Source organism: Methanohalophilus portucalensis, assembly GCF_002761295.1.
GTDB classification, from domain to species: domain Archaea; phylum Halobacteriota; class Methanosarcinia; order Methanosarcinales; family Methanosarcinaceae; genus Methanohalophilus; species Methanohalophilus portucalensis.
In genome coordinates, this window is the sequence record NZ_CP017881.1 from 1 (window position 1) to 230686 (window position 230686).

The 230686-nt window shown below is 43.5% G+C and carries 247 protein-coding genes, 6 tRNA genes, 1 rRNA gene and 1 other RNA gene (1 of these 255 cut by a window edge); 114 read left to right on the top strand and 141 right to left on the bottom strand.

Annotation, left to right across the window (positions count from 1 at the left end; translation table 11 throughout):
- Positions 1 to 11 precede the first annotated feature (11 nt).
- Together rrf and BKM01_RS00010 are read left to right on the top strand one after the other, a co-directional pair.
- Positions 12 to 133: ribosomal RNA gene (gene rrf / locus BKM01_RS00005) — 5S ribosomal RNA — on the top strand.
- A gap of 595 nt (positions 134 to 728) precedes the next feature.
- Complete coding sequence (locus BKM01_RS00010; RefSeq protein WP_072361639.1) at positions 729 to 2156, top strand: dihydrolipoyl dehydrogenase; 1428 nt, start codon at positions 729 to 731, stop codon at positions 2154 to 2156.
- A 23-nt stretch (positions 2157 to 2179) separates the two neighbouring features.
- On the opposite strand, the gene BKM01_RS00015 is transcribed toward BKM01_RS00010, so the two are convergent.
- From BKM01_RS00015 to BKM01_RS00030, 4 genes are all read right to left on the bottom strand, one after another.
- Entirely contained in the window at positions 2180 to 2530 is a 351-nt protein-coding gene (locus BKM01_RS00015; protein ID WP_072361637.1) for a nascent polypeptide-associated complex protein, read from the bottom strand.
- 53 nt (positions 2531 to 2583) lie between these two features.
- Positions 2584 to 2907 (bottom strand): HesB/IscA family protein, encoded by a 324-nt coding sequence (locus tag BKM01_RS00020; protein WP_072361634.1) that lies wholly within the window; start codon positions 2905 to 2907, stop codon positions 2584 to 2586.
- Positions 2908 to 3002: 95 nt separating this feature from the next.
- Positions 3003 to 4064 (bottom strand): hypothetical protein, encoded by a 1062-nt coding sequence (locus BKM01_RS00025; RefSeq protein ID WP_072361631.1) that lies wholly within the window; start codon positions 4062 to 4064, stop codon positions 3003 to 3005.
- 26 nt (positions 4065 to 4090) lie between these two features.
- On the bottom strand, positions 4091 to 4855 hold the full coding sequence (locus tag BKM01_RS00030) for an RAD55 family ATPase (RefSeq protein ID WP_072361627.1): 765 nt from the start codon (positions 4853 to 4855) through the stop codon (positions 4091 to 4093).
- A 99-nt stretch (positions 4856 to 4954) separates the two neighbouring features.
- Here BKM01_RS00030 and hisI point away from each other — a divergent pair, with 99 nt between their 5' ends.
- The 5 genes from hisI (at position 4955) to BKM01_RS00055 (ending at position 10644) form a co-directional block, all read left to right on the top strand.
- Positions 4955 to 5317: a phosphoribosyl-AMP cyclohydrolase gene (hisI, locus tag BKM01_RS00035; RefSeq protein WP_072361624.1), complete on the top strand. Its 363-nt coding sequence runs from the start codon at positions 4955 to 4957 to the stop codon at positions 5315 to 5317.
- A gap of 52 nt (positions 5318 to 5369) precedes the next feature.
- Positions 5370 to 7196: a PINc/VapC family ATPase gene (locus BKM01_RS00040; RefSeq protein WP_072361621.1), complete on the top strand. Its 1827-nt coding sequence runs from the start codon at positions 5370 to 5372 to the stop codon at positions 7194 to 7196.
- Positions 7197 to 7367: 171 nt separating this feature from the next.
- A complete protein-coding gene (locus BKM01_RS00045) occupies positions 7368 to 8660 on the top strand; it encodes a UDP-glucose dehydrogenase family protein (protein WP_072361619.1) in 1293 nt (430 codons plus the stop codon).
- A 46-nt stretch (positions 8661 to 8706) separates the two neighbouring features.
- Positions 8707 to 9315 carry an imidazole glycerol phosphate synthase subunit HisH gene (gene hisH, locus BKM01_RS00050; RefSeq protein ID WP_072361617.1) on the top strand — a complete coding sequence of 203 codons (609 nt, stop codon included), beginning with the start codon at positions 8707 to 8709 and terminating at the stop codon, positions 9313 to 9315.
- A 9-nt stretch (positions 9316 to 9324) separates the two neighbouring features.
- Positions 9325 to 10644 (top strand): AIR synthase-related protein, encoded by a 1320-nt coding sequence (locus BKM01_RS00055; protein WP_072361614.1) that lies wholly within the window; start codon positions 9325 to 9327, stop codon positions 10642 to 10644.
- Here the strand turns inward: BKM01_RS00055 and BKM01_RS00060 are convergent, their stop codons facing one another.
- Together BKM01_RS00060 and BKM01_RS00065 are read right to left on the bottom strand one after the other, a co-directional pair.
- The gene (locus BKM01_RS00060; RefSeq protein ID WP_072361611.1) at positions 10645 to 11946 is read right to left on the bottom strand and encodes an NfeD family protein; all 1302 of its coding nucleotides are present in this window, start codon (positions 11944 to 11946) and stop codon (positions 10645 to 10647) included.
- A 9-nt stretch (positions 11947 to 11955) separates the two neighbouring features.
- Positions 11956 to 12720, bottom strand: coding sequence for a slipin family protein (locus BKM01_RS00065; protein WP_072361608.1), 765 nt, complete (start codon positions 12718 to 12720; stop codon positions 11956 to 11958).
- 185 nt (positions 12721 to 12905) lie between these two features.
- Here BKM01_RS00065 and BKM01_RS00070 point away from each other — a divergent pair, with 185 nt between their 5' ends.
- Positions 12906 to 15038 (top strand): DHH family phosphoesterase, encoded by a 2133-nt coding sequence (locus BKM01_RS00070; protein WP_072361606.1) that lies wholly within the window; start codon positions 12906 to 12908, stop codon positions 15036 to 15038.
- 8 nt (positions 15039 to 15046) lie between these two features.
- On the opposite strand, the gene BKM01_RS00075 is transcribed toward BKM01_RS00070, so the two are convergent.
- Genes BKM01_RS00075 through BKM01_RS00085 form a run of 3 tightly spaced genes read right to left on the bottom strand, consistent with a single transcriptional unit; the run spans position 15047 to position 17602 of the window.
- Positions 15047 to 15658: an orotate phosphoribosyltransferase-like protein gene (locus tag BKM01_RS00075; protein ID WP_072361604.1), complete on the bottom strand. Its 612-nt coding sequence runs from the start codon at positions 15656 to 15658 to the stop codon at positions 15047 to 15049.
- 55 nt (positions 15659 to 15713) lie between these two features.
- Positions 15714 to 16190: an NOB1 family endonuclease gene (locus BKM01_RS00080; protein ID WP_072361602.1), complete on the bottom strand. Its 477-nt coding sequence runs from the start codon at positions 16188 to 16190 to the stop codon at positions 15714 to 15716.
- 44 nt (positions 16191 to 16234) lie between these two features.
- Positions 16235 to 17602, bottom strand: a complete 1368-nt coding sequence (locus BKM01_RS00085) for an ATPase domain-containing protein (RefSeq protein WP_072361600.1) — start codon at positions 17600 to 17602, stop codon at positions 16235 to 16237.
- Between the two features lie 119 nt (positions 17603 to 17721).
- Here BKM01_RS00085 and BKM01_RS00090 point away from each other — a divergent pair, with 119 nt between their 5' ends.
- A complete protein-coding gene (locus tag BKM01_RS00090) occupies positions 17722 to 18504 on the top strand; it encodes an NAD+ synthase (RefSeq protein WP_072361598.1) in 783 nt (260 codons plus the stop codon).
- A gap of 2 nt (positions 18505 to 18506) precedes the next feature.
- Here the strand turns inward: BKM01_RS00090 and BKM01_RS00095 are convergent, their stop codons facing one another.
- The gene (locus BKM01_RS00095) at positions 18507 to 19784 is read right to left on the bottom strand and encodes a tRNA(Ile)(2)-agmatinylcytidine synthase (protein WP_072361596.1); all 1278 of its coding nucleotides are present in this window, start codon (positions 19782 to 19784) and stop codon (positions 18507 to 18509) included.
- A gap of 66 nt (positions 19785 to 19850) precedes the next feature.
- On the opposite strand from BKM01_RS00095, the gene BKM01_RS00100 reads away from it, so the two are divergent.
- From BKM01_RS00100 to BKM01_RS00195, 17 genes are all read left to right on the top strand, one after another.
- Positions 19851 to 20810, top strand: coding sequence for a transcriptional regulator (locus BKM01_RS00100; RefSeq protein WP_072361594.1), 960 nt, complete (start codon positions 19851 to 19853; stop codon positions 20808 to 20810).
- Positions 20811 to 20865: 55 nt separating this feature from the next.
- Entirely contained in the window at positions 20866 to 21474 is a 609-nt protein-coding gene (purN, locus tag BKM01_RS00105) for a phosphoribosylglycinamide formyltransferase (RefSeq protein ID WP_072361592.1), read from the top strand.
- A 36-nt stretch (positions 21475 to 21510) separates the two neighbouring features.
- On the top strand, positions 21511 to 22752 hold the full coding sequence (glyA, locus tag BKM01_RS00110) for a serine hydroxymethyltransferase (protein WP_072361589.1): 1242 nt from the start codon (positions 21511 to 21513) through the stop codon (positions 22750 to 22752).
- A 9-nt stretch (positions 22753 to 22761) separates the two neighbouring features.
- Positions 22762 to 23622 (top strand): tetrahydrofolate dehydrogenase/cyclohydrolase catalytic domain-containing protein, encoded by an 861-nt coding sequence (locus BKM01_RS00115; RefSeq protein ID WP_072361586.1) that lies wholly within the window; start codon positions 22762 to 22764, stop codon positions 23620 to 23622.
- 36 nt (positions 23623 to 23658) lie between these two features.
- Positions 23659 to 24891, top strand: coding sequence for a dihydropteroate synthase (folP, locus tag BKM01_RS00120; RefSeq protein ID WP_072361583.1), 1233 nt, complete (start codon positions 23659 to 23661; stop codon positions 24889 to 24891).
- A 403-nt stretch (positions 24892 to 25294) separates the two neighbouring features.
- The gene (locus BKM01_RS00125) at positions 25295 to 26047 is read left to right on the top strand and encodes a hypothetical protein (RefSeq protein WP_084006341.1); all 753 of its coding nucleotides are present in this window, start codon (positions 25295 to 25297) and stop codon (positions 26045 to 26047) included.
- 805 nt (positions 26048 to 26852) lie between these two features.
- The gene (locus tag BKM01_RS00135) at positions 26853 to 27551 is read left to right on the top strand and encodes a hypothetical protein (RefSeq protein ID WP_072361577.1); all 699 of its coding nucleotides are present in this window, start codon (positions 26853 to 26855) and stop codon (positions 27549 to 27551) included.
- 662 nt (positions 27552 to 28213) lie between these two features.
- Positions 28214 to 28636 (top strand): hypothetical protein, encoded by a 423-nt coding sequence (locus BKM01_RS00150; protein WP_072361568.1) that lies wholly within the window; start codon positions 28214 to 28216, stop codon positions 28634 to 28636.
- Positions 28637 to 29193: 557 nt separating this feature from the next.
- A complete protein-coding gene (locus BKM01_RS00155) occupies positions 29194 to 31119 on the top strand; it encodes a hydantoinase/oxoprolinase N-terminal domain-containing protein (protein WP_072361565.1) in 1926 nt (641 codons plus the stop codon).
- Between the two features lie 118 nt (positions 31120 to 31237).
- Complete coding sequence (locus tag BKM01_RS00160; protein ID WP_072361562.1) at positions 31238 to 31849, top strand: methylenetetrahydrofolate reductase C-terminal domain-containing protein; 612 nt, start codon at positions 31238 to 31240, stop codon at positions 31847 to 31849.
- A gap of 28 nt (positions 31850 to 31877) precedes the next feature.
- Positions 31878 to 32795 (top strand): methylenetetrahydrofolate reductase, encoded by a 918-nt coding sequence (locus tag BKM01_RS00165; RefSeq protein ID WP_233125730.1) that lies wholly within the window; start codon positions 31878 to 31880, stop codon positions 32793 to 32795.
- Positions 32796 to 32816: 21 nt separating this feature from the next.
- The gene (gene thiC / locus BKM01_RS00170; RefSeq protein ID WP_072361559.1) at positions 32817 to 34061 is read left to right on the top strand and encodes a phosphomethylpyrimidine synthase ThiC; all 1245 of its coding nucleotides are present in this window, start codon (positions 32817 to 32819) and stop codon (positions 34059 to 34061) included.
- Positions 34045 to 34842, top strand: a complete 798-nt coding sequence (gene cofE, locus BKM01_RS00175; RefSeq protein WP_233125729.1) for a coenzyme F420-0:L-glutamate ligase — start codon at positions 34045 to 34047, stop codon at positions 34840 to 34842. Before thiC (BKM01_RS00170) ends, cofE begins: the two co-directional genes overlap by 17 nt.
- A 132-nt stretch (positions 34843 to 34974) precedes the next feature.
- Positions 34975 to 35244, top strand: coding sequence for a thioredoxin family protein (locus tag BKM01_RS00180; RefSeq protein ID WP_072361557.1), 270 nt, complete (start codon positions 34975 to 34977; stop codon positions 35242 to 35244).
- Positions 35245 to 35347: 103 nt separating this feature from the next.
- A complete protein-coding gene (locus tag BKM01_RS00185; RefSeq protein WP_084006345.1) occupies positions 35348 to 36331 on the top strand; it encodes an MBL fold metallo-hydrolase in 984 nt (327 codons plus the stop codon).
- Between the two features lie 84 nt (positions 36332 to 36415).
- Complete coding sequence (locus tag BKM01_RS00190) at positions 36416 to 36802, top strand: EMC6-like membrane protein (RefSeq protein ID WP_072361554.1); 387 nt, start codon at positions 36416 to 36418, stop codon at positions 36800 to 36802.
- 30 nt (positions 36803 to 36832) lie between these two features.
- On the top strand, positions 36833 to 38599 hold the full coding sequence (locus BKM01_RS00195) for a ribosome biogenesis/translation initiation ATPase RLI (protein ID WP_072361551.1): 1767 nt from the start codon (positions 36833 to 36835) through the stop codon (positions 38597 to 38599).
- Between the two features lie 2 nt (positions 38600 to 38601).
- On the opposite strand, the gene BKM01_RS00200 is transcribed toward BKM01_RS00195, so the two are convergent.
- From BKM01_RS00200 to BKM01_RS00235, 8 genes are all read right to left on the bottom strand, one after another.
- Positions 38602 to 38904, bottom strand: coding sequence for a hypothetical protein (locus BKM01_RS00200; protein WP_072361549.1), 303 nt, complete (start codon positions 38902 to 38904; stop codon positions 38602 to 38604).
- Positions 38905 to 38925: 21 nt separating this feature from the next.
- Positions 38926 to 40644: a COG1361 family protein gene (locus tag BKM01_RS00205; protein WP_072361545.1), complete on the bottom strand. Its 1719-nt coding sequence runs from the start codon at positions 40642 to 40644 to the stop codon at positions 38926 to 38928.
- A 37-nt stretch (positions 40645 to 40681) separates the two neighbouring features.
- Complete coding sequence (locus tag BKM01_RS00210; protein ID WP_072361542.1) at positions 40682 to 41605, bottom strand: energy-coupling factor ABC transporter ATP-binding protein; 924 nt, start codon at positions 41603 to 41605, stop codon at positions 40682 to 40684.
- Positions 41606 to 42385, bottom strand: coding sequence for a cobalt ECF transporter T component CbiQ (gene cbiQ / locus BKM01_RS00215; protein WP_233125728.1), 780 nt, complete (start codon positions 42383 to 42385; stop codon positions 41606 to 41608).
- Entirely contained in the window at positions 42382 to 42849 is a 468-nt protein-coding gene (locus BKM01_RS00220) for a peptidase associated/transthyretin-like domain-containing protein (RefSeq protein ID WP_072361540.1), read from the bottom strand. The genes cbiQ and BKM01_RS00220 overlap by 4 nt, the downstream gene beginning before the upstream one ends.
- Positions 42842 to 43471, bottom strand: coding sequence for a cobalt transporter CbiM (gene cbiM, locus BKM01_RS00225; protein ID WP_072361537.1), 630 nt, complete (start codon positions 43469 to 43471; stop codon positions 42842 to 42844). Before cbiM ends, BKM01_RS00220 begins: the two co-directional genes overlap by 8 nt.
- Positions 43472 to 43574: 103 nt before the next feature.
- Positions 43575 to 44567, bottom strand: a complete 993-nt coding sequence (locus tag BKM01_RS00230; protein ID WP_072361534.1) for a DUF4198 domain-containing protein — start codon at positions 44565 to 44567, stop codon at positions 43575 to 43577.
- A 151-nt stretch (positions 44568 to 44718) separates the two neighbouring features.
- On the bottom strand, positions 44719 to 44997 hold the full coding sequence (locus tag BKM01_RS00235; RefSeq protein WP_143744179.1) for a hypothetical protein: 279 nt from the start codon (positions 44995 to 44997) through the stop codon (positions 44719 to 44721).
- Positions 44998 to 45118: 121 nt separating this feature from the next.
- Between BKM01_RS00235 and hisF the strand changes: the two genes are divergently transcribed.
- Positions 45119 to 45940 carry an imidazole glycerol phosphate synthase subunit HisF gene (hisF, locus tag BKM01_RS00240; protein WP_072361528.1) on the top strand — a complete coding sequence of 274 codons (822 nt, stop codon included), beginning with the start codon at positions 45119 to 45121 and terminating at the stop codon, positions 45938 to 45940.
- 10 nt (positions 45941 to 45950) lie between these two features.
- Positions 45951 to 46238 (top strand): MazG nucleotide pyrophosphohydrolase domain-containing protein, encoded by a 288-nt coding sequence (locus BKM01_RS00245; RefSeq protein WP_072361526.1) that lies wholly within the window; start codon positions 45951 to 45953, stop codon positions 46236 to 46238.
- A 187-nt stretch (positions 46239 to 46425) separates the two neighbouring features.
- Here the strand turns inward: BKM01_RS00245 and BKM01_RS00250 are convergent, their stop codons facing one another.
- The 3 genes from BKM01_RS00250 to BKM01_RS00260 all read right to left on the bottom strand — a co-directional run bounded on the left by BKM01_RS00250 (position 46426) and on the right by BKM01_RS00260 (position 48655).
- The gene (locus tag BKM01_RS00250) at positions 46426 to 46842 is read right to left on the bottom strand and encodes a hypothetical protein (protein WP_072361523.1); all 417 of its coding nucleotides are present in this window, start codon (positions 46840 to 46842) and stop codon (positions 46426 to 46428) included.
- 68 nt (positions 46843 to 46910) lie between these two features.
- A complete protein-coding gene (locus tag BKM01_RS10695; protein WP_143744177.1) occupies positions 46911 to 47141 on the bottom strand; it encodes a hypothetical protein in 231 nt (76 codons plus the stop codon).
- A gap of 860 nt (positions 47142 to 48001) precedes the next feature.
- On the bottom strand, positions 48002 to 48655 hold the full coding sequence (locus BKM01_RS00260) for a hypothetical protein (RefSeq protein ID WP_072361517.1): 654 nt from the start codon (positions 48653 to 48655) through the stop codon (positions 48002 to 48004).
- Positions 48656 to 49259: 604 nt separating this feature from the next.
- Between BKM01_RS00260 and BKM01_RS00265 the strand changes: the two genes are divergently transcribed.
- The 5 genes from BKM01_RS00265 (at position 49260) to BKM01_RS00285 (ending at position 53705) form a co-directional block, all read left to right on the top strand.
- On the top strand, positions 49260 to 50246 hold the full coding sequence (locus BKM01_RS00265) for a DUF7490 domain-containing protein (RefSeq protein WP_143744175.1): 987 nt from the start codon (positions 49260 to 49262) through the stop codon (positions 50244 to 50246).
- On the top strand, positions 50239 to 50481 hold the full coding sequence (locus BKM01_RS00270; RefSeq protein WP_072361511.1) for a hypothetical protein: 243 nt from the start codon (positions 50239 to 50241) through the stop codon (positions 50479 to 50481). Before BKM01_RS00265 ends, BKM01_RS00270 begins: the two co-directional genes overlap by 8 nt.
- A gap of 67 nt (positions 50482 to 50548) precedes the next feature.
- Positions 50549 to 52945, top strand: coding sequence for a DUF3656 domain-containing U32 family peptidase (locus BKM01_RS00275; protein ID WP_072361656.1), 2397 nt, complete (start codon positions 50549 to 50551; stop codon positions 52943 to 52945).
- Entirely contained in the window at positions 52942 to 53379 is a 438-nt protein-coding gene (locus BKM01_RS00280; RefSeq protein ID WP_072361508.1) for a nucleoside 2-deoxyribosyltransferase, read from the top strand. Before BKM01_RS00275 ends, BKM01_RS00280 begins: the two co-directional genes overlap by 4 nt.
- Positions 53380 to 53456: 77 nt before the next feature.
- Positions 53457 to 53705 (top strand): pro-sigmaK processing inhibitor BofA family protein, encoded by a 249-nt coding sequence (locus BKM01_RS00285; protein WP_072361505.1) that lies wholly within the window; start codon positions 53457 to 53459, stop codon positions 53703 to 53705.
- Here the strand turns inward: BKM01_RS00285 and BKM01_RS00290 are convergent.
- Both BKM01_RS00290 and lysS read right to left on the bottom strand, forming a co-directional pair.
- Positions 53664 to 54314, bottom strand: coding sequence for a class I SAM-dependent methyltransferase (locus tag BKM01_RS00290; RefSeq protein WP_072361502.1), 651 nt, complete (start codon positions 54312 to 54314; stop codon positions 53664 to 53666). The genes BKM01_RS00285 and BKM01_RS00290 overlap by 42 nt on opposite strands.
- A gap of 1 nt (position 54315) precedes the next feature.
- Entirely contained in the window at positions 54316 to 55899 is a 1584-nt protein-coding gene (gene lysS / locus BKM01_RS00295; RefSeq protein WP_072361499.1) for a lysine--tRNA ligase, read from the bottom strand.
- Between the two features lie 126 nt (positions 55900 to 56025).
- On the opposite strand from lysS, the gene BKM01_RS00300 reads away from it, so the two are divergent.
- Entirely contained in the window at positions 56026 to 56568 is a 543-nt protein-coding gene (locus tag BKM01_RS00300; RefSeq protein ID WP_072361494.1) for a pyruvoyl-dependent arginine decarboxylase, read from the top strand.
- Between the two features lies 1 nt (position 56569).
- Here BKM01_RS00300 and BKM01_RS00305 read toward each other — a convergent pair whose 3' ends face one another.
- Positions 56570 to 57613 carry a decarboxylase gene (locus BKM01_RS00305; RefSeq protein ID WP_072361491.1) on the bottom strand — a complete coding sequence of 348 codons (1044 nt, stop codon included), beginning with the start codon at positions 57611 to 57613 and terminating at the stop codon, positions 56570 to 56572.
- Between the two features lie 12 nt (positions 57614 to 57625).
- Complete coding sequence (locus BKM01_RS00310) at positions 57626 to 58576, bottom strand: deoxyhypusine synthase family protein (protein WP_072361488.1); 951 nt, start codon at positions 58574 to 58576, stop codon at positions 57626 to 57628.
- A gap of 163 nt (positions 58577 to 58739) precedes the next feature.
- On the opposite strand from BKM01_RS00310, the gene BKM01_RS00315 reads away from it, so the two are divergent.
- The 3 genes from BKM01_RS00315 to BKM01_RS00325 are packed head-to-tail and all read left to right on the top strand — an operon-like array spanning position 58740 to position 61656.
- The gene (locus BKM01_RS00315) at positions 58740 to 59429 is read left to right on the top strand and encodes a metal-dependent transcriptional regulator (RefSeq protein ID WP_072361485.1); all 690 of its coding nucleotides are present in this window, start codon (positions 58740 to 58742) and stop codon (positions 59427 to 59429) included.
- Positions 59392 to 61386: a ferrous iron transport protein B gene (gene feoB / locus BKM01_RS00320; RefSeq protein ID WP_327078533.1), complete on the top strand. Its 1995-nt coding sequence runs from the start codon at positions 59392 to 59394 to the stop codon at positions 61384 to 61386. The genes BKM01_RS00315 and feoB (BKM01_RS00320) overlap by 38 nt, the downstream gene beginning before the upstream one ends.
- Positions 61387 to 61437: 51 nt before the next feature.
- Positions 61438 to 61656, top strand: a complete 219-nt coding sequence (locus BKM01_RS00325) for a hypothetical protein (RefSeq protein WP_072361482.1) — start codon at positions 61438 to 61440, stop codon at positions 61654 to 61656.
- A 2-nt stretch (positions 61657 to 61658) separates the two neighbouring features.
- On the opposite strand, the gene BKM01_RS00330 is transcribed toward BKM01_RS00325, so the two are convergent.
- The 7 genes from BKM01_RS00330 to BKM01_RS00360 all read right to left on the bottom strand — a co-directional run bounded on the left by BKM01_RS00330 (position 61659) and on the right by BKM01_RS00360 (position 66544).
- On the bottom strand, positions 61659 to 62450 hold the full coding sequence (locus BKM01_RS00330) for a C15orf41 family protein (protein ID WP_072361478.1): 792 nt from the start codon (positions 62448 to 62450) through the stop codon (positions 61659 to 61661).
- Positions 62437 to 63069 carry an endonuclease III domain-containing protein gene (locus BKM01_RS00335; RefSeq protein ID WP_084006339.1) on the bottom strand — a complete coding sequence of 211 codons (633 nt, stop codon included), beginning with the start codon at positions 63067 to 63069 and terminating at the stop codon, positions 62437 to 62439. Before BKM01_RS00335 ends, BKM01_RS00330 begins: the two co-directional genes overlap by 14 nt.
- Positions 63070 to 63079: 10 nt before the next feature.
- Complete coding sequence (locus tag BKM01_RS00340; RefSeq protein WP_072361475.1) at positions 63080 to 63460, bottom strand: hypothetical protein; 381 nt, start codon at positions 63458 to 63460, stop codon at positions 63080 to 63082.
- Positions 63461 to 63487: 27 nt separating this feature from the next.
- Positions 63488 to 64336 (bottom strand): ribose-phosphate diphosphokinase, encoded by an 849-nt coding sequence (locus BKM01_RS00345; protein ID WP_072361471.1) that lies wholly within the window; start codon positions 64334 to 64336, stop codon positions 63488 to 63490.
- A gap of 62 nt (positions 64337 to 64398) precedes the next feature.
- Positions 64399 to 64866, bottom strand: coding sequence for a cyclic pyranopterin monophosphate synthase MoaC (moaC, locus tag BKM01_RS00350; protein ID WP_072361468.1), 468 nt, complete (start codon positions 64864 to 64866; stop codon positions 64399 to 64401).
- Between the two features lie 13 nt (positions 64867 to 64879).
- Positions 64880 to 65065 (bottom strand): hypothetical protein, encoded by a 186-nt coding sequence (locus BKM01_RS00355; RefSeq protein ID WP_072361465.1) that lies wholly within the window; start codon positions 65063 to 65065, stop codon positions 64880 to 64882.
- A gap of 12 nt (positions 65066 to 65077) precedes the next feature.
- Positions 65078 to 66544: a bifunctional ADP-dependent NAD(P)H-hydrate dehydratase/NAD(P)H-hydrate epimerase gene (locus BKM01_RS00360; protein WP_072361462.1), complete on the bottom strand. Its 1467-nt coding sequence runs from the start codon at positions 66542 to 66544 to the stop codon at positions 65078 to 65080.
- A gap of 188 nt (positions 66545 to 66732) precedes the next feature.
- Here BKM01_RS00360 and BKM01_RS00365 point away from each other — a divergent pair, with 188 nt between their 5' ends.
- Genes BKM01_RS00365 through BKM01_RS00375 form a run of 3 tightly spaced genes read left to right on the top strand, consistent with a single transcriptional unit; the run spans position 66733 to position 70123 of the window.
- Complete coding sequence (locus BKM01_RS00365) at positions 66733 to 68142, top strand: DHH family phosphoesterase (RefSeq protein ID WP_084006338.1); 1410 nt, start codon at positions 66733 to 66735, stop codon at positions 68140 to 68142.
- A 7-nt stretch (positions 68143 to 68149) separates the two neighbouring features.
- Positions 68150 to 68785, top strand: a complete 636-nt coding sequence (locus BKM01_RS00370) for a YkgJ family cysteine cluster protein (protein WP_072361455.1) — start codon at positions 68150 to 68152, stop codon at positions 68783 to 68785.
- Between the two features lie 51 nt (positions 68786 to 68836).
- The gene (locus BKM01_RS00375) at positions 68837 to 70123 is read left to right on the top strand and encodes a 3-isopropylmalate dehydratase large subunit (RefSeq protein WP_233125724.1); all 1287 of its coding nucleotides are present in this window, start codon (positions 68837 to 68839) and stop codon (positions 70121 to 70123) included.
- A 121-nt stretch (positions 70124 to 70244) separates the two neighbouring features.
- Here the strand turns inward: BKM01_RS00375 and BKM01_RS00380 are convergent, their stop codons facing one another.
- Positions 70245 to 70634, bottom strand: coding sequence for a CBS domain-containing protein (locus tag BKM01_RS00380; protein WP_233125723.1), 390 nt, complete (start codon positions 70632 to 70634; stop codon positions 70245 to 70247).
- A 170-nt stretch (positions 70635 to 70804) separates the two neighbouring features.
- On the opposite strand from BKM01_RS00380, the gene BKM01_RS00385 reads away from it, so the two are divergent.
- The gene (locus BKM01_RS00385; RefSeq protein WP_072361452.1) at positions 70805 to 71098 is read left to right on the top strand and encodes a phosphoribosyl-ATP diphosphatase; all 294 of its coding nucleotides are present in this window, start codon (positions 70805 to 70807) and stop codon (positions 71096 to 71098) included.
- Between the two features lie 4 nt (positions 71099 to 71102).
- On the opposite strand, the gene BKM01_RS00390 is transcribed toward BKM01_RS00385, so the two are convergent.
- Complete coding sequence (locus tag BKM01_RS00390; protein WP_072361448.1) at positions 71103 to 71978, bottom strand: CBS domain-containing protein; 876 nt, start codon at positions 71976 to 71978, stop codon at positions 71103 to 71105.
- 117 nt (positions 71979 to 72095) lie between these two features.
- Between BKM01_RS00390 and BKM01_RS00395 the strand changes: the two genes are divergently transcribed.
- Positions 72096 to 73046 carry an NOG1 family protein gene (locus BKM01_RS00395; RefSeq protein WP_072361443.1) on the top strand — a complete coding sequence of 317 codons (951 nt, stop codon included), beginning with the start codon at positions 72096 to 72098 and terminating at the stop codon, positions 73044 to 73046.
- Position 73047: 1 nt separating this feature from the next.
- On the opposite strand, the gene BKM01_RS00400 is transcribed toward BKM01_RS00395, so the two are convergent.
- The 12 genes from BKM01_RS00400 to BKM01_RS00455 all read right to left on the bottom strand — a co-directional run bounded on the left by BKM01_RS00400 (position 73048) and on the right by BKM01_RS00455 (position 81168).
- On the bottom strand, positions 73048 to 74154 hold the full coding sequence (locus BKM01_RS00400; RefSeq protein WP_072361439.1) for a pyridoxal phosphate-dependent aminotransferase: 1107 nt from the start codon (positions 74152 to 74154) through the stop codon (positions 73048 to 73050).
- 3 nt (positions 74155 to 74157) lie between these two features.
- Positions 74158 to 74760, bottom strand: a complete 603-nt coding sequence (gene hxlB / locus BKM01_RS00405; RefSeq protein ID WP_072361436.1) for a 6-phospho-3-hexuloisomerase — start codon at positions 74758 to 74760, stop codon at positions 74158 to 74160.
- Between the two features lie 5 nt (positions 74761 to 74765).
- The gene (locus BKM01_RS00410; protein WP_072361433.1) at positions 74766 to 75275 is read right to left on the bottom strand and encodes a hypothetical protein; all 510 of its coding nucleotides are present in this window, start codon (positions 75273 to 75275) and stop codon (positions 74766 to 74768) included.
- Between the two features lie 14 nt (positions 75276 to 75289).
- Positions 75290 to 75649: a DUF2073 domain-containing protein gene (locus BKM01_RS00415; RefSeq protein WP_072361430.1), complete on the bottom strand. Its 360-nt coding sequence runs from the start codon at positions 75647 to 75649 to the stop codon at positions 75290 to 75292.
- Positions 75650 to 75655: 6 nt separating this feature from the next.
- Complete coding sequence (locus BKM01_RS00420) at positions 75656 to 76291, bottom strand: Era-like GTP-binding protein (protein ID WP_072361427.1); 636 nt, start codon at positions 76289 to 76291, stop codon at positions 75656 to 75658.
- An 82-nt stretch (positions 76292 to 76373) separates the two neighbouring features.
- Positions 76374 to 77387 carry a phosphate uptake regulator PhoU gene (locus tag BKM01_RS00425; RefSeq protein WP_072361424.1) on the bottom strand — a complete coding sequence of 338 codons (1014 nt, stop codon included), beginning with the start codon at positions 77385 to 77387 and terminating at the stop codon, positions 76374 to 76376.
- Positions 77388 to 77466: 79 nt separating this feature from the next.
- A complete protein-coding gene (locus tag BKM01_RS00430) occupies positions 77467 to 78117 on the bottom strand; it encodes a protein-L-isoaspartate O-methyltransferase (RefSeq protein ID WP_072361421.1) in 651 nt (216 codons plus the stop codon).
- The gene (locus BKM01_RS00435) at positions 78084 to 78737 is read right to left on the bottom strand and encodes an HVO_0476 family zinc finger protein (RefSeq protein ID WP_072361419.1); all 654 of its coding nucleotides are present in this window, start codon (positions 78735 to 78737) and stop codon (positions 78084 to 78086) included. The genes BKM01_RS00430 and BKM01_RS00435 overlap by 34 nt, the downstream gene beginning before the upstream one ends.
- A gap of 40 nt (positions 78738 to 78777) precedes the next feature.
- Positions 78778 to 79647: an agmatinase gene (gene speB, locus BKM01_RS00440; protein WP_072361416.1), complete on the bottom strand. Its 870-nt coding sequence runs from the start codon at positions 79645 to 79647 to the stop codon at positions 78778 to 78780.
- An 8-nt stretch (positions 79648 to 79655) separates the two neighbouring features.
- Positions 79656 to 80039 carry a translation initiation factor IF-5A gene (locus BKM01_RS00445; protein WP_072361413.1) on the bottom strand — a complete coding sequence of 128 codons (384 nt, stop codon included), beginning with the start codon at positions 80037 to 80039 and terminating at the stop codon, positions 79656 to 79658.
- 86 nt (positions 80040 to 80125) lie between these two features.
- Positions 80126 to 80446 carry a methylated-DNA--[protein]-cysteine S-methyltransferase gene (locus BKM01_RS00450; protein WP_233125722.1) on the bottom strand — a complete coding sequence of 107 codons (321 nt, stop codon included), beginning with the start codon at positions 80444 to 80446 and terminating at the stop codon, positions 80126 to 80128.
- 26 nt (positions 80447 to 80472) lie between these two features.
- On the bottom strand, positions 80473 to 81168 hold the full coding sequence (locus BKM01_RS00455) for a matrixin family metalloprotease (protein ID WP_072361644.1): 696 nt from the start codon (positions 81166 to 81168) through the stop codon (positions 80473 to 80475).
- Between the two features lie 82 nt (positions 81169 to 81250).
- Here BKM01_RS00455 and BKM01_RS00460 point away from each other — a divergent pair, with 82 nt between their 5' ends.
- From BKM01_RS00460 to BKM01_RS00505, 10 genes are all read left to right on the top strand, one after another.
- Positions 81251 to 82018, top strand: a complete 768-nt coding sequence (locus BKM01_RS00460; protein ID WP_072361407.1) for a thermonuclease family protein — start codon at positions 81251 to 81253, stop codon at positions 82016 to 82018.
- Positions 82019 to 82484: 466 nt separating this feature from the next.
- On the top strand, positions 82485 to 83294 hold the full coding sequence (locus BKM01_RS00465; protein ID WP_072361404.1) for an HAD family hydrolase: 810 nt from the start codon (positions 82485 to 82487) through the stop codon (positions 83292 to 83294).
- Positions 83295 to 83516: 222 nt separating this feature from the next.
- Entirely contained in the window at positions 83517 to 85130 is a 1614-nt protein-coding gene (gene atwA, locus BKM01_RS00470; RefSeq protein ID WP_072361400.1) for a methyl coenzyme M reductase system, component A2, read from the top strand.
- A 30-nt stretch (positions 85131 to 85160) separates the two neighbouring features.
- Positions 85161 to 86723: a methyl-coenzyme M reductase-associated protein Mmp3 gene (gene mmp3, locus BKM01_RS00475; RefSeq protein ID WP_072361397.1), complete on the top strand. Its 1563-nt coding sequence runs from the start codon at positions 85161 to 85163 to the stop codon at positions 86721 to 86723.
- Positions 86720 to 87154, top strand: a complete 435-nt coding sequence (locus tag BKM01_RS00480; RefSeq protein WP_072361394.1) for a methanogenesis marker 6 protein — start codon at positions 86720 to 86722, stop codon at positions 87152 to 87154. The genes mmp3 and BKM01_RS00480 overlap by 4 nt, the downstream gene beginning before the upstream one ends.
- Before the next feature lie 9 nt (positions 87155 to 87163).
- Positions 87164 to 87619, top strand: a complete 456-nt coding sequence (locus BKM01_RS00485) for a methanogenesis marker 5 protein (protein WP_072361391.1) — start codon at positions 87164 to 87166, stop codon at positions 87617 to 87619.
- Positions 87616 to 88860, top strand: coding sequence for a methanogenesis marker 15 protein (locus tag BKM01_RS00490; RefSeq protein WP_072361388.1), 1245 nt, complete (start codon positions 87616 to 87618; stop codon positions 88858 to 88860). The genes BKM01_RS00485 and BKM01_RS00490 overlap by 4 nt, the downstream gene beginning before the upstream one ends.
- A 6-nt stretch (positions 88861 to 88866) precedes the next feature.
- Positions 88867 to 89478 (top strand): methanogenesis marker 17 protein, encoded by a 612-nt coding sequence (locus tag BKM01_RS00495; protein WP_072361385.1) that lies wholly within the window; start codon positions 88867 to 88869, stop codon positions 89476 to 89478.
- Positions 89456 to 90397, top strand: coding sequence for a methanogenesis marker 7 protein (locus BKM01_RS00500; RefSeq protein WP_072361381.1), 942 nt, complete (start codon positions 89456 to 89458; stop codon positions 90395 to 90397). Before BKM01_RS00495 ends, BKM01_RS00500 begins: the two co-directional genes overlap by 23 nt.
- A gap of 15 nt (positions 90398 to 90412) precedes the next feature.
- On the top strand, positions 90413 to 90865 hold the full coding sequence (locus tag BKM01_RS00505) for a carboxymuconolactone decarboxylase family protein (protein ID WP_072361378.1): 453 nt from the start codon (positions 90413 to 90415) through the stop codon (positions 90863 to 90865).
- Between the two features lie 2 nt (positions 90866 to 90867).
- Here the strand turns inward: BKM01_RS00505 and BKM01_RS00510 are convergent, their stop codons facing one another.
- Entirely contained in the window at positions 90868 to 91767 is a 900-nt protein-coding gene (locus tag BKM01_RS00510; protein WP_072361375.1) for a presenilin family intramembrane aspartyl protease PSH, read from the bottom strand.
- Positions 91768 to 91874: 107 nt separating this feature from the next.
- Between BKM01_RS00510 and BKM01_RS00515 the strand changes: the two genes are divergently transcribed.
- From BKM01_RS00515 to fen, 3 genes are all read left to right on the top strand, one after another.
- Entirely contained in the window at positions 91875 to 92198 is a 324-nt protein-coding gene (locus BKM01_RS00515; RefSeq protein ID WP_072361372.1) for a hypothetical protein, read from the top strand.
- Between the two features lie 110 nt (positions 92199 to 92308).
- A complete protein-coding gene (locus BKM01_RS00520; RefSeq protein ID WP_072361369.1) occupies positions 92309 to 92632 on the top strand; it encodes a hypothetical protein in 324 nt (107 codons plus the stop codon).
- Complete coding sequence (gene fen / locus BKM01_RS00525) at positions 92633 to 93652, top strand: flap endonuclease-1 (protein ID WP_072361366.1); 1020 nt, start codon at positions 92633 to 92635, stop codon at positions 93650 to 93652.
- Here the strand turns inward: fen and gpmI are convergent.
- Positions 93640 to 95184, bottom strand: a complete 1545-nt coding sequence (gene gpmI / locus BKM01_RS00530) for a 2,3-bisphosphoglycerate-independent phosphoglycerate mutase (protein ID WP_072361363.1) — start codon at positions 95182 to 95184, stop codon at positions 93640 to 93642. The genes fen and gpmI overlap by 13 nt on opposite strands.
- 229 nt (positions 95185 to 95413) lie before the next feature.
- On the opposite strand from gpmI, the gene BKM01_RS00535 reads away from it, so the two are divergent.
- The gene (locus BKM01_RS00535; RefSeq protein WP_072361359.1) at positions 95414 to 95803 is read left to right on the top strand and encodes a response regulator; all 390 of its coding nucleotides are present in this window, start codon (positions 95414 to 95416) and stop codon (positions 95801 to 95803) included.
- Positions 95804 to 95824: 21 nt separating this feature from the next.
- Positions 95825 to 96466 carry an HAD family hydrolase gene (locus BKM01_RS00540; protein ID WP_072361355.1) on the top strand — a complete coding sequence of 214 codons (642 nt, stop codon included), beginning with the start codon at positions 95825 to 95827 and terminating at the stop codon, positions 96464 to 96466.
- Positions 96467 to 96468: 2 nt separating this feature from the next.
- Here the strand turns inward: BKM01_RS00540 and BKM01_RS00545 are convergent, their stop codons facing one another.
- Positions 96469 to 96873, bottom strand: coding sequence for a PaaI family thioesterase (locus BKM01_RS00545; protein WP_072361351.1), 405 nt, complete (start codon positions 96871 to 96873; stop codon positions 96469 to 96471).
- Positions 96874 to 96993: 120 nt separating this feature from the next.
- Between BKM01_RS00545 and BKM01_RS00550 the strand changes: the two genes are divergently transcribed.
- Entirely contained in the window at positions 96994 to 97749 is a 756-nt protein-coding gene (locus BKM01_RS00550; protein ID WP_072361349.1) for a hypothetical protein, read from the top strand.
- A gap of 135 nt (positions 97750 to 97884) precedes the next feature.
- Here BKM01_RS00550 and BKM01_RS00555 read toward each other — a convergent pair.
- Positions 97885 to 97959: transfer RNA gene (locus BKM01_RS00555), tRNA-Arg, on the bottom strand.
- A 142-nt stretch (positions 97960 to 98101) separates the two neighbouring features.
- Here BKM01_RS00555 and ilvE point away from each other — a divergent pair.
- The 6 genes from ilvE to BKM01_RS00585 all read left to right on the top strand — a co-directional run bounded on the left by ilvE (position 98102) and on the right by BKM01_RS00585 (position 104063).
- Positions 98102 to 98980, top strand: a complete 879-nt coding sequence (gene ilvE, locus BKM01_RS00560; RefSeq protein ID WP_072361346.1) for a branched-chain-amino-acid transaminase — start codon at positions 98102 to 98104, stop codon at positions 98978 to 98980.
- Positions 98981 to 99004: 24 nt separating this feature from the next.
- Positions 99005 to 100201, top strand: a complete 1197-nt coding sequence (locus BKM01_RS00565) for a molybdopterin molybdotransferase MoeA (RefSeq protein ID WP_072361343.1) — start codon at positions 99005 to 99007, stop codon at positions 100199 to 100201.
- A gap of 100 nt (positions 100202 to 100301) precedes the next feature.
- Positions 100302 to 101099, top strand: a complete 798-nt coding sequence (modA, locus tag BKM01_RS00570; RefSeq protein WP_072361339.1) for a molybdate ABC transporter substrate-binding protein — start codon at positions 100302 to 100304, stop codon at positions 101097 to 101099.
- 5 nt (positions 101100 to 101104) lie between these two features.
- A complete protein-coding gene (gene modB / locus BKM01_RS00575; protein WP_072361642.1) occupies positions 101105 to 101773 on the top strand; it encodes a molybdate ABC transporter permease subunit in 669 nt (222 codons plus the stop codon).
- Between the two features lie 3 nt (positions 101774 to 101776).
- Positions 101777 to 102889: an ABC transporter ATP-binding protein gene (locus BKM01_RS00580; RefSeq protein WP_072361336.1), complete on the top strand. Its 1113-nt coding sequence runs from the start codon at positions 101777 to 101779 to the stop codon at positions 102887 to 102889.
- 82 nt (positions 102890 to 102971) lie between these two features.
- Positions 102972 to 104063: an OBG GTPase family GTP-binding protein gene (locus BKM01_RS00585; protein WP_072361333.1), complete on the top strand. Its 1092-nt coding sequence runs from the start codon at positions 102972 to 102974 to the stop codon at positions 104061 to 104063.
- A 10-nt stretch (positions 104064 to 104073) separates the two neighbouring features.
- On the opposite strand, the gene BKM01_RS00590 is transcribed toward BKM01_RS00585, so the two are convergent.
- On the bottom strand, positions 104074 to 104505 hold the full coding sequence (locus tag BKM01_RS00590) for a DUF61 family protein (RefSeq protein ID WP_072361329.1): 432 nt from the start codon (positions 104503 to 104505) through the stop codon (positions 104074 to 104076).
- A 137-nt stretch (positions 104506 to 104642) separates the two neighbouring features.
- Between BKM01_RS00590 and BKM01_RS00595 the strand changes: the two genes are divergently transcribed.
- The 7 genes from BKM01_RS00595 to BKM01_RS00625 all read left to right on the top strand — a co-directional run bounded on the left by BKM01_RS00595 (position 104643) and on the right by BKM01_RS00625 (position 120286).
- Positions 104643 to 104718, top strand: a tRNA-Gln gene (locus BKM01_RS00595).
- 1049 nt (positions 104719 to 105767) lie between these two features.
- A complete protein-coding gene (locus BKM01_RS00600) occupies positions 105768 to 110465 on the top strand; it encodes a cadherin-like beta sandwich domain-containing protein (protein WP_159446105.1) in 4698 nt (1565 codons plus the stop codon).
- Between the two features lie 1094 nt (positions 110466 to 111559).
- Positions 111560 to 114751 (top strand): beta strand repeat-containing protein, encoded by a 3192-nt coding sequence (locus BKM01_RS00605; RefSeq protein WP_148039285.1) that lies wholly within the window; start codon positions 111560 to 111562, stop codon positions 114749 to 114751.
- A 52-nt stretch (positions 114752 to 114803) separates the two neighbouring features.
- Entirely contained in the window at positions 114804 to 115463 is a 660-nt protein-coding gene (locus BKM01_RS00610; protein ID WP_072360809.1) for a hypothetical protein, read from the top strand.
- A 3-nt stretch (positions 115464 to 115466) separates the two neighbouring features.
- A complete protein-coding gene (locus BKM01_RS00615) occupies positions 115467 to 116045 on the top strand; it encodes a hypothetical protein (RefSeq protein ID WP_072360807.1) in 579 nt (192 codons plus the stop codon).
- Positions 116045 to 119149 (top strand): OmpL47-type beta-barrel domain-containing protein, encoded by a 3105-nt coding sequence (locus BKM01_RS00620; RefSeq protein ID WP_072360805.1) that lies wholly within the window; start codon positions 116045 to 116047, stop codon positions 119147 to 119149. Before BKM01_RS00615 ends, BKM01_RS00620 begins: the two co-directional genes overlap by 1 nt.
- Positions 119150 to 119161: 12 nt before the next feature.
- Complete coding sequence (locus BKM01_RS00625) at positions 119162 to 120286, top strand: PGF-pre-PGF domain-containing protein (protein ID WP_072360803.1); 1125 nt, start codon at positions 119162 to 119164, stop codon at positions 120284 to 120286.
- Between the two features lie 175 nt (positions 120287 to 120461).
- Here the strand turns inward: BKM01_RS00625 and BKM01_RS00630 are convergent, their stop codons facing one another.
- The 3 genes from BKM01_RS00630 to BKM01_RS00640 are packed head-to-tail and all read right to left on the bottom strand — an operon-like array spanning position 120462 to position 123744.
- Positions 120462 to 122240, bottom strand: a complete 1779-nt coding sequence (locus BKM01_RS00630; protein WP_233125698.1) for an adenosylcobalamin-dependent ribonucleoside-diphosphate reductase — start codon at positions 122238 to 122240, stop codon at positions 120462 to 120464.
- Positions 122241 to 122293: 53 nt separating this feature from the next.
- Positions 122294 to 123400: an SO_0444 family Cu/Zn efflux transporter gene (locus BKM01_RS00635; protein ID WP_072360799.1), complete on the bottom strand. Its 1107-nt coding sequence runs from the start codon at positions 123398 to 123400 to the stop codon at positions 122294 to 122296.
- On the bottom strand, positions 123397 to 123744 hold the full coding sequence (locus BKM01_RS00640) for an ArsR/SmtB family transcription factor (protein ID WP_072360841.1): 348 nt from the start codon (positions 123742 to 123744) through the stop codon (positions 123397 to 123399). The genes BKM01_RS00635 and BKM01_RS00640 overlap by 4 nt, the downstream gene beginning before the upstream one ends.
- A 188-nt stretch (positions 123745 to 123932) precedes the next feature.
- On the opposite strand from BKM01_RS00640, the gene BKM01_RS00645 reads away from it, so the two are divergent.
- Entirely contained in the window at positions 123933 to 124508 is a 576-nt protein-coding gene (locus BKM01_RS00645) for a flavodoxin family protein (protein WP_072360839.1), read from the top strand.
- A 107-nt stretch (positions 124509 to 124615) separates the two neighbouring features.
- On the opposite strand, the gene BKM01_RS00650 is transcribed toward BKM01_RS00645, so the two are convergent.
- The gene (locus BKM01_RS00650; protein WP_072360797.1) at positions 124616 to 125779 is read right to left on the bottom strand and encodes a S1C family serine protease; all 1164 of its coding nucleotides are present in this window, start codon (positions 125777 to 125779) and stop codon (positions 124616 to 124618) included.
- 44 nt (positions 125780 to 125823) lie between these two features.
- On the bottom strand, positions 125824 to 126237 hold the full coding sequence (locus BKM01_RS00655; protein ID WP_072360795.1) for an HIT family protein: 414 nt from the start codon (positions 126235 to 126237) through the stop codon (positions 125824 to 125826).
- Positions 126238 to 126375: 138 nt separating this feature from the next.
- Here BKM01_RS00655 and BKM01_RS00660 point away from each other — a divergent pair, with 138 nt between their 5' ends.
- The 5 genes from BKM01_RS00660 to BKM01_RS00680 are packed head-to-tail and all read left to right on the top strand — an operon-like array spanning position 126376 to position 129611.
- Entirely contained in the window at positions 126376 to 126618 is a 243-nt protein-coding gene (locus BKM01_RS00660; RefSeq protein WP_072360793.1) for a FeoA family protein, read from the top strand.
- Complete coding sequence (locus BKM01_RS00665; protein WP_072360791.1) at positions 126618 to 126872, top strand: FeoA family protein; 255 nt, start codon at positions 126618 to 126620, stop codon at positions 126870 to 126872. The genes BKM01_RS00660 and BKM01_RS00665 overlap by 1 nt, the downstream gene beginning before the upstream one ends.
- Complete coding sequence (gene feoB / locus BKM01_RS00670; RefSeq protein ID WP_072360789.1) at positions 126865 to 128853, top strand: ferrous iron transport protein B; 1989 nt, start codon at positions 126865 to 126867, stop codon at positions 128851 to 128853. Before BKM01_RS00665 ends, feoB (BKM01_RS00670) begins: the two co-directional genes overlap by 8 nt.
- Before the next feature lie 13 nt (positions 128854 to 128866).
- Positions 128867 to 129319: a hypothetical protein gene (locus tag BKM01_RS00675; protein WP_072360787.1), complete on the top strand. Its 453-nt coding sequence runs from the start codon at positions 128867 to 128869 to the stop codon at positions 129317 to 129319.
- Between the two features lies 1 nt (position 129320).
- Complete coding sequence (locus tag BKM01_RS00680; RefSeq protein WP_072360785.1) at positions 129321 to 129611, top strand: FeoC-like transcriptional regulator; 291 nt, start codon at positions 129321 to 129323, stop codon at positions 129609 to 129611.
- Positions 129612 to 129748: 137 nt separating this feature from the next.
- On the opposite strand, the gene BKM01_RS00685 is transcribed toward BKM01_RS00680, so the two are convergent.
- From BKM01_RS00685 to BKM01_RS00760, 17 genes are all read right to left on the bottom strand, one after another.
- Positions 129749 to 130711: a formylmethanofuran dehydrogenase gene (locus BKM01_RS00685; RefSeq protein WP_072360783.1), complete on the bottom strand. Its 963-nt coding sequence runs from the start codon at positions 130709 to 130711 to the stop codon at positions 129749 to 129751.
- 10 nt (positions 130712 to 130721) lie between these two features.
- Positions 130722 to 131105, bottom strand: a complete 384-nt coding sequence (locus BKM01_RS00690; protein ID WP_072360781.1) for an ATP-binding protein — start codon at positions 131103 to 131105, stop codon at positions 130722 to 130724.
- A 14-nt stretch (positions 131106 to 131119) separates the two neighbouring features.
- Entirely contained in the window at positions 131120 to 131452 is a 333-nt protein-coding gene (locus BKM01_RS00695) for a CGGC domain-containing protein (protein WP_072360779.1), read from the bottom strand.
- Entirely contained in the window at positions 131442 to 132206 is a 765-nt protein-coding gene (locus BKM01_RS00700) for a DUF166 domain-containing protein (protein ID WP_072360777.1), read from the bottom strand. The genes BKM01_RS00695 and BKM01_RS00700 overlap by 11 nt, the downstream gene beginning before the upstream one ends.
- 92 nt (positions 132207 to 132298) lie before the next feature.
- The gene (locus BKM01_RS10700) at positions 132299 to 132439 is read right to left on the bottom strand and encodes a hypothetical protein (RefSeq protein WP_157769601.1); all 141 of its coding nucleotides are present in this window, start codon (positions 132437 to 132439) and stop codon (positions 132299 to 132301) included.
- A 25-nt stretch (positions 132440 to 132464) separates the two neighbouring features.
- Positions 132465 to 132890: a peptidylprolyl isomerase gene (locus BKM01_RS00705; RefSeq protein WP_072360775.1), complete on the bottom strand. Its 426-nt coding sequence runs from the start codon at positions 132888 to 132890 to the stop codon at positions 132465 to 132467.
- A gap of 40 nt (positions 132891 to 132930) precedes the next feature.
- The gene (locus BKM01_RS00710; RefSeq protein ID WP_072360773.1) at positions 132931 to 134349 is read right to left on the bottom strand and encodes a hypothetical protein; all 1419 of its coding nucleotides are present in this window, start codon (positions 134347 to 134349) and stop codon (positions 132931 to 132933) included.
- Positions 134346 to 134726, bottom strand: coding sequence for a type IV pilin (locus BKM01_RS00715; protein WP_072360771.1), 381 nt, complete (start codon positions 134724 to 134726; stop codon positions 134346 to 134348). The genes BKM01_RS00710 and BKM01_RS00715 overlap by 4 nt, the downstream gene beginning before the upstream one ends.
- A gap of 167 nt (positions 134727 to 134893) precedes the next feature.
- Positions 134894 to 136177, bottom strand: coding sequence for a phosphomethylpyrimidine synthase ThiC (gene thiC, locus BKM01_RS00720; RefSeq protein WP_072360770.1), 1284 nt, complete (start codon positions 136175 to 136177; stop codon positions 134894 to 134896).
- A gap of 253 nt (positions 136178 to 136430) precedes the next feature.
- The gene (gene aglJ, locus BKM01_RS00725; protein ID WP_072360768.1) at positions 136431 to 137348 is read right to left on the bottom strand and encodes an S-layer glycoprotein N-glycosyltransferase AglJ; all 918 of its coding nucleotides are present in this window, start codon (positions 137346 to 137348) and stop codon (positions 136431 to 136433) included.
- Between the two features lie 10 nt (positions 137349 to 137358).
- A complete protein-coding gene (locus tag BKM01_RS00730) occupies positions 137359 to 137910 on the bottom strand; it encodes a TATA-box-binding protein (protein WP_013038250.1) in 552 nt (183 codons plus the stop codon).
- Positions 137911 to 138005: 95 nt separating this feature from the next.
- Entirely contained in the window at positions 138006 to 139106 is a 1101-nt protein-coding gene (gene scpB / locus BKM01_RS00735; protein WP_072360766.1) for an SMC-Scp complex subunit ScpB, read from the bottom strand.
- 18 nt (positions 139107 to 139124) lie between these two features.
- Entirely contained in the window at positions 139125 to 139943 is an 819-nt protein-coding gene (locus tag BKM01_RS00740; RefSeq protein WP_072360764.1) for a segregation and condensation protein A, read from the bottom strand.
- Positions 139940 to 143461, bottom strand: coding sequence for a chromosome segregation protein SMC (gene smc, locus BKM01_RS00745; protein ID WP_072360762.1), 3522 nt, complete (start codon positions 143459 to 143461; stop codon positions 139940 to 139942). Before smc ends, BKM01_RS00740 begins: the two co-directional genes overlap by 4 nt.
- An 18-nt stretch (positions 143462 to 143479) precedes the next feature.
- Complete coding sequence (locus tag BKM01_RS00750) at positions 143480 to 144193, bottom strand: DUF7518 family protein (protein ID WP_072360761.1); 714 nt, start codon at positions 144191 to 144193, stop codon at positions 143480 to 143482.
- Positions 144194 to 144282: 89 nt separating this feature from the next.
- Positions 144283 to 146952 (bottom strand): AAA family ATPase, encoded by a 2670-nt coding sequence (locus BKM01_RS00755; protein WP_072360759.1) that lies wholly within the window; start codon positions 146950 to 146952, stop codon positions 144283 to 144285.
- Positions 146949 to 148304 carry a metallophosphoesterase family protein gene (locus tag BKM01_RS00760; RefSeq protein WP_072360757.1) on the bottom strand — a complete coding sequence of 452 codons (1356 nt, stop codon included), beginning with the start codon at positions 148302 to 148304 and terminating at the stop codon, positions 146949 to 146951. Before BKM01_RS00760 ends, BKM01_RS00755 begins: the two co-directional genes overlap by 4 nt.
- 130 nt (positions 148305 to 148434) lie before the next feature.
- Here BKM01_RS00760 and BKM01_RS00765 point away from each other — a divergent pair, with 130 nt between their 5' ends.
- Both BKM01_RS00765 and BKM01_RS00770 read left to right on the top strand, forming a co-directional pair.
- Complete coding sequence (locus tag BKM01_RS00765; protein WP_072360755.1) at positions 148435 to 149166, top strand: glucose-6-phosphate isomerase family protein; 732 nt, start codon at positions 148435 to 148437, stop codon at positions 149164 to 149166.
- Between the two features lie 52 nt (positions 149167 to 149218).
- Positions 149219 to 149977, top strand: a complete 759-nt coding sequence (locus BKM01_RS00770; protein WP_072360753.1) for a DUF128 domain-containing protein — start codon at positions 149219 to 149221, stop codon at positions 149975 to 149977.
- Positions 149978 to 149979: 2 nt separating this feature from the next.
- Here BKM01_RS00770 and BKM01_RS00775 read toward each other — a convergent pair whose 3' ends face one another.
- Together BKM01_RS00775 and BKM01_RS00780 are read right to left on the bottom strand one after the other, a co-directional pair.
- Positions 149980 to 151347 (bottom strand): single-stranded-DNA-specific exonuclease RecJ, encoded by a 1368-nt coding sequence (locus BKM01_RS00775; protein WP_072360751.1) that lies wholly within the window; start codon positions 151345 to 151347, stop codon positions 149980 to 149982.
- A 24-nt stretch (positions 151348 to 151371) separates the two neighbouring features.
- Positions 151372 to 151878 (bottom strand): hypothetical protein, encoded by a 507-nt coding sequence (locus BKM01_RS00780; protein WP_072360749.1) that lies wholly within the window; start codon positions 151876 to 151878, stop codon positions 151372 to 151374.
- A 104-nt stretch (positions 151879 to 151982) separates the two neighbouring features.
- Between BKM01_RS00780 and BKM01_RS00785 the strand changes: the two genes are divergently transcribed.
- The gene (locus tag BKM01_RS00785; protein WP_072360747.1) at positions 151983 to 152162 is read left to right on the top strand and encodes a hypothetical protein; all 180 of its coding nucleotides are present in this window, start codon (positions 151983 to 151985) and stop codon (positions 152160 to 152162) included.
- A 70-nt stretch (positions 152163 to 152232) separates the two neighbouring features.
- Here BKM01_RS00785 and BKM01_RS00790 read toward each other — a convergent pair whose 3' ends face one another.
- Entirely contained in the window at positions 152233 to 152634 is a 402-nt protein-coding gene (locus BKM01_RS00790; RefSeq protein ID WP_072360745.1) for a DUF1699 family protein, read from the bottom strand.
- A gap of 309 nt (positions 152635 to 152943) precedes the next feature.
- Between BKM01_RS00790 and BKM01_RS00795 the strand changes: the two genes are divergently transcribed.
- A complete protein-coding gene (locus BKM01_RS00795) occupies positions 152944 to 153615 on the top strand; it encodes an MBL fold metallo-hydrolase (protein WP_072360743.1) in 672 nt (223 codons plus the stop codon).
- Positions 153616 to 153633: 18 nt separating this feature from the next.
- Positions 153634 to 153945: a ribonuclease P protein component 4 gene (locus tag BKM01_RS00800; RefSeq protein ID WP_072360741.1), complete on the top strand. Its 312-nt coding sequence runs from the start codon at positions 153634 to 153636 to the stop codon at positions 153943 to 153945.
- Positions 153946 to 153952: 7 nt separating this feature from the next.
- Here the strand turns inward: BKM01_RS00800 and BKM01_RS00805 are convergent, their stop codons facing one another.
- The 3 genes from BKM01_RS00805 to ffs all read right to left on the bottom strand — a co-directional run bounded on the left by BKM01_RS00805 (position 153953) and on the right by ffs (position 154680).
- Positions 153953 to 154177 (bottom strand): hypothetical protein, encoded by a 225-nt coding sequence (locus BKM01_RS00805; RefSeq protein WP_072360739.1) that lies wholly within the window; start codon positions 154175 to 154177, stop codon positions 153953 to 153955.
- A 49-nt stretch (positions 154178 to 154226) separates the two neighbouring features.
- Positions 154227 to 154311 (bottom strand) — tRNA-Ser (locus BKM01_RS00810).
- Between the two features lie 55 nt (positions 154312 to 154366).
- An RNA gene (gene ffs / locus BKM01_RS00815) (signal recognition particle sRNA) lies at positions 154367 to 154680 on the bottom strand.
- A gap of 107 nt (positions 154681 to 154787) precedes the next feature.
- Here ffs and BKM01_RS00820 point away from each other — a divergent pair.
- Entirely contained in the window at positions 154788 to 155027 is a 240-nt protein-coding gene (locus BKM01_RS00820) for a winged helix-turn-helix domain-containing protein (RefSeq protein ID WP_072360737.1), read from the top strand.
- Between the two features lies 1 nt (position 155028).
- Here BKM01_RS00820 and BKM01_RS00825 read toward each other — a convergent pair whose 3' ends face one another.
- The 8 genes from BKM01_RS00825 to glnA all read right to left on the bottom strand — a co-directional run bounded on the left by BKM01_RS00825 (position 155029) and on the right by glnA (position 163780).
- Positions 155029 to 156393: an ATPase domain-containing protein gene (locus tag BKM01_RS00825; protein WP_233125696.1), complete on the bottom strand. Its 1365-nt coding sequence runs from the start codon at positions 156391 to 156393 to the stop codon at positions 155029 to 155031.
- Between the two features lie 71 nt (positions 156394 to 156464).
- Entirely contained in the window at positions 156465 to 156701 is a 237-nt protein-coding gene (locus BKM01_RS00830) for an exodeoxyribonuclease VII small subunit (protein ID WP_072360734.1), read from the bottom strand.
- Positions 156702 to 157901, bottom strand: a complete 1200-nt coding sequence (gene xseA / locus BKM01_RS00835) for an exodeoxyribonuclease VII large subunit (protein WP_072360732.1) — start codon at positions 157899 to 157901, stop codon at positions 156702 to 156704.
- A gap of 126 nt (positions 157902 to 158027) precedes the next feature.
- Positions 158028 to 159029: a Coenzyme F420 hydrogenase/dehydrogenase, beta subunit C-terminal domain gene (locus BKM01_RS00840; RefSeq protein WP_072360836.1), complete on the bottom strand. Its 1002-nt coding sequence runs from the start codon at positions 159027 to 159029 to the stop codon at positions 158028 to 158030.
- Between the two features lie 4 nt (positions 159030 to 159033).
- The gene (locus BKM01_RS00845) at positions 159034 to 159774 is read right to left on the bottom strand and encodes a GltB/FmdC/FwdC-like GXGXG domain-containing protein (RefSeq protein ID WP_072360730.1); all 741 of its coding nucleotides are present in this window, start codon (positions 159772 to 159774) and stop codon (positions 159034 to 159036) included.
- Positions 159775 to 159778: 4 nt separating this feature from the next.
- Complete coding sequence (locus BKM01_RS00850; RefSeq protein WP_072360728.1) at positions 159779 to 161293, bottom strand: glutamate synthase-related protein; 1515 nt, start codon at positions 161291 to 161293, stop codon at positions 159779 to 159781.
- On the bottom strand, positions 161290 to 162345 hold the full coding sequence (locus BKM01_RS00855) for a class II glutamine amidotransferase (RefSeq protein WP_072360726.1): 1056 nt from the start codon (positions 162343 to 162345) through the stop codon (positions 161290 to 161292). The genes BKM01_RS00850 and BKM01_RS00855 overlap by 4 nt, the downstream gene beginning before the upstream one ends.
- 88 nt (positions 162346 to 162433) lie before the next feature.
- Positions 162434 to 163780: a type I glutamate--ammonia ligase gene (gene glnA, locus BKM01_RS00860; RefSeq protein WP_072360724.1), complete on the bottom strand. Its 1347-nt coding sequence runs from the start codon at positions 163778 to 163780 to the stop codon at positions 162434 to 162436.
- Between the two features lie 161 nt (positions 163781 to 163941).
- Here glnA and hdrC point away from each other — a divergent pair, with 161 nt between their 5' ends.
- The 3 genes from hdrC to BKM01_RS00875 all read left to right on the top strand — a co-directional run bounded on the left by hdrC (position 163942) and on the right by BKM01_RS00875 (position 166169).
- On the top strand, positions 163942 to 164427 hold the full coding sequence (gene hdrC / locus BKM01_RS00865; protein WP_084006317.1) for a CoB--CoM heterodisulfide reductase subunit C: 486 nt from the start codon (positions 163942 to 163944) through the stop codon (positions 164425 to 164427).
- Entirely contained in the window at positions 164424 to 165314 is an 891-nt protein-coding gene (hdrB, locus tag BKM01_RS00870; RefSeq protein ID WP_072360721.1) for a CoB--CoM heterodisulfide reductase subunit B, read from the top strand. Before hdrC ends, hdrB begins: the two co-directional genes overlap by 4 nt.
- Positions 165315 to 165548: 234 nt before the next feature.
- Entirely contained in the window at positions 165549 to 166169 is a 621-nt protein-coding gene (locus tag BKM01_RS00875; RefSeq protein ID WP_072360719.1) for an endonuclease III domain-containing protein, read from the top strand.
- A 14-nt stretch (positions 166170 to 166183) separates the two neighbouring features.
- Here BKM01_RS00875 and mtrH read toward each other — a convergent pair whose 3' ends face one another.
- From mtrH to BKM01_RS00925, 10 genes are all read right to left on the bottom strand, one after another.
- The gene (mtrH, locus tag BKM01_RS00880; RefSeq protein WP_072360717.1) at positions 166184 to 167140 is read right to left on the bottom strand and encodes a tetrahydromethanopterin S-methyltransferase subunit H; all 957 of its coding nucleotides are present in this window, start codon (positions 167138 to 167140) and stop codon (positions 166184 to 166186) included.
- Between the two features lie 15 nt (positions 167141 to 167155).
- Positions 167156 to 167389 carry a tetrahydromethanopterin S-methyltransferase subunit MtrG gene (mtrG, locus tag BKM01_RS00885; RefSeq protein ID WP_072360714.1) on the bottom strand — a complete coding sequence of 78 codons (234 nt, stop codon included), beginning with the start codon at positions 167387 to 167389 and terminating at the stop codon, positions 167156 to 167158.
- A 1-nt stretch (position 167390) separates the two neighbouring features.
- Positions 167391 to 167618: a tetrahydromethanopterin S-methyltransferase subunit F gene (locus BKM01_RS00890; protein WP_072360712.1), complete on the bottom strand. Its 228-nt coding sequence runs from the start codon at positions 167616 to 167618 to the stop codon at positions 167391 to 167393.
- 5 nt (positions 167619 to 167623) lie between these two features.
- A complete protein-coding gene (gene mtrA / locus BKM01_RS00895; RefSeq protein WP_072360710.1) occupies positions 167624 to 168346 on the bottom strand; it encodes a tetrahydromethanopterin S-methyltransferase subunit A in 723 nt (240 codons plus the stop codon).
- A 1-nt stretch (position 168347) separates the two neighbouring features.
- The gene (locus BKM01_RS00900) at positions 168348 to 168671 is read right to left on the bottom strand and encodes a tetrahydromethanopterin S-methyltransferase subunit B (protein WP_072360708.1); all 324 of its coding nucleotides are present in this window, start codon (positions 168669 to 168671) and stop codon (positions 168348 to 168350) included.
- Positions 168668 to 169483 (bottom strand): tetrahydromethanopterin S-methyltransferase subunit MtrC, encoded by an 816-nt coding sequence (gene mtrC, locus BKM01_RS00905; RefSeq protein ID WP_072360705.1) that lies wholly within the window; start codon positions 169481 to 169483, stop codon positions 168668 to 168670. Before mtrC ends, BKM01_RS00900 begins: the two co-directional genes overlap by 4 nt.
- 1 nt (position 169484) lies before the next feature.
- Positions 169485 to 170195 (bottom strand): tetrahydromethanopterin S-methyltransferase subunit D, encoded by a 711-nt coding sequence (mtrD, locus tag BKM01_RS00910; protein WP_394328896.1) that lies wholly within the window; start codon positions 170193 to 170195, stop codon positions 169485 to 169487.
- Between the two features lie 5 nt (positions 170196 to 170200).
- Positions 170201 to 171109, bottom strand: coding sequence for a tetrahydromethanopterin S-methyltransferase subunit E (mtrE, locus tag BKM01_RS00915; RefSeq protein ID WP_072360701.1), 909 nt, complete (start codon positions 171107 to 171109; stop codon positions 170201 to 170203).
- Between the two features lie 170 nt (positions 171110 to 171279).
- Entirely contained in the window at positions 171280 to 171666 is a 387-nt protein-coding gene (locus BKM01_RS00920) for a DUF5402 family protein (RefSeq protein ID WP_072360699.1), read from the bottom strand.
- Positions 171663 to 172703 (bottom strand): peptidase U32 family protein, encoded by a 1041-nt coding sequence (locus BKM01_RS00925; RefSeq protein ID WP_072360697.1) that lies wholly within the window; start codon positions 172701 to 172703, stop codon positions 171663 to 171665. Before BKM01_RS00925 ends, BKM01_RS00920 begins: the two co-directional genes overlap by 4 nt.
- Before the next feature lie 81 nt (positions 172704 to 172784).
- Here BKM01_RS00925 and BKM01_RS00930 point away from each other — a divergent pair, with 81 nt between their 5' ends.
- The 7 genes from BKM01_RS00930 (at position 172785) to BKM01_RS00960 (ending at position 179535) form a co-directional block, all read left to right on the top strand.
- Entirely contained in the window at positions 172785 to 173588 is an 804-nt protein-coding gene (locus tag BKM01_RS00930; RefSeq protein ID WP_072360695.1) for a sugar phosphate isomerase/epimerase family protein, read from the top strand.
- Positions 173589 to 173764: 176 nt separating this feature from the next.
- Entirely contained in the window at positions 173765 to 174232 is a 468-nt protein-coding gene (locus BKM01_RS00935; RefSeq protein ID WP_072360693.1) for a DUF5806 family protein, read from the top strand.
- 197 nt (positions 174233 to 174429) lie between these two features.
- The gene (locus tag BKM01_RS00940; protein ID WP_072360691.1) at positions 174430 to 175704 is read left to right on the top strand and encodes a UbiD family decarboxylase; all 1275 of its coding nucleotides are present in this window, start codon (positions 174430 to 174432) and stop codon (positions 175702 to 175704) included.
- A 21-nt stretch (positions 175705 to 175725) separates the two neighbouring features.
- Entirely contained in the window at positions 175726 to 176916 is a 1191-nt protein-coding gene (locus tag BKM01_RS00945; RefSeq protein WP_072360689.1) for an aconitase X, read from the top strand.
- Entirely contained in the window at positions 176897 to 177307 is a 411-nt protein-coding gene (locus tag BKM01_RS00950) for a DUF126 domain-containing protein (protein ID WP_072360830.1), read from the top strand. Before BKM01_RS00945 ends, BKM01_RS00950 begins: the two co-directional genes overlap by 20 nt.
- Complete coding sequence (locus BKM01_RS00955; protein WP_233125694.1) at positions 177273 to 178418, top strand: site-2 protease family protein; 1146 nt, start codon at positions 177273 to 177275, stop codon at positions 178416 to 178418. Before BKM01_RS00950 ends, BKM01_RS00955 begins: the two co-directional genes overlap by 35 nt.
- Positions 178419 to 178431: 13 nt before the next feature.
- Positions 178432 to 179535: a TIGR04013 family B12-binding domain/radical SAM domain-containing protein gene (locus tag BKM01_RS00960; RefSeq protein ID WP_072360687.1), complete on the top strand. Its 1104-nt coding sequence runs from the start codon at positions 178432 to 178434 to the stop codon at positions 179533 to 179535.
- Here the strand turns inward: BKM01_RS00960 and BKM01_RS00965 are convergent.
- The 4 genes from BKM01_RS00965 to BKM01_RS00980 are packed head-to-tail and all read right to left on the bottom strand — an operon-like array spanning position 179532 to position 183335.
- Positions 179532 to 180236: a YkgJ family cysteine cluster protein gene (locus tag BKM01_RS00965; protein WP_072360685.1), complete on the bottom strand. Its 705-nt coding sequence runs from the start codon at positions 180234 to 180236 to the stop codon at positions 179532 to 179534. The genes BKM01_RS00960 and BKM01_RS00965 overlap by 4 nt on opposite strands.
- 42 nt (positions 180237 to 180278) lie before the next feature.
- On the bottom strand, positions 180279 to 180704 hold the full coding sequence (locus BKM01_RS00970; RefSeq protein WP_072360683.1) for a universal stress protein: 426 nt from the start codon (positions 180702 to 180704) through the stop codon (positions 180279 to 180281).
- Positions 180705 to 180759: 55 nt separating this feature from the next.
- Positions 180760 to 182574, bottom strand: coding sequence for an excinuclease ABC subunit UvrC (gene uvrC / locus BKM01_RS00975; protein ID WP_072360681.1), 1815 nt, complete (start codon positions 182572 to 182574; stop codon positions 180760 to 180762).
- On the bottom strand, positions 182571 to 183335 hold the full coding sequence (locus tag BKM01_RS00980; protein WP_072360679.1) for a ribonuclease H-like domain-containing protein: 765 nt from the start codon (positions 183333 to 183335) through the stop codon (positions 182571 to 182573). Before BKM01_RS00980 ends, uvrC begins: the two co-directional genes overlap by 4 nt.
- A gap of 138 nt (positions 183336 to 183473) precedes the next feature.
- Here BKM01_RS00980 and BKM01_RS00985 point away from each other — a divergent pair, with 138 nt between their 5' ends.
- The 4 genes from BKM01_RS00985 to BKM01_RS01000 all read left to right on the top strand — a co-directional run bounded on the left by BKM01_RS00985 (position 183474) and on the right by BKM01_RS01000 (position 186705).
- Positions 183474 to 183737, top strand: a complete 264-nt coding sequence (locus BKM01_RS00985) for a PRC-barrel domain-containing protein (RefSeq protein ID WP_072360677.1) — start codon at positions 183474 to 183476, stop codon at positions 183735 to 183737.
- Positions 183738 to 183744: 7 nt separating this feature from the next.
- The gene (locus BKM01_RS00990) at positions 183745 to 184476 is read left to right on the top strand and encodes a tRNA(His) guanylyltransferase Thg1 family protein (protein WP_072360675.1); all 732 of its coding nucleotides are present in this window, start codon (positions 183745 to 183747) and stop codon (positions 184474 to 184476) included.
- 59 nt (positions 184477 to 184535) lie between these two features.
- Entirely contained in the window at positions 184536 to 185489 is a 954-nt protein-coding gene (locus BKM01_RS00995) for a tyrosine--tRNA ligase (protein WP_072360673.1), read from the top strand.
- A gap of 61 nt (positions 185490 to 185550) precedes the next feature.
- Complete coding sequence (locus BKM01_RS01000; RefSeq protein WP_072360671.1) at positions 185551 to 186705, top strand: hypothetical protein; 1155 nt, start codon at positions 185551 to 185553, stop codon at positions 186703 to 186705.
- 76 nt (positions 186706 to 186781) lie between these two features.
- On the opposite strand, the gene BKM01_RS01005 is transcribed toward BKM01_RS01000, so the two are convergent.
- From BKM01_RS01005 to BKM01_RS01015, 3 genes are read right to left on the bottom strand one after another with little or no spacing between them, the layout of a single operon-like run.
- Positions 186782 to 187156 (bottom strand): P-II family nitrogen regulator, encoded by a 375-nt coding sequence (locus BKM01_RS01005; protein WP_072360669.1) that lies wholly within the window; start codon positions 187154 to 187156, stop codon positions 186782 to 186784.
- Complete coding sequence (locus tag BKM01_RS01010) at positions 187149 to 187883, bottom strand: DUF1538 domain-containing protein (RefSeq protein ID WP_072360667.1); 735 nt, start codon at positions 187881 to 187883, stop codon at positions 187149 to 187151. Before BKM01_RS01010 ends, BKM01_RS01005 begins: the two co-directional genes overlap by 8 nt.
- Entirely contained in the window at positions 187880 to 188572 is a 693-nt protein-coding gene (locus BKM01_RS01015; protein WP_072360664.1) for a DUF1538 domain-containing protein, read from the bottom strand. The genes BKM01_RS01010 and BKM01_RS01015 overlap by 4 nt, the downstream gene beginning before the upstream one ends.
- Positions 188573 to 188753: 181 nt before the next feature.
- Between BKM01_RS01015 and BKM01_RS01020 the strand changes: the two genes are divergently transcribed.
- A complete protein-coding gene (locus BKM01_RS01020; protein WP_072360662.1) occupies positions 188754 to 190778 on the top strand; it encodes a cation:proton antiporter domain-containing protein in 2025 nt (674 codons plus the stop codon).
- A gap of 1 nt (position 190779) precedes the next feature.
- Positions 190780 to 192060 (top strand): methanogenesis marker 16 metalloprotein, encoded by a 1281-nt coding sequence (locus BKM01_RS01025; RefSeq protein WP_072360661.1) that lies wholly within the window; start codon positions 190780 to 190782, stop codon positions 192058 to 192060.
- Here the strand turns inward: BKM01_RS01025 and comE are convergent.
- From comE to hpt, 13 genes are all read right to left on the bottom strand, one after another.
- Positions 192023 to 192592: a sulfopyruvate decarboxylase subunit beta gene (gene comE, locus BKM01_RS01030; RefSeq protein ID WP_072360659.1), complete on the bottom strand. Its 570-nt coding sequence runs from the start codon at positions 192590 to 192592 to the stop codon at positions 192023 to 192025. The genes BKM01_RS01025 and comE overlap by 38 nt on opposite strands.
- On the bottom strand, positions 192589 to 193086 hold the full coding sequence (gene comD / locus BKM01_RS01035) for a sulfopyruvate decarboxylase subunit alpha (protein ID WP_072360657.1): 498 nt from the start codon (positions 193084 to 193086) through the stop codon (positions 192589 to 192591). Before comD ends, comE begins: the two co-directional genes overlap by 4 nt.
- A 14-nt stretch (positions 193087 to 193100) precedes the next feature.
- Positions 193101 to 194342 (bottom strand): cysteate synthase, encoded by a 1242-nt coding sequence (locus tag BKM01_RS01040; RefSeq protein WP_072360655.1) that lies wholly within the window; start codon positions 194340 to 194342, stop codon positions 193101 to 193103.
- Between the two features lie 109 nt (positions 194343 to 194451).
- The gene (locus BKM01_RS01045) at positions 194452 to 194691 is read right to left on the bottom strand and encodes a cytochrome b5 domain-containing protein (protein ID WP_072360653.1); all 240 of its coding nucleotides are present in this window, start codon (positions 194689 to 194691) and stop codon (positions 194452 to 194454) included.
- A gap of 25 nt (positions 194692 to 194716) precedes the next feature.
- On the bottom strand, positions 194717 to 194923 hold the full coding sequence (locus BKM01_RS01050) for a hypothetical protein (RefSeq protein WP_072360651.1): 207 nt from the start codon (positions 194921 to 194923) through the stop codon (positions 194717 to 194719).
- Positions 194924 to 195004: 81 nt separating this feature from the next.
- Complete coding sequence (locus BKM01_RS01055) at positions 195005 to 195331, bottom strand: helix-turn-helix domain-containing protein (protein ID WP_072360649.1); 327 nt, start codon at positions 195329 to 195331, stop codon at positions 195005 to 195007.
- A gap of 221 nt (positions 195332 to 195552) precedes the next feature.
- Positions 195553 to 195624 (bottom strand) — tRNA-Gly (locus BKM01_RS01060).
- A gap of 66 nt (positions 195625 to 195690) precedes the next feature.
- On the bottom strand, positions 195691 to 196851 hold the full coding sequence (gene pscS, locus BKM01_RS01065) for an O-phospho-L-seryl-tRNA:Cys-tRNA synthase (RefSeq protein WP_072360647.1): 1161 nt from the start codon (positions 196849 to 196851) through the stop codon (positions 195691 to 195693).
- 23 nt (positions 196852 to 196874) lie between these two features.
- Positions 196875 to 197150 carry a DNA-directed RNA polymerase subunit L gene (locus tag BKM01_RS01070; RefSeq protein WP_072360645.1) on the bottom strand — a complete coding sequence of 92 codons (276 nt, stop codon included), beginning with the start codon at positions 197148 to 197150 and terminating at the stop codon, positions 196875 to 196877.
- A 24-nt stretch (positions 197151 to 197174) separates the two neighbouring features.
- Positions 197175 to 197951, bottom strand: a complete 777-nt coding sequence (locus tag BKM01_RS01075; RefSeq protein WP_084006316.1) for an exosome complex RNA-binding protein Csl4 — start codon at positions 197949 to 197951, stop codon at positions 197175 to 197177.
- The gene (locus BKM01_RS01080) at positions 197948 to 198553 is read right to left on the bottom strand and encodes an METTL5 family protein (RefSeq protein WP_072360643.1); all 606 of its coding nucleotides are present in this window, start codon (positions 198551 to 198553) and stop codon (positions 197948 to 197950) included. The genes BKM01_RS01075 and BKM01_RS01080 overlap by 4 nt, the downstream gene beginning before the upstream one ends.
- A 3-nt stretch (positions 198554 to 198556) precedes the next feature.
- Positions 198557 to 199540: a diphthamide biosynthesis enzyme Dph2 gene (gene dph2, locus BKM01_RS01085; protein ID WP_072360641.1), complete on the bottom strand. Its 984-nt coding sequence runs from the start codon at positions 199538 to 199540 to the stop codon at positions 198557 to 198559.
- Complete coding sequence (hpt, locus tag BKM01_RS01090) at positions 199527 to 200099, bottom strand: hypoxanthine/guanine phosphoribosyltransferase (RefSeq protein ID WP_072360639.1); 573 nt, start codon at positions 200097 to 200099, stop codon at positions 199527 to 199529. The genes dph2 and hpt overlap by 14 nt, the downstream gene beginning before the upstream one ends.
- A 150-nt stretch (positions 200100 to 200249) precedes the next feature.
- On the opposite strand from hpt, the gene BKM01_RS01095 reads away from it, so the two are divergent.
- The 3 genes from BKM01_RS01095 to BKM01_RS01105 are packed head-to-tail and all read left to right on the top strand — an operon-like array spanning position 200250 to position 202370.
- On the top strand, positions 200250 to 200678 hold the full coding sequence (locus BKM01_RS01095) for a GNAT family N-acetyltransferase (protein WP_072360637.1): 429 nt from the start codon (positions 200250 to 200252) through the stop codon (positions 200676 to 200678).
- A 1-nt stretch (position 200679) separates the two neighbouring features.
- Positions 200680 to 201249 (top strand): DUF531 domain-containing protein, encoded by a 570-nt coding sequence (locus BKM01_RS01100; RefSeq protein ID WP_072360635.1) that lies wholly within the window; start codon positions 200680 to 200682, stop codon positions 201247 to 201249.
- 11 nt (positions 201250 to 201260) lie between these two features.
- Positions 201261 to 202370: a DUF362 domain-containing protein gene (locus tag BKM01_RS01105; RefSeq protein ID WP_072360633.1), complete on the top strand. Its 1110-nt coding sequence runs from the start codon at positions 201261 to 201263 to the stop codon at positions 202368 to 202370.
- 1 nt (position 202371) lies between these two features.
- Here BKM01_RS01105 and pheS read toward each other — a convergent pair whose 3' ends face one another.
- From pheS to BKM01_RS01130, 5 genes are read right to left on the bottom strand one after another with little or no spacing between them, the layout of a single operon-like run.
- Positions 202372 to 203847: a phenylalanine--tRNA ligase subunit alpha gene (gene pheS, locus BKM01_RS01110; RefSeq protein WP_072360631.1), complete on the bottom strand. Its 1476-nt coding sequence runs from the start codon at positions 203845 to 203847 to the stop codon at positions 202372 to 202374.
- A gap of 12 nt (positions 203848 to 203859) precedes the next feature.
- Complete coding sequence (locus BKM01_RS01115; protein WP_198926191.1) at positions 203860 to 205158, bottom strand: tryptophan--tRNA ligase; 1299 nt, start codon at positions 205156 to 205158, stop codon at positions 203860 to 203862.
- 45 nt (positions 205159 to 205203) lie between these two features.
- Positions 205204 to 206394, bottom strand: coding sequence for a radical SAM/SPASM domain-containing protein (locus BKM01_RS01120; RefSeq protein ID WP_072360627.1), 1191 nt, complete (start codon positions 206392 to 206394; stop codon positions 205204 to 205206).
- Between the two features lie 17 nt (positions 206395 to 206411).
- On the bottom strand, positions 206412 to 207020 hold the full coding sequence (locus BKM01_RS01125) for a translation initiation factor IF-2 subunit beta (protein WP_072360625.1): 609 nt from the start codon (positions 207018 to 207020) through the stop codon (positions 206412 to 206414).
- 26 nt (positions 207021 to 207046) lie between these two features.
- Positions 207047 to 207565, bottom strand: coding sequence for a 50S ribosomal protein L16 (locus tag BKM01_RS01130; protein ID WP_072360624.1), 519 nt, complete (start codon positions 207563 to 207565; stop codon positions 207047 to 207049).
- Positions 207566 to 207792: 227 nt separating this feature from the next.
- Here BKM01_RS01130 and BKM01_RS01135 point away from each other — a divergent pair, with 227 nt between their 5' ends.
- The 3 genes from BKM01_RS01135 to BKM01_RS01145 all read left to right on the top strand — a co-directional run bounded on the left by BKM01_RS01135 (position 207793) and on the right by BKM01_RS01145 (position 209439).
- Positions 207793 to 208329: a MogA/MoaB family molybdenum cofactor biosynthesis protein gene (locus BKM01_RS01135; protein ID WP_072360622.1), complete on the top strand. Its 537-nt coding sequence runs from the start codon at positions 207793 to 207795 to the stop codon at positions 208327 to 208329.
- An 82-nt stretch (positions 208330 to 208411) separates the two neighbouring features.
- Positions 208412 to 209119: an RAD55 family ATPase gene (locus BKM01_RS01140; RefSeq protein WP_072360620.1), complete on the top strand. Its 708-nt coding sequence runs from the start codon at positions 208412 to 208414 to the stop codon at positions 209117 to 209119.
- A 62-nt stretch (positions 209120 to 209181) separates the two neighbouring features.
- Positions 209182 to 209439: a YhbY family RNA-binding protein gene (locus tag BKM01_RS01145; protein WP_072360618.1), complete on the top strand. Its 258-nt coding sequence runs from the start codon at positions 209182 to 209184 to the stop codon at positions 209437 to 209439.
- Here the strand turns inward: BKM01_RS01145 and BKM01_RS01150 are convergent, their stop codons facing one another.
- The 8 genes from BKM01_RS01150 to BKM01_RS01185 form a co-directional block, all read right to left on the bottom strand.
- Positions 209440 to 209763 carry a DUF190 domain-containing protein gene (locus BKM01_RS01150; RefSeq protein ID WP_072360616.1) on the bottom strand — a complete coding sequence of 108 codons (324 nt, stop codon included), beginning with the start codon at positions 209761 to 209763 and terminating at the stop codon, positions 209440 to 209442. It lies immediately after the preceding gene.
- A gap of 30 nt (positions 209764 to 209793) precedes the next feature.
- The gene (locus BKM01_RS01155) at positions 209794 to 210150 is read right to left on the bottom strand and encodes a fluoride efflux transporter FluC (RefSeq protein ID WP_072360614.1); all 357 of its coding nucleotides are present in this window, start codon (positions 210148 to 210150) and stop codon (positions 209794 to 209796) included.
- 1 nt (position 210151) lies between these two features.
- Positions 210152 to 210520, bottom strand: coding sequence for a fluoride efflux transporter CrcB (crcB, locus tag BKM01_RS01160; protein WP_072360612.1), 369 nt, complete (start codon positions 210518 to 210520; stop codon positions 210152 to 210154).
- A gap of 22 nt (positions 210521 to 210542) precedes the next feature.
- On the bottom strand, positions 210543 to 210818 hold the full coding sequence (locus BKM01_RS01165) for a ubiquitin-like small modifier protein 1 (RefSeq protein WP_072360610.1): 276 nt from the start codon (positions 210816 to 210818) through the stop codon (positions 210543 to 210545).
- Between the two features lie 65 nt (positions 210819 to 210883).
- A tRNA-Pro gene (locus BKM01_RS01170) sits at positions 210884 to 210961 on the bottom strand.
- Positions 210962 to 211046: 85 nt separating this feature from the next.
- Positions 211047 to 211610 carry a UbiX family flavin prenyltransferase gene (locus BKM01_RS01175; RefSeq protein ID WP_072360608.1) on the bottom strand — a complete coding sequence of 188 codons (564 nt, stop codon included), beginning with the start codon at positions 211608 to 211610 and terminating at the stop codon, positions 211047 to 211049.
- Position 211611: 1 nt separating this feature from the next.
- Positions 211612 to 211947, bottom strand: a complete 336-nt coding sequence (gene lpdD / locus BKM01_RS01180) for a prenylated flavin chaperone LpdD (protein ID WP_072360606.1) — start codon at positions 211945 to 211947, stop codon at positions 211612 to 211614.
- Positions 211948 to 211957: 10 nt separating this feature from the next.
- Positions 211958 to 213154, bottom strand: coding sequence for an HD domain-containing protein (locus BKM01_RS01185; RefSeq protein ID WP_072360604.1), 1197 nt, complete (start codon positions 213152 to 213154; stop codon positions 211958 to 211960).
- 64 nt (positions 213155 to 213218) lie between these two features.
- Between BKM01_RS01185 and cofD the strand changes: the two genes are divergently transcribed.
- Positions 213219 to 214142 carry a 2-phospho-L-lactate transferase gene (cofD, locus tag BKM01_RS01190; RefSeq protein ID WP_072360602.1) on the top strand — a complete coding sequence of 308 codons (924 nt, stop codon included), beginning with the start codon at positions 213219 to 213221 and terminating at the stop codon, positions 214140 to 214142.
- 218 nt (positions 214143 to 214360) lie between these two features.
- On the opposite strand, the gene BKM01_RS01195 is transcribed toward cofD, so the two are convergent.
- Together BKM01_RS01195 and BKM01_RS01200 are read right to left on the bottom strand one after the other, a co-directional pair.
- On the bottom strand, positions 214361 to 215524 hold the full coding sequence (locus BKM01_RS01195; RefSeq protein WP_072360600.1) for an ABC transporter permease: 1164 nt from the start codon (positions 215522 to 215524) through the stop codon (positions 214361 to 214363).
- Between the two features lie 7 nt (positions 215525 to 215531).
- Positions 215532 to 216623, bottom strand: coding sequence for a hypothetical protein (locus BKM01_RS01200; RefSeq protein WP_085503684.1), 1092 nt, complete (start codon positions 216621 to 216623; stop codon positions 215532 to 215534).
- A 276-nt stretch (positions 216624 to 216899) separates the two neighbouring features.
- Here BKM01_RS01200 and BKM01_RS01205 point away from each other — a divergent pair, with 276 nt between their 5' ends.
- The 8 genes from BKM01_RS01205 (at position 216900) to BKM01_RS01240 (ending at position 225427) form a co-directional block, all read left to right on the top strand.
- Complete coding sequence (locus BKM01_RS01205; RefSeq protein WP_072360596.1) at positions 216900 to 217628, top strand: ABC transporter ATP-binding protein; 729 nt, start codon at positions 216900 to 216902, stop codon at positions 217626 to 217628.
- A 13-nt stretch (positions 217629 to 217641) separates the two neighbouring features.
- Entirely contained in the window at positions 217642 to 218886 is a 1245-nt protein-coding gene (locus BKM01_RS01210) for a COG1361 S-layer family protein (protein WP_072360594.1), read from the top strand.
- 14 nt (positions 218887 to 218900) lie between these two features.
- Positions 218901 to 220115 (top strand): ABC transporter permease, encoded by a 1215-nt coding sequence (locus tag BKM01_RS01215; RefSeq protein ID WP_072360592.1) that lies wholly within the window; start codon positions 218901 to 218903, stop codon positions 220113 to 220115.
- Between the two features lie 12 nt (positions 220116 to 220127).
- Positions 220128 to 221342, top strand: a complete 1215-nt coding sequence (locus BKM01_RS01220; RefSeq protein WP_072360590.1) for an ABC transporter permease — start codon at positions 220128 to 220130, stop codon at positions 221340 to 221342.
- A 77-nt stretch (positions 221343 to 221419) separates the two neighbouring features.
- Positions 221420 to 222244, top strand: a complete 825-nt coding sequence (locus BKM01_RS01225; protein WP_072360588.1) for a protease inhibitor I42 family protein — start codon at positions 221420 to 221422, stop codon at positions 222242 to 222244.
- A gap of 201 nt (positions 222245 to 222445) precedes the next feature.
- Positions 222446 to 223609, top strand: coding sequence for a DNA (cytosine-5-)-methyltransferase (dcm, locus tag BKM01_RS01230; protein ID WP_072360586.1), 1164 nt, complete (start codon positions 222446 to 222448; stop codon positions 223607 to 223609).
- Positions 223606 to 224820 (top strand): type II restriction endonuclease, encoded by a 1215-nt coding sequence (locus BKM01_RS01235; RefSeq protein ID WP_072360584.1) that lies wholly within the window; start codon positions 223606 to 223608, stop codon positions 224818 to 224820. The genes dcm and BKM01_RS01235 overlap by 4 nt, the downstream gene beginning before the upstream one ends.
- A complete protein-coding gene (locus tag BKM01_RS01240; RefSeq protein ID WP_084006323.1) occupies positions 224786 to 225427 on the top strand; it encodes an HhH-GPD family protein in 642 nt (213 codons plus the stop codon). Before BKM01_RS01235 ends, BKM01_RS01240 begins: the two co-directional genes overlap by 35 nt.
- A 20-nt stretch (positions 225428 to 225447) precedes the next feature.
- Here the strand turns inward: BKM01_RS01240 and BKM01_RS01245 are convergent.
- The 9 genes from BKM01_RS01245 to priS form a co-directional block, all read right to left on the bottom strand.
- Positions 225448 to 225567 (bottom strand) — tRNA-Ser (locus tag BKM01_RS01245).
- A 58-nt stretch (positions 225568 to 225625) separates the two neighbouring features.
- Complete coding sequence (locus BKM01_RS01250) at positions 225626 to 226879, bottom strand: TIGR00375 family protein (protein WP_072360580.1); 1254 nt, start codon at positions 226877 to 226879, stop codon at positions 225626 to 225628.
- 2 nt (positions 226880 to 226881) lie between these two features.
- The gene (locus tag BKM01_RS01255; protein WP_072360578.1) at positions 226882 to 227664 is read right to left on the bottom strand and encodes a proteasome assembly chaperone family protein; all 783 of its coding nucleotides are present in this window, start codon (positions 227662 to 227664) and stop codon (positions 226882 to 226884) included.
- Between the two features lie 5 nt (positions 227665 to 227669).
- Positions 227670 to 227825 carry an RNA-protein complex protein Nop10 gene (locus tag BKM01_RS01260; protein WP_072360576.1) on the bottom strand — a complete coding sequence of 52 codons (156 nt, stop codon included), beginning with the start codon at positions 227823 to 227825 and terminating at the stop codon, positions 227670 to 227672.
- 6 nt (positions 227826 to 227831) lie between these two features.
- A complete protein-coding gene (locus BKM01_RS01265) occupies positions 227832 to 228629 on the bottom strand; it encodes a translation initiation factor IF-2 subunit alpha (protein ID WP_072360574.1) in 798 nt (265 codons plus the stop codon).
- 10 nt (positions 228630 to 228639) lie between these two features.
- Entirely contained in the window at positions 228640 to 228816 is a 177-nt protein-coding gene (locus BKM01_RS01270; RefSeq protein WP_013038142.1) for a 30S ribosomal protein S27e, read from the bottom strand.
- A gap of 6 nt (positions 228817 to 228822) precedes the next feature.
- Positions 228823 to 229101 carry a 50S ribosomal protein L44e gene (locus BKM01_RS01275; protein WP_013038141.1) on the bottom strand — a complete coding sequence of 93 codons (279 nt, stop codon included), beginning with the start codon at positions 229099 to 229101 and terminating at the stop codon, positions 228823 to 228825.
- Between the two features lie 26 nt (positions 229102 to 229127).
- Complete coding sequence (locus tag BKM01_RS01280; RefSeq protein WP_072360572.1) at positions 229128 to 229796, bottom strand: hypothetical protein; 669 nt, start codon at positions 229794 to 229796, stop codon at positions 229128 to 229130.
- Positions 229783 to 230686: the 3' portion of a DNA primase catalytic subunit PriS gene (gene priS / locus BKM01_RS01285; protein ID WP_072360570.1), read on the bottom strand. Its footprint extends 323 nt past the window's final position; 904 of the gene's 1227 nt are visible here — the last part of the coding sequence; the start codon falls outside the window, past its right edge; it ends in the stop codon at positions 229783 to 229785. Before priS ends, BKM01_RS01280 begins: the two co-directional genes overlap by 14 nt.

Consider the following 230686-nt stretch of genomic DNA (forward strand, 5'->3'; position numbering starts at 1 on the left):
TATAAGTTGAGGACAGCGGCCATAGCGGCAGGGTAACTCCTGTACCCATCCCGAACACAGAAGATAAGCCTGCCAGCGTTGTATACTGTACTAAAGTGCGAGAGCCTTTGGGAAATATGCATCGCTGCTGACTCAACTTATTAATTCTTACTTATTCTCAATAATGTAATCTAAAATTAATTTCCTGCAAGTATTTACATGGTAGAGGAATCAATACCAGATCAAATCTATTATGATAGCCTGATGTTGAGTGAATACTAGGTAGACAGTAAAGATATATTCTACACAGACCTATCTTTCTACTAAAGGGAAGTTTAGTGACAATATCATCAATTATTTTTGTTTATAATGCAGATAGTGGCATGTTGAATGAGATGAAAGATTAAACTCAAGACACTTGTCAGAACAAAAATAAACGGCATTTTGGACTGATAATATGTCATTTAACGTTGAAACCATACAAAATTATATGGTTTTGACAAGGATTGGTAACTCGGTGTTTGCAACATTTTCTGTCTTTTTATCGCTAATTATATCGTTGATATACATCTTCGTATCCAGATCGTTTCTCAAACATCCTTCAAGGGAAAATGCATCGGGTCTCAGGCCAGGATTCTTGAAGTAATGCAGGTTTGGGATCTGTTGCTTATCTAGTAGGTTTTATTGTGTAACTTTCACCATTATCTATAATTGTGATAGGATATAATGTCTGGATGGGGTATAATAATATGAAAGAATATGACTTGATTATCATAGGTACTGGCTCGGGTATGAATTATGTGGGGTCCATCCTCCAGCAAAACCCGGAAATGAATATTGCTGTTGTGGATAAGGATGAACCAGGTGGCATATGTTTAACACGGGGATGCATTCCTTCAAAGATGCTTTTGTATCCGGCTGAAATTGTACGTGAAATAAATTCAGCACAGAAATTTGGTATTTCTGCAAAAATTAATAAGATTGATTTCAAATTTATAATGGACCGAATGAGAAATGCCATTCACTCCGACATTGCCCTGATACGTGAAGGGCTGGAATCTGATGATGTACTGGATTATTATCATGGTATTGCACGGTTTATTGCACCGTATACCCTGGAGGTGGGGGATGAAACTCTCAAAGCTCCAATGATTTTTCTCTGCACAGGCTCAAAGCCCTTCGTACCGCCAATTGAAGGTCTGGATAGCATTGCATATCTAACAAGTGATGAAGTGCTGAATATGGAATCTCTCCCTGAAAGTCTTATAATTGTGGGAGCAGGTTATATAGCAGCTGAATACGGACACTTTTTTTCTGCCATGGGTTGCAAAGTCACTGTTATTGGCAACGGCCCGAGGGTTCTGCAACAGGAAGAGCCCGAAATATCCATTCTTGCAAAAAGGAAGATGGAGCAATATTTAGACATCCATACTGGCTACAGGGTTGTAAGGGTAGGCGAGAATAATGGAATGAAAAAGGTTACTGCGATAAATAGTGAAGGCGATGAGATCATCATTGAAGCTGAACAAATCCTGTTGGCTGCAGGCAGAACCTCCAATTCCGACATTCTGCATCCTGATAAAGGGGATATTGGTACCGATGAAAAAAGCTGGATAAAGGTTAATGAAAATCTTGAAACAACCTGCAAGAATGTCTGGGCTTTCGGTGATTGTAATGGACAGCAGCTTTTCAAACATGTCGGTAACTATGAATCAACTGTTGTATTCCAGAATGCCATTCTCAGACAGGACATAATGGTGAATTATCATGCAGTTCCCCATGCTGTATTTTCCTGGCCCGAGATAGCAGGTGCGGGATTAAGTGAAACAGAAGCAATCGAATCTTTCGGTAAAGAAAGTATTTCGATTGGTTTTGAAGAATTCGAAAATACAGGCAAAGGCCTTGCAATGGATTTGCATGATTATTTTGTGAAAGTAATTATTGAGGACAATTCTCAACAAATCCTTGGAATTCACATTATAGGGCCTCAGGCATCGGTACTTATACATCAGGTAATTCCCTTGATGTATGTCGATGGTCCCCAGACTCATCCGCTTGTACATTCAATGGATATACATCCTTCCCTGAGTGAAGTTGTAAAAAGAGCTTTTTATTCTCAATACTCCATAGGGGAGTATCATATGGTCCTTAAAGAAAAAGAGCTTGAAAAATCTTAAAATCGGAAGACTGCCCTCCTTTTTCAGGAGGACAGTTGCATAATCGCTTCGGCCAAGTCGCCGTTGGCATTTTTGAGGGCTTCTTTTGCTTTATCTTCAGACACACCTGTCTGTTCGGTGACAAGCCTGACATCATCCTCGGGGATTTCAACTTCCCTTGCTACTTCCTCAGGAGTGCCAACGATCTGGTATGTGTCGACCCCCTGTGCATTCATTATGCTTACGTTTGCATCATTGAATACAATATCTTTGTCAGGGGTACGGATGATTACTTGCTCCACATCGGAAATTTCATCTACACTAATTCCCATCTGTTTCATCATCTGTTTCATCTTTTTTGGGTTCATACCCTTGCCGCCCATTCCTGGAATCATATATCATGTCTCCTTTTAAGGATGATGTCATATTACTTGCAGTTATATATAATTTAGTGGCAACTGCCGCCGCATGAACCGCATCCACTCATTTCACTTGGATTGTCGATGACAAATCCATTGCCTTGAGGGGTTTCTATGAAGTCTACTGTGGCTTCGGAAAGTTCTTCATTGATGTCATTTGCCATCACGATCTTGATTTCCTTGTCGGTGACAGTAACATCATCTTCTTTGGTTTCATTGTCAAGTGCCATACCGTACTGTACACCACTGCAACCCATCCCTGCGACAAAAATTCTCAATGCGTGGTCTGTTTTGTCTTCTGATTCCATAAGGGATCTAAGTTCTGTTGCTGCCTTTTCTGTTATTTCTACCATGTTTCTCTCCTTAAGGGTTCGCTATGGTTCCCTTTAGCAATGGATCATATATATAAATTTTTCCTATATATATTGTTCGCTCGGTTAGGAACTATTCACATAATCTCCACATCATTATCGACCGGATTTAATAATACTTCCCCATTAGTAGCGTTTATTTCCACCGAATTTCTTTTACCCTTAGCTTCCCATACGGGCAAATAAACCATCTCAATTTCCATTTCAATCTCCTTTTTGGAAGGGGAAATCCGTTTGTGTTCGGAAATTATAGCTTCGCCTATAGTGTTATCGAATTTGACATCTCTGGTGTATTGGTCAATTATTCTTTCATAGATAGCTTTGGTGGCCTCTTCTTTTGTTACGATTGGGGCCTTGACTTCATAGTCACTGACTTCTACCTCTATCTGATTACTTATTCCAGGCAGATCTAATTCCTCAAAAATTTCATTCATTGAGTTAAAGTATCCCTCCCCATCACCTTCTATGTCTATTATCTTGGATCGGAATTGCCTCTGTGCCTGAATCTCATAAGTATATTTCCACAAAGGTACAAACTTTAGTGCCGCATTCGTGACATCCCTTTGATGTGGTTTTGCAATTGATATCGCACGCTCACCGGTAATATTTACAGGGGCACTGTGCAGGTCGATAACCTTGTTTTCAACTGAAGGTATTGTCTCAACATCAGATTTCACCTCAGGTTTGCTTTCAATTGCTCTATTTTCCACTTCCCTTTTGGTGCCAGCAAACACATTTGGTTTCTTTTTCTTGTCATCAGCGATGATATATTCTTCTGTGGCTTTTTCTACAGGGGCACTTTGTTCTCCCAGTTCAATACTTTCCCCCTCGATGTCTGCCAGCACAGCGTTGCCGATCTGGTATGCAAGCTCTTCCCTGTCCCACACAATAACCCCTTTTTTCTTTGCAAATTCAATTTGTTCCTCAGAGGCATTTCCTGTTGCTACTATAAGGCCGGCCCCATCGCGGATGTTGTATGCAAAATCTTCAATATATGATGTATTCAGGAGATTGCTGAATTTTATGTACATTTTTTTTTCATCTTTTTCTGCGATTAAGTCAGCGATACTGGAGTCCACTATCCTGTATCCAGATGATGTGAAAATGTCCTTCAATATTTGTGTAACGTTTTGTTTCATTTTTCCACCAATTTAAATTATCAATTTTAAAGTACCCTGGTAGTAGTTTCAAGTTCAATTCCCTTCTCGGTTACATTGTAGGGAATCGTCCGGTTTAAGGGGATCATACCTCTCATCTTGCGAATCAATATGGACCTTTCGATCTCGCTTCCCCTTTCCCGCATTCTGAATTCAATGACACCGTCACAGACATTTTTCAGATTATTTTCAACTATATTGTCATGCATGCCAGCGGTCATTGTTATTAGATGGACGGCACCTGTAGCTTTTCCTACAGATGATATAATCTCAATTGTATCTACTACATTATTAAGCTCATAAGCTCGCAGGAAATAAGATATGGAATCTATAATTCCCCTGTATTTTTCTTTTCTCTCTTGTGTAGCAGTTGCTTTGAGAAGATTCATAGGATCGGTATTTTGTTTTATGAAATCTTTCGCAGAAAGGGATTCTGAATATGATTTTGGGAGAACATTATAAAAGCGAAGGCTGTAGGCGTCTACGAAATTCATAGTTCCGCTTTCAATGTAATTTTCTATGTTCCATCCAAAATTTTTCATTTCAGAGGTTATTTCGGAGACCGGTTGTTCTGATGTCAGGTAATAAACGTTTTCCTCATCAGTTAGCCCCCCATAAGCAAACTGCTGGGCAAATATTTCAGAGCTGGCTCCGGGTTCTGCAAGTAAAAGAATCGTACTTCCCCGGGGCACTCCTCCCCCCAGTTGCACATCAAGTCCCAGTATTCCTGTGCGTACTTTTTGTGCCATGTTTTCATCGAAAGCGTAATCCATGTAATCACCGCAATATCAATTATAGATTTAAATATCCAATCTTTTTATATATTCATTCCTCTTAGTTTTTATAGTTATAGTTTTATTTACGGTGATTCGATGATAGCTATAGATGACCTGAAATTCAAAGATAACCTTATTCCGGCAATTGTGCAGGACCATCAGACCGGGGAGGTATTGATGTTTGCATACATGAATCGTGAATCTCTCGAAAAAACCCTTGATAGCGACATTGCACACTACTGGAGCCGCAGTCGTGGGAAGTTGTGGAAAAAAGGGGAGAGTTCGGGCCACATTCAACATGTAAGGGACATCCTCGTGGATTGTGATATGGATACCTTGCTCCTTAAAGTAAGACAGGACGGGGCTGCATGCCATGTGGGTTATAGGTCTTGTTTTTACAGGAATATTAAGGGAGATATAGTTGGTAAAAAGGTCTTTGATCCCGAAGATATTTACTAATCCTTACACCTGATGCAATTAAATTAAATATCTTCGTATCATAGCAATAATTATGGATAATCCTAAAGCTCTGAAGATCGTACCCGATACAAGCGTAGTTATAGATGGCCGCATTTCCCAAAAGGTGAAGGAGGGAGAGTACAGGGGATCAAAGATCCTGATTCCCGAAGCTGTAGTTGCCGAACTGGAAGCCCAGGCAAACAGGGGGCTTGAAATCGGGCAAAAGGGGTTGGAAGAGCTTAATCAGCTTAATCAGTTTGAACAGGAAGGTCTTATAGAGCTTGATTTTGTGGGGGAGCGCCCCAACCTTGAGCAGGTGCAACTTGCAAAAGGAGGGGAAATAGATGCCCTTATACGATCAACTGCAGAGGATTTTGATGCGCTTTTTGTTACGGGGGACAGGCTCCAGGCGGATTTTGGTCGTGCTAGGGGGCTGGAGGTGGAATATATTCATCCACCATCGGCTGAGTTTATTCCTCTGCACATAGAGAATTTCTTCACTGATGACACGATGTCGGTACACCTGAAAAACAAAGTATCCCCGATGGCCAAAAGAGGCAGTATTGGGGACGTGAGATTTGAAAAAATCCGTGATGAACCCTGCAGTTATGGTGAACTGCATCAAATGTCCAGAGAACTTCTGGAGAGGGCCCGGGCTGACAATGAATCTTTCACTGAAATGTCTACTGGAGGAGCTTCCGTTCTGCAGATCCGTAATATGAGGATTGCTATTTCCCAGACACCTTTCTCGGATGATATTGAAATTACAGCTGTGCGTCCGGTAGCCTCTGTGAAATTCGATGAATACAGGCTCAGTGAGCAGCTTAAGGAACGTGTGGATATGCAGAGAGGCGTTCTGATCTCAGGACCTCCGGGTGCGGGGAAATCAACTTTTGCAGCCGGGCTTGCTATATATTTGCATGAAAGTGGTTATGTTGTAAAGACTATGGAATCCCCGCGGGATCTTCAGGTTCCCCGTGAGATCACCCAGTATGCTCCTCTGGATGATGATATGGCCAATACGGCAGATGTACTCTTGCTTGTGAGGCCAGATTATACGATTTATGATGAGGTAAGAAAAAGTAGGGATTTCGGTATTTTTGCTGACATGAGGCTTGCGGGGGTTGGCATGGTCGGTGTAGTACATGCCAACAGGGCAGTAGATGCCGTGCAGCGTCTGATAGGAAGGGTTGAGCTGGGCGTGATTCCGCAGGTAGTGGATACAGTTGTATTTATCGAAAAAGGAGAAGTTGCAAAGGTCCAGATACTGGATTTCACTGTAAAGGTTCCTTCTGGTATGACCGAAGCTGATCTTGCAAGACCGGTAATCACAGTGTCGGATTTTGAAACAGGCAAAGTCGAGTATGAGATTTACACCTATGGTGAGCAGGTAGTTGTGATGCCTGTTGCCCTGGAATTCAAGAAACCTGCCTGGAACCTGGCTGAAGGTGAAATACGTGAGGTTGTGGAAAATTATGCCAGTGGTCCGGTAGAAGTGGAAATGGTAAATGATAGTAAGGCTGTTGTAAAGGTCTTTGAACATGATGTCCCAAAGGTAATAGGAAAGGGAGGTTCTGTGATTGACCGCATTGAAAAAATGCTGGGGGTACATATCGATGTACGCCAGTTTGATGGTCAGTCCAAAAAAGAATCCCCTATGGAAGTCAGGCCGGTAATCGAGCATACGAAGAAACACGTTGTCCTTTCAGCACCGGAACTGGCTAAGACCGATGTGGAGGTTTTTGTAGGTGAGCAATATCTTTTCACTGCAACTGTAAGCAGACATGGAGATATCAAGGTACGTAAAGGTTCTCCAATTGCCGATGAGATTGTTGATGGAATCGATGAGGGTTACCCTGTATTAATAAAAATACTGTAAATTCAATTGTTATATTTCTGAATATACGGTGTTTAACCCTTCGGGGTTACATGTCCCTTTTTGATATGACAAATCCTTTTATTCTGATGTTTCCTTCGTGTCTTTTTAACCCGGCAAACCATCATCCTAATATATAATTATCAACAATTTACACAGCCGGGAGTTATTGTTATGAAAGTTTCTATTATAGGTTCAGGTTATGTGGGTTCGGTTACAGCAGCCTGTTTTGCCGAACTGGGTCACGAAGTCATCTGTATAGACATTGATGAAGAAAGGGTAAGGCAACTCAATGATGGTTATCCCCCTGTCTGGGAAGAGGGTCTGGAAGACCTTATGAACAAACATGTGGGCAAACGCCTGATCGCCACTTCTGATTATGATTATGCTGTACAGAACTCGGATATATCTTTTATTTGTGTGGGCACACCTTCCTCAGAGAACGGTGAGATTGACCTTTCGATAGTCGCCGCTGCAAGTAAGAGTCTTGGGGAATCAATTGCTTCCAAAAATGCTTATCATACCGTAGTGGTGAAAAGTACGGTTGTACCCGGTACAACAGAAGGGGTAGTTCGTTCCATTCTGGAGGACTATTCCGGACATAAGGCTGGAGATACTCTCGGGCTTGCCATGAATCCCGAATTCCTGCGTGAAGGCCGTGCTGTTCATGATTTCCTGAATCCCGATAAAATAGTGGTAGGCTCCCTTGACAGACGTTCCGATTCCCTGGTATCCGGTCTTTACAGGGATATTGATTGTGAGGTTACCAGCGTAAATATACGTACAGCAGAAATGATCAAGTATGTGAATAATGCTTTTCTGGCCACAAAGATATCTTTTGCCAATGAGGTGGGCAACATCTGCAAACGCCTGGGTATTGACACCTATCAGGTAATGGATGCTGTAGGCAGGGATTTCCGTATAAATCCGGCTTTCCTGAACAGTGGGGCGGGTTTTGGTGGCTCATGTTTCCCCAAGGATGTCCGTGCCCTGATTGGAAGTGCGAAAGATCTGGATTATTATCCTTCCCTGCTGGAATCAGTAATCGAAGTAAATGAACTCCAACCTCTCCAGATGGTTGAGATTCTCGAGGATAAACTACCGGAGATCAAAAATAAAAGGATTGCAGTGCTGGGTCTGGCTTTCAAGAATGACACCGATGATATACGTGAGTCCCGCTCGATTCCCGTTATCAGGAAATTGCTGGAAAAAGGAGCGGATATCCATGCCTATGATCCCCTTGCCTCTGATAATATGAACAAGATCTTCCCCGAAATCACCTATGCATCCAGTGCACAGGAAGCTCTTGAGGGGGCACAGGCCTGCCTGCTGATGACTGAATGGGATGAGTTCAGAAAACTTAACACTGAATTTGATTCGATGGATAGGAAACTCCTGATCGATGGGCGCTATCTTCTCAATCCTGAAGAACTGGACGATGTGGAGTATGAGGGGTTATGCTGGTGAGCATTGTTCGATACATTGATGTATCAAAACCCTTTTTTAATCTGACATGAAACAAATAACCATCATTGATTATGGCCTTGGCAATCTCAGGAGTGTCCAGAAAGGGCTGGAACATGCCAAAGCTTCTGTAAATATCTCTATGGACCCGGAAGACATCGAGAACAGTGATGGGGTAGTGCTGCCCGGTGTAGGGGCGTTTAGTGATGCCATGCGCAACATCGAGCCTTTCCTGGATATACTGTATGATTATGTCGAATCAGGCAAACCCCTGCTTGGCATTTGTCTGGGTCACCAGATGCTTATGACAAATTCCGAAGAAGGAGGCATGCGTGATGGGCTGGGGTTCATTCCCGGTAACGTTGTTCGTTTTCCTCATAGTAAACTTAAAGTTCCACATATGGGGTGGAACTCTCTTCATATAACACAGCAACATCCTATCTATGAGGGCATCGAGAATGATTCCTATGTCTATTTTGTGCATTCCTATTATGTGAGTACTGATGATGATCATACTCTTGCCTCATGTGAATATGGTGTGGAATTTGCGGCATCTGTTATTAACGAGAGGGGTAATGTAATAGGAACCCAGTTCCATCCGGAGAAAAGCGGTGAAGTTGGGTTGAGGATGTTAAGTAATTTTGTTAAAATGTGCTGAGGATTAATCATGGATATTGAAGGCTATGCCAGGCATGCCCTGCTTCGTGGAGAAGAGGGAATTGCCGATAAACTTGCAGATCGTATCATGGAAATAAAGGACACCGACAGACAACATGCTATTGCGCTGGCAAAAGCAGCAGTTGAAGAAGCCAGGGCAACTATAGATGTAAAAGGGGACGTGCTATCTCCTATCACTTCAGGCGTAACAATGGGCCAATTCGGAGTGGGTTCCAGAGGCACCGGTGATTTCTATGCCCATGAAAAAATTGCCGAGGTAATAGGCAGCACCAAAGCTGCAGTAGACAGCACCCATCTGGATGATTCCGGAGCTGTGCAGATGGAAGGAGGGGATTTCCTCATAGTTACAATCGATGGCATCCACTCCAGATTAAGTGATTTCCCTTTCCTTGCAGGTTTCCATGTGGCCAGGGCCTCTTTAAGGGATGTTTATGTAATGGGTTCCAGGCCCCTTGCCCTGCTTTCGGATATCCATGTGGCCGATGATGGGGATGTGGCAAAGATCTTCGACCATGTCGCAGGTATCACCGCGGTATCAGAACTTACAGACATCCCTCTCGTGACCGGAAGTACCCTGCGTATTGGAGGGGATATGGTAATCGGAGATCGAATGACCGGTGGTGTCGGTGCTGTGGGAGTTGCTTCCGCGATGACTGCAAGGGAGAGGGCCGAAATAGGGGATGTGATTCTCATGACAGAAGGTGCAGGTGGCGGAACTATTTCCACAACAGCTCTTTATTACGGGATGCATGATGTGGTGGATGAGACCATCAATATCAAATTCCTCCAGGCATGCGAGGCACTCCTTGAAAAAGACCTGGATAAAAAGGTACATGCGATGACCGATGTTACCAACGGAGGGGTACGCGGTGATGCCAAGGAAATTTCAAGGACTGCAGGAGTCAAGCTTGTCTTTGAAGAGGAAAATATGCGTGGGCTCGTAAACCCCCGGGTCTTAGATATGCTTGAAAGTCTCAATATAGATTATCTGGGTGTATCCCTGGACTCCCTACTTTTAATAGTCCCTCCTGAACATGAGCAGGAAATTCTTGAAACCGTTCAGAATGCCGGTGTCGACATTGCAACAGTTGGTTATGTTGAAAAAGGGCAAGGTGCCGAGCTTGTGATTGACGGGCAGCGCCGGGACTTCACGCCACGTTTCCGTGAATCTGCCTACACACCAATTAAGAAAATGGTCGGAGATACAACTCCCGATGATTTCGAGGCAATGAGCAAAGCGGTTGACAGGGCGGCTGAAGAAGCGATATCCAAAAAGAGACGTATAGTGGAGATGTTGGGGGAGCAGTAATTACTTCCCCTTAAACTTACGGACAATGAGCACGGGTCCATCCTTTTCCAGTATCTCCACTTTTTCTTCCGGGCTGATGGTGTCTTCGGAGCGTGCTTTCCAGTATTCTCCGCTGTATCGCACATAACCCGGGTTCCCTTCGGATATAGGATCTATCGCTTCGGCAATTTCACCGCTCATTTCTTCGCCTATAATCGGCTTGCGTCCCTTAGCCTGTACTACTTTGTATATTGCAAAGGCAAAGAATAGTCCGATTATTATTGTGGGTATAACAATATAGAACATCATACTCCTCTGTACGTCTGCTGGCGTATACCAGCGTGGGAAATCCATAGGCACCAGGAATATACTGCCTGCTATCAGGCACACTATTCCTGCAATACCGAATATGCCAAATCCCGGCGCCTGCAATTCGAGAATCAGCAGGACCACCCCCACACCAATCAAAAACAGTGCTGCTACATTGACATCAAAACCCATGCCAATCAGACCCAGGGCTATAAGAATAGCACCGAAAATTTCCGCACCTGCTCCCGGGCTGGAAATTCCCAGAACAATGGCATAAATGCCTATCATTAGCAGCAGGGAAGAAATAATGGGATTGGAAATTATATTCATAAGGTACAGGTTCAGGCCTGGCTCATAATTGACAATGTCCGCGCCCGAGGTGTTGAGTTGCCTGTTCTTGATAGTTTCTCCGTCCACCTGTTCAAGCAGATCGGGGATATCTTCTGCTATATACTCGACAACATTGCTGTTTTTTGCTTCCTCAGCGTTTAGATTGAGATTTTCAGTGATGAATAACTCTGCAGCGGTCACATTCCTGTCATGCTTGCTTGCTTTTTCCTTAGAAAGGGCTACGATGGCATTTATTATCTTAGAATCGTTGATGGGCTCTGATCCACCGGCAGGGGATGCCTGTACAGGCTGGGCCGAACCAATCACAGTGAATGGTGCCATGGCCGCCATGTCGGTGCTGATAAGGATCAGTGTTCCGGCAGACCATGCTTTTGTCCCTTCGGGATATACGTAGCCAATTACAGGCACAGGTGAGGCATCAATGCTCTCTATTATGTTGAGGGTTTCCTGCAGACCTCCTCCCGGGGTATTCAGGGTAATTATCAGTGCTTCATAATCTTCGGTTTCAGCAATTGCAAGTGCATTGTTTACCATATCATCGGATACCGGTGTGATGGAATCTGACATCTCCAGTACCAGTACTTTTTCACAGCTTGCATTTGATGCTGCAGATGTCAATAGTAAAAATGCAAAAAGAAATAGGAAAAGGGCCTTTACCCTCATGGCTCCTCCTTATTTGTTCTTTGAAGTGAATGCTTCGGTCAGGGCCGCTATATCTCCACTGTCAGAGGTGTTGGTTACTACAATCGTGTTGCCTTCCCTGGCAACCTCGGCTATTGTCTGCAACTCCCTCAGTTTTATTGTGGTGGGGACTTCCTGATAGAGCCTGGCGGCGTCAAGTAATTTCTGGGCAGCCTTGTACTCTCCATCTGAAAGGATAATACGGGACCGTTTCTCACGTTCGGCCTCAGCCTGCTGGGCAATGGCCCTGAGCATCTTTTCATCAACACTCACATCCCTCAGGGTGACCGAGGTGACCTTAATTCCCCATGGATCGGTGGACGCATCCAGTATCTCCTGTATGTCCTTGTTGACCTCCTCTCTTCCAGAAAGAACTTCATCAAGTTCTATTCGGCCAACTACATCACGCAGGGTTGTTTGTGCCAGCATTGAGGTTGCATACTTGTAATCCTCAACTTCTGTAACTGCTGATTCGGGTTTGAGGACTTTGTAATAGATGACTGCATCCACTGCCACTGTAACGTTATCATAGGTGATAACTGCCTGTTTCGGGACATCTATTGTTACGATACGCAAATCTACCTTGACTGCAGTATCGATAATAGGAATTATGAAAAATACACCCGGACCCTTCACTCCGCTAAATCTGCCCAGCCTGAAGATGACCACTCGCTCATACTCCTTTACCACTTTGATGGATTGGGACAGGATTATTACTAATACGATTAATGCAGGAATTATATATTGTTCTACCATGCTAAACTCTCCCTTTATGATACTTTGCAAACAATACTTCTAAAAGTTATTGGTGGGATGGATGGAACAGGTGGATATTTTACGATTGTAATTCTCTGTAAGTAGATAAATTTAAAATGCCAAATAAAATTCTCTCTTTGCAGCAACCTACATAAACAAGCAGGTCAATCAGCAACACAGATACAATGAAAGAAAAATGCAGTGAATGTGGCGGAACTGGTGTCCGTGAATCCTCTATACAGAAATGTCCTGAATGTAAGGGCTCCGGGAAACCAAAATCAATGAATCTTATGGAACTTTCAGAAAAAGATGTAAACAGCTTCCTCAAAGGAAGTTCCGTATGTGAAAAATGCGGTGGTAGCGGGGAAGTTGAAATAAAGGACCCATGTCCTTCCTGCGGAGGGGAAGGATTTCTTTATAGCTGTGACCTATGCGGCAAATCCATCGACCACCTGATAGACGGACGCGAGATATGCAAATCATGCAATGAGGTAAAGGTTGTCCATATGCTGGACGACTCCTGTGACATGAACGAGCTTTCCGTAGGTAAATATTACCACGCAGAGGTAAACAACTTAGCGTCATTTGGGGCCTTTGTGAACCTGAATTCTAATCTGCGCGGGTTGATCCATTCAAGCAACATAAAGGCCAAACTTGAACCCGGGGAAAGGCTGATCGTAGAGATAAATGAGATCCGTTCCGATGGGAAAATGGACCTGCTACCACGAAGTGTTGGAGAGCACAAGGTCGTAGAAGTTGAAAAGGAAATGCAGGTGCGTATTTCGTCTGAATTGAAGGATTATGTGGGTAAGCTTGTGCGTATTGAAGGAGAGGTGCTCCAGGTCAAACAAACAGGTGGTCCCACCATTTTTGTAATTTCCGATGAAGGCGGGGTAATTCCCTGTGCAGCCTTTGAAAGTGCAGGGGAGCGGGCATATCCGGACATTGATTCGGATATGGTCGTATCTCTTACAGGGGAGGTCAACCTCAGGGGTGAGGATCTGCAGCTTGAAGTCAAGAGCATGAAGCAGCTCAAAGATGAAAGAGAGCAGATCGTCAGGGAACGTATAGATCGTATACTTGACCAGAGGGCGGAACCTTCTGATATAGAATTCCTTGTCAAAAGCAAGTTTCTGGAAGACCTGCGCCCTGCAATGAAAGATGTTGCCCGAATTATCAAAAAAGCCATTCTAAGGTCACGTCCGATCTTGTTGCGCCATCATGCTGATGCTGATGGCATGACTGCAGGAGTGGCCATTGAAAAGGCAATCCTGCCTCTTATTCGTGAAGTCAACGGCCAGGATGGAGAATACTATTTCTACAAACGTGCTCCTTCAAAGGCTCCATTCTACGAGATTATGGATGTGACAAAGGATATTTCCTTTGCTCTTGAAGATGCGGAAAGGCATGACCAGAAACTGCCGCTTGTTGTGATGGTGGATAACGGTTCCACGGAGGAAGACGTACCCGCCATGAGACAGGCATTGATATATGGTATTGATATGGTGGTTGTGGACCATCATCATCCAGATAAGCTCGTTGATGATTACCTGCTGGCTCATGTAAACCCTGCACATGTGGGTGGGGACTTTGGACAGACCGCTGGTATGCTTTCCACAGAAGTTGCTCGTATGATCAACCCTGAAGTCACTGAACAGATAAAACATCTCCCTGCAATCGCTGCTGTGGGGGATCGTTCAGAGGCCGATGAGGCCTATCAGTATATTGATCTCGTATCTTCCAGGTATTCCCTGGAAAATTTGCAGGATATTGCCCTGGCCCTTGATTTTGAAGCCTACTGGTTGAAATTCAACAGTGGAAGGGGAATTGTAAACGATCTTCTCAATTTTGGTGACTCCACCAGGCATAAACAACTTGTAGATCTGCTGTGTGAGCAGGCAAGAGCTATGATGGATGAGCAACTTGAGGCATGTATGCCCAATGTCAAATCACAACAACTGCCCAATGGTGCTATAATGAATGTGCTTGATGTGGAGAACTATGCTCACAAATTCACATTCCCGGCTCCTGGCAAGACCTCCGGGGAAGTTCATGACAGGATTTGCAGGAAAAATGAAGGCAAACCCATTGTCACGATTGGATATGGGCCGGATTTTGCAGTCATACGGTCCCGCGGGGTTAAGATGAATATCCCTGAAATTGTCAGAAACCTCCATGAGGAAATTGTCGGTGGAGGGGTGAATGGCGGTGGACACCTTGTTGTAGGAAGTATCAAATTTGTGGAAGGAATGCGTAAAACAGTCCTATCCAAACTCGTGGAAAAAATAGGTCAGTATGAAGTGGATACGGAGATCTAATATCTCCTTTAATCCACTCTTGCCAGTTTGATAAGTGAGTTCACAGGAACTCCGCTGATTGTTTCCGAATTTTTCTTGTCAATAATGACCGCAATAGCCACTGGGTTGGATCCACCTTTTTTTATTTGTTCAATTACATCGGTAATCGTTGAGCCAGATGAGACCACATCATCTACAATAATGCAGTTTTTTCCTTCGACATGCCCGAAATTTCTGCTAAAAATTCCTGTGTTTTGATCCCTCTCTTTCTGGCTGTCATAACCGTGGAATATAGAAAATTCGACACCCAATTCCTCGGCAATCATGGTGGCCATGGGTACACCGCTTAATCCGATTCCCACTACCATGTCTACCATCTGGTCACTCTTATCAAGGGATTCGAGCACCATGTCACACAGGGCCTGTGAAATATAACGCAGGCGGAAAGAGCTTTTTCCTATGGCACTCCAGTTGACAGAGATGTCCTTTGGCGCAGGGGCTTCAGCACCTCTTTTACCCCGCATGAGAAGCCATGTGACAGTATCCCTGGAAACATTAAGTTCATTTGCGATCTGGCCGGTAACAAGACCATTGGACTGCAGTTCGACTGCTTTTTGTATAAGTTCTTCTATATTTTTCATTTTATCCCCACGTGCTGTTTTATGCTATTTGTTTTCCTATACATCCTTTATAATATTATATCTTTCTTTTACGTATTTTCTTGAGGGGGGATCCACAGATAGGGCATTCTTCACCATTGTCAAATCTTTTCATGCAGCCGGTGCATTTTTTCCCCCAGATTATTTTGTCCTTTATTCTGGATTGGGATATGGATTCTACCTTTATACCAATCATGCTTGCTACATTCTGCACAGCATAATCATCTGTCATCAGGACAGCATTTTTCCCATATTCCAGAGATTTTGCCAGCACATCGATATCGGTCCCGGAAAGTTCTTCGATATCGCCTGTCCTTTCTGCCCTGTCCACGATTTTTTTCCTAAACATAGGATCTGGTTGCTCAACCTTTGCCCCGGTTTCAAGGGCGATCAACATTTCCATACTTGTGTATTTTGCCTTCGTTTCATCTACTACTGCAGGTACTGTAACGAGCTGGCGGTCCCTACCTTTTCGATTGATGAAAACGCCGGTGTCTGCTATATAAATTTTCATGAGGCTAGATATGTTAAAGGAATATTAAAATTAAGCCCGCCTCTTCATGATATTATATCGGTAAGGGGTAAGATTCCTTTAATTTCCAGCCCATCTTCGCCAATATTAATCTCATGGATTTCTTTCTTATGCTTTGAATTGAAGTTCTTGAGGACTATGAGGCCCTTTTTCAAATGTAATTTATCCGCTACATAACAGGTTGCTATGGTGCTGTCAGCATGCAAATTTTTGCCGGCTTCACCTATTGTCGGGAGTCCGGATGATATGGTTCCTGTCATCAAGAGTGTGATATTTGCATTTTTGTATTTTGCCACAAGATGCTGGATAAAGTTGGCTCCTTCCATAGTTTTCATATGTTTTTCCACATCATCAACAAAAATCCTTTTCGCATTGACCTTTTCTACTGTCTGCTGAATTTCGTGGAAATGCCTCGCAAAATCATTTGTGGAGAGTTGTAATATTTCGATATTTCCTGTATGAATATGTTTTTCAAGTTCCATCCCTGCGGACTCAGCACGATTCAGGATATCATTTTTTGTTTCATCAAATGAAACAATGATGCCCTTTTCATCCTGTTCAGCTCCTTTATTTACGTATCGGATACCCATAAGGGTTTTGCCAGTGCCTGTGGGCCCCCCGATATAATTTGACGAACCTCCTCTAAGGCCTCCACAAAGCATATAGTCCAGCCCGCACAGGCCGGTTTCAACTAGTTTGTTTTCCTCACGTTTGGATATCCTGTCCTGCCAGGGAAGTACTGTTATTCCCTCACTGGTTATGGAAAAACTGTGTTTGCCCGGGATGTATTCCTGTCCCCGTAATTTTAGTACTTCAAGGTAGCGATTTCTCTGCTGTCTTTCTTCTTTATTTGTAAGATGTATTATCCCATCTGTTACATATCCCAGTGTACTTTCTTCTATTTCCTTTTCTGACATCTCTCCGGTAACAAGTACCAGTGAATTCCATTTTTTCATCCTTTTGAAAAATTCATAATAGAATCTTCTTCTGGTATTCTTGTCGAAACTACATCCTATTATTGTAATGGGATCAATAACGATGATCTCTGGTTTGATTTTTTCAATGGAATCCTCAAGGTTCCACATGAAAGAATATATCCCTCTATCGAGGGTTTTTATATCGATGGATATCTGGTGTATGTTTCCTCTGGATATCCGGGATACATCATAATGGCTCAGTCTTGACACAAAGTTATTCACGATTGTGGCGGGTTCATTGACCGAAGTAACATACAGGCAAACTTTCCCTTCTCTTGCACTTTCACATAATGCCTGTAATGCAAATGTGGTCTTCCCGCTGCCTGCAACACCGGCTACAAGGGTTGCAGAAGGACAATTCCAACCTCCCTTGAGTATACTGTCGAGGCCCTGGATGTGGGTGGTGATTTGTTGCATTAAATGCTCCTTTATATATTCATCTAAAATATATCTTTTATTTTATTTAAACCTCATTCCTTCCGGTGTAAATGTATTAATACAATCCGTCCAAATAATCCCATCTCAGGTGAATATAAATGGACATTCTGCAAGCAAAGGAAAAAATAGTGGATTTCATTCGCAAGAAATGTGAGGATGCCGGTGTAACCGGTTGTGTTGTAGGTATCAGCGGTGGAGTGGATTCTGCGCTTGTGGCACATCTGGCAGTGGAAGCACTTGGTTCTGAGAATGTACTGGGGCTGCATCTTCCTGAACTGAATGTCACACCGCCGGAAGATGTACTGGATGCAACCGCGGTGGCCAATGGGCTCGGGATTGAATTCAGGACCATTGACATAGGGGGAATCGTTCAAACGTATCTGGTAAATATGCCAGGGTCTGATCCCGCTAATAAATATGTCAACGGCAATCTGAAAGCTAGGATAAGGATGTCCGTTCTTTACTATTATGCCAATCTTGGCAGCAGACTTGTGGCAGGTACCGGAAACAAGACCGAAATCTTGTTAGGTTATTATACCAAGTATGGCGATGGCGGGGTGGACCTCGAACCAATCGGGGACCTCTACAAAACTGAAGTTTTCCAAATGGCGGAAGTGACAGGTGTTCCCGGCGGAATCATTGACAAATCCCCATCCGCCGCTCTCTGGGAAGGCCAGACAGATGAAAATGAATTGGGGCATTCCTATGCTACAATCGACAACATCCTGATAAAAATGCTTGCAGGAGAGGAGGCCGGAGAAGTGGCTTTAGAATGTGGTGTCTCAGAGGCCGAGCTGGACAAACTTCTCCAGCGTGTCGATTCCAATATGCACAAACGAATGATGCCTCCCGTAGGTGACCTTGCAGATATAAGGATCTGAAATTACCTTGAAGGGTGAATATTCTTTCCTTCTTTCCGGATAAGAGGCATTGAAAGATGCCTGCGGGCACAGGGTGGGACCTCATATATTCCGGTTTTTATTTCCCTTTCAACTTTAGATTTTGTGGCTATATCTGCCCGTGTTTTGCAACGCCTGCATCTATATCCCTGTCCTTTCCCGGCAGATTTCATACTCTTTTCACACTTGGGACACAGGGGGTTAACACTCTTGTATTTTTCCGCAAGTTCCATCACATCAATTTTTTCAATATTCAGTGTTTTATTCTTGACACTTCCATGTAATGTAATATAATCTCCCGGGGTAAGTTTACGAATTAGTTCTCGAAAGTTTTTTGTGGGCTCAAAAGCTGCACATTCCATTTCCTCTCCCTCTTTGTCCCTGATAAGGAATAGGGTATGCCCTCCTTCAATTGTACGGGGAGTTGAAGCCACAAATCCCTGGATTATGTATGATTCCATGTCCTGCAGGTTGCTGATACTTTCTGCTGGAATCAGATGCATATCGGTTCCCTGATTTGTCTTATAAATTGCATCTCTTTCGGTAACTTCTCCCTCTATAATGGAGGCAGCATGGGAGACGTATTCGGGCGTTTTTCCCCGAATACCATAAAGGACAGGGTCTGGCGAATGAGGTATGCATACCACCATATTGTTTGCAATATCACGGTTGTCCCATGTATGAGGATAGGTGGCATCATCTGCCCGGATAACACTATTATCATTTACAAATCGCTGTGTACCCCATGCTTCTCTCTGCCTGTAGGAGAGGTATTCATAAGTGTGGTCCCATTCCTCTTCCAGCATGGCACCACAGGCGGCCAGTGCTCCTATCAGACCACGGCTGTTTTTGTATCCTCTGGCATCAAGTTCGTATTTTTCAATGAGGGCTTTTGCTTCCTGGATGGTAATTACGTGTTGCACAGCCCGTTTAAAAAAGGCGGCCAGGGCATTTTTAACTTCATCATTGTTATTTTCTAGAAAGACCACACCTGGATTTGTATTTTCATCCTCCATCTGTGCCAGTTCTTCTATTCTCTGTATTACATGTTTTTTGACTTTTTCAGGTTCAGATGTTTCTATTTTGATCGCAACTGCAGCATTTCCCCTTGTTTTGAAGGGTATGGTAGGATTCAACCTTATAAGTAGAGGCAGACCGGCGGGCTTGCCATACGCTTTAAGTTCATCCATTAATAGGGCACCAAGGTATGTGGTGCACATCCCAAGACTGCGGGAATCTGTATCATCAAAGCTTATGATCATGTTTTTCAATCATGCATTTGTGGGTAGATATATTTATATAGATGTGCAAGGACATTATAGTTTGTCATGACAAAAGACATTCTAATACATCAAATCATTGATGTACTGGAAAAGAGTAATTTTACTGTATCTAGCCGCTGTAACATTAGACCTCGTAGTTTTGATCTGGCAGCAAGGCAGGATGGTGTACTTCTTTTCTGTAAGGCATTATATAATATTGATAGCCTGAATGAAGAAACAGCATCTGAAATGAAAGCATTGGCAGGATATCTCGGTGGTACTCCGATGCTGATTGGGGCAAAAACGCGTGATCAGATGCTTGAAGATAGCGTAGTCTATGTCCGGTATGAGATTCCTGCTCTTAATGTCCAGACCCTTTATGATTATTTTGTAGAAGGTATACCTCCTCTGATTTCAGCGGCTCCTGGAGGTCTCTATGTTTCCATTGATGGCGATGTGCTGCGGGATGCCAGAAGTCAACTTTCGATGTCCATTGGTTCCCTTGCGTCACATCTGGGAGTATCCCGGCGTACCATCAGTAAATATGAGGAAGGCTGCATGGATGCTTCCATTGATGTTGTACTCGAACTGGAAGAGTTGCTTGATGTGGCGCTTGCAAAATCCATTGATATTTTGGGTCCGTTTCACCGTTCCCGTCAGGAACCTGATGAAAATGACACTTTAAAGCCTCCTACAGATGGTATCCTGAGTTTCATTTACGGGCTAGGCTATGATGTACTTTCAATATCTCAGGCACCCTTTAATGCAGTTTCCAGGGACTGTTCCACTACTTTCCTTACCGGGGTAAGTAAATACAGCAATGCGATGATAAAGCGAGCCCATTTGATGAGCAATATATCTACTATCACGCGTACAAGATCGGTTTATATCATTGAAGGAGAAAGTAAAATTACATCGGTAGAACACACAGTTCTGATCGAAAGAAAGGAATTGGATTCCCTTTCGGATTCAGAAGAATTGGATGACCTTATAAGTGAAAGGGCCAGTGCGACTGTTGATTATTGATTTTTGGATTGTTTTTCCAAAACTATAATATATGGCAATTCCCTTAGGATGGGCAATGACTCTCAACATTGCAGTCCTGATATCCGGCAGGGGCTCTAATCTACAGTCTATTATTGATAATGTGGAAAATGGTTATATCCCAAATGCCTGTGTCAGTGTGGTTATAAGTGATAAAAAGGACGCTTATGGCCTTGAAAGGGCTATGGATCATGGCATAAATGCTGTTTTTATCGACCCGGCTGCTTATCAATCCAAAGAAAAATTTGAGACTGCACTTCTGGACGTTCTTGCAAGATTCAGTACAGATGTGCTCTTACTTGCCGGTTTCATGCGAATCCTGGGTTCCAATGTGATAAAGGCCTACAGTAACAGGATAATGAATATCCATCCTGCACTCTTGCCTTCTTTTAAAGGTCTGCATGCCCAGAAACAGGCGCTGGACTATGGTGTAAAAATCGCAGGTTGCACTGTACATTTTGTTGACGAAGGGATGGATTCCGGCCCGATTATTCTACAAAAAAGCGTACCTGTACTTGATTCAGATACTGAAGAATCCCTTTCTGAAAGAATACTTGCACAGGAACATATTATTTTCCCCGAAGCAGTTAAGTTGTTTGCCGAAGGAAGACTGGACATAAAAGGAAGACGCGTACATATCTCATAATCATCTCATAAATTCAAAGATACAAGGAGGAACAATATGTCTTATATTTCAGAAACAGATCCCGATATTGCCAGAGCACTTGAGCTCGAGGCCGAAAGACAGGACTATAAACTCAACCTTATAGCATCAGAGAATTACACAAGCAGGGCGGTAATGGAAGCTCAGGGTTCCATTATGACCAACAAGTATGCAGAAGGCTACTCCGGGAAGAGGTACTACGGAGGCTGTGAATTTGTTGATATTGCAGAGGATTTGGCGATTGAAAGGGCCAAGGAAATTTTTGGTGCCGAGCATGTGAATGTCCAGCCGCATTCAGGTTCAGGTGCCAATATGGCTGTTTATTTCTCCGTCCTCAATCCTGGTGACAAGATAATGGCAATGGACCTCTCCCACGGAGGGCACCTTTCCCATGGAAGTCCTGTAAGTTTTTCAGGTAAACTTTATGATATTGTACCTTATGGAGTAGCAGAGGAAACTGAAGAGCTGGATTATGATGCCCTCGAGGAAATGGCAAAAAAGGAAAAACCCCGCATGATAGTGACCGGTGCTTCTGCATATTCCCGCACGATCGATTTCAAGCGCTTCAGGGAAATCGCTGATTCAGTGGATGCATACCTGCTTGCGGACGTTGCTCATATCGCAGGCCTAATTGCAGCCGGTGAACATCCAAGCCCTGTGCCATATGCTGATTTTGTAACAACAACCACACACAAAACATTGAGGGGTCCCCGTGGAGGGATGGTCATGTGCAGTGAAGAATATGCAAAAGGTGTGGATAAAACAGTCTTCCCGGGTCTTCAGGGTGGCCCTCTTATGCATATTATTGCTGCCAAGGCAGTTGCGTTTAAGGAAGCTCTTTCTGATAAGTTCAAGCAGGACCAGAAACAGACCGTGAAAAATGCAAAAGCTCTCTGTTCAAATCTGATAGACCGTGATTTTGATATTGTGGCCGGTGGCACGGATAACCATCTTATGCTTATCAATCTCAACAAATATGATCTGACTGGTAAGGAGACTGAGACCTATATGAGTAATGGTGGGATTGTTATCAACAAGAACACTATACCTTTCGAAACCCGGGGCCCCTTTATCACAAGCGGTCTGCGTGCAGGTACTCCTGCGGTCACCACTCGTGGTATGAAGGAAGCCCAGATGGAAGATGTTGCTAACTTTATAGAAACAGTAATTCAGAATCCAAAAGATCAGGCTGTACTGGATCAGGTTAATGCTGATGTACAACAGCTGTGTAGCGACTTCCCGATATACAAGCATCTCTAAGGTGATTTAATGGCGGGTGAAGCTAAACAGGGAATCATAGACGGCAGAGCGATTTCAAAGCAGATTGAGGCAGAATTAAAAGAAGAAATAGCTTCTATGAAGGCTGATGCCGGTATGGTCCCGGGCCTTGCAACTATCCTTGTGGGGCAGGACCCCGCCTCACAATTGTATGTGCGACTGAAGCATAAAGCATGTGACAGGGTAGGCATCTATGCGGAGGATCAGAAACTCGACGCTTCTATTACCCAGGAAGAACTGCTGGATGTGATCGAGGATCTGAACACACGTGCAGATATCCATGGTATTCTCCTTCAGTTGCCCCTGCCTCAACATCTGGATGCAAAAGAAGCCATGCAGGCTATTGATCCGGCAAAAGATGTGGATGGTTTTCATCCCTATAACATGGGCAACCTGATGATCGGTGACGAAGGTTTTGTTCCCTGCACGCCTGCGGGGATAATCCTGGCTCTTGAGTATTATGATGTAGATATTGAAGGAAAGGATGCTGTGATAGTCGGCCACAGTAATGTAGTTGGTAAACCCATGGCAGCAATGCTCTTAAACCGTAATGCTACAGTTTCGGTATGCCATGTTTATACCAGAGATCTCAAAAGTTACACCACAGGTGCCGATATACTTGTAGTTGCAGCCGGTGTCAAGCATCTCATCAAAGAAGATATGGTCAAAAAAGGAGCTGTTATTTTTGATGTGGGAATCACCGAAGAAGAAGGCAAGATATATGGTGATGTGGACTTTGAGAATGTTGTGAATAAAGCCTCACTTGTTACACCGGTGCCAGGAGGTGTGGGACCTATGACTATAGCCACGCTTCTGACCCATGTGACCTTTGCTGCAAAGGAAATTGAATAATTATCCTGTTAAATATAAAAACATCTGGTAATTTCAATGGTCGTCGATGTTGACATATGCGGACTAAATGTAGGAGACAACCAACCTGTAAGATTGATGGGTGTATTGAACCTCAGCCATGAATCCTTTTACAAGGGGTCTGTTGTCAGGGAAGATTCCCTGATTGATGCTGCTTCTGCAATGGTGGAGGAAGGTGCGACCGTGCTTGACATAGGCGGCCGCTCCACCTGGCCCCTTGCCGAACCTATAAGCAAGGAAATAGAGCGGGATCGATTACTTCCTGCAATAGAGGCTCTTTCAGGGAATGTGGATGCTGTTCTTTCAGTGGATACTGTATTTGCGGATATTGCCGACCAGTGTCTTGACAGGGGCGCTGACCTTGTAAATGATGTTTCCGGTTTCATGGCAGATGAAAACATGGTGGATGTGGTGGCAGACCATGCATGTCCTGCTGTTGTAATGGCCTCCCGGAAAGTACCGGGTGACGTGCTTGGGATGGATGCAGTTATGGATTCCCTGGAATCAATCATTGAGGTGTGTGAAGGGAAGGGTATTGATACGGATCGATTAATTCTGGATCCCGCTATTGGAAAATGGGTCCCTGAAAAAGATCCGATATACGATCTTGAGACCTTTGACCGTTTTGAACGTCTGCAGACCTTTGGTAAACCGCTTCTTGCAGCCCTTTCCCGTAAATCCTTCATAGGCGAGGTCCTGAACAAGCCCGCTGCTGAAAGATTATATGGAAGTCTGGCAGCAACTGCGATTGCTGTACACAAAGGGGCGCACATTATACGCACCCACGATGTGGCTGCGACAACTGATGCTGTGCGAATAGCTGAGGCGATAAGGGGCAGACAGCCGGTCGTGGAGGAAAAGGGTTTTGAGGTCAGTGTGCTTGACATCACAAACCCCAATGATGCAGCTCATATGATGAAAAATATCGGTGTTACCGGAACGGGTTCCACAATTATGAAGAATAAGGCCGTGAATCGTGTGCTGCGTATCAGTAACATTACCACTACCGAGGCCCTGATCATCAAGCAGGAGACCCTGTCACGCGGCGGGGATGCAGCGCTTGAACGTGATGCTGTTTCCCACGAGATCGAGAGGACCGATGTAATTGTAATGGGCACATTGCTTCAGGTCACAAGACTTGCCGATAAGCTGGAATGCCAGGCACGAAACCTTCCGTTGATATCAAAACTCATCAAAGATGCACTGAAACAGGAATCTGATGTTGAATACCGTTATATGAAAAAAATCTGAAGGTATCAAAATGATCCTATCATCTAAACCCTTTAATGAGATTCTTTGTCATGCTGGCGGAGTGAGTTTTGCCGGTTTTTTATTGAAGATACTTTCTTGGTAATCGGCTTCTAAGCCGGATGTCTGGCAAGCCTGTTGATTTCTGTCATATCCTTCCTGTAAGAAATCGTTCTATCCTATGTATTCAACTGTTCACTTTCAGTTCGATGATATGGTCAGAAATTATTTATTATGTGGCATAGTTAGAACATAATGCAACATCATAAAAAGATGTTAGTGGGGTTCAGCCAGTCTTGACGGAATAACTGAAACCCCGTGCCCGGAGGCAGGTTATACTTTGCTGTTTGTATTATATAAGCGTAGCTTTGCCTCTGTGATTTAATAAATTTAAGAGGTAAAATAAATGAAAATGAATGTCAAATTTGGAATAGGTGCAATGCTAACAGCAATGTTGTTGGTTAGCATGGTCTTTTCACCAGATGTGAGTGCACAGCCGATGCAAGATTCAAAACAAGAAACAAAGATAATAATTGAACCGAATTTTGAATTGGAACAAGGTTTAGTAGATGCATTAAATTCTAATTTATATAATGCATCCAAAGACGACATAATTTCTAACTATATTAATAACAATAAAGAAAAAATTAAGGCACAAAAAGATGTCAATATAGCAACATTAAAAGGTGATGAATTAAGGAGTTATACCTTAAAAGATGGTTCAGATATAATTTTTTCAGGCGATTGGACATTTTACGTGAGTGAGATAAAAGAAGAACAAATAAATCCATTGACTAGAGCTGGTATATCTTATACCCCTATTATTACACATTCTTATTCCGCGTATAGTTGGGTAGGACCAAGATTATTCTCTATATATACAAAAGGATATTTTGAATATGACGGAACCACTGTCGAGGCCCATCATATGGACTCTTGGTATACAAGAGGTACACTCAGTGTATGGCAAGTCTCTAATTGGGAAGAGGGTAAATATGATCACAGTTCTGGAACCTATTCTGAATTTTATGGTAGAGGAAATTTCTATTTTGGCTTTGAAATTGATGGTGGTAATTTAATACTGCAAGATGAATATATTAATCTCTACGTAAAATGTGATGAAGGTGGGGATTATGAAAAAGAAATGACTAAATACTAATCTAAAAAAGTTCCTTGTTTTAGTCATTTGTATACAATCATTGAATATTTGCTTGTATGGTTTTGTAGAGGACAAGTAACATATATCAAATACAAATTTCTAGTAGAAATTGATCTTCTTCAAAACCGTATCTTGTTTATAGGAGGCTTATGCAATGAATTCAGAATTTAAATTAATATTTAGTTTAACTTTCATTGCTTTTTTCATATTAAATATTATCAATTTGTTTGAACTTACAGTTGTGGTGGTTATAGGTTCTATTTTTATATCATTGATAGAATCAGTTATCCTGTCAGTTATTTTGTTTTTAATTTATCGCTTAATTATTAAAACAGCTTAATTCAAAAAGGACAATTGGATGGTATGGTCTTAATGTATTTGAATTGTAGTTCACTTCGGATAAAAAAATTACAAGTATACAAATTGCATGATGGTCTGTATCGATTAAATAATGGAAGGAGAATTGTTGAGATCAATAGCAATACTTCCTTTTCTTTTTGAGAATTTGTGTACCCGATGAAGCCGGACTTATTTTCAGTAAGCACTTTATTAATTTCATCTGGTTTTCTTCGTTACGTTTGCCAACATTTCATTTATGGTCCGATGCAGAAAAAGGAAAGGCTGGTGCCACCTTTCATTTCTTTGATACCGGTCCATATGTTGAGATCAAGATCAAATGATTTACTTGCTGAAATACCAGGTTCTGACTTAGATATAACCCTACTTTGACTGTCAAACTTGGGTTGTTAGTTTAGCATTTGTTCCTGCAGCAACTGCAAAAGCTGAACTTACTTGGCAAGAACAAATGCTGGAATCTAATGGAATTTATGTTAATGATTTTGATGCCGAAACGACCAGTTATGAAAAAGTTGGAGATGAAATTCACTATGAAGGTGATTTCAAGATTGATGTTGAGAAAAAAGTGGATGACAAATTCAAAATGTTAAAAACAAAAGGAACATTTGAAGGTACAATAAAACCAGATGGTTCGATGCAGGTTGAATATATTGGTAACAATTTTAATTTACACATGATTTTGTCAAATATTGGAAAAAATCAAGAAACCATTTTGTACCAATTTGATCAGGTAATGACAGTTGATGGTAAAACAAAAAAGACAAATAAAATAGTGCAGGTTCCTAATGAACAAATTGCTGATGTGGATGGAGGAATGGGAACAGATATAAGTGAAAATGAGGAATTTGTTAGCCCGTTTAGTTCAAAAACCAAAGTTGATCTTCCAAGTACGGCACCGTGGAGCTCCACTTTAATTTATGATGATATTCAGTATGCAGATATTCTAGCAACAGGTGCTATTCTTACTGGAATATTGTCATATTTTGGTCTAGCTCAGGCAGCTGCATTGTCTGCCATCGCTGTTGCAGTTGGTTATGCAATAGCTGAGTATGGTGATGTTGACACACGTGACATATATCTCGGTTTTTTCTTGTGTCTAAGCCCATCGAGTCCGATGCATGTTGAAGTCGATTATTTTTACGTTTGAAGGGGAAGTTGTCTTCTCCTTTCATATAATTTAAATTTATTATTAATTAATGAATTAATATGGGAATTTGAATGGATAGGATATTAGGTAATGTGATCTTTTATTTTTTTATAAGTGTAGCTCTTGTAACCGCATTTTATAATGCTTATATGGAATGGTTCAAGGATGAATTGAATCCGTTTATTTTATTTCTTACATTGATCTTTTCATTAATTGCAGCTTTCTTTAGAAAATATATTATTAGACAAGAAAAGTAAACAATCATATTTTTTATCATGACTATGTTTGAAATAAATAGTCATCTTTACATATTTAATTAAAATGCACTAACAGGAAGAAATTTAATGAAAATAAAATTAGTTGATCTACTATTTTACCTTTTTGTGATTTTTACATTTGTATCAGCATTTTATAACGCTTATTTGGGATGGTTCAAAGATGAATTCAGCCAAAAGATTATGTATTTAACCTTTTTATCTATGTTATTTATGGCTGGTTTAATAACTAAATTTTCTAAAATGAAATCTGATAACTAAAGGAATTGTTTCACATTCAAAATCCTTTGCATCGCAACAGTTAGATGGAATTTTCATTATATATTTGTAATGTAGGGAGTGTATGGTAGATGATTCAACATTATATGATACATTGGGGAGATAGAATTGGTCAAAATAATACACGTGGTAATGCTATTTATTGTCATAATCGGTTTAGTGGGTTTCACTGAATTTACCACAGATGAACCTGAAAAAGACATACGATCTGAAATACTGAACGTTAGTTATGCAGATGTAACTAAAATATCGATCATAAACGGATTAAGCGGGGATTCGATTGATATTAAAAATGGAAATAAGATAACTACTCTGGTAAATTGTATTTCCGGTTTCCCATTCACAGAAACGGAGGGGCAAAAAGATGTTAATGGATATTTGTATGCCCTCAATTTTTATGAAGGGGGACAACGAATATCAACAGTTACTATTGTAGGTGACGATATTGTTCAAATTAACGGAGTGTACTACAAATCCAATACTACACAAATTGAGAAATGCGTGACGGATGTATTTGAAAGTGGAAAATGAAGAACTCATTAGTATGCTTAGTTTAAGAAACAAAGTTAATGTTTTTTGCATATCACATTGAAATAGCAACTGTTGGTATAAGTTTGTCATAAAATGGCAAATTTGATTTGAAAGACATTTTCTATTGCCATTTCGGCTCTGCAAAATAACCATTCACCAAATAAATTAAATAGGGACATGGAGAAGAAATTTATAAAATTTAGAATAATCCAAGAGTGTTGCCGGCTATAGATAATATGCTAAGACTGCCTTGCAAGATTACTATGGTCTTGAATGTTGTTATTCATGATACATCTACCTTGAAAACTTCTCGATTTTTAGTATCATTACATAACGCTCCTTTTTATACCTTCATGTTCCAAATATTATATATACCATAATATCATGATTTTGTATGGTTGATGCAATACCGTGCGATATGTACTAGGAACTTGTTGAATGCTTGTACATAAAAACTGAAATTTTTATTGCAGGAGTTATTTTGTCCTGTGGGTTAAACTAATTATATCTATGGATGATATCTTATTAATGAACTGATTAATTGGAGGCAACTTATTATGCAATACAGTATGGGAATTGATGCAGGTGGCACATATACGGATTCGGTTATAATCAGGGATTCGGACGGAGCCGTTATCGACTCGAATAAAGCTCTTACTACTTATCCGGATCTTCTTGAAGGAATAAAAAATTCGCTTGACGGGCTGGATCAGGAGTACCTTAAAAATGTAAAATTAGTATCTGTCTCCACAACCCTGTCCACGAACACTATTCTGGAAAAAACCGGTTATTCTGTGGCATTGTTGATGATAGGGGATTATTCGATTCCTGAAGGGCATTCTATTGACAATTCCGTTGTAATTAAAGGGGGACATGGTTCTTATGGTGAGGAAATAGCCCCTCTGGACGAGCAGGCCATCAGGGATTATGTAACAAAAATGAAGGAGAAAGTGTCGGCTTTTGCCATTTCGTCCTATTTTAGTGTACGTAATCCAAACCATGAATTGCGTGCAAAAGAGATCGTAAAAGAACTTACAGGAATGCCGGTGGTCTGTGGCCATGAGCTATCCCAGGCACTGGGGGCTTATGAAAGAGGAGTTACTGCTTATCTCAATGCCCAGTTGATACCTATAACAAGTCAGTTCATAGAAACGGTTATTGGTGAAATGGAAAGACGTAATATTAATGCTCGTCTTCTGATGCTCAAATGCGATGGTTCAGTTGTGGGTATCGAGGAAGCCAAAGAAAAACCCATTGAATCCATATTCTCCGGCCCGGCCGCAAGTCTTGTAGGTGCTTCCTATCTCTCGGATTCTCCTACATGTCTTGCTATCGATGTTGGTGGTACCAGTACCGATGTAGCCATGGTAAATGATGGATTGCCCGAGATTACCGACAGGGGCGCAGTAGTGGGAGGCTGGCAGACCAAAGTACAGGCCATACGCATGGAAACTTCTGCTATGGGCGGAGATAGCCATGTTTGGATCAAAGCCCAGAAGATAAACATTGGTCCCCGCAGGGTCATGCCTCTATGTGTAGCAGCTTCTAAATGGCCATCTATTATTGACAAGCTCAAACTTTCACGTACTCCTTCCAAAATGCAGATGTGTGAGAATATCCAGCCCACCAAATTCTTTGTTAAAACGGGTAAAGAGATTCCAAACATCAGTAAGCTTGAGCAGGAGATTCTGGATAATATAGGTGAGGAACCTGTCTCTGTAACTGAAATCTTCATCGACAAATTGCCCTCTCCTCTGCTTTTGGACAGGCTGATCCAGAAAAGACTGGTGCAGGCTATCGGCTTTACTCCTACGGATGCATTACATGTACTCGGTGAATATGATGCCTGGAATGCAGAAGCATCTCGAATAGGTGCAAACACACTGGGAAGGTTGACTTTTCTGGAAAAAAGTAAGTTCTCGAAAGCTGTAAAGTCCAAATTTGCTCATAATATGGCATTATACATAATGGCCTATCTTCTCCGGAAGGTGGATAAAGAGGAAATTGAGACAATCATTGCAAACCAGAAGGAGTTTTTCAGTCATTTCAAAGTAGATGTTCCGGTCATACTTCTGGGTGGGCCTGTAAGTGCCTATGTGAATGAAGTGAATGAATTGCTGGATGCCGACATAATCCTCCCTGAACATGCAGAAGTTGGTAATGCTGTGGGGGCACTTGTGGGTAAAGGTATCAAACGTGTGGAGATTCTGATTCGTACGGTATCCAAGGGTAACAAAACAGGTATAATGATGTTCTCCCCGCATGGCAGGCAAAAATTCCCGGGTTATCCGGATGCACTCGAAGCAGCTGAAAAACTCGGCAGGGAAATGGTGCTTGAATACATGAAAGAAGCCGGTCTGGATCGCGGAGATGTTAAAGTGGAAGTCAGCAAGCAGGAAATCAAACTCCACGAAGGCAGTGGTTTGCCGATTGAGACCAAGCTGACCTTTGTGGGTATAGGAATGCCTGAGATTGAAAAATAAGGAGGTTTGTATTCAATTATTTTCCCTCCTTTTTCATCCTTCATGAATAGAACCGGGCTAATTTTCTATACAATGGTAAACTTTAATACCATCTTTTCCTTTTGCAGGATGAATACCTATGATAATCTCCTCTTCCAAACCCTTTGAAGAAATCCTGGATAACCTCGATGATTCCGGCAAGATATTTGTGCTGGGCTGCGGGGTCTGCGCCACCAAGTTACAGGTTGGTGGGGAACCCGAAGTGGAGGCTATGTGCCGCAGACTACGGAATGCAGGAAAGGAAGTTATCGGAGGAGGAGTTGCAAAGGCTGCCTGCAGCATCAAATCAAAGGAGAGTTTGCTGGAGAATGATCCTGCAATTGAGAAGGCCGACACCATTATAGTAATGTCCTGTGGCAGTGGTCTTTCAGTGGTTTCCTCTCTTGTGGATGTTCCGGTGCATCCTGCAACAAACACTGATTCACTGGGCGGATATTCAGAAGGCCATGTCAGAAAAGACCTCTGTGCTATGTGTGGCAGCTGCATTGCAGATTTTTTTGGTGGTGTCTGTCCGACGGCCCGCTGTCCCAAGGGCCTTATGAATGGTCCCTGCGGTGGTGCGATGGAAGGTAAATGTGAAGTTGACCCGGACAGGGATTGTGCCTGGGAACTCATCTATTTAAGGCTTAAGGAGATCGGCCGGCTGGACCTGCTGGAGAATATTTTCGAGCCCAAGGAATATGACGGTTGAGTATTAACTATTTCCTTTTCCTGCTTCGATGAGTTTAAAAACCAATGCTACATATTATCCTGCCATGCCCTCTGCCTTCAAGGAAAAACTGCTGTCCGATGAATTTATAGTAACTTCAGAGATATCGCCTCCCAAGGGCGTGGATGCTTCTTCTGCCTTTGAGGAAGCAGGATTGGTACGGGATTATGTGGATGCATTCAACGTTACCGACAACCAGCGTGCTGTTATGCGCATGTCTCCCCTGGCAATGGGTCACCTGTTAAAGGAGCAGGGATTGGACATTATTATGCAGTTTACATGCAGGGATCGTAATCGTCTGGCTCTCCAGTCCGACCTGCTCGGCGCTTATGCAATGGGTATGGAAAATGTCTGTATAATGTCCGGGGACTATCCGACAAAAGGGGATAATCCCGGTGCAAAACCGGTGTATGACCTTGATTCAGTACAACTGCTCGGGGCAATGAATCGGCTGGAGGAAGGATTCGATATTGCAGGTAATCCGCTGGAATCAGTTCCCTCCTTTACAAAAGGGGCGGTATGCAATACCGAACCTGATCAGCCGCTACAGCTAATGAAACTTGAAAAAAAAGCACGTATGGGAATTGATTTTTTCCAGACACAGGCTGTCTATGACATCGGCCATTTTGAAACATTCATGGAAAGTATTTCCCATATTGAGGTGCCGGTGCTTGCGGGGCTCATTCCTCTCAAATCCGCTCATATGGCCCGTTTCATGAATGAGAAGATTCCGGGTATCCGGGTTGATGATGAACTGATAGCACGCATGGAATCCTCAACTGACCCTGCAGAAGAAGGCCTTCTAATATGTGCCGAACAAATTCGTGAATTAAAAAAGGTGTGCAGAGGCATACATCTCATGCCAATTGGCCATTACAGGCACATAACGGACCTCTTTGAAATGGCCGGTTTACATGAAAAGAACTGACTACCCCTCTAAGGGATAATTATGCTTACACAGATTGATCATGCCAAAAACGGTGAATTGACCGCTGAGATGCAGCAGGTCGCAGTACAGGAAAATATGGACCCTGACACGGTACTATCCCACATCGCAAGGGGCAGCCTTGTAATCATGACAAGACAGGACAACCCTCCGGTTGCCATCGGGGAAGGGGCTACCACCAAGATCAATGTAAATCTCGGCAGTTCTGCTGCGAGTATTGACACCTCCTCAGAGATTGAAAAGGCCCGGATTGCAGAAAAATACGGTGCCGATACCATAACCGATCTTTCAATGGGAGGAGACATCCAGCAGATTCGCAAAGCAATTATTGAAAATACCACCCTGCCCCTTACCACGGTTCCTGTCTATCAGGCAGTTGTGGAATGCGGACTGAAAAAAGTCACTTCATCTGACATACTTTCTTATCTAAGGTCCCAGATAGCTGAGGGTATCAGCTCCGTTGTATTGCACTGTGTTGAAAAACAAATGCTTGAAGAAGTGAAAGGTTCAGGCAGGCTGATGGGTATGGTTTCCAAAGGTGGCTCATTTACCAGTGTCTTCATGCTTGGCAGTGACTGTGAAAATCCATTCCTTGAAAACTTCGATGAGGTCATGGAAATTCTCCGGGATAAGGATGTGGTGCTGTCTTTGGGTAACACTATGAGAAGTGGCTGTATCCATGACAGGCCGGATAAGGCCCAGCTTATGGAGATGGAAAACAATGCAGCCCTTGCAAAACGTGCCAATGAGCAAGGCATACAGGTAATCATAGAAGGAATGGGTGGGCATGTGGCGGCAGCCTCCATTCCTGAATATGTTGGGACCTATCGTTCCAAGTCCTGCCATCCCCTTTTTGTGGCAGGTCCTTTGCCTACGGATATTGCCTTGGGCTATGATCATGTCGCAGGTGCTATAGGGGCAAGTATGGCAAGCGGTGCAGGTGCTGACTACCTCTGTTACATAACTCCATCCGAGCACCTTTCCCTGCCAACTCCGGACCAGGTAAGGGAAGGCCTGGTTGCTTTCAAGATCGCGGCCCATGTAGGTGACTCGATAAAATACGGTATGGCAGAAAAAGATCGTCTGCTTGCAAAAAGACGTGCTAGTTTTGATTGGGAAGGGCAGATGGAACTTGCTTTTGATCAGGACCGTCCAAGGGATTTTTGTCCGATGGAGGGGCCATGTTCCATGTGCGGGGAATACTGTGCCATACAGATAATGGGGGAATATCTTGCAGAAGGTGAATAAACCTCCTTCAATGCAGCTTATAGGTATAAAAACCCCTATTATAAATTCCGGGGACAATGTTGTAGAGGTACTTTCAAAAGCATTTGCAGAACAATCCATCACTCTGGAAAATGGTGACGTAGTAGTGCTGGCCGAATCTGCAGTAGCTACAGCTGAAGGAAGGATTGTGAATCTTTCAGACATAAGTCCCACACAAAAGGCACTGAAATTGGCCCACCGCTATAGTCTTGATCCGCGGGAAATGGAATTGGTGTTGCAGGAATGTGATGAAGTATTCGGAGGGGTGCCAGGTGCAGCATTGACCATAACTAAAGGAAACCTTTCTCCCAATGCAGGAATTGATGGTTCCAATGCCCCCGCTGGCCATGTTGTCCTGCTTCCTGAAGATGCTGATAAAAGTGCTTCAGTCATCAGGAAAGGACTTCGGGAATTATTTGGATGCGATATAGGTGTAATTGTGGGTGACAGTCGAACCCAGCCCCTGCGATTGGGGTGTGTGGGTGTGGCGCTTGGTACCTCCGGTATTATTCCGGTCGAGGATGCCAGGGGAGAGAGTGACCTGTTTGGAAATATCCTCCATATCACTCATAAGGCTGTGGCGGATAATATTATGTCTGCCTGCCAGCTTGTAATGGGTGAGGGTGGAGAAAGTGTTCCCTGTGTAATTGTGAGGAATGCACCTGTAATGTTGGTGGATGAAGATGTGCCTATGCCTCTCTTTTCCAGGGAAGAATGTATGTATTATAGCAATATTCGTAGGAACGGTACATCGAAATCCTGATTCTAACACCAGTAAATTTATATAGGATAAAACCATGATTTTGTATGGTTGGTGCAATACCGTGCAACCCACGGTAAAGCATTTCAAAGATACTGTTGTAGATATATTTGATAATATTCAAGGTGATATCAGATGAGTAATGTTATATTATATGATTTCAGCGCCACCTGGTGTGGCCCATGCAAGATGCAGAAACCAATTCTTGAGAACCTGGAGAAGGAACTCGGCGACAAGGTCGATATTAAGGAAGTTGATGTGGACCAGAGTCCCGACCTTGCCGGAAAATATGGTATTCATGCGGTACCTACCCTGATCATCGAAAAAGATGGTTCGGAAATTAAAAGATATACCGGTGTAACCAGTGCCGATATACTGAGTGCTGAACTCAAGAAATTATTCTGATACACCCATCTTTCTTTTTTCTTCTTTTTTCGGAAAGGGTATATAACTTGTAATCCTCTTTTCACCTGAGGTATAACAAGTGCAGCGTTTGGTCAGGATGGGTATGATGCCGTATAGGCAAAAAAACGCCCGCGGAGGTTTTAAGCCCCACCTGGCTGTAAAGTTCAGAAGTGAAGAAGGAAGTTTGCGGTCTTTTTTTATTGATTCTACAAGGGTTGCGGCAAAATATCCGCAGCCAGACGCTTATTTGATAACCCATGCCCATTCTGACCATCATGGCAGTTCAGCAATGCTTTCTGAGTGCTCAATATGCACGGAAAAGACAATGAATGCCCTGGAGGTACGGCATGGTCGTGATTTTAAAGGCAACTTGGCAGGGGAAAATGGGCTTATTGACTATAGGGGCGTAAAAATACGAACCTATCCAACCCACCACACAGATGGTTCTGTGGCTTTTGGGTGGGAGAATGAAAATGGGATGCGTATTCTTGCAACAGGTGATGTGAAAGATGCCTCAAATCTTCCCTCTTGTGATGTACTCATAACCGAGGCAAATTATGGAGACCCTGCTGACCTTTCCTGTTATTTTGAGGATGATCTGGAAGGATTTTATGCGGCTCTTGAATCCTCTCAGGATGTAGCATTTGGCGCGTATCCCTTCGGGAAGGCGCAAAGGGTTGTAAGACTTATCAGGCAATCGGGTTACCAGGGGCCAATAGGGATGGATGACAGGTCGCAGGAACTTACACAAAACCTGCTTGAGAATGCAGGTGAACTTGTTTCGATGGATGAAAGAGCCAAAGTCAATGTTGTTTCTCCGGGCAAACTCGAAGACCTCCCTCTTTATATGTCCAAATACATGATTACAGGACGCAGGGATCACCGGTTTCCTTCCATTAATATCAGTGACCACCTGGATGCTTCAGGCCTGGAAAAAATGGTTCTGGATATCGATCCTGAGTTTGTGGTTGTCTATCATCCGGGGGGACATCGTCCCTCTAGATTTGCTTGTCATCTGAATTCATTGGGTTATGATGCTGTTTGCCTTGCGGATATCAATAATGTTGTCAGCAATGAATTTATGTAATAGGTGATCACCTATGAATAAACGTTTATATAGGTTATTGTGTTGTATGTTCATTTATAATATTCATTCAGGAGAAGATGCCCCTTGAAAAATAAAGCGAATAAATCAAAAAAGGAAAATAAGCCTGCTGAAGGGGAAAAGGCTTCTGCTGCAGAAGTGGCCACAGCTACGAAGGTCATGACCCCCGAGGAGAAGAGAGCAGCTCATGTTGAGGGTATCGTGAAGACTGCAGTTGCTGCTTTTATAGGAATTTTCGCAGGTATCATAGCATTCAATGTACTGGGAATAGGAGCGGAAACAAAATGGTATGCTATCCTTGTGATTGTTGCAATACTTGCCTATTATGCCCAGCGTTTGATTTTCCCAAAGATCAATATCGATACCAAGGAATTTGGTATGAAAGATTGGTTTTATGTAGAGTTCATAGTTATTGATTTTTGCCTTGTCACCTGGACATTACTTTTGAACTGATATCCACCCTTATCTGGCAGGTATTTTGATATGCGAATTGCAGTACTGAATAAAGATAGATGTCAGCCCAGAAGATGCAGCCACGAATGTGAGAAATATTGTCCCCGCGTCAGGACAGGCGACGAAACAATCATTTTTGGAGAAGACGGTAAACCCATAATTTCTGAAGAGATGTGTGTGGGTTGTGGTATATGCATCAATAAATGCCCCTTTGATGCCATTATGATTATTGGCCTGCCCGAGGAACTGGATAAACCAATCCATCGCTATGGTACCAATGGTTTTGCGCTCTATGGCCTGCCTTCAGTTGAAACCGGCAGGGTAACCGGTATTCTGGGGCCCAATGGTATCGGTAAAAGTACCTGTGTGCAGATTCTTTCAGGAAACATGATTCCCAATTTTGGTGGTGAGGAAGGAAGCTGGGATGAGGTGCTTGAATATTATTCAGGAACCTCTATGTATGAATATTTCAGCAAGGTTGCAGCAGGCACTATAAAAGTTTCTCAGAAACCCCAGTATGTGGATATGATCCCCAAAGCTTTCAAGGGCAAAACCCGTGAATTGCTTGAAAATACAGATGAATCTGGCAGATTGGATGATCTTGTGAATAAACTCGGTTTATCTAATATAATGGATCGCAATATCGGGGACTTGAGTGGAGGGGAACTCCAGAGGGTAGCTATTGCTGCCTGTGCTGCCAAAGACGCCGATTTCTATTTTTTTGATGAGATAAGCCCCTATCTTGACATTTACCAGCGTATAAAAGTGTCCCAGTTAATTCAGGAAATTTCACAGGACAAGGCCGTACTTGTTGTAGAACACGATCTGGCAATTCTGGACATGCTCTCTGATGTGGTACATGTTGCTTATGGTATGCCTTCGGGCTATGGTGTGATTACTCATCCCAAGGGAGTGCGTATTGCCATCAATCAGTATCTCAAAGGTTATCTTCCCGAGGAGAATGTGCGTGTCAGGCCGGACAGTATTAATTTTGAGGTACATCCCCCAAGAGCTGAAAAAGAAGTTGGCACACTTGTGGAATATGAGGGCTTTTCCAAGAACTATGATAAGTTCAGCCTCAAAGCAGCTGAAGGTTCTCTTAGAAACGGTGAAGTGCTCGGTGTTGTGGGTCCCAATGGAATTGGTAAGTCCACTTTCGTAAAGGTCCTTGCGGGCGAGGAAGAACCGGATGAAAAAGAGATGGACTTTGACATATCCATTTCCTATAAGCCCCAGTATGTCGTTGTTGACCATAATCTACCGGTTAAGTATTTCCTCAGGGGAATCTCCTCAAAGGTCGACACCAGTTACTATGAGGCTGAGATTGCCAAACCTCTTCAGCTTGAAAGGCTCTATGACCGCTCCCTGGCCGATCTCAGTGGTGGTGAATTACAGAGGGTTGCAATAGCAGCCTGTTTGACCAGGGATGCAGATATGTATATTCTTGATGAACCAAGTGCTCATCTTGATGTCGAACAGCGCTCCCAGGCCACCAAGACCATCAAGCGTTTTGCTGAGAACAATAAGAAAACCGCCATGGTTGTAGATCATGATATTTACATGATCGATATGCTCAGTGAAAGGTTAATCGTATTTGAAGGTGAACCGGCTGTATATGGTGAAGCCCATTCCCCGACCGGTATGCAGAAAGGAATGAATAAGTTCCTCTCCAATCTGGACATAACTTTCCGCCGTGATGAAGATACGTCCCGGCCCAGAGTCAATAAAAAGGATTCACATCTGGACAGGTTGCAAAAATCCAAGGGTGAATACTATTATTACAATCTGGATGAATAATTTCATCCTCTTTTTGCAAGGTACCAGGTGAGAAACTCACTGTAGATAATTATTCCTGTCAGTGTAGTCCATACTATGAACAGGATGTGGTAGTTGTTTATAGGGACATTTCCACCATCAAGCATGAAATGCTGTATTGACAGGAAGGTCCCGGTGGGTTCAGGTACAATAATTGTTGCAAGCATAATGGGTATTGTGAGCAGCAGTATTGCAAAAAAGGATGAGAACCTGAAAAATATGAACAATACAGCAACGGATAATATCAGAAAGAAGGCAATTGATATGGAGAAATCTATTATGTCCATTTAAATCCTCTTTAATTTCAATCAACGTTTTTTATTTATATATAAGTATGCGATCAGTGGCCCGGTTACAATTACCATGAGCAGTACAGCATAGATGCCAATGAGCATTTTTGCTCCCATAGGTTCTCCGGCTGGCTGGTTTGAATCTTTTGTATGACTGTCTGCATTGCCATCATGTATATTTATTGTATAAGTATCTGTTTTTATCTGATCGGCAGTCCCTTCCTCATTTTCATATTCAAGCACAGTCGGAGACAAATGAACTGCAGGGGCATCAGGTATCTTGATTGTATATTCAATGGTTTTTTCTTCAAGGGGCTTCAGTTTGCCAGCCCAGGACAATTCCCCTCCAATAACATCCACCTCATCAGGAACATTTTCTTCCACCTCCACATTCGAGGTTATGGTTCCTGTGTTGGATGCTGTCAGGGATATTCTGACATGTTCCCCTATTATGGGAGTAGTCTTGTTTAGTTTCCTGTCTATTTCCAGTTTGGTACCTTCAACTACTACCGGAAAGTTTCCATCAGAGGTCACTTCATATGAATTACCCTTATATTCAAAACTGGCAGTTGCGGGTTTGATTTCATATCTTCCTGGCTCCGTGGGCATAGCTGTATAATTGACTGTGTCACTGCTGTTTGAAGGGATTACCAGATCCCATTTTGGATAAGGATTGTCCATCAACAAGAAGGATGAAGGAAGATTGTCCTGGAGATGGATTATCTTTTTAGAAGAAGCATAATTATGGATTGAAAGGTTTACTGATAAGTTGGAAGTAGCGTCTAGGTTTTTTTCCACAATTTCCTTGTTGATGGATATGAAGGGAAGGATTGTGGTTGTGGTTTTTACGGAATCATCATACTCGTTGCCCTGGTAATCAAAACCTTTTAGGTAAAGTGCAATTTCGGAATTGATCTTGCGTGGTTGTTCGGGTATTCGGATAATCAGGTCAGTGGTGAAGTTTTTCCCGGGTTTAAGGACCTGGGACACATTTTTCTGGATTATATCTCCAACAGAAGTTTCTGTTTCAAGGGAAATTCCCCTAAGGGTCAACTCTCCTGTGTTTTGAATGGATGCTGTTGCATGAATCTGATTATTGCATCGGTATGTATCCCTGATACCTGTGAGGCTTAGTTGAACAGAGGCTTCTCCAGGTGTGTAGACCTCAACCACTACTGATGTACTATCGACATAGGAGACCCTGAACATAATTTCCCTGTTGTATTTCAGGACGTCCCCGCGTTTGAATTCCTGCTCTTGATTTTCGTTATTATGCTTTATGTCAAGATATGCAGTTTTTGTGGCTTCATCGATTGCTTGAAGTTTTACATCTGTATTTTCATAGGATACATTGTTTCCTGCATCAAGCCTGTAACTTTCTCTCAGTATCCATACTTTCTCAAACTCGTGGAATGCAGCATCAAAAGTAACTTGCCCCTTGTTTATTTCTGTGACATTAACCCTTAGTGTGTTTTCGTGGACATATTCATTGTTGGCGCTGTCATCAAGGCGGAAATGTTCAATATAGTTATCATTGAGATAGAGAATTAATTCTGCGTTTCCATTCCCAATATTATAGGGTTTTAGGGTATAACTATCAATGAATGCCCTTTCCCCTTCTCCCAGGGAATAGGAACCCTGATTGACCCAGATATCCTCATGCTGGTGGTCATAGGCGTAAGCAGGATTGCATAGTATTAAAAGGATTAATATGGCGGGAATATACCTTGAAGGCATCTTCTTCACATATATGTTGCATTGTCTATAAAAGTTGTTATATCCCACGGTCTTCATGGTGGTTGTAATTGTTGAGACATTCGTTTACATTCCTGTGGGTATGTTCATGAATGTGCAGGTGGACATGTCCTTTGCCACCTTCTATAGTTTTTGTTAATTCATCAACTGCTTCATTGATGCTTAAGGGCAATTTCTCACAGTCATATCCAAAACATGTGAGAACCTGGAAGAGCTTGAATACATCGGGTGCCTCCAGGTTGTTATCCCTGAGTAATTGCCAGTCTGAAAATATTTCGCGAGGCGTACCTTCGGCAATAATTTCCTGATTTATAATATATATCCGGTCAACAAGTTCCGGAAGGGTATTCACTTCATGGCTTGCAATTATGGTTGTAATCCCTTCACTGTTGAGGCGGTTTACGAGTTTGATCAGTTCCGCTTTGCTTCTGGGATCAAGATTTGCAGTGGGCTCGTCAAGGATCAGTATTTCCGGTCCCATTGAAAGCACAGCAGCAATTGCAGCCCTCTTTTTCTGGCCATAACTGAGGTTATGGGGTACCCTTTCTTCAAATCCAGAAAGTCCCACTGTCTTCAGTGCAGAAGATACTCTCTCCTCTACCTCTTCTTTATTGAGTCCCATGTTGATGGGCCCGAATGCCACATCATCAAAGATTGTTGGCATGAAAAGCTGGTCATCCGGATCCTGGAATACGACCCCTACCCTGTGTATCCTTTCCTCGGTTTTGAGGCTGGAAATATCCTGGTTGAATATGCTGACTTCACCATCGGGATTTTTGATAACCCCGTTTAAATGCATGAAAAGGGTGGTCTTACCCGCACCGTTGGGGCCCAATATACCTATTTTTTCTCCCTTTTTGACATGTAGTTCTATATCCTTTAATGCGAGTGTACCGTCGGGATATGCATAATTTAAATTACGGACACTTATTGCTTCATTCATTTAGAACACCAGATGATAGGTATGTAACAGGATCGCAACCGATATAATAATTATACCTGCCAGATAATCTTTTGATTTCATATGAAATTCCACGATAGTGCATGGTTTGCCAGTGTATCCTTTTGCAATCATTGCCTGATATACCCTTTCAGCCCGGTCATAACTTTTTACAAGGAGCATTCCGATAAGGTTTCCTGTTATAGAAAGGGCATATTTGCCTGTTGTTGGGCGAAAACCTTTTGATCTTATGGCCTTCCACATCCGCTGGAACTCATCAGTTATCACAAAAATATAGCGGTATGTGAACATAAGCATCTGTACTATAGTGGAAGGTAATTTCAGGGAATAAAGGGCCTTGATGGTTGTGTCAAAACTTGCGGTCGCAAGCATAATGACCACCAGTGTAACCGCTGCAATTGCCCGCAGCATTATGAGGCTTGCAAGATAGACTCCTTCATATGAAACAGTGAAATAGCCGCCTCCAAACATTCCTCTGCCTTCCACTGTAAATGGCAATATGAAAAAAAGGGGTAAAAGAATAAGTACTGCCCATTTGACCCTGTGCAAAACAAACTTTTTAGGTAACCCGGAGATGACCAATATCATCAGGCTGGCCAAGAGGGCGATTAGGGCAAGGTTTACGCTGGGAAGGAAGACAAATGAAAATATGAGGATTAAAAAGGCTACCAGTTTCATCCTGTGGTCCAGGGAATGGATGGGTGAATCCATCTCTGCATAACGGTCAATATGGGGATATTCCATTAAAGTTGCACCTTTCATTCTTTCTGCATTTTACGGGCACGTGCGTACAATCCAATCCCGGCAAATCCCAGAATGTACCCGATTCCTGCTACAATGTTGGCTGTGAGGGGTAGTTCCGTGTCATCTGTGGAATTGTTTTCTACCGTAGATTCTCCCTCACCCTTGAGATCTATCTCAATTTCGTCCTGATGTCCCATCTGGGAGACAATTATGCGATATTCATCCACTCCGAGTTTCGGGGAGAAATAGTACATACCATCTTCATCGGTTACATCTTCAATATAAATCTCCTCTTCACCGTCTTTTATGGCATATATCGTAATTTCGGCGTTGGCTATGGGGTCTCCGCCACCATACCAAGCCTTCACCTCTACTTCGTTTACCTGGTGCATGAGATAAACACGATGGGCAGAAACTGCGGGAGTTGCAAGCATTGCAAGAATCAGGGCCAACATCAGCATATTGATTATCCGTTTATTCATTTTTTGACCTCCTTTCAGGTAACATTTCAGGTTTAACCTTCAGCAGAAATCCGACTACAGAACCTGTCACAAGGGCTTCAACTATCATTATTGGTGCGTGGGCTGCAATAGCCGCATAGGCTACTTCGGTGAATTCCTCGCCTGTAGTGACAAGAACCAGGGCCATCAGGAGGGCTGTTATCAAAGTCGCAAGTCCGCCGCAGATAATTCCCAGGACGGATGGATTGACACCTGCCGAATATCCCTTCTTGAATATGAATGCTATGATTAAGGCAGGTATGCCCACATTCAATGTGTTCACCCCGATCACCGTAATTCCTCCATGCTGGAACAGGAATGCCTGTAATATAAGGCCCACAAAAATTGCGGGGTAGGCAAGAGTACCCAACAGGACACCGAGTAAACCGTTGAGTATCAGGTGTACGGATGTGGGTCCCAGGGATATGTGTATCAGGGAAGCAACAAAAAAAGCAGCTGTCAATATGGATATTTTCGGGATCTGTTCCAGTGGCTCTTCCTTCCTGTTACTTCGCCAGAGTGTCAGGGCAAGCAATATTGCAGTAGCTGCCCAGCCTGCTGCAATTACTATCGGGGAAAGCACACCATCTGTAATGTGTACCATTGTAGTCCTCTTATGAAATAAATGAATGTAAACATTTAGTGTTATGGTAGCCTTATGAAGTATGATTTAATATAAAAAAAGATTGGGGATTTATTTCCCCTGATTATTTTCTTCTGCTGAGGAAGACTGCTCCAAGGATAGCGGCAATAGCAAATATCCCTTCAAAGCCGGGAGCACTTTCAGTGGTGGATTCCGCGGATTCCTTTGCTTCTTGTGCAAGTTGTTTTGCTTCATCCACTTCCTGCTGGAGTTCTGCATAGTCACCGCTTGAACCTTCTGCAGGGAACTCTTCGATCACCGGTATGATGAACACTCCTCGTGTTGCTTTTCCGGATTCTGGTTCCATGGTAGCACCCACAAACCAGATGCCTGGTTCGTCAAGGGTATAGGAGAACTCTCCCTGTGAATTGGATTTTGTAAGCCTTGTAAAGACCATGGGAGCGTCATAGGGATACATTTCCTCTGCTTCTTCCACAACTTCTTTACCTTCCTCAAGGTCGTGATAGATCTCAATTTCCACATCTGCATCTGCCAGCGGTTTATCGTTGTGGAGGGCCTGGCCTGCAAAAACAAATCCTTCTTCCATGCCATAGGGTCTCATGTAGGGCATGATTTCCGTTTCCTGTCCTACTTTACGATCCCAGCCCACCCACATCTCTTCTCCGCAGTGGATCACGGCTTTGGTGTAATCAATGAGTTCTTCCTCACCGTCTTCATATTTAACTGCGAGTACAGTGTCGCCCATCTGATCCACGGTAAATGATGTCTTGTAGGCGACAAAAGTGCCATCATTGCCGTCTTCATCCATTCCTTCTACGGTAGTTTCCTCCACAGTGAGGGTTTCTGTTGTCCCGTCAGGTTTTGTGATGGTCACTTCGGGTATCGAGCTTACATCAAAAGAGATGTGTTCATAGGGATGTCCCCACATGATATAGATGGTTTTTTCCTCTCCGAGTTCTGCAATATAATCTTCAGGCGCAACGTCCCACATATTTTCATCATCTGATGGGAAGACCATGGTGAAATGGGCACTGGCCGTTCCAATAGTGACGACCAGCATAATAGCCAGTAATAGTGTTGTGATTATTTTTCTCATTTTTCTACTCCTTATGTGTGATTATTATCTACAGAAAAAGCAATAAGTGTTACTAATACTTATTATTTTGTGATTATTTTGCATATGGGATGCGCTACTAAGATTTAATTAATGGCTACAAAATACCTTTTTCATATGTTGAATAAAAAAATTAAGCACATGCCCCAGCAGCATGCGGGGTATGCACGTAGAAAACATAGAAACTTTGCACATCCCTTCTCTTAAGGAATGTCGCCTTTTCCCGGTCTTCGATATGCTGGGCAAACACAATCCATTTACCGTCGGAAGTTTCCCTGCAATCGGTGATCTGGGGTATGTCCCATTCTCTTTTATCCTTCAGCACTACGTGTGCATTGACAAAGGAATCATGCGGCATGTCATGTAGCATATGTCTCACGGGCGAGGCATATGCACGCCTGCTATACATCATACAACCACTCCCGTTTTCAGTCAACAATAGAATGTATTTATTGAACATATATGTAATTTACGAAGTAGGTTCTGCATCTCTACAACAATATTTAATACAATAATACTTCATTGTCATTTACATGCTCACAAAAAGAATCATCCCCTGTCTTGACGTAACCCTGGACGAAGCAGGCGGGACCGTAGTTAAGGGTGTGGAATTCCTTGACCTCAGGAAAGCCGGTGATCCGGTGGAACTGGCAAAACGCTATAATGAACAGGGCGCTGACGAACTGGTTTTCCTGGATATCACGGCATCCCATGAAGGCAGGGATACCATGATCGATGTGATCCAGCGCACGGCGAATGAGGTTTTCATTCCCCTGACCGTGGGAGGAGGTATCGGTTCGGTTCAACGTATAAGGGAGATTCTGCGTGCGGGTGCGGATAAAGTATCTATCAACACCGCCGCTGTCAAAAACCCGGAACTTGTGCGGGAAGGTGCGGATATATTCGGCTCCCAGTGTATTGTTGTTGCTATTGATTGTAAGCGCAATAGCGATATTGAGAACAATCCGGACAAGACCATTATAGAACTTGAGGATGGAAGCCGTGTATGGTATGAAGTCGTCATCTATGGCGGACGCAAACGTACCGGTATCGATACTGTACAGTGGGCCAAACAGGTGGAAGAACTGGGTGCAGGCGAGATCCTGCTAACCAGCATGGATCGTGATGGTACCTATGACGGTTTTGACCTGCCGATAACCCGTAAATTGTCCGAGGAACTGGAAATCCCAATTATTGCTTCCGGCGGTGTGGGTGGCCCTGAACACATGCAGGAAGGGTTTGTAAAAGGCAAAGCCGATGCAGGACTGGCTGCCAGTATTTTCCACTTCGGGGAATATACGGTTGATGATGTGAAAAAACACCTGCGTAAGAACAACGTGCCTGTACGACCCTGAGGTGGCAGTAATGGAAATAGCAGCCTTCCAGCAACTGATGCGTGATCTCTATCTGGAAAACGACAAAAGGCGGGGTAAAACAGCGACTACCCTCTGGTTGGTGGAAGAAGTGGGTGAGCTGGCTGAGGCTATCCGGCGGGATGATCACGATAATATCCGGGAAGAACTGGCTGACTGTTTTGCCTGGATAGGGGCCTTGGCAAATCTCTACGGGATAGACCTGGAGGAGGTATTCAGCGAGAAATATCCGCAGAGTTGTCCCACCTGTGGAAAGAATCCGTGCATCTGCACGGATTAAAGTTATTCTTTAATTACAAAAATATATTTATTTATTTAATTACTGTATTCAATGTATTTATAGATTGGTAATTGTCATTCCCTGTCCAGTTCTATGTATGTGTCGCTGGAACTTTGTGGATGTCCATGTATATCAATGCGAGAGAAGGAACAATTCGCTTGTTATGTATCCATTCCGGGTATTTAATTCACTCAATGGCATGATGGAGTTCTAATGGTTCTTTAGGATTTTTATTTACTTCAATAATCAATAACTCTAAGTCCAGGTCTTCTGGATACTCTCCTGTAATTTGTCTCTTTGTTATGCTGTTGTCCAAAGTAATTTTATATAAATAAGTGTCTTTTTTCAGACTAATGGGAGTAGGTTTCAATGTTTCATTTGGAGCTATATTGTATGTTTTATTAAATCTGGAAATATTTTGTGAGTCGAGTATTTCTACTGTTACTGAATGAGCTGTATTATCTGAGTTGCGTATGAAATATCTCAGGGTACCATTTTCATTTTTTGTAGTATCTGTTTGATCTGATAATGAAAATACAATGAAGAAAGCTATCGATGCTAGTACACAGATGGCTATAAATGTATAAGCGAATTTTTTATTCATATGTTCTTCCTCGTAAACTTTGAAATATACCACTCAAGACAAGGTCTTCAGCTTAATTTGGAATTGGTTCAGTGATTTCCGTTCCTGTTCCATAATTCACTTTCAGAACGATTTTTTCTGGAAGAAGTAGGATTTCTTTTCCAATCTCCTGCATATTTAAATAAAATTCCGCATAGAAATGAAGTTGTTAAGGCTACTCCAGCAGATCTTGGGTTCCCTGATACGAAATCAATAAGTTCGAATAATATGATTATTAGGGATATTTGGAATGCTATTCCTATAACTTTGTTTCTTTCCATGCCATCACATTTTATTAGTAGGCTAAGTAAAAAGATGTTAAAGAGCAGTAAGAAATTTAAGTATTATTATACAGGTTATACCAATGTGAACCACTTTTTACTCTTATGTACACTAGTGCTGGATATGAAAGAATATTGGAGTATGGGATTCATACATCGAGACTTACATCAGAGTTTTGTTCATACCAGTACCAATTTTCTATTCCAAGGCCTATAATTATGCCCAAAGCTTCTGTAATTGTCACCGGTCCATCCGCAAGAATGCCTGTTAGATTATACAGTGTCAAAACCAACAACAATCTTGCTTTAGGGCGTTTTGGGGTCCAAGCCGACTCTGCAAATTCAGTTTGGATCCCTTTTCACATTATGGCAATGCGACATTGCAAAAATGTTTCTTAATCTATATAACTATTGTGGCCATATCCTCCAACTGTATGATCTGCAATAATAAAAAATGACTTTGTAGAATATATCCTTTGTATATCATAGAGTGTTTGACATACTTGGCAAGTGTCCACATATTTAAAAAAGGATTTCTACAGAACCGTTTTGTTTTTATTTATATTGTTATTAATTATGCATTTTTACTTGAATATTGATGACACTATACCTGTTATAGCCAAATATATCACTACCACCATTAACCAATTAAGCAAAGATAAATTTATTTCTTTAGTACGCTCATATTTTTTGATCATGTATACCAACAATACAAATAAAAAAATCTCGATAACTAATAGAGTTATATCAAGTCCAATTATAAATGAAACCATATTCCCTCCAATATGACATTATATGCATTTCATAGTGAGTCATATAAAAAATTAAAAAGAAGGAGTCGTCTACCTCAGAAATTATTTTCAACTTACGTGTTCCCAGTCAGTGGAACTTATTCCATTGAAACTTGGTGGTGTAACACCTGATGGATAAACTCCAGAATACTGACCAATTACACGATAATATGCTGAAGATGAATAATCATAAGTATCCTCGGCTTCAAGTTCGTAAACATTGTTTTCGGACTCAAGTTCAATACCAACGATCTCTTCATCCCCATCATCACGCCATAAATGTGTGAGAACAGACATACTTGGTATCTTTGTATATGGGGTAGGTAACACCATTCTCTGCCAGGTTTTGTACGTAATTTCTGAACCATCATAGTCCAACTCAGAATTCGCGACCCCGAAATAAACACTTCGTGTTAGTCCAGTGGTAGCTGTGAATGTTTGTTTAGAATCAGGCCCTTCTGCAGCAGGATTTGTCCAGGATACTTCCATGTCATAATATGACTTTGTTGTTGCATCTGGAGATTTATCATAAGCTTCAGGGAACAACTGTTCAATATACTCTCCATATGTAATATCTGTACCCCACAATTTATTTGCAAGTTCAAGTCTTTCTTTCTCTGTTATAGAGGCAGAATCTGAGTTTGCACTTCCCACCCCTACAAATAGTATCATCAGCATGATAACCAGTGATACTACCATTGTTCGATTTATTGTTTTGTTCATTTCTTTCTTTACCTCATTTCAATTTACTCCTGAGGCAAGACCCGCAAACCTTAAACTGTATCAAAGCCAACAATAATCTTGCTTCAGGGCGTTTTGAGGTCCAAGCCGACTCTGCAAATTCAGTTTGGATCCCTTTTCACATTATGGCACTGTGACATTGCAAAAATGTTTCTCAATCTATATCACTATTGTGACCATATCATCCAACTGTATGATCCACAATAATAAAAAATGACTTTGTAGAATATATCCTTTGTATATCATAGAGTGTTTGATATACCTGGCAAGTGTTTATATGTTTAATATGATTCCTTTTTATTGATTCCAATATCCTCCTTTGACCTTATTTTCTTCTTACTGGAACGATGTTGGAAATTTGTTGTACATCTCGATACATTCTGATTTTAAAACATAATTAAGGTATTTCTGGTAAAACTTCTCAACAACGAAGTGACTATATATTATACAAAACATTCTTCTCAAGATACTATTTTATATGGTTTCGACAACTTTTGTATATTATAATTTGAACATACTTTTTGTGGAAACAACCTCTAATAAATATTATATAGTCGCGTAGCTAATTACATTTGGGTGTATCATTGTGAAAAATATAAAAGGTTCATTGAAGTTGTTATGCTTGTTGCTGGTGATGATATCCCTTGTATCAACAAGTGGCTGTCTTCGCTCTTTTGAAGAGGATAGCCAGTTACAAATAATCAATATTGACGTCATGGCAAAGGATGTCAGGAGTGCTTTTGTCGATCTCAATGTCACGATGTATGTTGAAAATTATGGGGAGACTGCCAGCAATAATAATACGACCATGATCCTGAAGGCTTATAATACCCGTACCGGGCTGCTTGAAATAGAAAAAGAAAGTTCCATTGGCAATATTCCTGCTGAATCCACACGGGAGGTCACTATACCCGTAAACCTGCCTAAAAAGGACGGTTATCGTGTGGTCGCACTGGTTTTTGAGGATGGCTCCCGGAAAACTGGCAGACAGATCACTCTGAATAATATTGAGGATTTGCAGGGGGGTCTGGAAACTCCGGGTGTTGAAATCAGTGGAATGGATTTCATGGTAAGGGAAGTTGCTGAGAATAAAGTGCTGATCCAGAATGATATCTATCTCACAAATGAGGGGGTTGGTGAAAACAAAAATTACCGGATGCTGGTCAAAGCCAGGGAAATGGATGCCCGCCTGATTGCTGATAAGGCGTGGACTGATACTGGCATTTTTGCACCGGATGAAACTGTGATCAGATCGGTCAATCTTAGCGTCCCTGACAATTACAACTATGCAGTTGAGGTAATTCTCTGGGAAGACAACACGATCGTCAGGCAGGGGGTGGATTATGTCCAGCTGAATCCTGAGAAGGAGATCGATAAGGACAAGTGGTTGCAGACAAAGGATATCGATTCCGGGGATTTTGTTGTTGAGGGATTCGGTGAGGCTCCCGCGGAAGAAGAATCAGCATCAGAATATCCGACTGAGGAGCCAGGTACACCTGGTTTTGAAATATTTGGTGCTTTGGTGATGCTTTGTATGGTGTATTTCGTGGCAAGGAGGAATAAGGATGAGTGAGGAAATTACTGATAACAGGAAAGACCTGGTGTACTATTTCAGGCAGGCGAGTTTTGCAATACTGATGCTTTTGATTCTGATATCGGTATTCAGGCTATATTTTGCCCTGGAAAATATTATCAGTACGTGGTTTGAGTACCAGTATGTGCCGATATTCAGGGCCGTTTATAATCTGGTTGTGCTTATAGTAGCCCTGTACATTGTGATACACTATTTTGTCAGGAAGCAGGATTGAACTGCTTTCCTTCTTCTTTTTTAGCAGGCAGCTTTTATATAACGCCCGTCCATATGCACACCAGACAATGAACAAAAAACCTGAACTTCTTGCTCCTGCAGGCGACTACAATTCCCTGGTGGCTGCGGTCCAGAACGGGGCTGATGCGGTCTATCTCGGCGGTTCAGCCTTTAGTGCACGGGGCTATGCAGACAATTTCCCGGCTGACAATCTCGGGGAAGCGATTGATTATGCCCATCTTTACGGGGTCCGGGTCTATGTGACCGTAAATACCCTCATAAAGGACAGTGAGTTTTCGCAGGCAATTGATTTTTTGACTGAATTATGCAATATGGGAGTGGATGCGGTCATTGTACAGGATATCGGCCTGCTTGCCGCCTGCCGTAGCCACCTCCCGCATTTGCCCGTTCATGCCAGTACCCAGATGACAGTACACAATACTGAGTCAGTGAAATTGCTGGAACAATACGGGGTAAAACGTGTGGTCCTCTCCCGCGAGATGAGCCTGGAAGAGATTGCTGCCCTGAATGATAACACGGATATGGAACTCGAGGTCTTCGTTCACGGGGCCCTCTGTATCTCGTATTCCGGGCAGTGTCTTATGAGTAGTATTATTGGGGGAAGGAGTGGCAATAGAGGCTACTGCGCCCAGCCCTGTCGCAGGCAGTATTCGCTTAGTTGTGACGGCGAAATTGTTGCAGCAGGCTACCTCTTAAGTCCCAAAGACCTGTGTGCAGCCCGTCTGATTCCGGAGCTGGTAGCAGCGGGTGTGGATTCTTTCAAGATAGAGGGCAGGATGAAAAGACCCGAATATGTGGGGGGTGTGGTCTCCATCTATCGCAAGCTTATCGATCGTTATTTTGCAAACCCCACAAAGTTCCATGTGGCCGAATCAGAGATACGTTATCTTGAACAACTTTTCAATCGGGGGTTCACTTCAGCCTACCTTGAAGGAGGTACCCGGGACATGATGGGTACCGTCTCACCGGGTAATCAGGGCATTCCCATTGGGAAAGTTGTGGGAATTGGCAGGTATATGGATCGTGCTGTAGTTTTCCTTGAGGAAGACCTGGCCGTAGGCGACGGGATTGTTTCGGGAGCAGGTGACGGTGAGAAGATAGGTGTGATCTATCGGGAAGGCAGGCAGGAAAAGAGTGCCTCGGCCGGGGATACGATAGAGATCCCTTTCTCCGGAAGCCTGGAGGAAGGGGATATCCTTTACCGTACTCTGGACAGCCGCCAGATAAAACAGTTGCAACAGACATATACCTCTCCTGCACCACAACGTAAAATTCCGGTCATTATGCAGCTGGAGGCACGGTTGGGTCATCCTCTAAGTCTTTCAGTGAAGGATAGGGATTGCAGTACCGTATCCCTGCATTCTGACTATGTGGTCGAGGCGGCCAAAGGAAAAGCAGCCTCTGAAAAACAGTTGCGCAAACAGCTGGCAAAACTGGGAAATACGGCTTTTGTTCCCTCCTCTATATCTATAGAAATGGATGAAGGTATTTTCGTTCCCGTTGGGGTACTGAATGATCTGCGCAATGATGCTGTGGACCTTCTGCAAAAAAAACGAACCGAACAATATCATCGGGAATGCAGCAAACCTTCCTTTGAGCCGGTGGATAGTAGTGCTGTATCCAATACAAACCCGTTGCTCTGTGTGGCTGTATCTTCGGTTGAAGATGCACAGGCTGCTGTGGCTGCAGGTGCAGATGTGATATATTTCGCAGGATTGCACATGCCTTCGGTTGATGAAATTGCTATAGTTAAGGAACAATGCCAGAGTTACGGAACATCTCTTTATCTTTCCACCCCTCGAATCATTAAAAACGGGGAAATGAAAGATCTTTTCTGGCTGCTGGAAGAAGCACGTGAATGCAGTGGGCTGCTTGTGGCCAACATGGGAATGATCGGGATGGCATCGGAAAAGCAAATTCCTTTTGTTATAGACACCCAGCTTAATGTTTTCAACCATCATTCCTGCAGTTTCCTGAAAAACCTCGGGGCCCGAAGGGTCACGGCATCTGTGGAACTGACACTGGATGAACTCGGTCAGGTCGCTGACGGCTGCAGCGGTCTGGAATGCATCGTGGAAGGCAACTTCGAGGTAATGGTCTCAGAATATTGCCCTCTTTCGCACACTTCAGGGTGTTCGGATTCCTGTGGGGTGATGGAAAGTGTCCTGGTCGACAGGAAAGGTTATTCCTTCCCCCTGAAAACGGATGAATACTGCCGTATGCACCTGCTTAACTCCCGGGGATTGAGCATGCTTGATTACCTGGAGGACGTGATTGCCACAGGAGTTTCTGCTATACGTATTGAAGCCCGCTGGGAATCACCGGGTGATATCGGCAGTCTGGTTGGCCTGTACAGGCAGGTTCTGGACGGCAGGGCGGGTACAAAGAAAATGCGTGCAGGCAAAAAATATACCACTGGTCACTTCTATCGGGGTGTACTATGAAAGTATTCCTGTCAGGTTCTATCAGGGGAGGCAGGCAAAACCTCCCGGTTTATCAGCAAATGGTCCAGATTGTAGAAAGTCAAGGGCATGATGTGGCCAGCCTGCATGTGGCTGACCCACATGTTGAAGAAAACGAAGCAGGCATGTCCGAATCCGAAATTTTTGAAAGGGATATGCACCTGCTTGATGGCTGTGACTGCATGGTTGCGGAGGTTTCTCTTGCCTCCACAGGTGTTGGCTATGAGGTATGCTCTGCCCTGAACCTCGGTATTCCGGTACAATGTGTTTACCGCGAGGGTTCAACAGTTTCTGCAATGCTGCTGGGAAACACCAACCACCTGATCCTCCTGGATGCCTACCGTGAAGCAAAAGATCTTGAAGCCCTCATCCCGTCGTTTTTGGATTTTGTGAGCGGTGAAGATCAGGTGGAATGACTTTCCAGTCCAGCATGGATGAAAGACAAGCCCCTGCATTGGAAACAAATATATAATTATGCTGCATATTTTCGTGTATGGTAGGATCAGAAATAATTCTCGTTCTTGTAGCTATTATTGTAGCTCTCATGATCTATAAGGTTCTCAAGACCGTAAAAGGGCTCATAGTTAACACCATTCTCGGCCTTGCCATAATCGTGGGAGCGAACATCGTTTTCGGATTGGGTATAGCTTACTCGGCCGTGGTAATCCTGACATGTGCTATTGGAGGGCCCATCGGGGCCTTACTGGTTATCCTGCTCAACCATCTGGGAATTTTCTTCTGAAGGTTTGCGGGCCACCAGGAAAATCGAATGGCGGGTATATTCCCTGCCTCTGAATATCTTTTTTTTCAGTCTGTTTTCTTTTTTACTGATATCCAGTTTATCAAAAAGACCCTCTAATTCTTCCATGATAAAATAGTGGTAGATAATTCCATTTTTGCGCCGGAATGTATGCTGCTCCACGGCATCCCCTCCATAGCGCATGTCCTCCCTGCCAAAAGCCTCGAAGATAAGTTTCCCACCCGGTTTCAGTACATTCGTCATCTGGTTTGCGGCCTGTTTTCTTTCCGCCTCAAAAAGGTGCTGGAGTACCCCCTGGCACAGTACCACATCAAAAGAGTTCTCAGGGAAAGGAAGTTCTGTAATGCTTGCCCTGCATAACGGCAATTCTGCCTTTTCCCGCAATCTCAAAAGGCCACGCTGGGAGACATCACAGCCCGCCATTATATATTCCTGAGAGAGGGGGATGGCATACCTGCCGTGGCCGCAGCCGGCATCCAGAATAAGTTCGTTTCCTTCAAGTTCCTCCTGCAGGGAGGATATATCCAGTGGTCCCGCCCACCGGACATGACGGTACTCCTCATCCCAGGCTCTGAAGTGTTCGTAGTTCATATCAGGGCCTGTACGCGGCGGCTTCCCTGAATCGCCTGATCAGGAATTCCTTTTCCAGTGAGGACAAAAACCACCCGGCTTTAGGACCGGAAGCCTGGCCCAGCAGGGATATGTAGAGGGCTTTGAACAAATCCTTCGGGCCAATGGTAAATTCCTCCCCCAGTACTTTCTCCATATCCCTGTGCAGCCTGCCTTCTTCTTCCTTTGCGGAATAGACAAGATTGTGATAATCAGAACCATCAAGTTCTGCACTTTCTTCCAGGGCATCGGCAAGGGTTGTCAGGAATGCTCGTTGTTTGTCGGAAAGGGTGGCTGCAAGTTCGGGCAGTTTTTCCTGAACACTGAATTTTGCGAAGGGAGGTGCATACATATCAAGCCAGTTGCCCACATTATCGGCAAGCTGTTTTATACATTCCGTGTTTTTGGTATCGTAACCCGCTCGCTCTACGATTTTCAATATTCTGTCAAAATCCCCGTGAGCTACCTGATGGATGGTTGTCATGTGCTTGAATGGGATGTCCGTATGGCACAGGCCGCTTGCATGGGAAAGTTCCTTTACACGCCTGTCATATTCGGAGTTGCCTCCTGTATGATGGAGTTTCTCATACTGGTCCACAAGAGTAAGCAGCGGCTGTGCAGGGTCAAAACGGATGTGTTTTTCGGGCTTGGTTCGGATGATCAGATATCTCAGGACCTCAGGAGGTACGACCTTGAGCATATCTGCAATGGATACGACCACGCCGGTGGATGAGGACATTGCTCCTTCCTTTCCCAGCATGATCCATTCATAGACTATGGGATGTGGGGGTTCGTAACCAAAGATTTCCCGGGCGATACGCTTTCCGGTGTCATAGGAGCCACCCCTTGAGGCGTGGTCCTTGCCGAAAGGTTCCACAGTCACGCCGAGGATCTGCCAGCGAGCAGGCCAGTCCACGCGCCAGGTAAGTTTCCCCCCGCCCTGCATGGGTACAGTGCCACTGTGACCGCAGGAACAGGTGTAATCCACTGTTTCTTCCATTTCATCGAAATCCGTAACCTTTGTGGTATTGATCTTTCCACACTTCATACAGATCGGGTTGAAAGGATTCCAGTCATCAGTAGGTTCCTTTCCGGAAACCTCTTTCAGGATGGCTGCAATCTCATCTCTCTTTTTCAGGGCGGTTTTAATGGCCTCGTTATACCTGCCGGATTTGTACAGTTCATCTGCCAGGTATACTTCAGGCTTGATTCCCAGCCGGTGCAGGGAATCCAGGAAAGGCTGCAGGAAATGATCTGCATAATTCTTGCACTCTCCGCAGGGACATGGGATCTCGGAGAGAGGTTTGCCCACATGTTCCTCATAACTTTCATCCAAAAACGGATAGACCTTTCTCAGAGGATCGTAGGTGTCTGCAATGTAGATCAGTTCTGCTTTTGCATCCTTATCCAGTAATGCACGATATGCGGCATCGGCTGTCACAACCTCCCGCATGTTCCCGACATGGATATGGCCGGAGGGGGTGATACCGGTGGCAACGAGGTGTGTGTTTCCCCTTTCAAGGGTTTCTTCAGCAACAACATCTGCCCAGTGTGTAATTTCTGCCATTATGTTCACCGATAATGATTTTATTTAAAATTTCTATGATTATGTGCCTTTCTAAAGGTGTCATGTTTTAAATGAATATCTGTAGGTATCGAAATTTATTTATCAATAAGGCTCTATCGGACAACCATGATTCCTTCCAGGGCGTTCCTCACAAAGGGAACAGGTGTCCATCGGGATAAACTGGCTTCCTTTGAACTTGCTTTAAGGGATGCGGGTATTGAAAAATATAATCTTGTGAGTGTTTCCAGTATTCTTCCACCGGGTTGCAGGATGATTCCAAAGGACGAGGGTCTTGAATATCTCAGTCCCGGAGAGATCGTCTATTCCGTACTTGCTCGCAACCAGACCAATGAAGCCCATCGTCTGATAGCTTCGGCAGTAGGAACGGCGGTACCTGTGAATGAGGATAATTATGGATACATTTCAGAACATCATTCCTTCGGGGAAGATGAGGATACTGCAGGGATGTATGCAGAGGATATTGCTGCCACAATGCTCGCAACCACCCTGGGTATTGAATTTGATGCCGATTCTGCCTGGCAGGAAAGGGAACAGCTCTACAGGGCCAGCGGTCATATTATTAATACTTCCCACTTCTGCCAGACCGCTAAAGGAGACAGGAGTGGCCTCTGGACAACCGTTGTGGCTGCTATGGTATTTGTGGAGTAAGTCAATCAGTAAGTTTTGTGGTGATTTCTTCCAGGTCGCAGAAATCAGACCTGAAATTATAGGCTCCGGCATTTATGAAAGTAATCGGATCGCCAATTTGCGGCCTCTTCTCTAGATATACACGGTACCTGAACAGATCCATTGAGCAGGGTGTACAACCTTTGATCACATAGGCTTCTCCTTCATTACTGCTGACCTCATTCTCCACACGTAGTTTTACAGGTACCAGGATTGCATCCATATCACTGTTGTATACGGAAGCATTCACGATGACATTTTCCTCATAAACCGCCATCACACGGGTTACCAGTTTGCCTGCAGGTGCGGCAATATACCTGCCGGGTTCAATCATGAGGGATATGTCCCTGTCATGCAACCATTTCCTGAAATCTGTAATTCTTTTGAAAATACCTCCGATGACATCGGCATTACTGTTGGCATAAACTGAAGGTAACCCTCCCCCGATATTGAGAATATCGATGGCATCCAGTGTTTCAGGACTGATTACATCTTCGATATCACGCTGCAGTTTCCATTCGCTCACGTTCTGGGTCTTCCTGTGGAAATGTATGCCAAGTTTACCGATATTAGGGCTGTCCACCAGTTCGCCAATACGCTGGTTTATGGTTGCAGAAGGCATACCAAAGACAAAATAGCGTTCGGTACGGATGGAATTTTCCCGCAGTTTGAGCCTGAGCATAAGGTTGACCTTGCGGTTGGTGTCCTTAAGGGTTGCAAGCAGGATGTCCAGATCATGCTCGTTGTCCAGAATGAAATTGCGAATGCCCCTGTCATAGAGCTCCTTTACCTGGTCACTGCTCCACCCCTGTGCCAGAAAGATCGCCCGGGAGAGATCACGTATATGTTTCAGTTCGTTCTCCATATGAACGCTGAAAAAACAATCTGTCATCTCTTCAAGTACGGAGGTGACTTTGGGGTTAGTCTTGGAACTGTATGAGACAATGTCAGCTATATCCTCCACCCGATTATACTGCTGCATAATCACATTTTTTGAAAGAATGAATTTGGGATCAGGGACAGTCATTTTTAAATCTCTTTATTTATTTTCTATATTCAGTAATCCTTCTTCGTACAGTTCATCCAGTGCCCGTGTCATTGCCATTGGGAAAGTTATGCTGACATCACCGATAACCGTGGCAATATCACTTTCATCCTTTACCTTGCCCCAGGATTTTGCTTCACTTGTATTGGCACCGGACATGCTCCCTGAAGTGCGGTGGGCCGTGGTCATGTATACAGCGTATTCAGCTCCTCCGTTGAGCAATGTAGCCAGTATTGCATGGTGTTTGGATATTGAACCGCCTAAAGCGATTACTCCTTTCCTGTCATCATAGCTGGTGGTAAGGAGAATGTTGCCGAAATCTTTCACGACGTCAACTATGAAATCCGGGTTTTCCTGCTGGAAAAGATACAGGTGGAATCCGAAGGCACCATCAGTTATGGCGGGACAGAAAACAGGTACATCATTCTTTGCTGCCTGGTAGAGGATTGAGTTCTGGTCATCCAAAAGCAGGCCGATTTCCCGCAACATCTCTGATACAGACCATCTTTTTTGCTTTGCGTAGAGTTTACTGAGAATATCCGTGATCATATCCTCGAAATTCATGTAACTTTGATTCCGGATCAGGAGATTCCCGATTCTGTTAATTCCTCTCTCATGGAGTTCCACATCGTCGGTATTGAAGTTGCCGATGGAGAAAACTTCCCCGGTAGCCTTCATTATATCTTCTTCAAGTCCCCCGACTGTTGTAACAAGTACATCTGCAATTCCCAATTCGATGAGCTGGGCAAAAAATCCTCTCAACCCGGAAGTAACCATGTTAGAGGTAAATGTAAGGAATACCTTTGCAGAATCCTTTTTCATCTTGACTATTACTTCGGATGCCCGATGCAGTTCTACACTCTGAAAACCCACATTCTCATAGGAATTAACGAGTTCTGACACCCTCATGTCTTTTTTCCAGTGGAGATCCTTTACCTGAACCATTGTATATCACGACTTTTAGGAAACAATTCATGTTCTTATTCACTTAAAAAGTTGTTCGGCATTTGTGTACGGGCGATAAATATATATTTATAGATTCTCTACTTAACTTTCGCATAACCTAATATAATATGTATTCTAATTTTCCTCTAGCAGTGGGTCATTTATGTATACCGAGAGAACCGAAGAATATCTTGAAACCATACAGGGCTTGATCAATCGCACCAGTTCCCCGGCCAAGAACAAGGATATAGCAAAGGAACTTGAAATTTCTCCGGCAACAGTTACTGAAATGATACAGCGCCTCTCGGATGAAGGCCTTGTGACTCATGCTCCTTATCGTGGGGTTGAATTGACCGAATCCGGAATAATGCAGGCCAACAATCTACAGCGAAAACATCTGGTTCTCAAGAACTTTTTCACCAGGGTACTTGATATAAATGAAGAAGTAGCGGACCAGGAAGCCTGTGCGCTCGAACATGTTATGTCAGATGTTGTACTTGAAAGAATGTGTTCTTATCTGGCAGAAAAAGGTCTTTGCAATATTTCTGAAACCACTCTGCCTTCTAAATGTAGTTTGAGCAGGGAACATTATATTTCTCTTGTAGAAATGAATGAAAAGACTAAAGGAAAAGTGGTGATGGTTGCCCTGCCAAAAGAGACCAAGGATAGGCTCACTTCGCTGGGGATGGTTGCAGGTGAGGATATTGAAATCAAAAGAAAACAAAAACAGGGTTGTATTTCTATAATTACCAAGGGGACTGAAATAGCTCTGGGAAATGAAGTGGCAGAGAAAATTTTTGTAAAACCTGCAGAAAATGACCACATTCATCGGAGACGTGGTAAACATTCCTGATTCTTGCTGCGGGGCAGCCGAAAAACGCATGCATGACGGCGATCATGACATGACAATAGCCTTTGTTGGCAATCCCAGTGTAGGTAAAAGTGCTTTTTTTTCCAGGGTCACCGGTGTGGGTGTCATGGTTTCCAATTATCCGGGAACCACTGTGGAAATGACACGCGGGACTGTAAAGGTTGGCCAGAAAAAAATAGATATCGTTGATTTGCCGGGTATTTATTCACTGGGTACTTCCACAGAGGATGAACGGGTCTCAAAGGAATACCTGCTGCGTGAATATCCCGATGTGATCGTAAATGTGGTGGATGCAACAAGACTGGAACGTAACCTGTATCTTACCCTCCAGATACTGGAACTCGGTGTACCCATAGTAATTGCCCTAAATCAGCTGGATGCCGCCAGGGAAATGGGTATTGATATTGACGCCCCTAAATTATCCCAGATACTTGGTGTGCCGGTTGTACCTACTGTTGCCACCAAGGGAATCGGACTTGATGAGGTCCTGAAAGAAGCAGTTGATCCATCCCTTTCACCAGCAGGGCGAATTCGTGTTCACTATGATAATCATATAACTAACGCTATCAATGATCTTGGTGCGGATTTTCCGGATACTGCCTCTGTAATAAAATTGCGTGCCCTTGAAAATGACACTGATTTTGTACGCATGTGCTGCAGACCCCACGAAGCAGACCTGCTTTTATCAAAAGCTTCAGAAATGGCTTCAGAGATCGAAGATGCCCACAATATGGCTATTTCAGATACAATGGCAAGAGACCTCTATGGGGAAGCCGGCCAGATTACAGACTCGGTCCAGTCAATTGTAGAAAAAGATACTTCTCTAAAGCATCGTATTGATGACATGCTCACATCTGAATATGTGGGTGTTGTGGGTCTTGCAGCAGCCCTTTTACTTACTTTCCTTCTGGTTTTCAGGATTGGAGGATTCCTGGAAGAGGGAATCGTCCATCTTTTTGAAACCTACTTGATAGCTCCGGTTGATGCGGAGCTTGCAACAAGCAACCCCCTTGTGCGCAATGTGATCATCTATTCCCTGCTGGGCATAGAAGCTGGATTTGCCATTGCAATTCCCTACATAGGGATTTTTTATATTATTCTCTCCATTTTCGAGGATTCGGGATACCTGACCCGCGCAGCTTTCCTGCTGGATAACCTGACTCACAGGATGGGATTGCATGGCAGGGCAGTGATTCCCCTGGTACTGGGATTGGGTTGTAATGTACCGGCAATCATGGCTACCCGTGCATTGAATACTTTGAGAGAGAGGCGTATCGCTTCGGTTCTCATATCTCTTATCCCCTGCTCTGCAAGGACTGTTATTATTCTGGGACTTGTAGGCACTTTTGTAGGTTATTGGGCTGCAGTATCAATCTATGTGCTGGAAATCTTTATAATTTTCATTACCGGCTGGATACTTGGTAGGGGTCTTCCCGGGGAGCGGACCGGTTTTATTATGGAAATGGGTCCTCTGAGGCATCCTGATGTTGTGTCCACTCTTAAAAAGACGTGGCTTAGGATACGTGAGTTCATCTACATCGCTTTCCCCCTTCTGATAGTGGGGAGTGCATTACTGGGTGGGCTGGATACTCTGGGTATTCTGGATATTTTTGAGAATGCCGTATCTCCTATATCTGTAGGGATTCTGGGCCTGCCTGCTTTTGCTGCCACAGCACTTGTATTCGGTATCCTGCGCAAAGAAATGGCGCTTGAGATTCTGGCGGTGCTTGCGGGTACTGCTAATTTTGCAATGGTATTGACGCCTCTGCAGATGTACGTGTTTGCTGTAATTACAACAATATATATTCCATGTGTTGCAACCATTGCAATACTTAAACATGAGCTGGGCACAAGGGATACTGTTATGATTTCCACATTTACGATACTCCTGGCATTCACAGTGGGTGCAGTAATCTACCAAATAGGAATGCTCTTGTAAAATAGGTAAAAATCGACAGGTTTTTAAAAACAATCAACGGTGTTAACTTTAATGACACGCATCACTGATTCCCGCAAAAGAAATGCAATATCTGTTTTACAAGATATTTTTGAAATGAACAATATGAGAGAACCTGTGGGAGAAGAGGTAGATTCATTGCTCGAAACCATGGGCACACATGCCAGTCTCGTAGAGGGCGATGTTTTATTAAAGGAAGATTTTAGTGATACAGTCACCGATTTGCCACTGAGGGCCAATGAAGGAAGGTAATTTTACCAGTCAGGTGCGAGATTGAGTAATTCTACTATATCCCGCAGGATGTCTGGATCAAACTCATCATCTATCCTGTAGTCACTTATTATATGGCCTTCCAGGCTGATTCCGTCCACGTAACCGTACCAGTAGATAACCATTCCACTGCCGTATAATTCTTCATAGCGGGAAAACTGCTTTTTGATATAGGTCTGATGATCGGTTTCGTTACCAAATACGGCTTTGCTTTCGATCCAGTTTACCTGCTGTCCCTGGATCTTAACAGGATCAGGAAGGAAAAAATCAGGTGTCTTTTCTGCACTTTGCTTTCTCAATTCTTCTTCGGTTAGATATTCGATATTTCTGTATTCAAGCCACCTGGCTACAATCATTTCCCCTAATATTCCTTTCCTGGCCTGAAAAGAGTGGGCTTCAGGTGAAAAATAGAGATCTGTTTCAAGGGCTTCCTTTATTTCAGCTGCCAGCCGGTTGTCTTCTATCTCATCCAGATGGTTGAATACGTATTTTTTGGACATCCCCATCTCTTTTAGCAGTGTTGTGGCTATAAGTGTAGGGGGGAATTTGTATTCCTCTGAAAGTTGAATTATACTGCTTCCGCCTTTCCATTTTTTGAGCAGTAAAGCACTTTTATTCTGGATTATATAATGTTTTTTCTTGACGTGATCGATAATCTTCTGGTGCAGGATGGAAGCGACTACGCCTACGGGCTGGCAGTAATCCAGGGCCAGTTTTTCGAAATCTGAAGCATCCGTGACGCTTCGGTGTATCTCATTGTATTCAGTTTTGTCCATCCTTGTTCCCCTTCAGGAGACATTTGTCGCACTGCCTGGTCACACAGTACCTTTTAGCATACTCTACTATCAGAGCGTGGTATTCCTTATATATTTCTACATCTTTTGAAATATTTTTTTCAAATATTTCCTGCAGCTGGTGATAATTGCCCTCAATTCCTATACACCGCATTATTCTGGTTGTATATGCATCAATTACAAAACAGGGTTTTCCGGCAGCATATAACAGGATGCTATCTGCGGTTTCAGGTCCGATACCCTTTAATTCAAGTAAACGCCTGCGTAGTTTTTCTGCTGGAAGTGAGAAAAGTACTTCTTCACCGTGATGATAAAAAAAGTTTGATATTCCTTTTAATCTGATGGCTTTTTGTCTGTAAAATCCGGTACATCTGACATCCTCTTCAAGTTCCTGCAGATCCATCTCTGCCAGTTTGCCGGCCTCAAGCATATTTTTCTGTTTGAGGTTATCGATAGCTTTTTCCACATTAGTCCATTTTGTCTGCTGTGTAAGCATTGCTCCAACGATAACTTCAAAAGGGGTCTCAGCAGGCCACCACTGCTGTGAACCAAATTCCCTGATGAGTGTGTCATAGATAGATTGCAGCATCTCTGCGTGCATATTATCTGCTTTATCTGTCGGACCAGAACTCTTCTTCATAATCATCTGGAAGGTCAAGTTCCATTGCTTTGTCTATACTTTTCCTCTTTCTTTCTGTGGATGTCTCTCTGGTTTTTTCTTTTGTGGGAGCCTTATTGCTCTCTGGTTGTGGGATTTCCTCAGTGGGTTCTCTGGAATCTACCGGTGGTTCTGTCCTGTCCCTGAGTTTTTCCTTCACACGTTGAGCATATTCATCCACTACAGATTCGGAACTCTTTCTCATTTTTGTGGTCTGATTATACCCAACGGAACAGTTTTCATCACCGGTGCGCCAATCCACATGGTAGAGGTGACACTTTCTTTTCTTGCACACCTGTGTCCCATCAATGGGACAGATTTCCGGCAAAGACATACATTACACTCCTCATATAGGTGAATATTAGAGGCTTTTAAGGGTATCGGCTATCAGGGGGGCTACCGATATAATGCTCTGTGGTTTTTCAAGGGTATCAGTGGATATTATCTCCTTGACGCCAGCATTGTAAAGACGCACCACAGCATTGCGTGCAAGTACCGGGTGTATACAGGCAACATATATGTCTGCTGCACCCTGTTCTTTAAGCATAAGGATGGATTCTGCCATGGTACCACCGGTTGCGATCATGTCGTCCAGCAGTATCAGGTCCCTTCCGCTCACATCAATCTCTTTTTCAGCAATCGTTACACTTTCTCCGCTATGCCTTGTTTTTTCAAGTTGTTCGTAGGGAATGCCTATATCTGCAGATGCACTTTTTGCAAGTTCGAGGGCACCGGCATCCGGGGATATTATGAGTGGATCTGTCAGGTTCAGGGAACGTATATGATTCCCGATTAAGTGTGAAGCGTCAAGGTCAAAGGAATCGGCATTGAAATGCTCAAGTATGCTTCTCTCATGTATGTTTACCGTGAAAACCCTGTCAGTATTAATGGTTCTGGCAATTGCACGTGCACTGACCGGTTCTCCCCGGTTGAAGACTTTGTCCTGTCTGGCATATCCCATATAGGGTATTACAACGTTGATGGTTGGTGCTTCTTCACAAGCATCTATTAATTGTAGCAGGGCTACATAATCGCTATCTGTAGGTGTACTCTGTATTATAGTAACATCATCGATGCTGTCATCCTTGATGCGGGTATACAGTTCCCCGTCAGGGAATCTTTTATAGTCGCATATTGTGGGAGGCGTATTGAGTTGCTGTGCCACTTTAGAGGCAAGCAATTGGGAAGCTGGTCCGGCTATTATTTTCACATCATTCCCTCGCTTTTTTGATAATGGCTATGAATGTATTGGTTACTTATAAGAATTGGGTATCAGCTTTCTTTCTCTTTATGGATTACCTCAATATCAGTAATCCGGGTATGGGGATAGTTTCCGGTTTCATCCTTCTCAAGTGCTTTGACCATGTCCCATATTGCAAGGAGGGCACAGCTTACGCCTGTAATTGCTTCCATTTCCACGCCGGTCTGTCCCCTGGATTTGACGGATAGGTCAACAGTAATCCTGTCTTTGCATATCTCAAAATCCATGTCAATACCGGTTATTGGGATCTGGTGACACATAGGAATGAGCTCCGGAGTCTTTTTGACAGCCATTATGGCTGCAATGCGGGCGGTGGCCAGTACATTGCCCTTTTCGACATCTCCCTTTTGTATTTCTCCAATAGTTTCTTTACAAAGGAATATACTGCCCCGGGCAAGAGCAGTGCGTTTCACTTGACTTTTTTCGGAAACGTCGACCATATGGACATGGCCATCTTTGATGTGAGTGAATTCTCCCACGCATTCGCCTCATTTAATCTATTCTGAGATTCTGGCGCTGCTCATAATCCTCAAGTTTTTCCCCGAGAGCTTTGTGGAGTTTCCGGGCTTCACCAATACTTAATTTGATGATTTCTTCATCTTCTCCGTGGCTGATTATAACTCGAAGCCTGTTCCTTTCAATATCCACTACAATATTCCTGTCTTTTGTGTGCGTCATTTAATTCACCTTTCATTGTTTCATAATGTCTGTAATATGTTCGATCACATCTGTTGCCAGTAATCCATACCCCTTTTTTGCAAAAGCAACATCTCCTGCCTCTCCATTTACAAATGCCCCGCAGCAAGCTGCATTAAACGCATCCGTGCGACAGAACAGGGCGCCCACGATTCCTGCAAGCACATCTCCTGTGCCGCCAACGGACATACCTGCATTTCCGCTATAGTTTTGTCTTATGTATCTGCCATCAGAAATTATATCGGTTTTTCCCTTAAGGGCGGTTATAATTTTATTTTCCCGGGAAAAATCCTGTAACATTTTGGCTCTTGCAGGCAGTTCTTTTTCAACTTCCTTTTCTGTGAGCCTGGCTAATTCCCCGGAATGGGGTGTAAGTATCATTTCACAATTTTCTGGAGGGGGCAGTTGTAATTTATTGAGGGCATCTGCGTCCACAACAACTTTGTTGCATAGGGGAAGGATCTGGTTTACTGCCTGGCGTATTGCTTCTTCGTTACCCAGCCCCATCCCGATAACCACCACATCGTGTGCATGAATAAGGTCTTTTAGGATTTCAATATCGTTTGTATGCAGAATGTCAGAGGATAATTTCCTGACAATTAGGTTGGGGGAAAATGAGGCAATTGTATCCGACACATTTGCCGGGGAGGCAATGGTAACGATGTCTGCACCAGTGCGCAGGGCGGCCATTGCTGAAAGGGCTGGTGCTCCGTAGTATCGCCCTCCTCCAATGATAAGTACCCTGCCTGACTGTCCTTTATGTGAATCAATATGTCTTTTGAGCAGAGGTTCCAGGTCCCCTCTGTTTACAGTGTCTTCTGCGTCCCTGCAAATGCCGATATTGATGATTTCGACATCTCCTGTAAATTCGCCCTGGTTTTCGAGTCCGGTTTTCATTCTGTGAAATGTAAGGGTTGTATCTGCCATGACAGTATTCTCACCCTCCCCAGTAGCAGGATCGAGACCTGAGGGCGTGTCTACTGCAACCACATAGGAGTTACCGGTATTTATGGCATCTATCAATGTAGCTTCAGGTTCCCTGATATGTCCCCGGATTCCCGTGCCAAGCAGGCCATCTACAATGACATCCGCTTCTTTGAACCATTGGAAAACATCGGATTGTGTGGAATCCGTAATTTCAGTCAGGTCATTTATACCACAATGTTTCAATAAATTGAAATTTTCCAATGCGTCATTTGTTCTTATGCCGGTTGCTTTCCCCGCCAGGATTACCCTTACTCCAATATTACCATAATAACTTAGATGGCGGGCGGCAACAAATGCATCGCCGCCATTATTTCCCCTTCCTGCCACAATCAATACATTGTTGTGAACATCCAGGGATAACACCTTACGTGCAATCGCAGCTCCTGCATTTTCCATAAGCTGTATTCCTTTCAATCCCAGATGTGTGCAGTTTGTATCTATGGCTTTCATTCTGTCAGGTGTAATTGATTGCATTCTTTCCCCTGTTCTTTATTGTTCTTCTGAGTTAATGAAATTTCTGCTGTTTTACCTTTTATTCACCATTTTGAAACGAAAATGTCTTAATAGTTAGGGATATTTCATCTTCTAAAGGGAGGTATATTCTCATTCCCACCGCACCAAAAGAAAATGAACCCGAAAGGACACGTTTTAAGCCTACCTATCTGATACTCGGAAGTGGGAGTATTGGTTTTGCCACAGCAAAGTCATTGAGGGAATTAGGAAAAGACCTTATCATAGTAGATAAAGACCCACAAAAAGTTGAAACCCTGCGTGAGGAAGCCTATGAGGCGATAGTGGGTGATATTTCGGAGATTGAAACTCTACGTGGCCTTCAGACCAAAAAACTCTCCGGTGTATTGATTGTCAGTTCAGACAACGAGGCCAATAAACAGGCTCTCAGGAATGTGAAAAAACATTTCCGTCCTTCTTTATACTGTGTTGCAAGGGCATCAGATGTAATTAATCTGCAGGAAATGGAAGAAATTGGTGCGGATTTTGTGTTCATGCCATCCCGGATAGTATCAAAATCCCTTTCAAGATCTCTTGAACGTGCTGAATCTGTGCGAATTGGTAACCAGCTTTCCCAGTGGTTCAGCAAAAATACTGGCAAAAGCCTTGCTGTAGTGGTTCATGACAACCCTGACCCCGATGCTATAGCAGGTGCCCTGGCCCTTAAACTCATGGCCGAAAATTATGGTCTGCATCCCACGATTCTCTATAATGGTGAAATAGGCCATCAGGAGAACAAGGCATTTGTAAACCTGCTGGGTATCAATCTTGAGCATATGGAAGGTCGGGATATATCTGAATTCGATGAGATTGCTCTTGTCGATTGTGCGGTGCCAGGGTCAAACAATATGCTTCCAGAAGGAACACATATTGGTGTGGTAATAGATCACCATCCTGTGGGTGATGCTGAAATAGATGCTGATTTTATTGATGTTCGCCCCAATGTGGGGGCTTCGGCTACTATAATGACCAAGTACCTGCAGGAATTGAATATAGAAATCAGCAGTGAAATAGCCACAGCTCTACTGTATGGAATTCGTACCGATACGCTGGATTTTAAGCGCAACACCGATCCCAATGACCTTTCAGCAGCTTCTTTCCTTTATCCGATGGCCGACCATGAAGTTCTGGATCAGCTTGAAAGGCCGTCAATGTCCATCGAAACCCTCGATGTACTGGGTCAGGCTATCAAGAACCGGCAGGTTGTTGGTAGCTATCTATTATCCAATGTGGGAAACATCCGGGACAGGGATGCCCTTCCCCAGGCAGCCGATTACTTACTCAATCTTGAGGGTATATTTACCACAATAGTTTTTGGTGTAAGTGATGAAGTTATCTATGTCTCAGGACGCAGCAATGACATCCGTGTCAATCTGGGTGCCATACTGAAAAAGGCCTTTGGTGAGGGTTTTGCCGGTGGCCATTCCACATCTGCAGGTGCACAGATAGCTCTGGGTGTTTTCAGTGGCATAAAGGACCGTCAGACTTTATTGAAACTTGTGGATGAGGCAGTCGTTAAGAAATTCCTCAAGGCCGTCGGGGTAGAGGAAGTAGATGAATAAGATCTAAATGAAGGAAAAAGAATATCGTTCACTTATTTTAAAGGATTTGGAAAAGCAGGTAATGGACTCTATTTCCATATCTCTTCATGATCTTGCCGTGGAAATAGTCCATACCGGTTTCAGATGCAGTGGATGTGGCAGATGCTGCAAGTTTTCCACAGGAGACAATAGTGTACTCCTAACCTATTTTGATATTGATAATTTGAAAAAAAGCGGCAATATAAATGCTATTGAACCGACGGTAGCAGAAGAGGATATGTTTCTGGCAGATACTGAAGGTAATGTGCATACATTCGGCTGGAGGCTTAAAAGGAAAACAAACGGAGAGTGTGTCTTCCTGGGGGAGGGCGGATGTACCATATATCCATTCAGGCCCCTTCTCTGCAGAACCTATCCTTTCTATATCGCAGAAGGCAAGCTGGAAATTTCTGAATGCAAGGGCGAGGGCGGGATTTTACCGCTTTATCATGCACGCAGGCTTGCAAATGAAGTGTTACAACGTTATATTATTGAACTTCGGGATACCATTATGACATACAGGCATTTTAAAGAGGGTCCATTATTTCTGGCTTCCCAACCTGCTTCTGATTATAAGTTGATTTTACATGATAGCAGGGGCAAATTGATACTCGATGACAAATGATTCTATCGATTGGTTTATTTATTATATCACACATTATTTTTGCTGATTATCATGTCTGCCAATGACTCTCATCCAATGACCATTTCAGAAAAGATATTTTCCCGCGCCTCGGGCAAGGAAGTCAAAGCCGGGGACTTTGTCCTTGCAAATATTGACCTTGCAATGACCCATGACATCACCGGTCCACTGGCTGTTGATGGTTTCTATGAAATCATGGAAGGCAAGGAAGAGAAAAAAGTGTGGGACCCCAGCAAGATTGTAATCCTGTTTGATCATCAGGTCCCGGCTGATTCTCTCCATGCAGCAAAGAATCACATTATGCTGCGTGAGTTTGCACAGGAACAGAATATTCTCAATTATGATGTTTATGAAGGGGTATGTCATCAGGTGGTGCCAGAAAAGGGACATGTGAAACCAGGTGACCTTGTAGTAGGTTCCGATTCACATACATGTGCCTATGGTTCACTGGGGGCTTTTTCCACCGGCGTGGGCTCTACGGATATGGCAGCGGTACTTGCTTCTGGCAAACTCTGGTTCCGTGTTCCCCAGACCATTCGCTTTGAAGTTGAAGGAAAACTGCCCGAGAGGGTTTATTCCAAGGATCTCATCCTTCACCTGATAGGGGATGTGGGTGTTGAAGGTGCAAGATACATGGCTGCAGAATATGCAGGCTCGACAGTACGTTCCCTTTCTATCTCTGAAAGGATGACCATGTCCAATATGGCCATAGAAATGGGAGGAAAGGCAGGCATCATTGAACCGGATGAGGTTACCGAAAAATACCTGCAGGAAAGGATTCCCGGATATAAACTTGATCCCTACTGGGCTTCCGATGACGGTGCAGACTATCTGGATGTCCGTCACTACGATGTATCGAACCTGGAACCACAGCTTGCGTGTCCTCATAATGTTGACAATGTAAAACCTGTTTCAGAAGTAGAAGGAACAAAAGTGGATCAGGTATTTGTGGGCTCCTGTACCAACGGCAGGTTCGAAGACCTTGAAATTGTTGCCAATATGATGGGTGATGAACCCGTTGCAGATGGCGTCAGGCTGCTGATTATACCTGCTTCAAGGACTGAATACATGAAAGCCCTCAGGGCCGGATATATAGAACAGTTCATGGAAGCCGGTGCAATTGTGGAATCTGCATGTTGTGGACCGTGTATGGGTGGCTCGTTCGGCCTTCTGGGTGACGGTGAAGTTGGCCTGGCAACCTCTAACAGGAACTTCCGTGGCAGGGAAGGAAGTGCTGAATCCTTTGTTTATCTGGGCTCTCCTGCGACAGCTGCAGCTGCTGCACTGACAGGTGAAATTACAGATCCAAGAAAAATATAAGTAAGCAGTAGACGGGAGACCACAAAAAATATATTTATCAATGTTAATTGGATGACAAGACGTTGGCTGAAAAGCTTAAAGGTATCCCGTCATATTGGTTTTTCTTCCAACGTCATCCTATTTATTTTTGGACAAGATATTTTATTACGTCTACCGGGCTCAGTATCCCGATTGGCCTGTATGACGCACCGACTTGATCCTCTGACATTACTATCAGACGATGTATGTGCTTTTCAGCCATCTGTTTTGCCGCATCCTTTAGTTTCATACCAGGACTTACGGTTTCAACAGATGATGCCATCAAATCTTCTATTGAGGCAATTTCCCAGTTTTTGTCTCCGAGCCTGGAGAGAATATCCATTTCGGAAACAAATCCAAAGGTTTCACCATTTTCGTCAACTGCTACAACAGCAGAAACATCACGATTTGCCATTGTTTCTGCTACCTCTGCTGCGGTTGCATCCATTGGCACTGTAACCACTCCTCTGCTCATTGCATCTTTTACCTGCATATTTTCCCCTATCATTTTATGACTCCTTGGAAAGGTATCATTTACCTCTTCCTCATTTAATTTATTTTTTGCAGGCATATATAGGCATTGGCCATTGAAGAAGGGAAAATCATATAATATCATATATCCTTTGGAAAACCTGTATTCCTTTCTTCAGGGAGTGATTACCAATGAGTTCAATTTCAATTTTAGAAGATGTATATGATGTTATAGAAGATCGCAAAGAAAACGCAGTTGAGGGTTCTTATGTATGCTCTCTTTTGAAGCACAATAAAGGGATGGATAAGATTCTGGAAAAGATAGGTGAAGAATCCACAGAAGTAATCCTTGCCGCAAAAAATGGACAGAAAGACAGGATTATTGAGGAATCCTGCGATTTGTTTTTCCACATGCTGGTTATGCTTTCAGCCAACAATATTACCCTGGATGAGATATCTGCTGAGATGAAAGGCAGACGTCATTGATATTTTAGTAAACAGCAAGTTCGTGCAGTACATCGGTTTTTGATAACAGTCCTGCCGGCTCGTCGTTGAGTGTCACCACAAGTCTTCCGATATCGTGCTTGTTGAACATCTGGACTGCATCACTGAGGGAAGAATTCCCGTTAATGGTGATAAGGTCCTTTGTCATAATATCTTTAACTTTGAGGGTCATTTTTCCGCTCGCAAGAGCTTCTCCTATATCTGTGAATGTCACAATCCCGGTCATCTTGCCGTTATCTTCCACGGGGGCACCGTGTATATTGTTGCTTACCAGTATTCTGGCAGCTTCCTGAATTGTTGAATTGACACTCACATAAATTGGCTGGTGAGTTATGTAATGTTTGACGGATTTTTTGGGTAGCGAAACCATTTCGTTTATTGAGAATAGAAGGGAATTTTCGGTATCATCCCTGCCTACGATTTCCCCACGAACTGTCAGCCTGTTTACAGGTGTCGGCCCTACCTGCACCTGGTCTCCTTCGAGGAAACTGCGGACATTGCCTATTACTTTAATCCTGCCATTGCAAAGGTCGGGATGCCTGACTGTTGTGAATATAATCTCAGCAGCTGTAGCTCCCTGTACAAGTTCCCCGTTACGATAGATGGGCACAATTGCCTCGTGTTCCATGGATGTGACGCAAAGGGCTTCATAGGCGGTACCCGTTGCACGGTATCCTCCCTTTGGACCGGGGACTCCTTCTACAAGTCCCAGCATTTTCAGGGACTGCATCTGGTTTCGGACTGTCCCTGGATTGCGGTCGATCAGATCGGCGATCTCTTCCCCTTTAACGGCCGAATCTTTCTGGCGCTGTAAATTTATCAATGCAATTAGTATTTCTTTCTGAATTGGAGTAAGTTCCATGATGACCACCGTTTTATAACAAGAAATAATCAAAAGCTGTATTTATAAATAGTGTTTTTGCAGAATAAAGACTATATATCTTACTTGTGTTTGTCGCAATCGGAAGGTAATCGTATCATGATATTTGAGAAGATTAGTACAGTACCTACAGAAGATGAACTTGTGGACAAGGCTTTCAGGCGGGCCAGTCGTGCAAATGCAGGTAAGGAGAGAGGAGGTAGGGAAGCTGCTCTGAAAGCAGATGAATCAATGGTACTTACTGCAGGTAACATCCTGACAGATAATCTCTCCAACATTGTGAGGAGGTTCCCCAGCTTTGAAACCATACCACCTTTTTATTATGAAATAGCCCAGATTCTTGTAGATGTCGACAGAATGAGGCAATCTTTATCCCGGCTTGACTGGGCATCTTATAAGATCCATGATCTCTCCAGGGAATATGTCCAGAAAATGAGGGGTGCCCCTTCATCACCACAGGTGCGAAGAGAAGCTTTTGGCCGGATGGCTTCCGTTATTTCATCCATCAAGAAAGATCTTTTGTATCTGAATGAAGCCCGCAACAAGCTTCGCAAGCTTCCGGATGTGAGGGAAGAACCCACAATAGTTGTGGCGGGTTATCCCAATGTGGGTAAGTCGAGTTTTGTGGCTGCTGTCACCGATGCAAGACCAGAGGTTGCTTCATATCCCTTTACAACCAAGGGTGTTACGATCGGTCACTTTATGCGAGGATATAACCGTTATCAGGTGATCGATACTCCTGGTCTGCTCGATCGCCCTATGTCGGATCGCAACGAAGTGGAGATGCAGGCTATCACTGCTCTGAAATATCTTGATGCAGTGGTAATTTTCATCCTTGATCCCAGCGAAACCTGTGGCTATGAAATGTCCCAACAGGTAAAATTGCTTGATGATGTACGGGATAATTTTGGATTGCCTGTGCTGGTCGCTGCAAACAAACTGGACCTTTGTGAAAACAACACGTTTAAAGTGGATATTGAAATGTCCACTCTCTCCGGTGAAGGAATAGATGAGGCGCTTTCGTTGTTACTCGAGCGCCTGGAAGAATAATTTAAAGTATTTCTTCCATAATTTTCATTGCTTTTTTTATGTTTTGCATGGAGGTGGCGTATGATATGCGCATATGTCCTGCTCCACCTTCACCAAATGCTTCACCCGGCACGACCACTACTCCATTTGCGATAAGTTGCTGGGCATATTCAGGTTCGACCTCGGGGAATGCATAAAATGCACCTGCGGGCTTGTGGCATTTGATACCCATCCCATTGAGCCCTTCTATGAGCACATCCCTGCGTTTTTTAAATTCTTCGCGCATATGCACAACCGGGTCAAGTGGTCCCTGAATGGCAGCAAGGGCAGCCCTCTGGGAAATGGAACATGCACACGCCTGTACATATTGATGAACTTTTAACATTTGCTGGATATATTCTGAAGAAGCAGTTACGTACCCCAGTCTCCAGCCGGTCATCGAATAGGTCTTTGATGTTGCATTCACGGTAATTACATTGTCAGAATATTGGGCGGGGCTGACATGTTCTCCTTCATAGATAAAATGCTCATAGACCTCATCAGAAATCAGTGTAAGGTCATAGTCATCTGCAATCTCGGCAAATCCTTTCATATCCTTTTTAGTCTGGACGGCCCCTGTGGGATTGGAAGGAGAATTCACGATAAAAGCTTTGGTTTTTGACGTGATCTTTTCCATCACGTCTTCAGGTTGCATTCTCAGGTCATCGGATAGAGGCACACCGATTCCTTTTCCTCCCATGATTCCTGCAAGAGATGAGTATGATACGAAACCCGGATTTGCAAGAAGAACCTCATCACCCGGGTTTACCAGTGATGCAAGTGCAATTTCCAGGGCCTCTGAGGCACCGGATGTTACTATTATGTCATCCGGTGTAGTGGCAATTGCATTTTCTTCCTGGAATTTTTTGCACAGTGCTTCCCTGAGTTCTATGATGCCGGGCCCCAGGGTATACCCTGTAAATCCTTCATTTATGGCATCTATAGCACCCTTTTTTACATGTTCGGGTGTGTCAAAATCCGGCTGGCCCAATCCAAGATTGATGGCATCTGACCCGGCCGCTTCGAATATCTTACGGATGCCGGATATATCAATGTCCTGTACTCTCTGTGAGAATTTCCCGGCAAACATGTTTCACTCCAGTTTGGCGTGGCGCGATTTAAGATCCGCTTCTGATGCACCTGTGATAAAGATCAATTCTGCAACAAGGGCATCAAGGAAGACAAGGGAAGAAATTTCAAAGGAAGTTCCCAGGGGTGTGAGGTGGGAATATTCTCCTCTCATGTGTCTTTCAAGATAGCCGCCCGCGTCTTCCTTGCTGCGTCCATGTATTTCCAGGGTTGCATCTGATATATGGCCAAGTGTGGAATCCTTGTTTGAGGTTACTGTTATCAGGGTTGCTCCGATATCCTTTGCAATTCTTCCCAGGTCTGATACTGAGCGTGTTTCTCCTGATCCGGAAATGGCAATAACTACATCGTTTTTGTGTACTGCAGGGGTTGTAGATTCTCCTACAACATAACTTGTAAATCCCAGGTGCATAAGGCGCATAGCAAAAGCTTTTCCAACAAGACCGGATCTCCCTGCTCCCATTATAAAAATGGAATCTGCACCCATTATGTACTCAATGGTTTTCTTGATACTCTTCCTGTCGAGCCTCTGTGCTATGTTCTTTATTTGATCGGCCATTAATTCCATGGATAATGTGAGGTGTTCACATTCATTACAGGTATTCATTCTCTTTATTTCTCCTGTTTTTCTTTATTGTTATCCTTGTAATTTATGTTTTTTACTTTCCAGTCATCAATTTCTTCGAGATGTTCAGTTAATCGGGTGATGTCTGAATCATCCCCGTTCCAGTATATATCTATTTTTACATCTCTCTGCTGCAATTTTCTGACTATGTGTTCTGCAAAAAAGAAAAGGGCCTTTTTGTTATAGAAGGGTATGTGGAATGTAGCCCTGTAACCACCTTCACATTTAGCATAGGATACCAATACATATCCATGGCTTTCATATTCTGTTATTTTCTCAAAAGGACAAACAATCTCCACTTCATGGACAGCGGATTTATCAATCCGGGAAATCGAAATAAGGATTCTCCCAACCACGACTTCAGGAGTCTGCCTGCCAAACCACACCGATATTTTTCCATAGGTACAAATGACATTGACGTCGTCTCTTCCCATTTCATAAGACGAAAGGGACTGGTTGCTGGTATTTTCCTTAATGTCTCTTTCTATGGATTCCATAGGTTAAACAACACTTATTTGTTTGAGGATACCAATGCTGTAATCATATCCCTGTCTTTCTTGAGGGTCTTGAGCTGATCGGCCGGACCAATAAGGGTCAGTCTGCCTTTTGGGCCTTTGTTGAAAAGTTTTCCCAGAAAAGACTTGGTTTCGTGGGCTGGATATGTCTCCATTTCTATACCTGAGAATTCATCAGGTGCTATTTGTGTCATTGTCATCTCGATAAGGTTGGCTTCTTCCTCAGGACTGAGTCCTCTTTCCAGTACAAGGATTTTGCCGTTTTTGACTTCATCAATGATGAAACGAACCTTTTCCACAGGGCTCATCCTTGCAAGACGATCCTCTGAAAGTAAATCCATTTGAATACCCTGCATTTCAAATCACCCAAATCTCTTTGCAATTTCCTCATAAAGAGTATCAATGTTCTTTCCTTCAAGGGCAGATATGGCAACGAGTGGATGCTGGGGGAATGCTTCCCTTATTGTTGAAGGTGATGAATCTTCACGATCGATCTTGTTGGCAGCGATTAAGAGCGGAAGGCCACGAGCTTCCATATTTCCGATGACTGTGACATTTACCTGGGTAAACGGGTCTTCGGTTGCATCCATTACAAGGATTATACCGTCAAGGTTTTCCAGCCATTTGACCGCTTCAATAACCCCTTCAGTGGCTTCCTTTGCTCTGCGTTTAGATTCTGCTTCACTCATCCCCTGCTCCATGAATTCATGGAAATCTATCTTTGTGGCAAGACCGGGAGTATCTATGATATCAAGTGATAATGAATTACCATTGCCTTTGATTGTTACTCCTTCTCTTCTCCTGGCACGGCGTGTCTCATGCGCAACATTGGATACTGAACCCATGGCATCTCCTGTCCAGTCACGTAGTATGCGATTTGCAAGGGTGGTCTTTCCTGCATTTGGGGGTCCATAAATGCCAATCCTTGCACTTTTTTTATTGAGCAGTTTCTTCAGGAGACCTGTGAAGTTTCTTTTTAATGATCTTATTACTCCCATCTATTTCCTCCATTTATGATGTGGGAATTGTCCTCTTGATTTCTGATATTATCATTATATAAATAAGCGTCTGTTTTTCAATTCAGGCACTTTCCTCTGTAGTAGCGATGGCCATATTTATAGCAGTCTCAGCGATATTAGTGCCGTATTCTGCTGTCCTCTCTATACTATCGGCCACAGTTCCCAGTCCGACTACAGTCCCTACATCTTTTAGCTTCATAAAGGATGCATTGAGTTTGTCAACATCGGTTTTTATGTGCTGTATGTTCTCAATGGTTTTATTCGCCAGTTTCACATCACAACCATAGAGGGCATCAATTGCCTTTTCAACAGTGTTGCGTGCCTCCTCGCTCGCCTTTTCGATAGGCTCCATTATTTCTTCGGGAACAGGTCCTTGCAGTTTTCTGGTAACTCCTGCGATTCTGTGGGCATGGTCTGCAATCCTTTCCAGGGAACTTGCAACAAGTCGGAAATCATGATATTCATCAATAGATGTCTCTGTAGTATCGGCAAGCCGTGTTCCTCTGAACAGAGAGCGGAACTGTTTTGAGATAAGTAAAAACAATCTGTCCACTTCATCATCCCTGAGCATCACATCAAGTGCAAGGTCTTTTTCACCGGTCTTGAGAGACTGTATGGCGTCCTTGTGCATTGAAGTGGAAATCAGGTACATTCTGCGGATACTTTTTTTAATGGAAACTTCTTCAGGGTTGAGTAGATCCTGTATGAGGACACCTTTGGATGTTTCCTCGATGATTTCAGGGCCGATTAATTTGTGGCAGACCTCTCGTATTATTTTTTTCTGTTCGGCAAGTATTCTTGGGGATACAAGTTCGATAAGGTCATAACCGGCAACATAGGCGGCAATTATGTTACGTATCAGCCCTTCTCCCTTGTAATTGGTGATTTCCATCTTACGTTTTTTGGGTTTTGTTGTGGTGTCCAGAGTGGCTATATTAAGGGATCCATCGGGCTGGTTTCTGACGGATACTCTGGAGCCTGCTTCAACTCCCATTCTCTGTGCCCAGGGTTTTGGGAGGGAAATAATGTATGTAGAACCTCCGGTTTGCTGTACTTTTCTTGTTTCTATATCCATCCCTCGATTAATTCGTCATCACTATATATGCGTATATAGATGGATTCCTTGTATATATGTCCATCGTATATAATTTTCATTAAATAGCTTCTCTGTACCCGTATTTTCCAATAAGGGGTACAAAAATAACGCCGCCGAGGTTTTCCTCACTGAAGGTTCCATCACCAATTTTGTGGACAAGAATCAGGTTTTGCATGTATTTGCCAACCGGTATCACCATAATTCCGCCCGCTGAAAGTTGCTCTTTGAGAGGTTGAGGGATAGATGGAGCTGCGGAGGTTACGCACATACGTTCATATGGAGCCTGTGGGGGATAACCGAGGGTGCCGTCGGATTCGATGACAGTAACATTGGTGTAACCCGCCCTTTTAAGGTTACTTTCGGCAAATTGTTTTAAAAAAGGGATTCTTTCAATGCTGTATATGTGTCCTTCTTTGCCTACCATTTCGGCCATAACAGCAGCATTATAACCGGAACCGGTTCCGATCTCAAGAATCTTCATGCCCTCTTCTATTTTCAGGACATCACACATTATGGCTACCATATGAGGTGCTGAAATCGTTTGCCTGTTCCCTATAGGTAAGGGAGAATCAATATATGCAGAGTCTTTAAGATTTTTGGTAACAAAAAGGTGCCTGGGAACTTTACCCATAGCTTCAAGCACCTGTTTTCCGATTCCTTCTTCTTTGATCTGGTTTACCAGTTCCTTACGTTTCTCTTCATACTCCAAGCGGTCCTGCCCCCTCCCCAGCCTTTCTTATAGGCCACCCTGCCGAAGATTCTTTTTATATATTTGGCCTCTACTTTGTCTCCCCTTTTAAACCTGAATTTTCCTCCACGTATCTTTATTCTTGTGATCCTGAAGCGCTCTCCCCCAGCTTCGTATTCCAGGCCGACTTCATAAATTTCTTCTCCGGATACTCTTTTTGTATGGGGATTGGTATTTCCTATGGATTGTACTGATATTTTGACATCGACTTCATCAATAGCACGTGCCCAGATGGTTTCAACATCTGCAATCTTTGCGTATTCTTCACGTTTTGTAGATGTTTCGATGGAGGTGATCTGTATGGGGTATACATCTTCACCGTTCTGGTCCTCCACAACCAATTCTTCGTTTGTTGTGATGACCTGTGTCTCTTCAAAAAGTGCATTTGTCTTGAATGATTCATCCCCTCGACTGATTACTAATCTTACGGCGATGGTCTTCTCTGTCTCGATCTCTGTGGGATGTACATCACCGCAAACCTGACACCGGACAAGCATGTTCTGTCCATCCTTCAGTATGTCGTGCCACACGAATTCCTGTGGTGAGCATGCAGGGCATGTGGTCTCGATCTCTTCACTCATAATCGCCAGTTAGGTTTGAGGATATATATCTAATTGATGCTTATTGGATATTGCCGGCTGCATGTGCGGCTATGAATTCCCTCAGTAGTTTTGTACCGAGCAGTGCTGTCTGTCCACTGTCATAGTCCGGAGCAATTTCCATAATATCAAAACCAACTGTGTGTGGGGCAAAAGCATGTATAAGGTCCCTTACCTGCCAGGGATCAAGACCAAAGGGCTCAGGAGTACCTGTTGCAGGGGCATAAGCAGGGTCCAGACAGTCCATATCCAGAGATAGGTAGAATTGTGAGGTCCCTATTTCTTTCATAACCTTTGTAGCAATTTTTTTGGCAGAGTAATCTTTCACTTTTTCCGGTGTGTAATAGGATATGTGATTATCTTGTGCAAAATCCCATTCCTCCCGGGGTCCGCTCCTTGTTCCAATGGATACATACCTGTCGGTGGCCTCTTCTAAGATATGCCGGCTGACGCACGCATGGTTATTTTTCACTCCGCCAAACTCTTCCCGCAGGTCAAAATGAGCATCCAGTGCGATCACTCCAATGTCGTCATCGTCTTTTGCACATGCTTTAACGGTGGAAAGAGTAAGGGAGTGTTCCCCTCCTATCATAATGGGAATCTTTTCATTTTTTACTATGTCCCTGGTATCATAGTAAAGGTCCCTGAGGGTTTCATCAACAGAAGAATAAACTTCAAGGTTGCCTGCATCATGGATCGGAATAGATGCAAGGTCTATGCCAAAAAAAGGATTGTAACTTTCAAAATTTTCAGACGCCTGTCTCATAGCATCCGGAGCCCTGCGACTTCCTGGCCTGTAAGAGGAAGTCCCGTCAAAAGGGACTCCGAATATAACATATTTTGCAGCCCCGTAATCCCACAGGGCGTCCATCATAAGGGGCTGGTAGAACATTTCATTATTTAACGTAGGTCTATCTTCATTTTACCCATGGCGGTTATGTATGAAATGTCTCCTCCTTCGTTCACCCTGTCCTTGTATTCATCAGGGATCTTCATTTCGAAGGTAGAGTAGTCTTCCATGTCCATGAGCTGGGCGATGTCTCCTGAGACGGAAAGTACCTGTGCACTTTTCCTTTCGACAATAGGCACAAAGGTCTTTGAGGAAACGGAGCTTACGATTGAGCGTTTTTGTCCATCGAAGATACCAACTGCGTCAATCCTTGCTTTAGCAGAACCGTGTTTTCCGGGTTTGGATTTTGACAGGCCCTTGATAATGCATGGTTCGTCATCGATAATTACGTATTTACCTTCCTTGAGTTCCTTTACTTCAACCTGTTGTTTCATGTGATTATACTCCTTTGATAAATTATGAACATTTGATAGTCAGGGGTATAATTTTCGGTTCCCTTATATCAACTTAACGAACTGATTCATCGTAATAAATGGCTTTTTTCCATTTCCAGTAATTTTTTCTTTAATTCTGTGCCACCTGCATAGCCACCTATACTATTTTTAGCAACTACCCTGTGGCAGGGTATTACCAGGGGGTAGGGATTTTTGTTAAGCGCCCGGCCGACTGCCCGACTTGCTTTGATTTTTCCAATATCTTTTGCCAGTTGGCCGTAGGTGCGTGTTTGTCCGTAGGGAATCTTTCGGGTGGCTTCCAGGACTTCCCGCTGGAACTTTGTAAGATGTGTAAGGTCCGGGTCATATTTCAGGAAATCCACATACTCTCCTGAGAGATATTTCATAATGTCGCAACACAGCTGTTGCATATTTATTTTTTGCCTTCAAAAACCTCCTTCTCGATTTGTTTGCGTTGCTTGCGCATCTTCCTCCAGCCAATCCCGTGGTATCCGATTATGGTTACGATTAATATGATCGCACCTATCAGGTAGGGGAAAGTGGATTTCAAGAGGAGGGGATTGATGTTGTCACGTTGTTCGTAGCTGGGATACATGATATCTCCCCTGTCTGTGCTATGTCCCAGTCCCAGGGCATGTCCTATTTCGTGTTTGGACACCTCCTGCATATTTGCATCACCATATTGTACCCAGGAAAAACCCTGGTAATTTCCTGCTTCAAGCACTATTTCAGCATGCAGGTATTTGTTCCCGACAATGGTGGGTCTACAGTATCCAGCTACTCCTTCACCGGCTCCTTCGACCTTTTCAAGATTTTCCACCCAGCGAACATTTATGTCCGCGTCAGGATCATCGATGATTTTGAAAACCGGCTGGTAACTGAGGGCCCCGTTTCCACCTTTTTCCCAGTATTTCAGGGCAATTTCTACCTGTTCTCTGTAGGTGGGGCTGTAGTGTTCAGGCGTATCCTTATCATCTATATATACTGTTATGGGGCTGTGGTCCCAGGGTCTGTCTGATATTTTTTCAATATCTGCAAGGGACGTGCTGGTGAAAAATATCATGACGGCAAGTAGTACGAAAAGGATTTTTCTAGCCGGTTTTTTCATACCAATCAATAATCCTCCATCAAAAATAAAGATTGCCCGGAATGCAATTATATTTTAATAGTAGTAGAATTATTTTCTTCCTATGTTTAAAAAGTCATTAATCATGGGTGTTGCTCTTCTCATACTTATTTCGTGTGGATGTCTTTCTTCGGATGAAAACCAGATCGTGAATTCGACCACAACGGTTGCCAGCGTGATAGATGGGGATACTTTCGTGACGGATTCCGGGGAGAAAGTGAGACTAATCGGGATAGATACTCCGGAGGTAGATGAACCCTATTATAACGAGGCAAAAGATTATTTGTCCACCCGGATCGAAGGTAAGCAGGTTTTGCTGGAAGGGGACAGCAGTAACCGGGATACTTATGGCCGTCTCTTGAGATATGTCTGGCTAGACGGTGAACTGGTAAACAGGGAGCTTGTGGAAGAAGGACTGGCTCTGTCCAAAGTATATGAGCCCGACACGAAGTATCAGCATATTTTTGCTGAAGCCCAGCAACATGCAAGAGCTGAGAAATCAGAAATCTGGTCCTATTCGAAAAATAACAATACTGCAGTTATTTCTTATCTGGAAGCAGGTAACCATATAGGTGAGGTGAAAACGGTTGAAGGTAGGGTGGTATCAACAGCTAAAATTGAGGAGGATGGCATAATCTATCTGAATTTCCATGATCCTTACAAAGGTTACTTCACTGTAATTATATGGCAGGATAGCTGGTCAAACTTTCCTCAATCTCCTGATACTTACTATGAGGGTAAGGATGTGCTAGTGACAGGTAAGATCAAGGATTACAAGGGCACACCTGAGATTGAGATAAGCGGAGTTTCACAGATTGAAATTGTGAGATGAAATTAAGGGGGCCTTTGTCAGCTCCCTTTTTGCACAATTGGTTCACTATTGTTAATGTAGCATCGTCACTATTTTACTTGATATTTTTTTAAAAACCGAAATAGCAATAGCGATTATCGCATATAACAGCAAAATGGCGAAAATACTGCCTATTATGTAGCCAGGAAGCATTAAGTATGAGTTATAATCTCCCGGAGTTGGATGGAAGTAGATAACTAAATAATATAATATTGTATTTATTGCCAGTATAACCAGTGCTACAGTTGACAATTTGTTAATAGATGGCTTTCGTAACATTGTAAATAAAAAATATGACTATTATTACTTATTAAATTTGTGGGTATGACTTTATCAAATGAACTAGTACTATCATTTAGATTAATCCAGTCTCTTTACTCCTATAAGTCACACAACTATTAGGCAATCGGACGAAAAATATTAATCGGCTTCTCTCGCTTTATCAAGTATGGAAAACAAACTGGCAGTGGTCTTTGACAGTGCGGGAACATTGTTGCATATGTATCGTGTTGCCAGGGATATGTCCAATGGGATGATGCTGGAAGATATAGAAAGCACGATGCTGGTGGCAGGTCGCAAAGGCAGGGCACTTGTAGTGCTCCATGCTGATATGGAGATGATACTGGAGTCACAACCCCGCCGGTTACTTTCGGATTTCATGGAAAAAGAACACGTAGAGCTGGATGTGAGTTGTTCCAATGGTGAGGTATCTCCCTCTGAAATCTCAAAAATCGTCCAGCAAAGCGATGTGGTGCTCGGAGATGTCCAGGAGGTATTTTGCAGGGTAAAGACTCGCTGTCCCAATATCTTTTACCTGGCGTGTGGGTTTATAGTAGATGTTGTTGAGCAATCAGTAACCTATGTGGTTAGTACAGGGGGCCGCCTTTATCCTGAAAGCAAGGATACTTTGCAAGCTCTTCATCAGAGGGGAGCGGGTCTTTATATTGCCTCAGGAGATAGCATGAAAAACCTTAGCAGGCTTTCCCGTTGCATAGGTGTTCCTATTGATGGGGTTTTTGATATTGCCTCAACATTTGACAAGGAAAGAATAGTTAAGGATCTCAAAAAACAATACGATAAAGTAATTATGGTGGGGGACGGAATGAACGATATGCTGGCATTAAGGTCCGCTGATATAGGAATTCTTACAGTTCAACAGGGTGATTCCCGTCCTTCAAGATTGCAGGAATCTGCTGATGTTGTGGTTGGCAATATTTCCGAGGTTGTCAGGTTTGCAGATGAGGCTATTTCATCTTAACACTATCAGAAGCCGGTTTTAAAAAGTTAACAGCGATATAATTATGCGTTACGTTTATGTAGTGTTCAATGTAATCCAGTTATAAAATACCAGATTTAAATTTTTGGTTATGTTGGGCCTGCTCACAGGTTTATGGTTTTGTGCATACCGTGCAAAAAGTTAAGTACATTTACTGTATAATCTCAAAACAGGTCTGATAATATCCATGTTGGAGGTACTAAAATGTCATTATTCATCGAGATCAAAGACCTTACCATCTCTTATAATGGTGCAGCGGTCTTAAAGAATATCAATCTCAACATAAATGAAGGTGAAGTTGTCGGAATCCTGGGAAAAAGCGGTTCCGGTAAAACTGTATTGATGCATGCGCTTCGCGGTGCCGAGGAATTAGATGAAATCACAGGTTCAATAATCTATCACGTTGCGCGTTGTGAAAAATGTGGTTATATAGAACCGCCCAGTATGGTGGGGAAGGCCTGTTCACATTGCGAAAACAGTAATTTTGAAGCGTTTGAAGCTGATTTTGCAAAACTTGGCATTCATAATAACGAACGCAGGGCGGTATCCCGAAGGGTAGCAATTATGCTCCAGAGGACTTTTGCCCTTTATGGAGATGACAGGGTAATTGCCAATGTAGTAAATTCCCTGACAGAGATTGGTTACAGTGGTCCCGATGCGATGGAACGTGCCGTTGAACTGCTGGAGGAGGTCCGTCTCTCCCACAGGATGATGCACGTGGCCCGTGATTTAAGTGGTGGTGAGAAACAGAGGGTGGTTCTTGCACGCCAGCTTGTGAGAAATCCCATGTTGCTGCTTGCCGACGAACCGACAGGAACCCTGGACCCCAGGACAGCAAAAGTGGTACATGATGTTGTCGAGGATACAGTTTCCTCCCACAACATGACAATGATAATCACTTCTCACTGGTCGGATGTCATTGAAGATCTGGCTGATAGGGCAATTATTCTCGAGGAAGGGGAAATTGTATGTGAAGGTGATGCCTGTGATGTTTCCCGCGACTTTATGAAAATGGTTACTGACATTGGTGAATGGGAAAAAGCCAATGTAGGCGAGGATATCATCAGAGTTGAGGACCTCGTTAAAAAATACATTTCTGTTTCAAGAGGAGTAGTTTATGCCGTAGGCGGTGTGAGCTTTAATGTGAAGGAAGGTGAGATATTCGGGCTTGCAGGTACCAGTGGTGCAGGGAAGACAACTACTTCTGAAATGCTTATGGGCAATGTACAACCAACAAGCGGGGCAGTGCATGTTCGCGTTGGTGATGAGTGGGTGAATATGAGGGAACCCGGAGCTGACAACAGGGGCCGTGCGGTTCGCTACATGGGTATCCTGCATCAGGAATATGGTTTGTACACACACAGGACAATCATCGATAATCTGACCGAATCAATCGGGATTGATCTTCCCTACGAACTTGCTACCAGGAAGGCTATCAATACTCTTGTGACAACCGGTTTTACTGAAAAGAAAGCCAAATCCATCCTTCCTAAAATGGCTGATGAGATAAGTGAAGGAGAGAGGCACAGGGTTGCTCTGGCCCAGATTTTAATGAAAGAACCAAATATCATTTTAATGGATGAACCAACCGGCACAATGGATCCGATCACAAGGACCGAGGTAACCAAATCCATCCTGAAGGCAAGGGAAGAGATGGGCAATACATTTGTGATAGTTTCGCATGATATGGATTTCCTTGAGGATATCTGTGATCGTGTAGCACTAATGAGGGATTCAAAGATAGTTGATATCGGAGAACCAGAAACGGTCCTTTCCCAGCTTACTGAAAAGGAACTTGAAGAAGTTCCTCAACAGTAACTTTATTATTAAGTGCTCTCTATGTAGTGATTGGAGGAATTAGGGACGATTCAAGTGCTTGTTAACGGCGAGAAGTTATCTCTCCCGGATGGTGCTACAGTACAAACAGCCATCGACACAGCAGAGGCACCATACAAAATAGGTGCATCCGTGGGCATTCTCAAAAAGTCGGAAAGTGTTCGCTCTGAAAGTGTAAGGGAGTACAGGGTCAAGACCACAAAAGGAGAATTACGCCTTGAAATAATTGATCATCTTTCCGCTTCTGCCCGCAGGTGGATGGAAGGTTTCAAGCAATATGAAGGAATTTCCCTGCGCTGGGGTAGCAAGGATGCCACAGCATTTGGCCCATTTTCGGAATCTCTGAAACCGGAAAGAAATTCCACAAAGCTGGATAAATATGATGTATTATTTTCAGCTGGGGGATATAACCCTTCTAATTTCCATCTTCTTTTTTCCCTTGCAGAGCATTCTGCAGACTACGGTGCACCTGTAGATGGCCCTTTTGCCAGGGTCGTGGGCGGTAAGAAACTTCTGACCAGTTTTGAGCGTTCTGATCGCATTCTTGAAATTGAACCCGTAATTGAATGGCAGGAATCTGCAAAACACCTGGTCACAGATGATACTAGCACAACCCTGGAGGATGGTGATGGTCTCTTTACCTTTATAAAGGTAAAACTTGCTCTTGAATCCCCTGAAGGAGCTGAATTTTTCTTTGGTCTAATTAAGGATGGACTTTTCAAAGTTGACGATGAATCCAGTTCTTTCATAAGTGACAATAGTTTAAAAGGTGAGATCTGCTCCTTTGAAAACTTTGAAGCACGAAAGGATGGTGCGGTATGGGTACGAACTGCAGGTTATGGAACCGGTAAAGTGTTCATCTCCCGTGATGAAAGAGCTGCCAGTGTTGTACATTCTGTAATTGGCCATATAGAACAAGGTATTGAACTTATCCATATGGCAGGAAGGGATCACTCTATATTTGTAAAGACGAATCCTGCTCCCATCAATATACTTGGTATTGGCTTTAAAGAAGCTGAAAAACATCTTGAAGGACTGGGAATTGAACTGGTACGTGAAGGTTATAAAGAAGACGATTCCAATATTGTGAAATTAAACCCCTCCAGTACTATCGATATCCTGCTGGCAAAAAAAGTAATTGCAACCGGGGCACCGGATTCTCTTGTTATCCGTGTTGAACTGTATGATGACCTCGCTCCTAAAACCCTGGATTTCTTCAGGCATGCAGTAGGTCTTACCTTCAGGCCTATAGGTACATTGCCTGTGATGATGATATATGAAGATACATACCTGTTTAAAGCCGCAAAGTCCGCTGAAAAATATAAGGAAATTTTGCCGGAAAACGTGCTTGTGGATAAAACCAAAGCTTTTGAGATTGGGATTACTAACCAGGCCGCTAAAAGAATGGGTATTGTGGGAGTTAAAACAGAGGATGACGATCTGTTTGGTCCCACCGGAGAGAAATTTTCAAGTACCAATATAATAGGAAAAATCCTTGAGCCTGAGAAATTCAAGGCATTAACCGAAAAGGATACCATGTACGTTCTGGAAAGTAACAAGGAGGAGATTGAATGAGCGGGGAGGATGTTGATGAGATTACAAAGATCGTGGTGATTGACTCAGACAGTGTACTTCCTTCTGATGCTGCGATGAAAATCTATGAGTCCGATGTAGATATTACCATTAAGGAAACCTGTTTCGGCACAATGGTAACAGGTCCGCGTGATTCAGTGGAAAAGGTAGTAGCCGAAGTAAGGGCCCTTGATCCGAATCATGTTTTTGTGAAACAGAGGGGTTTCCCGCCAGGTGATGAACGTCGCTGCAGGGCTTCCAGAGGCGGAGGTCCAAGGCCGGGGTTTCATTACCTGAGAACCGAAGTAGCATCATTGCCCATCATCAGCAGAGCTCTTGATGAGTATGAAACATATAATCCGTCTGAAAAGGAAGAATCTCCTGACAAAATTTCACCATCCAAACTTAAAGATATTATAGAATCCGAATTATGAGGTGACACCTTGGCAAAAATTTTCATCTATCCCACTAACAGCCTTATCCTTTCTGATCTTGTTGAAAGGTTTGGCCATAAACCCCTTGCAATGATGGAGAAGATCCGGGAAAAAATCACTACAGTAGGTGTAGATTCCCCGCCGATAAATATTACTCCCGAAGATCCCAAACTTGGTTTGAAATATGCTGCAGTGGAAGTTCCTGCCGGTGTGAGGGGCCGCATGTCCATAGTGGGTCCCCAGATTGATGAAGCCGAAGCTGCGATCATAGTGCTGGATTCGGCATCTGCTTTTGGTTGCATGGGTTGTGCACGTACCAATGAACTTACTAAGTTCCTTGCACGCCAAAAGGACATCCCCCGTCTTGAAGTCAAATATCCTCGCACCGAAGAAGAAGGTAAAGATTTTGTATACCAGATTGCTGAATTCCTTAAATCCCTGCCTAACGAGGAGGATGAAGAATGAGTAATTCTGATAAAGTAAAGATAGCACTGGTTTCATGCGGTTCTGAATATGCCGGAGTCCAGAAGGAACTGGAATCGGCAGCATCTTCCTTGAATGCTGAACTTGTTTATCCGGAGATGGACGTGTCATCTCTGGATACCATCGGGAAGGAATTCGGACTGGAAGTTGCAAGTCCTGATCTGCGTCTCATGATGGCCCGGGCAAAAGCTGTAGTAGAAGGCGTGGCTCCGGTGGACGGTGTATTTGTTGCTACCTGTTTCCGATGCGCGGAAGCTGCGATTGTTCGTAATGAAGTGCGTCGTTATATATTTGAAGATTCAGGCCTGCCGGTTATAAGTTATTCCTTTACAGAGCGAACGACTGCAGCAACTTTGCTGACACGTATGGAAGCCCTGACAACCATTGCAAAGAGCAAACATTTACTTGCAAGGGAGAATCAGGAAGGATTGACTGCAGGTATTGATTCTGGTTCAACCACTACCAAAGCTGTAGTTATGAGGGACAATGAGATAATCGGTGAAGGCTGGGTCCCCACCATCAAAGTGCTTGAAAGTGCTGAAAAAGCCCTTCAGCAGGCACTGGACCAGGCTGGTGTGAAGAGGGAGGACCTGCAGGCAATTGGTACAACAGGCTACGGACGTTTCCTTATAGGCGATCACTTCAATGCCGACCTTATGCAGGAAGAAATCACGGTAAATTCCAAGGGTGCGGTCTACCTTGCAAAGGCACAGCAGGGCGATGCCACTGTAATTGATATTGGTGGAATGGACAACAAAGCCATTTCCGTACAGGATGGCATTCCCGGCATGTTCACCATGGGAGGCGTTTGTGCTGGTGCTTCGGGCAGATTCCTTGAAATGACGTCCAAGAGACTGGGTGTAGATATCACGGAACTCGGGGATCTTGCAATCAAGGGAATGCAGAAAAATGTAGAAATGAACAGTTATTGTATTGTTTTCGGAATCCAGTCCCTGGTAAATTCCCTTGCCAAGGGAGCTACGCCCGAAGATGTGGCTGCTGCAGCGTGTCACAGTGTTGTGGAACAAATATTTGAACAGCAGCTTCAGGAAGTTGAAGTTAAAGAACCTCTTATCCTGGTGGGCGGTTCATCCCTGATCGCAGGTGTACCCAAAGCTCTGAAAGAACTGCTCAAGATCGATGTCGTTGTTCCTCCTCATTCTCAGGATATCGGTGCAGTGGGTGCTGCGTTGCTTGTTTCCGGTTTTGTGGATAAGGAGTGATTATAATTGGCAACCCTTGAAAAGTTCGTGGTTGAAACCACAGTTGAAGAGGAAGCCGGTCCCTATCGAAAGATTGTATCAGATATAATCTCCGATCTGGGAATGGCGGGCAGGATCGCAAAAATCAAAGTAGTAATAAGGCCCGAAGATTCCCTTTTCCAGCTGGCTGCAGTTGTGCGCGGTGTTCTCCCACAGGTGATATTGAAAGATTTTGCCGAAATACAAAAAGGGGACCATGAAGGAGAAATTTTGATCACGATATCTGTAGAAAAACATCTTCCGCGCCTGTTGCAGATTCTCTGGGATCGGTATGGACGTGACAGCCTTGAGCAACCGGACAGGTGGACTATTTCCCTGTTTGTGAATAATCCGGAGGAGGAGATAGGCTCTCTCGAAAATCTTGTTGTGGATGACCCGCGGCGCACACTCAAGTCCAATCTGGCGGATATGGCTATCAGGGTAGCTCCTGAAGGTTTCAGGGTACGTCATCATTCATTGAACGGCAATGATTTCATATTTGTGGCATCCGAGGATACGATGCAAAAAGAATGGATTGATGAAGCACACACGATGCTGGAAGAACTAAAGGGAGATGATGCCAGTGGCAGCAGTGCTTGAACCCTATGTATATGAAGGCGGTGTGCACAAACACGGCCTTATTATTGAACTCCTGGAAGACCTGGGCGGTTATCTTGTACAGAGTACGCCGGCTGCAACGGAAATTAATCTTGTGATGTTGATCCCCCGTAAAGATGTTCCCCTGATGGAAGAACTTGCAAAGAAAATACTGGGCAAACTCACGCGAGCTCCCTTAACAGGTACCGAGATCGCTGTAGTATCCCCAACCCTTGCCTACCATCATCTTCCTCATTCTGCATGTGATGTTGCCGAACATCTGCGCAGGGATGGTGCTAATACCAATATGCTGGGACTTGCACGTGGTATGGGCCGAAGAGTGGCTCTTTCCCAGGATTATGAAAGACGGCTAATCAACGAACATGATATTGCTGTTTACAGTTTTGGGAATTTCAGTGACTGTATAATTAATAAGAAACCCAAGCTTTTCTCGGGTGTCAATGTTCCTATTGTGGCTACAGGAGGCCCGGATCTCAGTACTGATGATGTAGAAGGTGCCGATGTCTATGTTGGAGGCATCGGACGTGTATCTCACAGGCTGCGTAATGAAGGTGAAATTAACAGCCTTGATGTATTGAATAAAACTGTCGGGGAAGTTGTGGATAAACTGCGTGAGGAAATATCCCGGGATCCTCTTGCGGTATTGCCTGCACGAGTTATGAAGGAGATTAAAGAGCAGGTGCCTGAAATTAATGATGTGTTAACTCCTGCCCCCATAACCCTTCAACTGGATGGCATGAGGGTTAAACTTCCCTTTGATCAATTCCACGAAAAGCTGGAACAGCTGGATCTGGATGAGGATGTTTCTCTCTCTGATGTGGCAAATATCATGCCTTCAAAAATGAAGGATTACATTCTAATAAAGATACGTCGTCGCTCAGAGACCGGATTTACTATATGATAAAGAGGGTGTGTAATGGATCTGGAAAATATCAGGGAAATACTTGAAAAGGATGAAGATGAAGCGGTTTCCGATGTGCTTTCAACAGTTGAGGAACGATATGGGGAAGTACCCTATATCCTCAATTTCATGAAAGATATGCCGGAGCTGTTAATTCCTAAAGTAATGTATGATAATTCTATAATGCGGGAGTTTGAAAGACTTGATCCAGAGACAATCGAACTTATCTGTGTGGGTGTTGCTTCTGCACTGAGATGTGATCATTGTCTCAAGATGCATATCAGGGTTGCCCGCAGGCTTGGTTTGACAAGGGAGCAGATATTTGATGCTATTCTTATAGGTGGGGCTCTATCCAATGCCTCGGTTCTTGCAGAAGGCACACGGGCCCTTGATGACGAGGTAAATGGTGATTCCCCTTCCTGTGACAGTGACTGTGATTCATGTAATATCACAGGTTCGGACAGGTAATTTTATCCCAGAAGGGGCATCCCGGCTATTAAGGCACCAGCCACGTAACCCAGAATTGCCCCACTATTTAAAAATGGGAGGCCTGCCTGGGGTTTCCCCTTCATGACCAGGATTGTCAGTGCAAAAAATCCTATAAGGGTGCCGATCATTGCTCCGATGGCGGGAACTCCTATGAAGCCTTCATGGGGAAGGAATACATTTGCGGAAACGACTATTATTGTTGGCATTATGGCATCCCCTAATCCCATGTAGAAGGCTTCCTTTTCTCCATCTGTTGAGGGGGTGTCCTCAATAAATGAGTAATTTCTTTTTTTGGGTATAACAAACAGGATTGGCAGCTTTAGATCCATCACACCCTCTGCAAGGGCAATCATATGTTTTGTCTTATAAACCGAGATTGCATCGTAGGCTGCAAGCAGGCCCAGCAGCACAATTGCAGGTAAAATGCCAAATGATATTCCAAATATTGAACTTGCCGCTGCTCCCACAATGATTCCAACAAAATCTATTATGTACCATTCAGGATGGACATAAAGCAGGATGGTGAAAACAGTTGCCATTAACAGACCTCCGATTACCGGACCTTCTCCTCCCAATCCTGTAAGGTGGAAGAGGGGATAGAATCCGTAATACATGGTAGAAGCAACAGCAACAAGGATAATCATCTGGATTACCCATTGTATTTCTTTCTTGATGGCGAAAAGTAAAAACAGGGTGAATATGAGAATTGCAATTATGTAGTATATGGAATTGGTTGCGGATTGAGGGTTATCTACTGCCTGCATACCCAGATCGTTCATTGGTTGTGCAAGGGTAAGTGCAATGATCTGGATGGCCAGTATAAAGCCGGCCATTACAATCATCGGGAAGTATTCCTTGATTCCGTTTTCATTATCGCTCAAAATTTCTCATCCTGTTTGTATGGTACAGAACCTAATGCAATATCCATTAATTAAGTTTATGTAATACTTAAGTAGTAACATGGATTAAGTAAAATAGAGGTCTTACTATGGAAACAAGGGACATTGTTTTTTCTATCGTTATGGTTGTATCAGCTTTTGTGTTGACATATGTATGGCTGGGCAGGTTCAAATACAGTCCGGCTAACTCATTGATCGTTCTTGCTGCCATTGTAATGGTAGGAGCTCTTGCAGCGATGCTCCTTTCCCTGGACATGCGGATGCGTAAGATTGAGGAGCAGCTCGATCTAAGAGAACGCTCTCTTCGGATCAATATTCAAAGTGTCGAAGATAACATGGGTAAAAAAATGGATACTGTCACTAATGTGGTGGATGATGCCATGGAAACCTTTAACAGAAGAAATTATCGTTAATCTTTTCTATTCTTCATTATTTTTAATCATCGACATCTGCCGAAAACAATATTAATGTGATGGTTTGTATGGGCAATTATCAACAAGTTTCATAATGGTGGGTGGGCTCAATGCAAATTAATCTTAAACCAATCGGTGTCATAAAAAAATCCGGGAAAAATTCAGAAATTCTGATATATTCGGAATTTGAGCAGGTAATCAGGAATATGCTCTCCAGGACAGGTAAAACCGCTGTTGAAGGAAATGATGTGCTGGTAGTCCATAAAGGTGACAAGAAGGATGGTCATCAGTTACAGGTTTCCAGAACAACTCTCCTTGAAAGGGCAGGTAATATACTGAAGGTAGGGCGGATGAAAGCCGATTATGACTCGGTGCTGGATATACGCCTCGATACGGATATTCAACTTCATCAAACCAATTTAAGAGGACACTGAATGGGTGTAGATATAGGGGACATACTGGAAAAAAAACAGGTTGGATTGGATGATCTTGCTCACAGGACTGTGGCGATTGACGGATATAATACGCTTTACCAGTTTTTGAGTATCATCAGGCAACGTGACGGTACTCCACTGAAGGATTCCAGAGACAATATCACATCCCATCTCTCCGGTATCCTGTACAGGATGACCAATCTTTTTGAAGCCGGTATAAAACCTGTTTTTGTTTTTGATGGCAAACCTCCTGATTTCAAGGCAGATACAATTAGCCAGCGTAAAAAGTCCAGGGAAGAGGCCCGTACAAAATGGGATGAAGCAAAAGAAAAAGGCCTGTCAGAGGAAGCCTACAAATATGCACAGGCTTCTTCAAAGGTAGATGCCCGGATAGTGGATGATTCGATGCAACTTCTGGATTTCATGGGAATTCCCTGTGTACAGGCTCCTTCTGAAGGTGAAGCACAGGCAGCCTATATGGTGAACAAAGGTGATGCAGATTATAGTGCTTCCCAGGACTACGATTCCCTGCTTTTCGGTGCTCCGAGGGTAGTGCGCAATCTTACAATTACGGGTAAACGCAAATTGCCGGGCAAGAATGTTTACATTGATGTAGAACCCGAATCTATTGATCTTATGCAAAATATCAAGTTACTGGATATAGACCGTCAGCAACTGATCGGTATTGCACTGTGTGTGGGTACTGATTATAATAAAGGGCTGGAGAAAGTCGGCCCCAAAACCGCCCTTAAATTAATAAAACAACATGGCAGTATTCATAAGGTTCTGGAGCATAGGGGTGAAGCCATTGACGAGCTTGATGCAAAGATCGATTTTTTCCTGAATCCGCCTGTAACTGATGCTTATGAACTCAAATGGAAATCTCCACAAAAGGAAAAAATAGTGGATTTCCTTTGCAAACAGCACGATTTCTCTGAGGAGCGAGTTCTCAAAGCTTTAGATCGTCTTGAAAAAGCCAGCAAACAGCGAAGTCAGCAAACCCTGGATCAATGGTTTTGAATAATTAGTGGTTTACCTGTCATTTCTTGGGGTTGTTTTATTGCAAGCATTTGCAGGACACTCGGTGCAACATCGGCAAGGATTCCGTTTCTCATTTTAATATTTTGTTTTTCTGAAATACATATGCATTTAACCGGGTTGCTTGTGTGGGCTGTATGGGGCTGGTCTCCATGGGCTTCTTCCATTTGTTCCGCATTTCCGTGGTCAGCGATTATCAATGCTTCACCGCCTTTTTGTTGTATTTTAGTTATTACCTTTCCCACACATTCATCCACAGCCTCTACGGCTTTGATAGTAGGTTCAAAGAAACCGGTATGTCCCACCATGTCCATGTTGGCAAAATTGAGTATGATCACATCATAATTTGCGGATTCGATCCTGCTGGTGAGTTCTTCAGCAACTTCATAGGCACTCATTTCGGGTTTAAGATCATAGGTTGCAACCCTGGGTGAGGGAATGAGGCATCTTTCTTCTCCTTTGAATTTCTTTTCCACTCCGCCATTGAAGAAAAAGGTGACATGGGCATACTTTTCAGTTTCAGCGATACGCAACTGGGATATATTTTCCCTGCTCAACACTTCACCAAGTGTATTTTTTATTTCTTTTTGAGGATAGGCAACAGGTACGTCCAGTTTTTCATCATACTGGGTCATGCAGACATAGTGCACCTGTGGATGCTTTTTCCTCTCGAAGCCTTCGAATCCATCTTCTACAAATGCATAGGTAAGTTGCCTTGCCCTGTCCGGGCGGAAATTGAACATGATCACAGAATCGTTATCTTCAATTGTGGCTACAGGTTTGCCCTTCTCCTGAATAACAGTGGGTTTGACAAATTCGTCATTTTCTCCTCTTTCATAGGCAAGCTGTACTGCTTCCACAGGATCTTCAGCAGTTATTCCTTCCCCCAGTGTCAGGGCGTCATAGGCAAGTCGGGTACGTTCCCACCGTTTGTCACGATCCATTGCATAGTACCTGCCGGATACACTGGCAGTTTTTGCGATACCATTTTCCCTGCAGAATACTTCATGCTCTTTCATATCCTCAAGAGCGGCCCGGGGGGGTACATCCCTGCCGTCAAGGAAAGTATGGATGAATACTTCACTTAAGGCTTCCCTTTTAGCCAGCTCTATCAGGGCACGCATGTGTTCTATGTGACTGTGGACTCCTCCATGGGAAAACAGTCCCATGATATGCAGTTTTGATTTTTTTTCCTGGACATTCCTGATGGCATCAAGCAGGACCTGGTTTTTGTAGATCTCTCCATTTTTGATTGCCAGGTTTATCCGGGTCAGGTCCTGGTAAACAATTCTGCCTGCACCTATGTTGAGATGACCCACTTCGGAGTTTCCCATCTGTCCCTGTGGAAGGCCCACAGATTCGCCTGCAGCCTGCAAGAGGGAGGTTGGGTTTTCTTTTTCTAACCTGTCAAGGACAGGGGTTTTGGCCTGTGCTACAGCATTTCCTTTTATGGAGGGTGAGTATCCCCATCCATCCAGTATCATTAACAAGAGAGGTTTTCGGTCCAGTGTCATGCTTTCACTCAAGCTTTTATGCTATATAAGGAATCAGGAATGTATAATTTTATGGCAATAGATGAACCATCAAGCTTTATATGAATGACAACAATAAATTTATATTAAGTTACACTTCATGAGTAATTAGTTCAATAATTCCCTCATAACAACACCTGTAATTTTTATGTGCAAGTGTTATCTGTATGAATCTATTATATATGATGCTGTAAATTTATGAAGGGCCTTTATGAAGAATGCAAAAATAATGATAGTCGAGGATGAAAATATAGTTGCTATGGGAATTAAAAGCAAACTTGAATCTTTAGGCTATTCCGTTCCCTGTACCGCATCTTCCGCAGAGGATGCTATACGCAAAGCCGATCTTTTTTATCCGGATCTGGTTTTGATGGATATTTTGCTGAAAGGAGAAGGTGACGGGATTGTGGCAGGAGATTATATCAGGAAAAATTTTGATATTCCTATAATATATCTAACTGCTTATACTGATGAAGAAACCCTTGAAAGGGCTAAATTAACACACCCTGCCGGTTATATATCCAAACCTTTCAAATTAGAGGATATCCATACCAATATTGAGATTGCACTGCACAAAAATGACCTGTCTGCTGATTCCTGATATCACGGAGTATTTTAATACATGGCCAGGGCTTTGATTTTTGATATGGATGGCATTCTCATTGATTCAATGCCCCACCATGTTAAAACAATTAACCGGGTATTCGGTGCTGTGGGAATACACCTCGATGAACAAACCATCTATGACATGGAAGGTTCCAGAACAATTGACATTGTAACCCACATATTAAAACGCAAAAACATCGATCCTGAATCTCTGGACATTGAAGGCCTTCTTGCACAATATCAGGAGGAATTCAAACGCACGGCCAGTTTCAGACCCTTTGACCAAATACGTGAGATTTTGCCACAGCTAAAGGGGCATTTTCTGTTATCCATGGTATCGGGTGCCGACAGGTCAATTGTCAGGCATATAGTGGATGATTTTTTCCCGGGCATCTTTGATGCGGTCATCAGCGGGGATGATGTCAGTAAAGGCAAACCCGAGCCGGAGCCATTCTTAAAGGCTGCCCATATTCTTGAAGTGAATCCCACGGATTGTGTTGTGGTGGAGAATGCAACAAAAGGTGTAGAAGCGGCTAAAAGAGCAGGGATGTATTGTGTGGCTGTCCCTACTTATGTCTCCCCGGATAAACTGGAGAAAGCAGATAGGATATTTGAAAATCACGAAGATCTGGCACTGTACCTTTTATCATTGAAATAAGTTCAGATAATATCTTCTATTAATTTTCTTTTCCGGTATGCAAGCCCTTCGAAACGGGCAACAGTTTCTGCCCTTTCATCTGTGACAGTTACAGTGTAGGTTGCGATTTTGGGATTCAGTGATGTTTCGAAAGCTTCTGCTTTAAGGATTCCCTCAGTGGCCGCCTTTGGATAGCTTATGTTGGCATTGATAGCAACAGCCACTTGTCCGTGAGAATTTGCTGCTGCTGCAAATGTGAAGTCTGCGAGGGTGAATATGGCACCTCCCTGTACTGTACCCAGGCCATTCTTGTGCTTGTCTTCTATTTTCATGGAAGCTTTTGCATAGCCATTTGCAACTTCCAGCAATTCGATTCCGATATACCGGGCAAACAGGTCTTTTTTTAGCAATTCTTCTGCGTCTTTCATAGTGAAACATACTTTCTGATGTATAAAAAGATTAGTTCTACTCTATTTATTAGAATTATTTTCAGAGGCAAATTCATTTTGAAGATGCTTTGTAAAATTCAATATCAAAGAATTCATATAATGAAACATGCTACATATTTTGTGGTAAACATGAAAAATTGGTGTATAATAATTGTAGCGATGCTTCTCCTATTTTTTGCTATTGGGTGTGTAAGTGAAGATACAAGTACTAATCAGGAGGAAACTGTACAAGAAACAGATGACAATGATGTACCCAAATCAAGTTCGCTAAACGAGAATGAGGAGACTACAAACAATGTTACTATCGTCCAAGAAACAAAAGATATTTTAAAATCAAATGGATACGAAGCAAATGTAACTATAGAGGAAGAAACCATGAATGTCAATTTTGATGCATCGACATTTACAAAAACAGATCTCAAGTCGATGACACATAAATGTCTCAATATTATGACTGATCATTTGCCAAATCAAAGAGTACATGTATTATTCTATGATGACAACGTTCAAAAAATTGCTTTTGGTAGATATACAGAGCACAATGATGAAACAACAATTTCCATTTATGAGTATACAAAATATCCTCAGGTTGAAAAAACCACTGAGAGGATGTTTGATTCATATGAATTCGATGCTGATGTTGAATTAAGCCAAAGAGGTATGTTGGTCTATTTACATACAAAAGGAGTATCCGATTCAGACCTTCGTAAAATATCAGAAAACTGTGTCAAGGTCATGGTGAAAGAAATACCAGAACAAAATGCTAGAGTATTTATTTATAATGATGCGGATCAAATGATAGCAGACGGATATTATATAGATTGGTTGGATAAGATTGATATCGTGGTCTATTGATCATTCATTTAACTTTTTTTATTTTTCAAAAGATAAAAATATATCTCTATTATGTTCAATTCATATATTGAGAAAACTAGCAATAGGTAACCTTTTTTTTAATAGTGTCCTGCTCCAAAGTAAAAAAAGTTGATGCGGACCCGGTGGGATTTGAACCCACGACCACCGGGTTAGAAGCCCGGTGCTATATCCTGGCTAAGCCACGGGCCCAGGATAGTGATGCGACATGAAATAGGATTTGGTGCATAAAAGCCTTTTGTCAACTGTTGGATATGAGTTTGCAAATATTCATATATATTATGATTACATTTGTCCATCTTAATACTGATAAGTCATATTAAGAGGGCTGAAAATGAGTGAAGTTCTGGTTTATTATAACGGTGATTATGTCCCCAAATCCGAAGCAACCACTTCTGTCTATGACCATGGTTTCCTCTATGGTGACGGTGTCTTTGAAGGGATCAGGGCATACAACGGCAGGGTATTCAAGTTAAAAGAGCATGTGGATCGTTTATTTGATTCTGCAAAGGCCATCGCAATGGAAATTCCTATCAGCAGGGAAGAGATGAGTCAGGCAATCCTGGAAACCCTGAGAAAAAATGATCTAAGTGATGCATACATAAGACCCATCGTGTCCCGTGGTGTAGGGGACCTTGGTCTTGACCCTCGCAAATGCAAAACTCCCAATATATTCATCATTACCCAGGAATGGGGGGCAATGTACGGGGATCTCTATGAGGTTGGTTTGAAAGCAGTCATGGTCGCAACCCGGCGCAATGCTCCCGATGCTCTCTCCCCTAATATCAAATCCCTGAATTACCTGAATAATATTCTGGCAAAGATCGAGGCCAATGCCAAGGGTGGGGACGAAGCGATATTCCTGGACAGCAACGGCTACATCTGCGAAGGTTCCGGCGATAATATCTTCATCATAAAGAATGGCAAAGTCTATACTCCGCCAACAATTTCCAATCTGAAGGGTATTACCCGTGCAACAGCTATTGAGTTACTAATGGAAAGGGGTTATGAGGTACTTGAGGAAAATGTAGGGCTTTTTGATTTATTCACAGCAGATGAGGTTTTTGTAACCGGTACTGCTGCAGAAGCCGCCCCCATTACAAAGGTTGACGGAAGGCTTATCGGAGATGGAAAACCAGGACCCATTACCGGGGAAATGGTAAAGGCTTTCGAGGAGATCACAACTACTACCGGTACTCCGATCTACGAATAAGTATTGAAGGTTGCATAAACTAAGATGCGCAAAATACTCAATCATCTAATATCACTGGAAGAGGCCAGGCAAATTCTGGCCTCTCTGCCCGTCAATTGTGGAGTGGAACATGTTTCACTTGTACATGCCGATGGTCGCATACTTGCAGAAAAAATAGTATCTGACATCAATGTTCCATCCTTTGCCAAAGCACTCAAGGATGGTTATGCTATCCGTGCCGAAGATGTACCTACGCAGGGCACATGTTTGTTACTGAAAGCCTATGTCCCTGCGGGAAGAGGGGATATCCTATCCCTTGGAAAAGGTGAAGCTGTGGAAATTTCCACCGGGGCCCCGATTCCACAGGAAAGTGATTCTGTTGTTATGGTGGAAGATACCACTCTTGAAGAGGGGAAAGTGTGTATCCATAGTGAGGTGCGTCAGGGCCAGCACATCCTTCCTGCAGGCACTGATATTTCCAGAGGTGAGACTGTTCTTGAAGCAGGACAAAAGCTGTCTCCTGCAAAGATTGGTATCCTTGCGGCTCTGGGCATCAATAATACAATTGTGAAAAATCTGAAAGTGGGTATTATCTCTACCGGGAATGAATTGACCGAGCCTGGTAATCCTCTCGATCCTGGCAGGATCTATGATGCCAATTCCTATACTCTGTCAGCTGCAATCAGACGTTTGTCGGCAACTCCTGTAGCCTATGGTATAGTTGGGGATGAACCTGAAAAAGCCCGTTCTCTCCTTTTGGAGGCAGCTTCTGAATGTGATATCGTATTGACAACCGGTAGCACATCGGCAGGTTCGGATGATTTCATCTACCGGTTAATGGAAGAAGAAGGGCAAATCCTGATGCATGGCTTAAAGTTCAAACCCGGTAAACCGGTAATTATTGCATCGGTCAGGAATATTCCCGTGATTGGATTGCCCGGTAATCCTACAGCATCCCTGATGGTATTCAATGAGATCGTGTCCTCGCTTGTAAGAAAGGGGCTGGGGATTTCTACTCCTGAAAGACAACGGATGAAAGCAACCCTTATGGATGATGTGTATTCAGATAACAGGCTGGAATACCATTGTGTGGAAGTAATTGATGGCTGTGCTTATTCGGCGGATAAAACCTCTGCTTCAATAACCACACTGGCAAAGGCCGATGGTTTCATTGTAATAGAACCACAAATCACTTTTGTGAAAGCCGGGAATGAGGTTGAAGTCACTTTCTTTGAGAATTGATTCCGGTTTCATTGGCTCTTTTAGAAACTTATTTATTGCATATGTATCAATGCACCGTTATGTTTGTCCATACATAACACTTAAAGCATAAGGTGGTTGAATGAAACGAAATAATCAGATAATACTTCTGGTAGCAACAATAACAGTCTTAGCTACGGTCGGTGCATATCTGGCCAATTCCGCTGCATCATCCGCGCAGGAAACTGACAGTGAGGAAATTACGGTATCTGCGGCTGCCAGTTTGACGGAAAGTTACCGTGAGATAGTAAAACAGTTCGAGGCTGCCAATCCTGATATTGAGGTCAATCTCAACCTTGCAAGTTCAGGTTCCCTGAGGATGCAGATTGAGGGGGGAGCACCGATCGATGTTTTTGCTTCAGCATCCCAGAAACACATGGATATTCTGGATGCGAAGGATATGATAGATGCTGATTCAAGACGGGATTTCGCCCGCAATAGTCTTGTTATGATAGTGCCTGCAGGTACAAACCAGATCGAAACTCTTGAGGACCTGGACTCAGAGGAGATCACAAAGATAGCCCTGGGCAATCCTGAAACTGCGCCGGTGGGACGTTATGCAAAACAGGGGCTTGAAGAGGCAGGGCTCTGGCAGGCTATTGAAGGCAAGACAATATTTGCGGAAAATGTGAAACAGGTCCTTGTGTATGTGGAACGCGGGGAAGTGGATGCAGGATTTGTATATATGACCGATGCACAAACCTCTGAGAGCGACAATATAAGGATTGTAGGAGAGGTGCCGGTAGATGCCGATATAAGTTATCCGGTGGCAATCCTGGCAGATTCTGAAGACAAGGAAGCATCCCATAAATTTATCGACTTTGTAACAGGGCCAGAGGGCAAACGTATTCTGGAAGAGTATGGATTTAAGGTAGAGTGAGTTTTGTGCTTGAGCAGGCCATTTATCCCCTGTATATAACCCTGAAGATAGCCACCCTGTCAACGATACTGGTGGTGCTGGTTGGCCTGCTCATTTCCTACCTGCTGGCACGCCGTGATTTTACGGGCAAAAACCTTGTGGATATTCTGGTGACCCTGCCCCTTGTATTGCCTCCCACGGTAACCGGGTATTTGCTAGTCATATTGCTCGGGAAGAGTGGTGTGCTGGGTCAATCTCTTTTCGAAATTACGGGGTTTGGCATTCTTTTCACATGGCAGGCAGCCGTGATCGCTGCATTTGTGGTGTCCCTGCCATTGATGGTTAAGACCACGTCCGCTGCGATAGGGAGTGTGGATAGGGAACTGGAATATGTGGCTTATACACTGGGCCACAGTGAACTGGAAACTGCCCTTTTTGTGACCCTGCCCCTTGCAAAGAAAGGAATTGTAGCAGGGCTGGTGTTGAGTTTTGCAAGGGCTGTGGGGGAATTCGGTGCGACCCTTATGGTTGCGGGCAACATTCCCGGAAAAACAAATACCATGTCGCTTTCTATTTACACTGCTTTCCAGTCAGGCAATGACAGTCTTGCGAATATTCTTGTTGTAATCCTTGTAATAATGTCACTTGTTTCCATGGCTGCAACTGCAAAACTTGTTAACAGGTGGAAGGTGTGAGACATGACTGGTAATATTCAGGTCGGTATAGAAAAGCGATATTCAGGCCAGGAGGATGCCCCGGATTTTAATCTGGATGTTAATTTTGCTGCTTCAAATGAGCTGGTTGTCCTCTTTGGGCGCTCCGGTTCGGGGAAAACCACAACCCTGAGGTGTATTGCAGGCTTGGGGAAACCCGATGTGGGTTTTATTGAAGTTAACGGCAAGGTATACTTTGACAGTGAGTCAAAAAAGAACCTGTCCCCTCAGGACCGCAGACCGGGTTATGTTTTCCAGAATTATGCCCTTTTTCCGCATATGAACGTGGCTAAAAACATCACTTACGGGTTAAAAGGCAAACCGGATGCTGCAAAAGAACAAAGGTTACATGAGATGCTGGAACTTCTGCACATAACGGGCCTGCAGGACCAGTATCCTTCCCAGCTTTCGGGAGGACAGAAACAACGAGTTGCCCTGGCCCGCGCCCTGGCTCCCAATCCTGACATATTACTTCTGGATGAACCCTTTTCAGCACTTGATATGGTTGTCCGGATGCGCCTGCGGGAAAGGATAAGCAGTATCCAGGAGACACTGGATATCCCTGTGTTGTTCATCACTCACAATCCGGTTGAAGCCTTCACGCTGGCCGACAAAGTAGTGGTATTGCATGAGGGTTCTGTGCAGCAGGAGGGCAGGCCGGAGGACGTTTTCTATGGTCCGTGCAACAGGCATGTGGCAGAACTTGTGGGCGTATCGAATATTTTCGATGCCGATTTTGCAGGCAAGTCTGAGAATGGATGTGTTCTGAACACGGATTCGATCTCAATAACCACCACAACGAATGTTGATGCGGGTGGCAGTTATTCCTGGGGTGTGCGGCCGGAGAATGTGCATCTCCATCCGTCCCGGGAGGACATTAACGGTTGCAATATTTTTTCCACGACTGTGCGCAGTGTTGTCAACAGGGGGGCAAGCAGGGTTGTGGCTGTGGATATTCCGGTTGGCGGATCAGTGCTGTTATCGGAGATGGATAACCGCAACTTCGGGAAACTGGATATCGGGCCGGGTTCGCAATGCTTGGTGGAAATCGATCCCCAGGATGTACTTGTGTTTGCCCGGGAGGACCCTGCCGGCTGAATACAGCGGGTAAAATCAACAAAAATTATGGGATTGCGGAAACGGGAAAGTCTTTTTAACATTGAAGTGGTGTTAGGTGGCGATGAGCGTCGAGGACGATATTGCCAATATTGAAAAAGAGATTCGAGACACTCCTTATAACAAAGCAACATCTCATCATGTAGGTAAACTGAAGGCCAAGATTGCCCGGTTGCGTGAGGATCTCCAGAAGAAAGCTTCTGCCAAATCCGGCGGTGAAGGTTACGGAGTACGTAAATCAGGAAATGCTACGGTTACACTGGTAGGTTTTCCTTCAGTTGGTAAATCCACTCTCCTGAACCGGCTTACCGGGGCAAACTCTGAAATCGGTGCTTATGAATTCACAACCCTGGATGTTATTCCCGGTGTAATGGAACACAAAGGTGCATCCATACAGATCCTGGATGTACCAGGTCTTGTCAGAGGTGCGGCCAGCGGACGTGGCCGGGGTAAGGAAGTTATCGCAGTTGTGCGTAACAGTGATCTGGTAGTTTTCATGCTTGATGTTTTCCAGACAGAACACTTTGAGGTTCTCAAAAAGGAGCTGTATGATGCCGGTATCCGGCTGGGCCAGCGTCCTCCTGATGTCGTGATCAAGAGGAAGGATCGCGGTGGGATTACTGTGAGCAGCACTCTCGACCTTGATCTTTCGGAGGACCTTATCAAGGCAATCCTGGATGATTATAAGATAAACAATGCCCATGTGCTTATCAGGGATGATATAGATGTGGACCAGCTGATCGATGTAGTAATGGGCAACCGTGTCTACATTCCCGATGTGACTGTCATCAATAAGGTGGACCTGGCGGATGAAAGCATCCTGCCTAAAGTAAGGAAGAAGTTCCCGGATTCCCTGCTGATCTCTGCCAATAAGGGCACTCATCTGGAAGAGGTAAAGGATATGATCTTCAATTCCCTGGATTTCATACGGATATACCTTAAACCCCAGGGTGAGCCTGCGGATATGGAGGAGCCGCTTATCATCCGTAACAGAAGTACGGTGGGAGATGTGTGTGATCACCTGCATCGCGATTTCCGGGATAAGTTCAGGTATGCCCAGGTATGGGGTGAATCGGCCAAACACCCGGGCCAGCGTGCAGGGCTGGACCATGTGCTCGAGGATGAGGATATCTTGACCGTGATCATACAGACGTGAACTTATTTTTTCATCCCATTGTTATCTGGATGGCAGTTGGGTATTTGTGCATGATAGAGTAGGCCATGCTTTTGCCGACCCAGACCTTGCCCTGGCGCATGCGGTACATCTCCCCCAATTCCGAGAGATTTTGCAGGGCCCTGAGGGCATGTCTGTCATTGAGGAAACAACTGTCTTCCACACGGAAATCAAAGAAAAAGAGGATGGGCAGTTTCAGTCTGTCATGCAACTCTGAGGGCATTTCCTCTCCCAGCATCCCGATTACTTCTTTGTCGAATACGTACCTGTCTCCTGCCCGGGTTCTGGAGTGTGGCACCTCTTCCTCAAGCAACTGGGCCAGGGTCTTTCTCTGTGCCACTATTGCCCTGTTGATCTTGCCCATTTCCCCTTTCATCCAGCGGGCAAACACCGGGTTATCCGAGTCGGGCAATCTTCCTGTCATGTATTTCCTCCCACACAATGATCTGCTGGCAACCGCCGGGCAGAATAGCCGTAAATTGAACCTTATATCAGGAAATAAGCAGATCCCCTTACATAAAAATTAAGTAGGATTATGCGATTATCACAGTGAGCAGTAGCAGTCCCGTAGGGTAGTGGTCAATCCTTTCGGCCTTTGGAGCCGAAGACCCTGGTTCGAATCCGGGCGGGACTACCATCATATTGTCACAAGTCCTATAACTCAGGCAATTGATTTTTCTATTTTATTTATTACAAGTGCAAAAAAATAACCATTAAATACCGTATTCTATCTTTTCAACGTCAGTATTTCTCAACTTCACTACGGGCATTTCCTGATATGCTCTACGTTTGTCTGCTTACATCAAGGAACCAGAAAAAGATTGTAAATAATCTGCCGTAAATTACATATTCATAATTGGTTATGGTGGCACATTGGCAAATTCAAATATTCATGAAACAGTGTAAAGTTGAAGGCAAAATCACTATATTCGATAATTCACAATTGGCCTTTTTTGCAGAATAACAAAAGTTGCAGACATATTGTCTCTCATGACCACTGTTTTAATTCGTTAAACATCGATTTCTTTTAAATTACAAACTTTATTTTGTATATTCATCTACGACCTTATTATCCCTATTGCACAGCGTGGACACATCTCCATCATTATTCCAAACAATCCATACTCCAAATCATACCTGAAAGTACTTGCATCATCCACAAAATAGGATGTATTAGTAATTACATCCTGGCATATAGTATATAATATTTGGAACAATATCCTTTTACCAATATGTAAAGAACATTATAGAAAAAGACACATTCTCATAATCATATATGGCCCATTTCTTCAGTTGGTGAATGTATAATAGTACCTGTAAGTCCTCAAATAACCACATTAATCCCACATATACTTAATTTGTGCTATTAATGAAGGATATATTAACAAAATAGTAAAAAAGAAGTCCACTCTTAGAGCAGGAGTCTCTTTCCGTGAAGAGAGGGATAGTTGACATGGATTTGTCCAGAGTAAAATTTTTTGTGTAATCGGTTTTTCAGCTGGAAATCATTATATATTAATTAACATATAAATTATAATAACCAATTTCCATATACAATTTACTATTTATTATAGCATTGTAGCATTGTAGAAGGGTTAGTATATGATACAAAAAAAATTCCCTAAAAATAATCTTAGAGACAAAAATAGGCTTTTTTTATTAACACTAGTTGTTACAATTTTTGTCATGATAAGTGGATGTGCAGACAACTTTGATGATTCAAACGAAAGCGTAATAGTGAATAATCAAACAGAGAATCAAAGCGATTTTGAATCTAATGATGACGAGAATGTAACAGATACAGACTCGGTGCAGGAAAAAGATGATCCTGAGCCAGATGTAAAAGAGAATGATACATTTACTATACGTGTGAGTTCAGGTGGTTCCGGCAGCAGTTCAAAATCTTCTACACCATCGGTATCGGTAACTCCCAGTGGTATACTGGAAGTAGATCCAATGTCAGTAAGCAATAATACTAAGATAAACATAACAGTACTATACGAGGTAGGAGAGAGTCTTAATAACGGTACAGTTGAGATGGACATTCCATCTGAATTCATTGTAAATAATTTGACGGATATCATTTCTATCTCAAACAATTCAACTACTGTTTCAGAAAACTCAAAAGCATCCTATGATGCAAATAATGTACTTTCAGTTGAGAATTTGAATATCAATAAAGCTGATTTTGTAAATTTGACACTTACAAACTACAGTGTAAATTCCTCCGGGTCCTATAATTTCGCTGCTAGTTCTATGGATACCGGAAAAGAAATGAGCGATAAAGTTTATGCAACGTTTACTGTCTACAATGATAATGCTTATTTGAAGAATTTGTCTGCATCTAAAGGAGATGTGGACCCATCATTCGACTCAACAGTATATAATTACAATACGAGTGTAGATTATAATGTCGAACAGATTGATGTAAAAGCAATTCTAGAGGATACAAAAGCAACTCTTAAAGTCAATGACACGACTGCAGCCAGTGGTGATGCAGCTACTGTTACACTAAACGACCCAGGGACAAGCACTGAAATTATAATAGAGGTTATTGCAGAAGATGGAGAAACTTCCAAGAATTATACTATAAATGTGAGCAGGTCAAATTCGCCTTCACTCAGGGATGCCAGTGTAGGAATAACAGAGGGTAGTGTTGTTTTCTCATATGAATTCTATAATGAGACGGGTTCATTGTTTACATACGGTGATGCACTTGCAAGCCCCTATCTACTTAACAACACAAGTTCAACTGTGACCCTGGTGAATGAGTCTGGAGCATTGACGGATACCATTACTCTTGAAGAACTCGGTATTGATGCAGCTGGAAATGTTTCTTATCAGAATGTAACAGAGGTCGGAGAAACGTTCAACATTGCTAATATAATGCAATGGGGATATCCAACCAATATTACACTGAATCTGACAGGTGGACAGGGTGAATATACATGGAGTTTTAACGGAACAGTTGATTTCAATGCTGGAGATATAAATGCATTCACCTTAATAATCCCAGGTAGCATAACTGGCCAGGTAACAAATACATCAGGAGCACCTCTTGAAGATGTATTTGTTCAAATTGAGGATATGGAGCAGTACAATGCAAGTACTAACCCAAGTGGTATTTATATCATCGAAAGAGTACCTGCAGGCACTTACAATGTGACAGCCGGTATTGCCAACTACATGAGCAATACAAGTGAATCGGTGGTTGTGAATGCAGCCCAACCTACAACTGGTGTCAACTTTGAACTTATAAGTACAGACTCAACTCTTGGTGATCTTCAAGTCAACCCGGGAACTCTGGACCCTGCATTTGATGCTTTGGAGACAGATTACAATGTATCGGTAAGCCATACCGTAGATGAAATTAATCTTACAGCTATTCCTTCCTACCCGCAGGCAAGTATTACCATAAACAATTCTGCCTACAACGTTGGTAACGAAAAGACAGTCTCACTGCAAGACCCAGGAGAATCAACTGAGATAGCTATTGTTGTGGCTGCCGAAGATCAGACAAACACCAGCACATACAATGTCACGGTGGAAAGAGCAGCAGTACCAACATACAATGTAACGTTCAATGTTACAGATGGAACCATACCAATTGAAGGGGCCCAGATTAACATTTCAGAGAATACACTTACAACAAACGAATCGGGTATATCCAGTATCGATCTGATAAACGGAACCTATGATTATAATATAACAGCCAAAGGATATTATCCTGAAAACGGCAGTGTAACAGTGGAAGGTTTACCTGTTGAAATACAGGTCAACATGGATGCCATACCGGTTATCAGGGATGCCAGTGTAGGAATAACAGAGGGTAGTGTTGTTTTCTCATATGAGTTCTATAATGAGACTGGTTCATTGTTTACATATGGTGATGCACTCGCAAGCCCCTATCTACTTAACAACACAAGTTCAACTGTGACCCTGATGAATGAGTCTGGAACACTGACGGATAAGATTACTTTTAAAGAACTCGGTGTTGACACAGTCGGAAATGTTTCCTATCAGAATGTAACAGAGGTCGGAGAAACGTTCAACATTGCTAATGTAATGCAATGGGGATATCCAACCAATATTACACTGAATCTGACAGGTGGACAGGGTGAATATACATGGAGTTTTAACGAAACAGTTGATTTCAATGCTGGAGATATAAATGCATTCACCTCAATAATCCCAGGCAGTATAACTGGCCAGGTAACAAATACCTCAGGAGCACCTCTTGAAGATGTATTTGTTCAAATTGAAGATATGGAGCAGTACAATGCAAGTACTAACCCAAGTGGTATTTATATCATCGAAAGAGTACCTGCAGGCACTTACAATGTGACAGCCGGTATTGCCGACTACATGAGCAATACAAGTGAATCGGTGGTTGTGAATGCAGCCCAACCTACAACTGGTGTCAACTTTGAACTTATAAGTACAGACTCAACTCTTGGTGATCTTCAAGTCAACCCGGGAACTCTGGACCCTGCATTTGATGCTTTGGAGACAGATTACAATGTATCGGTAAGCCATACCGTAGATGAAATTAATCTTACAGCTATTCTTTCCTACCCGCAGGCAAGTATTACCATAAACAATTCTGCCTACAACGTTGGTAACGAAAAGACAGTCGCACTGCAAGACCCAGGAGAATCAACTGAGATAGCTATTGTTGTGACTGCCGAAGATCAGACAAGCACCAGCACATACAATGTCACGGTGGAAAGAGCAGCAGTACCAACATACAATGTAACGTTCAATGTTACAGATGGAACCATACCAATTGAAGGGGCCCAGATTAACATTTCAGAGAATACACTTACAACAAACGAATCGGGTATATCCAGTATCGATCTGATAAACGGAACCTATGATTATAATATAACAGCCAAAGGATATTATCCTGAAAACGGCAGTGTAACAGTGGAAGGTTCACCCGTTGAAATACAGGTCAACATGGATGCCATACCGGTTATCAGGGATGCCAGTGTAGGAATAACAGAGGGTAGTGTTGTTTTCTCATATGAATTCTATAATGAGACGGGTTCATTGTTTACATACGGTGATGCACTTGCAAGCCCCTATCTACTTAACAACACAAGTTCAACTGTGACCTTGGTGAATGAGTCTGGAGCATTGACGAATACCATTACTCTTGAAGAACTCGGTATTGATGCAGCTGGAAATGTTTCTTATCAGAATGTAACAGAGGTCGGAGAAACGTTCAACATTGCTAATATAATGCAATGGGGATATCCAACCAATATTACACTGAATCTGACAGGTGGACAGGGTGAATATAAATGGGTGCTAGAAGAGACCATTAACCTTACATCATCTGACATTGCTGCCTTCATGAAAATGGTAAGTACACCTCCTGATGGAGATCTTCTTGATGCTGCTGCAGGTTCGGACTTTATGGCAGTGCTCTTTACAAGGGACGGGGATCTCTATCATAAACAGATTGGAGCAGAGGAGACCTGGTCCTCTGAGATTCTTGTCAATAAATCTGCCAGTGAAGGAAAGATTGTTGTCGATAGCGGGGATAAAACACATGTGACTTATACCACAAACAACGGAACGATTGCCTACAGAACAATGGACAATGGCGGGTGGACAGGTGCCCTCTACATAGGGTCCAATAATGCAGGCGAATGTTACTGGCCAGATGTAGATGTTGATTCAAGTAACGATCCACATATAATATATGTCGATACAATGGGCGATACTGCTGGAACAAGAAATCAACCTGACCTTATGTATGCATCCCTGAACAATGACGAGTTCAACAAGGTGCTTTTGGCAAGTGGTAATTATGATAGAGATTGGAAAATGGGGTCATATCCAGGAGAAAAACCTCCGCAAATAGCAATGGATGCTAACGATAATAGATATTACCTGTATCAATCAAGGTCATATAGCCATGACATGTTTGTCGACCATTCTAGAAGAATCGATGTTGTAGGAGCCAACACTGAAAGCCTGGGATCGATCAGTAGCAATACCAATAGATTCGATATCTATGATCTGAAAATCGTTGATTCCAAGCTCTATGCTCTCTACAGGGACGACGTCCATATAAAAGCCAATGAGATGAACATCGGTGCAGCTGGACAGATAACTTCACTCGTGGACAAGGTCGTCTTTGATGCAAGCTCTGCATACTCGCTGGATGTCGCATCGAGTGATATTGTCATCGGCAGCAAGGACGGAGATAATCTGAGAGTCCATTACAACGGTATCCCGGAGACAGCCACTGAGATCAATGTCAAAGGAGATGCTGTCTCGATTGTGCATATGGGCGGAAGTTTCTATGCTGCTTACACGGACAATGAGGATGGTATCATCAAATTTGTAGAAATTCACGAACCCATCCTTTAAATATGCAAATAACCCCATGAAGATGGGGTTATCTTTTTTTTGAGAAACATCATCTATTTCAGTACTTAGCTATTCTTTGAATCTTATATTCATTGGGTTTTTCTAATATTTATCTTGCAGTCGCCCTGGGTGTAATTATAGAATCGATAGCAATGGAAATTTTGAATGTAAAATATTATTCCCTTACACCTCATAAATAAGGAGTATTTTGCGTGTATGGATAATGCCAGTTAACTGGGAGCATTCTTACATAATTCAACCGAATGCGAAAACTTCGCATGCACCTGTTTGCTTGATTTTTCCGACTATGACGATTATGACAGTTTATTTGAATTCATAAATCTGTCATTCCTAAATCAAAAAGTTCAAAAAATTAATTTTTTCATATCTTTCTGTCGCTGAGATACAACATCGTGTGGCTGTGCCACACTCAAACTGGAAAAGCCGCAAGTGGAAAAGGAGGGCGGAATTGCTATAACATTTTTTTAGCATTTTTGAAAATTATGTATTGCTTTATATGGTTCGTTTTGGAAAATGGGTTGAAGCGAATCGCTAAATTATTTATAATTTAGTTTCTTCCTGCAAAACTACAAAAAGGGTACAATAGCCATACGTGTCTTCTGTATAGGTACGACTTTAGATTTCAAATTCAATGATACTTTGATGTATATGGCGGCAACTAACATAATGCACATTTTTCTTTCCACTAAATTCCTTCACTGTACAATGAATATCCTTGCATCACCTGATGCTGCTATCTCTCCAATTATAAAATTGTATTATTATATATAATTCACTTAAATGTATTTACCTCTTCATGTATATACGGAATGTCTCCTGGCAATGATTTTCCAGTATGTATGTCTGGAAACATTTAAATTATATTAATTAGATTCTATTACACGGATTTATTTATATTAATATATTAAGGGGAGATATTCAAGTAAACTAACTAGATAAAGGAACTGAAACACAGTTACTTAGATTTTCAATATCAAGCAATTTAATGACGTGAATTTTCATATGAATAAAGTAAGGTGAATTATATGTACGGACAAAATTTAAAATCTATAACAAAACAAAAATCGATATTATTGCCACTGTTGATTGTGACCTTGGTGGTCATGATGACGGGTGTGGCAGGTGCTACAGTATATGAGATACAACCTGCATATGAACTAATTAATGATGGTGATGTTGCACCAGCAGACAGTGATTTCATTCCGGTGATTGGTTTCAATCTTAACTCAACAGATGGTGAAATACTTGAATCTGTATCTTTCACTATTGAAGATACCGGGACGGGAGTGAAGAATTCTGATTTTGTTGAAGTAGCTTTGTTCAATTCAACTGACACAACCTTCAGTGGTGATGACCAAAAGATAGGAAACACAGGTTCGAGTGGTATATCGATTGGTTCTCCTACCAACATAGGTTCCAATACAGAGATTATATCTGATAGATCTGAAATGCGTTATTTTATAGCTATTAAAACAAACTCAAGCTGGTCTGATTCTGACCCTGCGGATTCAATAAAGGTCAGTGTTGCTTCAGGAACCTCTACTTATTTTATAAGTATTGATAATGTAGAGGCTACTGCCCTTACTGGAACAAATGTATTAACTGCAGATACAACACCTCCAGATGTTGATCTTTCTTATAATCTTACTAGGCCTGTTAAAGACTCAGATACTTTGAATATTACTGCAGACTTCAATGAATCAATTGATACAAATCCATCGATTTCTATTGATACTACTGGTGATGATCTCTCTTCTGCATCCATGTCTGGAAGTGGAGAAATTTGGTACTATGAGTATGATGTTCCGGCTGACAGTAATGGTATCGCAACTGTAACAATTGATGCTGTAGATCCTGCAGGCAATTCCAATAATGTTGCTACAAACAATATCTTTAAAATTGATAATGAAGTGCCTGCTTTGACCCTTGACACAATTGTTGACGGTAACGAGTTTGCTGACAATACAGTCTGGATCAACGGTACTTTCTCTGATGACATCTCTAATATCAGTAACAACACCCTTGTAATTACCGTCAATGATACTTCTTATGATTACACTGATATCGGTGGTGCATCCAACATAAGTTCATCTGCCTACAACTTCAGTCTCAGTCTTGGAGATGCTGATCATACTGTAAATGTTTCAGTTTCTGATGAAGCTGGTAACACCAATACCACTGACACTATCGACTTCTCCACCGATACCGAGGGACCAGTAATCGAACTTGACAGTATCAGTGAAGGTCAAAACCTCACAGATAGCATAGTCTGGATCAACGGTACTTACAGCGACAATGTAGTTGGAGTTGACAACAGTACGCTTGTCATTTCAGTCAACAATACTGAGACATCTTTCGACAGCATGCTGAATGATACGGGTACATTCAATTACTCACTGTCTCTTCCGGATGGCGACCACAATGTCACAATTGATGTAGATGACAATGTTGGTAATGCTGCAACACAAGTTCTGGCAAACTTCACTGTTGATGCTACAAAACCCACTCTGACCCTTGACACAATTGTTGAAGGTGACGAGTTTAATTACAGTACAGTCTGGATTAACGGTACCTTCTCTGATGGTATTACTGGTATCAATAACAGTACCCTTGAGATTCTGGTCAACGGCTCCACGATTGACTCGTCTGTAAGTGAAGAAGGTATTTACAATGCCTCTATAACTCTTCCAGATGATGAACACAATGTCACCGTCTCCATCGATGACTATGCTGGTAACACCAAAACCACTGACACTATCGACTTCTCCACCGATACCGAGGGACCAGTAATCGAACTTGACAGTATCAGTGAAGGTCAAAACCTCACAGATAGCATAGTCTGGATCAACGGTACTTACAGCGACAATGTAGTTGGAGTTGATAACAGTACGCTTGTCATTTCAGTCAACAATACTGAGACATCTTTCGACAGCATGCTGAATGATACGGGTACATTCAATTACTCACTGTCTCTTCCGGATGGCGACCACAATGTCACAATTGATGTAGATGACAATGTTGGTAATGCTGCAACACAAGTTCTGGCAAACTTCACTGTTGATGCTACAAAACCCACTCTGACCCTTGACACAATTGTTGAAGGTGACGAGTTTAATTACAGTACAGTCTGGATTAACGGTACCTTCTCTGATGGTATTACTGGTATCAATAACAGTACCCTTGAGATTCTGGTCAACGGCTCCACGATTGACTCGTCTGTAAGTGAAGAAGGTATTTACAATGCCTCTATAACTCTTCCAGATGATGAACACAATGTCACCGTCTCCATCGATGACTATGCTGGTAACACCAATACAACCAGTCTTGTCAACTTCTCCACCGATACCACAGCACCCGATGCAATCACCGGTGTGACAGTTGAAGACATAAAGAACACAGATGAAAGTCTGACTGTAAGTTGGGATGCAAGTGATGCGTCTGACTTTGGCAACTACAACATCTACATCAGCACAGAGAAAATCACTGATGTCTCAGAGATGACCCCTGAAGCAACTGTTGCTGATAATACCACAACACAGACTTCTCTGACCACAATAGGTGGAATATCTATTGAAGATGGTGTGGACTACTATGTGGCTGTGGCTGCAAACGACACTCTCGGCAACCAGAACAACACGGTGACCGATGCAGGACCTGTCAAGTCATTTGCAGACATGGATCTGGAACTTGATGAAGGATGGAACCTAGTTTCCACACCTGTCAGGTTGAATAACTCCAGTACCGAGGATGTGTTTGGTGACAGATATGTATTCTATTATGATGCTACAGAAGCAAACTGGATTTATCCTGAAAACATCGAACCTTGCAGAGGATACTGGGTATTCAGTGAAAGTTCAGGAATAGATTCTGTCAACCTTAAATTTGAATACATGCCTGTTGATGACAGTGTATCAAAGGCTCCTCCGACGCAGTCTCTTGCTGAAGGATGGAACATGATAGGTCATACCAGTACATCAGAAATGCCGGTAATTTTTGCTCTGGAATCTTTGGAGGATATTAGTTATGAAACTGGATTTAGCTATTATGCATATTCTCCTCAGGAGTCTATATCTGTAACACCCTATTACAGCAACCTCCTTATGTATTCTGATGGAAGATGGGATAGATATGCAAACTTTGAATTTTTCAATTTCAATGATTTTGAATATATGAACCCTGGCGATGGTTACTGGATATTCATGAAAGAAAACAAGACCTATGCAGCCATTGATAACTACTATAGGGAAGAGCAGAACATAAATTAAAACCATTTAACTGGCGCAGATGCGCCAGTTTCATTTATTTTAGGAGATAATTATGGTCAATAAATTAAGGAAAATATCCATTATCCTTTTTATATCAGTTTCTCTTCTTTTAATGGGAATATCTGTAGTTTTAGCAATGCCTTCAATACCCATGTCTGTTGATGGTAATATCACGATTGATAATGAACCAGCTCCTGTCGGTACTATTGTTACAGCTGAAATAGATGGGGAAACGGTAGACAAATATGTTGTCCAGGACGATGGATGGTACATGTTGACAATTGAAGGTGAAGCAGAGGATTCGGGCAAAACAATTGAATTTTTTATAAATGATAAAAACACGGGGATAACTGAAAATTGGGAATCGGGTTCGAATCTAAAAATTGATTTGGCAATATCTTCTGATATTTCTGACAGTAAATCTTCTTCATCGTCATCGTTCTCTAATTCGTATAATAATGACTCATATACTAATACTACATCAGAAAATACTTCAGAAAATGAAAGGCTTAATAACTCTCCATCTTCTGGCAATCAAAATGTAGAATTATCTGAAGAATCTGACTCTGAATATAAGTCTAATGATACTTCCAATCTTAATGAATCAAATAATAATTCATCTTTATCAAAGGAAACTCCTGGATTTGTCACAGTCAGCTGCATACTAACTTTGGTTATACTTTACATTATAAATATGTATAAGAGGGAATGATATATGCATTCAAACTACCGAGATTTAAACAAATTGTTTTTTACGATTCTGATATCATTATCTTTACTATCGATGCCGGTTACTGCAGAAGGAATACCTCCGCTTCCCAATGCATTCAGTGGGAATGTCACATTAAATGGTAATGAAGCTCCTGCTGGCACAGAAATAAATGCATATATAGATTATCAGAATGACACGAATCCAGATGGCTCTTTCATAGTTTCTACCCCTGGTTATTACAAATTATCTGTACAGGGGAACTCTGAGGACCATAAAAAGGATATTACGTTTATAATTAATAATTCTTCTGCAGTACAAACGGCAGAATTCAATATATATAGTCCTCCTCCACTAGATCTAGACCTCTCAACTAAGGGTGATAGTATAAGGAAATCCTCCGAAAATAGTTCGATGTTTAATAATATTACCACCCCAGAGGAAAAAGAGTTAACTAATAATTCTGAAAACAATTCTTCCTCAAATGTTTCAGAATCCCTAGATAGCCTTTCGATTTGGTTAATCTGTAGTTTGCTTGGAGTTGCTTTTGTAGTGGTTAAATTTGGACGTAAAGGTGGGATTTAATGAGTCGAATGAAAATAATTTCAAACATCATGCTAATTCTGTTGTTACTTGTATTTATGTTGCCTGCAGTTATGGCAGAAGAGTCTGTACCATCGGGGCCCAATATATTTGAAGGCAGTGTTCAGATAAATGATTCTGACGCAACAGTAGGTACTGTTATAGAAGTTTATATTGATTACACTAACAACAAAGTTCCCGATGGAAGCACCACAGTTGATGTGGAAGGTGACTATGAGATATATGTTTATCCAAACTCTAATGATGATATAGGTAAGGAAGTTACTTTTAAAGTGACAAACATCGATACAGCGGTGTCTGTTTTTAAAAATGGTCCTATCGTACGTCATCTCAATCTAACAGCTTATGACACAACACCTCCCACAATAGATTCACCAACTGTGGCATATCCAGAAGGTAAATCCATAGTGAAAAATGGTGATACTGTCACTGTATCTGCCAATGTAACCGATGAGGGTTCGCAGGTAGAAACTGTTTCCCTGGATGTCTCTGCAATAAATTCTTCTGCTTCAGATGTTGTAATGCAGGAAGATGACGGGACAACATATGATTGGAACGATAACAGTGCTGCAGATGCAGGACTTTATGGGGCAACGGTTGTTGTCAATACTGAAAATAATGGTGAACAAGCCCTGAGTATAGAAGCAGTGGATTATGTGGGCAATAACAATTCTTCGGAAGTTGGTTGTAATGTGGATAACACGCCCCCGATTGCGGTTCTTGATGATCCGTTGGATAACTCCCTTTTGAAGAATAATGAAATCACTTTCAACTTCAGCCTAACTGACAATCTTGATGACAGTGTGGATTGGACTCTCTATATTGATGGAGTTGAGAATGCAAGCGGTACTGGTTTAGATGAAATTTCTGAAACCGTAAGTGGTCTTTCTAAAGGTGTTCACACCTGGAATGTTTCCGTTGAGGATTCTGCCGGTAACACAAATGTCAGTACAACACATTCTTTCACTGTTGACACTGAGAAACCCACTATAACCCTTGATACAATCGAGGAAGCAGATTACTTTAATGACAGTACAGTCTGGATCAACGGTACTTACAACGATAATATAGTTGGAGTTGACAATAGTACTCTTGAAGTTCAGGTAAACGGCATTGTTCCATTGTTTGAAACCATGCTGAACGACACAGATTCATTTAACTACTCGCTCACTCTTGATGACAAAGTAGACCATAATGTAACAATTGGTGTGGATGATAATTTGGGTAATAGTAATACTACTGGTGTCGTAAACTTCACCGTTGATACCATAGAACCCACTTTGACTCTTGATACTATTCAAGAAGATGACGAATTTAATTACAGCAAAGTCTGGATTAATGGTACATTCTCCGATGATATCTCCAATGTCAACAACAGTACCCTTGTCATTACTGTCAATGATACACCTTATGACTACGATGCGATTGGGGAAGCCAGCATAAGTTCATCTGACTACAATTTCAGTCTCAGTCTTTCAGATGCTGACAATAATGTCACTGTCTCCATTTCTGACCATGCTGGTAACACCAATACAACCGGTCTTGTCAACTTCTCCACCGATATCACGCCTCCAGCAATAGATCTTGATAGTATCAGTGAAGGTGTGAACTTCAAGTATAGCACAGTCTGGATCAATGGTACTTACAGCGACAATGTAGTTGGAGTCGACAACAGCACCCTTGTAATTTCAGTCAACAATACCGATACTTCATTCGAAAGCATGATGGATGATACTGATTCATTCAATTACTCATTGTCTCTTCCGGATGGCGAGCATAATGTTACAATTGATGTAGCTGACAATGTTGGCAATGATGCAACGCAAGTTCTGAAGAATTTCAGTGTTGATACTGAAGGTCATACTTTAACCCTTGATACAATCGAGGAAGGAGATTACTTTACTGACAGTACAGTCTGGATCAACGGTACTTTCTCCGATGATACTAGCGGTATCAATACCAGTACTCTTGAAATCCTTGTCAACGGAACTTCAGTAGATTCAATTAATATAGTTGGCTCATCAAGTTACAATCATTCAATAAATCTTGAAGATGCTGAACATAATGTCACAGTTTCTGTTGAGAATAATGTAGGTCATTCAAGCACCACTGGTCCTGTTAATTTCAGTGTTGATACTATGCCACCAACTACCGACAATAATGCTCCAAAGGAACCTGCAGAGAATCCATTTACTATAACTTTCCAACCTCTTGACAATAATGGTGGTTCTGGTGTAAATGCCACTTTCTACAGAATAGATGATGGTGAATGGATAATTGGTGATTCCATAGATATCTATGAAGCCGGTGAATACACCATAGAATTTTACTCAGACGATATAGCAGGCAATGAGGAATCTACTAAGACCATAACTGTGAATCTGACTGAATCCGATACAGTTGCACCCGTAACAACAGACGATGCCCCATCAGGCTGGCAGAATGAGAGTTTCACTGTAAATTTAAGTGCCATTGATGAGGGTGGTTCTGGTGTAAATAAGACTTTATACAGGATGGGCGACGATTGGCTCTCAGGAACCTCTATCTTGATAGATACTCCTGGAAATCACACAATTGAATATTATTCAATAGATAAAGCAGGTAATGAGGAAACATCAAATGTCACATATGCTAAATATGACCCCGATGTACCGGGCATGAATGAGCAGAACATAACTCCTAAGTTAATATTGAACACTTCAACAGATACTGCGATTGTTACTGTCAATGTGACAGATCAGGTATCAGGTCTTGATAATGTGACTATTGACCTGACACCCATAGGAGAAAGTGTGTTTGAAATGGTTTCCAATGGAAATAACATCTATTCATATTCTATCTCTACGACTCATCCGGCAGGTGATTTCTCGTTCAATGTGACTGCAATTGATAATGCCGGTAATTCTGCAAATAAACCCTTGAAGCTGAATGTGTCTACATCGTATGAAGCAATCACTGAATACTCTGGTGAAGATGGTGAAGATGATTTATCTACGAGTGACATTGATCAGGCAATAGAGGATAATGAGGCTGGAGAAGTATCTGATGAAACAGTACTGGTGTTGATAGAGGAATATTTCAGCTAAGGAGTTCAAATTATGAATAATGTATCAAAAAAGACTATTGTGGTAATATTCCTGGCATTGCTGATGGCCATGCCTGCAGCAGCATCACCATCTTCAGAAAGAATACTTCCCGATTCTGTTAATACAGGTGAGGAATTCAATGTAACTATAAATGTCAGTAATTACGGCAACTTCTCAATGGTGAATGAAACATTACCCACAGGTTTCACTTTTGAGAATCTGGTTACTGATGACAATGTCAATGTGAATGATGACAATGTCAATGTGAATGATGGGGGATATCTTCTGTTTTATTTCTTCAGTCTGGATAACTTCACCTATACATTGAAAGCCCATTCTTCCGCAGGCACCTATGATTTTGATGGTTATCTGAATGATTCAACTACTACTATCAATGGTAGTCAATCTCTGAAGGTAAATTCTGTATCCGATCCTGATGACACTTCTTCCTCCTCCAGTGGGGGAGGGGGTGGTGGCGGTGGTGCCACAGGTGAAGCCTTTGAGAATATTGCATCAAAATATGCACAGCTGAGGACTGTTTCCATTGGAGCGGATATCAGTTATGAATTTGATGAAAGTGACATTATGTATGTCAATTTCAAAGGCAACACAAACTCCGGTCAGGTAAAGGTGCTCATCGAAGTGTTGAAAGATACTTCCACTCTGGTGGATGAAGGCGTACCAGGTCAGGCTTACCGCCACATCAATATCTGGGTGGGTAATTCTGCCTTTGATGAGGACAACATGGAAGATCCTGTAGTCGGTTTCAGGGTGAGCAAGGACTGGCTTTCTGATAATGGTGTTGAGCCGTCTTCAGTCTCTCTGTTCCACTATGACAATGGCTGGGAGCAGCTGGTAACCACTCAGACAGATGAGGACGATGATTACTTCTACTTCGAGGCAGAAGCAACCGCCTTTTCACCATTTGCAATTTCGGCGGTAACAGAAGAGGCTGTTTCAGAAGACGAAACTGATCAGGATGCAGATGAACCAGCCACCGATGAAGAGGAAACAGTTGAAGAGCCATCAACCGGGCAAGAGGATAAACAACCTGATAATTCTGTACCAGGTTTCAGTTCCATGCTTATGGTAGGCATTATAGGCTCTTTGTACGCACTATTCAGAAAGAAGGTTTAAAGTGAGGCATTAATTGCCCACTTCTTTATTTTTCAATTTTTTCTAAATAAAAGTGTATTTGAATAAACCTGAGTTTTTGCTTCATTTTCTCCATGAATAAGTATGTGATTTGTTCACGGTGATATACACTTTTGGATATTGTATAATGTTGCAAACAAAGTCACAAAAATTTGCCTCACTCACATCCATTTTTCGCACAGGCCTTTACTGTTGCAGTGCTGTCATCCCTTTTCTCCCCGGTCCCCCCGATCTCCAGCACCTGTTCTGCCTTGCTTCCATAACGGTAAGCAGCAATTCCCTTACACTTCAACCGGTAGGCCAGCATGTAGATCTCCCGGAAATCCTCCTCCGTAGCCTCATGGGGCAGGTTCACGGTCTTGGCAACGGCATTATCCACATGCTTCTGGAAAGCGGCCTGCATCCTCACATGCCATTGGGGTTTAATCTCCAGGGCGGTGGCAAAGACCCGTCTGGTCTCTTTGGGGATATTCAGGATGTTCTGGAGGGAGCCGGTTTCGGCGATTTCCTCCATCAGATGTTTGCTGTAGAACCCGTGTTTTCTTGCCATCTCCTCAAAAACAGGATCGATCTCTGTCAGCCGGGTTCCCATCACATTGCGCTGGTAGGTGAGGGCGAACATCGGTTCAATTCCTGAAGTGGTATTTGCAATTATGCTCAGGCTGCCTGTGGGGGCCACGGTATTCACCGTTGCATTGCGCATTGCAGGATAATCTTTTGCAAGAGTACTCCTGTGGAAATTCGGGAAACTGCCCCGCTGCTCACCTAGTTCCACAGATTTTTGCACGGCTTCTTCCCGGATGAACTTCATTACTTCTTCAGCTGTCGCAATTCCTTCCTCACAATCATAGGCAATCCCCAGGCGTGCCAGCATGGCGGCAAATCCCATGACACCCAGGCCGATCTTGCGGTTTTGTTTTGTCCTCTGCTCGATTTCCGGGAGGGGATATTTGTTGGCATCGATCACATTATCCAGGAAATGCACTCCTGTATCGACCGTTTCCTTCAATTTCTGCCAGTCGATTGCCCCTTCCTTAACCATCAGCGCCAGGTTGATCGAGCCGAGGTTGCAGGATTCATAGGGCAAAAGAGGCACCTCTCCGCAGGGATTTGTACTCTCGATTGTGCCGATTGCACTCATGGGATGTTTGCGGTTGATCTCATCCAGGAAAAGCAGGCCAGGATCTCCGGTCTGGCAGGCACACGTCACTATCCGGTCAAACATATCCCGTGCCTTTAATCTCTTCTTAACTTTACCGGTTCGGGGATTTACAAGGGCATAATCCCTGTCCTGGCTGACAGCCTCCATAAATTCATCCGTCACGCCCACCGAGAGATTGAAATTGCGCAGCATATCCTCCTTTTTCTTGGCCCCGATGAACTTGAAAATATCCGGATGGTCAACTCTCAGCACCCCCATATTGGCTCCCCTGCGCCTGCCGCCCTGCTTGATCACATCCGTTGCCTTATCAAAGATCGTCATAAAGGAAAGGGGCCCGGAAGCCACGCCTTCTGTGGAGCGCACAGGGTCTCCCTCCGGTCGCAGGTCTGAAAAGGAGAATCCTGTGCCGCCGCCGGATTGGTGGATGAGGCTCATATCCTGCAGGGATTTGAAGATACTTTTCAGGGAATCTTCCACAGGCAACACAAAACACGCACTCAATTGCCCCAGCTCGGTGCCCGCGTTCATGAGGGTTGGGGAATTGGGAAGGAACTCCAGATCTGCCATTACCTGATAAAAATCATCTTCAGTTTTATCCACACTGTATCCGTAGGTGCTGTCAACTCCGGCAATAGCCTTTGCAACCCTGCGGAACAACTCGTTGGGCTCTTCTGCGATTTTGCCCTTTGCATCCCTTAAAAGGTAGCGCTTTTCCAGCAACGTTTTTCCATTGGCGGACAATTTGGATTCGATCGTGTTATCCTCTTTATCCATACAAAACCCCATTTTAAGATTGGGTTAAGATGCTTTATAATTACCTCGCCTTTTCATGCACAATCCTGGCATTCATTACTTTCCCTTCTCTGTATCAGGGAATAGGTGATCATTATTGCCAGGAGCAACGCAAAGAAAGTTTTCACTTCTGCAGGCAGCAGGTCACTTGCACTTCCCGCAATGGCCGTTGCCTCAATTCCCAATCTAACGTATATGAGGTCGAGCAATATCCCAAATATAAGCGCAAAGAGGGCTATCATTGCAAGATAAATGGTAACAGCCTTTTTCCCCAAAAATTTCGTAACCATTGTAATGGTCGCAGCATTGGTGGCCGGTCCTGCAAGCAGGAACACAAACGCGGTACCCGGGCTCATCCCTTTGGCGATAAGGGCGGCTGCCAGGGGTGTGGAGGCGGTGGCGCAGATGTAGAGCGGGATTCCTACAAACAGCATCAGGATCATCGAACCAATCCCGCCTCCAAGGTAGCCTCCCACAATTTCCTCCGGGACAATATAGGAAATCACTCCTGCTATCAGCAGCCCCACAATGAGCCACTTTGCAATATCTCCCAGCAGTTCCACGTAAGCATATTTTATGGCATCAATGGCTCGCTCTTTCAGGCCTGCTTGACCGCAATCATCTCCATCGCAATCACAACCCGGATTTGTTACATCTTCCTTTTTTGAAAGCATAATGGGATTTGAGAGCGTATTTGTCACGTCCTTTTCCATAATATTGCTTGTAATTCCTGCTCCCACCGCGGTTATGAAGGTAGCAACAGGTCGGAATACCGTCATAATGGGATCAAGCAGGGCATAGGTGATTGCGATAGAATCAGCTCCGGTCTGGGGGGTCGATATCAAAAAGGACAGGGTGGCACCATTGTTTGCCCCTCTTTTTTTCAGGGACATTGCCGCAGGTATCACGCCACAGGAACATAGGGGCAGGGGAATACCGGCAATAGAAGCTTTGAGAACCGAACTGAATTTCCCGGCCCCGCTGCCAAGATGCCCGATAATCTTCTCATTGGAAACCACAAGTTCCAGCAGTCCTGCAATCCCAAAGCCGAGGAAAAGATAGGGTGCAGCCTCTTCGAAAAGGTACCAGGTCTCCTGTATTATTCCTGCCAGAATTTCCATGAAACTTTGTGCAATACTCATCGGTATTCCTCGATAATATGCTGTCTGCACGTTTCTATCAGCAGTCTGACATGCTCATCTGCAATGTAGTAGACTGCAAACCGCCCCTCTTTCCTGACCCTCACAAGGTCTAGCTGGCGCAGTATCCGCATATTATGGGATATTGCAGACTGTGAGGCTTCAAGTGCTTCACTGAGTTCACATACACACATATCCCTGTCTTTGAGTAAGAACAGGATATTCAGGCGTGCAGATGATTGCAGTGCCTGAAATATGGCAGACATGCGGGTAATTGTTTCAGGTGGGGGAATTGTGAGTTTTTCAATCTGGTTCTTATCCACACGTTTGCAAGGCAAATCATCCATGAACATATGATCAATCCTTCATGTATATGAATCTGTTTCTCTGTGGCATGGAAAATGAACTGTAAAATCTTCTTTCTCCATTACTTATCTAAATGATTCGGGTGAATAGTAGTATAGTTGTTATATAGGTGAGTGGATAATGCAATTATTGGAAATATGTTGTCTAAAGACAAATGGAAGGTACTAAAATGAAGGTTGTAGCATTCAATGGAAGTCCCAGGAAAGACGGGAACACCGCAAAGCTTGTCAAAAATGTATTTTCAGAACTCGAAAAGCAAGGAATTGAGACCGAACTGATTCAGCTGGGAGGCATCCCTGTAATGGGATGTACTGCCTGCATGAAGTGTTTTGAGAACAAGGATCGCCGATGTGTCATATCCAGTGATCTGATCAATGAATGTATCGGGAAGATGATTGAGGCTGATGGCATAATTATTGCAAGCCCTACATACTTTGCCGATCTGACTACGGAAACAAAAGCCCTGATTGACAGGGCGGGTTTTGTAGGCAAAGCAAATGATGAACTTTTCAAACATAAGGTAGCAGCAGCGGTTGTATCTGTCAGGAGAGCAGGCGCTCTTCACGCATTTGATTCCATTAACCACTTTTTCTTGATCTCCCAGATGGTCGTACCGGGTTCAAGCTACTGGAATATAGGAATGGGACTTGCTCCCGGCGATGTAGAGTCTGATACAGAAGGAATGCAGACGATGCAAAACCTGGGCCAGAATATGGCCTGGCTTATGAAAAAGATCAATGGCTGAGTAGCCATTTGTTTCCTTTTTTGTGGATACGTTTTTCCCGCGTATGAAAATGCGTGTCCGTAAACTCTCTTATTTTCCAGTCTCATCAAGTATATTTGGACAATTCATTACGGGCGCACACCAAGTTCCAGTTGTGTTGTCATTTTTTCCCCATCCCTGTAATACTCAAGTTCGATCTCGTCACCCGGCTGTTTTTCACTGATATGGGCTATGATCTGGTCACTGTTGAAGACTTCAACTCCGTCTACTCCTACAATAATATCCCCGTTGATGAAGATTCTTTCATCATTGATCCTTACCTCTTCGCCACTTTTCAGCCCGGCATCCTCGGCAGGTCCGTCTTCCACTACAACCACGACCATTACTCCTCTGGCTGCCTCATCATTAAGGTCCATGAAATCTGCTGCCCTGGGACTTACAGGGAGCATCTGTATACCGATCCAGGAATGTTCATATTCTCCTTTTTCTATTATGGCATCGGCAACCATCCGGGCTTTATTGGAAGGTATAGCAAAACCCAGATTATCTCCGCTACGTGCACGGTTGACCCCGATCACTTCCCCTGAGAGGTCAATAAGCGGCCCTCCTGAATTTCCCGGGTTTAACGGTGCATCGGTCTGTATAACATTGGGGATGGAAAATCCGTTTGTTGTGGGCATTGTCCTGCCCGTGGCACTGACGATTCCATGTGTTACACTTCCCTCAAGCCCAAAAGGAGTACCTATTGCCATAACCATCTGAGCAGGATTGATTATTGATGAGTTGGCCATTGGCAGGGGATAGGGTTGGCAGTTTTCATCACAGGGGACTTCATCGACCTTTAATACCGCAATATCAGAATATATGTCAGTGCCCGTGATCTCAGCATCCATTGCAACCCCGTTGCTGAAATATACTTCTACGGAATCAGCATTTTCCACGACATGCTGGTTCGTTATGATATGGCCTTCTGCATCATAAAGAAACCCCGATCCGCCACTTCTGAATTGGTCTCCGTCGATTTCCCCTTCAGTCCTTATGGATACAACCGAGTCAAAAACAAGTTTGTAAAGTTCTTCATAGGTCTCACCAGCGGTGCCATTGATATTGATTATGCCGGTAACACCACTTTCAGGATCATTAATTTGTGTGTTTTCCAGACTCCCATCATCATAAAGCACAGTTGTCAGGCTGATCCCGAGAACAAAACCAATCAGGAGGAACAATATTGCTATCAAGGGTAGTGTACTGCCCCTTTCCTCTTTAAGCAGCGAAGTTGAGAATTGCATCATAAGATATACTGTTGGGCTTGTTTATTTCCTTTTCTCTTTCTTTTTCAAAATCTGGAAAATATGCTGGCTGCGAGGTCTTCGAGTTCCTCCCTGTCTGGGTTGGAATCCACAATGGTATGCATCGATCCTCCGCCGTCATTTTCATAACGAGGAATTATATGCACATGGACATGAGGTACAGTTTGCCCGGCGACCAGGCCATTGTTGATCCCAATATTAACTCCCGGTGCATCAGTAACTGCAATGACTTTTTTAGCGATCCTGTTGACAGAAGCGAATAATTCGGCTGTCTTTTCCTCACTCATTTCCAGGAAACTTGCTATGTGTTCCTTTGGCAGGACAACGGTGTGTCCTCTGGATGTGGGATAGATGTCCAGAAATGCATAGGAATGTTCGTCTTCATAAACTTTATGTGAGGGAACTTCTCCTGATATTATTCTGCAGAATAAACAATCCATGTTTTTCACCTTTTGATATGTCTTCGTTCCTGTTTTATATTTATTGGCCTGTTGTTTTTGGCTACCCAAAAATTTATATTATACATTGTTGTAGTAAATGTATAAATTAGGTAAGCCTAACATTAGGTGTTTTAAAAAATGACTGAAAAAACATTGGATCTATTGGACGTGGGCCAGAATGCCCGTGTAATCCAGGTAAAGGGCAAAGGTCCTTCCAGGCGGCGCCTGCTTGAAATGGGAATGGTGCCTGGTGTTGGTCTTAGTGTGACCAAAAGAGCCCCGATGGGCGACCCGGTGGATTTCAAGTTGAAAGGCTACAACCTTTCCCTGCGCAAACAAGAGGCACAGATGGTTGTCGTTGAGGTTCTGGGAGGTATGTAATGACATCACGAATGCCTCTTACAATGTCCCCTCCAGGACAAACATGCCGAATTTGTGATGTGTGTGCCGGTAGAGGATTGAAAAGAAGGCTTGTGGAACTGGGCCTGACCCATAATTCCATCATCCAGCCCATTGGATGCAGTAGGGGTTGCCTCCTTGTATCGGTCAATGGTACACGTTTTGCTTTGGGCAGGGGTATGGCTACCAAAATTATGGTTGAACCTGTATGTGAAGGGGGTGCCCAGATTGGCTGAAAAAATAAAAGTTGCAGTGGCAGGTAACCCCAATGTGGGAAAAACCACGATATTCAATGCCCTTACAGGGTCACGCCAGAAGGTGGGTAACTGGCCCGGCGTTACTGTGGAAAAAAAGGTAGGAACAAAGAATCATAACGGGCATGTCCTGGAAATAATAGACTTGCCGGGCACTTACAGTTTAACGGCTTATTCAGCAGATGAGGTGGTTGCCAGGGATTATATCCTTGAAGAAAAACCTGATGTTGTTGTACAGGTGCTGGATTCCACAAATTTGGAAAGGAATCTTTATCTCACGACACAATTGCTTGAAATGGGCACCAATCTGATCCTTGCCTTGAACATGTCAGATCGTGCTGAAAGGCGCGGCGATTTTATTGATATCCAGAGGCTGGAAAGCCTTCTTGGTGTTTCCGCTATTAAAACTGTTGCAGGTGAAGGCAAAGGAATAGATGCACTTCTTGATTCTATCGTGGCAAAAAAAGAGCAGAACATACCCCTGCCTCATGAAATCGGTTATGGTGGCATGGTGGAAGAGAAGATCTATGCGCTGGAGGAAATAATTAAAGATGACCCGGAAGTATTCAAACACTATCCCCCTCGCTGGATAGCTTTAAAATTGCTAGAAGGTGATGAGGATGTCATTAAAAAATTATCTTCAGAAAGCATTAAAGGAAAAGTACAGGATTTCCTGTCGGCTATCGACAATGAGGAATACGAAGTCGAGATGGCTGACAAGAGGTATCAGTTTATAAGTACCCTGATGCCTCAGGTTTGTACAACCTGTGCTGAAGAAGTATCCCCCTCGGATATGGTTGATAAAGTAGTCACTAACAAGTATCTGGGTATTCCCATATTCCTGATACTTATGTGGGGCATGTTCGAGCTGACCTTTGCTTTTGCCACTCCTTTCATGGAACTGATCGACATGTTCTTCGGGTGGCTGGCAGCAGCGGTTGCCTCTAACATTGAAACCGCCTGGCTTGCTTCCCTTCTGGGTGATGGTATCATCGCCGGTGTAGGTTCTGTGCTGCTTTTTGTGCCCAATATTTTCATCCTGTTCTTCGTCATCGCCCTGTTTGAAAGCAGTGGCTACATGGCACGTGCGGCATTCATTATGGACAAACTCATGTATACAATGGGGCTGCAGGGTAAATCCTTCATTCCGATGCTCATGGGTTTTGGCTGTTCAGTTCCGGCTATTATGGCAACCCGTACACTGGAGGATGAAAAGGACAGGTTAATCACAATGATGGTCACACCTTTCATGTCCTGTGGTGCCAGGTTGCCTGTTTACATCCTGCTTGCGGGAACATTTTTCGGCAGGCAGGCAGGTTCGGTAATCTTCGGCCTGTATGTACTGGGAATACTTGTGGCTATTGTTTCGGCCAAACTTTTCAGGATATTTCTTGCCAGGGGTAAACCTTCTCCCTTTATAATGGAACTTCCTCCGTATACCAAACCTTTATTGAAGGATTCCCTGCGGCATATGTGGAATGAGGGCTACCTTTACCTCAGGAAGGTCGGGACAGTAATTATCACAGGAGTTGTGCTGATCTGGATGCTTGCCTATTTCCCGCAAGGCGCTGAATATGGCAGTGCTGGGAGTCTGATAGGTTCGCTGGGTAAATTGATTGAGCCTCTAGTAGCCCCACTTGGCTTTGACTGGAAGATAGCCGTTGCACTGGTCTTCGGGTTTGTCGCAAAGGAAATTGTAGTTGGTTCCCTGGGAACCCTGTACGGTACCGGGGGAGGCGAAGCATTGTCCTCCGCTCTCATGTCAGATCCGGGTTTCACTCCTGCAATAGCTCTGGGTCTAATGGTATTCACTCTGCTCTATGTGCCCTGTATAGGAGCTGTTGCAGTTATAAAGAAGGAAACGGGTTCATGGAAATGGATGTTTTTCCAGGCGGCATATTCAACAGCAGTGGCCTGGGTACTGGCACTGGTGACAGTTCTTGTCGCAAATTTGGTTCTTTAATGAGGTGTATTTGATGGAAAGAAATTACAGTGGTTTGAAGTTCTTTTCCCTTTTGTGGGGAATACTGTATGTGGTCGCAGGTCTGATTCAGGTTGGCAAGGGAGTGGGGCTTTTGCCAGTTTCCTTTTTATCCTCCAGTCTGCTACCTGCTGAGCTGGCCGGGGGTCTTGTGCTTGTGGTAATCGGTGCAGTATTTTTCGTTGCAATCTTTGAGTTTTCAAAGGACTCATTTGAAGGGTCTGCCTATGCTTATGTAGGGATACTGCTCTGCCTGGTATTCGGCATTCTGTATTTCCTGAGTATGGTAGCAGATCTTATCAATGCCTATATACTTGCCATGGAAGGTTACGAAGAATGGACATTTGTTGACAGTTTCAAACCAGCATTGTATCTGGGCATTTTATCCGGGGTTGTATATGCTGTCTGGAAAAACAGGTTTAAACCGGTAAATCAGGGAGGATTTTAAGATGGTTCTGGGATACAAGTATGTATTGAAAAAAATGGCAGAAATGGATCAAAGGGGCAGCATCTCCTTCAATGCCCTGTCTGCAGGAATGAATATGAATACACGGCAGCTGAGGGGCATGCTGGAGGTAATGGAGAATATGGGGCATGTAAGCAAAATTGGGGATGCCAATGCCAGCCCCGATCTTCTTTCCTGTGGCACCTGTAAATCCTGTGGATGCTGTAATAGTGGGATTTCCTATGGTACTACATACCAGCTTACCGATAAAGGTCGGAGGGTATGCAGTACATGATTACTTTGATTGGTCCGCCCGGAAGCCAAATGGTATGATATCACTCCCTTTTTGCAACAACACCATATCTCCGTTTGGCAAACGAGTTTCCGGTCGGATCATTCATCTTTTTTATTCAGGTCAATTGGAGAAAAGTATCAATCCACAGGCCTTCTGACCAGGGATCCGTCACGCATCTTGATCGTTATATATTTGCCTTCTTCCCCGGCTTCATATTTATTGTAACGCAAAACCTCGAATCTGCCGGCATCTGTGAGTTTCCTTATTGTGCGTATATCTTCGCGGCCGATTTTCCCTTTTTTTGCAGGTGGGTCAATATTGGCCTTTTTCTTTGAATATATGGTCCCGCCTTTCATGTCCGTCCCGACATGGCTGCCTGCATCCTCTGCCAGCAGTATTCCGTTTTTCATGTATGCACCGGCAAAGGCTTCACATTTACCCTCTACGTAAACTGTTCCACCATTGAGGTGGGCTGCAGTATTCATGCCGCTATCCCCTTTGATCAGCAACATTCCTCTTTCCATTAGTAATCCGCTTCCGTTGCCTGTATTTCCTTCTACTGTTATGCTGGATTCACAGTTGCAACGGGCTGCCAGGGTATTGCGCAGGATTCCATCATTGAGCAGGAGATTATTTCCTTCCAGTTTGTTTCGCAGAAGTTTTTGCTGCAATTCCTTGCAGACCAATTCCGTTATTGACACGAATTTGCGATATCCTTCCCTATCGGATTGCACTTCCACCATATTTCCCATGGGTTCCCCAATGTTGCCCTTTATGTATAGGTTGCCGGCTACCATTCCCATCCCTGCTTCAGCTCCAACATCACCGTCTATTATGATGTTGCCGGCATTTTCTATCTTCCCGCTGCCTCCAAGATGGGATATGCTGGTGCCCATGCCCTGTGCAAGCCTTTTTCCGACATCACCTATAATCTGTACAGTATCTTTTTTTTTGAGATGATCGACCATTTCCCTGTATGTGTACTCTGTGCCTTGCTGGTAGGGGATGAGAGAGTCCGGGTTGAAATCACTATTCCAGCAAAAGTTGTAAGTATAATCACAGAGGTTGTCCGGCGGATTTGATAGTTCGATCGTGATCATGTTTCCACCTTTAACCATGAATGAGTGCAGGCAGACAGCGGGTACAGACCCAGATGCTTTCTTTTCCATGTCTCAGGGGCATCAGGTATCTCTCGTTTTCATCCCTGTCACACTTAAAGCAGTGTATTGACCCGGCTTCGTTGCCTTTTTCTTTTTTCTCCTGCATTTCCTTGACTGCCTGTGGATTGAAATCCATTGTCTGCCTTTCTTCAATTGATATTGCATCCTGTGGACAGACTCCGATACAGAATCCCATGCCATCGCACAGTTCTTCAGATACGACTTTAGCCTTACCATCTATTATCTGGATGGCACCCTCGGCACAGGGGCTGACACATTTTCCACAACCATTGCATTTTTCCTCGTCTATTTTGACTATCATCCGATTTACCATTTTCAATCCTTCCGTTAATGATGTGTACCTTCAACAACTTCAATTCCTGCATTTTCCAGTGTCTGCCTTATTGAATCCACATGAGGACATTCCGGATAAATTTCCATCTGCATACAGGAACTGAGATGTACTGTTTCTACTCCGTGTTTTTTCAGGGACCGGGCAAGCCTGAACACCCTTCTTCCCGCGCATCCGCCGCATGTGAAAAATGCGGTCATTTCTGTATTTTCATCGTAATCACTAAAAGCAACTGTTTTTTCATTGAATGCCCTGAAACATCCTATTCCCGGGCAGGTTTCTGCAACAATAGCACAGCGAACTACTGCTATTTTCTTGTTATCTGGCATTTGCATTCTCCTTTTGTGCATTATCCAGTGCAGAGTCCACACTTTCCCGGACAATATAGCCTGCTTTGTGCAATATGGTATCCCCGATCTCAGGATCATTATCCATACTTGCAGTACAGGGATAGGCATGATGGGCAGAGGAAACAGTTTCCTTGAAATCTGCAGCTTCGGTATAGACAAGTTTGCGGGCAACAAACCATGTGCATCCGCAGGGAGCATCCCTGATTACCCGTGCGGTTGTGATTTCCTCATTATCAAGTATTATTTCAATTTTGGGTTTCCCAAATCCCATTTCAACAAATCTGTCTATTACAGGTTGGCCTGTTTTCTCAAGGCTGCAAAAAGGCTTGGGGAAAGTATATTCGATTCCCTCATTCTGAAGTTTTTCTGCAACCTGGCGGACAAGGCCTGCCGGGGCAAGTTTAGGATTCTCAACAGGTGCAATCACGCCTTTTGCATGTGCTTTTTTCGCAACTGTGGGCAGGCCAGCAAACAGGTCAGGATGCAGATCCATTGCAAGGAGCAGGTCACAGGGTTTCAGGTCAGCAGGCAGGTATTCTTCCGGCTCTTCCACAAATTCAGGCAGATCTGCAGGCAATTCATGGATTTCTGTAAGGAACCCTGAATATGATTTGCGTCCCTGTCGACAGTGATCGCAGGCTTCCCCACAGGATGTGCAGAACTGATCAGAATTTATGAGATTGCCCAGCACCTTTTTCCCGAATTCCCCGCTGTACAGGACACTTATTCTTATTGGTTGCGTATCTGCTAAGGTACGACCTCCTAGATATAATTTCTATACCAGGTATATTAGTAATACTGGTATATAAATAAGGGAGTATCTATTCAGATACCACCCAGTTCAGGAAGCCAGGCAATCTTGATTATGTAAAGGAGAATCAGGATCAGTATTGCCAGCAGGATCAGTTTTTTCATTTTGCAAAAGAAAAACCCGACAGATTTGCCGATTTTGAATATAAAATCCATTCCACCACCATACCACCTATTGTTTTCATTCTTCCACTACACGCAGGCGGTTCATTACATCGCCTGGTTTGATTTTATATACGACATCCATTCCCTCGATGACCTTTCCAAAAACCGTGTGCATACCGTCCAGGTGGGATTGAGGGGAATGGGTTATGAAGAACTGGCTTCCTCCGGTATCCTTGCCTGCGTGGGCCATTGACAGGGCACCTTTTGTGTGTTTTCGTGGATTGATCTCACATTTGATCGTGTAACCCGGCCCACCTGTTCCATCGCCCTTGGGGCATCCTCCCTGTATCACAAAATCAGGGATAACCCTGTGAAAGTCCAGGCCATTATAGAATCCCTGCTTGATAAGTTTTTCAAAATTGGCAACCGTGCGGGGTGCATCATTTTCAAATAATTCAAGGATAATATCTCCCTTGTCTGTCTCGATAATGGCTTTTTTCATTTTGCAACTCCGTTTTAATTTCATCTTGAGATTTGAATGATCAGTTTATAGTTATTTCGCTGGACTTCATTGAAAGATAAATTCCGGGACTCGAATCTTCAATGTTCAGCCGGACATACTCGCTGGTGTTATTGAATGTGACGGAAGTCGGTCCGACATCCTGGATTTCATCTTCCATTTCCCTGAAATAATTATACCAGAGGTCCCAGGTGTCTTCTGTTGGATATTTTGTGATGGTTACGTTTTCTGTATAACCGTTTATAGTTTCAACAGAATTTGCCGTTATGTAGAGGTTTTCCATATCATTACCCCTTCTTTCAATATCTCCTTTGAGAAGAATTGTATTAATTGAAAGGCCAACATCACCCGAACGATTTGATACCTGTATGGGTGGCTGCGTCTTGAATACAACCCCGTCTTTCTGCTGAAGTATGAGGGCTCCACTATCATAGATATACTGCTGGTCCACCATGAAATTGTAGTCAGATTCCATCTTAAGAGTACCTTTGCTAATTTCGGAATTGTTCATGGTGATTATACGTGTGTTGTTTACATAGGTTACATTTGTTGTCCGATTTGTGGTCTGATACTCAAAAATTTGTGAGGATTCAGCAACACCATCATAATTTACGTAATCAAAGAGATAATTTCCTCCAAGTTTCATGTAATGCTGTATTAGGTCATAAAGGGGAGCGGAATCACTGATATTATAATTTGTACCGTTAATCAATAAGGGTTGATTTGATTTTTTTAAGGTTAAATTGGTATCTTTTGTTAAACAATCAATGTGTAATACACGTGGGTCATTATTAAGGTATATTTTAGAGTCATCTGTTCCATCGAGTTTTATGTCCTCGCTAATCCATTTTTCGGAAGGATATCCTCCACTCAAAGAAATGCGAATATGTTTATCATTAACATCGGCATTTTTGAACTGAATCCATCTATTGTAAGTTGTTGTCCTGAAATGAATGTCAAAATTTTGAGCTAATTTGTCGTTGGCTGTATACTCTGATGGATCTTGCAGGAATTCAAATTGCATTGATGTTATTGGATTTGTCACATTAGTATCAAGCTCTTCAACCGCAATTCCGAAAGAATAAGGCAACATATTCGAAGGCACATACTCACTTTCAATGGTGGAAGTTATCAGTAACTTGCCTGCACTTTCATTAAGATCCAGATAACCCACGGAATTCGAGTCCTTTATGTAGGGCAGGTCATCCGTCCCCAGGTCTATCGATACCGTATTTGGGACGCTATTTGCGATTTCTGCCTGCTTTTTGAGTTCCAGCATGGAATGGTGTACCTGCTCACTGTGTGCGGCTTCATCATCGCTGACATAGATTGGGACCCAGGTGGAGGTAAATACTGACATGAACGTTACAAGGATAGCCAGGAGGAGTATAGCCCCCACAACTATCGAGACTGCCTCTGTGTCTTCATTCAGGTTTTTCATTCGATCAGCCCCTGGGAAGGCTTGTGTATCAGGTTAATATCTGTATTATTTGTGTCAAGGGTGATAGTGGTGCCTATGGACCATTCATTGCTGGAGTTGAGAGGAGAGGAATTATTAATTGTAATTTCCTGGCCATGTACCATGAATTTGAGTTCCTCAACATCCACCGGCTCGCCTCCCATGTGCACAACATCTACATTGGATCCGTTTGGTTCAATGTCAACATCGATGTGGGGGATATCCATCGGAGGCTGGAGGTTGAATATAGCAATCGCTACGATCGTTGCCATCAGCACCGTAATCGTTATCATCAGCACCGTTCCCACAACATCCGATACGCCGCTTTCATCGGCCTGCAAACATCTCCCTCTCTGCATGATTAACATCTCTGCAATATTATACAGTAACAGTAATGTTGTCCTCTATTATATTTAAAGATACTATTAAAATAGGCACTGCATGGTTTGAGAAATAATTAGAAGAGAATAACCGGAATAAAAAAAGAAAATGGAAAGGAGAGTAGATAAAGTAATATCCGGAGATATTACTTTGCAAGATCGTAGTTCTGGTTTACGATCTTCAGGGCGCAGAAGTTTCCGCACATGGTACATGCATCTGTGTCTTCCGGTGCACGGCTGTTCCTGACATCACGTGCAAGTTCCGGGTCAAGTGCCAGACTGTACATCTTCTCCCAGTCAAGTTCACGGCGTGCCCTTGCCATTGCAAGATCCTGATCACGCTTGTTGAGTTTGACCATATCACCTACGTGGGCTGCGATCTTGGATGTCTTGACACCTTCGATAACATCTTCCTTATTTGGCAGGGCAAGGTGCTCTGCGGGGGTTACATAGCACAGGAAGTCACAGCCAGCGGCTGCGGACTGGGATGCACCGATTGCGGTGACGATGTGGTCACGTCCCGGAGCAACATCGGTGATGAGTGGGCCGAGCATGTAGAATGGCTTGTGGTCACTCATGGACTTCATGAGTTTGACGTTCATATCCACCTCGTCCAGTGGAACATGGCCAGGACCTTCTACAATAACCTGGAGGTCATATTCGTCGTGGGCCCTCTGGGCACATTCGGAGTTGATGATCAGTTCCTGGATCTGTGCACGGTCGGTTGCATCGTGGATAGCACCGGCACGCATTCCATTGCCTGTTGAAAGGGTGACTTCGTGTTCCTTGAGGATTTCACAGAGATAGTCGAAGTCCGCGTAAAGGGGATTTTCCTTTTCGTTGTGGAGCATCCAGGAGCTCATGAAAGCACCTCCGCGGGAGCAAAGTCCGCCATAGCGGCCATGAGCTTTAAGCCTGTCCAGTACGATATTATTGACACCGGTGTGGATTGCCATGAAGTTTGTACCGAGTTTTGCCTGTTCCTCGGTTGCATTCCACAGGTCGTCTTCTGTCATGTGGACGATGGAACCGTCCCTTTTGGCTGCTGAGATAAAGGCCTGGTAGAGTGGTACTGAACCTACGGACAGGTCAATTGCGTCACAGACCTTTTTCCTGATTCCGAGGAAATCTCCGCCGGTACCCAGTTCCATAAGGGTGTCTGCGCCGGCTGCCTGTGCTGCCTTTGCTTTTTCGATTTCAAGATTCTCATCGACGATATCGGAAGATGCTCCGATGGAAGCGTTCACTTTTGTAGTAAGCCCTTCTCCAATACCACACACTCTGATGTCCCTGTAGGGGGTAACAGGTATAACGATTCTTCCGGCTGCAATTCCGCGGCGCACAAATTCAGGCTCAACACCTTCGATTTCTGCAACCTTCTTCATCTCTTCGGTAATAGTTCCGTTCTTGGCATCTGTTACGATTGACATGTTTTTACCTCGTTTTAATGATGGGAAATGGGTACATATTTTATTTAAACCTTATTAAAAAATCAATTTGTGTTGATGTAAAGTAGTTTTGAGTTTGCTTTCTATTCTAATTGTGATGCACATGCATAATTAGTTAGAAGTATGCAGGTAACGTTTTTTGATATTTATGCACAAAAAATAAATCATATATAAGTAACAAAATATGATTTCTCAAAAGTAAAGTGAAGTTGTTTATAGGTCCCTTCTGGCAAATTCATCTTTGCTGGCGGCGAAGGGTACGCATTGTCTCCCTGTGGAGGGATACTACAAGATCACTTAGCATTCCGAATATGAACATCTGGATTCCCGAAATAATGAGCAACGCTGTCAGGATGGTCATTGGTATATGGGTAATACCTATCATCCATTCACTTACGACATAGATTCCCAGCAATATGCCACAAAGAGTAAGTATAGCACCGATTATCCCGAAATAGAACATCGGGTTGTGAAATTTGGCCATTTTATAGATCGTACTGCCAATCCCAAAACCATCAGTCAGGGGGTTGAGTTTCGTATCTCCTTCATCAGGACGCGGCCTGTAGGCTATTGGAACGACTTCTACGCGATGCTCTTTTTTCATACTGTCAACAGCAATCTCTGATTCGATCTCAAAACCCGTCTCATGGAGCTCCAGTTCCCGGATTGCCTGGTTTGTGAATCCCCTGTAGCCAGACAGGATATCCACAAGATTTTTCCTGTAAATGATACTAAAAAATTTATTAAGCATCTTGTTGCCGATCAGGTTCAGTTTTGTAAAAGCACCCGCATCAAAATCTGCAAACCGGTTGCCAATAACATGGTCTGCCCTTCCTGTTTCCAGTGGTTCAAGCATTGAATGAACGTCTTTTGCAAGATAGGTTCCATCCCCGTCGATCATAATGACATAAGGGTCATCTATCATTGAAAGAGCATCCTGGACAGCCTGGCCTTTTCCTTTCCCTGTCTGGGCAACAACTCTTGCGCCCATACTTTTGGCAATTTCCTGTGTATCATCAGAGCTATTGCCATCAATAACAAAAATATTTCCGAAACCTTCGGTATTGAAATCTTCAATAAGCTGGCCGATGGTGACACCCTCATTCAATGTGGGTATGAGGATGCAAACATCTTCCCTGTAGTCTTCAGTCACGTTATTCCCTTTACAGGAGGCCCATATTGTCCAGCTGTTGTCTTACTACCTCTACTCCTTCTTCGCAGTTTTCCGGGGATTTGCCACCGGTAACCACCAGTTTTCCGGAACTGAATATCAGTACGACAACTTTTGGCTCATCGATCCTGTAAACGAGTCCCGGGAACTGTTCAGGTTCATATTCGATATTCTCAAGACCGAGTCCGATTGCGATTGCATTAAGGTTGAGTACAGCTTTGAGGTCAGCGGAGGCGACAATGTTCTGTACGGTGATATCCGGTTTTTCAAGGGTATCTATGCCAATGCCGTTGAGTTTTTTGGCCATGTCCGCAATTACTGTGTGTACATCATCTACGTTTTTGGCACCTGTACAGACCACTTTCCCCGATGTGAAAACAAGAAATGCCGCCTTTGGGTTTGATACGCGGTATACGAGACCGGGGAATTTCTGCTTGTTATATTCTGCTCCTTCAAATTCAGCTTCGATCTTTGTAAGGTCGAATTCCTCGGCAAGTTTGGTGGAAGCTACCACATTTTCTATTTTAATGTTATAATCTGTCATATTCTCAGGTCCTTGGAAATTGAAGCAAATAATTCCAGATAGTTTATATATTCTTATAGTTTCTTAATTTAAATACCTATTTAAATAGCTTTACCTTATTCTGCCTTCCGCAGACCTTTGATAACAGCATCATACTTGCTTTTGACTCTCTCTATAAGGCCACCTTCCAGGTTACGATGGCTTGGGACAAGGATATCCGCTTCCCTTCCGATTTCCTCTCCTGCAGTGTTTGTTTCATAATCCGGGGCAATCAGTATTCCATCTTTTGAAACACCGATATGCAGATCTTTAACAATGCGTGCCACCATCTCGGTTTCCGGGGTGGCCCTGGCACTTATGGTCATGGCTCTTGATCGGTATTCATTCTTTAGTTCCTCGAGCAGCTCCAGGGTTTCCTTTACCCTGGCCGGATCTCCCTCGCTTTTTAGTATATTGACGGCTTCAGCAAGATCGTCAAATGTAGTGGATCCGACTTCGATAATCTCTCCTGAATAATGCTTTTCTACCTCTTCCTTATATCCCCGGGAAATAACCATTTTGTAAACCGTATCAAGGGTCTGACGTTCTTCCTCGGTGGGATTATAAGCATCTACCATGCGGTAATCTTTGATTCCACACATCTGTGCCAGGGATTCATGCATTGGGGTAAATCCTACAAACCTGCGTCCAAGCCAGCGGTCAAGTCCTTCTTTGCCACTTTGTTGTTTTGAAAGTTCTATCATCTTGTTGCGGATAAGTTCGGGTTTATTGTCCTCAAGACCGAAATAATCTGCAAAAAGAGGGGTGGTGGAGAGTAGTTTTGTCCTGCCTTGGGGAGTGCTTTCAATAAATCCCCGATCTTGTAATTCCCGGATATGATCATATGCCTTGTTGCCGCGCATATCTACAATATCCGATTGTACTACAGGCTGATGATAGGCTATCATGGAAAGGGTGCGTAGCATGGGAGAATTCAGCTCCCGGGGTGCAAAGGGACGGATTATATCAGAATACTTTGATCTGACCTGCATGACATATCTTTCACCCAGGTCCACGATCTCCAGCCCTGCTTCCCTTTCTTCATATTCCCGGATTAGGGTTTCTACAATTTTTGTGACCTGTTTTTTATCTTTGTCAAGTATCTTTTGCAGCTTTTGTATCTCAACTGCACTGCCTGCTGCAAAAAGTGCAGCTTCAACAATTTCCCTGTCGGACATTTTTCAAACCAACCCCTTTCAAACAGGCTGCTCTTTATTTCCATAAGAGTATATATACAATTCTCCGAAGAGTTCATCCTGTCTCAAACAGATTTTCCTCTGGGAAGCCATGAAAAGGAGGGATAGGTAAGTCATTACCCTTTCTGAACGGGAGGGTATAGGATCTGTGATCTCAGTAAAACTGACCTTTTCTTTTCCCTGCAGAATCTCTTCAATTATTTCTTCCAGGTCTTCGACACGCCCCTTTATGTCTTCCTCATGAGCAATACCAAGCACATCTTCAGTGGTAGGCTCCTCTTCCATGTGGAGGACACGTTTTTGTCGCCTCTGGGTCCTTCTGGATTCAACATTTTCTGCCTTTTTCAATTCGTTTATAAGTTCCTGCAGGGTCACAGGTCTTGTAGCAGCGCGGCGAATAGGCAATTTGGGTACGGGGTAGTCTTCTTCATTCTGGAATTCGAGATCATCATCAGGTATATCATCATCGGGTTCTTCATCTTCTTCCTGTATGATACCTGTGGATTTCATTCTGAGGAGAATGGAAGCATAAAGCAGTGTTCTGCCTGAGATCCTGAGATCCATTATCTTCATTTCTTCTATTTTTTCCAGGAATTTATCCGTAATCTCTACAATATCAATATCCCAGGGATTGATACTTTCACTTTTTGCAAGGTTTACGAGGATCTCTACAGGTTCACAGAGCACATCATCTGATAATTCCAGTTCTTCTTCGTCAACACCCAGTTCCTTCAAGGTTTTCAGGAATTCAGGGTCAATACCCTGTCCCATGTTTTCCAGCAACGGGATTTCATCGTTTTTTACCGATGTACTGTTCACCGTATTTTCACACCCGTAATACTTGTGATATTATCCTGCTGCATTGTTACACCTATTGTGCGCTCGGCAGCTTCTATCATCGGTTTTCTCAAAGAGACAACTATGAACTGGGCATTGCTTGCTGCCTTTTTAACACGTCTGGCAACCCTTTCAGCATTTGCTCCGTCAAGGAACATATCGATCTCATCAAAAGCATAGAAAGGTGCGGGACGATATTGCTGGATAGCAAATAAAAATGCAAGGGCAGTGAGACTCTTTTCTCCGCCCGACATCGCTTCCAGTCGCTGCAGGGTTTTGTCCCGGGGCTGGGCTTTGAGGGTCATGCCTCCGGAGAAAGGGTCTTCCTCATTGTCCAGTACAAGTTCCCCGACACCATCGGAAAGCTCATTGAAGATTTCCTTGAATGCATCATTGATGCCATTATAGGTCTCCATGAATGTCTCTTTTTTAAGGTTATCATACTGGTCGATACGATCCAGGATCTGCTCTCTTTCATTGAACAGGATTGCCCTGCGGCTTTTGAGATCAACAATTCTCTGCTCCACTTCCTCATATTCATCGATTGCCCGCATATTCACAGGTTCCAGGGCTTCCATTGCCTTTTCAATCGAAGTTATCCTTGTACGCACGGTTTCGTAACCCGGGACTTCATCAGTCTCTTCAAGGCCGCGACGTGCGATCTCTTCGCGGAGCTGTTCAATTTGTTCCTTCACGGCATCCAGTGTGGCTTCAAGTGCCATTTTCTGGTTCTCTGCCTTCTCATAGCGGCTCTTGACCCTATCAACTTCATCACGTTGGGTTGAGTAGGCCATTTCCTTATTCTCTCTTTCTCCCTGAAGCTCGCGAAGTTCACCTGTGAGTTCTTCTTCACGTTGTTTCTTTTCTTCCAGTTCACTTTCCAGGGAAGTGATCTTATTCTTGAGTTCTTCTATACGCTCTTTTAATGTGCCCTTTTTCTCATCCATCTGGGCGATTTGTTCCCGATTTTGTTCCATTTTCTCGGTTGCGTATTTTTTATCGAGTTCAAGAGCGTTGATCTGTCCGTCGATATCCCTTATTCTTCCGTCCAGGCGGCGCAGTTCCTCATCAAGGGATTCTGCCTGCTTATTGAGCTCGGGAATTTCCGAATCGGCGAGTTTTTCCTCGATCTGCGTTATGTTCTGTTGCAGGGATTGTTCCCTTTCTTCCAGATGCTCTTTCTTCTCAACGGTCTCATTCATCTCCGTTCGCATCTGCTGGCGTTCTTCCTCGATCTGCTTGAGTTCCTCATCTTTGCTATTGAGCAACTTTTCAAGAGTCTCTCCGCGATTACCAATCTCCTCGAATTGCATCTGTTTGCGTGCGATCTCGTTCTCATACTGCTGGATTTCCTTGTTGGTGTTTGAAATATGCCCCTCGGTAGTATCCAGTTTATTGATCGCATTGCTTCTGCGTGATTCCAGTTTGGTAAGTTCTTCGGATATCCTGACAAGTTTATCTTTTTCAGATGCTGCAAATGACAGGCCGGACTTGCGCTGGGAGCCACCGCTCATTGCCCCGCTTTTTTCAACGATCTCACCTTCCAGCGTTACCATACGCAGCCCGCCCATCAGTTTTCGGGCGTTTTCAAGGGTGTCAACAACAAGGGTGTCCCGGAATACATACCAGAAGGCTGCTTCGAACTTCGGGTCAAAATCTATGAGATCAATAGCATACCCGATTACACCTTCCCTGTCGGAGAGGTTTTTGTAGGGCCTGCGTGCTTCCATCTTATTCAGGGGCAGGAAGGTTGCCCTGCCTGATCTCTGGCGTTTCAGGTAAGCAATCGCCCGGGAAGCATCTTCGTCCGTATCCACCACGACAGCCTGCATTCGCCCCCCTGCAGCGATTCCCAGGGCGGTTGAATATTTCTGGTTTACTTTTCCCAGCTCTGCTATGGTGCCATAAATACCGGGCAGGCCATGTTTGTCTTTTTCCTTGATTACCGCGTCTACTGCCCTGGAATACCTGCTTGTGTCCTCTGCTGCCCTCACACGGGCTTCAAGCATTGCATAGTCCTGTTGTTTGCTGCGTATGTCACTTTCCAGATCACTGACAACCTTTTTTATCTGAGAACGATTGCTTTCCAGGTCATCAAGGTCTTTTGTCAACCCTTCTATCTTTTCGTTGAGTTTGTCAATATCATACTGGACGGATTTGGTATCGCTTTCAGAGGACTTGGCCTTCTCCTTTGCCTGCCTGATCTCATCTTCTATTTCTGCTACATCTGAAGATTTGCGACGCAGGGAATCCAGCAGCCTGTCCTCGTTACGCATGAGCTCGTTTTTCTGGGTTTTTAGCTGTTCCAGTTCGTCCTTATTTGCAGAAAGTTCGTCCCTTGTTCGCGCAAATTTTTCATCCACATCGGCGATTTTGCTCTGCAGTAACATCCTCTGGGTACGTTTTTCAGAAATTTCCGATTGCAGGGTTTCCTTCTGGAAACTGTGTTCCTTAATCTTTTCTTCGATGCCATCTACCTTGCCCTTTGATTCATCGATTTCCAGGAAAAACCTGCGTCTTGCGGCATCGATCTCATCGATTTCCTGACCTGCATATTCAATACGATCGCTGCATCCCGAGATTTCTCCACGAATCTCTTCAATTCGCCTTTTTACCTCGATCTGCTCATCTTCGCCCATCTTCTGGATGCGCTGGTTAAGTAAGCGTAATTCTTCTTCCCTTTGTTCCAGGACATCTTTTTTCTGTTTAAGTTCTGAGGAGATTTCTTCCAATTTTTCCTGCTGGGCGTCGTATTCCTGACCGACTCCTTCAAGTTCGGTTTTTGCATCCTTGAGTTTAGAAAGCAGCACGAAACCCTCAAACTTCATCTTTTCTTCCTTGAGGGACTGGTATTTGACAGCCTGGTCACGTTCTCCCTGAAGCTTTTCCTTTTGCTTGTCCACTTCATCTATCAGGATATCTGCCCGTTCAATGCGCTCCCTTACAACTTCAAGTTCATTGAGTGCTCTCTCCTTCTTATTGTCAAACTCTGCTACCCCGGCAATCTCATCTATGATCTTGCGTCGCTCCCCGGCGGTCATTGTGATGATTCTTGTGACGTCTCCCTGCATTACGACATTGTATCCTTCGGGTGTGACCCTTGCCTTTGCAAGATAATTATGTACATCACCAAGACTTACCGATTTGCCGTTGAAGTAGAAATAGCTGTAGTAACCGCTGTCTGTACTACGCACCTTCCGGCTAATCACAACTTCATCGTTGTCAACAGGAAGTTCCCTGTCCTTGTTATCAAAATAGATGGTAACCTGGGCATTGTCCGGATTTTTGCTTTTTTCCCCGTTATATATGAGGTCGGTAAGTTTTTCCGCTCTCAATGTGCGGGAGCTGGACAATCCCAGGACAAAAAGTATACCATCAATTATATTGGATTTTCCACTTCCGTTGGGGCCTGAAATAGTTGTGAAATCATCAAAAAAAGGGATTTTTACTTTTTTCCCGAATGATTTGAAATTCAGAAATTCTATCTTTTTTATATACACGCCAATCCTCTTTGGGCTTTAGAACGATTTCTTCTTCCTGACGATTATTTCAGAATCCTCATCTTTGTTTTCGACAGTTTCGTATTCACATTCACTTTTATTTTCCAGAGGTCCCTTATCACCGGCAATTATGTATTCACAATTCTCGTTCTGGGTTTCTGGCTTGATGGTCTTTTCCACTTTGCGATTCTCACTTTCAGCAACGATGTACTCATCTTTTTCCTCTTCAGAAACCTCATTTTCCTGATTTTTCTCAGAAGGCATCATTTTATCGACATCCCTGATCTGGAAATGCATACGAGGTTTTCTTTTTTGTTCGGGGGAAGACCGGGATCTCTCAGGGGTATCGTTACTGGTTTCTGCAGGTTGGGTTACAGGCTCCTTTTCCTCGTTATAAGCATCCGGACTGGCTGTTTCTTCTTCATATTTGCTCCATGCATCGGACTCCCTTTCACCGGGTTGCTGTTTGTTTGCCTGTTCCATTTCCCGGATACGCGATTTCTGATCCAGGAGTTCCTCAAGGATTCCATTTATGTTTGTAGAAATTTCCTTGACCTGTTGCTCAAGTTCGACCAGCCTCTTGTTTATATCCATATCATTTCTCAATTCTTCCCGCAGTTCTGTTATAATAGAACTCTTGAGGTTTGTTTTGATATCGGATATTTCCTCTTCTTTGTTCCTGATCTGCTTTTCAAGACGTTCAATAATTAAATCTCTCTGCCCGGATTCCATCCAATTCCTCGCAAAACGTTCATTCCCTCAATATGAATATGATTTATTTATTCTTATAAATATTCTATTTAAATTATTCTTATATGCTTTCATTGCGCAATAATGGAAGATATATTTGTCGTGGGATCTTTCTGGACTTCAAATACATTATCAGCCGAATCGATAAGGGTTTCATCGTGGGATACTATCAGTATCTGGCCGACTCCCATGTCCCTCATGAGATCTATTAACTTTAAAAGCTGGTGCACATGTCCCCTGTCCAGGAACACAGTGGGTTCATCCATGATCAGAGGGGGCATTTCATTACGGTATTCCCCGCCGGCCAGTCCTTCTGAAAGCAACCTGTAAATAGCACATCTTAAAACAAGGTTAAAGATCGCCCGCTCTCCACCGCTCAACAATTTGGGTTCCAGTGGAGTCCCATCCTTTTCATAGATGGTAAGCTCATAATCAGTATCCAGCTGTATATGTGAGTAGGCATTATTGGTGTACATAAAGGAAAAGATTTCATTGAGCAATCTGTCCAGTGCATCAATATTGCGTGTACGCAGGTCTGCACGCAATCTCATGTACATATCTTCCAGGCTTTCTACATCACTTTTTACAGCTTTGAGATACTTTTCCCGGTTATTGAATACTTTTAGTTTTTCCTGCAACGCTTTTTTCCTTTTGAGGTTGGTTTCGATTTGCCCTATTTCCTTTAAAAGACCCGTTTTTTGTTTGTTCTTTTCTTCAATATCCCCGATTATTTTTTGATAAGCTTGCTGGAACTCATGCAATTTCTTCTCCAGTTTTTCGATATTTTCCTTGCCAAGTTCGTTTTCAAGTTGCTTTTTATTCCTTTTTTTCTCTGCTATCTGTTCATCAATGAAACGCACATTTTCCTGAATATCCGCAATACCTGTTTTCAGGTGTTGATGATCACTCTGCATTTGTGTATGATCATGTCTTATTTTTATCAGGTATTTTGCACTTTCAAGATTTTCTTTTATTTTATTATGATGCTCAGTGGCAGTGTTTACAGTTTGCTGTATTTCTTTTATTTCATCTTCGGCTCTTTTAATGTCTTTTTCAATTTTCCCTATCCTTTCTGAAAATTCCTGTTTTTTCTTTTCATCCTCCTGGTTTTGTTTCTTCAATTCCTCATTGTAGGAGGTCAGGTTTTCCTGTTTTTGATTTATAAGCAATTGCTTCTGTCTTTTTTCATCGACCTGTTTTTTTATTTTGCCTGCCTCTTTTAAGGTGGCAATTTTCTCTTCAGCCCTTTGTGTATCCTGGGTAAGTTTTCCCAATTGCTCCTCAAGCTCTTTTCTCTGTAATTCTTCCTCCTTTGTATCATTGGCAATGGTCGAGCCCTGCAGGTCCTGTCCACATGTGGGGCAGGCTCCTTTTTCCAGCAGGTTTCTATGTTCTGTGAGTGTTTTTGAGATCTGGTCTAGCCGGGTTCTGACTTCTTTTTCTTTTCCATGGAGATGACGTTGCTTGTTCAAAAGCAGGTCTTCCAATTCCTCCAGATTGTCCAGTTTCCCCTGGTCAAAACCCATTGATTGGGCATTTTCAAGGAGTTTCCCGATCTCGTCTTCCAGCACCGAATACTCCTGGTTGATTTCCTCTATTTCCTTTAACCGACCCTTTTCCTGAGTGGATCTTTTTTTGATTGCTTCTTCCAGTGCACTGAGATTTTGTTTTGTTTCAGTCAGGCCTTTCTGTGAATTTTCCCTTTCCTGTAGTTTCAGGCCCTGTTTGTTTTTTATTTGACTGATTTTTTCATAGGCATCCCGCTCTTCTTTTTCTGTACGGGCAGTGAAATTGTCCACATCTGTGGTTTCGTCAAGTCCGAAATAATCATATAATTCCTGTATTTTGTTTTCAATTTCCAGAATGGATTTGTGGAGCCTGTCTCCCTCCTTCCTTTTACTTTCCAGGGATGTGAGAGCTTCTTTTTTCCGTTTTTCCAGTCCGCTTATTCCCCTGTCCAGTTCATCGATCTGCTTTTGGGTTCTGGTATATTGCTCGATGTGCTGGCGATCCTTTTCGATACGAGTGCTGGTTCTGTCTCGCATCGTCTCCAGATTCGCAACTTCCTGTTGCAATTGCTTCAAATCCGTATTCAACTGATTTTTCCTGGCAACGGGTTTGGTTGCATCGATTGCTTCAATCTCTTCCTGCTGGTCCTTAATCCGGGCATGAGTTTCAGTGATATGTCTCCCCACACCGGTCCTGGCACTTTTTGCCCTCTCCCGGTACTCTTCCAGCCTGCCTATTTGCAAAAGGTCATCTATCATCCTCTGCCTGTCTTTTTTGCGGGCATTGATGAGAACGTCAATATCTCCCTGCCTGATATATACACAGTTCTTATAGGCTTCCTCATCCATGCGCAGCAGATTTCGAATGGACTCATACGTCTGTGTGGCCTGGTTTACAACTACTTCCCCGTCTATCTCCAGATAAGATCTGGTGGTGGAGGCTTTGCCTGTTTCGGGATTGTTGCGAAATTCCTGGATTGCAGCATACTCCTGTCCCTTGTGCTCAAATTCGAGATTAATTGCAGCTTCTTCACATCCCTTGCGCACCAGGTCTGCAAGTACGAAATCTTTTGGTATACCCCTGTGACCGAACAGTCCCACAAAACAGGCTTCAAGAAGGCTGGATTTTCCACTTCCGTTGACTCCCGAAACCACAGTTACCCCATCGTTGAAATCAATCTCGAGATCACTGTAACTGCGTATGTTTTTCACTTTAAGCCGCTTAAATCTCAAAGATAATCCCCCAGATTGTACTGTCGTGGAACCTTTGTTTTCTGTGGTTTTTGCTCAACATCCTTGTCCACTGCATCGGTTTCCTTTTTCTTCTTCCCTGGAGGCCGGGATTTTTTATCTTCTCCCTTTTCAGCGAAAACAGGTTCCTCCTTTTGGGATGGCTCTTCTTTCCGGTTATTTTCAACTTGTTTTTGCCGGTGAATGTTTAAAGGAATTTCCTGGCTGAAATCCGTTTGTTCTATCATCGTTGCTATAGAAGCTTCTGTTTTGTGGTCGATGGTGGTTTTAGGTATGGACAGGTCCCTTATGATTTCATCAATCAACAGGCCTGCATCTGTAAGGTCCATTTTCTTGATTTCTTCCCGGGCAGCAATGTCGGGATCTGAAAATATTATTTCAGTTTGATTTTCAGTCTCGTCAGGGCGATCGTTTCGCAAATCGGATATGCGACTGACCAGTACTCCCTGCTTATCAAGAAATTCTTCTATCTCACTGTAGGCAATATCTACCTGTGAATTGCCTTTTAATTCAATAAAAACGACTTTCTCCTTCACATCATATTCGCGGATCGTATTGAAAATATCACGGTATGCATCATTCTCATCCTTGATGTCCACGGCTATGTGCAAAAATTCTCTCGTATTTATCTGTCGCCTGCCTATATCAATGTCATTTTGTGAAACAGTGATTACATTATAGCCTCTGGGTTCTTCCTCTGCAGCACTGTTCCTTTCTGTGCTTCCACAGTAGGTAACCCATGTATTTTCCACCTTTGTTTTTTCATACTTGTGATAATCCCCGAGCAATATTGCATCCAGTGCACAGGGGAATGAATGGATTACTTCAGCCACATCCCATTCTCCAAAAGGAAATGGTTTCATTAGCTGATGCATTACAAGGATATTATGTGTAGCTTCCTGGGTGGTTTCAAAAACGGAGTAGTCAAAAGACTGTATCTTTGGTCGGGGGATACTGTCTATACCATAAATCGCAATATTGCCTGCCATAAAAGGGCTGTTGCCCAGGCGCCTGACCAGACGCATGTTTTCCAGCAGATCTAACCACTGTGTTTGCTGTTTGCTTTCATGATTACCCACAATTCCCAGCAGGGGGATTTCGGCTACTTTTAATTTAGACATTATCTGAATTGTTTCGAGAATGTCTTCCAGGGTGGGATTGCGGGAATCGAACAGGTCTCCGGCATGAATTACAGCATCGACTTTCATGTTAATGGCATCATCAATTACCTTTTCAAAGGCTTCCAGAAAATCCCGCCGGCGTACATCGCTGTGATATTGCCGATAACCAATATGTGTATCAGCAGTATGTATTAACCTGATTTCTCTATCCATTACAGCATCCCTTTCAACATAATGTCAGCCTCTATTTAAAAAGGCACTGGAGGAAAGTTTTAAATTCTTTTGTTTATTAATATTGCCGCTGGCAGCTTAAAAGGGGAATAAGTCCTGAAGGAGTATGATAATGTCAAATGAAATTATTTTCGGTGGGGTTGAAAGGGTACCAGATGTACGTATGCTTTATGATATGGCTGAAGTTGTTTATGACAAAAAATGGCTTGAAGGAAGGGAAAATGAAGAGCTCTATTATATGTACAGGGACCTTTCCCAAAACCCTGGCGATCTTGATAAAATAAAATCACATAACCTCAGGTATGATATCACAATAATACCTCCGGCAATGTTGGGAGTGGAATATGTAAAAACAGCCGGTCATTATCATCCGCAGGTGCCGGGCAGCAATCTTTCCTATGCAGAGGTTTATCAGGTACATGAAGGCAGTGCCACCTATCTTCTCCAGAAAGTTAATGATGGTAAGGTTGAGGATGTTGTGGTTGTGGAAGCCAGCGCAATGGACGTGGTGGTTGTGCCTCCCGGGTACGGTCATATTACAATCAATGCATCGGATTCAACCCTCAAAATGGCCAACTGGGTATGTCGTGATTTTTCCTCGGTGTATGAGCCTGTAAGAAACAAAAAAGGCGGTGCCTATTATTTACTTGAAGATGGTTTTATAAAGAATTCTGCATACTCTAAGGTGCCTGAAATACGTCATGTTAAACCTATGGATGTGCCTGAATTCGGCCTTTTCAGGAAAGAGGATATGTACGGATTGGTTGAAGATCTTTCCCGGCTGGAATTCCTGACAGTGCCTGAAAAGTATACTGATATTTTCAGTCAGGTTATCAATGAGTAAACATATAAGCGATTGTGTATATTTTCCATAAAAACGATTTAAGGGTGTATCAATGCAGGATAAACGTGGTGTTGTGCAGTTCACGTCTTCAAAGATCGAAGACCTTATGTTCAGGACCACACTGGACTTAAAAAGTATGGAGGGGGATATAATTGTCAACCTCTCCATTGCTGATGCGGATGATATTGTCGATGTACTGGAGTTTTTGAAGCTTACTTCCAACAGCGGCCTTTCAGTAAGTCCTTTCTTAAAGGTCCTGGAAAGCGGAGACGTCATAGGTGATCTAACCATACCGGAGGGGAAGGTAGGCATCGCTACAATGTGTAGTATGACCATAGACGGGGTCTTGCTAAAATCGGGAATTATGACAAATCCCAAATTCGGGGGAGTTGTGCAGATACGCAATGGTCTGCCCGTAAGGTTTACTGATGTCCTGACCTATACCAGCACCACAATCGATCCTCTAGAAGTGCTCATGTCGCAGGACATTACTTCTGTAACCCGAATGCTTCAGACCGGTTCGGGTAAGATTCTTGCAAACTTAAGGGAAGTCCATCTTGCAAAAAGGGATGAGATCAACAGTGTTCTTTCGGGAATGATGGATATTGGGATTAATGGTATCCTGGAGGTAGGAGATCCCAACAGCCGTGTACTGGATGTTCCTGTGGAACGTGATCATCTTGGTGTGGTGGTTATTGGCGGCACCAACCCGATGGCTATTATGAAAGAACAGGGAATCAATATCCGCACCAATGCAATGTCTACACTGATGGATATCAATTCCATGGACAAAATCGAGGACTATTTCTAACTTTAGTTTTTCTGGAATTGGCTTCCTATTATTTCATCCAGCTTATTGAGGAACTCGTTTCTGCCCGTTGCAGGTATTGTCGCTCCTGCTGCAATGTCATGCCCTCCTCCTGCGCCGTTCACGGAGCCGGCAGCATCTGACATTGCCTGTGATAGGTTGAGTCCCTTCCTGATAAGGTCCTGTGTTCCCCGTGCGGATACTTTCACACCATCATCTGAATCCGCAAAGGCAATTATAGGCTTGTCCCGTCTCCCTGCAGAAGTAATACTCATACCGGCGATAATTCCTACAATCGTTTCTTTGATCTTGTTTCCTGCATCAAAATATTGTATGTGGTCCAGTTGTGTAATGCCATTTTCTTTCACAAGTTTTAGGCCGTTGACAAGATTTTGCCTGTGTTCTCCAAGAAGCTTCTTTGCATCCTCGTAAGCCTTTCCCCGTTCTCCCATGCATACGGCCAGTCCGGTCTCTGCATGGTCATAGCGTGCGGTGGCATTGAGCAGTGTGGAAAATTCGGAAGCATCCCGCATTTCCGTTCCTTCACGTTCATTGAGCAGGACATAAACTTCCCCGATCAATCTCTCAACCTTAAAGGGTTGAAGCCCGGATTTGATACAATGTTGCATGACCCCGGATATTATTCTCTGTTTTTCTGCAGATTCAAGATCAATCCAGCGTCTCCATCGTTCATCGCCCCCAAACCGGATATTCATGTCATGGAGAAAGCCTATGCATGCATCCTCGTCACCTGACAGGCCCGGCAGGAATGGATCAGAAGAAAATTGGAGCAGTTTATAGACCGGGCGGGTTTGTTTGCCAAAAAGGGTGATATCTTTTTCATAACTCAGATGGCCGTTTTTCACTCCTTCTTCAAGTAGCAGGCGGTTAACACCTGTCAAATGCCCTTTTTTGAGGTGTTGCATGTCTCCGATAGCACCAACCATGGCTATGTCAACCAGATCTTTATTCTGGCCAATCTCATTTGCAAGGATGTAGGTTGTTCCGGAGCCGCTTAATTGATATGATCCGTTAGCACCGAAAAGATGGGGATTGAGGTGATATTTCCCTTCTCCGCGAGGCTGGTGATGATCTGAAACTATTGCATTGATACCATTTGCATTTATGCTGTCCAGCATGCCGCTTCCCAGATCTGTGAAGATTGCAAGTTGCGGATTTATGTTTGCGATGTCTTCTATGATATTGTCATCCAGCTGTTTTACAAACCTCATTTCATAATTGATACCTGCACGTTGCAGGGCTTTACATATTATTCCGGCAGAAGTCAGGCCGTCTGCGTCAATGTGGGATACTACATATACAGATTCGTGTTTCTGTATTTCTGTATTACATTCTCTTGCATGTTCTTTCATTGATCTGAGTACTTTTTCTATATGTCATTCCCCCGTGTGCATCCATTTATTTTGCTTGACCCATTTTTCAGGTTCGATATGATATGCGTCACCCTTTCTTTCAAGCTTTGAATAAAGTTTAATTTCATCAATTGTGTATTTCAGTTCTCCTGATTCGTATTTTTCCTCGATGTCTTTCCAGGGGATTATATAGGCTTGTCGGGATTTCCCGGATCCCTGTCGTAATTCAACAACCAGAAAACCTGCCCTCCCGGACCTTCTCAGGTATTCCGATATGCGTATTACCTGATGTGCCCCATTTTTGTCTATGGTGAAATGCTGGCTGAAATAAAGTGCATTGGCCCCCTTTTCAGTTGAAATACTCTTGCACTCTATCCCTAAATAAAAGTCCGGGTTCAAAGAATCTACCATCACATCCAAAAACTGGGGTGTGAAACGATGTTGTTTAATGCGGTGGGCTATCGCTTTTATATTGCAATTCTCAAAATAATCATTGAAAGACTGCACAAGTTTCCTTTCGAATTCTGTCATAACAGCTCTTTACCACCTTTTCTGATACATTCCATCGGTATTATTTTTATAGCTTGTCTTTATTTGCGTTAATTTCATGTATGAAGTTGAACATGTAAGTTTTCATGAGTAAAAAGAGCATTGAAATTCTGCTGGCTGTGGGTTCAGTAACCCTTTTCGCCGTTATGCTTATTCTTGTGCATTCCCTGGGAATGGCAAACGAGGGATACGGCTATGTGGTGTCACTGATGATTTTTGTACTTGTAGTCTCAGTGGTAGGGCTTAAACTCCCTTCACTGGGATAATTAGTATAAGACAGGTTAAAAAGAGAAAGCTGAAGATCCCTTGAAGGGATCCTTACTTCTTTTTGTAGAATCAGGAATTCTGTTTCATCAGGAAAGTTATGAAATCCGGGCTTAAGCGGGTTTCTTTCACCATCTTGTCGGTAATTTCTTCTTCGGCAAGCCCTTCTTTCCTGTATTCTTCAATACGGTCATACACACTTCTGGATACTTCAGAATACTCGTTTATATCTTTCCTGTGTCCCCATACATCGCCTTCAAGTAAGTCAATACCCTGCATTTCAAGATACATTCTTGCAGAGCTGGATATTGTTCTTTTATAGGAGCTGGGAATGTGCAGGGCTTTTACATTGGGACATTTCATCACAAGGGAAAAAATATCCGTATTGGATGGCCTGAATGCGAGGTGAATTATCTCCTCATTTTCATCCAGGGTCTCGATTTCTTCTTTAGAACTAACTACTCTTATTTTCATTTTTGGTCCCTTCTTCTTTGATGTCAATTTTTCGGGAGGTATAAAATCCTTTCAAAACTGACCTCTAATTGTATATACATTAGTTATTCTATATAAATTTTGTTAGGTCGGATTTAATTTAAATTCAAGGCGATTTGTATTAATATTTCCTGATGTTTCATTTTTAAATGAAACTCCCATTTAATCTCTGATTAAATGTGAATGGAAAAAGTTGAATTATAGGATACAAAGGATGTTTTCTTGTATTAGCTTTGATAAAAAGAAATGTTAATCAACTTGCTGCACTAAATATCCACAGGAGGTTAAAGATTGAAAGCTATAGATATAGGAAAAGTGCACATTGACTGGCTGGGGCATGCCGGATTCAGGTTGCGGGGCAACAACCTGGTGGTATATATTGACCCTTATGATATTGGCGGCTACATTGGCTATGAAGACCAGGCCGATGTACTGCTTATCACTCATGAGCATTTCGACCACTGTTCCCCGCAGGATATTCAGAAGGTCAGGAAAAGTACGGCTACTACCCTGATCCCTACAAATTGCAGTCTGCAGTTTAGGGGAGATGCAAGAAGAATTGAAGCCGGGGATGTCCTCAGGGATGAACTTGCAATAAAGGGATTGAATATAGAAATAGTTGCAGCTTATAATATAGGCAAATCCTTCCATCCGCCCGGTGAAGGTGTGGGTTATGTGGTTGAGCTGGAAGGTTTGCGGATATATCATGCCGGGGATACAGATTTGATCGATGAAATGGCTTCCATTGAAGCTGATATCGTCCTGCTTCCTATTGGGGGAAATTATACTATGGATGAAAAGCAAGCTGCAGAAGCAGTTTCATGTATAAGGCCATCTTATGTCATACCAATGCATTATGGAAGTGTGGAGGGGACGGACGCAGACGTGGATCTCTTTAGAAAACTTGTAGAAAAAAGAAGTGAAGCAAAGGTAATTATTCTTGAAAACAATAGGGATTCCTGAATATTTGAGGTAGTTTGTGTGTCTAAATCCCGAAAAAAGCAGAAAAATCTCATGAAGGACGTGGCAAAACAGAGAATTGAACGCCTCTTCAAACTTGCAGAAGCATCATACAGTGTACACCCTCACAGAAGTGACAGGTATGTTACACTTGCACGCAGGATTGGTATGCGCTACAGGATCCGTTTGCCTGCCTCCCTTCGCAGAAGGGTGTGTCGTAGTTGTAATTCTTATCTTGTACCGGGTAGCAGTTCCAGGGTACGGTTGAAAAAAGGAACAGTGTGTATAACCTGTATGTCATGTGGCAGGAAAATGCACATTCCTTACAAATAATTCTTTTTTAAAATGATGAAATTAAGGCCTTTATAAGTAGGGCTGTAATTATGATGACAATTCCCATTGTAAGATATATTAATACATTACGATATACTTCCTCTTTTTCAGAACCTGGCCGAATCCCCCAGTGATTGCAATTTCCCTTTGAATTACAACCACCACATGAAGGAGTTTCTTCTTTAGGCTCAGGTCTCTGGATAACCGGGAGTTTTTTCATTTTATCTGACATGTATTAACTTTCTATTTTTCATTAAAAAAATGCTTGAAAAAATAATTAACGACGAGAGGGGGATTCGAACCCCCGAGGTGGCGAGCACCACAGGATTAGCAATCCTGCGCCATACCGGGCTTGGCTATCTCGTCCCGGGTAATGCACTCCATAAGCCAGTCATGTATATAAGATTTTCCTTGTATAAAGTGGCAGGCATGCATCCGGTTGCCATCATTCTCATTTTCCAGGGGACTGTGACCTCGCCTCCACCCCGCAACCCTGAGAGCGATGTATGTTCACGGTAAGTCTGCTCCCTTCCGGGCCTCGACCGGTTTCCGCGGTAAAGATAGAGGGCCGATTCTCCAACCAACCTCTCTAGCAACATCATCCAAACAGGACGGAGTTTCTTAGTTGAGGTCACAGGCTTGAAAATAATCCTGATGACTTCCTTCAGCTTCGTCTCCCGCATATCGGCGATTTCGGGTTACAGGTGACGCCGACCTACCCAGACTAGCCTGCCACCCCTAAATGTGGTTTGATACTTATAAAATTATTCCCCTGCAGATGCGTTCTTCAATATTGAAGAAAGTTAATTATAGCTGTAAACTTAATATTAAATGGTGATTTTATGGAGGAAATAATGGGTTTTGTAACAGGGAATACGAATCGACAAAAACTTCTTGAAATGCTGGCTTCCAAAGGTGAACTCGAGACATCCCGTATTGCAAAGAATATGCATCTTGCACAGCCTTCTGTTAATAGACTGGTGGAAGAGCTGATGGAAAAGGAACTTGTAGTGGAAAAAGAAGGCAAGTGCAGTCTTACAGAACTTGGTACAACAATTGAGAGGAAAGTGCAAAATCTCTGATTTATATTATCTCAATTCCGCCTTCTTTTATTTCATATTCTTTTATAAGGGGTTCACTGGCGGTTCCCCTTGACTTGATTATCTGGAACTGCCTTTTCATTCCTTTTTCAGTATCTGTCTGTTTAAGCAGGATTACATTATCCATTATGAAAGATGATTCCTTGCTCCTTATTTTTTCAGCCCCGCCGAAAAGTTCCGTGGTAAAAAGTGTCGTAACATTATGGCTTTTCAGGTAACCTACAAGGGAATGCAAAAATCCTCTTCTCTTAACTGGATCTATTATTGTGATTTCCACGTTCACAAGGCCATCTATTAGCAGTCTGGCAGGTTTTTTTTCCTCAACAATATTACTTATACGGTTGGAATATTCTGCATAACAGACGTTTTCGGTATCATAAGTGATTATACTAAGTTTTCCCTCGTCAATATAGGGTTGCAGGTCCCAGCCAAGATCACCTGTGGCTTTTATTATCTGGTCTACACTTTCATAAAAGGTGATGATAGCACAATTTTCCCCGTTTTCGAGCCCCTGTTGAATAAATTGCCATCCCATTATGGTTTTCCCGGTGCCTGGTTCTCCTCCTACAAGAATAGAACTTCCAGCCGGGACGCCTCCATTTAACATCTTGTCAACTTCATCGATGCCAGTGTCGACTTTTTTATCTTCAGGGGCCTGCTCCTCATATTTCAGATTCGGGTATGCCCTGAATCCGTGTGTGCTCACCTGATAATTGAATTTCTGGGTCATGCATTCATTACTGTAGGGGGGCTTGACTCCCGTCATCTTGATGATTTCCATCTGGTTGGAGGTCTGCATGCCCTGGTTGGTTCTGGACAGATAAATTATTCCATCTGCAAGGTGGCTGACCACATAATTGTGAATTTCATCTTTCATTAACTCGCCTGTCAAAAACACCAGGGAGTTGGATTCACGCACCATTGAGTCCAGGGTGTAGAAGAAACGCCTTCTCTCCTGTTCCACAAATCCAAATCCTATGGGTGTGATAGGGTCTATTACAAGTCTGTCTGGTTTTATGGATGATATCGTATTGTCCATCTCGATAAGGGTACTTAGTGGATCCTTTTCTGCAATCGGCCTGTTAATCTCATGTACTTCCACAGATTCATCCAGAAATTCAAAAGTGGAGAGGTACATCTTCAGCCGATCGGAATTTTCCGTGGTAATTGGTATATACAGGGTTTTTTCGCCAGCTTTTGCTGCATTTGACAGCATCTGCAGTGCCATAGTTGTCTTACCTACACCAGCTGTCCCCGCAATAAGAATGATCGAAGGGGACTTGAAACCACCCACTATTTCGTCCATGCCATCAATATGACAGGGGATTTCCCTCAATTCACTCATCATAAGTTCTTATGAATTAAGAATTACTTATACTTTCTTGATTTCGTTATGCATAGAAGTTAAACATGTTTGTTTCAGCTTTGATGTTCTAAATCACAGGTCTCAATTTCTTCGTTTCTTTCTATGAGTTGCTCTATGCGTTGTTCAGATTCTTGCAAAATGCTATTGCAGACGCCTGCAAGTTTTATTCCTCTCTCGAACATTTCCATGCTTTCCTGGAGGGATATCTGTCCGTTTTCAAGTTTTTCCACAATATCCTCGAGTTCGAGCAGGCTATCCTCAAAGTTCCTGTTTTCAGTGTTTGATGACATTTAGCATCCCTCATCCAAATTTTCTTTATGCTCCACTCTGCAACACCCATCCCTGAATTTCAATTGTAAACTCTGCCCCTTCTCAATATCAATAATACCGGTTATGGTCCCTCCCTCATCGGACTGTGCCACACAGTAACCACGGTCAAGAGTATTAAGGGGACTTACGGCATTCAATCGTCCTGCAAGGGCTCCGAGTTCTGCAACTTTAGTTTGCATTATATATTCCGTTCTGGATGTCAGGCGATATGTCACTTCATCCAGATGTTGGGTGCGCTGGTTGAGCAGTTCCCTGTATCTATCGGGACTAATTCGGCCAGAAAGGTATTCAAGATGTTTTTTCTGGTTCAGAATACGGTTTTTGAGTGCAGACTCCATTCTCTGCCTGAGGCCATCGACATACTTTGCCATTTCTGTCCTGTCGGGCACTGCAATTTCTGCGGCTGCTGAGGGGGTAGGTGCACGCACATCTGCTGTAAAATCCGATATTGTGAAATCAGTTTCATGCCCCACCGCCGCTATAACCGGTAGTCTGGAATTGTAGATAGCACGTGCGACCTTTTCCTCATTGAATGGCCACAGGTCTTCAAGGGAACCCCCTCCCCTGCCGGCAATAATGAGGTCTGCATCTGTGCGATTGAGCAATTCCAGGGATCTTATAATGCTATCTGCGGATGCCTCTCCCTGGACAGTTGTCGGACAGAGCAGGATATCTACAGGATAACGTCTCTGTAGTACATTCAGTATGTCGTGTATAGCTGCACCCGTGGCCGATGTGGCTACTCCTATCTTGCGGGGATAAGTGGGGAGGGGCTTTTTATGTTCGGGAGCAAACAAACCCTCTTCTTCAAGTCTTATTTTGAGTTGTTCGAATGCTTTATACAATTCGCCCACACCATCCGGGCGGATGTCCAGCGCCTGTAGCTGGTACTGTCCACGGACGGTGTAAACATTTACCGATCCAAAAACCAGCACTTTCATGTCCTTTTCAGGCTCAAATTTTAATTTGCGGTTTGTGGAGCGAAAACTAACACAGCTTACCTGGCTTGATTCGTCCTTTATTGAAAAATAGTAATGCCCTGATCGGTGTTTTGTGAGGTTGGAAATCTCCCCTTCCACCCAGATATGCTGCAGGGCCTTTTCAGAAGTTAACACGTTTTTGATATAGTCGTTCAGCCCGGTTACAGTATATATGCCCATCGTATCCTCCCCGATGGTATATGCAAATCATGCTATTATAAATTGGTGCAGGCAGGATGAAAGTATTTGGATATCTACAATATCCATAAAAGAGTAAAATAAAGCAGTGATTAGCTGCTTTTTAATTCATTTTTGGTGTTTTTTATCCCTGTATTTTGTGACAACTGCAGGGTCGGCTTCATCTGTTGCAACGAGCCTGCCACTTTCAATAGCTCTGTCAACTGCCAGTTTACCCGTATCGCTGCGCACAATCAATGTTGTATACCCTGCCGGGCTTCCTACAGAACCTGCTGATATATCAGCATACAGGGCATCGAAATCCTTACATATGTGACAACCTGGACGAATAGTATCTTCGATATCTTCCAGGGGAATGCTGATATCCTCATTCTTGAGTGTGACAACAAGTTTTCCCCGTACATCCATGCGTTCGATGTCCATTGGGTTGATCTGCAGTTCTGATTTGAGTTTGCCTTCCATGAGTTTTTCATAATCGAAACTTTCTGTACAGAACAGGCCTATCACATATTTTATCGATTTTGCAAAGGGTCCAAGCAATTCATTGTCACTTTTACGCAACTTCTCCACTGCCCGGGCCGCACAGGGAAGGGCAACGATTGCTATGTTCTTGCACTTCTTCCCGATTACGGCTTCCTTGAGGGCTGCAAGCAGGGGAACCCACCAGTTATAGCGGCTTCCTGCACTGCTTATCAATGCCTCGCCGGACGTAATGACTGTGGATTTTGGTTTCAGGGTCCAGGGGTCTTCTGTTACAGTTACAACAGCATCAACAATACCTCTCTCCAGACTGTCATACAGAATCGCAGAAACCGCTCCTCCACTTTGCTTTCCCGAAATTTCGAAACCTGCCTTTGCAGCCATGTATTCTTCCCTGCAACTGCTACTTTCGGGCATTTCTCCTTCTATGCGGGGGCATATGTCATAACATGCACCGCAGGGAACACCATCATTGGCATCCTTGCAGTAGCCATTGCTGGAAGGTTTTATGGATTCTTCTCCCTTCTTGAAATACAGAGCATCTGCAGGACATACAGCCACACAACCTCCGCATCCGCTGCAACGGTTTGTATCCCATACTTTTTCCTTAAGATCGAGGTAATTTGTCATTATATCACTCCCAGACATATTTGCCTGCAAAAGGCCTGCTGCTTGACGCGACGATTTTAGTGTATTTTGTATCCAAGTATTTTTCCGGGTCAATTTCGAAATATTCGCAAAACTCTTCAATATAAGGACTTATCTTTTCCAGGTCCTCTTCTGTGAATTCCGTGATTTTGGCACCCACGCCAAGCTGTCTTTCTTTTAATTTGCCTCGAAGGATGATCTGGCCACCGTGAATTCCACTGCCAACACCTCTGCCTCCAAAAGTATTGCCACTCTTGCTCAGGACGATTATAACTCCCCCTGCCATGTATTCTCCCAGGAATGAGCAGGCATTGTCTCCAACAACCAGGATGGGTTTATGGTCTGCTCCATATTCCTTCATATGGATGCCTCCTCTGTAGCCTATATCATCTCTCACGAAAACTTTGCCGCCTCTCATGCTGTGGGCCACGGCATCTCCTGCACTGCCATGAATAACGATCTTTCCGTTATCCATTGTATTGCCGGGTGCATGGTCGCAGTTGCCTTTTACGATACAGGTGGGGCCGTTCATAAACATTCCAAGGTCGCCACCCGGAACGCCGTTGATCCGGATGGTAACTTCCCCCTTCAGCCCGTCTGCTATGAATCGCTGGCCAAGTACATTATCCACGATAATCTCAGTAGCACCCTCTGAAACAGCTCTGCGTATCTGCTGATTCAGGGGTGTGTAATGGAGTCCTCTTGCATCTATGCGTACTGGTTCCATTTGATCAGGCCCCCACAGGCTTTACCTGCAACACATCCAGGGTACCTTCATCCAGCATATATCCCCGCAGCCTGCTACGATTACCTCTCAGGCTTTCTATACTGTTTATTCCGGCTGCACCCATGAGTTCACTGAGCTCCAGGGTCCAGGAGTTGATTAGATTTGCAACATGTTCGGACTCAACTTCCGGATCGAGCCGGCTGACAAGATCTTCCCTCTGGGTGGCAATTCCCCAGGGACACAAACCGCGGTAACAGTTCCCACAAACCCGGCATCCCATTGAAATCAGGGCTGCGGTTCCGATATAAACTGCGTCTGCACCAAGGGCTATGGATTTGGCAATATCTGCACTGTTGCGAATTCCTCCACTGGCAATAACCGATACCTTGTTACGGATGCCCTGATCGTTTAGTTTCTGATCGACACTGGCAATCGCTGCCTCGATAGGTATGCCTACATTGTCCCTGAAGACTTTCGGAGATGCCCCGGTGCCTCCACGGAAACCGTCTATGACCACTGCATCTGCAGAAGATCTTGCAATACCAGCCGCCACAGCTGCGACATTATGCACAGCTGCGATCTTCACGAAAACCGGTTTTTTCCATTCGGTTGCTTCCTTGAGGCCTCTTACCAGCTGTGCCAGGTCCTCTATGCTGTAGATGTCATGGTGGGGGGCGGGGCTTATCGCATCGCTGCCTGCAGGTATCATTCGTGTGCATGAAACATCCGTGCACACCTTCTCACCGGGCAGGTGTCCACCGATACCGGGTTTTGCTCCCTGGCCAATCTTGATCTCGATGGCGGCTCCCCTATCAAGGTAATTAATATCCACACCGAACCTTCCGGAGGCCACCTGTACTATCATATTATCCTGATATGGATAAATGTCCTTATGCAGGCCGCCTTCCCCGGTTCCCATATATGTGCCGGTTTTGGCTGCTGCCTTTGCAAGACTTAACTGGGCATTGAGGCTGATAGCCCCATAACTCATATGTCCGATCATTATCGGTGTCTGCAATTCAAGGTTTGGGGATAGTTTTGTATTGAGTTCAATTTCCCCGTTTTCCTGCTTTCTTATATCAAGTTTTGAAGGTTTTTGCCCCAGGTAGGTACGTAATTCCATAGGCTCACGCAGGGGGTCTATACTCGGATTGGTTACCTGGCATGCATCCAGCACCAACCTGTCATAGATTATAGGATAATCCTTGGCATTTCCCATTCCCGCCAGGACAATCCTGCCACTTCGTGACTGGTTTATGACATCTTCCCGGGCTTCCGGAGTCCACAGGGGATGGCTGCGGTAATCAACAGGTCGTTCACTGAGATTGATGGCATCACGCGGACACATTGAAATGCAACGGTGGCACGCTGTACACTTGCGTGAATCGATCAGGATATTTCCGTCATCCTCTTCCCGGAATACACCATAGGAACAATTATCCACACATCTCATACATTGCATACATTGCTGCCTGTCGATCTGTATACGGTATTTCAGGGGTACGCTGCCCAGGCTCATGTTACAACCCTCCCGATCACCGGTTCACCAGCACCCGGCATGTGGATATCCTCCACCTGGGGGTCCATGGTCCGGATTGCAGCTTCCTCGCTGGATATGTATAATCTTGAACCGTGTTCTCCCACTACCAGTGGCCTGAGTTTTATCCTGTCAGTGAACCCTACTATGCCATTATGGGTGGCCACAACTATTGCGAAGGGGCCATTCATGAGAGCCGGGCCATAGGTCAGGCGAATTGCTTTGTTGAGTTCACGCTCTTTATCATTCATTTCATCGATCTCATCCCAGAAGGGTGGAGCCATTGCTTTTACAATGATCTCTGATGGCAATTCGTGATGTCTGCCGAGCAGGTCGAACAGGTATGCAACAACCTCGGTATCGGTAAACATTGTACACTGGTAACCATTACTTTCCACATATCTCTGGTTGGTCCCGTAGGAAGTGATTTCCCCGTTGTGCACCACCGACCAGTTAAGCAGGTTAAAGGGATGTGCTCCTCCCCACCATCCCGGGGTGTTAGTAGGATAACGGTTATGTGCCAGCCAGATATAGCCTTCATATTCATCAATTTTGTAAAAATTTGCCACATCTTCAGGCCACCCGGCGGCCTTGAATACTCCCATATTTTTCCCGGAGGAAAAAACCAGGGCTCCCTCGATTGTGGATGAATTAATTTCCATGACCAGATATTTGACGATATCTTCATCCGGTGTTAGACTTCCGGTCATAAGATCAGTATAGGGTTTGAAGAAGTATCTCCAGGGAACATGACTCCTTTTCAGGTTGGGTTGTTCCTTTGTAGGAATTTCTTCCTGATGGACGACGCGTCCCCACTTCTGGATGATATCATCAACTTTTGATTTTGGTTCTACAAGATTATCAAAGAATATGTGCAGGGCATAACAGTCTTCAAAATCGGGGTATATGCCATATGCAGCATAACCTGCGCCTTCACCACTGCCACGCTCATTCATAAGGCTGAGGGCTTCTTTGATTCCCGAACCATTCATTTTTTGTTTTTGTCTGTCAATAACTCCTATTATCCCGCACATCGGCATCACCTTGTTATGATATGTAAAAGTGTGTATAAAGTGTATGTATCTAAAAAAATTTGGGCGGGACTTCTTGTGAAATCCCTGCTTAAAGGACGCTAAGGTAGGTATCCAGTTCCCACTGGTGTACCCGCGCCTTATAATCATCCCATTCCTTATTCTTGGCACAGAGATAGTTGTTGAAAAGGTGGTCACCCACGGTCTTTTTAACAAATTCACTGCCTGCCATCTCGTCTATCGCTTCCTTGAGGCTTCCTGGCAGAGAATTGATTCCCATATCTTCCCTCTCCTGTCCGGAAAGGTTGAAGATATTGTGGGTTACTGCTTCTCCGGGATCGGTTTTGTTCTTGATCCCATCCAGGCCTGCAGAAAGCATGGTTGCAAAGGCAAGATATGGATTACATGCCGGATCAGGACATCTGAGCTCTACCCTTGTACCCTTGCCCCTGGTTGAAGGGATGCGTATCAGGGAACTGCGGTTACTGTCCGACCAGGTTATGTAGATGGGCGCTTCATATCCTGGTACGAGTCTTTTGTAAGAGTTGACAGTTGGGTTGGTTATTGCCGCAAATTCCTTGATATGTTCCAGCAGTCCGCCAGTGTAATACCTGGCTATGTCGGATAGCTGGTTTGGAGTATTCGGATCAAAGAATACGTTTTCGCCATCCTGTGACATCAGGGATTGATTGGCATGCATTCCTGAGCCGTTTACACCGTAGAGTGGTTTCGGCATGAAGGTTGCATAGTAACCGTGGTGGTTTGCTATGGATTTGACCACATACCTGAATGTGATTACATTATCAGCTGTAGTAAGGGCATCCGAGAACCTGAAATCGATCTCGTGCTGTGAGGGGGCAACTTCGTGGTGTGATGCCTCGAGTTTGAATCCCATGTGTTCCAGGGCATAGTCAATTTCCCTGCGCACATCCTGGGCCATGTCCAGGGGTGCAAAGTCGAAGTAACCGCCTTTATCGGTAAGTTCGGTTGTGGGATTGCCTTCACTATCCTGTTTGAACAGGAAGAATTCAAGTTCCGGTCCCACGTTCATGGAATATCCCATGTCCTGGGCTTCCTTTAGGGTCTTTTTGAGAATGTAACGTGGATCTCCTTCGAAGGGTTTGCCATCCGGCAACTTTACATCACCTATTATACGCGCAACAGCTCCTTCGGTTGGTCTCCAGGGCAGGATACGGAATGTTGAAGGGTCGGGCATTAACATCATGTCCGATTCCTCAATGCGGGTGAATCCTTCGATTGAAGATCCATCGAACATCACTCCTTCATCGAATACCTCATCGAGGTCCTCAGAAGGAATTGCCCAGCTCTTGATAATTCCCATTGTGTCGGTGAACTGGGTACGTATAAACTTCACATCATTTTCGACGACCGCTTCAAGTACGTCTTCTTTGGTCTGTATCTCTGGCTTATTTTTCATTTCTCTCACCTTTCACAGGAAGGCAGTAACCACTTACCTTGTTAATATTATATAAAACATTTGGTAATGACATTTTATTGTAAAAAATCAAACCGAAATTACAGGAAATGCCTCATCTTTATAACAAATGAAAATCTACTTTCAGGTAGGTGAATATAATAATGACACTGGCTCCTTCAATTGAGGAGGTTATAGAGGATTTCAATGTCCTGAAATGTATGCAGTGTGGCGTATGCAGTGGGAGTTGTCCCTCTGGCAGGCAGGCCAGTCTGAATGTCAGGCGACTTGTACGTAAGATCGGAAGGGATCATGAAGCCATCTGCGATGAATCTCTCTGGATGTGCACGACGTGCTACAACTGTCAGGAGAGATGTCCCAGGGGTATTGCAATTGTGGATGCCATACTTGCTGTGCGAAGTATTGCTGCCCATGAGGGGCTGATTCTGGAGCGACACAGGCATGTGGCCAATCTGCTTCAGGAACATGGCCACGCTGTCCCTATTGATGACACTCGCAAAGAAAAACGCATACAATTGGGCCTGAACTCCCTGCCTTCAACGGTCCACAGCCATGCCGATGATCTGGAAGATGTAAAGTGCCTGCTTGCAAGTTGTGGCTTCGGGGAAATTACAGGGAGGAAAGAATGATGAGAATATCCCTGTTCCTGGGCTGTCTTGTGCCCAACCGCTATCCTGGAATCGAAAAAGCCACAGGTATTTGCCTTGAAACCCTGGGTATCGACTGGAAAGAGCTGGAAGGTGCATCCTGCTGCCCGGCACCCGGTGTATTCCGCTCGTTCGATGAGCCCACTTGGCTGGCCCTGGCTTCCAGGAACATCACCTTGTCGGAAAAGGATGAGAGGGATGTCCTGACAATCTGTAACGGTTGTTATGGGTCCCTGGCAGATGCCAATCTCAAACTGAAAAACAACCCTGCTCTGAAAGAGCAGACCAACAGCCACCTGTCACAAATAGGTCATCATTTTGACGGTACCATTGATGTACGCCATATCATCGAATTCCTGTATTCTGAAATCGGTGTGCAAAAAATAAAAGAAAAAATAGTCAGGCCCCTAGATCTGAAAGTGGCCGTCCATTACGGCTGTCATATGCTCAAACCTTCATCAAGCAGAGCTACTGCCAGTGTTGAGCGCCCTTCTGTTTTTGATGAACTGGTGGAAGCGCTGGGCTGTACAAGTGTGGATTATCCCGATAAGATGGAATGCTGCGGTGCCGGTGGAGGTGTCAGGTCAGCCCTGGGTGAAACGGCCCTTGCAATCACCGAACACAAACTGGGTAAGATTGAAGAGGCAGGCGTAGATTGCATAGTGGAAGCGTGTCCTTTCTGTCACATGCAGTTTGATGCGGGACAGGTATCCCTCGCAGGCAAAGGCAGGGAATTCGGCATTCCCGTAATTCACTATTCCCAGTTGCTGGCCCTCTCGCTGGGCTATTCTGCAGAGGATGTCGGCATAAATCTCAATGAAATGGATTGTTCGGATTTCTGTAATTTACTTGGTAATAAAAAAGACTGAGCGCAGTGCACTCAGTAATTGTAGAGGGATGTATAGGTCACTTCCACATCGTCCTCTGCAGGCACATCCGAATACCGGAGGGAATTATAATCTTTTTCAGTTGTACCTGCCTTTTTCCTTGACAAGGATAAAGATGCCGGAGTAAATTTTCAGCTGGAGGCCATTATTTGAATTTTTCATAGCTGTCATTTCCATCAGGTAAACCTTATTATTTTGCATAACATTGGATTATCCATGGGCACAGAAGAAATATTCGACAGGTTGAAACCCCTTTATCCCCATGAATACTTTTCCACTGAAAGGGACTCTTTTTATATATTGATATCAACCGTTCTTTCCCAGCGCACCAGGGATGAAGTTACAGAAGTTGCTTCCAGGAGACTTTTTGAGCACTATTCCACTCCAGTCCAGATGGTGGAAGCAGATGTGGAATGTATTGAAGCCCTTATCGGGGATGTGGGTTTTTACAGGGTGAAAGCCGGCAGGATAAAAGAGATTTCTCAGATACTTATAGATGAATATGATTCTCAGGTCCCTGCTTCTATGGATGAGTTACTCAAACTGCCCGGGGTCGGAAGAAAGACTGCAAATTGTGTACTATCCTATGCTTTTTTGGAAAAAGCAATTGCAGTGGATACTCATGTACACAGGATATCAAATAGGTTGGGTCTTGTGGAAACTGCGACCCCTGAACAGACAGAGATAGAGTTACAAAAACAGGTTCCTGTGTCTTACTGGAGAGAAGTTAACGAACTATTTGTCCAGTTTGGTAAAACGGTGTGCAAACCGCTATCCCCTAACTGCGAAAATTGTGCAATAGAAGATTTGTGTGCTAAAAAAGGAAAGAAAAAGTAAAACTGGTCGTAAAATCAGACCAGTTTGTTGATTGGGTGGTTTTCGTCTTCGATCTCAAGACCGAGTTCCTTGGCATTTTCTGCAAGGATGATATCGGTCATTGCGGTTGCCGGGAACACGGTGTTTGTGTTCTCGATTGGACCGAAAAGCTGGAAGTTGGACCCGAGAATTTGTGGCACGAGATTTGTACCAATATCGGAGGGCATGTAGATTGCCTTACGCTGTTCTTTGGTCTCGAACTGTTTCTTGTATGTTTTCATCCAGTCCCATGCTGAGGCCATGTTGTGGTAACCACCGCCTACAGGCAGGCCAAAGTGGCCCTTTACAGCAATTACTGCACGGATGGATGAACCGGCACCGGCACCAAGGGGAGTTGCTGCAACATCGACAAGAGGTTTTGTGATTCCACAGTCTTTGGCGATATCAAGCATACCCTGTGTCTGACCGGATGCACCCTTTTCAAGTACTTCGATCTTACCTTTAAGGGTTGGGTCAACTGCATTGAATGCAAGTACGATGGATGCTTCAATGTCACTTCTCTTGACCGCTTCTATCTCTTCTTCGTGGATACTGGCGTTGATGGAGTTGTAGATTGCCCTGTCAGCAACACCGATCTCTGTAACATAATCAGCTGCTGCAGCACGGACGTCCCCTGCTGAAGAATCTATCAGGAACGGAGTCTTTTCATCGTACTCAACAAACCAGTCTATGTACTTTTTGATGGCTTCCGGGGTTTCACCCACAATCTGGTTGACACAGGGGTTTCCTGTAGTTTCTGCCATCTCGAGCATGTTGTCCCAGAGTTTTTCTGCTGCTGGTCTGTCGAATTCTCCTGTATCTTCGTCAGTGACAATGTTGTGCCTATTGTAGAACATTGACCCGACCAGGATGGTTGGGTATTGGCCGGGCTGTCCGCCGAACTTGACATTTCCGACCTCGAATACTTCCTGTTTCTTATCAAATTTGAACATATTATTACCTCTATTTTAGAAAAGTATCGGTGATATCGAGATATAGAGCAAGAACATCAATATGCCTGCAACTGCTCCATAGAGTATTCCTATATCCCTTCCTACTTTCTTGCCTATCTTCTGTGTGATTTCACTGTTGGCAAACTCGATTTTCTCGTCTATATCATTGAGTTTCTTGAGTATCTCATCAAAATCTTCCGAGTCCACCACTACGGCTGGAATATTGTTACTCGCTTGTTCATCAGCCATCTTAAATCACCTGCCATACCAATAGTGGTAGTATGATAACCATTATCAGTGCAAAAAGAAATCCGATTGTGAAGCCTACTATTCCTGCGGCTGATACACCGGAATCAAGTTTTTGGCTCCTGGAAATCAGCTGGGCCCTGTAACGGATATCTTCGACCACTCGATCAATGGCGGCCATCTTTGGTTCAATGACCATTGGCACGCCTTTTCCATATTCTTCTTCCGCCATATCATTCACCTCCCGAATAATATCAGGCCAAGCAGGGACAATGTAATGGTAAGTCCTATCATTATTCCTTCAATCTTGCCTGCGTGGACACCGGCATGGAATTTATTGAACTCTCCGATCCTGGCCATCTCCCTTTCGATATCAAGGATCCTGCCACGAATTACAGAGATCTCGGATGCCATTGGTTTAAGGCCACCGACTTCTTCTTCCTCTTCTGCTTCACCGCCGACTTCTATCACAAGGGGATCTGCATCAAAAGCATCTGGGTCCTTGGCTGCAAGTTCCTTTATCTTACCGGTGATATCTCCCATGTCTTCAGTACCAATAAGATCGATACATTCGATCTGTTCCTGATACCTCTGTACAGCTTCTTCGGTCAGGTTCTCTACATAGGGTATAGCACCTGTAGCTCCCACGATCCTGTTATCACTGACACCATTTTTGTGCAGCATTATGAATGCTTCACCTGTTATGTGTCCCTTTACTTCAGATCCGGTTACGACCAGGTACCTGATATTGGGGTTTGCAATAATGTGGGATACAACTTTTTCCAGACCAAGATTCTCTGTTTTACAGGGGCCTGCAATTGAAGCTCCTGCATCCAGCAAGGGTCCTCCATCCAGGTGTGAACCCAGGGTAATTACTGCAACACAGTTTTCCGGATCTCCTACATCGTATTCTCCTTTGAGGATTGGCCATCCGGGTGCTGGTTCTCTCTTTTCTGCCATTTTACAATCCTCCGCTCATGCTAAGCATGTAGATCACAATTGCCAGAATTCCTGAGAATACCAGTCCTACAATGACACCATAGAACAGGTTGCTATAGATACCGGCACTGTATGATGTATTTTCTCTTCCCGGGAAGGAACTTAGAAGTGGCCTGTCCGGGGCGAGGGAATTCACAAGGTCATCTGCAATCTTGTCAAGATCATCTATTCTTTCAACTATTGGATCCATGGAATATTGAATCACATCATCCCGTTCTGCTGCAAGCAGGGATGACATTGGATCCAGTACTAAATGTACTTCAGGTGCAACATGTACCATGCTCATTCCGATTCCTCCTCTTCCTTTGGCAGGAGACCTGTTCCAACCACATCATATGCGTCCCTGACAACATACTTATTGTACTGGCTGAATGAAACATACCATATGGCCAGTCCGATAACGATTGTGGGGGCAGCGGATGCACCGGCTGAAACTGCCGAGACGATACCGGCCATTATCATTGCAATAGCACCTTTCTCGAATGCAGTGGAAAGGGTCCTGTCCTGTTTTTCATCGGGTCCCAGGTTTGCATTGAAAGGATGAAGGATTGCAATACCTGCAACGATGAAAATCAATGCAATGTAACCTGTAGCGACTATCTCTGTCAGGACCACATCAAACATGAAAGTGCCTGTCATGGCAGTACTGAGTCCTACAATAGCCAAGGTGCCTGCACCTGCGATCTCTGTAGTGGACTGTTCCATTATTGGAATGCCCATTCCGATAACCCTGTTAGCAAGGGCGCCGATAACAAGGCCGATAACCATTGCGGTTACGAATGCAACTATGGGTCCGGCAATACCTCCGATTGCTAGGCCAAACATTGTTGCCACGACTCCCATACCCAGAGCAAGCATACCGATGGAAGGTACACCTGTACCAAGTCCATAACTGGCAACTCTGCGTACTGCAGCTGAGCCCCATACGATGGCACAAATTGCACCGAGGGCGCCTATGAATGAGAAGGCCGGTCCTGCAAACTGTACCATGAAATAGCTCAGGTAAATTGCGATAAGTCCGCCTGCTGCTCCGAAAGCGATAAGTTTATTCTGGGGAATTGCCTCTGAGGCACCTCCGCCACTTCCTCCTGCAGACATTTTACAGACCTCCTATTGTAATTACACTTACAATTGCACACATAAATGTGACAATCAAAGATGTTACTACTGCTTTTGGCCACTTCTTAAACTTAGGATCATGGAATCCTTCGATAGTACCTCCTATATTATAGGATGGTATTACAGCGTTTACGAAGAAAATTCCCACAGCGAAAATAGCTGCAAGTCCCACAAAGTCTGCTGAAGCCATGCCGTTTGCAATACTCATCAGGGAATAATAAACAAGTGCACCACCGATACCACCCAGGCCTCCTCCAATGATACCACTTACAAATGATACAGTTGGAAGGCCGTGTCCTTCGGTACCCTGTGATACATAAATATCCTGTCTGTCCTTTGTGATTGGGTCATAGTCGACCTTTGCTGAAGCAGGGGGGACACCTATACCGTAGACATATACAAGGTTTCCGACCATCATAGTTACTCCAATCATAATCATTGCACCGACCATACCGGCTGCAAGGATCAGGGCCATACTGTCTGTCAGGTTAAGCATTGCGCCTGCTGTCACAAGTCCTGTAAGACCTGCACCGGCAGCGAGCTGTACTGTACCTGTTCCAATTCCTGTAGCCTGTGCCATAGCTGCGGGTGCACCACCCACAGGTACGAAGTGTACACTTCCTGATACGAGGACTCCTCCAAGTGTGATGAGGATCACGTATAGGAAATTGGCTGCCAGTACTCCTGCAATATCTATCATACAGTCACCTCTTCATCTTCTTTGTATGGACCGTACTGGTTACGTGCGAATACTTCCAGTCTGCGGTTTCCTATTATCAGGATAAGTATGATTACCAGTCCGGCAATTATTGACAGCCAGCCGATATTGGCACCCATTGAAGGGTCAAATATTGCAGTAATCCAGCCACTGAGGAATACCACCATACCAAAAGCCAGGCCTGTTACAGGGCCACCGAATTTGGCACAGAACCAGGAGTTATCGATACCGTTTCTCAGTCCGCATTCTGCTTTCCTTACAATGTTACCGGAGTTTGCAGCGTTAAGCCCGGATCCAAACTCCACATTCTGGAATTCACGCTCTGCACCATAGTGCACATCCCCTGTGGAAGATCCGATCGCTCCCACTGTGATACCCCATATGAATGCAAGCAGGGTAAGCGGGAAAGGATGTCCGAGAGCAGATGTCATGAGATATGACACAACAAGGATACAAAATGTGGTAATATAGGCAAATCCCATCATAACAGGTACGTGTGAACGGACCATATCTAGATATATGGGCTGTCTGAATCTTTTCTGGCTTGCGCTCCTTCCCAAATATGCAGTTGTGCAGTATGTGCCGTGTATACCGGCTGCAATGAGGGCTCCAACTGCGATGGCAAAGACCACTGACATACTGTAGGCGCTCATAAGCACCGATGCAGATGCACCTCCAACCGCTGCCAGTAAGGCATTGGAGGGTGGTTCACCTGAAATGGCTTTGTTAAAAATCCTGTGTGGATACATCATCTGGGGTGCCAGCTGTACCTGGGAGTTCGGGTTACTCTGGGATCCTACATCAGATTCCAGATCTTCCGATGCACCGGCGATAGTTGCCGCTGCACCCATCAGTGCCAACACACCCATTCCTATGAGTGGTTCCATATCTTTTATCCTCCTTTTTTAATTAATTATAATAAATCCATGTATTGTTGTAGAACAACTCTTTGGAGTTTGTTCCGTATGTTATGAATTATAACATAGACTCATCTAAGGTGGGTTTGGATTATTTAATATAATTCATAAACCTTTCGGATTTGTCTCCCGGAATCGATTTATTTGTTCTTTTCGAGTTTGAGAATATATATGTCAGGACGGGGCTGTTTCCCCTCGCCTCTTGCAAAATCTCTGTAGCAGCGGTCACAGAGCATTCTTGCATTGAGTGAAGCTACTTCTGCTGTGCCGGGTATCAACCTGGCAAAAAGGAAAGAAGGTTGTATCTCAAGTTTCAGGGTAGCCTCTTCCAGAAACTTAAGGATATGTTCTTCGAATACTTCGATGTCATCTACCGTAAAACCCCTGATATTTATAGTAGCACCGCTGCAGCCACAGGGCAATGCGAAAGCGTCCAACTCAATCAGATAAACAGGAATTCCAAGCAGGTTTCTCAGATTGTCCTCAAGTTCAGTGCGCACTTTCAATAGGGAATCAGTAATTGTCATGATATGTCCTCTGGATTTCGAATGGAAGATAGTTTCTTATTTCCATCTTCAGTCTGAATTTCAATAATATCTTCTGCCAGGCGTTTGCAGTACCCGCATTTATGGCAATTCTTGTCACATTTTTTCCATTGCTCAATGGCACCTTCAAGGTCCCTGTTGGCAACGTAGAATGTATCTTTCAGATCTTTTATGCTGTCAAGCAGATCCAGAAGGTTTCCATCATAGGATTCGTTGTAGTAGGCATTGACATTGTTGAGTATCCATTCTACAAAATGAGTCCTTCCGCCAATCTTGAACATGTCCGTGATGTGCTTGTATTCACCCAAGTCCTCAGGACGTATCCAGGGAGATTTGATGATCTGTTCTGGATTGCGAATGCGCAGCGAGAGACATTTGTAGTAATAGTAATCGTCTATTACATTGGGTTTTGGGCCCGGTCCGTTGGCGTGTGAGAAAAAGTTGAAATGGGCATACCTGAACGGGCACTGGTAAAGACACGCTTCGTTTACCAGCAGTTTAAGGTTGCCTGAAGTAACATCTCTTATGGCTTCAAGTTTTTCAAAATCCCTGTTCACCACGGGATCAACAACAATGGTGTCCGCCCCCAGTCCTTCATAGAATTCAGCCTTTTGTGGAGAGTCTACAAAAGAAAGTACTGATACAACTGTTTCCATATCATATTCATGGGCAATCATTTCTATGAGATAGGGATCTGCTACAGTAAGGGAATCTATCCCTATATCATTGAGCCTGTCCAGATACCATCCTATAGCCCTGTATCCTTCAGGTGTAAGCTGCTGGCCTCCCATGCAGGAACTGTTGAGCACCATGTCGATCTTAACACCCTTCTCATGGGCGTATTCGGTTTGTTCTGCTATGGATTCCAGAGTGGGTGCACTCAGGTTTGTCCTGCCGGTACCAATATAATCAGGTGAGCCCGCCATGTAGACAGAATGTATTTTGGATGGATCTGCAAGCAATTCCTGCAAACCTTCCATGTGGCCTACATGCGGCACGTAGAGTTTCATCGCTGGCATTTATCCGATATTTACAATAAGTATTTTGCTATCTTTGCCTTACCAAAAGGATTATTTATTGCTTGCAGAACAGTATTCTATATGATTGGTGCATCTTCCTTTGCAGCCCCGCTGCCAAAACTCGATGAGTATGTTGATTCTGTTGAACTCTATATTCCCAAACTTGATGTATATAATGGGAAAACGCTGGACAGAGAGCGGCTCTCTTCTATCCTTGATGAATTGTCCACCTGTGATCTGGAGACATCGATCCATGCTCCTTATTTTGCCGATGTGCCAACCTATCCCTCTGATCTTGTGGTTGATACGGCAGCTATGGATAAACATGATTTCAGGCTCATGGAAGAATCCATTGATCTTGCCGCAGAGATTGGTTCTCATGCTGTTGTCATCCATCCGGGAACCTACGGAGCAGATTATGAAAAATCTTTCAATAAAATGATTGCAAACCTGAAAGAACTGGCAGCCTTTGCTTCGGATAGGGGTGTGGTACTGGGACTTGAAAACAAGGAAAATACAGCTCCTGATAATCTCTGCTGCGGTGCAGAGGAAGTTGTAAGGGCAGTGCTTGAAGTTGATTCTCCTTCACTTGGTATCACTTTTGATGTTGGTCATGCCAACCTGACCTGCAGGGGAGACTGTGGTCTGCTCAGGCATTTTGCACGACTCTTTGCAGAACATGTTGTCCATGTACACGTGCATGATAATTACGGAAAGTGCAAGGGTGATTATTTCGGAGATGCACACCTTGGCCCTGGTTCGGGTTGTATCGATTATACCGTACTTGAAGAATTGTCAGGATTTGGTGGAATATTCAATCTTGAAGTCTTTTCTCTGGATGATGTCATTGCGGGAAGGAATAAACTGGATGAAATATTCCCTTGAGTTTATGGCATGCAGGCTTCCATGTAAGCGTTTCCTCTAATTTTTTAATTTCATGTGTGGATTCTTGTGCGCAGAGCTGGGGGGCTTTTTCCTCTGCTCCATTTTCTTATGAAAAAACTATTAAAACATTAGATCACTAAGTATCACGGTGGTTGCAATACACAGAAGGTATCATCATGAATAGGTATGAGAAATTCAAGAAAATGGAAAACAAGACATACTCTGAAGTCAACAGGTACCTTAAATCTACAACTCATTTGACAGCGCGTGAATGGATGATTGCTCGCCTCTGTGCAGATTTCAAAAATGTATCCGACCATTCGGAAATGACCTGGATAGGTGAAAACCTGCCGGATATTGTGCCATTTGCAGAGAGTCCGTATTCCAGGCAGGAAGTATCCAATGCCCATTCAGCCTTCAAGAAAAAAATCAGACGTAGTGGCACAACTTTTTTTTATGCATATTATGCAGGCCTGATTAACCAGGAAGAAATGCTAACCATGATACATAGCATGATAGGGGATATAGGAGAACTGCTCAAGATTGAAGGTGGGGAATTATCCGAATCTCATTCAGAGGAAGTGCAGCTATTGATTGCACAAGTCCTCAAAAATATCAATGAAGCAGATGGATTTGAGTACTGATATTGTTAGCTATCTGGATTACACACGTGATGCAAAATATATGGTATTTATAATGTCGTATCATTCTCTCAATTGCCGAATATCTGTGGGCTCCTGTCAACCTCCTTTCCATTATCCTGTTTCCCACAATTATCTGATGGGAGCTTACAACTTTTAATGGCAATATGTATTTATCATCCCTTTTTATAGTATAACCAATGACCCTCAGAGATTTTATTGACAGGATCCGTACTTCCGGAAGGCTTACCGTAATCAAAGAAAAGGTAAATGCCGAGTACGAGGCACCGATGATTGCAAAAAATACCTCCGGACCTGTGCTTTTCGAAAATATTAACGGCCACCGGGCTATCATGAACGTATTGGGAAGCAGGGATGAGCTGGGAGCAATGCTTAATGTCAATAGAAAGGACATTATCCAGAGTCTTTCCGGGATACAGCCGGATGGTGAAATAAAGATTGTGGATTCATCTCCCACAAAAGAAGTTTGTGTAGAGGAAGTGGACCTCTATTCTCTTCCTATAATGACTCATTTTGAGAAAGACGGTGGTCCCTATATTACGGCAGGAATAGTTGTTTCCGAATACGATGGTGTGGCAAATGCCTCGATCCATCGCCTGATGGTTGTGGGGAAAAATAAACTGGCTGCACGCCTTGTGCCTCCAAGACATACATATCTTCTGCAAAAGGAGGCGGAAAACAATGGTGACCCATTGCCTGTTTCCATAGTACTGGGCCCGCATCCTGCAGTTGCTTTTGCATCCACCACAAGGGTTGGGGAAGGCAAGGAATTTAATTATGCGGCTTCCCTGATGGGTAATTCTGTGGAACTTTTTGAATGTGATAATGGTGTAAAGACCCCACATTCTGAAATTGTCATGGAAGGTTACATCTATCCCGAAGAAAGGACAGATGAAGGTCCATTTGTGGATATTACGGGTACCTATGATCTTGTGCGCCAGGAGCCTGTCATAACGGTTACCAGAATATGGCATCGTAAAGACCCCATATATCACGGAATATTGCCCGCAGGTCCCGAACACCTGTTGATGATGGGTGTGCCTTATGAACCCCGTATCTACGGAGCTGTCGGAGAAGTTACAAAAGTAAAGAATGTAATTCTGACCGAAGGAGGGTGCTGCTACCTTCATGCCATTGTCCAGATTGAAAAGCAGACAGAGGGAGATGCAAAAAACGCCATTATGGCAGCGTTTGCCGCCCATACCAGTCTCAAACATGTGATTGTTGTGGATGAGGATATAGATATATTTGACAGCGACGATATCGAATTTGCAATGGCAACACGTGTGAAGGCGGATTCAGATGTTATGATAATTACCGGAGTCCGGGGAAGCTCTCTTGATCCGCGGGGTGCCTTAGACGGTACAACTACTAAAATGGGTATTGATGCCACAAAGGTGCTGGCAGAAAAAGAGAAATTTGAAAGAGCAACAATGCCAAAAAATATTAACTGATCATATTTGAAGGTTTATTATATGTATCTCACACCTGAAGAAGAAAGAATAATGGTAGGAGAAAGCGGCCCTACCCTGCAAAAGGCCATGGAAATACTGGTTGCACTGGGTGATATCTACGAGGCAGACCGCCTGATTCCTATTAAAAGTGCCCAGATTGCAGGCGTCTCCTATAAAACGATGGGGGATGCCGGTCTGGAATGGATATCCGATCTTGAAGGCAAGGTGCAGGTACCTTCCATTCTCAATCCTGCCGGCATGGATCTTGAAAGATGGCAGGAGATGGGAGTATCTGCCGAATTTGCCGAAAAGCAGCAGGAGATCATTGAAGCATATGGCAGCCTGGGTATAGAAGTCCAGTGTACATGCACGCCCTACTACCTGCAAAGTTTTTCGGCTACCTACGGTGATCATCTTGCCTGGAGTGAATCCTCTGCTGTATCCTATGCCAATTCCGTTATCGGAGCCCGTACCAACCGTGAAGGTGGTCCTTCTGCTCTCTGTGCAGCTCTTGTAGGTAAAACCGCAAACTATGGTTATCATCTGGATGAGAACAGGACACCTGAACTTATGATCACCGTGGATTGTGAACTGGAGCCTTCAGACTATGCAGTCCTGGGATATATCGCAGGCAAAGCAGCAGGTAAACGTGTGCCCCTATTCAGGATGCAATCTACGCCCCACAGGGACCAGCTCAAAGCACTGGGTGCTGCAATGGCTGCATCAGGTGCAGTAGCCCTCTATCATGTGGAAGGTGTCACTCCTGAAACCCGCAGAAAATATTTCGAACCGCCCGCAGAACAACTGACGATTGAAAGAAGCCAGATAGATGAAGTTTATGAAACAGTATCAGGTGATGGAATTACAGAATGTGACAGCGCTGCTGTGGGTTGTCCTCACTGTTCACCGGAAGAACTGGAAGATGTTGCTGCAAAGCTTGAAGGTAAGGTCGTGGACAACAATGTCTGGATATTTACTTCAAGAGAAGTTGCTGCGTCCAATCCCAAGCTTGTAGAAAGTATCGAGAAAAGTGGTGCAAAGGTCCTTTGTGACACATGTATGGTAGTCTCCCCTGCAACCGATAAGTTCTCTCACATGGCAGTAAATTCCGGAAAAGCCTATGCCTATCTGCCGGGAATGTGTAAGGTGGCCGCAACAATTGCCAATATTGATAAATGCATGGAAAAAGGGGGTGGAGCCCATTCGGATTAAAGGCAGGGGTATCTCTAAAGGAAGTGTTGGCGGTGAAATATTGCTTTCAGAGGACCCAATCTCATTTCTGGGCAACGTAGATCCCCAAACAGGTAAGATCGTTGATCCAGAGCATTGTCTTTTCGGGAAAAATATAGCTGGCAAGGTATTGGTATTTCCTCATGGGAAAGGTTCTACAGTGGGTTCCTATGTAATATACCAGCTTTTCAAAAATGGTGTTGCTCCGGTTGCAATGGTAAACCTGGAATGTGAACCGATAGTAGCTGTGGGAGCGATCATATCCGAAATCCCTCTGGTTGATAGTCTGGAAAGTAATCCATTTGAGATGCTGGAGGATGGTATGAACGTGAACGTAAATGGTAATGAAGGCTGGCTGGAAACAAAGGATTAAGATGGGTTTGAAACGGAAACCTTCAGTAGACCCTCAGGTCAAACATCTTATTGATTGGATGTATCTTCAGGTAAGTCCTTTTTTCAGGGTATATGAGGTGAACTATCATGCCGGGTCGGTCTATTTCTATGGAATGCCACGGGTTAGCCGCAAGATCATACAGGAATCTCTCACGGCACAGTTTGCCTCCAGGGGTTACAACCTTGCTATCGAATCAAAGTTAGGGGAAGAGGTAATTGCAGCGATTCCCTTCAAACAAGGAAAGGACAGGGTCTGGATTAATGTTGTGCTGGCAATAGCCACTTTTTTTACAACCATGTTTGCCGGTGCAAGCATGTTCGGAGCAGATGTAATTGCAGATCCAATCTCTGCTTTTGAAGGTTTGCCTTTTACTATTGCTATAATGGGTGTGTTGGGTTCACACGAGATGGGACACTACCTCGCAGCTCGCAGGCACGGAATGCAAACTTCCCTGCCCTATTTCATTCCCTTTCCTTCCATTATCGGAACAATGGGGGCGGTTATCAAGCACAAGGGAATGATACCGGATAGGAAATCCCTGTTTGATGTGGCAGTTTCAGGCCCCCTTGTAGGACTTGTGGCCTCAGTAATTGTAACGATCATAGGTTTGATGCAACCTCCTGTGGAGTTCTCTCAGGCACCCGGGACCCTTATGATAGACCTGCAGATGCCTCCCCTATTTGCCTTCATTCAATGGTTAATGGGTTCCAGTGGCCAAACCATTCACCCTGTGGCTTTTGCCGGCTGGGTGGGCATGTTTGTCACCCTGCTCAACCTACTGCCTTCGGGTCAGCTGGATGGAGGGCATGCCATGCGTGCAATGCTTGGTGAAAAAGCTAAATACATTTCTTCAGCAATGCCGGTTCTACTCGGATTGATAGCCATTTATATAGGTACTGTAATGGGTCAGAATGCTGGAATCTGGTTTTTCTGGGCGATTTTACTCTTCCTTTTTGCTGCCGCAGGCCATCCCCGGCCAATGGAAGACAGGAACGAACTTGGTGGCAAAAGGATGCTGCTGGGAATAGTTACTTTCGTGCTGGGCCTGTTGTGTTTCACACCGGTTCCTTTTACTATAGTTACTGTTTAAGGAAGTGAAATGAGTGGATATAAATCTCCGATGGCATCGAAAGAATTCATACAGTCTGGCGACCCTTTATCCCTTGCTTGAAAATGCCGGTTTTGTCCGGCATCCGGTTGACGGCATAATGGTGTACAGTTTTTCCACCGCCCAAAAAAGAAGCATATTTAGGGAAGTATCCTCTTCAAAAACAGATTCTGTCTATATAGCAGGAGGGCCGCATCCATCAGGCTCAGTGGAAGAAACTCTTGGGTTTTTTGATTATGTGGTGGTCGGAGAGGGAGAAGAAACCCTGCCAGAACTTGTGGATACCCTGCAGATGGGTGGAGATGTTTCAAAAGTAGCCGGTATCGCCTACAAAAAAGATGGTAATATTGTGCATACGGGTGCCCGGCAACCGGTAAACCTTGATGATTATCCCTGTTTTGACTGTGATGGCCCCAGGTCACCAATTGAAATCAGCCGGGGATGTCCCTGGAATTGTAAATATTGCCAGACTCCCAGACTTTTAGGTCACAAAATGCGTCATCGAAGTATTGATTCCATTGTTCATTATGCACGCTGCTACAATGACCTGAGATTTATCTCTTCAAATGCTTTTGCCTACGGAGGTGCCGGGATTCATCCAAGGCTGGATAAAGTTGAGAAATTACTTGCCTCCCTTGCAGAACTTGAGGGAAAAAATATCTATTTTGGCACTTTCCCCTCGGAAGTGCGTCCTGAATTCATTACAGAGGATGCTCTGGAACTGGTGGATAAATACTGCACAAACAAAAGTATAAGCCTGGGTGGCCAATCAGGCAGTGATAGGATCCTCAGACAAATTCACAGGGGACATAGCAGTGAAGATATCTTTAATGCCGTTGAGCACTGTGTGAACAAAGCTATCGTGCCGATGGTGGATTTCATATTCGGTTTTCCCGGTGAAAACGAAGAGGACCAGCGAATCACCCTCGATATGATCAATTGGATAATCAGTAAAGGGGGCAAGGTGCGGGCTCACTATCTGACCCCCCTGCCTTCGACACCTTATGAAAATATAGTTCCTGCACCGATTGAACCGGATGTAAATAAACTTCTGGGTAAACTGGCACTGGATGGGAATTTGACAGGAAAATGGGCTTAACTTTTATCTTTAATACTGTGAGTATGAAATTGTCCGCAGTGGTACACGTTAACGACAATTTCTTTCCCTGAATTGTATTTTTTCATCTGTCTTTCGTACTGTCTCTGGGAAGGTTTGAGTTTATTTTCTCTGAAATGGGATAACAGGGTAGTAAGGAAATCTATTCGGTGTTGCAGGAATCCGGTTTCATATTCTATCACGTCTTTTGCCATCTGCATGGCATCCTTCTCAGTCATTTCACAGTGATAGTAACCGTGTTCGTTCAGGCCTGCTACATGTCTCCACAGGAGCTTGCCTTTTCTGTCGGGTTCGCGATTGAGCATATACGGATATATGCTGCATATCGAAGGTCTCTGTTTATATATGGTACACAGGCCATCTTCTCCCAGGAAAGCACAGGTGCCGTCATCCTTGTAGGTCAGGGCATACCCCTGTACATAGAAATTGCCCTTGTTATCACAGTAATCAAAATAAGGCGCAGGTGTAATTTTTGAAGGATCGGTCATCCTGATTCTCTCAACATCCTTCTCCAGCAGGAAAACATGATCATTGTAGTCGCGGGTGCAACAGCGTGTGCATCTGCTGCATTCAAAACCCACATCTTTGATTATATCAACCAGTTCTTCAAAAGGATATGCCTCTACGGCAGAAAGATCTGATCTGGCCTGTGCGAGCTCTTTACTTATCAAAGCTATCTGCATCACCTGGGACTAACCGCGCTGGCATAGTATTTAAGAATATTTTCAACGGACTACATATACAGGTTTTTTAGAATTGCGTATCACCTTCTCCGCAACACCGCCAAGCAGGAATTCTCTGGTGCTTTGCTGACCCCTGGAACCAATGACGATCATATCAACACTCTTTCGTTCAGCAAAATCCATGATCTTATCTGACGGATATCCTTCCAGCATTTTTGTCTCGCAGGACAAACCCTTCTCTTCTGCAATAGCCGTTGCCTTCCTGAATGCGTCTTTGCCCATCTCCTCCAGAACCCGGCGAGAAGGACTCCAGGAATCAGGATTTGACAGAAGGGATGAACCGGGATGTACCACATAAACAACGTAAATACGACTATCCAAACTCTTTGCAATTTCCATCCCCGCTTCAAGCACCTCTTCCGAATAAACGGAACCGTCAATGGAAATAAGCATTTTTGTGTGACTCATTATCTAATCCCCCTTACAGTAAATTAGGACAGTATTTTTTATATAATTGTCGTGCTCATTTTTGTTCCCTGAGCTTTTCTGCAATACGTCTTGCAAGTGCCTTTCCGATTCCCTCTATTTCTGCGATCTCTTTTTCCTCAACCTGTCTGATCTTTTCCACAGAGCCGAAATGCTGCAGAAGTTCTTTCTTTTTCTTTTCCCCGATTCCTTCAATCCCATCCAGCTCGGAATGGGAAAGTCTCGCTGATCTTCTTTTCCTGTGGGAAGCCACTGCAAACCTGTGTGCTTCGTCCCTTACCTGCATGAGTATTTTTAGTGCAGGGGATTTTTTTGGCAGAATCAGCAGTTTACGGGGATGGGTGTCTGGAAAAATTATATGCTCAAATTTCTTGGCAAGGCCGATTATGGGTATATTCATCTGCATTTTTTGCAATTCCCGGCTTGCGGCGTTGACCTGTCCTTCTCCCCCGTCGATAAGTATGAGGTCAGGAACGGCTTGTTTATCTTCTTTCATGCGGGAGTATCGCCTGTCAACAGATTCGGCCATCATGGCAAAATCATCAATTCCTTCAACACTTTTGATATTGTAATGCCTGTAATCCGCTTTTGAAGGTGTACCGTTTTTGAAAACCACCATCGAAGCTACCGGATCGGTTCCTGATATATTGGATATGTCAAAACCTTCTATGTGTCGGGGCAGAGTACCAAGTCCCAGTTTTTCCTGCAGCATCTCGAGCCCTTTCAGTGTCCCCTCCTTTTTTGCTTTCTCCGTGTTTGACCTCTCTCGGGCCATTGTGGCATTTTTCATCGCCATATCAAGGAGTTTTTTCTTTTCCCCTATCCGGGGAATGTTCAGGGTGACTTTCCTGCCAGCCTTTTCTGACAGCCATTTCAGGATTACTTTTTCCTCTGGAGGCATTTCTGGCACAACAATTTCGGGAGGTACAGGGGAATCCTGATAGTATTGCTTAATGAATTCGGCAATAATTTCAGAGGACGTACTTTTCCCCCGGTTCAGTTCAAAATCCGCCCGTCCCACCATGCTGCCGCTTCTCACGTAAAAGAGCTGCACATAGATGTCCTTTTCATCCACATGCAACCCGATGACATCCCTGTCATCGATTCCTGCAGTTGTCCTCTGCTGTTTTGCAAGTTCCTTTAAGCCTTCAATCTGGTCCCGGATGACCGAAGCTGCTTCATATCGCTGTTTTTCTGCATATTCCTGCATTTGCTGTCTGAGTTTGCCCAGCAGGTCACCGGTGTCTCCCCGGAGATACTTTACTGCAGCCTTCACATTATCCCTGTATTCTTCCGCATCCACATCTCCTGTACAGGGTCCCATGCAGCGATTTATATGATAGTTCAGACAGGGCCTTTTCTTCTGTGCGGGATTGCCGTGGCACCTGCGGATTTTGAATATCTGGGATATCAGGTCAAGGGTGGTGCGTACCGGCTTTACGCTGGTGTATGGGCCAAAATAGACAGCATCATCCATTAACCTGCGTCTGACCAGATATATGCGCGGGTATCTGGAATTGATTGTTACCTTCACATAGGGATAACGTTTGTCATCCTTAAGACTGATATTGTACCTGGGCCTGTTTTTTTTGATAAGGTTGGCTTCCAGGATAAGGGCTTCAACTTCTGTGGATGTGACTATGTATTCTATATCCCTTATCTTGCTAACAAGGACCTTTGTTTTTGGACTCTTGTTTTTGTCGGCCTGAAAGTATTGACTGACCCTTTTCTTCAGGTCCCTGGCTTTACCGATGTAGATAATGGTATCATTTGCATCCTTCATCAGGTATACACCGGGCAGATGGGGAAAATCCGATATGTCCGGATGTCCCTGCACAATATTTTCACTCATTTCTGTGGTGTGCACCCCTTGTAGCAGTGTTCAACGAACCTTTCATATGTAATATCCAGGATAGTTTCCAGATTCACTATATCTTCCCGGTTGTACTCAAGAAGCAGGTCAAGGGCTTTTTCATTCCCTTTTTCATATTCCTTCCACAGGCGCACGGCTTCAAAACCGTCCATGCCTTCTGTTTCTTCGGAACGGTTGATTCCCAGCATGTGTTCTATATTTTTGAGTCCGCCTTTAAATCCTACTCTCTTTAAAGGATACATAAGATCGGTATGCATTTGCTCCATTGTGATCTGAGGGAACTCTCGCTGTATAAAGGGCAGGTCAAAACGCGCACCATTAAAAGTCACCAGGAAATCGTATTGTTCCATCTCCTGTACTATTTCTTCCAGGTTTATGCCCCGCACGAAACTTTTCACGTCTTTACCATCATAAACCCCGATGACAGTTATTTTAGAGGATGAAGGTGAAAGCCCTGTGGTTTCAATATCCACGTAGGCTACAGAGTCCGAAAAATTACGGAATCCTCTCCAGTGTTCGGATGTAGGTATCGATTTTGCAAAATAAGGAATATCGTGTATCTCCAGTTTTTCGATGGAGTTTTCAATTTCCATCGCAATTTTATCTTTTTTGGAATCCGGGAGGTTTATTGAGTTTTTATTCTGCAGGAAATCATTCCATGTGGTAATTCCACCGGACCATATCTTCCTCTCGGTTTCTTTCCCGATACCCGGGATGTGGATATAAGTACTTGTAAGCATTAATGTCACCACTATTTTATATGATGGATTCAGCTCATGTAATTAAATTTGCCAGAATATATATCATTTAAGAAAATGTATTTATATATATGACCAACGTAAATTCTTATACAATATACAACTATAACAGGGAATAACATGCGCGCAGATATTACATCACTCTTTGGGTTAAACGTATATACCAACCTCGGTACTTATGTGGGTAAAGTTGACGACCTTGTAATGAACGTAGACGAGGGAGTAATAAGTGGTCTTGCTCTTTCTGACATCAGCCGTGATTTTTTCGATGTGCCTACAAGGGGTGTCATAATTCCTTATCGCTGGGTAGTCACAAGCGGGGACATCGTTCTGATCAGGGATGTTGTCAGCAAATTCAGGAAAAAAGAGCAAGTAGAAGACTGATCATCTCATGAAAGAGCGAGAGATCTATGCAGATTTGCGTTGCGTATCTCCGGTAATTCTTCGCGTAGATGGCAGAAACTTCCAGCGTACCCTGAAAAAAGAAGGGTTTGAAAAACCCTATGATATTTTCTTTGCCACCTGTATGGCCGATTCAATAGAGTTGTTTTTCAAAAAAAGCAACATAAACCCGGCTTTTGCATACACTTTTTCTGATGAGGCAAACATCGTATTCGCGGATTTGCCCTTTGACAGAAGAGTGGAGAAACTTGATTCGGTTGTACCTTCATTTTTGAGCAGTGCTTTTACGCTTTTTTCAGGAATTGCGGAACCCGTGGCTTTTGACTGTCGCGTGATTCCTGTATGCAATGACCATTTTACCGAATATATGCAGTGGCGACAACAGGAAGCCTGGCGCAATTTTGTTAGTTCTTATGGTTATTACACTCTTATAGATGAAGGTATTGACAGAAAAAGTGCAGCGTCGGTCATGCATGGCAAAAAATCACAGGACATACATGAGATGATGTTTGAAAGAGGCACAAATCTGGCAAAGAAACCTGCATGGCAAAGGCGAGGTGTGGCTGTGTACAGGGAAAAATATCCAATAGAAGGGTATAATCCTCTTCTGGAGGAAAAGACACGTTCCACACGTTCACGTATCTCCCAGGATTGGGATTTGCCTCTTTTCAGTACAGAAGAGGGAGATAATTTCCTCAAAAGACATATATCTCTGGATTGAATAGAGATTGCACAATTATTGACCTTATTATCAGTTAAATTATCTTATGCGGTGACTCCATGGACAGAATAGATCTTGTTAAAAGGAATGCTCAGGAAATTGTTACAGAGAAGGAACTGGATGAACTGATGGAAGCAAAAGCAGAGCCTTCTGCATACACCGGTTACGAACCCAGCGGTAAGATACATATGGGCCACGTGCTTACCGTAAACAAATTGATCGACCTTCAGAAGGCCGGCTTCAATATTACGGTACTCCTTGCAGATGTGCATGCCTTCCTGAATCAGAAAGGTACTATGGAAGAAGTAAAACAAATTGCTGATTACAACAGGAGATGTTTCCTTGCACTGGGACTTGACCCTGATAAAACCAATTTTGTTTATGGCTCGGATTTCCAGCTGGGTGAGGAATATATGCTCAATGTACTCAAACTCACCTGTACTACTTCCCTGAACAGGGCCCGCCGCAGTATGGATGAGGTTGGAAGAACAATGGATGATCCGCGGGTTTCCCAGATGGTCTATCCGATAATGCAGTCAATTGATATTGCTATGCTTGATGTTGATGTAGCTGTAGGTGGTATCGACCAGCGTAAGATACACATGCTTGCCCGTGAAGGACTTCCTGGTATGGGTTATAAGGCACCGATATGTCTCCATACTCCAATCCTGCTGGGACTTGACGGCGATAAAATGGCGTCTTCCAAGGGTAATTACATTTCTGTGGATGATGATGAGGCAGCCATCAAGAAAAAGATGAAAAAAGCTTTCTGTCCTGCTGGGGAGATAGTTGATAATCCTGTATTACAGCTCTTCCGCTACCATATATTACCCCGTTATGAAGAGGTCGTGTTTGAAAGGCCTGAGAAATTTGGTGGCAATCTTACATGCAATGGTTACGAGGAACTTGAAAAAATCTTTGAAGACGGAACCCTGCACCCAATGGACCTCAAAAACGGTGCTGTAAAATACATGGGCATGTTACTTGCACCTGTCAGGGAAGTTCTCCTGTAAATCCCCACAATAACATATATAATGTTTGCAGGCAGATATTTAGCATTAAACTGGGGGAAACATGAAATATACATTTCAGGATTCTACTGATCTGCCTGTACAGCGGGATTTCATTGAGGATTTAAAGAACTTTGTGGATGCATGTTGCAAAGTTCTTCCTGTAGAAAAGGAGGCTATTGAAAAAAATGAAAGTTATCGTAAAAGCACCTATTCTCTTGAAAAAGCACTGGAGGAACTGAACAGTTCCAATGATAAAACTGTGGAATGTGTCAAGTCCCTGGATTCTGATTTTGCCGGCCACTATCTGGATGAATATAAAAAATCAGTCATGGAAGCCTGCGACAGAGCTGCACATGAAGGTTTGGAACAGGTAAACCTCTCTATCGAAAAGGAAAGAAATGACTATAACAAATTCATGAATTCTGTTGGCAGTCAGGTCCTTTCTATGTTGAATCCTCTTTTTGAAGGTGGAATTTATGGTTCTCATGAAAGCTATTCAATGGAATCGGAAAATGGCCATTTGACCGGTAAGAAGATATCAACCCTGGGCTCAATGCAATCTTTCTTCGAATTAAGCTATAACAGGTCTTCAGTTGCGGTAAAAGATCTGATTGATACCCTTTTTATCCCTACGTGGACACGTGCCGGATTTATATCCAGAGAAAATAAGATCAAAATGGAAGATCTGTCCGAGTATTTACTGGAATCATTTGAATATGATGGCAATGAACATGTGGAAACCTCTTTCAGCAATAAAAAGGCAGACCATTCTCTGAAGATCATTTCAGACGGTGATGAGTATTCCGTGATTTTTGATGATACTGATATTACTGCAGACCCTGCGCTTTTTAAATCAATAACCCTCGAAGAGATTGATTCACTTGTCAAGAACCTTGTGGAATTTGCCCGGTCCAACATTGCTTCCCGCAAACTTGTCAATTTGATGGCAGGGGATGAGAATGCCATTTACAGTAACGAGATATTTGACTGCTTAAAGGCCGTTGCAGAACAGTATTCAGACATTATAACCCAATGTCGTGAAAGAGGATATGTGAAAGGTGAAATTACCATCAAGATCGAGCAAGAAGATGGAACACGCACTGAAAAATACGTGGATCGCAGTGAAATTTTCAACCGTCTTTCTGAACTTGGCAGTGAAGGATTGGAGATTGCAGGTATTCTCGGGGTTGAATCTTCCAAAAACGGCTCATATTAATTTTTCCTGCAGCAATGCATAATATTTCATTGCTGCAAAATAAATTATAGAGTTATCGGTTATAATTAAATGTGTTTCAATCTTTTGTATCTGTGTATTGGTGTTCACATTCCGGATCCAGTTCGCATAATATGTGAGCGGTTCCAAATACTTTGTCAACCGGTACTACAAATCCCATTCCACAGCCAGGTTTGTCAAGACCCACGTCTTTTTTGATAAATTCCAATATGTTATCGGCATTTGCGGATTCGGCAATTGTTAGTACTATTTCCTTTTCAGGCTCAATTAAATTACCAAGAAAATGTTTCTTTTCATGTACACCTGTACCCCTTCCGAAAATAATTGTTCCGCCTTTTGAACCTGCTTTACGGGATGCATTTATTACAGTATCTCCCCATCCTTTTTTCACGATTGTCACTATAAGGACAAGATCATCCACATCATTATTCACTGTCAGTTCCTCCTATGTATCTCATATATACACCTAACATCATGACAAATATAATAGGTGCAAGTGCTATCAATGCAATCATTCCAAATCCATCCACTATGGGATTGCTATCCGGTTGAGATGTGGCCACTCCTACAGCCATTGACATAAGGAAGGTCACAGCCATTGGTCCGGTTGCCACACCTCCCGAGTCAAAAGCAATTGCTATAAAATCTTTATCACAAAACCATAATAACACCAGTACAAGCAGATAACCAGGAACTATTATGTAAAGGAAAGGTATTCCATAAACCAGTTTGGCCATTGCGATGGCAACAAATGCAGCAACACTTACAGATAAAGTATAAAGCATTAAATTTGATTTAATGTATCCACTTGATGATTCCTCTACCTGGTAGCATAATACTCTCACAGCGGGTTCTGCAAAAGTGGCCAGAAATCCCAGCACAAGTCCAACGGGTATCAATATCCACCTGGATTTTATTTGTCCAAAGTAACTCCCAATCTCCAAACCAACCGGGAAAAATCCGTTGTAAACTCCATAGAGAAACAGGATCATTCCCATCGCAGTTATTGAAAGACCTGCCATAAGTTTTAGGAAATATGATGAGGGAAACTTCAGGTACAATAACTGGAATACAAGGAAAAAGATAACAAGTGGTAGCAGTGCTTCAAGAACTTCAAGAATCACGGCTAATAGGTCCTGGCTGTGTTCGATGGCAGTCAAGGCACAAATACCCCCAGAAGCATTACTGAGAGTATGGGTCCAATAGAAGCAAGTCCTATCAGTCCAAAGCCTTCGGTAAGTGCAGATTTATCTCCGAGTACCGAAACTGTACCTATTCCAAGCGCAAGGATTATAGGTACTGTCATGGGGCCTGTAGTTACCCCACCTGCATCATAAGCTATGGCCAGATAGTCGGGATTTGTAAAAAAGGATAATACCAGAATAATCAGATACCCAACGGTAAATAGATATTTAATCGGGACACCATAGGCGATTCTCAACATAGATACGGCCACAAAAAATCCAACCCCTGAGGCAATTGAGAGAATCAGTACATTGCGAGAGATACTATCTTCTGATACTGAATCAATCATTGAACTTAGTACCCTCACATCGGGTTCTGCAACAGTTGCCATAAATGATAATATGAATGCAGAACCAAGGATGAATAATAAAGAATTATGTTTTGATAACTCAGAACCAATTGATTCCCCAATGGGGAGCATACCGGTTTTTACACCCAGAAGAAAAAGGATCATACCCAATATGACCAATAATGAACCCATGAAAAAAGACAGGAACATATCATGATTCATTCCAATTATGACCATGAGAAAAAATACTGCTACAGTTAAAGGAAGCACTGCCTGTATTACTTCCTTTGTAGTTTCTTTGATGTCTTCTATCATTCGATCTCCATGGATGTATCAATAAAAAACACTTCTATCAAATATATGGTGCCAAATTATATGAGATTTTTGTGTTTTAAAAAGTACTGGATTTTGAAATAATCAGGACGCTTTTGATTTTAGGTTCAAAATCACCTTGAAATGAATATATTTATTAGATATCTTTACATAATTCATATTTATGGAGTCGGCAATACTCAATGATATCATCATTATTTTTGGTATATCTATTTTTGTGCTTTATATATGCAACAAACTTCACATTTCTATTATAGTTGGTTTCCTGGTAACTGGTATTCTGGTGGGTCCTTATGGACTGGGATTCATAGATAATCCTGATGATATCAATATCCTTGCTGAGATAGGCATTATTCTTTTGCTGTTTACCATTGGAGTGGAATTATCTTTAAAAGAACTCTGGAATATGAAGCGTTCTGTGATACTTGGAGGAGGACTTCAGGTTCTTTTTACAACCCTTGGGACTCTTTTTGCAGCTACATATCTTGGTTTTGGTTTCAGTGAATCCCTTTTCCTGGGGTTTTTGATCTCTCTAAGCAGTACAGCAATTGTGCTCAAAACACTTCAAAAAAGAGCCGAATTGCATAGTTTGCACGGTCGTACAATTCTTTCTATATTATTATTCCAGGATGTCATTGTAGTAGCAATGATTGTAGCAACTCCGTTCCTGGCAGGGGTTGGTGGAAATGATGCAAACTCAATTTTTATGATTCTTCTGAAATCTCTGGCAATTATTATATTCATTATGTTTTTTGCCAGGTGGCTGATTCCCCATATCCTATATCATATTGCCAAAACCCGCAATCCGGAACTGTTCCTTCTGTCTGTGATTGTCATATGTTTATCTATTGCTATGCTTACTTACAGTGCGGGACTGTCTCTTGCATTGGGGGCTTTCCTTGCAGGCCTTGTGATATCTGAATCTGAATACAGTCATCAGGCACTGAACAATATTCTGCCATTTAAGGATGTTTTTTTGAGTATTTTTTTCGTATCAATAGGAATGCTGCTTAATGTACAATTTTTCCTGGATAACCCCTTAATGATATTACTTGTGACTATTGGTGTTATGTTATTCAAGGGAATTGTCAGTGGTTTTGTTTCTATGGTTCTGGGGTATCCCCTTCGCAATTCCATTCTAACCGGTATGGCACTTGCCCAGGTGGGTGAATTCTCTTTCGTCCTTTCAAAATTCGGGGTTGAGTATGGTCTTCTGGACAACTACCTATACCAAATGTTTCTGGATATTTCCATTCTTACAATGGCAGTTACTTCCTTTTCCATCTCCTATTCTCCCTCTGTGGCTGCAAAAGTTCTCAAACTTCCTATACCACATCAGCTCAAATGCGGCTTTGCCCGTAAAGATGTAACAAAGATGTACGATAAAAAGGAAAAAATGTCTTCCCATCTTATAATCGTGGGTTTTGGTTTCAATGGTAAAACAGTGGCAAAAGCTGCAAAGGCAGGGGGTATTCCTTATCTGGTTATTGAAACCAATCCAGAAAGCGTAAGAGAAGGTATTTCAAAAGGAGAAAATATTTTTTATGGAGATGCGACACAGGAAGGTGTACTTGAACAGGCTGATATTGATTCTGCAAAAATAATGATTGTTGGTATCTCCGATGCAACGGCAACTCGCAGAGTTATATGGCTCGCAAGGGAAATGAATCCCAATATTCATATCATTGCACGAACACGCTATTTAAAGGAGATGGGTCCACTCTATGAGCAGGGAGCTAATGAAGTTATTCCGGAAGAATTTGAGACTTCTGTGGAAATATTTGTCCGCCTCCTCAGGCGCTACCTTGTACCGGAGGACCAGATAAAAGAATTTATAGAAGATGCCAGAGCCGATGGATATGACATGTTTCGCAGCATTTCGCATAACCCCTTAAGTTATGAGAAAATGCAGTTTGATATCCCGGATGTGAATATAGTCTCTCTCCGTGTGCCGCAGAGGGCTGATGTGGTAGGGATGACCCTTGAAGATCTTTCCCTCAGGCAACGATTCGGGAGTACAGTCCTGGCAATCAGAAGAGGGCTGGAAATTATCACAAATCCCGGAGGGGATGTACGTATTCTGGAAGGAGATATTCTTGTGTTACTGGGAAGTCATGAAGATATGAAAGAAATAGGGGACTTCTTCACGGATCTAAGTAAAAAAAACACAAACGATACTGAGGAATAATATGGAGCGGGAAGTAGGTCATATTCTTGAAAAAATTAACCGTAAAGACGCAACAGTTCTCACCTCTCAGGAACTTTGTGATATAATCGATTCAGGAGATAGTGTCGGTTTTGAGGATGTTGATGTGGTGACTGCTGCCACCAGAGCTATTATGAGTGGAACTTATGCAGTCCTCTCATTTCCGGTAGGAACCGGGGAAAAATTCACCCGCGCATCAGCTGTAACCATAAATGGAGTGGATGCCCATGTGGGTCCCTGTCCCAATGAAAGACTGGGTATCCTGGACTTGATGGTTTTTGGTACTGCACACAGCCATGATAGGGAAAATTACGGAGGAGGTCACCTTTTCCGGGATATTGTGGAAGGTAATCCTGTGGATGTTGATGTAGTTACCGATGAAGGGAAGAAATATTCAGATACAGTGTCCATTGAAGATATGCCATACGCCCAGCTGTTTGCAACGCGTCATGCATTTAAGAATTACAGTGCCTTTGTGAATTTTTCTCCTTCTCCTGTTTCCACTATTTTCCATGCAACCACCTTTGCACCCGATGCCACCGAAGCCACCCTGTCAGGATGTGGGCAAATAAACCCTGTAAAGAACGACCCGCAGCTCCATGGTATCGGTGTGGGAAGTCGCATTCTTCTCAATGGTGCCGAAGGCTTCATCCTGGGTTCAGGAACGCGTAGCAGCCCGGAAAAACCCAATTTGATAGCAACTGCGGATATGCATTCCATGGTGGCTGATTATATGGGAGGTTTTGCTACGTCTGCAGGTCCGGAATGCATTGTTTCCTGGGCAGTTGCAGTGCCTGTCGTTGATGATTCAGTATTCGATGCTATAAGGCAAACAGATAGTGAAATCCCGCTTCCTGTGATGGATGCTGATCGCAGGATGAAAGTTGCAATGACAAGTTATGCAGATGCCTGGAAAGATGTAGATATTGAGGTAGTTTTCAATCCCGGCAAATGTCGTGGATGTGATGTCTGTGAACCCATGGAAAAATGTCCTATGGAATCAATCTATTTCAACGGTGACAAAGTAGTACTGAACAGGCACACATGCTTTAACTGCGGTCTCTGCTCAACTTTATGTAGCGATGTTTTCAGGGCAGATCTGGGCAGTCTTAAATTCGATTATGAAGGAAATAAAATGGATGTCCCGATTGTTGTGCGCCAGTCAGATCGCAAACGTGCACTCATAATGGCCGAAAAATTAAGGGACAGTATAAAGGAAGGTACATTCATCTTGAATGGGATGGTGGAGAGGATATCTCCATAAACCGCTTAATTATATCTGCAGGACATAGCTTTATTACAGGCACCTTCTTGTTGCCGGGTTCGGTCTTTACTACCAGGACACCATTATCCATTGTATCCAGTTTCTCTTTAAGGTCTGACTTATCGGACACCATGGCAACATTTCGTACGCCGGCTCCCAAAGCAACTTCTTTGAGGTCTGTCAATCCTGCTGTCGCAGTTATTTGATTGCCCGTAGAGCCATATGCACCGTTATCGATGATTACAAGGAGATAATTATCCGGGTGCTGGTTGGCTATTGTTGCCAGGCTTCCCATATTCATCAGGACCGACCCATCACCGTCAATTGCGAGAACTTTCCTGTCCGGTCTTGCCAGGGCAAGCCCGAGGCCGATGGAAGAAGAAAGACCCATTGAACCAAGCATGTAGAAATTGGCCTTTCTGTCATATATTTCGTATAATTCTTTTGAGGGCAATCCGATATTTGCAATGATCAGAGTATCTTTATCTCCCTCTTTTTCAGCAAGAATCTCAAGTGCACCGTAGCGTATCATGATTCCCTCCAGAAACCTATACTCAATAGGATAGCTGCTTGCTTTCCTTCTTCAAATGCTTTTTTAGTGGCTTTTTCGATGGTTTTTTTGGCCTGTGCAAGATGTGGTTTGTATGCAGGTATGTCCAGGACTTCGAGTAGTTGAGGTGTTTTTTCACCCATTGGTACCTGGGCGCAGATTGGCTCTCCTTCAATTCCCCTGTGGCTTATAATTATCAGTAAAGGGATGTTGTATAGGCGATTGAGAGATGCCAGGGCATTGATGGAATTTCCCATGCCGGAATTTTGCATCATTATGGCCGGTTTTTTCCCTCCCATATAGGCCCCGGCGCAGATCCCTATGCCTTCCTCCTCCCTGGTGGCGGGAACGTGGATTATGTCCGGATCACTGTCGACCATGGGAATGAGTTTCTGGAGGTTGGCACACGGTACACTGACTACAAAATCAATACCTGATTCCTTTATACTCTTGAATACTTCCTCGGAAGGGTCCATGTAACCTCATTCCTTTATTCGAATTTGTCTTCAGTTCTTTGTATGATTTTTGCGGGCGCTTCACTGTTTTCAGGGGATACTACGAGGTCAGGTTCAAGACTGATTGTGGCAAGTTCCTTTAAAGCCCCTTTAACTCCTCCACCGGTGATATTGAGCATTATGAGATCTGATTTTGACACCTTTGTATTCCTGACAGCTTTTATCAGGGCGGCTGTGGCCACAGCTGCTGAGTTCATAATGTCGATGCCCTCAAGTTCTTCAAATAACAACCTGGCTTCTTCTGCCTCTTTATTTGTAATCCCGTAAAAATCCCCTTCTGTGGCTTCAAGGGCGTCTCTCACTCCCCCTCCCACTGCATACGGAGGTTTGCGGTTAAACAACACGGTGTCGTACATTCCTTCAGGACATTTCGGATCCACAGCAACATCCTCATGTAACTGTATCAATGGAGCACAGGGGAGGTTCTGTGCCAGATGTAATTGTGGCATTTTATCTCCATATCTGCCGTCCTCTTTCAGGCGCATAGCTGCTTCCCAGGCAGCAATCCCGCCGGTTCCACTACCCACTGCCTGGAAATAGTGGTCTGGCAGGCACTTCATGGTCAGTGTTGCATCCAGCATCACCGTTCCCATGCCATCCCGGCGTGCTACGTTCTTGGCACCGCCTTCGGGTACGAATCCTTCTCTTTCGGTAATCCGGGAGGCTATGGATATGGCATCATAATAATCTCCCTGTACAGCTGCAACACAGATTGATGATGTCGATCCAGCGGGTATCCAGAGTTTTTCAATAGCATTTTCAGGAACTACCAGAAGCAAAGGAAGACCGGTTATAGAGGATACATGTGCAAAAGCACGGGCAGTATTACCTGCAGAGGCTACTACCATTGTATTTTTTTCTTCCTGCTCGATTACTCTCTGCATTGTAGGGTATGATTCAAGGTCCTTGAAGCTGCAGGTCTTCATAAAAGCCCCTTTTTCCGGCCAGTAGCCGTTGAAACTTATGTATAGTTTCTCAAGACCGAGTTTATCGGCAAGGTTCTCACTTTTGTAGGTTAGTGTTTTTCCTGTACCCTTTTTTATGATACCTTCCACGGGTAGCCAGTTGTAGAATTTCCATATTCCCGGCAGATCACATGGCTTAAAACTGGTTTTTGAGTATTCTGTTCTCAAAAGAGTTCCATCAGTGGGGCATACCATGTCATATTTGCCATAAGTCTTGCCACATTTTGGGCAGATGAGTATGTATTTGTCCATATAATGGAGTTTGCTGGTGGTCTTATATATTTTGTCCTATTAGCCAGCAGGAATTTCTTTTAAGGAAAAAAGATAGGGATTTTTTTGATAAATCATCCCCTATGTACTTTCAATGGTTATTTACAAATATACCGATTATTTCGAATTCATTGAATACGTCTTCCTCATGAGGTGCCTCTTCCATTTCTTCTGTAAGGTCGATGCCACCTTCATGCATGCCCTGATGATCTCCGGCCATCCATAACTCACTGTTTGTTACATCATAGACATTGCCTTTATAGGCAACATAGATCTCATCCCTGTCTTTCCCATTGTATTTGGCCAGACCATCCGGTGTAAATTCTCTCATGAAATCTCACTCCCCTGTATTGAAGTTAGTCTTCTACTTCCATTGCATTAATTATATCGTTGACCGATAGCTCCCCTTTTGCAGCCCTTTTGATCATGGGGTAAATGTAGCTGCAATCATCCATTGCACTCCAGCGTTTTTCACCGACACGGTGAATAATCTCATCCAGGATTTTCTCACACTTCTTGCAGTATTCACTGTCTGCTTCTGCTCCGCAAATCGCGCAACTCATAAAATTCCTCCATAATTCCTATTGGTTTTTAAGTTAAAGAGGTTTGTGGAAATTCATATCTGGAAAGGTCACAAACCAATTTTAACATTTAGGATTTGATTTACCGGACTGGCAGTCGGAAAGTAACTCAATTCCCTTGTCTGTCAGCCTGTATTCATCATTTTCAATCCTGACCAGTTCCCCGTTGAGCAAAAAATCGATATGATATTTCAGTACAGCAGGCTCTTCATCAATGTTTGCGGACAATTCATCTGTGTTGATCCCAAAAGCACCTATAGTTTTGACTATTTCCCTCCTTAATGGATGGGATGCAGCCTTATTCAACATGTCATGCTCTTTTTTGACAGATTCACCTTTTGATTGTTTCTGCATAATCACATCGTCGAGTTCATCGTAGTCATCTTCCATTGTTTCAACCTCTTGTTATCTGCAGACGTTTATAATGATTAATCATTTATATTTTTATTGGTGGCACGTTAATTCTGGAAGAACAGGTGACGTGGGCTAATTTTGAATGTCCTGTAACCTTAATAATTACAGCATGATACAGGACATTTCAATGGGATCATTCGCAGAATAAAATTGTATAAAAAATCTGATTCCATCTGGTAATACTCACAAAAATAAAATGCGGCTGCCGGGATTCGAACCCGGGTTCTAAGCTTGGGAAGCTCAGGTCATAGCCACTAAACCACAGCCGCTCATAAAATTCTATATGTCCTGTAGCTAATAAAAGTTTCGTGGGAGAAGGCATTGCCCTCTGCCCCTCATTCTTCAGCGTATTTGTCGATTATTTCTTCAAAGGAGTCAATCACATAGGAAAGATTGTCCCTGCCAACCTGATAGGTACTTAGTTTAAAATATTTGGTAAGGCCACCCTTGATACCATGGATATTACGCTTCTTAAGTTCCCGGTACAGGAAATACCTGCCTTTCTTGGCGGTCTTTGAGATCTCATAAAATGGTGGGGTTTCAAAGAACATCAGGTCATGGTTATGCGGTTTCTGTCCCACCTGGATAAGTCCGAGTTCTTCCACTTTTTCCGAGAACCAGCGGGCATTGGCAACTTCCTCGTCCCAGTGTTTGGTACGCTCCACTACCTGGGGGAATGAGGCGATCATTGTCATCAACCCGGCACCCCTGGAGGTACAGCCCAATAGCTCGATCTCCTTTTTCTTATGAGTGGGGGATTTCCTGAAAACTGTATCTGCGTATTCTTCCTGTACACCTAGCAGGCCAATTGGGCCGGATGATGCCATTGACTTGTGGCCACTGGCCGCTATGAAATCGGCTCCAATTTTCTTTGCATCTATCGGCATCCTGCCTACTGAATAGGCGCAGTTGAGGAGCAGTGGTACATCATATTCATGACAGACATCTGCTACTTTCTTTGCATCTGCCAGGTTACCGTAGTTGCCATCTGGATAGGTCAACAGGGCCAGTGCAGGAGGCTTGCCACTCTTATTTGCAACCTTCTCGATAGTCTGAGCATACCCTTCAGGGTCAAGGTTATATTCAGGGTGGCCGGAGCTTTCCACCTTCTCGATCTCAAGGTCTGCCCTCTGTGCAGCAACGTGTGAGGAATAGTGAGCCAGCCCGTCAAGCACTACAGTGTCTCCGGGTTTGCCCATTGAATTCATCACCGCAAATTTTGATTCCCGGGCACCATGTGTAAGCCTTACCTCATCGGTTCCTATAAATTCTGGAAGGGCCTCATGTACAAATTCATATACAGGTGGTTTTTTTATAAGGTCCAGGACCCCTCCACAGAAATCACAGATCGAATACCCGTCTCCCCATTCAAGCAAGGCTTTGCGTGCATCCTCTGTCAGGATACCTCCGGTTTGCAGGGGATCGATATTAATTGCATCCTTTGGTCCCCTTTCGATAAAACCGAATTTTTTCAGTTTATCTTCATCAAGTGACATACTGGCCCAGCTCTCCTGCCAGATTATGCGAGGGCTTTTTCGAAAACACCACTGAACTCATCGCATTCTGCAGTGAGTTTCACCGCTGCATCCCTGATTGCCTGTACAGGGTCTTTGCCATCGGTCCTTACATAGAAGACTGGCTCACTAATACTTACATGAAGCATATCGTAACTTGCTATATCCACATGTTCATCTTCAAGCATGAAATGCTTAAGCATATTAAGCAGAGTATGGCTCTCTCCTTTTATCTCTACTTTAATCTCATCATCCTTTTTCTCAATAATCTTCAGTTCCATAATTAATCTCCTGTCCCCGTTTTGTTAGATAATTCCTGTTCCATAATCAGCTGAAAGTTTACGTTTTTCAGTCTTGCCACAGGCGGGACATTTCAGTTTTCCCTCTTCAATAGCAAGGGATTCACCACATCTTCCACAAACTGCGGACATAACTCCCAGTTCCTTGGCAGCAATGCTCAGGCGCATACTATCAGTATCAATTACCTTTGCCTTAACAACATCCATGAGGGCAAGTTCATTGGCTATGTTTTTGACGTAGTCTTCCTTGATGTTTGATATGTGGATGGCGGCAATTCCGGGATTGTTGACTTCCCTTTCTCCATGACCTTTTATGGCTGCTATCTGTACAAGTGCCATTGAATCACGTACATTCACCACATTGCCGACTACAATATCATCTTTCTTTATTACAGGTGGAAGTTCGGATGTAGCCCGCACGGAAACACTACGCTTTTTCCTGTCAACCTCAACATTTCCTGTCCTGGTTGAATATATGTTTCCTCTTAATGTATAGGTCCCTTCACCGGCTTCATACTCTTCATTAGTACCAACAATATCGCCGGGCAGCACAAACTGCTCTTCAATGTGCTTTTCAGCTTCTTTTTTGAGGTGCTTTTGAGGCTTCTCTTTTTTCAGGTTCTCAGGATTCTTCCCTTTGGCCTCTCTCTTTTCTTTTTGCTGGGCCTTAGTTTTGGGATTTTGATTTTCTTCTTTTTCATCCTTCTTTGAAGAACCTTTTATTTTCCTTCTTGTGGCCTTCTTTTTGTTGCGTATCCTAATAATAATCCCTCTTGGTTTCAATAATTATGATGTGATAAGGAGCTTATTCTGTATATTTCTACCTCAATTCGTTCTACATCTTTTTTATGGAATTTAAATGTTCTTTTTAGCGGGAATGATGTAGTATACCACTCGGTAATAACTGATGGCTTTATGTATTGCCTTATAAAGTTAAAACTTCCGCTATTATGAATCGAGTAGATAGTATTCCCTGCATTTAGGGCAGCTGAGAGGAAAGGTCTGTCACTTCCCTTACATTGGGCTCCAAACGGGGGATTCATTATAACAGTGTTCGCTTTTCCACTTACCTTTTCTATAGGGCAATTAATAAATTCAACTTCAACACCCATCATCACGGCATTTTCTCTTGCAACATTTATTGCTTCCGGGTCACTATCATATCCGACGACCTTTGTGGTTCCCAGCAATGCGGCACCGATTGCAAGTATCCCGGTGCCACATCCCATATCAAAAACCGTATCTTCAATATCCCCCTTCATGTATGCGAAATGTAATAATTCAGCAGCAAGAGGTGCTGGTGTGGCATATTGTTCCAGTGCAGGGTCGGGGTTCTCAAATCCCCTTACTTTTTGCAGTAGCATCTCGAGTTTTCGCTGTTTCATCTATCATTCCCTTATCTCATCAAAAACCAGTTCTTCCCACCCACGCATTCCCAGTACGATCTCAAATTCAGGGGGAGTTAACATGGGGGCCGGGAATCTCCCTGCCTCGTCGATTGCAATCCTGGGACATGCAGTATTGATATATGCATCCGCCTGGAATTGCAGAAGCTGGTCGGGTGTTATGAGATCCATTGTTACAATGTAGGCCTCTTTTCCATTTTCCCTGGCAATGTCCCTTATATACCTGGCAAGTTGCATTCTTTCCTGACCGGGTTTTGTGGACACCAGTATACAGAACCTCTTTCCTTCCATGGTTTTTGCAATTGCTGCATATCTCTGTTTCATGATTTGCTTGAGGTCGATGTATTCGATTGATGAAGTAAAAGGATTTGCACAGAGTACGGGTTTGCCTGTTGAAAGGGCTATACCCAGCGGATGGAATTTCCCGCCGCCAATATACAGGTATTCTTCACAGGTTATATCATATGCAGCTGAAAAATTGCAGCCAAGTACCTGTCCCGGATGCACGATCCTTCCGTCTCCTTTTCCGATAATGGTTTCGAATCCGTTTTCTTCAAGGATTTTCCTGACTTCTTCCAGTTTATGCACATGCTGTACAGTCGTAAGGAGGCCAATCCTTTTTCCTTTAAGTTTGTCTGCAGCCTGAAAAACCACAGTACTTATATCGAGATGTGAGGGTGCTTCAATATAAACTACATTTTCAAAGGGTTCAAGCCTGGAATGGCCGAAGTGGAATACAAGATCAGTATCTTTGATAAGTTGAACATCAAGATCACATGCCCCATAACAGGGGTTGCCTGAAATGAGGGTTTCTGCATCGGTATTCTCCTCTATATATCCTGCGATCTTCATTGCCTGGCGTTTGAAGCCTTCGGGCAGCTGGAGGCCAACCCTTGTGGCTTTTTCCTGAATAATCATATTAACAATGGATTCCAGGTCAATGTCAAAATTTTCAATTAGTTTCACCGGTGTCCTCCAGTATTGAAACCCCGTCCTCACTTACATTTATATCCACAAGTGTTTTGACTTTTATTCCTTGTCCTGCAAGTTGCTGTACGCCGTCTCCCCTGCCTACAATAACTATTATATCGCTTATAGTAACGCTTTTTTCTTCCAGGGCCTTTACCAGAAAGCGCAGGGTACCTCCTGTGCTGATCACATCATCAACAAGCAGTATGCGGTTTCCCTTTTCAACACCGTTTATATAGAGTTCGCCTTTAGAATAACCGGTGCTCTGGGATATCTTAATTTCACCGGGCAATTGGTATTGTCTTTTGCGCACGATAGAAAAGGGGATGCCGGTTTTCAGGGATATTGCTGTTGCAAGGGGAATTCCCATCGCTTCAATAGACAGGATCCTGTCGACGTTCATATCGCAGTATTCTATGATGTAGTCACTGATCTCATCAAGCAGTTTGGGATCTATTGCAGGTACGCCATCTGTAATTGGATGTATGAAATAGGGATATTTACCTCGTTTTACAATAGGGGCTTTTTTCAGGGATTTCTTGAGTATTTCTAACATATTTCACCCCGATAATGAGAAGAATCGTCTTTTTGGATGGAAGAAAGATTGAAGGCAGGAATAAATGGATTTGTATTTATAACTGGCGGCTGGTATCTGCAACATCTATTTATATAAAACCTCTCTCCTCAGGGACAGGATTCAGAGATCATGCATCTTACAGAGGACATTACAATTTGTCAGGCAGCTGCGGATGATAGGACAGCTATAGACTCGTTGCTTTCTACCTATTTTCTTGATGGGCAAGATCTGGATACAGGGAATTTTCTGCTGGCAAGAGTTGGTGATAAGATAGTGGGCACAGTAGCATTTGTAAGGGATAACATTGAGGAGGTGCATAGTGTTGCAGTACACCCTTCATTCAGGAAAAAGGGAATAGGTTTTTTGCTCGTCTCAAGTGCCCTGAATCTCTCATCGGGAAGTGCAGTATATGCAAGAACCACAGCCCCGTCCTTTTTCAGCAAATCAGGTTTTATTGAAGTAATCATTCCCTCCAGAGAAGAATTGTGGGATGATTGTGCATGCTGTGAATACCTGGAAAATTGCAGCCAGCACGTGATGGTGTGGAGGAGAGAATAATATGCAGACCCTTGGAATTGTCAATACTTATGATCGTATAAAGGTCCTTGATGCCCATTATAGGGCCATTGCCCGGGCAGCCCCTATTTGCAAGATATTTGGTTTTAGCCTTGCCCTTTTTGATTTTCCTTTTGATATGGAAAAAGATGAACTTGTGAAGTATGTTGTGGAAAAAACAACAATAGGGGAATCAGGAGCTTATCTGCAACAGCTCAATGAGGAACATCATTTTTTTGTACAGGACCTTCCAAAAAAAGGTTTTCCGGCACATTTTGGCAAACCTGTTGCAACCACTTCCAGAGCAGACGAATCAAAACGAATGACAGCGATGGATGCCGCACAGGGAATATTGCATCATGATTCCTACCTCTTCCTCGTTGGACTTGGCAGGAAAGGATTGCCAAAATCAATTATAAAACAGGCCCCCAATCATCTTGATATAAGCAGTGGGGGTACTTCCTGTGAAACATGTACAGCGATGGGAGCAATTCCCGCCTATATCATGGGCATAGTCGAGGGAATAAAAAGTAATAAGCACAAGTCCCATAAATCTTTTAAGCACTTTTCCTGATAATTCCTACAATGAGTCATAACCGGGTAGCATTAGTTCGCTGTGTGGATTATTCCGCCTCAAAACAGGCAGTATGGGAGGCAATGGACCTGCTTGGATGTTTTGATGAGATCAAAGCAGGTATGCGCATCTTGATTAAACCCAATGTGCTTGCTGCCCGGAAACCAGAAGATGCTGCTACGACCCATCCCTCTCTTGTCCGTGCCGTATGTGAAATTGTAAAGGAAGCGGGTGCTCATCCTGTTGTAGGGGATTGTGCCGGTATTACATCTGCCGGAGCAACTGCAGAAGCGCTAGAGGAATCCGGTATAAAGCAGGCTGCTCTGGAGGGTGGGAGCGAAGTTGTGAATTTCCAGACTGCAGGTTTTAGTAAAGTAAAACCTGAAAACCCCCTGCGTTTGGATGAGATCTATGTGAGTGACAGCGTATTGGATGCTGATTATATCATTAACCTGCCCAAACTCAAGACTCATGAACTCACAACGATGACCGGCGCAGTGAAAAATATTTTCGGTGCTGTTCCCCTGCGCATCAGGAAGGAAGCACATATGTTGGCTGATCCTCTGATCTTTAGTGAAGTTCTTCTGGATATTTACAATGTGGTAACTCCACAACTATCACTTATTGATGCAGTTGTGGGAATGGAGGGGGATGGTCCTTCCAGAGGCAAACCAATTAATGTAGGTGCAATCCTTGCCTCAAAAGACGGTATTTCTCTGGATATGGTTGCTGCACAGTTAATGGATTTAGCTCCTCTTTCAATACCTACCAATCTTGTGGCGACCAGAGTTTACGGTGATATTTCACCTCAAATAGTCGGTGTAAACGTGGATGATATTGCAGTTCCTTTCAAAAAACCGGGTCCAAGCCTTTTAAGAATGCTGCCTTCCAGGGTCGTTCAGAAAGCAGGTGGTTTTTTCACGGTACGGCCCGAAATTGATGCTAACAAATGTACTGCCTGTGGAGCATGTGTGCTAAATTGCCCTGCAGAAGCCATACATATGGATAAGGGACATGCTGTCATAGATGATAAAAAATGTATCCTGTGCTATTGCTGCCGGGAATTGTGTCCGGCAGCGGCTGTAAAATCCAAAAAGTCACTGCTGGCCCGGCTGCTTTGAATCAGAGTTTGCAGACAGGGCTTTTGCGCAACCATTCAATGTCGGACTGGTATAATTCACGCAGGTCCTTCAAACCCAATCTCAGCATTGCCAGGCGGCTGACACCAAGGCCCCATGCCAAAACCGGTTCTTTGATGCCAAGAGGTTCAGTGACCTCTTTTCTGAATATTCCGGCACCGCCGAGTTCAACCCATCCAAGCTCCTCAATATATACCTCGGGTTCGACACTGGGTTCGGTATAGGGGAAATACCCGGGCCTGAACCTGACGTTTTCGAATCCCATCCTGTGATAGAATTCCTTCAGGCATCCCAGCAGATTGGCAAAGGACATGTTCCTGTCCATTACCACACCTTCCAGCTGCTCGAATTCCGGGGTATGTGTGGGATCAATTGTTTCCCGGCGATAAGCCCTGTCTATACAGAAGGCTTTGACCGGTGGCTCGGGATTATCTGCCAGGTGTTTGATACTGACCGAGGTGGTGTGGGTGCGCAATACGTTGCGTTTTGCGACATCACTATTCCATTTGCCGCCCCAACCCCTGGATTCAATGTCACCGCCCTTTTCATGCATGGAACATACGGTTTCCACGTATTCGCCCGGCAACTGTGACCGGGATTCCAGGTGGAATGTATCCTGCATTTCCCGTGCAGGGTGGTCCTGTGGCTGGAAAAGGGCATCAAAGTTCCAGAATGAGCTCTGTATAATGTCTCCCTTGATTTCAGTGAATCCCATTTCCAGGAATATCTGGCGCATCTGGTCTATCAGACGCTGGTAGGGATGGACCTTTGCTGCAAAAATCTTCTTTGGCGGTTTGTCAATATTGTAGGGTCTAAAAGTCTTGTTCTTCCATTCCCCGCTCTTGAGCATCCGGGAGGTCAGCTGGGTGACATCTTCGGTGAGTTCAAGGCCGGATGCAGCGATTTTTTTCCCCTCATCTGTAATTGTAATGGTACGATTTTTTGTTTCTTCTTTTTCTACCAGTTTGCGTTTGACCAGGTCCTTCATAACTTTCTGGTCAATTCCGGTTTCTTCAAGGGACACTGCCGTCTCATCGAGTTTTGCCAGGGCAATTTCGTCTGCGGTTTCGGATACATCTGCTGTGGGTATGATATTCCCTTTCTCAATGGATGCCCATCCTTTTCTCTTGAGCCATCCGGTTGCAATTCCCACCATCCCCGGGGAAAGCATTTCCTGCAGGTCCTTTATGGAAGTGGGGCCGTCTATCCTGTTGAGCACCTGTCTTTCAGGGAGTCCCTTCTCGGCATATTCGGTTCCTTCTGCACTGAGGTGATATTTTTCCGATACTTCATCCTTAACTTCTGCAAGACCCTTTTCTTCAAGCAAAAAAGAGGCCTGTGTAGCATTCTCTATTTTCAGGGATGTTCCATCGGCTATATCTGCGGGACTTGCAGTACCTTTTTTTTCGAGGAAGAGAAGTACTTCCTTTTCATTCAGTGTAAGATTGAGGTTTTCCATAGTATCTCCGTATCAGAGTCCGTATTCTTCAAGTCTCTCGCGTGCCAGTTCTCTTTTTTCCTGATGGTCTTTGAGGAATTCTGCCATGCGTTCTGCTGCCAGGCCCTTGCAACTTCCGCACATGCGGCTTCCATCCAAACATTCGGAATGGATCTGTGCCAGTTCCCCGTCGTCGTCACTAAGATGGAATACGAGTAACTCATAGACAGAACATTCGTCGGGCTGTCCTCCGAGTTCTTTTTGCTCTTTCAGGGTCATACGCCCGCCAGTCTTTGCCTTCTTAACCTTGCGGGCGGCATCATCCGGATCATCGGTAAGGGCAATCAGGCTGTCAGGTACACTGCTTGACATCTTGCCCCCCTGCAAACCGGACATAAAGCGATGATAGGTCGAAGCCGGTGGGAGGAATCCATATCCTCCGTTATTCATTTCGACTTCCATTGTGATTTCCTTAAGTTTGGTCAGGTCGTCCACGCCAAAGATATCCACATGCCCCTCGAACAGTTTCGTATCCCAGGGCAATGCCTCTGAAACCTCTTCAAGTGCATCAACAGGTGCGGTCTTGCTTCGGACACTGACAAAGGGCACGTTATTCTTATCCGTCCTTTCCTCGATAAGGAACATGTTCATTTTGTTGGCAAGTCCCCGGGTGAGTCTCATGTGCGGGTCCTGATCGGCCCCCGCAGGAACAACTGTCGGCTTGGGTCCGCCGAATTCTTCAAGTTCGGGTTGGAGAATATCCGCACTCTGGGAGAGGGCACTGACCATATGTGCTATATTGGTCTGGCCATTGAATCCATAGATTGCACTTAGTTCCGAGAAATTTGCCTTGACACCCAGTTCAAAGGCCAGATTCTTTACATTTTTGGATTGGGACTGGAAATAAATATGCCCCTCTGGTTCAAATCCCAAGGCAATAAGGCTAAGGATATATTCCTCAATTCCAATCTGTTTACATTTTTCCCAGGAAAATCCCCTGACTGAATATGCTTCCCTGTCGGCAATACCCACAAAAGCCTCGCCGCCCATCTGCTGGTGCCAGACGATCTGGTCCATGACCATTTTTCCGCCGAGATGGACTTTTCCGGAAGGCATGAACCCGCTCATTACCGCAAACGGGTCATTGTCGTTCATGGCCCGGGTAATCATGTCATAATCCCTGTGGCCAAAGATGATCTTCCTTCTCATGTAAGCGCTGGGTTGCTCGATCCGGGGCAGAAGTTCATCAAAACGCTGTATTCCAAATTCATCGAACAATTTTGAGTAGTCGTCGATATTTGACGAGCCCCATGGATCTAGTTTCACATTCATGCATATCCTCAAGATTAATCTGGTTTATTTTGTCATTGGTATGATTTATTCGATTTTGTCAAATGGATAGGGAGGGACAACTCCATCTGGAATCTTTTCCACAAGTTCAAGATATTGTGGCATCTGCATCTGGCAGAATACATCCCCGGATTCAAATCGGGGGGCTTTTTTCATGTTCTTCCAGATGTCTCTTAACTGTTGGTCCTGTATGTTCCCAAAACTGAATGGGATATATGGGCAGGGCTTAACCGACCCGTCCACACAAATGTGCATCCAGCGCTGAGCCGCCATGCAACCCAGCATTTCACCTTCAAAATAACTATTGGTAAATATTCTGGGGCCGGCTTCTGTGGAATTGGCTTCATGGTGCATTTCAAGGACTTTTTCCCTGTCCTCAGATGAGATAATAGGATCACCCTTTTTTTTCGGAGCACTTTCCCAGATTGAAAATTCGCTCACTCCCATCTCTGTTGCAAAAGCATAGAGTTGTGGGAGTTCATCCATATTTTTCGGGGAGGCATGAGTACACATAGTGACTAATAATCCAGCATCAAGTCCATACTTTATGGCAGATGTAGCCATATCAAATGCACCATCAAGCCTTCTTACCACATTGTGCTTTTCGGGATCAGTGGAATATATACTGACTAAAAGATTATGCAGCCCGGCTTCCTTTAGCTTTTTTGCCGTCTGAGGATTCATGTCTGTTCCAGGTGTGTACATATTGACAATTGCACGTTCCTTGTCGACATACTCTATTAATTCAAAAATATCTTCCCTGAGCAGAGGATCTCCTTCTGTAAAAATAATTATGAAAGCACCCATATCAAGAGCATCATCTATGGTTTTCTTGACAGTTTCTGTGTCAAGATCTTCCTCTCCTCCACTTATAATGCAATGGTCACAATTACATTTGCATTGTCTTGTGATCTCAAAAGAAACAGTTTCAGGAACCCGTCTTCCCAAAGCATGCTGTACTTCAGCATTAAGGAGTCTTTTGAAAGGACCGCTTGGGATCGGAGGCAGCCAGGTAGAAGCAATTACCCTGTCCGTGCCCATCTGTACGGGCTTTTCTTCCCGTAATCTTTCATTAATTTTTTTCAGGATAGGTGAGCAGGCATATTTAAGCTGGCCCCGGGAATCTAACTGTAAAGAGCCGTTTGAATTTTGGAGGTCAATGTTTAGGCCGGGAATCGAAAATACATTGATTCCCTGGCCCATTTCATCGACTGACATTGGGTTTTGCTCCTTAATTATGCCTTTTCTGCAAAAGCCAGGTTTCCACTGATCTTTTTGATCCTGATCTTTAAGACATCGCCCTTGGCAGTACCAGGAACGAAAATAGTGAATTTTGCCATCTTGGCGATTCCGTCTCCCTTGGAACCGACAGCATCAATCTTGACTTCATATTCTTTCCCTTCCTCAAGAGCGGATTCGGGAGTAGGTGCAGTAGCTTTCCTTTTCTTGACAGGCCTGTGCGCACCACATGCGGCACATTTCATCATTAGGACTCTGTCTACCTTCACAAGTTCCGTATCTGGCCTGTTGCATTCCGAACATATGACATATTCATCAGCATAGGCATTTATGTTGGACTTGATTGCCTGGACAGGGAACTTCCCCTGGAATATGGCCTTGCCACCTTCGACCTTACCGGCTGTACCCAGTTCCCTTGTGAGGTACTTCATCAGATGATCAGCATCACGGTTAAGGACACTTCTGATCTGTGCAAAATTGTCCAGTACCGTTGTTTTTCCCTCAAAATAAATCTTGGGTTCCGGAATTACAAAACGTTCATCTGTTGTTTCGGTTTCCGGCAGGTTTTCCATTGCCCGGTCAAGCAAGGATTCATAATCTTCCATAAGTGTTCCCTCCTCAAAAGCTGGTTTTATTGTACCAGCTCTGCGCCTTCATCAACAACAATTCTTATTGGTGTTGGAAGCTTCTGTCCTGCTCTTTTAAGTGCAGCTTTTGCATGCTTGAAGTTCTTCTTATTGACAGAAACAGTGAATATCTTCTGCCCGGCAGAAACTCTTGCTGCAGTACCTACAGCTTTTCCGAATGCTTTTCTCATACCACTGGATACACGGTCTGCACCTGCGCCAGTTGCCTGTTTGTTTTCTCTCAGGACCTCGTGGGGGTAAACTCTTAATTTGAAATGGTAACTGATACGACCGACTTTGGAGATCATATGCCTGTTAGCTGATATCCTTGCTGCTTCTAGAGCTGTGTGTCTCATCTGACATTTCTCTTCAGATATAAGTGACATCTTGACCTGGAAATCTGCGGTTTTGTTTCCCATGTCGTAGTGTATTACCTGGCTTCCAGGAACACCACCCATGTACTTTCTGCGTGTATATGAGCGCTGTTTAATGTTCCTGTACATACTTGCTGGTTTTCTTGTCATGGACTAAAAGCCTCCTTGGAATGATAATGATGTAGAATTATCCCATTCTCGAAAGTTTTGGTTTCTTATTGAGATTTACATATTTTAATGTATTGATGGGATGGTGTACTATCTTATATTGCCCCTCCATATTGTCTGGTAGTTTATAAGTCTTATCGGTCATTTGTTGTATTTGTAAAGGGTATGCAGCAGAATTATAATATATGCAGTTTTCTATATGTTCTTTTATGAGCTCCAGCACCAAAGAGCATAAAAAAGGGACTGATAAAGCATATGCCTTTAGCCTTGTAACTATCTCAACTTCTCGTTTTAATACATATGGATCTATAGAATCGCCTTCTGCTGCGGATGATGTCTCGGGGCAACGAATGTCAGATCTTATAGAGGCTGCCCATCACAATGTATTGTGCTACAGTCTTGTGGCAGATAATATCACAGATATAAGGAAAGAAGTCCTCTCTGCGATATTTAATGGAGCCGATGTTGTGATTACTACCGGCGGCACAGGTTTATCTGCTTGCGATGTGACCATAGAAGCCCTTTGTCCCTTATTTGAAAAGGAACTTGAAGGATTCGGGGAACTTTTCCGTCTTAAAAGTCTGGATCAGATAGGGTCTGCCACAATATTGAGCAGGGCAACTGCAGGTATCATACAGGGTTGTGCAGTTTTCTGCCTTCCTGGTTCTCCAAAGGCAGTGGAACTTGCAGTTGAGGAAATCGTAATTCCTGAAGCCGGGCATATAGTAAAACATGCAAGATCGTAATAACCGAGGGTATTATCAGGAATAATGTTATTAAGGGCTATCCTTATATAATAAATTAAAATAGAGAGTTCGGCTGGAGTATATGACATCCTATTCACTGGGCATTGAAGAACTGGATAATATTATCGGGGAAATCCGTGAAGGAAGCAATCTGATGGTAATAGGTCCTCCTATGAGCGGAAAGGAAGATGTTGCATACCACATCCTTAAAAACGGTCTCAAAAAGGAAGAATCTTCGGTCATAGTTTCTACAAGAGAACCAGGTGAGCATGTTCTGGAATGGTTCACCTCCTTTGACAAAACCATACCTGTGTCCAATATCGGGATTGTGGATTGTGTGACAAAGACGTTGGGCATGGCGGCTGATGATACTGATAACATAAAACGTGCTTCAAGTCCTGTGGACCTTACCGGTATAGGTGTTCGAATAAGCCAGTTTTTTGAACAATTCTGGATGAAACGCCAGATTTCTCATAATATCCTCTGTATTAATTCTGTCTCGACTATTCTTATGTACTCTAATATCCAGACGGTATTTCGCTTCATGCACGTGTTCACAGGCAGAATCAAAGCCATAAAAGGCCTTGGTTTATTCGTACTTGAAGACCAGATGCATGACTCCCGCACAATTGCTACCTTAAAACAACTTTATGATGGTATGATTGAGGTGCAGGAAGAAAACGGCAGTCATTACCTACGTGCAGTAGGCATATCTTCCAAACCCACTCCCTGGTTTGAGTATTTGGTGGAAGATGGTTCTATATCCATTCAGGGCATAAAGGAAGACTGAATGCTTTTCTTTAAGTTAGTTATATATACTTCATGCAGGTCCCTATAGGCAGGTGTTATTTGATGGATAAGGATAAAATAAGGAAATTTAGGTCAGAAGCAACTCACCTGAAACCCATTCTTACTCTGGGTAAAAAGGGAATTGATGATGCGGTTGTAACTGAATTGAAAAAACAAATTAAAGCCAATCATCTTGTCAAGGTAAAAATCCTCAAAAGCTTCCCGGGTGAAAGTATGGATTCAATTGCAGAGGAACTGGCCTCTCTCACATCCACTACCCTGATAGATGTTCGTGGAAGGGCGATAGTCCTCTACAGGTAATTAATTCCTTTTATGCCCTGCCAGGATTTCCACATCCTGCATCACAATGAGTTCATCAGGAACCATTTTCTTGAGTTCAGGCAGGATATTACGTAACTTATCTTCTTCATCCACGGCCTGTACTATGATGGGGAGGTCCATTCCAAGCCTGAGGATACTTGTTTTATGGATTACACTGTGTACTCCATATCCCTCGATTCCCCTGATTGCGATGGCGCCGGCAACATCATTTTCAAGCAAGAACTCGATGATGGCCTGATGGGCACTCTTGCCTTTGTATGTATCATTTTCACTAAGATAAATTGTCAGTATTTTGGATTGCATATGGTCCCCTTTCTTTGTCCAATTCTATTTTTAGATTAAGTTTGCCATTAACTGCCCGAATCCCGCACCGAGCATGCAGCACACACAATTAAGCATTATATTTGTAAGAAAACTCCAGTTTGACTGTTGTTCCAGGAGTGCGAATGATTCATAAGCAAAAGTGGAAAAAGTGGTGAATGAACCCAGAATGCCTATATTCAACAGGTAAATATGCTGCAGGGAATGGGAATATGTAAGATATGAGAGTATTGTTGTACCAATTATGTTTACTGCGAGTGTACCTGTGGGTATATCTGCCTTTTTAGAGGTCATTCCCGCGACTATATACCTGAGTGTTGCACCGATAAACCCGCCGATACCAACCAGTAAATAGCCTGCTGGCTCCATTTCACCTGCCCCCTATGTATATTATCAGGCTTCTTGCAAGAAAGATTGCAAATAAACCCGGTAGCAGATTTATCATCATGTTTGTAAACCCGTATAGAGGCTGCATTTGCACAGTCTGTACAATGAATGTGGAGAATGTGGTGAATGCGCCTAAAAATCCGATGCCTGCAAACATTCGGATGCGTGGGGTGAGGTAACCGATATAGTCAGAGTAGAACAGTAATAATCCCAGCAGGAAACTTCCCAGCACGTTCACAACCAGTGTTCCCCGGGTGCCGGGAATCATGATGGATGTGCCATATCTGCATACAGCTCCCAGGAATCCACCGGTTCCTAGCAAAAAAAGATTGGTAACATCCCGGTATTCCATGGGATTGTCCCACCATCTTTATTTATCCACCGGAAACAGGGGGGAATATAGCGACTTCATCTTTTTCTGTAATCGCTGAATCTGTACCTTCAAGATGCTGGACATTTTCCCCGTTGATCAGGATATTTATATATCCTCTGAGTTTTTTGCCATCTTCAAATATAAGTTCTTCAAGATTCGGGTATTTTGTAATTATCTCATCCAATATCTCAGAAACGGTGTCTCCGTTGACCTCTACTTCGGAAGTTCCGGCCTTTTCCCTGATATTGGCAAACAATCTTACCTTCTTGGCAGCCATAGTTTTTCCCATGTCAAGCTGGTTTATAAAATATTCGTTAAAATTAGTATTTACATGAAGAATAGTGGTGGGATAGCGCGGATTTGAACCGCAGTCCAAGCGTCCCAAACGCTCGAGGATCGGCCAGGCTACCCTACTATCCCACATGATATAAGGGCATCCCCCCTTAATGCACTTCTCCTAGATATATCTAACTATTGAAGGGCGCAGAAGAGGGTGGAAATTGGTTCAGTTACTGTCTCCTTCCCACCTGGGATATATATCATTATCAACATTCAGAAGATCCAGTACCCGCCCGGCCATGAAATCAATTAAGTCGTCTATTGATTGCGGTTTGTTGTAGAATGCAGGACATGCAGGCAAAACATGGGTGCCGGATTCCTTGAGTTTGAGCAGATTTTCCAGATGAATTCGGCTGTAGGGGGTCTCCCGCACCATCAGGATAACATTCCTGCCTTCCTTGAGGCATACATCAGCAGCTCTTGTAAGGAGATTATCTGAGATTCCGTGTGCAATGGAAGCAGCAGTTTTCATGCTGCAAGGGGCTATTACCAAAGCATTGTAAGGATGCGATCCGCTTGCTACAGAAGCAGTAAAATCTTTTTCCTCGTGTACCTCACAGGCAAGTTTTTCCACCTCTTCGATCTTCCAGCTTGTTTCTATACTTATTATTTGTCTGGCTGCAGAGGTTATTACAAGGTGTGTATAGATTCCTTTTTCTGCAAATATTTCAAGTAGCCTGATTCCGTACTGTGCCCCGGAGGCCCCACTGATTCCCACTACAACTTCCATATTATTCCTCAATTATATCTATAAGTTCGTCAACCATAAGTTCTGCGGTATCGCATATTTTACTGATCTCATCAGGCTGTATGTTGTTGAAATGTATCCCTACAAGGAAAACAGTATCATTGCCGGTTTTCCTGTTAATGCGGCCTGCCTGTCTGTGTGCAATTTCATCATCCCTGTGTCCTGGCAGGGTAATAACCGAGGATGCACCTGAATTGCCCACAGCAACTGCTCCTATATGCTCATCGCCGCCTGTAAGTGTTACAAGTAAACCGTCTCCAATATTGTGCCATTTAAGAATGAGTTTCCTTTTCCCTGCTTCTTTTTCAATTGATTCCACTTATATCGCCTTATATATCCGTTAACTTGTATTGTCGGGTCTGTTTTTTGACCTCGAAAAAATCGGTTGCTATTTTCTTCACCTTCTCCCTGTGTTCCCTGGGGGTATAAACCCCGAGTTTCCAGTTATCACGGTGTGCTTTTTCAAGAGTTGCTACAAGATGGGAGGCTTTATCAAGAGTCATTTTTTTCCCGTTGACCTTGATCAATGCTTTCATTTCCTCTATCCGGGGCAATTTCGGAATATCTATGAGGATTTCCTCTTCATTAATTCCTGCCTCTTCTGCTATTTCTTTTTCCACTCTCTGGATGGCTTTGCGATGGCCCAAAACCTTCTCATCGACGTCATCAAACCCTACATAAAGGGCACGTTTGTACAGTTTCCTCTCATCAATCCTGTTAATCATCTCACCGGCGTAACCGTCATCCCGGCGCATGGTTTCAAACAGGCTGTAGTCATCCATTTCCTGAAGGCTGGAGGGATTGAGTTTCTCCTGCTCTATCAAATATTCGATGCCTCTTGTTATCATTGTTTCTGAGATGCGTGTCACATGATGGAAATATACCGAAGGATGCATTAAAAAACGTGATACAAGCAGGGATTCGGCCGCATTGAGCCCACCTTCTGTTACAACCAGTTTATCTTCATAGAATTGCATTTTATGGATCAGGCGGCTATGGTCTACAAGACCGTATGCAACGCCAGTGTAATGTGCATCACGGATGAGGTAATCCATGCGGTCAACATCAATCTCACTGTTTATGATCTGTCCGAGAGAGGTTTTGCCCAGGATGTGGTCTGCGATACTTGAGATGTTGAGGCCGGCATCACTGCAAACTTCTGCTATATCCCCTTTGCGCAGCAGGTGTTTTACATCTTCATGCTCCCTGCGGGTATATTTTTTGATGATGCCCTCTGTCACATGGGAAAGGGGGCCGTGTCCTATATCATGCAACATTGCAGCAACCCTGAGTTCATCGATTTCAGATTGCTGTACGGAATCTATTTCTCCCGCAAGGGTTGTAGCCAAGTGATGTGCGCCCAGTGAATGTTCAAAACGAGTATGGTTGGCACCGGGATATACCAAGTTGGACAGTCCTAACTGGCGTATCCTCCTGAGACGCTGCATGCGGGGCGTATCCATAAGGGATACTGCAAGTTCGTCAAGTTCGACATGACCGTGTACGGGGTCCCTCATGACCTTCATGTTTTTAAATAACCGTTCATATTATAATGATGTTGTGATTTTGGTAGTAAATTGAGGTAATACCATGATAATATTTTCCGGTGGAACCGGCACTCCCAAGTTCCTTGATGGCTTGATGCGGACAATGGACGAAGAAGAAATTACAGTTGTTGTGAACACCGCCGAAGATTTGTGGGTATCGGGTAATCTTGTAACACCGGATATTGATACAGTCCTCTATCTTTTTGCCGGTATGATAGATAGGGACAAATGGTGGGGTATTGCGGATGATACATTCCGCACTTTCAATGCTATGAAGGATTGTGGTTATGACGAAAAGATGATGCTTGGGGACCGGGATCGGGCCACGCATATAATGAGATCTGAGATGATTCGCAACGGGGCTACCCTGACTGAAGCAATTGTAAACCTTTGTTCAAGCTTTGGTATCAAGGCAAACATCCTGCCGATGTCAGATGATCCGGTGTCCACAATGATTCGCACACCTCTGGGCTGGATGCATTATCAGGATTTCTGGATTAAGCACCAGGGCAAGCCCGATGTACTTGAAGTTAAAATGGCTGGAATTGGTGAAGCTTCTATATCCCCTGCTGTACTGGAAAAACTACGGGAAGACAATAATGTCCTGATTGGTCCCAGCAATCCGATTACAAGCATAGGTCCCATCATATCCCTTGATGGAATGCCTGAATTCCTTAAAAGTAAAAATGTGGTTGCAATAAGTCCTATTATTGGGAATGAACCTGTTAGCGGTCCTGCAGGCAAACTTATGAATGCATGTGGTTACGGTATTTCTTCAAATGAAGTTGCAAGGTGCTACCATGATTTTCTGGATATGTTTGTAACAGATATCCGTGATCCACAGGTTTGTAATTCTTTTGAAAATATGGCTTGCAATATAGTAAAGACTGATACGATGATGTCTTCTGTAGATATAAGTATACAATTAGCAGGTTATGTAAGGAATCTGTTTGAGTCCCTGCAATAATTGTACTTGAAAATTTTAAACATACTTAAAATTCAGAAGCAAAGAGTATATATGTTAACATCCCCTATCATTTACTATCTCAAAAATGCTTGCTTACCATAATGGGGGTGGTATGAGCGGGCTGGGGAGTGGGGGTACTAAAAAAGGGATTAAAACCCGCTCATCTATACACCCTAATGTAGGTCTCGTATATACACTTTTCCCTTTGTTTCTATGGATTAATGTGTTGCTATCGCTTCTACAGGGTCCATTTTTGCGGCTCTGCTTGCAGGATATACTCCTGCAATGAGGTTGAGTACGAATACAGCAAGGATGGTTAGTAAAACATCATTATATCGTATTATCACGGGTATGGAGTCTACCTGATAAAGTTCAGAGGGCAGATCATAGTTGCCTATTGATAATGCTATTACAATGCCGGCAATAGTTCCTGTGACAGCCCCTAGAAAACCCAGGATCCCACTTTCAAGGATGAATATGTTCCTTATGCCCGATTTGCCCGCTCCCATTGCAATGAGAATGCCTATATCCTTTGTTTTTTCCACTACTACCATATTCAGGGCACTTATGACTCCAAATGATGCTATCAGGAGGATAAAGCCCAGCATGATATTATTGGAAATGGTTTCAATTGCAATGGTCTGTAGGATTTCAGGATTTGTTTCTGTCCATTCTTCTGCAGAATAACCCTTATCTTCAATTTGCTGTGCAATCTCCCTGTCTCGATTGAAGTCATAAAGTTTTATGCTGATACTATTGACAACATCAGAGGTTCCGTAGAATGACTGGGCTGTCTGAAGAGAGGTGTAGGTCAGTGTGGAATCCAGGGGAGTGTTTGTATCATATATGCCTATGATACGATAAAGGTTAGTTTCAGATTCAGGGAAGGATATTTCTATTCTGTCATCAAGGGAGACTTCAAGGTCATCTGCCAGGTCGTCCCCTATTACAATTGTATTTCCTGAAGTAGCCAGAGCGAAAAAACTTCCTCTTATTATGTCCGAATTTGTGGATAATACTGCATCTTCATCACGGGGATTTATTCCTTTAAATAAGGCATTTTTGACATTATCTTCATTGCGTAATACAGCTTCACCTGCAAGGGATGGGGATACTGCTTTGATACCATTAATCTCATACAATTCACTCTGGAGATTTTTGTATAGGTGGATATATTCACTGTCTTCTTCCGGTGTAACGGTTACATGGGCCATATCATTGACAGTTGATTCATACAACTTATCGGTAAAACCTGCCATGAATGCATTGGACACAACAAGAATCATGACCGCAATTCCTATAGCTCCTACGGAAAGTATGGTCTGTCTTTTCCTGTATACAATGTGCCTTAATGCAACAAAAAGTTCAAATTTCAATGGCATGGTTGGATCAATATTTTGTTTTTGCCAGATATGCCAGAATAATCAGAACGATCGAAATAAGAGAACCAATTGCAGGTGTGGCATTACTTTGTTCTTCTTTTTCTTCATTTACTGTGGCAGGTACAATGTCTTTTTCCACATCAATTATGCTTTCTTTTGATATTATGACTTTTCCATATTCCCCAATAGCCTCGATTAGCAGTGTATATTCTCCACTATCGAGTTTATTTTCCCATATTGCCTCTACAGTTTCATCATCTTCTGCAAGCAGAACCGGACTTTCCCGGACAATATTTTCTACTGGTTTTCCATTGCTGTCAAAAACAGTGAATCTTATTGAACCTCTGAAAGGTACCTGGGACATGCCTGATATTGTAGCACTTGCACCGATCTCATCCTTGTAAATATCGCTGATTTCCACATCTTCTTCTGCCACAAAAGAGCGGCTTTTGAGCAATGACATGCTGTAGGGGTCCTTTATACTGACTTTCAGTCTCCCCTGATATACATGTTTATTTTCAAGTACCACATTCCATTTTTTGTACAGGGCGAGAGGTTGTGTATGCACAGGAATGGCTTTTTCTACTATTGTGTCCACTACCCTGTTACCATCCACCAGCATATATTCAACATCTATCAGCGTGGATTTATATGGAGTTATTATGGCTTCGATTCCAATTGGTGTGGGTGTCAGACTGTCAACTGTTATGGCAGGAAGTATCTGGTGGCCATGTACAAACTTTTTTTCCTGCCGGGCAAATACTTCATTCTCATCTTTGACAATGACCTGTACCTTATAAGCCCCATCGTCCCGTATTGCGTTTTCCCAGTAGAATACTCTGGTAATTGCAGAGGCAGGTGTTAGCATTTTTATATCAATTGATTGTGTATCAATGACTTCTCCCTCATGTAACATTGAGGCTTCTATTGTGAGATTATTATAGGTGCTTTCTGAAATAATCCTGACATCACAGCTCTGCACATCACTGTAGATTTCCTCAATATTAATGTCACTTTTTCCAGCCGCTGTCCCCGGGATAATTAATAGCAACAATATTGTGGTTACAAAAATATAATACTTAGTTTTCCAAGCCATCATATTTTGATTTGTCTTAATGGTATTTAAATATCCTTTAAGAAAGATTTGTAGAAAAATGTTTATATCCATTGGATCACAGTTTTATTAAAAGAAAAAAGTGCAAGAAAGAAATGTGGGGAAAATCTTCATTTTCTTTATGCTAACAGGGGGCAAAATGAGGATAATATTGAATCTTAATGTTTTTCCCATTTCTATCTTCGATATAATTCCCATAAATCATTCCATATGTATTATAAGTATTTTTCAATCGGAGGGCTGTGACTTTTGAATAACAGGATGGTGGAGCTGGAAAAAAATCCCCCGCAGGATGATATAGTCGTGCGAGCTGAAAAAGTTTGCCGGGATTATGAAGTAGGGGATATGACAATCAAGGTACTCAGGAATGTGGACCTGCTTGTCAGAAAGGGGGAATTTGTAGCTATCATGGGGCCATCTGGATCGGGTAAAAGTACCCTGATGAATATGATCGGATGTCTTGACAGGCCCACCTGTGGTGCAGTTTATATCATGGGAAAGAATGTGAACCGCATCTCCGATAGTGAACTTGCAAAATTAAGAGGAATGGAGATTGGTTTTGTGTTCCAGAGTTTCAATCTGGTTTCACGATTAAGTGCCCTGGAAAATGTGGAACTGCCTACCTATGCCAACCGGCGGCCCGGGGTTGATGTAAGGGCTAAGGCAAAGGAACTATTGGATCTGGTAGGTCTTTCAGAGCGTATGGATTACAAACCCACCGAGTTGTCTGGGGGCCAGTCCCAGAGGGTGGCAATAGCCCGGGCGCTTGTGAATGATCCTTCCATAATACTTGCCGATGAACCCACCGGCAACCTGGATTCAAAAACAGGGGAAGAGATAATGAATATTTTTACAGATCTTCATCGAAGGGGCCGTACGGTCATTATGATCACTCATGACTTACAACTTGCAGATAAATACGCGGACCGGGTAGCTTACTTGAAAGACGGTGTAATTGATGACAGGGCTACTATGCCCAATGCTGCTTAATAGAGGTATAACCATGAAAAAATCCGGATTTTTGATACTTTTTGTATTTTCTTTGTTGCTGATGTTTTCTTCAATAGCTGTGGTTCCTGCTACTGCTGCGGAAGATTCATCAAGTTCGACCCTGAGGGTAGATGTACTCAAATATGAACCTTATCCAGCTGATATAGGTGATTATGTATCGGTGTGGGTAAAAGTTGAAAACTACGCCTCGGGAGAAGCTGAGGATGTTTCAATCAAAATAGAACCGGAATATCCTCTTTCCCTGGATTCTGAAACCAATGCAATCCAGAATTTTGGCAGAATCCCTCCCGACCGCACGGCAATCCATGAATACAGGTTGTATGTTGACGATAATGCCAAAACCGGCACTGGTAGTTTTGATGTGCTTTACCGGGCAGATAGTGACCTTTCATGGGTAAAGGAATCTTTCGATATAAAAGTAGGTTCCAATACTTTTGACAGTAAAGGCACCGTAAAACTTGCTAATGTCATCTCAGATCCCCAGGTTTTCATGGCCGGTGATGAGGGTTCCATAAGTTTTACATTGGAGAATAATGCCCAGTCCAACACCATAGTAATTGATGGTGAAACCTATGATACTTATGCAAGGGTCCAGTCCGCTACCCTTGAGGGAACTGACCTGATAGAGGTAACAAGTCAACCATACGAAGGTAAAGGTGTACTCGGTCCAGGGGATACAGTACAGGTAACATACAATGTAGAAGTGGATGAAAATATAGAAGACGGGACTTATTACCTTGACCTTTTGACAATAGGTAACTCACATTCCTTCAACAATAATTGGCGTGTACCGTTAGTGGTGGATTCCTATTCACTGGAAGTGATACCTTCCAAGCCACTTGTTATAGAAAATGGGCAGGGAACACTTGAATTTGATGTAGCCAATGTGCATCCGAATGCTCTTTCATCAGTAGCCGTAAGCCTTGAGGCAGAAGGGGTTAGTTTCTCTCCCTCTAACTATTTCGTGGGTTCAATGGACCCCGATGAACTATTCACTATAGAAATAGATGCCAAATCTGACCAGAAGGAATTTACAGGCACCAAAAATGTTACAATTATTGCCAGTTTCCGTAATGGTCTCAACGAACATGAGTTTGTTGCAGGTGAGCGGTCCCTGAACTTTGAGAAAGTACAGGAAGATAATAATACGGCCATAACGGTGGCTGTTGTGTTGGGGCTTATCCTGCTGGTAGTTGCTGCCTATATGTATCGCAGGAAATGGAATCCTAAGGAATGATCGGGTAATCTTGTATGGTCAGGCTTTCAGAGGCGATAAAGTTAGCTTTTGCCAGCATAGGCAGTGCGAAATTGCGCTCTGCCCTGACTACCTTGGGTATTATCATAGGGGTGGCCGCTGTAATTGCCAACATATCCCTGGGGGCCAGTTTCGGGCAGTACTTCGAGGAAGAAATAGGAGCATCTGGTACTAATTTTATCGTTATATTCACCGAGAAAAACAATGTATTCGGAGATTCCCAGTTCAACGTGGTTGAGAATACCAACGGTGTTGCTGCGGTATCTTCCATTAACCAGCAATCAGCGACCCTGAAGTACCAATCAGCGGAGCGTACCGCAACTGTCAGTGGGGTCCTTCCCGATTATCAGGAAGTGGGGAATATAAATATGGAACATGGCCAGTTTCTGACCAGTCAGGACGGGAATGTGGCTGTAATCGGTTCGGATGTGGCCTATGATAAGTTTGACCGGAATCTATCTGTTAAGAATTTCATAAAAATAAGTATAAGAAATGTGGATGGAGGGATAAGTACACGGACTTTTCGTGTAAAGGGCATCATACAGGACCCGGATGCCTCCTTCGTATCCCCTGAAGTGGACCCTTCAGGACGTGTTTTTATTCCTCTTGCTGTCATGCAACAGATGCAGCACAGGGACGATATAGGGGGATTTTTCATTAAAGCGGACTCTCTCGAAATCCTGGATAGGGTTACCGATGATGTGGATGAAAACCTTGCCCGTTCGGTTGGAGTACCCAGCAGGGATATTGATAACGAGGATGCCAAACCCTATGAAATCTTCAACCAGCAGGATATCCTGGACCAGATAAACCAGCTATCAAGTGCCCTGACATCCATACTTGTTGCTGTTGCCCTTATATCCCTTATAGTGGGCTCGATAGGTATTATGAATATTATGCTTGTGACGGTTACCGAAAGAACAAAAGAGATCGGGCTGATGAAGGCTCTGGGTTACAATTATTTTGATATATTGACCCTTTTTATAGTGGAATCTGTTATTATCAGTCTTTTTGGGGGTATCCTTGGAGTATTGCTGGGTCTGGCGGCTTCAATGGCCGTGAACAGTTACCTTGATATTGCTAATATTTTCCCGATAAGTCTCATACTGCTGGGCTTTGGCATCTCATTTGCTGTTGGTCTGATCTCGGGTGTTTATCCAGCCAACAAAGCCGCAAAAATGGATCCTGTGGAGGCATTGCACTATGAGTGAGGTGGACAGAAAATGTTGAATTTCAAGGAAGCCTTCCGGCTTTCCCTGGGAAGTATCAGCGGTTCCAAGATGCGTTCCACACTCACGACCCTTGGAATCATTATAGGTGTTGCTGCTGTTATTGCCAATGTGTCCCTGGGTGCCAGCTTCAACCAGTTCTTTGTGGAAGAGCTGGGTACCCAGGGGTCGAATTTTATTATAGTTTACAGTCAGGATATTGATCTTTTCTTTGAAAACCAGCTGGAAACTGTGAGTAGTGTACCGGGAATAGAGGGTGTATCCGGTATCCGGCAGCAGCTTGCCAGTGTAACCTATATCTCTACAGTGCGCCAGATTGATATACAGGGCTGTTCGGCGGATTATGAACAAATAGGGAATATACAGCTGGAGGAAGGCACTTTTTTCAGTGACAAAGAAAAATATGTTGCAGTGCTGGGTTCGGATGTGGCTTATGAGAAATTCGACCAGCAAGTATCCAATCATAATTCCATTGATATTGAGTTTGTACGCAGGGACGGAACAAAAGTTTCCCGCTCTTTCAAGGTTATCGGGATCATTGACAGTCCCAAGACAACTTTCATCCAGAGCGGGGCAGAATCAGATGTGCGCATATTTATCCCGATAGATATAATGAATGATATGCTGGGAGTTGAAGACTACGGCGGGATATCTGCAACCGTTGACGAATCCCGTTCAGTGCGGGAGGTTTCGGATGAGGTGGACCGCAGGCTTGCCAAAAGTCTCGGGGTTTCGGAGAGAGAACTGGATAATGAGGATGTGAAACCCTATTCAATCTTCAACCAGGCGGATATCCTGGATAACCTGAATCAGCTTTCCAGTGCCCTGACAACCCTCTTGACCTCTGTAGCACTAATTGCCCTGCTTGTGGGCTCGATAGGTATCATGAATATTATGCTTGTAAGCGTGACTGAAAGGACAAAGGAAGTGGGTTTGCTCAAGTCCCTGGGCTTTACCCGTGTGAATATCCTGACCCTGTTCCTTATAGAATCGGTGGTTCTGAGTGCTATTGGTGGCGTGCTGGGTACAGTTTTAGGAGTTGCTGCTTCCTATGGTGTAAGTTACTTTTTGGATTTACCTTATATTTTCCCATTCTATCTCATAGTTGTGGGGTTCCTGATTGCCCTGGTCATAGGATTGGTTGCAGGTCTCTATCCTGCCAACAAAGCCTCGAAACTCGATCCTGTGGAAGCCCTGCGGACCCAGTGATAAAGGTTCGAATGGGTCCGCAGCTTAAAAAATAAATATATAATGTAAGCGCCATGTATTCACATGGAGATGGTTACTTGAAGATTAATACTTATGCAGGAGCAGGCTTGCTTTTGATTGCCTTTATCGTTGTGGTGGCTGCAGTTGTCCTTTCCCTGGGGTGTGCGGATGATGGTGGTACAGGTGTGAATGAAAGTGTGGATGCCCACACGTTGAACAACGGTACGGAATTGTCCGGCCAGTGGGACGGTAGCACAGTGAATACTTCCACAGGGTATTATTTCTCAGTACGCCTGGAGGAAAATCCCTCCACAGGATACCAGTGGAACCTGACAACCACCGATGGCATCAAAATTGTAGAAGATGAGTTTGAGCCGCCGGAAAATGAGGATATCGTGGGTGCACCGGGTTTCCATGTATGGACCTTCAGGATCATGGATAACGAAACCCAGCAGATCGATGCCATCTACAAGCGTCCCTGGGAAAACGTCACGGGCGAGGAAGACACTTTCAGCCTGGCACTGGAAGTTGAAGGAGAACCGGTTGTCCCTGCAGACGGCGATGATGTTGAGTATATCTACGGCACAGCCAATGTGGATAACATAGAAATAATGGTCATGGAATCCTTCCCGGTCCAGGTCAGTGTCCAGGCCACCGGTAATCTTAAGGATGGATGCACCGTGATCGATGAGGCCAATATCACAACTGAAAGGACCGGCAACACATTCAATGTCCATATTCCGACCAAACGCCCTAAGGATGCTATGTGTACCCAGGCTCTAGAGGCCTTCGAAATCAACGTACCCCTTGATGTCTACGGTCTGGAGAAGGGTAATTACACTGTGGATGTGAATGGTGTGCAGGATTCGTTTGAATTGCAGAACGATAATGTGATTGAGTGAGGATGGATGGTCTGGATGCCGGACTCCTGTTGTGGAGTTTGGCATTATTTTTTAGTGGGTTTTTTGTGGATTCATTGTAGTTGTATACACATTAAATAAGTTCAATTAGTTTTCAAAAACGACACTCTTCTGATATGTTGTTAAATGGACATAGTACTAAATGGGAACTAATATATACCATTGGTACCAAAATAGTCCTAGATGAGTCCAAAAAAGCAGTTGCATGTCCGTCTGGATGAAACTATAGTCAAAAATACAAAAGTGTGTGCCGCATTTGCTGATAGAAGTCTTCAAGATTATGTTGCTGAAGCTATAGTTAGCTACAATAAATCAAAAATGTCTTTTTTGTATGATGCAAATAAAAAATCAGAACATTTCAAGTTTATAGATTTATTTGCAGGCATTGGGGGGATGCGAATTGCTTTTGAAGAATTGGGAGGCGAATGCGTTTTTTCTTCTGAATATAATAAGTTTTCTCAACAAACGTATATGGAAAATTTTAATGAAATGCCTGCTGGAGACATCACTTTAATTCATGAGAAAGATATTCCAGATCATGACGTTCTCGTTGCAGGATTTCCATGTCAACCATTTTCTATAGCAGGCGTATCTAAAAAGAAAAGTTTGGGAAATGAACATGGTTTTCTTGACAAAACACAAGGGACTTTATTTTTTGATATTGCTCGTATTTTAAAAGAAAAAAGGCCAAAAACGTTTCTTTTAGAGAACGTAAAGAATCTCACGTCTCATGACGAAAAAAAGACTTTTAGGATAATTTATGATACCTTAACTAATCTTGGTTATGATGTTTATTATAAAGTCCTTGACGGTAAATTTTATACTCCACAGCATCGTGAACGTATATTTATAGTTGGATTTGATAAAATGGTGTATGGGGGAGAAAACATTTTCAGTTTTCCTGAACCAGGCAAAGTTTCTAAACCTGTAAAATCGATCTTGGACTTAGAGGTCGATTCTAAATATACACTAAGTGATAAGTTGTGGCAATACTTACAGGATTACGCTACTAAACATCGAAAGAAAGGAAATGGCTTTGGTTATGGGCTTGTTGATTTTAATGGAATTACTCGAACATTAAGTGCTAGATATTATAAGGATGGCTCCGAGATTTTAATTCCACAGGGTAGGGGTAATCCTAGAAGACTGACACCAAGAGAATGTGCAAGATTACAGGGGTTTCCTGAAAATTTTGAGATTCCCGTTTCAGATACTCAGGCATATCAACAATTTGGAAACTCAGTAGTAGTTCCCCTTGTTAAAGAAGTCGCAAAAAATTTAATAAGAGCTATGGGCATAAAAGAGCCATCTAACTGTGAAAAATCTGAAAAGTGGAGATATAATTGAGTGTAATTGTAGATAATATAGTTGAATCTTGTCAGAAAAGTCAGGTAAGTTTTTGTAAATTTATTTCTGCAAATGATGTTGGTAAAACAGGAAGTCATCAATATGGATTTTATATTCCCAAAAATTCTTATTCTCTGCTCTTCGATACCCCGGGCATTAAAGGAGAAAATAAGTCAAAGAATGTTGATATTTATTGGCAGGACGGAAGCACAACCCAAAGCAGATTTATATATTACGGAAAAGGAACTCGAAATGAATATCGAATAACCCGTTTTGGCAGAAATTTTCCATATCTTACGGATAATAATGTCGGAAATCTTCTGATCTTAACAAAAATAAATGAATTTCATTACAATGGTTTTGTGCTTGAAAGTGAAATTGATGTCAATGATTTTTTGTCTATTTTTGGGATGTATCCCTCGGATACAAATACTTTAATTGACACGCAAAATGGGGTTTTAAGAAATTCATCTACTCTCTATCCTTTGTTTAATGATTATATTGTAGAACTAACAGTTGAATTTCCAAATTCAATTGAAATATCAAATAAAGCAAGATTATTTTCGAAAATATCAAAAGAAAACAAGGAACAAGATTATTTTGATGTAATTAATTATCCAGACCGCGAATTGTTACAATGGCTTGATGTTGAGTATTCCCTTTTCAAAGCAATAGAATACGATCGGTATTTACATTTTATTGAAAAACCCTTTTCATCAATTGATTCTCTTGTGGAAGCTGCAAATACAATTTTGAATAGAAGAAAAAGTAGAGCAGGAAAATCTCTTGAGAATCATTTGTCTGAAATTTTCACCATGAATAATCTTCCTTTTACATCTCAACCGACAACAGAAGGTAGGAAGAAACCGGATTTTATATTCCCTGGAAAAGATTATTACTTTGATAACAACTATAAAAAAAATCTGGTTTTTCTTGCTTCAAAGACTACTTGTAAAGATAGATGGCGCCAAATATTGAATGAAGCTGATAGGATTAAGCAAAAGCATCTTTTTACATTGCAACAGGGTATTTCCGAGTATCAAATGGATGAAATGGCTGACAATGGTGTAATTCTTGTAGTGCCAGAAAAATATAAATCCACCTATCCATCAGCATACAGTGATGAGATATTGAGTCTGAAAGAATTTATATCTCATGTTGAATCTAAGATTTCTGATGTATATGTACAGTCTGGCCAAGAGGATAACTAAAAATCATCCTTTTTATCATAGAGATTTTCCGTGGCGGCATACAATAGATCCCTATGAAGTTATGATTGCAGAGTTTATGTTAAGAAGGACAAAGGCGGAACAGGTGGTTCCTGTTTATTGCGAATTTTTATCTAATTTTCCTACTTTAAAATCCCTTTGCAATGCAGACATTTCAGATATTGCTCATGTAACTTCACATCTTGGTTTACACTGGAGAAGTGCTGATTTTAAAAACGCAAGTACTTTTATTGAGCAGGAGTATAATGGCCAATTTCCAGAAGAAAGGAAGAAACTATTGAGAATACCTGGGGTTGGGGATTATGTAGCAGGAGTCATTTTAACGGTATGTTTCAAAAAGAAGGAATATGTTGTTGACTGTAACATTGCAAGATTTATAAATAGGTATTATGGTTTGAATTTGAAAGGTGAAATAAGGAGAAAAAAAGCAATAATAGAAAAAGCAGTTGATTTATTCAACTATGAGTACCCCGGAGAATTATTATTTTCTATTCTTGATTTTACAGCAACAACTTGTAAACCTCGACATCCAAATTGTTCTAGATGTTTTTTGAATTCTTTATGTGTTACAGGGAAAATGATGGTATAATATGCAATCATAGAAAAAAGCGCCGGGGTTGGGATTCGAACCCAAGCACCCCGTTAGGGGAAACAGGTCTCGAGCCTGCCGCGTTTGGACTCCGCGGCAATTTTGTAAGCCGTTGGATTAGTCCGCTCTGCCACCCCGGCACAATGTGCTTGGCTTGAAGGAGTTTATGGCTTAAAAAGGTATCGAAGGGCGCAATTATTAGAAATCAAAGAGGCTTTTCTGGTTCTTTGCCTCTGGTGTCGGGTCATCGGGGTCGGCTTTCCAGGAACCGGATTTTGTGTTTGTTTTCAAATTATCAGGCAGCTCGATCCAGCCGTATTTGCCTCCTCCGCCGGGGTGCAGGATGACATCTTCGTTCCTGAAGGCCTCGATGCTTCTCACAATCCGGGGGTCCACGAAATCCAGCTGTGAGATGTCGGCCTCCAGCAGCACGGCCGTTTCACTGCCGAAACGCTCCACCAAGGCATTCCAGGCACTGCTCACACCCTTTGTATTGATGCTTGCATGACCTAAAGCCATCATTATGATTTCCGCCAGGGGTATCAGGTGCAGGTAATCCGGGCGGTGGGAAGGGTGTTTCGGGGTGTCATGGTTGGCCAGTTCGTTCACCCGGTCGGCCACGCCTTTCTTGATCTGGCCACCACAGACCCGGCAATTCCAGTCCAGGTTCATTGCTTCTTCCATCGGGTAATGGCGGTAACACTTGATACAGGCTGACTCGTTGTACTTGCCTTCCTGCGGGAAGAATCCCACATTGAGCGCACAGCCATACCCCTCTTTCCTCAGGATTGCCTTTTCCACACCTTCAAAGGACACTTCAGGAACCTCCAGGCGGTTGAATTCCCGGGCCAGTTTGTTGGACCAGGGGGAATGGGCATCTGAATTTGAAAGAAATGTCAAACCCTGCAGTTCTTCGATCCTGTCTGCATAATCACTGTCAGCGCTCAGGCCCAACTCCAGGAAAGCAATATTATCGGTCATATCCCCGTAGCAACTTTCCAGGCTGTCATGGTAGGCATACATGGCAGTCCAGGGGGTAAACGCATGACAGGGGCCGATGAGGGCTCCGACATCAGTTGCAATCTCTGCGATCTGGCTTCCGTCCAGTTTCAGTGTTGGCCTGCCATCAACGGCGAGGTCCCCGTGTCCGGCCACCTTTTCTGCCAGTTCCTCTGCTTTGGATATAGAGGGAACCAGCAGCAGATGGTGTACGCGATTTTTGTCCTCGATCTCAGTTGTAAGAATAAAAGAAGTATCATCAATGGCGACCGTCTCGTCATCCTGTGCATATTCCTTAATCTCACAAAGCCATCTGGGATGTATGCAATCTCCTGTTGCCACAAGATTGATTCCCTTTTTAGCGGCTTCCCGGGCCATTACAGGCAGTTCCATCTTCTGGGAACAGGCCATGGAATATTTGGAATGCAGGTGCAGGTCGGCATTGATCAACATGCTTATCCGATATAACCCAGATCCTCATCATTCGGTGATGTTTCCGGGAGCATCTGTTGCTGTTGTTGTTGCTGTTTGGCTTCTACGAGGTTGGCCACGATTTTCTCCATCTCTTTAGCACGTTCCTCAAGTTCACTGATATCAACCTCGATATCAAGTATACTGCTCAACACAGCGATCAGTGACTGGGCACTTTTAGGATCTACAAGATAACCGGATGTGTATCCCATAAGGCAAGCAGCATCAATCTCCCTGAATTTGCTCAGGCCAAGAAGAAGTCCCGACGCCCCAACAATTCCGCCGTTGGGTTCTTTTTCCTTGAAGGTGACTCCATGCTCTTTTAGACTTTCTGTAAGGTCTTCCTGATTCACGGCACCCAGGACTTCATCAACATGCTCCAGCTGTCCCGTTGGGAATCCTCCGAGAGTAAAGATTCTGGAAACCCCGTACTCTTCGGCAATATCCAGGTACAGATCACACAGTTCGTAATGCCCTTCTGAACTTGTACTCTGCTGGTCACCCGCAAGTAACAGAATATCCTTGCCATTTACCTGGAATGTATAGAATGCGTTACTTACAAGTCTCACAGTACTATTTTCATCCACAAGTACCTGAGGCGGGAATGAGGTGGAGTATATTTCCAGAAGCTTTTCTGCTTCGAATTGTTCAATGAGATGATCAACAACAAGTTTGCCTACATGTCCCACTCCCGGCAGGCCGACAAGCAGGGTTGAATCCTGAATTTCAATCTCAGTATTTTGACGCACGATTTTTGTATTCTGCATTGGAATCAATTCCTTTTGCTCAATCTGCGATATTTCCCGTATGGGTCACGGGGAGAATAGCGTGCAGGCGAAGGTTTGATGGTCCTTTTCCCGCATTTGGGACACGTTTCCTGCAGGGTGTATTCCCCACAGGAAATGCATTTCAAAATCTTTTTACCCAATCGTTATCACGCCTTGGCAGTTTCCGCATGCCTGTGGAAGGCACCTTGTCCGCCAAGATATTCTATTTTTTCGATGGCCTTTTCTGCAGATTCCTTCAGGACAGATTCTGCAACCTTGTAATCGGGAGCAATCACCCTGATACGATATCTGGGTGCACCGGTATATGTTATATCCAGACGGACATCTTCCATCTTCACTTCACTGGCGGCCCGTAAGGCCTCCTTGATGATTTCGATTCCGTTTGGTGCAGAACTTGTAAGGTCTATATGTCCGGCAATCTCCACAAACGGCAGTTTGATATTATCCTGTGCGAGTTTGACAATGATTTCAACAACTTTTTTATCGATCTTGAGGTTGCTGAAGGCATCTTCCCCGCGCATGGCAGCTTCTTCAAAGGCAGAATATTTACTTCCGAATTCTGTGTCAAAAGAATCTTCTATTTCCTGAAGTTGCTGTTTGTCGAGTCTTGCTTCTTCTGCGACGAACTGTAGCCATTTTTCAGCCTTCTGTTCGTTCTTCCATTCCTGGATCTTTGCCCTTTTCTGATGCTCATTTACATCCTTGAGGGAAAGATCAATATGGCGACGTGAGGTATCTACTCTCAGGACCTTACAGACAATTTTTTGTCCTTCCCTGACGTGATCCCTGACATATTTGACCCATCCTGCCTTAATCTCAGATATATGGATGAATCCTTCTTTTCCGTCGTATTCCTCAAGAGTCGTGTAGGCGCCAAAGTCAGTGACATTTTTTACCGCACAGACTACAAAATCACCGACTTCAGGCCATTTGTTGTTGTCCATTAATATCCCTTTATTCGAGTACTTCCAGTATATGTGTTGTAATTGTAGATTTTCCGCCAGTTGGTTCTGCAAGGGTCCTGCCGCATACAAGACAGCTTACTTTCTGGCTTGCACTGCCAAAAATAACCTGCTCATTGGAGCAATCATTGCATTTTACTTTCAAAAATCTGCTGTTTGGTTCGGCCATTTATGCTCACTCCTTGAAATCGAATTTCTTTGCACGGAAGCAGGGTCTCTGATGTGCCTTGTTGCACTTGCTGCAACGGTATCGCAGGGCAATCCTTTTTGTTGGTTTGTCACCACTTGGGACCTTGGAGAACTTCCCACTGTTTCCTATACCAGTATGCCTTTTCTTCTGCCTTCTGATACGTGTGGTCATTGATTCCCTGCCCTTTTTAACCTTTTCAGCAACATGTTCTGTATGGGTTTTGCAGTAAGGGCAGTATGTTCTGAACCTTTTTGGGATCTTCATTATCTTCACACCTTTAATGTTGATTTTTATTCCTGATTTATTGGATATGCAGCACCGCGTTTTACCAGTCCCTGAGCATTCATGGAAGGCAATACCACAACGTCTTCTGCTGCAAGTGTATAATTGAGATTATCCATCGCTTTTATGGTAGGAAGGTCTTTCAATATTCGGACAACAAAGTATTCCTTACTTATATTGTTTTTGCCCGTTTCTTCCTCTGCAGGGAGTTCCTGCGAGATGGTCTCGTTTTCCTCTTCTTCATCTGCTTCATCAGATATTATACTTTCTTTCGCAAACCCCTTGTCCTGTCTATCCTGTGGGTTCATAATAGGTTCGAGCAATTCGGATCTTGCAACCTGGATTGCTGAAAGGGTGGCCTCAAAAACTTTGCGTTCGGATTCCAGGAGTTTGTCAAGGTCCTGTCTGGATGAGATATTGGAAAATGCATTTGAGGTTGCTCTGGATGTTATTTTACGGATTCTCCTGATAAAGATCGTTTCCACATCATTTAGAGCACTTTGCATTTCGTCTTCTAGGATCTTTGATTCAACTGATCGTGGATTGTTGATCTTTTTGATTTCCTCTTCCAATTCCCTTATATATTCATCAACTTTTTCATAAAAATCGTAGGGAAGGGAATTTAAAGACGAGCTGTTTTCCTGACGGAGAATACTTTTTAGTTCAGTACGATCCATATTCGGCAACCCCTCTGCACATTAAATATACCGCTGCATATTCGGGCAGTTCCTGTACTCCCTCTTCAACCCGGATATCCAGATCCATCATTTGTACTTCAAAAGGTTTTATGGCTCTTAACGTTACCGGCCTATCCGAAAAAGCAACAGCATCCTGAAGTGGTTCGAAATCGTCCATGTCTTCCAGACTTAATGGAATTACCTTCATTCCGGAGCCGCCATGCAGGGAACCCGGTAATCGTATCAATCTCTTTATATCTGCGGTGACCGGTTCATCCACCTGTGCCGAACCTGCCAGTGTGACACGATGCTGGTCGATTGTATTATCAAAAAACTGGGCCATTATAGCTTTGAAATCCCTAATTTTGCCAAAATCCAGTCTTCCTCTGCGTATGTCTTCCAAGGCTTTACTGTCTTTGGATATCCGGTTCATCTGTTGCTGTGTTTTTTTGCCGAACCCTTTTATGTGCTTTATATCCGCAAATCGTTCTTTTTCTTCCTTTTGTCCTTCTTCTTCAAGATATGAGGCAATATACTCAGCAAGTCTTTTTCCCCATCCTGTGTCGGGATTTTTGATGACATACTTGGAAAGTATCTCCGTTCGATCATTGAAGGTTCGTGTGCCGGTTCCATGGTCTCCGATCATGAATTCTTTCTGGTAGAAATATTCAGATTTAATCCCCTTTCCTCCCACGTAATCCACAATTTCCCTTCTCTGGGAACTTTCCAGATTCCATATAAGAGGATCAGTTATATGGAAGTGGTATCCCCTTCCACCCGAAAAGACGGCCTTTATATTATCTTCGTCAAAACCAAAATCATCTACCAGAAAATCCAGCAGTCTCAGCGATTCTGTTTTAACCATTTCCAGCATTGCTGCATAGGAAGTA

Bases quoted from the DNA above. Each gene is read 5' to 3' on its own strand.
- speB (WP_072361416.1), bottom strand. From the start codon at position 79,647: ATGTTCTACCAGCCCCTTATGATGGACGCCCTGTGGGATTACGGGGCT.
- BKM01_RS00280 (WP_072361508.1), top strand. From the start codon at position 52,942: ATGAAAGTATTCCTGTCAGGTTCTATCAGGGGAGGCAGGCAAAACCTC.
- BKM01_RS00010 (WP_072361639.1), top strand. From the start codon at position 729: ATGAAAGAATATGACTTGATTATCATAGGTACTGGCTCGGGTATGAAT.
- BKM01_RS00075 (WP_072361604.1), bottom strand. From the start codon at position 15,658: ATGAAAAATATAGAAGAACTTATACAAAAAGCAGTCGAACTGCAGTCC.
- feoB (WP_327078533.1), top strand. From the start codon at position 59,392: ATGACCACATTCATCGGAGACGTGGTAAACATTCCTGATTCTTGCTGC.
- BKM01_RS00095 (WP_072361596.1), bottom strand. From the start codon at position 19,784: ATGATCATAAGCTTTGATGATACAGATTCCCGCAGTCTTGGGATGTGC.
- BKM01_RS00085 (WP_072361600.1), bottom strand. From the start codon at position 17,602: ATGCAACAAATCACCACCCACATCCAGGGCCTCGACAGTATACTCAAG.
- BKM01_RS00115 (WP_072361586.1), top strand. From the start codon at position 22,762: ATGGCGGGTGAAGCTAAACAGGGAATCATAGACGGCAGAGCGATTTCA.
- BKM01_RS01100 (WP_072360635.1), top strand. From the start codon at position 200,680: ATGCAGACCCTTGGAATTGTCAATACTTATGATCGTATAAAGGTCCTT.
- BKM01_RS00825 (WP_233125696.1), bottom strand. From the start codon at position 156,393: ATGATGAGTGAATTGAGGGAAATCCCCTGTCATATTGATGGCATGGAC.
- BKM01_RS01070 (WP_072360645.1), bottom strand. From the start codon at position 197,150: ATGGAACTGAAGATTATTGAGAAAAAGGATGATGAGATTAAAGTAGAG.
- BKM01_RS00900 (WP_072360708.1), bottom strand. From the start codon at position 168,671: ATGAGCATGGTACATGTTGCACCTGAAGTACATTTAGTACTGGATCCA.
- BKM01_RS00375 (WP_233125724.1), top strand. From the start codon at position 68,837: ATGTCTGCCAATGACTCTCATCCAATGACCATTTCAGAAAAGATATTT.
- BKM01_RS01040 (WP_072360655.1), bottom strand. From the start codon at position 194,342: ATGGACAAATACATACTCATCTGCCCAAAATGTGGCAAGACTTATGGC.
- BKM01_RS00210 (WP_072361542.1), bottom strand. From the start codon at position 41,605: ATGAATGAAGCAATAAGTGTCCGTAATTTAAATTATGCATATCCCGAC.
- hdrC (WP_084006317.1), top strand. From the start codon at position 163,942: ATGACACTGGCTCCTTCAATTGAGGAGGTTATAGAGGATTTCAATGTC.
- BKM01_RS00610 (WP_072360809.1), top strand. From the start codon at position 114,804: ATGGTCAATAAATTAAGGAAAATATCCATTATCCTTTTTATATCAGTT.
- BKM01_RS00460 (WP_072361407.1), top strand. From the start codon at position 81,251: ATGTTTAAAAAGTCATTAATCATGGGTGTTGCTCTTCTCATACTTATT.
- BKM01_RS00565 (WP_072361343.1), top strand. From the start codon at position 99,005: ATGCGCAAAATACTCAATCATCTAATATCACTGGAAGAGGCCAGGCAA.
- BKM01_RS00765 (WP_072360755.1), top strand. From the start codon at position 148,435: ATGTCAAATGAAATTATTTTCGGTGGGGTTGAAAGGGTACCAGATGTA.
- BKM01_RS00455 (WP_072361644.1), bottom strand. From the start codon at position 81,168: ATGAAAAAACCGGCTAGAAAAATCCTTTTCGTACTACTTGCCGTCATG.
- BKM01_RS00600 (WP_159446105.1), top strand. From the start codon at position 105,768: ATGATAAGTGGATGTGCAGACAACTTTGATGATTCAAACGAAAGCGTA.
- glnA (WP_072360724.1), bottom strand. From the start codon at position 163,780: ATGAAAAATAAGCCAGAGATACAGACCAAAGAAGACGTACTTGAAGCG.
- BKM01_RS00500 (WP_072361381.1), top strand. From the start codon at position 89,456: ATGCCAGTGGCAGCAGTGCTTGAACCCTATGTATATGAAGGCGGTGTG.
- BKM01_RS00990 (WP_072360675.1), top strand. From the start codon at position 183,745: ATGAAAGAGCGAGAGATCTATGCAGATTTGCGTTGCGTATCTCCGGTA.
- pheS (WP_072360631.1), bottom strand. From the start codon at position 203,847: ATGGAAAACCTCAATCTTACACTGAATGAAAAGGAAGTACTTCTCTTC.
- BKM01_RS00970 (WP_072360683.1), bottom strand. From the start codon at position 180,704: ATGAGTCACACAAAAATGCTTATTTCCATTGACGGTTCCGTTTATTCG.
- hdrB (WP_072360721.1), top strand. From the start codon at position 164,424: ATGATGAGAATATCCCTGTTCCTGGGCTGTCTTGTGCCCAACCGCTAT.
- BKM01_RS00875 (WP_072360719.1), top strand. From the start codon at position 165,549: ATGGGCACAGAAGAAATATTCGACAGGTTGAAACCCCTTTATCCCCAT.
- BKM01_RS01115 (WP_198926191.1), bottom strand. From the start codon at position 205,158: ATGAATGTGAAACTAGATCCATGGGGCTCGTCAAATATCGACGACTAC.
- BKM01_RS00760 (WP_072360757.1), bottom strand. From the start codon at position 148,304: ATGGATAGAGAAATCAGGTTAATACATACTGCTGATACACATATTGGT.
- BKM01_RS00445 (WP_072361413.1), bottom strand. From the start codon at position 80,039: ATGAAACAACAGGTTGAAGTAAAGGAACTCAAGGAAGGTAAATACGTA.
- BKM01_RS00965 (WP_072360685.1), bottom strand. From the start codon at position 180,236: ATGCAGATAGCTTTGATAAGTAAAGAGCTCGCACAGGCCAGATCAGAT.
- BKM01_RS00930 (WP_072360695.1), top strand. From the start codon at position 172,785: ATGATTGGTGCATCTTCCTTTGCAGCCCCGCTGCCAAAACTCGATGAG.
- BKM01_RS00015 (WP_072361637.1), bottom strand. From the start codon at position 2,530: ATGATTCCAGGAATGGGCGGCAAGGGTATGAACCCAAAAAAGATGAAA.
- BKM01_RS00855 (WP_072360726.1), bottom strand. From the start codon at position 162,345: ATGTGCGGGATAATAGGAGTTATTGACAGACAAAAACAAAAAATGAAT.
- BKM01_RS01125 (WP_072360625.1), bottom strand. From the start codon at position 207,020: ATGGAAGATTATGAATCCTTGCTTGACCGGGCAATGGAAAACCTGCCG.
- BKM01_RS01130 (WP_072360624.1), bottom strand. From the start codon at position 207,565: ATGACAAGAAAACCAGCAAGTATGTACAGGAACATTAAACAGCGCTCA.
- BKM01_RS01145 (WP_072360618.1), top strand. From the start codon at position 209,182: ATGGATAAGGATAAAATAAGGAAATTTAGGTCAGAAGCAACTCACCTG.
- BKM01_RS00840 (WP_072360836.1), bottom strand. From the start codon at position 159,029: ATGACAAATTACCTCGATCTTAAGGAAAAAGTATGGGATACAAACCGT.
- BKM01_RS00830 (WP_072360734.1), bottom strand. From the start codon at position 156,701: ATGTCATCAAACACTGAAAACAGGAACTTTGAGGATAGCCTGCTCGAA.
- BKM01_RS00780 (WP_072360749.1), bottom strand. From the start codon at position 151,878: ATGACAGAATTCGAAAGGAAACTTGTGCAGTCTTTCAATGATTATTTT.
- mtrC (WP_072360705.1), bottom strand. From the start codon at position 169,483: ATGTCTGCAGGAGGAAGTGGCGGAGGTGCCTCAGAGGCAATTCCCCAG.
- BKM01_RS00805 (WP_072360739.1), bottom strand. From the start codon at position 154,177: ATGTCAGATAAAATGAAAAAACTCCCGGTTATCCAGAGACCTGAGCCT.
- BKM01_RS00590 (WP_072361329.1), bottom strand. From the start codon at position 104,505: ATGACAGGAAGATTGCCCGACTCGGATAACCCGGTGTTTGCCCGCTGG.
- BKM01_RS01270 (WP_013038142.1), bottom strand. From the start codon at position 228,816: ATGGCCGAACCAAACAGCAGATTTTTGAAAGTAAAATGCAATGATTGC.
- BKM01_RS00030 (WP_072361627.1), bottom strand. From the start codon at position 4,855: ATGGATTACGCTTTCGATGAAAACATGGCACAAAAAGTACGCACAGGA.
- BKM01_RS00155 (WP_072361565.1), top strand. From the start codon at position 29,194: ATGCAATACAGTATGGGAATTGATGCAGGTGGCACATATACGGATTCG.
- BKM01_RS00380 (WP_233125723.1), bottom strand. From the start codon at position 70,634: ATGCAGGTAAAAGATGCAATGAGCAGAGGAGTGGTTACAGTGCCAATG.
- hisF (WP_072361528.1), top strand. From the start codon at position 45,119: ATGCTCACAAAAAGAATCATCCCCTGTCTTGACGTAACCCTGGACGAA.
- BKM01_RS00940 (WP_072360691.1), top strand. From the start codon at position 174,430: ATGACCCTCAGAGATTTTATTGACAGGATCCGTACTTCCGGAAGGCTT.
- BKM01_RS00770 (WP_072360753.1), top strand. From the start codon at position 149,219: ATGCAGGATAAACGTGGTGTTGTGCAGTTCACGTCTTCAAAGATCGAA.
- BKM01_RS00675 (WP_072360787.1), top strand. From the start codon at position 128,867: ATGGAAAGAAATTACAGTGGTTTGAAGTTCTTTTCCCTTTTGTGGGGA.
- BKM01_RS00465 (WP_072361404.1), top strand. From the start codon at position 82,485: ATGGAAAACAAACTGGCAGTGGTCTTTGACAGTGCGGGAACATTGTTG.
- BKM01_RS01210 (WP_072360594.1), top strand. From the start codon at position 217,642: ATGAAAAAATCCGGATTTTTGATACTTTTTGTATTTTCTTTGTTGCTG.
- BKM01_RS00890 (WP_072360712.1), bottom strand. From the start codon at position 167,618: ATGGCGGAAGAAGAATATGGAAAAGGCGTGCCAATGGTCATTGAACCA.
- BKM01_RS01250 (WP_072360580.1), bottom strand. From the start codon at position 226,879: ATGTTGATCAATGCCGACCTGCACCTGCATTCCAAATATTCCATGGCC.
- BKM01_RS00195 (WP_072361551.1), top strand. From the start codon at position 36,833: ATGCGAATTGCAGTACTGAATAAAGATAGATGTCAGCCCAGAAGATGC.
- BKM01_RS00270 (WP_072361511.1), top strand. From the start codon at position 50,239: ATGAGTGAGGAAATTACTGATAACAGGAAAGACCTGGTGTACTATTTC.
- BKM01_RS00125 (WP_084006341.1), top strand. From the start codon at position 25,295: ATGAAAATGAATGTCAAATTTGGAATAGGTGCAATGCTAACAGCAATG.
- mtrA (WP_072360710.1), bottom strand. From the start codon at position 168,346: ATGGCAGAAAAGAGAGAACCAGCACCCGGATGGCCAATCCTCAAAGGA.
- BKM01_RS01015 (WP_072360664.1), bottom strand. From the start codon at position 188,572: ATGATAGAAGACATCAAAGAAACTACAAAGGAAGTAATACAGGCAGTG.
- BKM01_RS00285 (WP_072361505.1), top strand. From the start codon at position 53,457: ATGGTAGGATCAGAAATAATTCTCGTTCTTGTAGCTATTATTGTAGCT.
- BKM01_RS00665 (WP_072360791.1), top strand. From the start codon at position 126,618: ATGACATCACGAATGCCTCTTACAATGTCCCCTCCAGGACAAACATGC.
- BKM01_RS00635 (WP_072360799.1), bottom strand. From the start codon at position 123,400: ATGAGTATTGCACAAAGTTTCATGGAAATTCTGGCAGGAATAATACAG.
- BKM01_RS00390 (WP_072361448.1), bottom strand. From the start codon at position 71,978: ATGGAACTTACTCCAATTCAGAAAGAAATACTAATTGCATTGATAAAT.
- BKM01_RS00625 (WP_072360803.1), top strand. From the start codon at position 119,162: ATGAATAATGTATCAAAAAAGACTATTGTGGTAATATTCCTGGCATTG.
- BKM01_RS01280 (WP_072360572.1), bottom strand. From the start codon at position 229,796: ATGGATCGTACTGAACTAAAAAGTATTCTCCGTCAGGAAAACAGCTCG.
- BKM01_RS00055 (WP_072361614.1), top strand. From the start codon at position 9,325: ATGGATATTGAAGGCTATGCCAGGCATGCCCTGCTTCGTGGAGAAGAG.
- BKM01_RS00230 (WP_072361534.1), bottom strand. From the start codon at position 44,567: ATGAGAAAAATAATCACAACACTATTACTGGCTATTATGCTGGTCGTC.
- hxlB (WP_072361436.1), bottom strand. From the start codon at position 74,760: ATGAATACCTGTAATGAATGTGAACACCTCACATTATCCATGGAATTA.
- comE (WP_072360659.1), bottom strand. From the start codon at position 192,592: ATGATACGCTACGGTGCACTTGAGATTCTTGCTGAAAAAGAGGGAGAT.
- BKM01_RS00450 (WP_233125722.1), bottom strand. From the start codon at position 80,446: ATGAAATATCTCTCAGGAGAGTATGTGGATTTCCTGAAATATGACCCG.
- BKM01_RS00400 (WP_072361439.1), bottom strand. From the start codon at position 74,154: ATGTTTGCCGGGAAATTCTCACAGAGAGTACAGGACATTGATATATCC.
- mtrH (WP_072360717.1), bottom strand. From the start codon at position 167,140: ATGTTCAAATTTGATAAGAAACAGGAAGTATTCGAGGTCGGAAATGTC.
- BKM01_RS00135 (WP_072361577.1), top strand. From the start codon at position 26,853: ATGCTGGAATCTAATGGAATTTATGTTAATGATTTTGATGCCGAAACG.
- BKM01_RS00080 (WP_072361602.1), bottom strand. From the start codon at position 16,190: ATGAAAATTTATATAGCAGACACCGGCGTTTTCATCAATCGAAAAGGT.
- BKM01_RS00615 (WP_072360807.1), top strand. From the start codon at position 115,467: ATGCATTCAAACTACCGAGATTTAAACAAATTGTTTTTTACGATTCTG.
- BKM01_RS00160 (WP_072361562.1), top strand. From the start codon at position 31,238: ATGATAATCTCCTCTTCCAAACCCTTTGAAGAAATCCTGGATAACCTC.
- BKM01_RS00205 (WP_072361545.1), bottom strand. From the start codon at position 40,644: ATGCCTTCAAGGTATATTCCCGCCATATTAATCCTTTTAATACTATGC.
- BKM01_RS00645 (WP_072360839.1), top strand. From the start codon at position 123,933: ATGAAGGTTGTAGCATTCAATGGAAGTCCCAGGAAAGACGGGAACACC.
- BKM01_RS00690 (WP_072360781.1), bottom strand. From the start codon at position 131,105: ATGGTAAATCGGATGATAGTCAAAATAGACGAGGAAAAATGCAATGGT.
- BKM01_RS00650 (WP_072360797.1), bottom strand. From the start codon at position 125,779: ATGATGCAATTCTCAACTTCGCTGCTTAAAGAGGAAAGGGGCAGTACA.
- fen (WP_072361366.1), top strand. From the start codon at position 92,633: ATGGGTGTAGATATAGGGGACATACTGGAAAAAAAACAGGTTGGATTG.
- BKM01_RS00360 (WP_072361462.1), bottom strand. From the start codon at position 66,544: ATGCAATCAATTACACCTGACAGAATGAAAGCCATAGATACAAACTGC.
- BKM01_RS00820 (WP_072360737.1), top strand. From the start codon at position 154,788: ATGGAGGAAATAATGGGTTTTGTAACAGGGAATACGAATCGACAAAAA.
- BKM01_RS00165 (WP_233125730.1), top strand. From the start codon at position 31,878: ATGAGTTTAAAAACCAATGCTACATATTATCCTGCCATGCCCTCTGCC.
- cofD (WP_072360602.1), top strand. From the start codon at position 213,219: ATGATAATATTTTCCGGTGGAACCGGCACTCCCAAGTTCCTTGATGGC.
- BKM01_RS00185 (WP_084006345.1), top strand. From the start codon at position 35,348: ATGATGCCGTATAGGCAAAAAAACGCCCGCGGAGGTTTTAAGCCCCAC.
- BKM01_RS01185 (WP_072360604.1), bottom strand. From the start codon at position 213,154: ATGAAGGTCATGAGGGACCCCGTACACGGTCATGTCGAACTTGACGAA.
- BKM01_RS01050 (WP_072360651.1), bottom strand. From the start codon at position 194,923: ATGAGTTGCGCGATTTGCGGAGCAGAAGCAGACAGTGAATACTGCAAG.
- BKM01_RS00220 (WP_072361540.1), bottom strand. From the start codon at position 42,849: ATGAATAAACGGATAATCAATATGCTGATGTTGGCCCTGATTCTTGCA.
- BKM01_RS00540 (WP_072361355.1), top strand. From the start codon at position 95,825: ATGGCCAGGGCTTTGATTTTTGATATGGATGGCATTCTCATTGATTCA.
- BKM01_RS00985 (WP_072360677.1), top strand. From the start codon at position 183,474: ATGCGCGCAGATATTACATCACTCTTTGGGTTAAACGTATATACCAAC.
- BKM01_RS00355 (WP_072361465.1), bottom strand. From the start codon at position 65,065: ATGACGCACACAAAAGACAGGAATATTGTAGTGGATATTGAAAGGAAC.
- hisI (WP_072361624.1), top strand. From the start codon at position 4,955: ATGATAGCTATAGATGACCTGAAATTCAAAGATAACCTTATTCCGGCA.
- BKM01_RS01240 (WP_084006323.1), top strand. From the start codon at position 224,786: ATGTATATGTACAGTCTGGCCAAGAGGATAACTAAAAATCATCCTTTT.
- BKM01_RS00020 (WP_072361634.1), bottom strand. From the start codon at position 2,907: ATGGTAGAAATAACAGAAAAGGCAGCAACAGAACTTAGATCCCTTATG.
- BKM01_RS00640 (WP_072360841.1), bottom strand. From the start codon at position 123,744: ATGGATGATTTGCCTTGCAAACGTGTGGATAAGAACCAGATTGAAAAA.
- BKM01_RS01155 (WP_072360614.1), bottom strand. From the start codon at position 210,150: ATGGAGCCAGCAGGCTATTTACTGGTTGGTATCGGCGGGTTTATCGGT.
- BKM01_RS01175 (WP_072360608.1), bottom strand. From the start codon at position 211,610: ATGGAAGTTGTAGTGGGAATCAGTGGGGCCTCCGGGGCACAGTACGGA.
- BKM01_RS01275 (WP_013038141.1), bottom strand. From the start codon at position 229,101: ATGAAGATCCCAAAAAGGTTCAGAACATACTGCCCTTACTGCAAAACC.
- BKM01_RS00200 (WP_072361549.1), bottom strand. From the start codon at position 38,904: ATGGACATAATAGATTTCTCCATATCAATTGCCTTCTTTCTGATATTA.
- BKM01_RS00630 (WP_233125698.1), bottom strand. From the start codon at position 122,240: ATGGATAAAGAGGATAACACGATCGAATCCAAATTGTCCGCCAATGGA.
- BKM01_RS00995 (WP_072360673.1), top strand. From the start codon at position 184,536: ATGGACAGAATAGATCTTGTTAAAAGGAATGCTCAGGAAATTGTTACA.
- BKM01_RS00550 (WP_072361349.1), top strand. From the start codon at position 96,994: ATGAAACATGCTACATATTTTGTGGTAAACATGAAAAATTGGTGTATA.
- BKM01_RS00100 (WP_072361594.1), top strand. From the start codon at position 19,851: ATGACAAAAGACATTCTAATACATCAAATCATTGATGTACTGGAAAAG.
- scpB (WP_072360766.1), bottom strand. From the start codon at position 139,106: ATGTCCGACAGGGAAATTGTTGAAGCTGCACTTTTTGCAGCAGGCAGT.
- BKM01_RS00685 (WP_072360783.1), bottom strand. From the start codon at position 130,711: ATGATCACGATCGAACTATCAAATCCGCCGGACAACCTCTGTGATTAT.
- cbiQ (WP_233125728.1), bottom strand. From the start codon at position 42,385: ATGAAAGGTGCAACTTTAATGGAATATCCCCATATTGACCGTTATGCA.
- BKM01_RS00845 (WP_072360730.1), bottom strand. From the start codon at position 159,774: ATGGAACCAGTACGCATAGATGCAAGAGGACTCCATTACACACCCCTG.
- modA (WP_072361339.1), top strand. From the start codon at position 100,302: ATGAAACGAAATAATCAGATAATACTTCTGGTAGCAACAATAACAGTC.
- BKM01_RS01055 (WP_072360649.1), bottom strand. From the start codon at position 195,331: ATGGAAGATGACTACGATGAACTCGACGATGTGATTATGCAGAAACAA.
- ilvE (WP_072361346.1), top strand. From the start codon at position 98,102: ATGAGTGAAGTTCTGGTTTATTATAACGGTGATTATGTCCCCAAATCC.
- BKM01_RS00695 (WP_072360779.1), bottom strand. From the start codon at position 131,452: ATGCCAGATAACAAGAAAATAGCAGTAGTTCGCTGTGCTATTGTTGCA.
- BKM01_RS00290 (WP_072361502.1), bottom strand. From the start codon at position 54,314: ATGAACTACGAACACTTCAGAGCCTGGGATGAGGAGTACCGTCATGTC.
- BKM01_RS00710 (WP_072360773.1), bottom strand. From the start codon at position 134,349: ATGAAAAACCTGAATGAAGACACAGAGGCAGTCTCGATAGTTGTGGGG.
- hpt (WP_072360639.1), bottom strand. From the start codon at position 200,099: ATGTTAGAAATACTCAAGAAATCCCTGAAAAAAGCCCCTATTGTAAAA.
- BKM01_RS00275 (WP_072361656.1), top strand. From the start codon at position 50,549: ATGAACAAAAAACCTGAACTTCTTGCTCCTGCAGGCGACTACAATTCC.
- BKM01_RS00325 (WP_072361482.1), top strand. From the start codon at position 61,438: ATGACACGCATCACTGATTCCCGCAAAAGAAATGCAATATCTGTTTTA.
- BKM01_RS00620 (WP_072360805.1), top strand. From the start codon at position 116,045: ATGAGTCGAATGAAAATAATTTCAAACATCATGCTAATTCTGTTGTTA.
- BKM01_RS00245 (WP_072361526.1), top strand. From the start codon at position 45,951: ATGGAAATAGCAGCCTTCCAGCAACTGATGCGTGATCTCTATCTGGAA.
- BKM01_RS01080 (WP_072360643.1), bottom strand. From the start codon at position 198,553: ATGAAACAGCGAAAACTCGAGATGCTACTGCAAAAAGTAAGGGGATTT.
- BKM01_RS00315 (WP_072361485.1), top strand. From the start codon at position 58,740: ATGTATACCGAGAGAACCGAAGAATATCTTGAAACCATACAGGGCTTG.
- BKM01_RS00775 (WP_072360751.1), bottom strand. From the start codon at position 151,347: ATGAAAGAACATGCAAGAGAATGTAATACAGAAATACAGAAACACGAA.
- BKM01_RS00250 (WP_072361523.1), bottom strand. From the start codon at position 46,842: ATGAATAAAAAATTCGCTTATACATTTATAGCCATCTGTGTACTAGCA.
- BKM01_RS00370 (WP_072361455.1), top strand. From the start codon at position 68,150: ATGAAGGAAAAAGAATATCGTTCACTTATTTTAAAGGATTTGGAAAAG.
- mtrE (WP_072360701.1), bottom strand. From the start codon at position 171,109: ATGGAACCACTCATAGGAATGGGTGTGTTGGCACTGATGGGTGCAGCG.
- BKM01_RS00580 (WP_072361336.1), top strand. From the start codon at position 101,777: ATGACTGGTAATATTCAGGTCGGTATAGAAAAGCGATATTCAGGCCAG.
- gpmI (WP_072361363.1), bottom strand. From the start codon at position 95,184: ATGACACTGGACCGAAAACCTCTCTTGTTAATGATACTGGATGGATGG.
- BKM01_RS00715 (WP_072360771.1), bottom strand. From the start codon at position 134,726: ATGCAGAGAGGGAGATGTTTGCAGGCCGATGAAAGCGGCGTATCGGAT.
- BKM01_RS00260 (WP_072361517.1), bottom strand. From the start codon at position 48,655: ATGAACAAAACAATAAATCGAACAATGGTAGTATCACTGGTTATCATG.
- BKM01_RS01220 (WP_072360590.1), top strand. From the start codon at position 220,128: ATGTTGAATTTCAAGGAAGCCTTCCGGCTTTCCCTGGGAAGTATCAGC.
- BKM01_RS01020 (WP_072360662.1), top strand. From the start codon at position 188,754: ATGGAGTCGGCAATACTCAATGATATCATCATTATTTTTGGTATATCT.
- BKM01_RS00385 (WP_072361452.1), top strand. From the start codon at position 70,805: ATGAGTTCAATTTCAATTTTAGAAGATGTATATGATGTTATAGAAGAT.
- glyA (WP_072361589.1), top strand. From the start codon at position 21,511: ATGTCTTATATTTCAGAAACAGATCCCGATATTGCCAGAGCACTTGAG.
- BKM01_RS10700 (WP_157769601.1), bottom strand. From the start codon at position 132,439: ATGGATTTTATATTCAAAATCGGCAAATCTGTCGGGTTTTTCTTTTGC.
- BKM01_RS00415 (WP_072361430.1), bottom strand. From the start codon at position 75,649: ATGCAGGGTATTCAAATGGATTTACTTTCAGAGGATCGTCTTGCAAGG.
- BKM01_RS01150 (WP_072360616.1), bottom strand. From the start codon at position 209,763: ATGCAATCCAAAATACTGACAATTTATCTTAGTGAAAATGATACATAC.
- BKM01_RS01140 (WP_072360620.1), top strand. From the start codon at position 208,412: ATGACATCCTATTCACTGGGCATTGAAGAACTGGATAATATTATCGGG.
- BKM01_RS10695 (WP_143744177.1), bottom strand. From the start codon at position 47,141: ATGGAAAGAAACAAAGTTATAGGAATAGCATTCCAAATATCCCTAATA.
- lysS (WP_072361499.1), bottom strand. From the start codon at position 55,899: ATGGCAGAAATTACACACTGGGCAGATGTTGTTGCTGAAGAAACCCTT.
- BKM01_RS01200 (WP_085503684.1), bottom strand. From the start codon at position 216,623: ATGATGGCTTGGAAAACTAAGTATTATATTTTTGTAACCACAATATTG.
- BKM01_RS00065 (WP_072361608.1), bottom strand. From the start codon at position 12,720: ATGGTAGAACAATATATAATTCCTGCATTAATCGTATTAGTAATAATC.
- BKM01_RS00535 (WP_072361359.1), top strand. From the start codon at position 95,414: ATGAAGAATGCAAAAATAATGATAGTCGAGGATGAAAATATAGTTGCT.
- BKM01_RS00505 (WP_072361378.1), top strand. From the start codon at position 90,413: ATGGATCTGGAAAATATCAGGGAAATACTTGAAAAGGATGAAGATGAA.
- BKM01_RS00180 (WP_072361557.1), top strand. From the start codon at position 34,975: ATGAGTAATGTTATATTATATGATTTCAGCGCCACCTGGTGTGGCCCA.
- BKM01_RS01215 (WP_072360592.1), top strand. From the start codon at position 218,901: ATGGTCAGGCTTTCAGAGGCGATAAAGTTAGCTTTTGCCAGCATAGGC.
- BKM01_RS00395 (WP_072361443.1), top strand. From the start codon at position 72,096: ATGATATTTGAGAAGATTAGTACAGTACCTACAGAAGATGAACTTGTG.
- BKM01_RS01000 (WP_072360671.1), top strand. From the start codon at position 185,551: ATGAAATATACATTTCAGGATTCTACTGATCTGCCTGTACAGCGGGAT.
- hisH (WP_072361617.1), top strand. From the start codon at position 8,707: ATGAAACAAATAACCATCATTGATTATGGCCTTGGCAATCTCAGGAGT.
- atwA (WP_072361400.1), top strand. From the start codon at position 83,517: ATGTCATTATTCATCGAGATCAAAGACCTTACCATCTCTTATAATGGT.
- BKM01_RS01105 (WP_072360633.1), top strand. From the start codon at position 201,261: ATGAGTCATAACCGGGTAGCATTAGTTCGCTGTGTGGATTATTCCGCC.
- pscS (WP_072360647.1), bottom strand. From the start codon at position 196,851: ATGTCACTTGATGAAGATAAACTGAAAAAATTCGGTTTTATCGAAAGG.
- BKM01_RS00435 (WP_072361419.1), bottom strand. From the start codon at position 78,737: ATGAGTGAAGAGATCGAGACCACATGCCCTGCATGCTCACCACAGGAA.
- BKM01_RS00850 (WP_072360728.1), bottom strand. From the start codon at position 161,293: ATGAGCCTGGGCAGCGTACCCCTGAAATACCGTATACAGATCGACAGG.
- BKM01_RS00520 (WP_072361369.1), top strand. From the start codon at position 92,309: ATGCAAATTAATCTTAAACCAATCGGTGTCATAAAAAAATCCGGGAAA.
- BKM01_RS00730 (WP_013038250.1), bottom strand. From the start codon at position 137,910: ATGACAGATTATAACATTAAAATAGAAAATGTGGTAGCTTCCACCAAA.
- thiC (WP_072360770.1), bottom strand. From the start codon at position 136,177: ATGTCAATCGTAACAGATGCCAAGAACGGAACTATTACCGAAGAGATG.
- BKM01_RS01025 (WP_072360661.1), top strand. From the start codon at position 190,780: ATGGAGCGGGAAGTAGGTCATATTCTTGAAAAAATTAACCGTAAAGAC.
- comD (WP_072360657.1), bottom strand. From the start codon at position 193,086: ATGGACCCTTCCGAGGAAGTATTCAAGAGTATAAAGGAATCAGGTATT.
- BKM01_RS00410 (WP_072361433.1), bottom strand. From the start codon at position 75,275: ATGGAATCCATAGAAAGAGACATTAAGGAAAATACCAGCAACCAGTCC.
- BKM01_RS00060 (WP_072361611.1), bottom strand. From the start codon at position 11,946: ATGAGGGTAAAGGCCCTTTTCCTATTTCTTTTTGCATTTTTACTATTG.
- BKM01_RS00515 (WP_072361372.1), top strand. From the start codon at position 91,875: ATGGAAACAAGGGACATTGTTTTTTCTATCGTTATGGTTGTATCAGCT.
- mtrG (WP_072360714.1), bottom strand. From the start codon at position 167,389: ATGGCTGATGAACAAGCGAGTAACAATATTCCAGCCGTAGTGGTGGAC.
- BKM01_RS00340 (WP_072361475.1), bottom strand. From the start codon at position 63,460: ATGTCTTTGCCGGAAATCTGTCCCATTGATGGGACACAGGTGTGCAAG.
- BKM01_RS00330 (WP_072361478.1), bottom strand. From the start codon at position 62,450: ATGGACAAAACTGAATACAATGAGATACACCGAAGCGTCACGGATGCT.
- BKM01_RS01165 (WP_072360610.1), bottom strand. From the start codon at position 210,818: ATGGCTGCCAAGAAGGTAAGATTGTTTGCCAATATCAGGGAAAAGGCC.
- BKM01_RS00025 (WP_072361631.1), bottom strand. From the start codon at position 4,064: ATGAAACAAAACGTTACACAAATATTGAAGGACATTTTCACATCATCT.
- BKM01_RS00785 (WP_072360747.1), top strand. From the start codon at position 151,983: ATGAGTAAAAAGAGCATTGAAATTCTGCTGGCTGTGGGTTCAGTAACC.
- BKM01_RS01265 (WP_072360574.1), bottom strand. From the start codon at position 228,629: ATGGACAACAACAAATGGCCTGAAGTCGGTGATTTTGTAGTCTGTGCG.
- uvrC (WP_072360681.1), bottom strand. From the start codon at position 182,574: ATGAGTGAAAATATTGTGCAGGGACATCCGGACATATCGGATTTTCCC.
- BKM01_RS00705 (WP_072360775.1), bottom strand. From the start codon at position 132,890: ATGAAAAAAGCCATTATCGAGACAGACAAGGGAGATATTATCCTTGAA.
- xseA (WP_072360732.1), bottom strand. From the start codon at position 157,901: ATGGGCATATATACTGTAACCGGGCTGAACGACTATATCAAAAACGTG.
- cbiM (WP_072361537.1), bottom strand. From the start codon at position 43,471: ATGGTACACATTACAGATGGTGTGCTTTCCCCGATAGTAATTGCAGCA.
- BKM01_RS01255 (WP_072360578.1), bottom strand. From the start codon at position 227,664: ATGCAGAATACAAAAATCGTGCGTCAAAATACTGAGATTGAAATTCAG.
- BKM01_RS00750 (WP_072360761.1), bottom strand. From the start codon at position 144,193: ATGGAATCCGGGCAGAGAGATTTAATTATTGAACGTCTTGAAAAGCAG.
- BKM01_RS00310 (WP_072361488.1), bottom strand. From the start codon at position 58,576: ATGGTTCAGGTAAAGGATCTCCACTGGAAAAAAGACATGAGGGTGTCA.
- BKM01_RS01195 (WP_072360600.1), bottom strand. From the start codon at position 215,524: ATGCCATTGAAATTTGAACTTTTTGTTGCATTAAGGCACATTGTATAC.
- BKM01_RS00490 (WP_072361388.1), top strand. From the start codon at position 87,616: ATGAGTAATTCTGATAAAGTAAAGATAGCACTGGTTTCATGCGGTTCT.
- BKM01_RS00040 (WP_072361621.1), top strand. From the start codon at position 5,370: ATGGATAATCCTAAAGCTCTGAAGATCGTACCCGATACAAGCGTAGTT.
- BKM01_RS00300 (WP_072361494.1), top strand. From the start codon at position 56,026: ATGATTCCTTCCAGGGCGTTCCTCACAAAGGGAACAGGTGTCCATCGG.
- BKM01_RS01135 (WP_072360622.1), top strand. From the start codon at position 207,793: ATGAGCTCCAGCACCAAAGAGCATAAAAAAGGGACTGATAAAGCATAT.
- BKM01_RS00925 (WP_072360697.1), bottom strand. From the start codon at position 172,703: ATGCCAGCGATGAAACTCTACGTGCCGCATGTAGGCCACATGGAAGGT.
- BKM01_RS00420 (WP_072361427.1), bottom strand. From the start codon at position 76,291: ATGGGAGTAATAAGATCATTAAAAAGAAACTTCACAGGTCTCCTGAAG.
- BKM01_RS00680 (WP_072360785.1), top strand. From the start codon at position 129,321: ATGGTTCTGGGATACAAGTATGTATTGAAAAAAATGGCAGAAATGGAT.
- BKM01_RS00935 (WP_072360693.1), top strand. From the start codon at position 173,765: ATGAATAGGTATGAGAAATTCAAGAAAATGGAAAACAAGACATACTCT.
- BKM01_RS00955 (WP_233125694.1), top strand. From the start codon at position 177,273: ATGGTAATGAAGGCTGGCTGGAAACAAAGGATTAAGATGGGTTTGAAA.
- BKM01_RS01205 (WP_072360596.1), top strand. From the start codon at position 216,900: ATGGTGGAGCTGGAAAAAAATCCCCCGCAGGATGATATAGTCGTGCGA.
- thiC (WP_072361559.1), top strand. From the start codon at position 32,817: ATGCTTACACAGATTGATCATGCCAAAAACGGTGAATTGACCGCTGAG.
- BKM01_RS00655 (WP_072360795.1), bottom strand. From the start codon at position 126,237: ATGGATTGTTTATTCTGCAGAATAATATCAGGAGAAGTTCCCTCACAT.
- BKM01_RS01045 (WP_072360653.1), bottom strand. From the start codon at position 194,691: ATGAGAGAATTTACACCGGATGGTCTGGCCAAATACAATGGGAAAGAC.
- BKM01_RS01095 (WP_072360637.1), top strand. From the start codon at position 200,250: ATGCATCTTACAGAGGACATTACAATTTGTCAGGCAGCTGCGGATGAT.
- BKM01_RS00585 (WP_072361333.1), top strand. From the start codon at position 102,972: ATGAGCGTCGAGGACGATATTGCCAATATTGAAAAAGAGATTCGAGAC.
- BKM01_RS00335 (WP_084006339.1), bottom strand. From the start codon at position 63,069: ATGCACGCAGAGATGCTGCAATCTATCTATGACACACTCATCAGGGAA.
- BKM01_RS00790 (WP_072360745.1), bottom strand. From the start codon at position 152,634: ATGAAAATAAGAGTAGTTAGTTCTAAAGAAGAAATCGAGACCCTGGAT.
- folP (WP_072361583.1), top strand. From the start codon at position 23,659: ATGGTCGTCGATGTTGACATATGCGGACTAAATGTAGGAGACAACCAA.
- crcB (WP_072360612.1), bottom strand. From the start codon at position 210,520: ATGGAATACCGGGATGTTACCAATCTTTTTTTGCTAGGAACCGGTGGA.
- BKM01_RS00660 (WP_072360793.1), top strand. From the start codon at position 126,376: ATGACTGAAAAAACATTGGATCTATTGGACGTGGGCCAGAATGCCCGT.
- BKM01_RS00920 (WP_072360699.1), bottom strand. From the start codon at position 171,666: ATGACAATTACTGATTCCCTATTGAAAGTGCGCACTGAACTTGAGGAC.
- BKM01_RS01120 (WP_072360627.1), bottom strand. From the start codon at position 206,394: ATGTCAGTCGATGAAATGGGCCAGGGAATCAATGTATTTTCGATTCCC.
- BKM01_RS00480 (WP_072361394.1), top strand. From the start codon at position 86,720: ATGAGCGGGGAGGATGTTGATGAGATTACAAAGATCGTGGTGATTGAC.
- BKM01_RS00090 (WP_072361598.1), top strand. From the start codon at position 17,722: ATGGACATTCTGCAAGCAAAGGAAAAAATAGTGGATTTCATTCGCAAG.
- dcm (WP_072360586.1), top strand. From the start codon at position 222,446: ATGAGTCCAAAAAAGCAGTTGCATGTCCGTCTGGATGAAACTATAGTC.
- BKM01_RS00070 (WP_072361606.1), top strand. From the start codon at position 12,906: ATGAAAGAAAAATGCAGTGAATGTGGCGGAACTGGTGTCCGTGAATCC.
- BKM01_RS00045 (WP_072361619.1), top strand. From the start codon at position 7,368: ATGAAAGTTTCTATTATAGGTTCAGGTTATGTGGGTTCGGTTACAGCA.
- BKM01_RS00305 (WP_072361491.1), bottom strand. From the start codon at position 57,613: ATGACTGTCCCTGATCCCAAATTCATTCTTTCAAAAAATGTGATTATG.
- BKM01_RS00425 (WP_072361424.1), bottom strand. From the start codon at position 77,387: ATGGATATAGAAACAAGAAAAGTACAGCAAACCGGAGGTTCTACATAC.
- BKM01_RS00980 (WP_072360679.1), bottom strand. From the start codon at position 183,335: ATGCTTACAAGTACTTATATCCACATCCCGGGTATCGGGAAAGAAACC.
- BKM01_RS00945 (WP_072360689.1), top strand. From the start codon at position 175,726: ATGTATCTCACACCTGAAGAAGAAAGAATAATGGTAGGAGAAAGCGGC.
- BKM01_RS00235 (WP_143744179.1), bottom strand. From the start codon at position 44,997: ATGATGTATAGCAGGCGTGCATATGCCTCGCCCGTGAGACATATGCTA.
- purN (WP_072361592.1), top strand. From the start codon at position 20,866: ATGACTCTCAACATTGCAGTCCTGATATCCGGCAGGGGCTCTAATCTA.
- BKM01_RS00545 (WP_072361351.1), bottom strand. From the start codon at position 96,873: ATGAAAGACGCAGAAGAATTGCTAAAAAAAGACCTGTTTGCCCGGTAT.